186 protein-coding genes, 1 tRNA gene and 11 pseudogenes (1 of these 198 cut by a window edge) are annotated in these 230,686 nt (G+C 71.0%); 104 read left to right on the top strand and 94 right to left on the bottom strand.

The genetic code is table 11. From position 1 onward, the window contains the following. Positions 1-133, top strand: the end of a protein-coding gene (locus Q2K19_RS21300; protein ID WP_446839795.1) for an HAD-IIA family hydrolase. It extends 731 nt beyond the left edge of the window; the window shows 133 of its 864 coding nt (coding positions 732-864); its start codon lies beyond the left edge, outside the window; its stop codon occupies positions 131-133. 12 nt (positions 134-145) lie between these two features. Here the strand turns inward: Q2K19_RS21300 and Q2K19_RS21305 are convergent, their stop codons facing one another. Next, positions 146-940 carry a hypothetical protein gene (locus tag Q2K19_RS21305; RefSeq protein ID WP_302763165.1) on the bottom strand — a complete coding sequence of 265 codons (795 nt, stop codon included), beginning with the start codon at positions 938-940 and terminating at the stop codon, positions 146-148. A gap of 161 nt (positions 941-1,101) precedes the next feature. Between Q2K19_RS21305 and Q2K19_RS21310 the strand changes: the two genes are divergently transcribed. Beyond that, positions 1,102-1,914: a DUF3097 domain-containing protein gene (locus tag Q2K19_RS21310; protein WP_302763167.1), complete on the top strand. Its 813-nt coding sequence runs from the start codon at positions 1,102-1,104 to the stop codon at positions 1,912-1,914. A gap of 135 nt (positions 1,915-2,049) precedes the next feature. Here Q2K19_RS21310 and Q2K19_RS21315 read toward each other — a convergent pair whose 3' ends face one another. Beyond that, positions 2,050-3,363 carry a serine hydrolase domain-containing protein gene (locus tag Q2K19_RS21315; RefSeq protein WP_302763169.1) on the bottom strand — a complete coding sequence of 438 codons (1,314 nt, stop codon included), beginning with the start codon at positions 3,361-3,363 and terminating at the stop codon, positions 2,050-2,052. A gap of 92 nt (positions 3,364-3,455) precedes the next feature. Between Q2K19_RS21315 and Q2K19_RS21320 the strand changes: the two genes are divergently transcribed. From Q2K19_RS21320 to Q2K19_RS21335, 4 genes are all read left to right on the top strand, one after another. After that, positions 3,456-3,929, top strand: a complete 474-nt coding sequence (locus Q2K19_RS21320) for an NfeD family protein (protein WP_302763171.1) — start codon at positions 3,456-3,458, stop codon at positions 3,927-3,929. A 5-nt stretch (positions 3,930-3,934) separates the two neighbouring features. Then, positions 3,935-5,041 carry an SPFH domain-containing protein gene (locus tag Q2K19_RS21325; RefSeq protein WP_302763173.1) on the top strand — a complete coding sequence of 369 codons (1,107 nt, stop codon included), beginning with the start codon at positions 3,935-3,937 and terminating at the stop codon, positions 5,039-5,041. Positions 5,042-5,190: 149 nt separating this feature from the next. After that, entirely contained in the window at positions 5,191-6,030 is an 840-nt protein-coding gene (locus Q2K19_RS21330; RefSeq protein WP_302763174.1) for a hypothetical protein, read from the top strand. Positions 6,031-6,199: 169 nt separating this feature from the next. Continuing rightward, positions 6,200-8,404: a transglycosylase domain-containing protein gene (locus Q2K19_RS21335; protein ID WP_302763176.1), complete on the top strand. Its 2,205-nt coding sequence runs from the start codon at positions 6,200-6,202 to the stop codon at positions 8,402-8,404. 60 nt (positions 8,405-8,464) lie between these two features. Here Q2K19_RS21335 and Q2K19_RS21340 read toward each other — a convergent pair whose 3' ends face one another. Next, positions 8,465-8,887, bottom strand: coding sequence for a GNAT family N-acetyltransferase (locus Q2K19_RS21340; RefSeq protein ID WP_302763178.1), 423 nt, complete (start codon positions 8,885-8,887; stop codon positions 8,465-8,467). A gap of 9 nt (positions 8,888-8,896) precedes the next feature. Then, positions 8,897-9,499: a dTMP kinase gene (locus Q2K19_RS21345; RefSeq protein WP_302763179.1), complete on the bottom strand. Its 603-nt coding sequence runs from the start codon at positions 9,497-9,499 to the stop codon at positions 8,897-8,899. 135 nt (positions 9,500-9,634) lie between these two features. Here Q2K19_RS21345 and Q2K19_RS21350 point away from each other — a divergent pair, with 135 nt between their 5' ends. The 5 genes and pseudogenes from Q2K19_RS21350 to Q2K19_RS33540 all read left to right on the top strand — a co-directional run. Beyond that, positions 9,635-10,195: a dihydrofolate reductase family protein gene (locus Q2K19_RS21350; protein WP_302763180.1), complete on the top strand. Its 561-nt coding sequence runs from the start codon at positions 9,635-9,637 to the stop codon at positions 10,193-10,195. Next, positions 10,192-11,034 carry a TrmH family RNA methyltransferase gene (locus Q2K19_RS21355; RefSeq protein ID WP_302763181.1) on the top strand — a complete coding sequence of 281 codons (843 nt, stop codon included), beginning with the start codon at positions 10,192-10,194 and terminating at the stop codon, positions 11,032-11,034. The genes Q2K19_RS21350 and Q2K19_RS21355 overlap by 4 nt, the downstream gene beginning before the upstream one ends. A gap of 48 nt (positions 11,035-11,082) precedes the next feature. Beyond that, positions 11,083-12,534: an argininosuccinate synthase gene (argG, locus tag Q2K19_RS21360; protein ID WP_302763182.1), complete on the top strand. Its 1,452-nt coding sequence runs from the start codon at positions 11,083-11,085 to the stop codon at positions 12,532-12,534. A 226-nt stretch (positions 12,535-12,760) separates the two neighbouring features. Beyond that, a pseudogene (locus Q2K19_RS21365) lies at positions 12,761-14,071 on the top strand (PucR family transcriptional regulator ligand-binding domain-containing protein); the annotation flags it as partial. A gap of 147 nt (positions 14,072-14,218) precedes the next feature. Beyond that, a pseudogene (locus Q2K19_RS33540) lies at positions 14,219-14,722 on the top strand (PucR family transcriptional regulator); the annotation flags it as partial. A gap of 27 nt (positions 14,723-14,749) precedes the next feature. On the opposite strand, the gene Q2K19_RS21370 reads toward Q2K19_RS33540, so the two are convergent. Further along, the gene (locus Q2K19_RS21370) at positions 14,750-16,099 is read right to left on the bottom strand and encodes a hypothetical protein (RefSeq protein WP_302763183.1); all 1,350 of its coding nucleotides are present in this window, start codon (positions 16,097-16,099) and stop codon (positions 14,750-14,752) included. A gap of 90 nt (positions 16,100-16,189) precedes the next feature. Here Q2K19_RS21370 and murD point away from each other — a divergent pair, with 90 nt between their 5' ends. Then, on the top strand, positions 16,190-17,536 hold the full coding sequence (murD, locus tag Q2K19_RS21375; protein ID WP_302763184.1) for a UDP-N-acetylmuramoyl-L-alanine--D-glutamate ligase: 1,347 nt from the start codon (positions 16,190-16,192) through the stop codon (positions 17,534-17,536). Between the two features lie 21 nt (positions 17,537-17,557). Here murD and Q2K19_RS21380 read toward each other — a convergent pair whose 3' ends face one another. Next, positions 17,558-18,529 carry a hypothetical protein gene (locus tag Q2K19_RS21380; RefSeq protein WP_302763186.1) on the bottom strand — a complete coding sequence of 324 codons (972 nt, stop codon included), beginning with the start codon at positions 18,527-18,529 and terminating at the stop codon, positions 17,558-17,560. Positions 18,530-18,639: 110 nt separating this feature from the next. Next, on the bottom strand, positions 18,640-19,215 hold the full coding sequence (locus Q2K19_RS21385) for an ArsR/SmtB family transcription factor (RefSeq protein ID WP_302763187.1): 576 nt from the start codon (positions 19,213-19,215) through the stop codon (positions 18,640-18,642). A gap of 166 nt (positions 19,216-19,381) precedes the next feature. Between Q2K19_RS21385 and Q2K19_RS21390 the strand changes: the two genes are divergently transcribed. From Q2K19_RS21390 to Q2K19_RS21400, 3 genes are all read left to right on the top strand, one after another. Further along, entirely contained in the window at positions 19,382-20,416 is a 1,035-nt protein-coding gene (locus Q2K19_RS21390; RefSeq protein WP_302763189.1) for an aldo/keto reductase, read from the top strand. A 372-nt stretch (positions 20,417-20,788) separates the two neighbouring features. Further along, positions 20,789-22,096, top strand: coding sequence for an aspartate aminotransferase family protein (locus Q2K19_RS21395; protein ID WP_302763190.1), 1,308 nt, complete (start codon positions 20,789-20,791; stop codon positions 22,094-22,096). Continuing rightward, positions 22,093-23,583 carry a CoA-acylating methylmalonate-semialdehyde dehydrogenase gene (locus Q2K19_RS21400; protein WP_302763191.1) on the top strand — a complete coding sequence of 497 codons (1,491 nt, stop codon included), beginning with the start codon at positions 22,093-22,095 and terminating at the stop codon, positions 23,581-23,583. Before Q2K19_RS21395 ends, Q2K19_RS21400 begins: the two co-directional genes overlap by 4 nt. Here the strand turns inward: Q2K19_RS21400 and Q2K19_RS21405 are convergent. Then, positions 23,519-24,928 (bottom strand): acyltransferase family protein, encoded by a 1,410-nt coding sequence (locus Q2K19_RS21405; RefSeq protein WP_302763192.1) that lies wholly within the window; start codon positions 24,926-24,928, stop codon positions 23,519-23,521. The two genes, Q2K19_RS21400 and Q2K19_RS21405, sit on opposite strands and share 65 nt — an antisense overlap. A gap of 208 nt (positions 24,929-25,136) precedes the next feature. Here Q2K19_RS21405 and ngcE (Q2K19_RS21410) point away from each other — a divergent pair, with 208 nt between their 5' ends. From ngcE (Q2K19_RS21410) to Q2K19_RS21435, 6 genes are all read left to right on the top strand, one after another. Then, entirely contained in the window at positions 25,137-26,552 is a 1,416-nt protein-coding gene (ngcE, locus tag Q2K19_RS21410) for an N-acetylglucosamine/diacetylchitobiose ABC transporter substrate-binding protein (RefSeq protein WP_302763193.1), read from the top strand. A gap of 67 nt (positions 26,553-26,619) precedes the next feature. Beyond that, positions 26,620-27,528 (top strand): carbohydrate ABC transporter permease, encoded by a 909-nt coding sequence (locus tag Q2K19_RS21415; protein WP_302763194.1) that lies wholly within the window; start codon positions 26,620-26,622, stop codon positions 27,526-27,528. Next, on the top strand, positions 27,525-28,424 hold the full coding sequence (locus Q2K19_RS21420) for a carbohydrate ABC transporter permease (RefSeq protein WP_446839622.1): 900 nt from the start codon (positions 27,525-27,527) through the stop codon (positions 28,422-28,424). Before Q2K19_RS21415 ends, Q2K19_RS21420 begins: the two co-directional genes overlap by 4 nt. Before the next feature lie 67 nt (positions 28,425-28,491). Further along, positions 28,492-28,866: a glyoxalase superfamily protein gene (locus Q2K19_RS21425; protein ID WP_302763195.1), complete on the top strand. Its 375-nt coding sequence runs from the start codon at positions 28,492-28,494 to the stop codon at positions 28,864-28,866. Between the two features lies 1 nt (position 28,867). Beyond that, entirely contained in the window at positions 28,868-29,182 is a 315-nt protein-coding gene (locus Q2K19_RS21430) for an ArsR/SmtB family transcription factor (protein ID WP_302763197.1), read from the top strand. Next, entirely contained in the window at positions 29,175-29,606 is a 432-nt protein-coding gene (locus Q2K19_RS21435) for an SRPBCC family protein (RefSeq protein WP_302763199.1), read from the top strand. Before Q2K19_RS21430 ends, Q2K19_RS21435 begins: the two co-directional genes overlap by 8 nt. Positions 29,607-29,865: 259 nt before the next feature. Here the strand turns inward: Q2K19_RS21435 and Q2K19_RS21440 are convergent, their stop codons facing one another. Then, on the bottom strand, positions 29,866-30,855 hold the full coding sequence (locus Q2K19_RS21440) for an N-acetylglucosamine kinase (protein ID WP_302763200.1): 990 nt from the start codon (positions 30,853-30,855) through the stop codon (positions 29,866-29,868). A gap of 198 nt (positions 30,856-31,053) precedes the next feature. On the opposite strand from Q2K19_RS21440, the gene Q2K19_RS21445 reads away from it, so the two are divergent. The 9 genes from Q2K19_RS21445 to Q2K19_RS21485 all read left to right on the top strand — a co-directional run bounded on the left by Q2K19_RS21445 (position 31,054) and on the right by Q2K19_RS21485 (position 40,240). After that, on the top strand, positions 31,054-32,016 hold the full coding sequence (locus Q2K19_RS21445) for a MurR/RpiR family transcriptional regulator (RefSeq protein ID WP_302763201.1): 963 nt from the start codon (positions 31,054-31,056) through the stop codon (positions 32,014-32,016). After that, positions 32,013-32,762 (top strand): SIS domain-containing protein, encoded by a 750-nt coding sequence (locus Q2K19_RS21450; protein ID WP_302763203.1) that lies wholly within the window; start codon positions 32,013-32,015, stop codon positions 32,760-32,762. The genes Q2K19_RS21445 and Q2K19_RS21450 overlap by 4 nt, the downstream gene beginning before the upstream one ends. A gap of 25 nt (positions 32,763-32,787) precedes the next feature. After that, a complete protein-coding gene (ngcE, locus tag Q2K19_RS21455) occupies positions 32,788-34,200 on the top strand; it encodes an N-acetylglucosamine/diacetylchitobiose ABC transporter substrate-binding protein (RefSeq protein WP_302763204.1) in 1,413 nt (470 codons plus the stop codon). Between the two features lie 23 nt (positions 34,201-34,223). Next, complete coding sequence (locus tag Q2K19_RS21460) at positions 34,224-35,165, top strand: carbohydrate ABC transporter permease (protein WP_302763205.1); 942 nt, start codon at positions 34,224-34,226, stop codon at positions 35,163-35,165. A 163-nt stretch (positions 35,166-35,328) separates the two neighbouring features. Next, positions 35,329-36,132 carry a carbohydrate ABC transporter permease gene (locus Q2K19_RS21465; RefSeq protein WP_302772689.1) on the top strand — a complete coding sequence of 268 codons (804 nt, stop codon included), beginning with the start codon at positions 35,329-35,331 and terminating at the stop codon, positions 36,130-36,132. 64 nt (positions 36,133-36,196) lie between these two features. Further along, on the top strand, positions 36,197-37,870 hold the full coding sequence (locus tag Q2K19_RS21470; protein WP_446839621.1) for a bifunctional 3'-5' exonuclease/DNA polymerase: 1,674 nt from the start codon (positions 36,197-36,199) through the stop codon (positions 37,868-37,870). Between the two features lie 143 nt (positions 37,871-38,013). Further along, positions 38,014-38,607: a nucleotidyltransferase family protein gene (locus Q2K19_RS21475; RefSeq protein WP_302763208.1), complete on the top strand. Its 594-nt coding sequence runs from the start codon at positions 38,014-38,016 to the stop codon at positions 38,605-38,607. Between the two features lie 84 nt (positions 38,608-38,691). Further along, on the top strand, positions 38,692-39,024 hold the full coding sequence (locus Q2K19_RS21480) for a TfoX/Sxy family protein (protein ID WP_302763209.1): 333 nt from the start codon (positions 38,692-38,694) through the stop codon (positions 39,022-39,024). 148 nt (positions 39,025-39,172) lie between these two features. Then, complete coding sequence (locus tag Q2K19_RS21485) at positions 39,173-40,240, top strand: phosphotransferase (protein WP_302763210.1); 1,068 nt, start codon at positions 39,173-39,175, stop codon at positions 40,238-40,240. A 9-nt stretch (positions 40,241-40,249) separates the two neighbouring features. Here the strand turns inward: Q2K19_RS21485 and Q2K19_RS21490 are convergent, their stop codons facing one another. The 4 genes from Q2K19_RS21490 to Q2K19_RS21505 all read right to left on the bottom strand — a co-directional run bounded on the left by Q2K19_RS21490 (position 40,250) and on the right by Q2K19_RS21505 (position 45,474). Next, positions 40,250-41,152: an amidohydrolase family protein gene (locus Q2K19_RS21490; RefSeq protein WP_302763211.1), complete on the bottom strand. Its 903-nt coding sequence runs from the start codon at positions 41,150-41,152 to the stop codon at positions 40,250-40,252. Beyond that, on the bottom strand, positions 41,149-41,958 hold the full coding sequence (locus Q2K19_RS21495; protein WP_302763213.1) for a metal-dependent hydrolase: 810 nt from the start codon (positions 41,956-41,958) through the stop codon (positions 41,149-41,151). The genes Q2K19_RS21490 and Q2K19_RS21495 overlap by 4 nt, the downstream gene beginning before the upstream one ends. 117 nt (positions 41,959-42,075) lie before the next feature. After that, positions 42,076-43,401, bottom strand: a complete 1,326-nt coding sequence (locus tag Q2K19_RS21500) for a glycosyltransferase family 4 protein (protein WP_302763214.1) — start codon at positions 43,399-43,401, stop codon at positions 42,076-42,078. Between the two features lie 129 nt (positions 43,402-43,530). Continuing rightward, complete coding sequence (locus Q2K19_RS21505; protein WP_302763215.1) at positions 43,531-45,474, bottom strand: amylo-alpha-1,6-glucosidase; 1,944 nt, start codon at positions 45,472-45,474, stop codon at positions 43,531-43,533. Positions 45,475-45,516: 42 nt separating this feature from the next. Here Q2K19_RS21505 and Q2K19_RS21510 point away from each other — a divergent pair, with 42 nt between their 5' ends. The 6 genes from Q2K19_RS21510 to Q2K19_RS21535 all read left to right on the top strand — a co-directional run bounded on the left by Q2K19_RS21510 (position 45,517) and on the right by Q2K19_RS21535 (position 52,605). Further along, positions 45,517-48,219, top strand: a complete 2,703-nt coding sequence (locus Q2K19_RS21510) for an MGH1-like glycoside hydrolase domain-containing protein (protein WP_302763216.1) — start codon at positions 45,517-45,519, stop codon at positions 48,217-48,219. Between the two features lie 75 nt (positions 48,220-48,294). Continuing rightward, a complete protein-coding gene (locus Q2K19_RS21515) occupies positions 48,295-48,993 on the top strand; it encodes an HAD family hydrolase (protein WP_302763217.1) in 699 nt (232 codons plus the stop codon). A gap of 22 nt (positions 48,994-49,015) precedes the next feature. Continuing rightward, on the top strand, positions 49,016-49,807 hold the full coding sequence (locus tag Q2K19_RS21520) for a DUF4184 family protein (protein ID WP_302763218.1): 792 nt from the start codon (positions 49,016-49,018) through the stop codon (positions 49,805-49,807). Positions 49,808-50,199: 392 nt separating this feature from the next. After that, entirely contained in the window at positions 50,200-50,838 is a 639-nt protein-coding gene (locus Q2K19_RS21525; RefSeq protein WP_302763219.1) for a L,D-transpeptidase family protein, read from the top strand. A gap of 89 nt (positions 50,839-50,927) precedes the next feature. Beyond that, entirely contained in the window at positions 50,928-51,860 is a 933-nt protein-coding gene (locus Q2K19_RS21530; protein ID WP_302763220.1) for a rhomboid family intramembrane serine protease, read from the top strand. A gap of 52 nt (positions 51,861-51,912) precedes the next feature. Next, on the top strand, positions 51,913-52,605 hold the full coding sequence (locus tag Q2K19_RS21535; RefSeq protein ID WP_302763222.1) for an AMIN-like domain-containing (lipo)protein: 693 nt from the start codon (positions 51,913-51,915) through the stop codon (positions 52,603-52,605). Positions 52,606-52,691: 86 nt separating this feature from the next. On the opposite strand, the gene Q2K19_RS21540 is transcribed toward Q2K19_RS21535, so the two are convergent. The 3 genes from Q2K19_RS21540 to Q2K19_RS21550 all read right to left on the bottom strand — a co-directional run bounded on the left by Q2K19_RS21540 (position 52,692) and on the right by Q2K19_RS21550 (position 54,364). Beyond that, positions 52,692-52,967: a hypothetical protein gene (locus Q2K19_RS21540; RefSeq protein ID WP_302763223.1), complete on the bottom strand. Its 276-nt coding sequence runs from the start codon at positions 52,965-52,967 to the stop codon at positions 52,692-52,694. A gap of 47 nt (positions 52,968-53,014) precedes the next feature. After that, positions 53,015-53,446 (bottom strand): RusA family crossover junction endodeoxyribonuclease, encoded by a 432-nt coding sequence (locus Q2K19_RS21545; RefSeq protein WP_302763224.1) that lies wholly within the window; start codon positions 53,444-53,446, stop codon positions 53,015-53,017. Positions 53,447-53,662: 216 nt separating this feature from the next. Further along, positions 53,663-54,364, bottom strand: coding sequence for a VOC family protein (locus tag Q2K19_RS21550; protein WP_302763225.1), 702 nt, complete (start codon positions 54,362-54,364; stop codon positions 53,663-53,665). A gap of 238 nt (positions 54,365-54,602) precedes the next feature. Here Q2K19_RS21550 and Q2K19_RS21555 point away from each other — a divergent pair, with 238 nt between their 5' ends. The 5 genes from Q2K19_RS21555 (at position 54,603) to Q2K19_RS21575 (ending at position 60,352) form a co-directional block, all read left to right on the top strand. After that, entirely contained in the window at positions 54,603-55,892 is a 1,290-nt protein-coding gene (locus Q2K19_RS21555) for an ABC transporter substrate-binding protein (protein ID WP_302763226.1), read from the top strand. 67 nt (positions 55,893-55,959) lie between these two features. Next, positions 55,960-56,949 carry a carbohydrate ABC transporter permease gene (locus Q2K19_RS21560; RefSeq protein ID WP_302763228.1) on the top strand — a complete coding sequence of 330 codons (990 nt, stop codon included), beginning with the start codon at positions 55,960-55,962 and terminating at the stop codon, positions 56,947-56,949. 1 nt (position 56,950) lies between these two features. Further along, complete coding sequence (locus tag Q2K19_RS21565; RefSeq protein WP_302763230.1) at positions 56,951-57,787, top strand: carbohydrate ABC transporter permease; 837 nt, start codon at positions 56,951-56,953, stop codon at positions 57,785-57,787. A gap of 9 nt (positions 57,788-57,796) precedes the next feature. Continuing rightward, on the top strand, positions 57,797-59,005 hold the full coding sequence (locus Q2K19_RS21570) for an ABC transporter ATP-binding protein (protein ID WP_302763231.1): 1,209 nt from the start codon (positions 57,797-57,799) through the stop codon (positions 59,003-59,005). 150 nt (positions 59,006-59,155) lie between these two features. Further along, positions 59,156-60,352 (top strand): aromatic ring-hydroxylating oxygenase subunit alpha, encoded by a 1,197-nt coding sequence (locus Q2K19_RS21575; protein ID WP_302763232.1) that lies wholly within the window; start codon positions 59,156-59,158, stop codon positions 60,350-60,352. Here the strand turns inward: Q2K19_RS21575 and Q2K19_RS21580 are convergent. From Q2K19_RS21580 to Q2K19_RS21590, 3 genes are read right to left on the bottom strand one after another with little or no spacing between them, the layout of a single operon-like run. Next, complete coding sequence (locus Q2K19_RS21580; RefSeq protein WP_302763233.1) at positions 60,349-62,463, bottom strand: xanthine dehydrogenase family protein molybdopterin-binding subunit; 2,115 nt, start codon at positions 62,461-62,463, stop codon at positions 60,349-60,351. The two genes, Q2K19_RS21575 and Q2K19_RS21580, sit on opposite strands and share 4 nt — an antisense overlap. Next, positions 62,460-63,452, bottom strand: coding sequence for an FAD binding domain-containing protein (locus Q2K19_RS21585; RefSeq protein WP_302763234.1), 993 nt, complete (start codon positions 63,450-63,452; stop codon positions 62,460-62,462). The genes Q2K19_RS21580 and Q2K19_RS21585 overlap by 4 nt, the downstream gene beginning before the upstream one ends. After that, positions 63,449-63,991: a 2Fe-2S iron-sulfur cluster-binding protein gene (locus Q2K19_RS21590; RefSeq protein WP_446839620.1), complete on the bottom strand. Its 543-nt coding sequence runs from the start codon at positions 63,989-63,991 to the stop codon at positions 63,449-63,451. Before Q2K19_RS21590 ends, Q2K19_RS21585 begins: the two co-directional genes overlap by 4 nt. A gap of 71 nt (positions 63,992-64,062) precedes the next feature. Here Q2K19_RS21590 and Q2K19_RS21595 point away from each other — a divergent pair, with 71 nt between their 5' ends. Then, a complete protein-coding gene (locus Q2K19_RS21595; protein WP_302763235.1) occupies positions 64,063-64,725 on the top strand; it encodes a nucleotidyltransferase family protein in 663 nt (220 codons plus the stop codon). Between the two features lie 16 nt (positions 64,726-64,741). On the opposite strand, the gene Q2K19_RS21600 is transcribed toward Q2K19_RS21595, so the two are convergent. Together Q2K19_RS21600 and Q2K19_RS21605 are read right to left on the bottom strand one after the other, a co-directional pair. Next, on the bottom strand, positions 64,742-65,845 hold the full coding sequence (locus Q2K19_RS21600) for a winged helix DNA-binding domain-containing protein (RefSeq protein WP_302763237.1): 1,104 nt from the start codon (positions 65,843-65,845) through the stop codon (positions 64,742-64,744). Positions 65,846-65,950: 105 nt separating this feature from the next. Next, complete coding sequence (locus Q2K19_RS21605; RefSeq protein ID WP_302763239.1) at positions 65,951-66,469, bottom strand: hypothetical protein; 519 nt, start codon at positions 66,467-66,469, stop codon at positions 65,951-65,953. Between the two features lie 364 nt (positions 66,470-66,833). Between Q2K19_RS21605 and wrbA the strand changes: the two genes are divergently transcribed. Beyond that, the gene (wrbA, locus tag Q2K19_RS21610) at positions 66,834-67,451 is read left to right on the top strand and encodes an NAD(P)H:quinone oxidoreductase (RefSeq protein WP_302763241.1); all 618 of its coding nucleotides are present in this window, start codon (positions 66,834-66,836) and stop codon (positions 67,449-67,451) included. A gap of 67 nt (positions 67,452-67,518) precedes the next feature. Here the strand turns inward: wrbA and Q2K19_RS21615 are convergent, their stop codons facing one another. Next, entirely contained in the window at positions 67,519-69,516 is a 1,998-nt protein-coding gene (locus tag Q2K19_RS21615) for an anthranilate synthase family protein (protein ID WP_302763243.1), read from the bottom strand. Positions 69,517-69,775: 259 nt separating this feature from the next. On the opposite strand from Q2K19_RS21615, the gene Q2K19_RS21620 reads away from it, so the two are divergent. From Q2K19_RS21620 to Q2K19_RS21630, 3 genes are all read left to right on the top strand, one after another. Continuing rightward, a complete protein-coding gene (locus Q2K19_RS21620) occupies positions 69,776-71,179 on the top strand; it encodes an FGGY family carbohydrate kinase (RefSeq protein ID WP_302763245.1) in 1,404 nt (467 codons plus the stop codon). Between the two features lie 108 nt (positions 71,180-71,287). Next, positions 71,288-73,915 carry a sensor histidine kinase gene (locus Q2K19_RS21625; RefSeq protein ID WP_302763246.1) on the top strand — a complete coding sequence of 876 codons (2,628 nt, stop codon included), beginning with the start codon at positions 71,288-71,290 and terminating at the stop codon, positions 73,913-73,915. After that, on the top strand, positions 73,912-74,334 hold the full coding sequence (locus Q2K19_RS21630; RefSeq protein ID WP_446839619.1) for a roadblock/LC7 domain-containing protein: 423 nt from the start codon (positions 73,912-73,914) through the stop codon (positions 74,332-74,334). Before Q2K19_RS21625 ends, Q2K19_RS21630 begins: the two co-directional genes overlap by 4 nt. Positions 74,335-74,382: 48 nt before the next feature. Here the strand turns inward: Q2K19_RS21630 and Q2K19_RS21635 are convergent, their stop codons facing one another. Further along, entirely contained in the window at positions 74,383-75,882 is a 1,500-nt protein-coding gene (locus Q2K19_RS21635; protein ID WP_302763250.1) for a GH1 family beta-glucosidase, read from the bottom strand. 363 nt (positions 75,883-76,245) lie between these two features. After that, complete coding sequence (locus tag Q2K19_RS21640; protein ID WP_302763253.1) at positions 76,246-76,929, bottom strand: DUF3159 domain-containing protein; 684 nt, start codon at positions 76,927-76,929, stop codon at positions 76,246-76,248. An 87-nt stretch (positions 76,930-77,016) separates the two neighbouring features. On the opposite strand from Q2K19_RS21640, the gene Q2K19_RS21645 reads away from it, so the two are divergent. After that, positions 77,017-77,904 (top strand): phosphatase PAP2 family protein, encoded by an 888-nt coding sequence (locus Q2K19_RS21645; protein WP_302763254.1) that lies wholly within the window; start codon positions 77,017-77,019, stop codon positions 77,902-77,904. Here the strand turns inward: Q2K19_RS21645 and Q2K19_RS21650 are convergent, their stop codons facing one another. Next, positions 77,905-78,354, bottom strand: a complete 450-nt coding sequence (locus tag Q2K19_RS21650; protein WP_302763255.1) for a YbhB/YbcL family Raf kinase inhibitor-like protein — start codon at positions 78,352-78,354, stop codon at positions 77,905-77,907. Between the two features lie 108 nt (positions 78,355-78,462). Here Q2K19_RS21650 and Q2K19_RS21655 point away from each other — a divergent pair, with 108 nt between their 5' ends. Then, positions 78,463-79,134, top strand: coding sequence for a maleylpyruvate isomerase N-terminal domain-containing protein (locus tag Q2K19_RS21655; protein WP_302763256.1), 672 nt, complete (start codon positions 78,463-78,465; stop codon positions 79,132-79,134). A 15-nt stretch (positions 79,135-79,149) separates the two neighbouring features. Here the strand turns inward: Q2K19_RS21655 and Q2K19_RS21660 are convergent, their stop codons facing one another. Then, positions 79,150-79,986 (bottom strand): DUF1028 domain-containing protein, encoded by an 837-nt coding sequence (locus tag Q2K19_RS21660; protein WP_302763257.1) that lies wholly within the window; start codon positions 79,984-79,986, stop codon positions 79,150-79,152. 272 nt (positions 79,987-80,258) lie between these two features. Between Q2K19_RS21660 and Q2K19_RS21665 the strand changes: the two genes are divergently transcribed. Beyond that, the gene (locus Q2K19_RS21665; RefSeq protein WP_302772693.1) at positions 80,259-81,239 is read left to right on the top strand and encodes an LLM class F420-dependent oxidoreductase; all 981 of its coding nucleotides are present in this window, start codon (positions 80,259-80,261) and stop codon (positions 81,237-81,239) included. Position 81,240: 1 nt separating this feature from the next. Then, positions 81,241-82,041, top strand: coding sequence for an SDR family oxidoreductase (locus tag Q2K19_RS21670; protein ID WP_302763259.1), 801 nt, complete (start codon positions 81,241-81,243; stop codon positions 82,039-82,041). On the opposite strand, the gene Q2K19_RS21675 is transcribed toward Q2K19_RS21670, so the two are convergent. The 9 genes from Q2K19_RS21675 to Q2K19_RS21715 form a co-directional block, all read right to left on the bottom strand. Continuing rightward, positions 82,035-82,358 (bottom strand): hypothetical protein, encoded by a 324-nt coding sequence (locus tag Q2K19_RS21675; RefSeq protein WP_302763260.1) that lies wholly within the window; start codon positions 82,356-82,358, stop codon positions 82,035-82,037. The genes Q2K19_RS21670 and Q2K19_RS21675 overlap by 7 nt on opposite strands. Before the next feature lie 143 nt (positions 82,359-82,501). Beyond that, a complete protein-coding gene (locus tag Q2K19_RS21680) occupies positions 82,502-82,768 on the bottom strand; it encodes a hypothetical protein (protein WP_302763262.1) in 267 nt (88 codons plus the stop codon). 241 nt (positions 82,769-83,009) lie between these two features. Further along, positions 83,010-83,330 carry a hypothetical protein gene (locus Q2K19_RS21685; RefSeq protein ID WP_302763264.1) on the bottom strand — a complete coding sequence of 107 codons (321 nt, stop codon included), beginning with the start codon at positions 83,328-83,330 and terminating at the stop codon, positions 83,010-83,012. Positions 83,331-83,548: 218 nt separating this feature from the next. Further along, a complete protein-coding gene (locus tag Q2K19_RS21690; RefSeq protein WP_446839618.1) occupies positions 83,549-85,951 on the bottom strand; it encodes a transglutaminase family protein in 2,403 nt (800 codons plus the stop codon). Then, positions 85,927-87,081 carry a DUF58 domain-containing protein gene (locus Q2K19_RS21695; RefSeq protein ID WP_302763265.1) on the bottom strand — a complete coding sequence of 385 codons (1,155 nt, stop codon included), beginning with the start codon at positions 87,079-87,081 and terminating at the stop codon, positions 85,927-85,929. Before Q2K19_RS21695 ends, Q2K19_RS21690 begins: the two co-directional genes overlap by 25 nt. 17 nt (positions 87,082-87,098) lie before the next feature. Then, entirely contained in the window at positions 87,099-88,094 is a 996-nt protein-coding gene (locus Q2K19_RS21700) for an AAA family ATPase (RefSeq protein ID WP_302763266.1), read from the bottom strand. A gap of 30 nt (positions 88,095-88,124) precedes the next feature. Continuing rightward, positions 88,125-90,752, bottom strand: a complete 2,628-nt coding sequence (locus tag Q2K19_RS21705; protein ID WP_302763267.1) for a fibronectin type III domain-containing protein — start codon at positions 90,750-90,752, stop codon at positions 88,125-88,127. A gap of 20 nt (positions 90,753-90,772) precedes the next feature. Next, positions 90,773-92,191 carry a transposase gene (locus Q2K19_RS21710; protein WP_302763269.1) on the bottom strand — a complete coding sequence of 473 codons (1,419 nt, stop codon included), beginning with the start codon at positions 92,189-92,191 and terminating at the stop codon, positions 90,773-90,775. A 183-nt stretch (positions 92,192-92,374) separates the two neighbouring features. Continuing rightward, the gene (locus Q2K19_RS21715; protein WP_302763271.1) at positions 92,375-95,416 is read right to left on the bottom strand and encodes a tetratricopeptide repeat protein; all 3,042 of its coding nucleotides are present in this window, start codon (positions 95,414-95,416) and stop codon (positions 92,375-92,377) included. A 232-nt stretch (positions 95,417-95,648) separates the two neighbouring features. On the opposite strand from Q2K19_RS21715, the gene Q2K19_RS21720 reads away from it, so the two are divergent. Beyond that, positions 95,649-95,732 (top strand) — tRNA-Leu (locus Q2K19_RS21720). On the opposite strand, the gene Q2K19_RS21725 is transcribed toward Q2K19_RS21720, so the two are convergent. Genes Q2K19_RS21725 through Q2K19_RS21735 form a run of 3 tightly spaced genes read right to left on the bottom strand, consistent with a single transcriptional unit; the run spans position 95,714 to position 97,665 of the window. Beyond that, positions 95,714-96,940, bottom strand: coding sequence for a recombinase family protein (locus tag Q2K19_RS21725; RefSeq protein ID WP_302763272.1), 1,227 nt, complete (start codon positions 96,938-96,940; stop codon positions 95,714-95,716). The two genes, Q2K19_RS21720 and Q2K19_RS21725, sit on opposite strands and share 19 nt — an antisense overlap. A gap of 18 nt (positions 96,941-96,958) precedes the next feature. Continuing rightward, on the bottom strand, positions 96,959-97,396 hold the full coding sequence (locus Q2K19_RS21730) for a recombinase family protein (protein ID WP_302763273.1): 438 nt from the start codon (positions 97,394-97,396) through the stop codon (positions 96,959-96,961). Next, a complete protein-coding gene (locus Q2K19_RS21735) occupies positions 97,393-97,665 on the bottom strand; it encodes a hypothetical protein (protein ID WP_302763275.1) in 273 nt (90 codons plus the stop codon). Before Q2K19_RS21735 ends, Q2K19_RS21730 begins: the two co-directional genes overlap by 4 nt. 1,535 nt (positions 97,666-99,200) lie before the next feature. On the opposite strand from Q2K19_RS21735, the gene Q2K19_RS21740 reads away from it, so the two are divergent. The 13 genes from Q2K19_RS21740 (at position 99,201) to Q2K19_RS33365 (ending at position 117,729) form a co-directional block, all read left to right on the top strand. Next, the gene (locus tag Q2K19_RS21740) at positions 99,201-100,007 is read left to right on the top strand and encodes a hypothetical protein (RefSeq protein WP_302763276.1); all 807 of its coding nucleotides are present in this window, start codon (positions 99,201-99,203) and stop codon (positions 100,005-100,007) included. Positions 100,008-100,043: 36 nt separating this feature from the next. Then, on the top strand, positions 100,044-101,159 hold the full coding sequence (locus Q2K19_RS21745; protein WP_302763277.1) for a hypothetical protein: 1,116 nt from the start codon (positions 100,044-100,046) through the stop codon (positions 101,157-101,159). Next, positions 101,156-102,646 (top strand): hypothetical protein, encoded by a 1,491-nt coding sequence (locus Q2K19_RS21750; protein WP_302763278.1) that lies wholly within the window; start codon positions 101,156-101,158, stop codon positions 102,644-102,646. The genes Q2K19_RS21745 and Q2K19_RS21750 overlap by 4 nt, the downstream gene beginning before the upstream one ends. Further along, positions 102,643-103,959 (top strand): AAA family ATPase, encoded by a 1,317-nt coding sequence (locus tag Q2K19_RS21755; RefSeq protein WP_302763280.1) that lies wholly within the window; start codon positions 102,643-102,645, stop codon positions 103,957-103,959. Before Q2K19_RS21750 ends, Q2K19_RS21755 begins: the two co-directional genes overlap by 4 nt. A gap of 94 nt (positions 103,960-104,053) precedes the next feature. Then, the gene (locus tag Q2K19_RS21760; RefSeq protein WP_302763282.1) at positions 104,054-105,319 is read left to right on the top strand and encodes a metallophosphoesterase family protein; all 1,266 of its coding nucleotides are present in this window, start codon (positions 104,054-104,056) and stop codon (positions 105,317-105,319) included. Next, positions 105,316-108,318 (top strand): AAA family ATPase, encoded by a 3,003-nt coding sequence (locus tag Q2K19_RS21765; protein ID WP_302763284.1) that lies wholly within the window; start codon positions 105,316-105,318, stop codon positions 108,316-108,318. Before Q2K19_RS21760 ends, Q2K19_RS21765 begins: the two co-directional genes overlap by 4 nt. Positions 108,319-108,699: 381 nt before the next feature. After that, positions 108,700-109,923: a hypothetical protein gene (locus tag Q2K19_RS21770; RefSeq protein ID WP_302763286.1), complete on the top strand. Its 1,224-nt coding sequence runs from the start codon at positions 108,700-108,702 to the stop codon at positions 109,921-109,923. Continuing rightward, the gene (locus Q2K19_RS21775) at positions 109,920-110,468 is read left to right on the top strand and encodes a hypothetical protein (RefSeq protein WP_302763287.1); all 549 of its coding nucleotides are present in this window, start codon (positions 109,920-109,922) and stop codon (positions 110,466-110,468) included. The genes Q2K19_RS21770 and Q2K19_RS21775 overlap by 4 nt, the downstream gene beginning before the upstream one ends. Next, positions 110,465-111,130 carry a hypothetical protein gene (locus tag Q2K19_RS21780; protein ID WP_302763288.1) on the top strand — a complete coding sequence of 222 codons (666 nt, stop codon included), beginning with the start codon at positions 110,465-110,467 and terminating at the stop codon, positions 111,128-111,130. The genes Q2K19_RS21775 and Q2K19_RS21780 overlap by 4 nt, the downstream gene beginning before the upstream one ends. Further along, complete coding sequence (locus Q2K19_RS21785) at positions 111,127-114,210, top strand: coiled-coil domain-containing protein (RefSeq protein WP_302763290.1); 3,084 nt, start codon at positions 111,127-111,129, stop codon at positions 114,208-114,210. The genes Q2K19_RS21780 and Q2K19_RS21785 overlap by 4 nt, the downstream gene beginning before the upstream one ends. Then, positions 114,207-115,514, top strand: a complete 1,308-nt coding sequence (locus Q2K19_RS21790) for a DUF2399 domain-containing protein (protein WP_302763291.1) — start codon at positions 114,207-114,209, stop codon at positions 115,512-115,514. Before Q2K19_RS21785 ends, Q2K19_RS21790 begins: the two co-directional genes overlap by 4 nt. A 1,202-nt stretch (positions 115,515-116,716) precedes the next feature. Beyond that, on the top strand, positions 116,717-116,962 hold the full coding sequence (locus Q2K19_RS33360) for an endonuclease domain-containing protein (RefSeq protein ID WP_368046153.1): 246 nt from the start codon (positions 116,717-116,719) through the stop codon (positions 116,960-116,962). A 485-nt stretch (positions 116,963-117,447) separates the two neighbouring features. Further along, positions 117,448-117,729, top strand: coding sequence for an endonuclease domain-containing protein (locus tag Q2K19_RS33365; RefSeq protein ID WP_368046154.1), 282 nt, complete (start codon positions 117,448-117,450; stop codon positions 117,727-117,729). A gap of 363 nt (positions 117,730-118,092) precedes the next feature. On the opposite strand, the gene Q2K19_RS33370 is transcribed toward Q2K19_RS33365, so the two are convergent. Both Q2K19_RS33370 and Q2K19_RS21800 read right to left on the bottom strand, forming a co-directional pair. Continuing rightward, entirely contained in the window at positions 118,093-119,214 is a 1,122-nt protein-coding gene (locus Q2K19_RS33370) for an 8-oxoguanine DNA glycosylase OGG fold protein (RefSeq protein WP_368046110.1), read from the bottom strand. 160 nt (positions 119,215-119,374) lie between these two features. Continuing rightward, a complete protein-coding gene (locus Q2K19_RS21800) occupies positions 119,375-119,722 on the bottom strand; it encodes a hypothetical protein (protein WP_446839615.1) in 348 nt (115 codons plus the stop codon). Between the two features lie 75 nt (positions 119,723-119,797). Between Q2K19_RS21800 and Q2K19_RS21805 the strand changes: the two genes are divergently transcribed. Together Q2K19_RS21805 and Q2K19_RS33375 are read left to right on the top strand one after the other, a co-directional pair. Then, the gene (locus tag Q2K19_RS21805) at positions 119,798-122,089 is read left to right on the top strand and encodes a cutinase family protein (RefSeq protein ID WP_302763297.1); all 2,292 of its coding nucleotides are present in this window, start codon (positions 119,798-119,800) and stop codon (positions 122,087-122,089) included. A 357-nt stretch (positions 122,090-122,446) separates the two neighbouring features. Then, positions 122,447-122,563: pseudogene (locus Q2K19_RS33375) on the top strand (transposase); the annotation flags it as partial. A 4-nt stretch (positions 122,564-122,567) separates the two neighbouring features. On the opposite strand, the gene Q2K19_RS21810 reads toward Q2K19_RS33375, so the two are convergent. Further along, positions 122,568-123,394 (bottom strand): IS5 family transposase gene (locus Q2K19_RS21810; protein WP_302763300.1). Its coding sequence is split into 2 segments (ribosomal slippage): positions 122,568-123,040 and positions 123,040-123,394, totalling 828 coding nucleotides; the frame shifts between segments, so codons are not numbered across the junction. 167 nt (positions 123,395-123,561) lie between these two features. Here Q2K19_RS21810 and Q2K19_RS21815 point away from each other — a divergent pair. Then, positions 123,562-123,762: pseudogene (locus Q2K19_RS21815) on the top strand (hypothetical protein); the annotation flags it as partial. Positions 123,763-124,655: 893 nt separating this feature from the next. On the opposite strand, the gene Q2K19_RS21820 reads toward Q2K19_RS21815, so the two are convergent. Beyond that, entirely contained in the window at positions 124,656-125,435 is a 780-nt protein-coding gene (locus Q2K19_RS21820) for a TauD/TfdA family dioxygenase (protein ID WP_302763303.1), read from the bottom strand. A 162-nt stretch (positions 125,436-125,597) separates the two neighbouring features. Between Q2K19_RS21820 and Q2K19_RS21825 the strand changes: the two genes are divergently transcribed. Together Q2K19_RS21825 and Q2K19_RS21830 are read left to right on the top strand one after the other, a co-directional pair. Further along, the gene (locus Q2K19_RS21825) at positions 125,598-126,011 is read left to right on the top strand and encodes an NUDIX hydrolase (protein WP_302763305.1); all 414 of its coding nucleotides are present in this window, start codon (positions 125,598-125,600) and stop codon (positions 126,009-126,011) included. 133 nt (positions 126,012-126,144) lie between these two features. Next, complete coding sequence (locus tag Q2K19_RS21830; protein WP_302763309.1) at positions 126,145-127,284, top strand: helix-turn-helix domain-containing protein; 1,140 nt, start codon at positions 126,145-126,147, stop codon at positions 127,282-127,284. A gap of 102 nt (positions 127,285-127,386) precedes the next feature. Here the strand turns inward: Q2K19_RS21830 and Q2K19_RS33380 are convergent, their stop codons facing one another. The 3 genes from Q2K19_RS33380 to Q2K19_RS21845 form a co-directional block, all read right to left on the bottom strand. After that, positions 127,387-127,767, bottom strand: a complete 381-nt coding sequence (locus Q2K19_RS33380; RefSeq protein WP_368046155.1) for a low temperature requirement protein A — start codon at positions 127,765-127,767, stop codon at positions 127,387-127,389. 1,073 nt (positions 127,768-128,840) lie between these two features. Next, positions 128,841-129,737: an IS3 family transposase gene (locus Q2K19_RS21840; RefSeq protein WP_302763311.1), complete on the bottom strand. Its 897-nt coding sequence runs from the start codon at positions 129,735-129,737 to the stop codon at positions 128,841-128,843. Beyond that, a complete protein-coding gene (locus Q2K19_RS21845; RefSeq protein WP_446839594.1) occupies positions 129,734-130,036 on the bottom strand; it encodes a transposase in 303 nt (100 codons plus the stop codon). Before Q2K19_RS21845 ends, Q2K19_RS21840 begins: the two co-directional genes overlap by 4 nt. A 575-nt stretch (positions 130,037-130,611) precedes the next feature. Here Q2K19_RS21845 and Q2K19_RS33385 point away from each other — a divergent pair. Further along, a complete protein-coding gene (locus Q2K19_RS33385) occupies positions 130,612-130,782 on the top strand; it encodes an HNH endonuclease (RefSeq protein WP_368046156.1) in 171 nt (56 codons plus the stop codon). Between the two features lie 83 nt (positions 130,783-130,865). Here Q2K19_RS33385 and Q2K19_RS21850 read toward each other — a convergent pair whose 3' ends face one another. The 3 genes and pseudogenes from Q2K19_RS21850 to Q2K19_RS21860 all read right to left on the bottom strand — a co-directional run. After that, complete coding sequence (locus tag Q2K19_RS21850; protein WP_302763312.1) at positions 130,866-131,081, bottom strand: hypothetical protein; 216 nt, start codon at positions 131,079-131,081, stop codon at positions 130,866-130,868. Positions 131,082-131,211: 130 nt separating this feature from the next. Beyond that, complete coding sequence (gene ltrA / locus Q2K19_RS21855; RefSeq protein WP_302763313.1) at positions 131,212-132,660, bottom strand: group II intron reverse transcriptase/maturase; 1,449 nt, start codon at positions 132,658-132,660, stop codon at positions 131,212-131,214. Positions 132,661-133,382: 722 nt separating this feature from the next. Then, positions 133,383-133,577, bottom strand: a pseudogene (locus tag Q2K19_RS21860) (hypothetical protein); the annotation flags it as partial. A gap of 662 nt (positions 133,578-134,239) precedes the next feature. On the opposite strand from Q2K19_RS21860, the pseudogene Q2K19_RS21865 reads away from it, so the two are divergent. The 5 genes and pseudogenes from Q2K19_RS21865 to Q2K19_RS21885 form a co-directional block, all read left to right on the top strand. Then, positions 134,240-134,617, top strand: a pseudogene (locus Q2K19_RS21865) (transposase); the annotation flags it as partial. A 90-nt stretch (positions 134,618-134,707) separates the two neighbouring features. Beyond that, positions 134,708-135,358, top strand: coding sequence for a hypothetical protein (locus Q2K19_RS21870; protein ID WP_302763316.1), 651 nt, complete (start codon positions 134,708-134,710; stop codon positions 135,356-135,358). A gap of 1,042 nt (positions 135,359-136,400) precedes the next feature. Continuing rightward, positions 136,401-136,619, top strand: a complete 219-nt coding sequence (locus tag Q2K19_RS21875) for a hypothetical protein (RefSeq protein ID WP_302763318.1) — start codon at positions 136,401-136,403, stop codon at positions 136,617-136,619. 7 nt (positions 136,620-136,626) lie between these two features. Then, entirely contained in the window at positions 136,627-137,040 is a 414-nt protein-coding gene (locus tag Q2K19_RS21880) for a hypothetical protein (RefSeq protein WP_302763320.1), read from the top strand. 132 nt (positions 137,041-137,172) lie between these two features. Next, the gene (locus tag Q2K19_RS21885; protein ID WP_302763322.1) at positions 137,173-137,838 is read left to right on the top strand and encodes a hypothetical protein; all 666 of its coding nucleotides are present in this window, start codon (positions 137,173-137,175) and stop codon (positions 137,836-137,838) included. A gap of 1,628 nt (positions 137,839-139,466) precedes the next feature. Here Q2K19_RS21885 and Q2K19_RS21890 read toward each other — a convergent pair. The 3 genes from Q2K19_RS21890 to Q2K19_RS21900 form a co-directional block, all read right to left on the bottom strand. Continuing rightward, on the bottom strand, positions 139,467-139,778 hold the full coding sequence (locus tag Q2K19_RS21890) for a hypothetical protein (protein ID WP_302763323.1): 312 nt from the start codon (positions 139,776-139,778) through the stop codon (positions 139,467-139,469). A 132-nt stretch (positions 139,779-139,910) separates the two neighbouring features. Further along, positions 139,911-142,904: a tetratricopeptide repeat protein gene (locus Q2K19_RS21895; protein ID WP_302763325.1), complete on the bottom strand. Its 2,994-nt coding sequence runs from the start codon at positions 142,902-142,904 to the stop codon at positions 139,911-139,913. Positions 142,905-143,943: 1,039 nt separating this feature from the next. Then, positions 143,944-144,891, bottom strand: a complete 948-nt coding sequence (locus Q2K19_RS21900) for an endonuclease/exonuclease/phosphatase family protein (RefSeq protein WP_302763327.1) — start codon at positions 144,889-144,891, stop codon at positions 143,944-143,946. A gap of 261 nt (positions 144,892-145,152) precedes the next feature. Here Q2K19_RS21900 and Q2K19_RS21905 point away from each other — a divergent pair, with 261 nt between their 5' ends. The 5 genes from Q2K19_RS21905 to Q2K19_RS21925 all read left to right on the top strand — a co-directional run bounded on the left by Q2K19_RS21905 (position 145,153) and on the right by Q2K19_RS21925 (position 154,583). Beyond that, entirely contained in the window at positions 145,153-145,827 is a 675-nt protein-coding gene (locus Q2K19_RS21905; RefSeq protein ID WP_302763328.1) for an HNH endonuclease family protein, read from the top strand. 548 nt (positions 145,828-146,375) lie between these two features. Next, positions 146,376-148,223: an Hsp70 family protein gene (locus tag Q2K19_RS21910; protein ID WP_302763329.1), complete on the top strand. Its 1,848-nt coding sequence runs from the start codon at positions 146,376-146,378 to the stop codon at positions 148,221-148,223. A 157-nt stretch (positions 148,224-148,380) separates the two neighbouring features. Beyond that, a complete protein-coding gene (locus Q2K19_RS21915; protein WP_302763330.1) occupies positions 148,381-150,390 on the top strand; it encodes a BTAD domain-containing putative transcriptional regulator in 2,010 nt (669 codons plus the stop codon). A 273-nt stretch (positions 150,391-150,663) separates the two neighbouring features. Continuing rightward, positions 150,664-153,627, top strand: a complete 2,964-nt coding sequence (locus Q2K19_RS21920) for a BTAD domain-containing putative transcriptional regulator (RefSeq protein ID WP_302763331.1) — start codon at positions 150,664-150,666, stop codon at positions 153,625-153,627. After that, on the top strand, positions 153,624-154,583 hold the full coding sequence (locus Q2K19_RS21925; protein ID WP_446839613.1) for a DUF2637 domain-containing protein: 960 nt from the start codon (positions 153,624-153,626) through the stop codon (positions 154,581-154,583). Before Q2K19_RS21920 ends, Q2K19_RS21925 begins: the two co-directional genes overlap by 4 nt. Positions 154,584-154,752: 169 nt before the next feature. Here the strand turns inward: Q2K19_RS21925 and Q2K19_RS21930 are convergent, their stop codons facing one another. Further along, positions 154,753-155,214, bottom strand: a complete 462-nt coding sequence (locus tag Q2K19_RS21930) for a DUF4262 domain-containing protein (protein ID WP_302763332.1) — start codon at positions 155,212-155,214, stop codon at positions 154,753-154,755. A gap of 260 nt (positions 155,215-155,474) precedes the next feature. Continuing rightward, positions 155,475-155,999 (bottom strand): hypothetical protein, encoded by a 525-nt coding sequence (locus Q2K19_RS21935; protein ID WP_302763334.1) that lies wholly within the window; start codon positions 155,997-155,999, stop codon positions 155,475-155,477. Positions 156,000-156,457: 458 nt separating this feature from the next. Here Q2K19_RS21935 and Q2K19_RS21940 point away from each other — a divergent pair, with 458 nt between their 5' ends. The 4 genes from Q2K19_RS21940 to Q2K19_RS21955 are packed head-to-tail and all read left to right on the top strand — an operon-like array spanning position 156,458 to position 160,419. After that, complete coding sequence (locus Q2K19_RS21940; RefSeq protein WP_302763335.1) at positions 156,458-157,720, top strand: CHAT domain-containing protein; 1,263 nt, start codon at positions 156,458-156,460, stop codon at positions 157,718-157,720. 11 nt (positions 157,721-157,731) lie between these two features. Next, on the top strand, positions 157,732-158,052 hold the full coding sequence (locus Q2K19_RS21945; protein WP_302763337.1) for a hypothetical protein: 321 nt from the start codon (positions 157,732-157,734) through the stop codon (positions 158,050-158,052). Continuing rightward, on the top strand, positions 158,049-158,669 hold the full coding sequence (locus Q2K19_RS21950; RefSeq protein WP_302763338.1) for a hypothetical protein: 621 nt from the start codon (positions 158,049-158,051) through the stop codon (positions 158,667-158,669). Before Q2K19_RS21945 ends, Q2K19_RS21950 begins: the two co-directional genes overlap by 4 nt. Before the next feature lies 1 nt (position 158,670). Further along, complete coding sequence (locus tag Q2K19_RS21955) at positions 158,671-160,419, top strand: hypothetical protein (protein WP_302763339.1); 1,749 nt, start codon at positions 158,671-158,673, stop codon at positions 160,417-160,419. Between the two features lie 29 nt (positions 160,420-160,448). Here Q2K19_RS21955 and Q2K19_RS21960 read toward each other — a convergent pair. From Q2K19_RS21960 to Q2K19_RS21990, 7 genes and pseudogenes are all read right to left on the bottom strand, one after another. Continuing rightward, positions 160,449-161,220 (bottom strand): annotated as a pseudogene (locus Q2K19_RS21960) (IS5 family transposase). Between the two features lie 463 nt (positions 161,221-161,683). Beyond that, positions 161,684-162,461, bottom strand: a pseudogene (locus tag Q2K19_RS21965) (transposase family protein). Positions 162,462-163,072: 611 nt separating this feature from the next. Beyond that, positions 163,073-163,522 carry a Clp protease N-terminal domain-containing protein gene (locus Q2K19_RS21970; protein ID WP_446839612.1) on the bottom strand — a complete coding sequence of 150 codons (450 nt, stop codon included), beginning with the start codon at positions 163,520-163,522 and terminating at the stop codon, positions 163,073-163,075. Between the two features lie 174 nt (positions 163,523-163,696). Beyond that, positions 163,697-163,980: pseudogene (locus Q2K19_RS21975) on the bottom strand (helix-turn-helix domain-containing protein); the annotation flags it as partial. A 65-nt stretch (positions 163,981-164,045) separates the two neighbouring features. Then, complete coding sequence (locus Q2K19_RS21980; protein WP_368046111.1) at positions 164,046-165,194, bottom strand: caspase domain-containing protein; 1,149 nt, start codon at positions 165,192-165,194, stop codon at positions 164,046-164,048. Further along, on the bottom strand, positions 165,191-165,616 hold the full coding sequence (locus tag Q2K19_RS21985; RefSeq protein ID WP_302763341.1) for an effector-associated constant component EACC1: 426 nt from the start codon (positions 165,614-165,616) through the stop codon (positions 165,191-165,193). The genes Q2K19_RS21980 and Q2K19_RS21985 overlap by 4 nt, the downstream gene beginning before the upstream one ends. A gap of 113 nt (positions 165,617-165,729) precedes the next feature. Beyond that, positions 165,730-165,909: a hypothetical protein gene (locus tag Q2K19_RS21990; RefSeq protein WP_302763342.1), complete on the bottom strand. Its 180-nt coding sequence runs from the start codon at positions 165,907-165,909 to the stop codon at positions 165,730-165,732. A gap of 708 nt (positions 165,910-166,617) precedes the next feature. Here Q2K19_RS21990 and Q2K19_RS33545 point away from each other — a divergent pair. From Q2K19_RS33545 to Q2K19_RS22035, 9 genes and pseudogenes are all read left to right on the top strand, one after another. Next, positions 166,618-167,007, top strand: coding sequence for a DUF2637 domain-containing protein (locus Q2K19_RS33545; RefSeq protein ID WP_458329379.1), 390 nt, complete (start codon positions 166,618-166,620; stop codon positions 167,005-167,007). Positions 167,008-168,279: 1,272 nt separating this feature from the next. Next, positions 168,280-168,579, top strand: a complete 300-nt coding sequence (locus tag Q2K19_RS22000; RefSeq protein ID WP_302763344.1) for a hypothetical protein — start codon at positions 168,280-168,282, stop codon at positions 168,577-168,579. A gap of 925 nt (positions 168,580-169,504) precedes the next feature. Further along, positions 169,505-170,377 (top strand): hypothetical protein, encoded by an 873-nt coding sequence (locus tag Q2K19_RS22005; protein WP_302763346.1) that lies wholly within the window; start codon positions 169,505-169,507, stop codon positions 170,375-170,377. Positions 170,378-170,733: 356 nt separating this feature from the next. After that, positions 170,734-171,618, top strand: a complete 885-nt coding sequence (locus Q2K19_RS22010; RefSeq protein WP_302763347.1) for a hypothetical protein — start codon at positions 170,734-170,736, stop codon at positions 171,616-171,618. Then, positions 171,611-172,603, top strand: coding sequence for a DNA methyltransferase (locus tag Q2K19_RS22015; RefSeq protein WP_302763349.1), 993 nt, complete (start codon positions 171,611-171,613; stop codon positions 172,601-172,603). The genes Q2K19_RS22010 and Q2K19_RS22015 overlap by 8 nt, the downstream gene beginning before the upstream one ends. A 126-nt stretch (positions 172,604-172,729) precedes the next feature. After that, positions 172,730-173,089, top strand: a pseudogene (locus tag Q2K19_RS22020) (DNA cytosine methyltransferase); the annotation flags it as partial. 277 nt (positions 173,090-173,366) lie between these two features. Beyond that, on the top strand, positions 173,367-174,371 hold the full coding sequence (locus tag Q2K19_RS22025; RefSeq protein ID WP_302772914.1) for a hypothetical protein: 1,005 nt from the start codon (positions 173,367-173,369) through the stop codon (positions 174,369-174,371). 39 nt (positions 174,372-174,410) lie between these two features. Beyond that, positions 174,411-174,722: a hypothetical protein gene (locus Q2K19_RS22030; protein WP_302763351.1), complete on the top strand. Its 312-nt coding sequence runs from the start codon at positions 174,411-174,413 to the stop codon at positions 174,720-174,722. Further along, the gene (locus Q2K19_RS22035) at positions 174,719-175,243 is read left to right on the top strand and encodes a hypothetical protein (RefSeq protein WP_302763353.1); all 525 of its coding nucleotides are present in this window, start codon (positions 174,719-174,721) and stop codon (positions 175,241-175,243) included. The genes Q2K19_RS22030 and Q2K19_RS22035 overlap by 4 nt, the downstream gene beginning before the upstream one ends. Positions 175,244-175,489: 246 nt before the next feature. On the opposite strand, the gene Q2K19_RS22040 is transcribed toward Q2K19_RS22035, so the two are convergent. Continuing rightward, a complete protein-coding gene (locus Q2K19_RS22040; RefSeq protein ID WP_302763355.1) occupies positions 175,490-175,894 on the bottom strand; it encodes an integrase core domain-containing protein in 405 nt (134 codons plus the stop codon). Between the two features lie 27 nt (positions 175,895-175,921). Then, positions 175,922-176,194 carry a hypothetical protein gene (locus Q2K19_RS22045; RefSeq protein ID WP_302763357.1) on the bottom strand — a complete coding sequence of 91 codons (273 nt, stop codon included), beginning with the start codon at positions 176,192-176,194 and terminating at the stop codon, positions 175,922-175,924. A gap of 244 nt (positions 176,195-176,438) precedes the next feature. Here Q2K19_RS22045 and Q2K19_RS22050 point away from each other — a divergent pair, with 244 nt between their 5' ends. After that, entirely contained in the window at positions 176,439-177,974 is a 1,536-nt protein-coding gene (locus tag Q2K19_RS22050) for a lanthionine synthetase LanC family protein (RefSeq protein WP_302763358.1), read from the top strand. A gap of 110 nt (positions 177,975-178,084) precedes the next feature. Here the strand turns inward: Q2K19_RS22050 and Q2K19_RS22055 are convergent, their stop codons facing one another. The 11 genes from Q2K19_RS22055 to Q2K19_RS22105 all read right to left on the bottom strand — a co-directional run bounded on the left by Q2K19_RS22055 (position 178,085) and on the right by Q2K19_RS22105 (position 194,242). Continuing rightward, on the bottom strand, positions 178,085-180,817 hold the full coding sequence (locus tag Q2K19_RS22055) for a helix-turn-helix transcriptional regulator (protein ID WP_302763359.1): 2,733 nt from the start codon (positions 180,815-180,817) through the stop codon (positions 178,085-178,087). Between the two features lie 177 nt (positions 180,818-180,994). Further along, entirely contained in the window at positions 180,995-181,744 is a 750-nt protein-coding gene (locus Q2K19_RS22060; RefSeq protein WP_302772699.1) for an AfsR/SARP family transcriptional regulator, read from the bottom strand. A 76-nt stretch (positions 181,745-181,820) separates the two neighbouring features. Then, a complete protein-coding gene (locus tag Q2K19_RS22065; protein WP_302763361.1) occupies positions 181,821-182,534 on the bottom strand; it encodes an AfsR/SARP family transcriptional regulator in 714 nt (237 codons plus the stop codon). Between the two features lie 45 nt (positions 182,535-182,579). Continuing rightward, positions 182,580-182,768, bottom strand: a complete 189-nt coding sequence (locus tag Q2K19_RS22070) for a hypothetical protein (RefSeq protein ID WP_302763363.1) — start codon at positions 182,766-182,768, stop codon at positions 182,580-182,582. 14 nt (positions 182,769-182,782) lie between these two features. Continuing rightward, entirely contained in the window at positions 182,783-184,543 is a 1,761-nt protein-coding gene (locus tag Q2K19_RS22075) for a hypothetical protein (protein WP_302763365.1), read from the bottom strand. Between the two features lie 2 nt (positions 184,544-184,545). Beyond that, the gene (locus tag Q2K19_RS22080) at positions 184,546-185,847 is read right to left on the bottom strand and encodes a hypothetical protein (RefSeq protein ID WP_302763367.1); all 1,302 of its coding nucleotides are present in this window, start codon (positions 185,845-185,847) and stop codon (positions 184,546-184,548) included. Further along, positions 185,844-187,835 carry an ATP-binding protein gene (locus Q2K19_RS22085; RefSeq protein WP_302763369.1) on the bottom strand — a complete coding sequence of 664 codons (1,992 nt, stop codon included), beginning with the start codon at positions 187,833-187,835 and terminating at the stop codon, positions 185,844-185,846. The genes Q2K19_RS22080 and Q2K19_RS22085 overlap by 4 nt, the downstream gene beginning before the upstream one ends. After that, positions 187,828-189,528: a hypothetical protein gene (locus Q2K19_RS22090; RefSeq protein ID WP_302763370.1), complete on the bottom strand. Its 1,701-nt coding sequence runs from the start codon at positions 189,526-189,528 to the stop codon at positions 187,828-187,830. Before Q2K19_RS22090 ends, Q2K19_RS22085 begins: the two co-directional genes overlap by 8 nt. Beyond that, positions 189,525-191,657, bottom strand: coding sequence for a phage tail protein (locus Q2K19_RS22095; protein ID WP_302763371.1), 2,133 nt, complete (start codon positions 191,655-191,657; stop codon positions 189,525-189,527). The genes Q2K19_RS22090 and Q2K19_RS22095 overlap by 4 nt, the downstream gene beginning before the upstream one ends. After that, a complete protein-coding gene (locus tag Q2K19_RS22100) occupies positions 191,657-193,828 on the bottom strand; it encodes a putative baseplate assembly protein (protein WP_302763372.1) in 2,172 nt (723 codons plus the stop codon). Before Q2K19_RS22100 ends, Q2K19_RS22095 begins: the two co-directional genes overlap by 1 nt. A gap of 6 nt (positions 193,829-193,834) precedes the next feature. Beyond that, on the bottom strand, positions 193,835-194,242 hold the full coding sequence (locus Q2K19_RS22105; protein WP_302763373.1) for a GPW/gp25 family protein: 408 nt from the start codon (positions 194,240-194,242) through the stop codon (positions 193,835-193,837). Positions 194,243-194,518: 276 nt separating this feature from the next. On the opposite strand from Q2K19_RS22105, the gene Q2K19_RS22110 reads away from it, so the two are divergent. The 3 genes from Q2K19_RS22110 to Q2K19_RS22120 all read left to right on the top strand — a co-directional run bounded on the left by Q2K19_RS22110 (position 194,519) and on the right by Q2K19_RS22120 (position 199,479). After that, positions 194,519-197,716, top strand: a complete 3,198-nt coding sequence (locus Q2K19_RS22110; protein WP_302763374.1) for a hypothetical protein — start codon at positions 194,519-194,521, stop codon at positions 197,714-197,716. 1 nt (position 197,717) lies between these two features. Continuing rightward, on the top strand, positions 197,718-197,963 hold the full coding sequence (locus Q2K19_RS22115) for a hypothetical protein (RefSeq protein ID WP_302763377.1): 246 nt from the start codon (positions 197,718-197,720) through the stop codon (positions 197,961-197,963). A 115-nt stretch (positions 197,964-198,078) separates the two neighbouring features. Further along, the gene (locus Q2K19_RS22120) at positions 198,079-199,479 is read left to right on the top strand and encodes an ISNCY family transposase (RefSeq protein WP_302763379.1); all 1,401 of its coding nucleotides are present in this window, start codon (positions 198,079-198,081) and stop codon (positions 199,477-199,479) included. 88 nt (positions 199,480-199,567) lie between these two features. On the opposite strand, the gene Q2K19_RS22125 is transcribed toward Q2K19_RS22120, so the two are convergent. From Q2K19_RS22125 to Q2K19_RS22175, 11 genes are read right to left on the bottom strand one after another with little or no spacing between them, the layout of a single operon-like run. Further along, a complete protein-coding gene (locus Q2K19_RS22125) occupies positions 199,568-201,073 on the bottom strand; it encodes a hypothetical protein (RefSeq protein WP_302763380.1) in 1,506 nt (501 codons plus the stop codon). Beyond that, on the bottom strand, positions 201,070-201,735 hold the full coding sequence (locus Q2K19_RS22130; RefSeq protein ID WP_302763381.1) for a phage baseplate assembly protein V: 666 nt from the start codon (positions 201,733-201,735) through the stop codon (positions 201,070-201,072). The genes Q2K19_RS22125 and Q2K19_RS22130 overlap by 4 nt, the downstream gene beginning before the upstream one ends. Beyond that, positions 201,735-202,820 carry a phage late control D family protein gene (locus Q2K19_RS22135; protein WP_302763383.1) on the bottom strand — a complete coding sequence of 362 codons (1,086 nt, stop codon included), beginning with the start codon at positions 202,818-202,820 and terminating at the stop codon, positions 201,735-201,737. Before Q2K19_RS22135 ends, Q2K19_RS22130 begins: the two co-directional genes overlap by 1 nt. Further along, entirely contained in the window at positions 202,813-202,980 is a 168-nt protein-coding gene (locus Q2K19_RS22140; protein WP_302763385.1) for a hypothetical protein, read from the bottom strand. Before Q2K19_RS22140 ends, Q2K19_RS22135 begins: the two co-directional genes overlap by 8 nt. Next, positions 202,961-204,190: a CIS tube protein gene (locus Q2K19_RS22145; protein WP_302763386.1), complete on the bottom strand. Its 1,230-nt coding sequence runs from the start codon at positions 204,188-204,190 to the stop codon at positions 202,961-202,963. Before Q2K19_RS22145 ends, Q2K19_RS22140 begins: the two co-directional genes overlap by 20 nt. Continuing rightward, a complete protein-coding gene (locus tag Q2K19_RS22150) occupies positions 204,190-204,744 on the bottom strand; it encodes a phage tail protein (RefSeq protein ID WP_302763388.1) in 555 nt (184 codons plus the stop codon). The genes Q2K19_RS22145 and Q2K19_RS22150 overlap by 1 nt, the downstream gene beginning before the upstream one ends. After that, positions 204,741-206,654, bottom strand: coding sequence for a phage tail sheath C-terminal domain-containing protein (locus Q2K19_RS22155; RefSeq protein WP_302763389.1), 1,914 nt, complete (start codon positions 206,652-206,654; stop codon positions 204,741-204,743). Before Q2K19_RS22155 ends, Q2K19_RS22150 begins: the two co-directional genes overlap by 4 nt. Continuing rightward, the gene (locus Q2K19_RS22160; RefSeq protein WP_302763390.1) at positions 206,651-207,106 is read right to left on the bottom strand and encodes a phage tail protein; all 456 of its coding nucleotides are present in this window, start codon (positions 207,104-207,106) and stop codon (positions 206,651-206,653) included. Before Q2K19_RS22160 ends, Q2K19_RS22155 begins: the two co-directional genes overlap by 4 nt. Before the next feature lie 10 nt (positions 207,107-207,116). Beyond that, a complete protein-coding gene (locus Q2K19_RS22165; protein ID WP_302763392.1) occupies positions 207,117-208,940 on the bottom strand; it encodes a phage tail sheath family protein in 1,824 nt (607 codons plus the stop codon). Positions 208,941-208,962: 22 nt separating this feature from the next. Beyond that, the gene (locus Q2K19_RS22170; RefSeq protein WP_302763395.1) at positions 208,963-209,715 is read right to left on the bottom strand and encodes a hypothetical protein; all 753 of its coding nucleotides are present in this window, start codon (positions 209,713-209,715) and stop codon (positions 208,963-208,965) included. Then, on the bottom strand, positions 209,712-210,311 hold the full coding sequence (locus tag Q2K19_RS22175; protein ID WP_302763397.1) for a Pvc16 family protein: 600 nt from the start codon (positions 210,309-210,311) through the stop codon (positions 209,712-209,714). Before Q2K19_RS22175 ends, Q2K19_RS22170 begins: the two co-directional genes overlap by 4 nt. Before the next feature lie 107 nt (positions 210,312-210,418). Here Q2K19_RS22175 and Q2K19_RS22180 point away from each other — a divergent pair, with 107 nt between their 5' ends. Together Q2K19_RS22180 and Q2K19_RS22185 are read left to right on the top strand one after the other, a co-directional pair. Continuing rightward, positions 210,419-211,285 (top strand): hypothetical protein, encoded by an 867-nt coding sequence (locus tag Q2K19_RS22180; protein ID WP_302763399.1) that lies wholly within the window; start codon positions 210,419-210,421, stop codon positions 211,283-211,285. Positions 211,286-211,489: 204 nt separating this feature from the next. Then, on the top strand, positions 211,490-211,870 hold the full coding sequence (locus Q2K19_RS22185; protein WP_302763401.1) for a hypothetical protein: 381 nt from the start codon (positions 211,490-211,492) through the stop codon (positions 211,868-211,870). Here the strand turns inward: Q2K19_RS22185 and Q2K19_RS22190 are convergent. Beyond that, on the bottom strand, positions 211,848-213,125 hold the full coding sequence (locus Q2K19_RS22190) for an IS701 family transposase (protein ID WP_302772701.1): 1,278 nt from the start codon (positions 213,123-213,125) through the stop codon (positions 211,848-211,850). The two genes, Q2K19_RS22185 and Q2K19_RS22190, sit on opposite strands and share 23 nt — an antisense overlap. A 225-nt stretch (positions 213,126-213,350) precedes the next feature. On the opposite strand from Q2K19_RS22190, the gene Q2K19_RS22195 reads away from it, so the two are divergent. After that, positions 213,351-213,506, top strand: a complete 156-nt coding sequence (locus Q2K19_RS22195) for a hypothetical protein (RefSeq protein ID WP_302763403.1) — start codon at positions 213,351-213,353, stop codon at positions 213,504-213,506. A 464-nt stretch (positions 213,507-213,970) separates the two neighbouring features. Next, positions 213,971-214,321, top strand: a complete 351-nt coding sequence (locus tag Q2K19_RS22200; protein ID WP_302763405.1) for a hypothetical protein — start codon at positions 213,971-213,973, stop codon at positions 214,319-214,321. Here the strand turns inward: Q2K19_RS22200 and Q2K19_RS22205 are convergent. Then, positions 214,305-214,617: pseudogene (locus Q2K19_RS22205) on the bottom strand (transposase); the annotation flags it as partial. The gene Q2K19_RS22200 and the pseudogene Q2K19_RS22205 overlap by 17 nt on opposite strands. A 667-nt stretch (positions 214,618-215,284) precedes the next feature. Between Q2K19_RS22205 and Q2K19_RS22210 the strand changes: the two are divergent. Beyond that, entirely contained in the window at positions 215,285-215,842 is a 558-nt protein-coding gene (locus tag Q2K19_RS22210; RefSeq protein WP_302763407.1) for a hypothetical protein, read from the top strand. Between the two features lie 100 nt (positions 215,843-215,942). Next, positions 215,943-216,191, top strand: coding sequence for a hypothetical protein (locus Q2K19_RS22215; protein ID WP_302763410.1), 249 nt, complete (start codon positions 215,943-215,945; stop codon positions 216,189-216,191). Positions 216,192-216,428: 237 nt separating this feature from the next. On the opposite strand, the gene Q2K19_RS33550 is transcribed toward Q2K19_RS22215, so the two are convergent. Both Q2K19_RS33550 and Q2K19_RS22225 read right to left on the bottom strand, forming a co-directional pair. Beyond that, positions 216,429-216,626 (bottom strand): integrase core domain-containing protein, encoded by a 198-nt coding sequence (locus Q2K19_RS33550; protein ID WP_302772703.1) that lies wholly within the window; start codon positions 216,624-216,626, stop codon positions 216,429-216,431. Between the two features lie 13 nt (positions 216,627-216,639). Then, positions 216,640-216,819: a hypothetical protein gene (locus Q2K19_RS22225; protein WP_302772916.1), complete on the bottom strand. Its 180-nt coding sequence runs from the start codon at positions 216,817-216,819 to the stop codon at positions 216,640-216,642. Between the two features lie 68 nt (positions 216,820-216,887). On the opposite strand from Q2K19_RS22225, the gene Q2K19_RS22230 reads away from it, so the two are divergent. After that, positions 216,888-217,466: a hypothetical protein gene (locus Q2K19_RS22230; RefSeq protein WP_302763412.1), complete on the top strand. Its 579-nt coding sequence runs from the start codon at positions 216,888-216,890 to the stop codon at positions 217,464-217,466. Positions 217,467-218,155: 689 nt separating this feature from the next. On the opposite strand, the gene Q2K19_RS22235 is transcribed toward Q2K19_RS22230, so the two are convergent. The 6 genes from Q2K19_RS22235 to Q2K19_RS22260 all read right to left on the bottom strand — a co-directional run bounded on the left by Q2K19_RS22235 (position 218,156) and on the right by Q2K19_RS22260 (position 230,627). Continuing rightward, entirely contained in the window at positions 218,156-218,791 is a 636-nt protein-coding gene (locus tag Q2K19_RS22235) for a hypothetical protein (protein WP_302763414.1), read from the bottom strand. Positions 218,792-220,173: 1,382 nt separating this feature from the next. Continuing rightward, the gene (locus tag Q2K19_RS22240; RefSeq protein ID WP_302763417.1) at positions 220,174-222,489 is read right to left on the bottom strand and encodes an MBL fold metallo-hydrolase; all 2,316 of its coding nucleotides are present in this window, start codon (positions 222,487-222,489) and stop codon (positions 220,174-220,176) included. After that, entirely contained in the window at positions 222,486-229,064 is a 6,579-nt protein-coding gene (locus Q2K19_RS22245; RefSeq protein ID WP_302763419.1) for a hypothetical protein, read from the bottom strand. The genes Q2K19_RS22240 and Q2K19_RS22245 overlap by 4 nt, the downstream gene beginning before the upstream one ends. Before the next feature lie 350 nt (positions 229,065-229,414). Next, a complete protein-coding gene (locus Q2K19_RS22250) occupies positions 229,415-230,083 on the bottom strand; it encodes an IS3 family transposase (protein WP_302772705.1) in 669 nt (222 codons plus the stop codon). Continuing rightward, complete coding sequence (locus Q2K19_RS22255; RefSeq protein WP_302763422.1) at positions 230,050-230,313, bottom strand: hypothetical protein; 264 nt, start codon at positions 230,311-230,313, stop codon at positions 230,050-230,052. Before Q2K19_RS22255 ends, Q2K19_RS22250 begins: the two co-directional genes overlap by 34 nt. Further along, on the bottom strand, positions 230,310-230,627 hold the full coding sequence (locus Q2K19_RS22260) for a transposase (protein WP_302763424.1): 318 nt from the start codon (positions 230,625-230,627) through the stop codon (positions 230,310-230,312). The genes Q2K19_RS22255 and Q2K19_RS22260 overlap by 4 nt, the downstream gene beginning before the upstream one ends. Positions 230,628-230,686 lie beyond the last annotated feature (59 nt).

Genomic DNA, 230,686 nt, shown 5'->3' on the forward strand with positions numbered 1-230,686 from the left:
CTGCGGCCTGGAGGCGGGGCTGGAGACCATCCTGGTGCTCACCGGGATCAGCAGCCGGACCGAGGCCGAGCGCTACCCGTACCGGCCGTCCCGGATCGTCGACTCGGTGGCCGACCTGATCGACGACGTCTGAGCCCGGCGGCGCTCAGGGCCGCAACGGGGCGTTGCAGGCGGCCACCAGGGCCTGCCGGCAGGCGGTGGTCAACGGCCGCAGCGCCGCGTCCCGCTGCTGCGCCTCGTAGGTGTTCACCGCCCCGCCCGGGGCGCTCTCCCCGGCCAGGGCGAGCACCCGGTCCAGCACGGCCGCCCGGGCGAAGAGCCGGCGGGCCCGCGGATCGAAGCCGGGTGGCAGGTCGGTGGCGCCGTCGGGGCGGCGCAGCGCGGCCAGGGCGCCGGCCAGCTCGGGCCGCCACTGGGCGACGTCGAGCCGGGTGAGCGCGGCGGTCGTCTCGGCGAGCGCGGCCGCCAGCTCCGCCTCCGCCTCGGCCGCGCCGGGCACGGCCAGGGACGCCTTCGGCGCGTCGGCCGGCAGCGGGTAGACACGCCAGAGCACGGTCTCCCAGGTCATCCCCGAGCCCGAGGTGTGGGTGCGGACCTCCGGGACCAGGCCGAGCCCGCTGGCCACCACGGCCTCGCCGGCGAGCAGCGCCGCGCCGGCGAAGTCACCCGGGCCGGGCAGGCCGCGCGGGTCGCCGGGGGCGGGCAGCACCAGCCGGATCTCGTCCGGGGAGAGCTTGGCCAGGCTGGGCAGCGCCTCCCGCAGGGAGACGTCGGTCCAGGTGCCGGGGGCGTCCGCGACCAGGTGCTCCTCGTCGCCGGCGATCTCGTCGGCGACCTCGTCGAAGGGCACCAGGCCGGCGCGCCAGGCGCGTACCCAGGCAACGAACCGGCTCGACCGGCGCGGAGCCAGTGTGGCCGCGCCCGTGGCGGGGGAGGACATGCCGAAAGGGTACGTGCTCGCCGCCGCCCCTGTCTCGGCTGCCGCTCCGGCCGGGTGACCTGCCCCCAACTACCCCCTTCGCCCCTTTCTGTGCCGCCGGCGGGCTCGCCGGTCGGCGCGTCGGCGGGCGACGCGCCGGTCCGGTGATTAGCGTGATCGACATGGCGGGGCGATACGACGGGGACGTGCTGGCGGCGAACTGGCGGCGACGGAAGGTCACCCCCGAGGTGGACGCCGAACCCGACCTGGTGGTCGAGGACGCCGAATCGGGGTTCTGCGGCGCGGTCGTCGGCTTCGACTCCGGCGCGGTGGTGCTGGAGGACCGGCACGGCCGGCGACGCAACTTCCCGCTGCTGCCCGCCGCGTTCCTGCTCGACGGTCAGCCGGTCACCCTGCGCCGCCCGGCGCGCGCCCCGGTGCCGGCCGCCCGCCGGCGGACCGCCTCCGGCTCGATCGCGGTCGACAACGTCCGGGCGCAGGTGGCCAAGGCCAGCCGGATCTGGGTGGAGGGCGTGCACGACGCCGCGCTGGTCGAGCGGATCTGGGGCGACGACCTGCGGATCGAGGGCGTGGTGGTGGAACCCCTGGACGGCATCGACGCCCTCGCCGCCGAGGTGCGCGCGTTCGAACCCGGCCCGGGTCGCCGGCTGGGCGTGCTCGTCGACCACCTGGTGCCCGGCTCCAAGGAGAGCCGAATCGTGGCGCAGGTCAACTCGCCGCACGTGCTGGTCACCGGGCACCCGTACGTCGACGTGTGGCAGGCGGTGAAGCCTCGGGCGCTGGGCATTTCGGCGTGGCCGGTGGTGCCGCCGGGGCGGCCCTGGAAGGAGGGGGTCTGCGAGGCGCTCGGGGTGGCCGAGCCGGCGGAGATGTGGCGGCACATCCTGTCGCGGGTGGACAGTTTCGCTGACGTGGAGACGCCGTTGATCAACGCGATGGAGCGGTTGATCGACTTCGTCACCGAGCCTGGGTAGTGGTTGCGCTTGGCGGCTGCGCGGTCGGTTCCGGCAGTCGAGGGGAGGGGGACCTCGGGGGTGCTACGGAGTTGATGACGTGAACGGATCGAGGGGTGATTCGTTCACGTCATCAGGTTCGCAGCCTCTCTGGGGTCAGGGTTCCTGGTCGGGCGTGCGGGTGAAGACGAAGGTGGCGATGTCGAGGGCTACCGGGTGGCCGTCCGCGTCGCGGAGGACGGTGAGGAGTTCGCCGTCCTGGGGGCCGGAGCGGCCGCGCCAGCGGTCCGGGCCCTCCGGGGTGAACCGGAGCAGCGGCCGGCCCACCGGGCCGCCCACCAGGTCGCCGGCGGGGTCCACGCGGAACTCGTACTCGTTGCCCATCCACCACCAGCGGCCGGTCAGCTCGGCCAGGTCGGCGGGCGGCGACTGGGCCGGGCGCCACGGGACGGGCGCGGCCGGCTCGGCGTCCAGCACCAGGGTGAGCACCTCGCGGGCCAGGCCGACGACGTGGTGGCCGGCGCGCAACCCGTAGGAGTTGGCGAAGTCCACCACGGCGGTGCGGCTCGGCCGGTGCACCGCGAGACCGGCGACGTACCCGGGCATCGAACCGCCGTGGCCCAGGTAGACCCGCTCGCCGACCCGGTAGAGCTCCACGCCCAGGCCGTGCCCGCCGGTCCAGGAGTCCAGGTCGCTGATCACCACCGGCGCGCACATCTCGGTGAGGGTGGCCGGGGCGAGCACGTCCGGGGCCGGGTCGGCCAGGAACGCCGCCCAACGGCTCAGGTCCGCCACGGTCGACCAGAGCTGGCCGGCCGGCGCCATCGCCCCGGTGTCGGTACGCGGCTCCTCGCGCAGCGTCTCGTGCCAGGGGTGCACGACGTAGCCCCGGGCGTACGGCTCGGCCGGGTGGTAGGTGGTCCGGTGCATGCCGAGCGGTTCGAGGAGCCGCTCGCGGAGCAGCTCGGCCCAGGGTGTCCCGGTGACCCGCTCCAGCACCCCGCCGAGCAGCCCGTACGCCAGGTTGGAGTAGTGGTAGACCAGGTGCGGCGGGTGGGCGATCTTCTCCGGCGCCAGCCCGGCCAGCAGGGTGGCCAGGTCGGCGCCCTCGGTCCGCTCCCACCACTGCCCGTCCGGCTCGCGCTGCAGGCCGCTGGCGTGCCCGAGCAGCTGCCGCAGGGTGAGCGCGCCGACCGGGGTGCCGGGCAGGTGCTTGTCCAGCGGGTCGTCGAGGGACAGCCGGTCGGCGTCGCGCTGCTGCAGCACCAGCACGGCGGTCATGGTCTTGCTGATCGAGCCGATCCGGTACTGCAGGTCCGCGTCGGGGGTCGGGTGGTCGCCGGCGACCGAGAGGTGGGCCAGGTCGCCGTCCCGGACCACGCCGAGGGCGAGCGAGGGCGCGCGTCCCTCCGCCTGGGCCCGCCTGACCAGCGCGTCGATCCGTCGGGCGGTCTCGGGCAGCAGGGCCATGGTCGTCCTCCTCGGTGCTGGTCGGCGCGGTGCCGAGCTTAGGTGATCATTTCGGGTCGTTGCCGCGAGCGTCGGCGTGTCACGATCGAAGGGTGGACGCCGTGTTCTGGATCGTGCTGGGTGTGGTGCTGGCGGTCGCCGAGATCTTCACGACGACGCTGTTCTTGATCATGTTCGCGGCCGGGGCGTTCGCCGCCGCCGGAGCCGCCGCGCTCGGTGCCGACGTCGCGGTCCAGGCCCTGGTCTTCGCAGCGGTCTCCGCGCTCTGCGTGGCGGTGGTCCGGCCGGTCATCCGGCGGCACGCCCGCCCGGCGCTGGAGAGCGGCGAGCAGCCGTTCGGCGTGGAGGCGCTGGAGGGCGCCACGGCTCTCGTGCTGGAGCCGGTGGACGCCGAGCGGGGCCTGGTCAAGATCGATGGCGAGATGTGGAGCGCCCGGTCGTTCGACGCGACCCGGAGCTACGCCGCCGGTGAGCGGGTGCAGGTGATAAAGGTCCGGGGCGCCATCGCCCTGGTCTGGCAGGACGAGATTTCCAGCCCGGGCGGACTGCCCGAAGCGAAAAGGTGAGCGGTATGGAGATTGCAGCGATCCTGTTGATCGCCATCGCGGTGATCGTCGTGGTGACGCTGGTCAAGGCGGTGCGGATCGTCCCGCAGCAGCGGCAGGACGTGGTGGAACGGCTGGGCAAGTACAAGCGCACGTTGAGCCCGGGGCTCAACCTGCTGGTGCCGTACATCGACGCGGTGCGCACCAAGGTCGACATGCGGGAGCAGGTGGTCAGCTTCCCGCCGCAGCCGGTGATCACCTCGGACAACCTCGTCGTCTCGATCGACACGGTGCTCTACTTCAAGGTGGTCGACTCGGTCCGGGCCACCTACGAGATCTCCAACTTCCTCCAGGCCATCGAGCAGCTCACCGTCACCACGCTGCGCAACGTGATCGGCTCGCTGGACCTGGAGCGGGCCCTGACCAGCCGCGAGGAGATCAACCGGCACCTCTCCGGGGTGCTGGACGAGACCACCGGCCGGTGGGGCATCAAGGTCACCCGGGTCGAGATCAAGGCGATCGAGCCGCCGCCGAGCATCCGCGACTCGATGGAGAAGCAGATGCGCGCCGAGCGGGACCGCCGCGCCGCGATCCTCAACGCCGAGGGCCTCAAGCAGTCGCAGATCCTCACCGCCGAGGGTGAGAAGCAGGCCGCGGTGCTGCGCGCCGACGGTGACCGGCAGGCCCGGATCCTGCAGGCGGAGGGCCAGGCCAAGGCGATCCGTACCGTCTTCGACGCGATCCACCAGGCCAACCCGAGCCAGAAGGTGCTCGCCTACCAGTACCTCCAGGCGCTGCCGCAGATCGCGAACGGCTCGGCCAACAAGGTCTGGATCGTCCCGGCCGAGCTGACCAAGGCTCTGGAGGGGATGGGCGGCGCGCTGGGCGGGCTGGCCGGCATGGTCGGCGACGCGCCGTCGCCGGAGGCCAGCCGGGGCGCCGGCGAGGTGGAGCGGGAGGCCGCCGAGGCCGCGCAGGCCGCCGCCACCGCCGCGCAGGAGATCCACGACGAGGTACGCGTCGCCGAGGCGCAGGCCACCGGCGGCAACGGTCCGCAGGGGCTGCCGGCCCCCGAGCCGGTCTCCCCGGAGAGCCTGCTCAACGACCCCGCGGACCACCGCGAACGGGGCTGAGCCCGCCGCCGTCCGACCCGGACGGCAAATGCGAGAAAGCCTCATGCGGCGCCCCGGTGCCTGCCACGATCGGTCTCAGGACGGGTGGTGAGCAGGGACCGGGGCGCCGCGTGCGTCCCGCGCCGCTCGTGGGCGGAGCGAGGTGAGGCATGAAGGATCGGGCGAACCGGCTGTTCTCCAAGGAACTGTTCTCCAAGGAACTGTTCTCCGCGGAATCGGTCCCCGGGGCGCACGACCCCGCCGGGCCGCTCGGCACCCGGCGTACCGGGGGCGGGTTCGGGGTGTTGCCGTTCGTCTCCGAGCCGGGACCGGGCGCCCCGGCCACCGACGCCAGCTGGGCCTGGTCGGTACGCCGGTTCGCCCGCGCGGCGGTCTGGCTGCTGCCCGCGTACGCGATCCTCTACGGCCTGGTGGCGATGGCCAGCGACGGTGGGGTGGGCAACGATCCCTACCCGGCCGACGGGCAGCCGCTCTACCTGGTGAGCTGGGTGGCGGCGGTCTGGCTCGGGCTGCTCGCGCTGCTGGCGCTCACCGGCCTGCTCGCCGCCACCCGGTGCCGACGGGTGGCCCTCGTCGGGCTGCTGGCCAGCATCAGCGGGATGGTGCTGATGCTGCCGTTCGCCGGGCTGGCCGAGCAGACGCCGGTCTTCGGCCTCGCCGCGCGGAGCATCGTCCTGTTCGGGGCCTTCTGGTACAGCCTGGGGTGGCTGCTCACCGGCTGGTCGGTCGCCCGGTCCGGGATGTTCTCCTACGGGGACGGGATCATGCTCATGATCGCGGCTCCGCTGCTCGGCCTGGGCGGCGCGCTCATCGGCTCGCTGCAGACCTTCGGCGCGATCTTCGTGCTGATCTCCGGCATCGGCATCGGCTACCGCTCCGGCCGGCTGGTCCCCGCCGTCATCGCCCGCGACGCCATCGCCGCCAGCGTCGCGGCCGCCCCCGCCCCACCCACCACTCCCAGCAACCCCAACGGCCCCCTCCCCAGCTGACCCCACCCCGTCCTCTCGATCATGAAGTTGGCGGCACCCCAGGGAGATCCACATCGCCGTCAACCTCATGATCACGGCGCCTCCCGGAAGCTGAGAGGTCGCCGTGAGGTAACTGACAGTTGCCTGGCGGGGTGGCCGGTTGGCGGCATTCGCGGCAATCCTGGAGTCCATGCCGTCTTCCCGGTCGCCGCTGTCGCGGCTCCTCACCGTGCTCCTCGCCGGCGTCCTCGCCGGCCTGGCCCTCGCGGTCGCCGCGCTCCCCGGCAACCTGCTCGGCGGGTTCGCCGCCAAGGCGGCCCTGGGCGCGTACGCGGAACTGCCCGACGCGCTGCGCACCCCCGCGCAGCCCCAGCGCTCCTACCTCTACGCCAACGACGGCAAGACCCTGATCACCACGTTCTACGACGTCAACCGCACCGACGTGCCGCTCGCCGAGATCGCGCCGGTGATGCGGCAGGCGATCGTCGCGGCCGAGGACCGCCGCTTCTACCAGCACGGCGGCGCCGACCTGCGCGGCATCGCCCGCGCTCTGGTCGCCAACGTCAAGGGCGGCGGCACCGAGCAGGGCGGCTCCACGCTGACCATGCAGTACGTCCGCAACGTGCTCAAGACCGATCCCACCCGCACCGCCGAGGAGCGGCAGGCCGCCACCGAGCAGACCGTCGGGCGCAAGCTCCAGGAGATCCGGTACGCCGGCGCGCTGGAGAAGACCCTCAGCAAGGACGAGATCCTCAACCGCTACCTCAACATCGCCTACTTCGGCTCCGGCGCGTACGGCGTCGCCGCGGCCAGCCAGCGCTACTTCGGCAAGGCCCCGGGGGACCTGACCCTGGGCGAGGCGGCCCTGCTCGCCGGCCTGGTCCAGTCGCCCGACGAGTACAGCCCGATCGACGGGGACAAGGAGCAGGCCCTCGCCCGTCGGGCGTACGTGCTCGACTCGATGGCCTCCACCGGCGCGATCACCGCGCAGCAGGCCGCGGCGGCGAAGGCGGAGAAGCTGACCCTGCACCCGACCGCCCAGCCCAACGGCTGCACCGCGGTCGCCCAGGGGCACGACGACTGGGGCTTCTTCTGCGACTACCTGCGGCAGTGGTGGCTCGGCCAGCCGGCGTTCGGCAACACCGTCAAGGAGCGCGAGCAGGCGCTGCGCCGGGGCGGCTACACCGTGATCACCTCGCTGGACCCGAAGGTCCAGCAGACCGCCCAGCAGCAGGCCACCAAGGTCTACGGGTACGACAACAAGCGCGCCCTGCCGATCGCCGCGGTCGAGCCGGGCACCGGCCGGGTGCTCGCCATGGCCGTCAACCGGCACTACAGCCTGGCCGACAACCCGGCCGGGCAGGCCAACCACCCGAACACCGTCAACCCGCTGATCTCCGGTGGCGCCAGCGTCGACGGCTACCAGGCCGGCTCGACCTTCAAGCTGTTCACCATGCTCGCCGCGCTGGAGGCCGGCAAGCCGCTCGCCACCGGCTTCGACGCCCCGGCCAAGCTGCCCACCCGGTACGGCTCGGACGCCGAAGGCAACTGCGACGGCAAGTGGTGCCCGGCCAACGCCAACCCGGAGTGGATGGACGGCTACCGGATGATGTGGGACGGCTTCGGCCGCTCCGTGAACACCTACTTCGTCTGGCTGGCCGAGCAGGTCGGCGAGGACAAGGTGGTGGAGATGGCGCAGCGGCTCGGCATCACCTTCCGGGCCGGCTCCGACGCCGACTTCGCGAAGAACGACGCCGAGAACTGGGGCGCCTTCACCCTCGGCGTGGCCGCCACCACGCCACTCGACCTGGCCAACGCGTACGCCACCGTGGCCGCCGAGGGGACGTACTGCACCCCGCAGCCGGTGGTCTCGGTGACCGCGGCCAACGGCGAGAAGGTCGACGTCGGCCAGCCCTCCTGCAAGAAGGTGCTGGACACCGACGTGGCCCGGGCCGCCACCGACGCCGCCCGCTGCCCGGTCGGCCAGCAGTCCGCGTTCGGCCAGTGCAACGGCGGCACCGCCACCGGCGTCGACCGGATCGTCGGCCGGCCGGTCGCCGGCAAGACCGGTAGCTCCGAGCAGAACGCCACCGAGACCTTCGTCGGGTTCACCCCGCAGGTGGCCGTCGCCGGCATCGCCGCCAACCCCGACGACTCGACCGACCTGGTCGGCTCGGCGGTGCAGGCCAAGGTGATCGACGCGGTCGCCCGGGTGATCCGGACCGCGGTCGACGGCAAGCCGGTGAAGGACTTCACCGCGCCGAGCCGGGAACTGGCCGGCAACCCGCAGCGTCCCCAGCCGCGCCCCACGCCGACGCCGGAGCCCCGGCAGCAGCAGGACCGCGGCCTCCCGTCGGACCTCCTGCGCTGGCTCCAGGGCCGCGGCCGCGGCTGAGTAGTTAGGAAGGGGCCCCTGCTATAACGGAGGCGTTAACAAGGGGCCCCTCCTTACCGCTCAGCCGCGAAGCGGGCGGGGGCCGACGCGGAACATGCCGGTCATGTCGTCGGGCACCGCGTAGCCGAACCGGCGGTAGAGGCTGACCGAGCCGCCGGTCGCGAAGAGGCCGACGAAGGTACGCGACGACGCCCGGCCGGCGATCCACTCCTCCAGCCGGGCGAGGATCGCCGCGCCCACCCCGCGCCGCTGCCGCTCCGGAACCACCGCCAGGTCCTGCAGGTAGTAGTAGATCGCCCCGTCGCCGACCAGCCGGCCCAGCCCGATCACCCGGTCGCCCTCGACCGCCACCACGGCGTGCAGCGAGGCGGCCAGCGACGCCGGGATCGCCGCCGGGTCGTACGCGTCGGTCCAGCCGACCGCCGTGGTCACGGTGACAAACTCCTCGACCGTGGGCAGCCGGTCCTCCAGGCGGTACTCCACGATCGGAATCTAACGCCCGACCAGCGCCGACACCGCCCGGTCCAGCGCCGTCGCCACCTCGTCCGGCCCGCCGTCCCCGTCCAGCACCACGAACGACCCGTACTCCGGCAGCGCCCGGTAGGCCGCGTCCAGCGCCCGCAGGTGCGCCAGCTCCTCGGTGTCGATGCCGCGGTCCGCCACCCGCCGCTGCGCCACCTCGGGCGAGGTGGCCAGGAAGCAGACCACCGCCGGGCGCGGGAAGATCCGGTACGCCGCGCGGACCGTCCGCCGTCCCCGGTCGCCCCGGGCCGCCATGATCACTTCCTGGCACCAGGTCCACCGGTCCAGCACGGCCACCCGCCCGGTCAGCCGGGTCACCAGCACCGTGCGCGCCATCGCCACCGCGCGGACCGTCGCCTCCAGAACGGGATAGAGGGTCCGGCCGAACAGCGCCACCCCGTCCGCCCGGCCGAGCGCCCGGGCGAGCCGGTTCCACAGCGGCCGGCCACCGGCGTTCTCGAAGTACGTCGCCGGCACGCCGCCCTCGGACAGCCGGCGGGCCAGGGCCCGGGCCTGGGTGCTCTTGCCGGAGCCGTCGACACCAACCAGGGCGATCATCAGGGGACGGGTCACGCCGTCGGACGGTAGCCGGCCGGGGCAAGCGCGCCCGGCAAAAAAATCCGGCCCGGCTGTCGGATCGTGACCGGCGGCTCCGACCCACCGGTGAGCGCGCCCGCCGGGGCGCACCGGTACGCCGAGGAGCACACCATGGGAAAGATCATTTACTGGGTGCACCAGTCGATCGACGGCTTCATCGAGGGGCCGAACGGCGAGTTCGACTGGCCGGTGATGGGGGAGGAGCTGTCCGCGTACTCCATCGGGCTGACCGAGCGGGCCGGCGCGTTCGCCTACGGCCGCCGGGTCTGGGAGATGATGTCCTGGTACTGGCCGCGTGCCGAGTCGATGTCCGACCACCCGCACAACCTGGCGTTCGCGCCGATCTGGCGGCGTACCCCGAAGGTGGTCGTCTCCCGCACGCTGACCGGCGCGGACTGGGACGCCCGGGTGGTCGGCGGCGGCGACCTCGCCAAGGAGGTCGCCGAGGTCCGCGAGCAGATCGACGGCGACCTGCTGCTCACCGGCGGTACCGGCGCGGCGGCCGCGCTGAGCGCGCTCGGCCTGATCGACGAGTACCAGATGGTGGTGCACCCGGTGCTGCTCGGCGGCGGCAAGCGGGTGCTGCCGGACACCGACCGGCTCGACCTGCGGCTCGCGGAGAGCCGGGCCTTCGACGGGCGGTCGGTGCTGCTGCGCTACGTCCGGGCGTGACCGGGCAGAATCGTGCCGTGCCCGTCCACGAGATCACCGACCCCGACGACGACCGGATCGCCGACTACCGCGCGTTGACCGACGTCGAGCTGCGTACCCGCTGGGAGCCGCCGCACGGCCTGTTCATCGCCGAGGGGGAGCTGGTGCTGCGGCGGGCGCTGCGGGCCGGCTACCCGGCCCGGTCGTACCTGGTCGACGCGAAGCGGGTGGACCAGCTCACCGACCTGGACACCGGGGACGCGCCGGTCTACACGGCCACCCCGGAGGTGCTCCAGCGGGCCACCGGCTTCCACGTGCACCGGGGCGTGCTCGCCTCGTTCCACCGCAAGCCGCTGCCCAGCGCCGCCGAGGTGCTCGACACCGCCCGGCGGGTGGTGATCCTGGAGGACGTCAACAACCACACCAACCTCGGCGCGGTCTTCCGGGGAGCCGCCGCGCTCGGCATCGACGCGGTGCTGCTATCGCCGTCTTGCGCCGATCCGCTGTACCGGCGCAGCGTGCGGGTCAGCATGGGGGAGGTCTTCGCGGTGCCGTACGCCAAGCTCGAGCGCTGGCCCGCGGGTTTGGACCAGGTGCGGGAAGCGGGCTTCACCGTGCTCGCCATGACGCCGGCTCCGGACGCCGTACCGATCCAGCGGTTGATTCCGGCGCAGCGCGAGCGGGCGGCGTTGCTGCTGGGAGCCGAGGGTCCGGGCCTCACCGCGGCGGCCCAGTCCGCCAGCGACGTACGGGTGGTCATTCCGATGCGGCGTGGAGTGGACTCGTTGAACGTCGCCGCCGCTGCGGCGGTGGCGTTCTGGGAACTGGGTCGGGACGACCCGCCGTTCGGCACGGGGTAGCCGCCGCTTCGCTTGCATGACCATGCGATTCGATGCATAATCTTCCTCGTGTCCAAGGTCCTCACCTCCCTGCCCACCGGCGAACGTGTCGGCATCGCCTTCTCCGGCGGCCTCGACACCTCGGTCGCGGTCGCGTGGATGCGCGACAAGGGTGCCGTTCCCTGCGCCTACACCGCCGACATCGGCCAGTACGACGAGCCCGACATCGCCTCGGTGCCGGGTCGCGCGCTCAGCTACGGCGCGGAGGTCGCCCGCCTGGTCGACTGCCGCGCCGCCCTGGTTGAGGAGGGCCTGGCGGCGTTGACCTGCGGGGCCTTCCACATCCGCTCGGGCGGGCGGGCGTACTTCAACACCACCCCGCTGGGCCGGGCCGTGACCGGGACCCTGCTGGTTCGGGCGATGATCTCCGACGACGTCCAGATCTGGGGCGACGGCTCGACCTTCAAGGGCAACGACATCGAGCGGTTCTACCGGTACGGCCTGCTGGCCAACCCGCAGCTGCGCATCTACAAGCCGTGGCTCGACACCGACTTCGTCACCGAACTGGGTGGGCGTAAGGAGATGTCGGAGTGGCTGCTCGAACGCGGCCTGCCGTATCGGGACAGCACCGAAAAGGCATACTCCACCGACGCCAACATCTGGGGCGCCACGCACGAGGCGAAGACACTCGAGCACCTCGACACCGGCATCGAGACGGTCAACCCGATCATGGGAGTCCGGTTCTGGGACCTGTCGGTGGAGATCCCGACCGAGGATGTCACGATCGGCTTCGACCAGGGGCGCCCGGTGACGATCAATGGCAAGGAGTTCGGCAGCCCCGTCGACCTGGTGCTGGAGGCCAACGCCATCGGCGGCCGGCACGGCCTGGGCATGTCGGACCAGATCGAGAACCGGATCATCGAGGCCAAGAGCCGGGGCATCTACGAGGCGCCCGGCATGGCGCTGCTGCATGCCGCGTACGAACGGCTGGTCAACGCCATCCACAACGAGGACACCCTGGCGAACTACCACAACGAGGGCCGCCGCCTCGGTCGGCTGATGTACGAGGGGCGCTGGCTGGACCCGCAGGCGCTGATGCTGCGCGAGTCGTTGCAGCGCTGGGTCGGCACGGCGGTCACCGGCGAGGTGACCTTGCGGCTGCGCCGGGGCGAGGACTACTCGATCCTGGACACCACCGGCCCGGCGTTCAGCTACCATCCCGACAAGCTGTCGATGGAGCGTACCGAGGATTCGGCGTTCGGCCCGTCGGACCGGATCGGCCAGCTCACCATGCGCAACCTGGACATCGCCGACTCGCGGGCGAAGCTGGAGCAGTACGCCACCCTCGGCATGGTCGGCGGCGCGCCCCCCCAGCGGATGGTCGGCGCCGCGCAGGCAGCCTCGACCGGGCTGATCGGTGCGATGCCCCAGGGCGGCGCGGAGGCCATCGCCTCCCGGGGCGTCTCCTCCGCCGACGACGAGGCACTCGACCGGGCCGCGATGGAGTTCGGCGTCGACTGAGCTGGGAGCTGGGCCGGCGTCGACGGTCGTGCCCGAGTTGTCCAGCACGGTCGGGCCGGTGTACTGGGAGCGGTAGCCGACCTCGCCACTGTGCCGGCTGACCGTCGTCCCGTCCATGCCCACCCTTCCGATTCATCACGATCATCGGGACGCTACTCGACACGATCGAGACGTGGGGGCGGCCGGCTCCTAGGGACCGGCGGTGACGCAGGGTAGCGTGTCGCCCGTGTTCCCTACCGTCCGTGAGGTGCTCGCCCTGGTGCCGGTGCGCCACGGCGCGCCGCGGCTGGTCGCCGGGGACGCGGGCCTGGACCGGCCGGTGCGCTGGGTGCACGTGGCCGAGGTGCCCGACATCGCCACCCTGCTCGGCGGCGGCGAGCTGGTGCTGACCACCGGCATCGGGCTGCCGGCCGACGACGCCGGGCTGCGCGCGTTCATCGGCGACCTGGCCGACGTCGGGGTCTCCGGCCTGGTCGTCGAGCTGGGCCGCCGCTACGTGAGCGGGGTCCCCCGGGTGATGGCGGCCGCCGCCGAGCGGCGCGGACTGCCCCTGGTCGAGCTGCGCCGGGCCACCCCCTTCGTCCGGATCACCGAGGCGGTGCACGCGCTGATCGTGGACGCCCAGCTCACCGAGCTGCGGGCGGCCGAGGAGATCCACCAGCGGTTCACCGAACTCTCCGTGGAGGGCGCCGGCCCGGCCGAGGTGGTCCGGCAGGCCGCCGAGCTCTCCGGGTGCCCGGTGGTGCTGGAGAACCTGTCCCGGCAGGTGCTCGCGTACGACCCGGCGGGGGAGAGCGCCGAGCTGCTGCTGGACGGCTGGGAGCAGCACTCCCGGCGGATCCGGCCCGCCGGGCGGACCGCGTACGACACCGACAGCGGCTGGCTGGTCACCACCGTGGGCGCGCGCGGCCAGGACTGGGGGCGGCTGCTGCTGCGCTGGCCGGCCGGCGGCGAGCTGACCACCAGCCGCCCCGCGCCCGCGCTGGCCGACGAGGCCGGCCCGTCCGGCGCGGCCGGGCCCGGCGCGGCGGCCGACGGTCGACGGCTGACCGGCCCCGCCGACCGGGTCCCGGACCCGCGGCCGTCCGCCGCCGCACCGCCGACCCGGCTCACCATCCTCATCGAGCGCGCCGCGTCGACGCTGGCCCTGGGCCGGCTGATCCGGCGCGACGCGGAAGGGCTGGAACGGCAGATCCACCGCACGCTGCTCACCGCGCTGCTCGACCACTCCCGGCCGGTGGACGAGGTGGCGCTGCGGGCCAAGGCGCTCGGGGTGACCCTCGACCGGCGGCACCTGGTCGGCGTGGTGGTGCGCCACCGGGCCGACGACCCGGACGCCGGCGAACCCGGCCCGGCCCGGCTGCGCGACCTCGCCGAGGCGGTCGGCCAGGCGCTGCACGAGGCCCGGCTGACCGCCCTGACCAGCGCCGTCGACGACCACGCGGTGGGCGCGCTGCTGGCGCTCCCCGACCCGGCCGCCGAGGAGAAGGCGCTCGCCGCCTTCGCCGCCGCGCTGCGTCGGGTACGCCTCGACGCCGGCCCGGCCCGGGCGGCCGCCACCGCCGTCGCCCGCCCGACCGAACCGGCCTCCCGTCCCGGGGTCCCGGTGCCGCGCCCCGCTGACGGCGGGCGCCGCCCGACCGACGGCGGCTCCCGGGGCGGCGACGGTGTGCCCCGTCCCGGCGACGTCGCGGCCCGGTTCGGCGCGGGCGGCGGCGCACCGCGGGCGGGTGGGCCGGCGGGCGTGATCATCGCGGCCGGCAGCGGGGTGGGCAGCCTGCGCGAGGCCGGGCGCTCCCTGGTCGAGGCGCGGCAGATCGCCGAGGCGGCCCGCCGGGACCGCCGCGAGCTGCCGATCTTCCGGTTGCCGCACGTCGGGCTGGCCGGCCTGCTGCACCTGCTGCGGGACGAGCCGCGCCTGCAGACCTTCGTCGAGCGGGAACTGGGCGCGCTGCTCGCGTACGACGCGCAGCATCCCCGCGAGCAGTTGCTCGACACCCTGCGGGCGTACCTGGAGCAGGGCCGGAACAAGTCGGCGGCGGCCGCCGCGGCGCACCTGTCCCGGCCGGCGTTCTACGAGCGGCTGGCCCGGATCGGCCGCATCCTCGACGTCGACCTCGACTCGGTCGAGGCGTGCCTCTCCCTCCACGTCGCCCTGCTCGCCCTGGACGCCGTCCGCGCCCCCTGACCGACTGCGGAGGGTTGGCCGTGGCCGTCAGGTGAGGGCGGTGAGGGCCTTGGCGTAGGGGGCGGGGACGTAGTTCGGGCCTCCGGGGGTGAAGACGTCGGAGGTGGCCGCCGCCGTCCAGGCGGTGTCCGGGAGGGCGTCGACCAGGGCGCGGACCACCGGGGCGTCGCGCCACTGCTGCTGCTGGGCGAGCAGGCTCAGCGCCACCACCGACTCCTCCACCTCGCCGACGCACTCGAACGGCTTGTGCCCGTCGACGCCGAGCAGCTCCCGGTAGCCGGGGATCTGCGTGGTGTCGGCGAGCAGGTCGCCGCCGAAGATGCGGGTGATCCGCTCCCGGGACATGAACGGGGCCATGGCCAGGAAGACGAACCGGCACTTCGGGCAGTCCCGGCACCACCGCTCGCTCGCGTCGCGCAGCTTGAACGCGGCGTTGCAGCTGGTCACCACGGCGTCGTAGCGGTCGATCTCGGCGAAGAGCCGGGCGATGTGCAACTCGGAGAGCGACCGCAGCAGGGAGAAGTACGGCTCGGTGAGCCCCGCGTGTTCGGCCAGGGCGGCCCGCAGGAGCCCCTCCGCCTCGACGCCCTTGGACCACTGGTGGTTGATCTCGTGACCGTTCCAGACCAGGTTCGGGTCGGAGGCGGAGCGCTCGTTGGACATCACCACCGGGCCGAGGCCGTGCAGCACGGCGGTGGCGACCGCGATCAGCGAGTTGATCGCGGTGACCGGGATGTGGCCGTTGCGCGCGCCGGCCGCGTTGAGCTCGAACAGCACCGGGTCGATCCGCCGCCGGGCGGCCAGCGGCACCAGGTCGGACGCCTCGTTGACCGAGACGATGACGTGGTTGGGGTTGACCGAGAAGGGCACCGGGTCGAAGCCGGCCCGGCGCAGCGCCTCCAGGCTGACGATGGAGTCCTTGCCGCCGCCGACCGCGGAGAGCGGGCGCCGGTCCGAGTCGTCGTACACCCGGGGCGGGGTGACCTCGCCGGACGGCACCTCCGGGCGCAACTCCAGCACGTGCGGGAGCTGGTTGCGGTAGGCGTACTCGGCGAGGCCCCTGGTGTAGACGGCGGTGACGAACTCGACGGCGGCCGCGCCCAGTGGCGTCGGCAGCACCACCCGGTGCGGCGCGGCGGTCTTGTAGTAGCTGACCCCGGCGACGACGTGCAGCAGTTCGAGGACCCGGTTGAAGGTGGCGGCGGTCTCGTCCGAGACCGGCTCGGCCGGCAGCGGGAAGGTGATCACCTCGGTGAACCGCTGCTCGCCGTCGGGGCCGGTGAGGGCGTAGTCGAACAACGCCTCGCCGGTGGCGAAGTCGATCGAGTAGGACGGGAAGGTGAAGGCGTCCATCCGCCGGAGCTGCTCGTTGGGCACACGCCATACTAGGCCCTGGTTCGTCCGGCCGTGTCCGGCTGCGTCGGACCATGCCCGCCGACCGCCCGTCGCAACCCCCGAGGAGAGCCTGTGCGCCTGTCTGATCTGCGCGGACGTCACGTCGCCGTCTGGGGAGCCGGCCGCGAGGGCCGGGCCGCGGTGACCGCGATCGCCGCGCACGGCCCGGCCAGCCTGGTGGCGGTCGACGACAGCGCGAACTTCCTCACCCTGCCCTGGGAGGGCCCGCTCGCCGCGGCCGCGCCGCTGATCACCGGGGAGGAGGGCTTCGCCCGGCTGGCCGCCGCCGACGTGGTGGTCCGCTCGCCGGGCGTGCCGAACACCCACCCGTGGATGGTGGAGCTGCGCCGGCAGGCCGTCACGGTCACCCAGGGCAGCGCGCTCTGGATGGCCGACCACGCGGACCGGACCGTGGGCGTCACCGGCAGCAAGGGCAAGAGCACCACGTCCAGCCTGATCAGCCACCTGCTGACCGCGATGGACCGGCCGAACGTCTTCGGCGGCAACATCGGCGTACCGCTGCTCGACCTGCCCGAGGCCGGCCTGTACGTGCTGGAGCTCTCCAGCTACCAGTGCGCCGACCTGACCGACTCGCCCCGGGTGGCCGTGGTGACCGCGCTCTTCCCGGAGCACCTCGACGCGCACGGCGGGGAGCGGGAGTACTACCGGGACAAGCTCAACCTGATCGCGCACGGCCCGCACACCGTGGTGGTCAACGGCGCCGACCCGCGGCTCGCGCTGGAGCTGGGGGACCGGACGGCGGTGCGGGCCGGCCGGCCGGACACCACCCACGTGGCCTCCGGCCCGGACGGCGCTCCCTGGTTCCACCTGCGGGACACCCCGCTCTTCCCGCGTGCGGTGCTGCCGCTGGTGGGCCGGCACAACGAGGGCAACCTCTGCGTTGCCCTCGCGGTGCTCGACGCGCTCGGGGTCGACGTGGCGGGTCGCAAGGACAGCCTCGCCCTGGCGGTCGCCGAGTTCCAGGGGCTCGCCCACCGGCTGACCGAGATCCCCGACCCGTCCGGCCTCACCTTCGTCGACGACACGCTCGCCACCAGCCCGTACGCGGCCATGCACGCGATCGACGCGTACGAGGGGCGGCCGCTGACCGTGATCGTCGGCGGCACCGACCGGGGGCTGGACTACACCCCGCTGCGGGACCACCTGGCGGAGCGGGAGATCACCGTGATCGGCATTCCGGACAGCGGCCCCCGGATCGTCGAGGCGCTCGCCGGGCTGTCGGGGGTGCGGACGGAGGTCGCCGAGGACCTGGTGGCCGCGGTGGGGCTGTCCCGCAAGCTCACCCCGGCGGGCGGGGTGGTGCTGCTCTCCCCGGCCGCGCCGAGCTACGGCCGGTTCCGCAACTTCGAGCACCGCTCGGAGGTGTTCGCCCAGGCGGTCGCGGACACCGCCCGCTGAGTCGGTAACGCCTCGCCGCGCTCAGCGCAGCGCCGCGTGCAGGGCGCGCATCGAGCGGATGGCCGAGCGGATCTCCTGGAGGTACCGCCCCGGGGTGAGGGTCGGTTCCGGCACCCGGGCCAGCCCGGTCAGCGCCGGATCCACCCCGACCGTGTCGATCCCGCAGCCGTATGGCACCGCGAGGGTACGCAGGGCGTCGCAGTGCTGGAACGGCACGTAGATCGGCGCGGTCACCATCAGCACCCCGTCACCGGTGGCCAGCCGCACGTGTTCGGCCCAGAACCGTTGGGTGTCGGCGGTGTGCGCCCGGCGCCGGTCCGGCTCGCTGGACGGGGCGGCGAGCACCCGGACCGGGGGCGACCCGGCCGGGCGGTAGGTGCGCGAGGACCAGGCCCGGTGCGGGTGGTCGGCGTCGTCGCCGGTCTCCTCGCTCGGCGTCGTCACCCCGAACGCGGCGCGTACCCCCGCGTCGAGGGCGTCGACCTCGGTGGCGCAGCCGGACACGCCGGCGTCGGCGAGCATCCGCGACTCGGCCGCGGAGAGCATCCGGAAGCTGCCCAGCACCGCCACCTCGCCGGACACCCCGGCGACGGTCCGCACCAGGTGTGCGGCGTACGCGGTGCGCCGCAGGCAGGCGTGTGCCAGCCCACCGAGCACCAGCAGGTGGGCGTAGCCGGGCAGGGCCGGCGGGGCGGCCCGGACCAGGCCCAGCGCCGCCGCGGAGTCCAGCACCAGCCGGATCGTGGCCGGGTCGAAGTCCGGCTCCCGGGCCTCGGGGCGTTCCCGCCCCTCGCGGAAGTCCCAGTGCCGGGCCGAGAACTCGTCCAGCCCGGCCAGCACGGCCGGCACGTCCCCGGCCGGCCAGTCGCCGCCGAAGTGCCCCACCAGGGCCCGCAGCGGCGGCGAGTCCACCCAGGCGCCTACCCCCGCGGCCAGCTCCGGTCCGGTCATCCCCGCCGCGCCGGCCGGCAGCGCCACGTCCGTCGTCCGCACCCGGCGGATGTTACCGGCGGTCGGTCGGCCCCCACCGGCCGTTGTGGATCGTGGCTACCCGGAAGGGCGGGACGGGAATCCGCGGACTGGACCGGGTGCCGCCGCTGATCTCACGGATCCGTGGGGAATGCGTGCACGAAGGCGAGAACCGGGTGCCGTTCCAACCCGTCTTCGGGGAGTTGGCGACGCCGCCAGCCGAGGAGGAGATCGTCGATCTGTTGCCCGAGTTCGGCGAGTTCGTCCGGGGTCAGCCGGAGCCAGACGTGGCCTGCGTAGGCGACGTCGTCCCATGGTTGCTCTGCGGTCTCCAGGAACTCTCGCGCGTGCTCGTACTGTCGCTGGAGCAGGGCGCCCTCGGCGGACGTCGCGGCGGCCTGAGCGGTCGGCTGGTCGCGGAACTGGCCGATCGTCCAGCGCATTCCGCGCGTGACGAGCTTCCATCGGCGCTCTCGGCGGTCCGTGGCGGCGGCTGGCGCGGGAGCGACCAGCCCTGCCTCGACGAGCACTTTGAGGTGGTGCGAAACGCTGCCGGTGGCCAGATCCATCGCCCGCGCCAGCGCCGTGGTTGTCGACGGCCCGTGCACGGCCAGGGCGTCCATCAGCCGCGCCCGGTCCGGGTGGGCGAGAGCGGTCAGGGCGCGCACATCGTCGATTTGCCGGACATCCCCCGGTTCACCATCACGCATGGGTCGACTATACAACCAGATTTGCGCAAATCTGCTTGCGGACTTAAGGTCGCGGCGACAGAGTTGGCTGCCGGACCCGGCTGTATGGGAGCCCTGGCGGCGGCGACCTTCCCGCACCGCCACCCCGGCGCTCGCGGCCCCTCGAAAGGACCACTCCCGCATGACAATGAGCTACGCGCCGCTCGGGCGCACCGGAATGACCGTGTCCCGCTTCACGCTCGGGGCGATGATGTTCGGCTCCGCCGGCAACCCGGACCACGACGACTGCATCCGGATCATCCACACCGCCCTCGATCGGGGTGTCAACTTCATCGACACCGCCGACATGTACTCAACCGGCGAGTCCGAGTCGATCGTCGGCAAGGCCCTCCGTGGCCGCCGCGACCAAGTCATCCTCGCGACGAAGGGACACTTCGCCCTCGAGGAGGGCCTGAACAAGGGCGGCAACTCGCGACGCCATCTGCTCCACGCCGTCGACGCCAGCCTGACTCGGCTCGGCACCGACCACCTCGACCTCTATCAGGTGCACCGCCCCGATTGGGACACCGACCTCGAGGAGACCCTCGGCGTCCTCACCGACCTCGTCCAGGCGGGCAAGATCAGGACGTTCGGCTGCTCCACGTTCCCCGCGCACGAGATCGTCGAGTCCCACCGGGTCGCCGACGCCCGCGGCCTGATGCGGTTTCGCACCGAACAGCCGCCCTACAGTCTGCTGGCCCGCGGCATCGAACGCGACGTGCTCCCGGTCGCCGAGAAGTGGGGCATGGGCGTGCTCACCTGGAGCCCGCTCGGCTTCGGCTTTCTCACCGGCCGCTACCGCCGCGGCCTCGAGACCGGAGCCGAGGGGAGGGCCGCCCTTCGGCCCGCCTGGTTCGATCCCGCCGATCCGGTCGTCGCGCGCAAGCTCGACGTCGTCGAGCAGCTCGTGGAGGTGGCCGACCACCTCGGCGTTCCGCTGCCTGCGCTGGCGACGGCATTTCCGCTCGCGCACCGTGCCGTCACCTCGGTCATCATTGGACCCCGCACGCTCGAACAACTCGAATCCACGCTCGAACACGCCGACCTCGTCCTCGACGATGACGTGCTGGACCGGCTCGATGCGATCGTCCCGCCCGGCACCGACGTGTACGACCCGAACGGCGCCGCCAACCCGCCCTGGATCGCGGATGCGAGGCAGCGACGGCGAGTCGTACGACGCTAGTGCGGTGTCCACTAACGTTCACCGGGTTTCCGGTGCGGTGTTGTGGATCCTCGCCGTGTGGCGAGCGACTCCCCACCGGTCGGTGGGGCGGACCTCCGCGGGCCAACCGACGACGAGCCACAACCCGACCCAACACCACCCGTACGACAGAATCTCCGGCCACCAACCCGGCGAACGTTAGTGGACACCGCACTAGCTGGCCGGTCCGCCGACCGCCGCGCGCTACCTCCGCGGCGGCGGCGGACGGGCCCAGCGGCTGGGCGGTTGACGCCGTGTCAGGCCTGGCCGGTCGCTGCGCTACACAGTGACAGTTGTCCCTGTCACCGCCCGGTGAGAGCGTGCGAGGACCAACCGCCGCTGAAGGGTGCGACGATGACCTCCGACGACCTGCTGGCCCGGCACCGGGCCGTGCTCCCGTCCTGGATGCCGCTCTACTACGCCGAACCGATCGAGCTGGTCGCCGGCTCCGGCCGCCGGGTGACCGACGCCCAGGGCCGCAGCTACCTGGACTTCTTCGGCGGCGTGCTGACCAACATGATCGGCTACGACATCCCGGAGATCCGCGAGGCGGTCGAGCGGCAGCTCCGCACCGGCATCGTGCACAGCTCCACCCTCTACCTGATTCGGCAGCAGGTCGAGCTGGCCGAGAAGGTGGCCCGGGTCTCCGGCATCCCCGACGCCCGGGTCTTCTTCACCAACTCCGGCACCGAGGCCAACGAGGCGGCGCTGCTGGTCGCCACCAACCACCGCCGTTCGCACCAGATCCTCGCCGTGCGCAACAGCTACCACGGCCGGACGTACGCGGCGATGGGCGTGACCGGCAACCGCGGCTGGTCGGCCAGCGCGCTCAACCCCCTGCAGGTGGCCTGGCTGCACTCCGGTGAGCGGCTGCGCGGCCTGCTGGCCCGCCTCGACGAGGCCGACCGGGTCGATGCGGCGGTCGAGGACCTGCGCGAGGTGCTCGCGACCCAGACCTCCGGCGACGTGGCCTGCCTGATCGCCGAGCCGGTCCAGGGCGTCGGCGGCTTCGTGCACGGCCCGGACGGGCTCTTCGCGGCCTGGAAGAAGGTGCTGGACGAGCACGGCATCCTGCTGATCAGCGACGAGGTGCAGACCGGTTGGGGCCGCACCGGCGAGCACTTCTGGGGCTACCAGGCGCACGGCGTCACCCCGGACCTGCTCACCTTCGCCAAGGGCATCGGCAACGGGTTCGCCCTGGCCGGCGTGGTCGGCCGGGCGGAAGTGCTGGAGGCGGTGCCGGCGATCAGCTTCTCCACCTTCGGCGGCAACCCGGTCTCCACCGCTGCGGGCAACGCGGTCCTCGACTACCTGCTCGACCACGACCTGCAGGCCAACGCCGAGCGGGTCGGCGCGATCCTCGCCGACGGCCTGCGGGCGGCGACGGCCGACCTCGACCGCGTCGCCGAGGTCCGCGGCAAGGGCCTGATGCTCGGCGTCGAGTTCGTCCACCCGGGCACCACCGAACCGGACCCGGCTCTCACCACCCGGGTGTTCGAGGCGTGCCGGGCGGGCGGCCTGCTGGTCGGCAAGGGCGGCCTCTACGGCAACGTGATCCGGATGGGGCCGCCGCTGACGCTGACCGAGGAGGAGGCCCGGGAGGGCCTGGCCATCCTGGTCGACGCCATCCGTTCCGCCGTCGCCGCGGAGGTGGCGGCATGAACCAGATCGGGCACTTCGTCGACGGCAAGCGGGTCAGCGGGGACTCCGAGCGACGCGGCGACGTCTTCGACCCGGCCACCGGCCGGCGTACCGGGGAGGTGGCGCTGGCCTCCGCCGCGGACGTGGCGGGCGCGGTCGAGGCCGCCGAGCGGGCCGCGCGGACCTGGCGGGACGCCTCCCTGGCGAAGCGGACGGCGGTGCTGTTCGCCTTCCGCGAGCTGGTCCACGCCCGGCGCGACCGGCTCGCCGCGGTGATCACCGCCGAGCACGGCAAGGTCCTCGCGGACGCCGCCGGCGAGGTGCAGCGCGGCCTGGAGGTCATCGAGTACGCCTGCGGCATCCCCTCGGCGCTGCGCGGTGGCTTCAGCGAGAACGTCTCCACCGAGGTCGACTCGTACAGCCTGCGGCAGCCGCTGGGCGTGGTCGCGGTGATCTCGCCGTTCAACTTCCCGGTGATGGTCCCGCTCTGGTTCGTCCCGGTCGCCGTGGCCTGCGGCAACGCGGTGGTGCTCAAGCCGAGCGAGAAGGACCCGAGCGCGGCGCTGCTGCTCGCCGAGTGGTTCGCCGAGGCGGGCCTGCCGGACGGCGTGCTCAACGTGGTCAACGGCGACAAGGAGGCGGTCGACGCCCTGCTCGACCACCCGGGCGTGCAGGCGGTGTCGTTCGTCGGCTCCACCCCGGTCGCCCGGTACGTGCACCAGCGCGGCTCGCTGGCCGGCAAGCGGGTGCAGGCGCTCGGCGGGGCGAAGAACCACATGGTGGTGCTGCCCGACGCCGACCTGGACCTGGCGGCCGACGCGGCGGTCAACGCCGGCTTCGGCTCGGCGGGGGAGCGGTGCATGGCCATCTCCGCGCTGGTCGCGGTGGAACCGGTCGCGGACGCCCTGGTCGCGAAGATCGCCGAGCGGATGAGCCGGCTGCGCACCGGCGACGGCCGGCGCGGCTGCGACATGGGCCCGCTGGTCACCGCGGCGCACGCCGAGCGGGTCCGGTCCTACGTGGAGTCGGGGATCGCGGCCGGCGCGGTGCCGGTGGTGGACGGGCGGGCGGTCACCCCGGACGGGGACGCGGGCGGGTTCTGGCTCGGCCCGACCCTCTTCGACCACGTCACCCCGGAGATGTCGATCTACACCGATGAGATCTTCGGCCCGGTGCTCAGCGTCGTCCGGGTCGACTCGTACGACGAGGCGGTCGACCTGGTGAACGCCAACCCGTACGGCAACGGCACGGCGATCTTCACCAACGACGGCGGGGCCGCGCGGCGCTACCAGCACGAGGTGCAGGTGGGCATGGTCGGGATCAACGTGCCGATCCCGGTGCCGATGGCCTACTACTCCTTCGGCGGCTGGAAGGCCTCGCTCTTCGGCGACCTGCACGCCCACGGCGCCGACGGGGTCGCCTTCTTCACCCGGAGCAAGGTGGTCACGAGCCGCTGGCTGGATCCGCGCCACGGCGGGGTGAACCTCGGCTTCCCCACCCAGACCTGAGCCACCGCAGCACCCCCGCCCCGGCCAGGTACGCCACCAGCGCCGGGGCGGGCAGCCCCAGCGGCTCGGGCGCGGCCTTGCGGGTGAGGCTGTTCAGCAGCAGCCCGGCGACGATGCCCGCGTACCCGGCCGCCGCCAGCGCGGTCCGGACGCGGCCCCGGCCCGGGGCGCCCGCCGGCCCGCGCCGCGCGTCGGCCGGCGGGGCGGACCGGCGGCTGCGGGCCTCGATCGGGCCGAAGACGGCGACCAGGGCGGCGAGGACGACGGCGAGGGCGAGCAGCCAGGGGACCCGCCAGCCCCACCAGGCGGCCGAGCCGACCCGGGGGGTGGGCAGCGCGCCGAGCGCGTCCAGCAGGCCGACCAGCAGCACCGCCGCGGTCAGGTGCCAGAGGAAGATGGTGAGCACCACGGCGTTCACGGCGATCACCGCCTCCCAGGGGCGGCGCCGGCGCAGCCAGCGCTCGGCGGGCCCGCGCAGCAGCAGGATCAGCCCGAGCTGCGCGGTGGCCGCGGCCAGCAGGGCCAGGCTCGGCGGCGCGGCGTTGTCCAGCCGCTCACCGGGCACGTTGAGCAGCACCACCGGGTACGGCCCCACCACCGTCAGCAGCACCAGCGCGACCAGCCCGACGGCCAGCAGCGTGGCCCCGGCCCGCCGGGACAGCGGCAGCCGCCGTCGGCGCGGGTTCTCCGGGGACCGGGCGTCGTACCAGGCGAAGCCGAGCTGATGCACGGCCAGCCAGCCGAACAGGTAGTTGCCGGTGGCGAGCCCGGCCGGTCCGAGCAGCCGGCCCAGGTCGCCGAGCGCGACGAGACCGACCAGCACCGCCGGCACGGCCAGCCCGAACCGCCGGTGCAGCGCGTACATCGGGGGGGTCAGGGGCACCACGACCAGGTACGCCACCAGGAACCAGAGCGGGATCGTGGCGAACCAGACCACCGTGCGGACCTGCACCGGGTCGGCGTCGCGGAGGCTGGCGACCGCCGCACCGACCGCCAGCACCACCAGCAGCGCGGTGGTGGGGCGGACCAGCCGGGCGCTGCGGTCGATCAGCCACCCGGTGGCGTCGCCGCCGCGGAGCCGCCGGGCGGTCAGCGAGGCGGCGTTGGCGTAGCCGCCGACCAGGAAGAACACCGGCATTACCTGGGCCACCCAGGTCAGCGGCCAGGCCCAGGGGAGGTCGCCCAGGGCGGAGTGGCCGGTGGGGCGGCCCGCCCGGTCGTAACCGATGACGGTGACTCCCCAGTGGCCGAGCACGACCATGGTGATGGCGAGCGCCCGGAGCAGGTCGACGTAGCGTTCCCGCCCGGCCGGCGTGCGCTCCGCGAGCTGCCGCAGGCGACGCATGCGCCCAGGCTATGCCAGCTCGCGACGGCCGGTGGTGATAACGGTTCGGTTGTCGGGTCTTGTGGTCCGCGTCGCACTGTCGTAGAAATTCTTCATCAACTTCAAATGAAGTGAAGACGAGCAACAGCAGACACTTCCGAGCCTCGACGCCGCGGCCGCCGTTCCCCCATCTTCGGCGGGCCGTCCGTACCCGAACCGAGGAGAAGCGATGAACAGGCGTGACATCCTGCGGCGCACCGCCGCCGCCGGCCTGCTGGCCACCCCCGCCGCCGGGCTGCTGGCCGGCTGCGCCACGTCCGGCGGCGACGACAAGAGCGACGCCGGCACCTACAAGGGCACCAAGAGCGAGCAGAACCCGCTCGGCGTCAAGGAGGACGCCCCGCTCGAGGTGGTGATCTTCAACGGCGGCTTCGGCGAGGAGTACGCCAAGGCCCACGAGGCCATGTACAAGGAGAAGTACCCCAAGGCCGAGATCAGGCACTCGGCCACCCAGGAGATCAACAAGACCCTCCAGCCGCGCTTCGTCGACGGCACCCCGCCGGACGTGGTGAACAACTCCGGTGCCGGGCAGATCGACTTCAACGGTCTGGTCAGCCAGAACGCCATCGCCGACCTGGGCGACCTGCTCGATGCCCCGAGCCTCGACCAGCCCGGCAAGAAGGTGCGGGACACGCTGCTGCCCGGCGCCGTCGAGGTCGGCTCGTACGACGGCAAGTTCCTGGTCCTCAACTACACCTACACCGCGTACGGCATCTGGTACTCCACCAAGCTCCTCACCGAGCGGAACTGGCAGTACGCGAAGACCTGGGACGAGCACATCGCGCTCTGCAAGCAGATCAAGGCCGCCGGCATCGCCCCCTGGACGTACGCGGGCAAGCACCCCCGCTACATGAGCTGGCCGCTGATCGCCACCGCGATCAAGCTCGGCGGGCCTTCGGTGGCGATGGCGATCGACAACCTCGAGCCGAACGCCTGGAAGTCCGACGCCATGAAGGCGGCGGCCGACGCCTGGTACCAGATCGTCAAGGACAAGTACATCCTGGACGGCTCGGCGGGCCTGGACCACATCCAGTCGCAGACCGCCTGGTGCCAGGGCAAGGCCGCCTTCATCTCCTGCGGTTCGTGGCTGGAGAACGAGCAGGCCAAGGTCACCCCGGCCGGGTTCAACATGACCATCGCGCCGACGCCCAGCCTGGGCAGCGGCGACAAGCTGCCGTTCGAGGCGATCCGGGGCACCGCCGGCGAGCCGTACATGGTGCCGTCGAAGGCGAAGAACGTCGCCGGCGGTCTGGAGTACTTCCGGGTGATGCTCTCCAAGAAGGGCGCCCAGGACTTCACGAAGAAGGTCTCCAGCCTGACCGTGGTGGCCGGCACGACCGAGGGGGCCGAGCTGCCGTTCGGCCTGAGCACGGTGGTCAAGGCGCTGGAGGCGTCCGGCAGCAACGGCTTCAACTGGGTCTACAACAACTACTACCGCAAGCTCGAGAAGGAGTTGGTCGACGCCGCCTGCGGCGAGTTCTTCAGCGGCCGGAGCACCCCGGCCGAGTTCCTCGACGCGTGTCAGAAGGGTGCCGACTCGATCGCCCAGGACAGCTCGATCAAGAAGTACAAGCGGGCCGCGTAACGTCCGGTCGGTGGGGGCGGGCCGGTCCCGCCCCCACCGGTCCGCCGCTGGGGAGTAGGTCCTTCTCGTGAAACATGGCAAGTACCCGCTGATCATCATCTTCCTGGGGCCGCCGCTGCTGCTGTACGGCATCTTCGTGCTGTCGCCGTACCTGCAGGCGTTCCAGATCTCCACCACGGACTGGCTCGGCTTCTCCGCGGACGCGAATTTCGTCGGGCTGGACAACTTCCGCACCATGCTGCATGACGACCGCGTGTGGAATGCGATCAAGAACAACGCGATCATGCTCGCCGTGGTGCCGGTGGTGACGATCGGTCTCGGCCTCTTCTTCGCCACCATGCTCAACATGGGCGGGCGCAAGAAGCGGGCCGGTGTGATCGGGGTGCGCGGTAGCTCGGTCTACCAACTGGTCTACTTCTTCCCCCAGGTGCTCTCGGTGGTGATCATCGCCCTGCTCTGGAAGGAGGTCTACAACCCCACCAGTGGCCTGCTCAACGGCGCGTTGCGCGCCGGTGGCCTGGCGACGCCGACGTGGCTCGGGGATCCCCGGACCGCCTTCTGGTGCGTGCTGACGGTGATGGTCTGGAGCAACGTGGGCTTCTACGTGGTGCTCTTCGGGGCGGCCATGCAGGCGATCCCGCGCGACATCTACGAGGCGGTCATGCTCGACGGGGCGTCGCGGCTGGTGACCCTGCGCCGGATCACGATCCCGCTGCTCTGGGACACCGTCCAGGTGGCCTGGATCTACCTGGCCATCGCCGCGCTGGACGGGTTCATCCTGGTGCAGCAGATGACCGACGGCGGGCCCAATTTCTCCTCGGACGTCATCGGTCTGCGGATGTACAACACCGCCTTCGCCAGCGAGTCCAAGTTCGGGTACGCCTCTGCCATCGGCGTCGTGATGTTCTTCCTGACCCTGACGGTCGCGGTGCTGGCGCTGCGCGCCGCCCGGCGTGATCGGATCGAGTACTCGTGACCACACTGGACAAGCGCGCGACGACGGCCGAGCCGGCTCGCCCGGCTACCGACGGACCGCTCCGCCGTGAACTCGGCGTCGCCAACGTCTTCTCGCACGGCCTCCTGCTGTTCTGGGGCGCGCTGACCGCGCTGCCGCTGCTGTGGATGTTTCTCAGTTCGTTCAAGAGCGACAAGGAGATCCTCACCGACCCGTGGGGGCTGCCGGGCGCGCTGCGCTTCGAGAACTGGGCACGGGCCTGGACCGAGGCGCACATCGGCCAGTACTTCCTGAACAGCGGCGTGGTGGTGGCCGGCTCGCTCGCCCTCACCATGCTCCTCGGCGCCACGGCGGCGTACGTCTTCGCCCGGTACGAGTTCCGCGGCCGGCAGGTCGTCTACTACCTGTTCGTCGGCGGGATGATGTTCCCGGTCTTCCTCGCCCTGGTGCCGCTCTTCTTCGTGGTGCGCAACGCCGGCCTGCTCGGCACGCGGCCCGGGCTGATGCTGGTCTACGCCGCCTACTCGCTGCCCTTCACGGTCTTCTTCCTGACCGCCTTCTTCCGGACGCTGCCGACGTCGATCGCGGAGGCGGCACTCATCGACGGGTGTGGTCACTTCCGGCTCTTCTTCCGCGTGATGCTGCCGATGGCGCGACCGGGACTGATCAGTGTGGCGATCTTCAACTTCCTCAGCCACTGGAATCAATTCCTCCTGCCGCAGGTGCTGATGCAGGGCGAGCACTCGAAGCCGGTGCTGGCGCAGGGGCTCGCCGCGCTCGCGGTCAACCAGGGCTACCAGGGCGACTTCAGCGGCCTGTTCGCGGGCCTGACCATCGCGACCCTGCCGGTGCTGGCGGTGTACGTCGCCTTCCAGCGGCAGATCCAGGCCGGTCTCACCGCCGGCCAGCTCAAGTGAGGTGGTTGCCACGGCCGGCCCCAGCACAGCTTGACTGGTAGGAAAACTCCTACCTATTGTGGTGGCCATGACCGTGACCCACGTGCAACTCGTCTCCGTGCCCGTCAGCGACCAGGAGCGGGCCCGCGACTTCTACTGCGACGTCCTCGGCTTCGACCTGATCTGGGACAACCCGATGGGCCCCGGCGGCCGCTGGATCCAGGTCGCCCCGAAGGGCGCGGCCACCGCGCTGACCCTGGTCACCTGGTTCCCGACCATGCCGCCCGGCTCGCTCAAGGGTCTGGTGCTGGAGACCGACGACCTCGACGCCGACGTGGCCCGGCTGCGGGAGCGGGGCGTGGACTTCCCGGACGGCGGCATCCAGACCGCGCCGTGGGGCCGGTACATCACCCTCCACGACCCCGACGGCAACGGCATCGTCCTGCAGGCCACCCGGGTCTGACGTGGCGGACGTCTTCGCCGCGCTGGCCAACCCCACCCGGCGGGAGCTGCTCCGGCTGCTCCTCGAGCGCGGCGAGCAGCCGGTGCAGCAGCTCGCCGACCACTTCGACATGCGCCGGCCCAGCCTGTCGGAGCACCTCCGGGTGCTCAAGGACGCCGGGCTGGTGACCGAACAGCCGATCGGCCGGCAGCGGTTCTACGCGCTGCGGCCCGAGCCGCTGCGGGAGATCGCCGACTGGCTCGGCCCGTACGAGCGGTTCTGGCGGGCCCGCCTGGCCGACCTGCGCGAGGTGCTGGACGGTCTGCCCGATGACTGAGCGGACCACCATCGAGGTGGACCAGTTCCTGGCCCACCCGCCGGCCAAGGTGTGGCGCGCTCTGACCGATTCTGATCTGTTGGCCCGCTGGCTCATGCCGAACGACTTCCGGCCGGTCCCGGGGCACCGGTTCACCTTCCGCACCACCCCGCGCCCGGCTCAGGGCTTCGACGGGCTGGTCCACTGCGAGGTGCTGGAACTGGCCGAGCCACGCCGGCTGAGCTGGGCCTGGCGGGGCGGCCGGCTGGACACGGTGGTCACCTGGTCGCTGGTGCCGGAGGGGCGGGGCACCCGGCTCTTCCTGGCACACTCCGGCTTCGACCCGGACGACCCGGTGCAGCGGCGCACGTTCACCCTGCTCGACGGCGGTTGGCGCAGCCACGTCTGGCCCCGCCTCGAGCAGGTGCTCGCCGAACTGGGGTAGCGGCTCGGCCGGCCGGTCTCCCGCCGAGGCGGTGCCGGTTCGGGCTCGCTGTCGAGCTGAGTCGTTGGTGACGTCAGCGGCGGTTCCCGGCCCGTGCGCCACGCCCGCGGCCGGCCACGTCCCGGGGTCGGCGAGTCGTTGACGACATCAGCTCCACAGCGGCTGCGGGGACGTGTTCCGGGTGTGAGCCCCGGTTCCCGGCCCCGTGCGCGAGACCCGCAGCGACCACGCCTCGGTCGTCGGCGATGCCTCGCGTGTCTCAGCCCGCCGTCGGCACCAGCAGCGAGTGCAGGGCGGCCGGGTCGGTGACCTCGGGGAGGTCGCGGGCGGCGAGCCAGGCCGCGCCGGCGGCGCCGTCCCCGGCCGGGTGCAGCGGCGCGTCCGGCCACCGCCGGGCCAGTTCGGCGTGGACCGCCTCGGCGAGCGGCGTGTCCCCGGTGAGCAGCCCGCCGCCGAGCACCACCGGATCGGTCGCGCCGGCCGGCCGGATCCGGCTCACGCTCTCGGCGAGCAGCGCGGCCGCCTCCGCGACGAGCGCCCGGGCGGTCGGCTCGCCCTCCCGGGCCGCCGTCACCACCAGCGGCGCCAGCCGGGCCAGCTCCACGGGTGGGCACCGGGTCACCGTCTGCACCAGGGTGTCGGCGGTCGTCCGCGGCCGGGCCGCCACCTCGGGCGAGCCGGTCAGTTCGGCGAGCACCCGGCGGGCCAGTTCGCCGGGCTGCGCCGCCCGGTCCAGGTCGGACAGGAGCCGGCGGACCGCCTCCCGGCCGAGCCAGAACCCGGAGCCGGCGTCGCCGAGCAGCCAGCCGTGCCCGTCCGCGACGCGGTCCAGCCGCAGGTCGCGTACCTGGGCGGCGATCGCGCCGGTGCCGGCGATGAGCACGGTGCCGTCCGGCGCGGCGGTGCCCGAGGCGTACGCGACCAGGGCGTCGCCGTGCACCGCGTACGGGCAGCGCAGCCCGGCGTCCGACCAGGCCCGGTCGAAGGCGGCCCGGCCCTGCGGGTCGGCGAGCAGCCGGCCGGCCCCGGCGAGCCCGATGACGCCCGCCCGGACCCTCGCCGGGTCCACGTCGGCGAGCGCGGCGCGCAGCGCGGCCAGCAGTTCGCCGGCCGCCCGCTCGGCGCCGTGGCTGGTCGGGTTCCCGCCGCCGGCCCGGCCGGTGCCGAGGCGTACGCCGTCGAGGCGGACGGCGGCCGCGCGGGTGGACGTACCCCCGACGTCGAGGCCGACCACGACGGTGTCGGACATCCGCTGGGCCTCCCTGCACTCGCGCCTCGTGGCCCTTCATGCTGGTCGGCCCGGCTGCCCGAGGCAAGATCCGGTGGCCCGCCGTGGGCTGTGCGCCAGGTAACAGTTTGAAAACTTCGCCCACGGCCTTGACACGGAGGGGCCGTCAGTAAGAACTTTTACCACTAACAGTTAACACTCTTTTCCGAAAGGCGACCCATGGTTGATCACGAGGTGAACACCACCGCGGGGACCGCGGTGGTCGACGCCGAGGCGGTCGACCGGCCGGGCGCGGTGGCGATCTCCTCCGACGGGGTGCTGGCCAGGGTCCGGGCCGGCGCGGGGGAGCTGACGGGCGCGCTGCGCCGGGTCGCTGAGCACGTGCTCAGCGACCCGGAGGCGGCGGCGCGGGCCACCATCGTGGAGTTGGCCGAGCGCAGCGGCACCTCGCCGGCGACCATCACCCGGTTCTGCCGGGCGATGGGCTTCGAGGGCTACGCGGACCTGCGGCTCGGCATCGCGGCCGAGACCGGCCGGGCGCGCTCGGCCGGCTGGACCGTCGACATCGGGCGGGAGATCCAGCCCAGCGACCCGCTGTCCCGGGTGCTCGACCAGATCATGGCCGCCGACACCCGGGCCATGCACGACACCGCCGCGCTGCTCGACCTCGGCGAGGTGGAGAGGGCCGCGGTGGCCATCGCCGGGGCCAGCCGGGTGAACATCTTCGGTGCCAGCGGCAGCGCGCTGGTCGGCGAGGAGATGCAGTTCAGCCTGCACCGCATCGGGGTGGCCGCCTGGGCCTGGAGCGACGTGCACGAGGGGCTGGCCAGCGCCGCCCTGCTCGGCGCGGGCGACGTCGCGCTCGGCATCTCGCACACCGGCCAGACCCGGGAGACCATCGAGATGCTCGCCGAGGCGGGCAGCCGGGGCGCCACCACCATCGCGCTGACCGGCTTTCCCCGCTCGCCCCTGGCCGAGCTGGCCGACATCGTGCTGGTCACCGCCAGCCAGGCCACCACCTTCCGGCCGGACGCGCTCTCCGCCCGGCACCCTCAGCTCGTCGTGCTCGACCTGCTCTACATCGCGGTGGCGCAGCGCACCCACGACCGCGCCCACGCGGCCTTCCGGCGTACCGCCCAGGCCGTCGACGGGCACAAGGACGCGAAGGGGCCCACCTCATGATCAGCGCCCAGCGGTACGCGGATGCCGTCCGGCCGATGCTCGACCGGCTGGTCGACACCCAGGCCGACGCGGTCGACCGGGCGGCCGACCTGATCGCCGCCGCGCTGCGCGGCGGCGGCGTGCTCCAGGCCTTCGGCGCCGGCCACTCCGAGGCGTTCGCCGCCGAGCTGGTGGCCCGGGCCGGCGGCCTGGTCCCTAGCAACCGACTCTCCCTGCACGATCTCGTGCTGCACGGCGACGCGCCCCGCGACGTGCTCGCCGACCCCAAGCTGGAACGCGACCCCGCGGTCGCGCACCAGCTCTGGGCCCTCGCGACCCCGCAGCCGCGGGACGTGTTCGTGGTCGCCTCCCAGTCCGGCATCAACGGCTCGGTGGTCGAGCTGGCGACGCTGGTCAAGGAGCACGGTCACCCGCTGATCGTGGTCACCTCGGTCGAGCACACCGCTCGGGTCGCCCCGCGGCACCCGTCCGGGCACCGGCTCGCCGACCTCGCCGACGTCGTGCTGGACAACGGCGCGCCGTACGGCGATGCACTGCTGCCGCTCGAGGGCGGCGGCGCGGTCTGTGCGGTCTCGTCGGTCACCGCGGCGCTGCTGGCGCAGCTGCTGACCGCCGAGGTCGTACGACGGTTCCACCTGGCCGGGGAGGTACCCCCTATCTACCTCTCCGCCAACGTCCCCGGTGGGGACGAGCACAACCTCGCCCTCGAGTCGCGGTACGCCGGGCGCCTCCGGCGGACCGCCTGACCCGACACCACAAGGAGAGACAGAGATGTCGGTTACCCCCGAGAAGCCCGGCGACCTCAGCCGCCGGATCCTGCTGCAGCGGGCCGCCGCGGCCGGCCTGCTCGCCACCCCGGCCATGGGGCTGCTCAGCGCCTGCGCCGGCAGCGAGCCGAGCAAGTCCAACGACAGCGGAGCGGCGAAGAGCAAGGACAACCCGTTCGGCGTGAAGGACGGCAGCGCCGTCAAGGTGGTCATCTTCAACGGCGGCCTGGGCGACCAGTGGGCCAAGGAAGACAAGGTCGTCTTCAACGCCAAGCACGCGAACATCACGGTCAACATGTCTTCCACCCAGAAGATCAAGACCGAAGAGCAGCCGAAGATGGCGACGCAGCCGAGCGACCTGGTCATGAACTCGGGTGCGGACAGCATGGACCGCGCCACCCTGATCAACGAGGGCGCGATCGAGCCGCTCGACGACCTGCTCACCGCCCCCGCCTGGGACAGCGACGGCACGGTCGCCGACTCGCTGCTGCCCGGCACCGTCTCCGACGGCACCCAGAACGGCAAGTTCTACGTGGTGAACGTCGCCTACACGGTCTGGGGCAACTGGTACAACGCGGCCCTGTTCAAGAAGGAGGGCTGGCAGGCCCCGACCACCTGGGACGAGTTCTTCGCCCTCGCCCCGCAGATCAAGGCGAAGGGCATGGCGCCGTACGTCCACGACGCGGTCCACGGCTATTACCCCCGCTGGGCGCTCATGGCGAGCATCTGGAAGTCCGCCGGCAAGCAGGCGGTCATCGACATCGACAACCTGAAGGACGGCGCCTGGAAGGCCGACGGCATCCTCAAGGCGCTGCAGCCGTGGGAGAAGCTCGTCAAGGACAAGCTGCTCCTGCCCGGCAAGCTCGACCACACCCAGTCGCAGCAGGCCTGGCTCGACGGCAAGGCGGCCTTCATCCAGGTCGGCACCTGGCTGAAGAACGAGATGGCCGCCACCATCCCGCCGGGCTTCGAGCTGACCCTGTCGGACTACTGGAGCAACGCCGACGACAAGGCGGCGAAGGACGTTTTCGCCGCTTCCGGCGAGGGCTTCGTGGTGCCGAGCAAGGCCCCCAACAAGGAGGCCGCGAAGGAGTTCCTGCGGGCGATCCTGTCCAAGGCCGGCTCGGCCAAGTTCGCCGAGCTGACCAAGTCGCTGGCCTCCACCAAGGGCTCCGGCGACAACGTGCAGGACAGCGCGCTGGCGTCCGCGAACGCGCTCATGAAGAGCGGGTCCTCGGACCTGGTCTCGTTCAAGTTCCCGGACTTCTACGCGGATCTGGACAAGGAGAGCCAGAACCTGTCCGAGGAGCTGATGGCGGGCCGGCTCACCGCGCAGCAGTTTGTCGACAAGATGCAGGCGGCCGCCGACAAGGTCGCCAAGGACTCGTCGATCAAGAAGCAGACCCGCACCGCCTGATCCGAAACGAGAGAGTGAGTCCAATGCGGCACGGAGTCGCGCGTTTCGTCACGGGCTTCCTGGTCCTGCCCGTCGCGCTGTACCTGTTCTACGTGGTGTGGCCGTTCGCGCAGGCGGCGGGGTACTCGCTGACCGACTGGGGCGGGTACTCGGATTCCCAGCACTTCGTCGGGCTGGACAACTACGTTCGGCTGCTCTCCGACGAGCTGATCCGGAAGGCGTTCTGGCACAACGTGTTCTTCCTGGTCACCGTGCCGCTGGTCACCATCGCGCTGGCCCTGTTCCTCGCGTTCCTGCTCAACGTGGGCGGACGCGAGGACAGGGCCGGCATCCGCGGGGTGTTCGGCTCCGGCCTTTACAAGGTCATCTTCTTCTTTCCGCAGGTGCTGTCGCTGGTGGTCATCGCCGTCATGTGGCAGCAGATCTACCGGACCGACGAGCAGGGCCTGATCAACGGTCTGCTCATCAAGATCGGGCTGGTCGACCCGCAGAACCCGATCGCCTTCACCGCCGACCCGGAGCCCTTCCTCGGCATCCCCGCGGTGCTGTGGTGGCTCCTGCTCATCGCGGTGTGGAGCGGCGCCGGCTTCTACATGGTGCTCTTCTCGGCCGCCATGCAGTCGATCCCGAGGGACATCTACGAGGCGGCCATCCTCGACGGCGCGGGCCGGTTCCACACCTTCTTCCGGGTCACCCTGCCGCTGCTGCGGGAGACCATCTCGGTCGCCTGGGTCTATCTGGGGTTCATCGCGCTGGACATGTACGCCCTGGTCTTCGTCATGACGCCGAGCCAGGGCGGGCCGAACCACGCCAGCGAGATCTTCGCGTCGGTGCTCAACTTCACCGCGTTCCAGAAGGGCCAGTTCGGCTATGCCTGCGCGATGGGTGTCGCGCTGGCCATCTTCACGATCCTGCTCGCCGCGCTGCAGCTGAGGATCACCCGTCGTGAGCGTATCGAGTACTGAAGGAGGCGCGACGATGAGCACGGCGACGCACGGTCTCAGCTCGGCCGACCAGGCCACGTCGGCACGCCCGGCGCGCGTACGGCGGGCCGAGGCCCGCGGGGGCGGCGTGGGTGCCCGGATCTTCAACGGCTTCTCCCACCTGTTCCTGGTGATCTGGGCCCTCATGGTGATCTACCCGCTGGCGTGGGTCGTGATGTCGGCGCTCAAGAGCGACTCGGAGGTCATCCGCGAGCCGCTCTCGCTGATCCCGAGCCAGCTGCACTGGAACAACTTCGCCCGCGCCTGGACGGACGGCCACCTCGGGTCCTTCTTCCTCAACACAGTGCTGGTGATGGCCGGCAGCGTCACGCTGACCATGCTGCTCGGCTCGATGGCCGCCTACGCCCTGGCGCGCTACGAGTTCCGCGGCAACCGGCTGATCTACTACATGTTCCTCTCCGGGCTGACCCTGCCGATCTACCTCGCCGCGGTACCGCTGTTCAAGGGCGTCTACAACCTGGGCGTCACCTTCCCGCTCCTCGGCCCGAACAAGCACGTCATGCTGATCCTGGTCTACGTCGCCTGGTCGCTGTCGTTCACGGTCTTCTTCATGCACTCGTTCTTCCGGACGCTGCCCGACACGATCGCCGAGGCGGCCATGGTCGACGGGGCCTCGCACACCCGGACCTTCTTCAGTGTGATGCTGCCGATGGCCAAGCCGGGCCTGATCAGCATCGGCATCTTCAACGTGCTCGGCCAGTGGAACCAGTGGTACCTGCCGACCCTGCTCATGCAGTCGGTGAGCGGCGAGCCGAAGCACCAGGTGATCTCCCAGGGCCTCATCGAACTGTCGGTGAACCAGGGCTACAAGTCCGACTGGTCCGGTCTGTTCGCCGGCGTCACCATGGCGATGCTGCCCGTGCTGATCGTGTACATCGTCTTCCAGCGCCAGGTCCAGTCCGGCCTCACCGCCGGCGTCGGCAAGTAACGCCCCGTCGCCCAGGGCGCGGGGCGGTGGGGGAGTGTCGGAGGGGCGAGGCAGAATCGCGTCCGTGCTGGTGGCGGTGGTGTCGGACGAGCGGGGCGGGGGAGTGCTGCAACCCCTCGACCCCGCCGGTCGGCCCACCGGTCCCGCCGAGCCGGTGGCCGAGCTCGCCGCCGCGGTGGCCGCGCGGGAGGCCGCCGAGCGGCCCCGCTGGGTCTGGGCCACCGGCGCCGCGCTCTACCCGTCGTTGCTGCGCGCCGGCGTCCGGCTGGACCGCTGCCACGACGTGGAGCTCACCGAGGCGCTGCTGCTCGGGCACGCCGGCCGCTGGGGCGAGCCCCGCTCGCTCGCCGCGGCCTGGGCCCGGCTGACCGGCGCGCCGGTCCCGCCGGATCCGGCGCCCCGCCCGCCGGAGCCCCCCGGCCACGGCCAGGGCGCGCTCTTCGACGCGCCGGCCGGCCCGCCGGGTCCGGGCATCGAGGCGTTGACCCGGGTGTACGCGGACCAGCTCGCCCGGATCGCGGCGACCGAGCACCCCGGCCGGTTCCGGCTGCTGGTGGCCGCCGAGTCGGCGGGCGCCCTGGTCGCCGCCGAGATGGCGGCGGCCGGCCTGCCCTGGCGGCCCGACGTGCACGACGCCATCCTCGCCGAGCTGCTCGGCGAGGCGTCCCCGGTTGGCGGGCCGCCCCGCCGGCTGGCCGAGCTGGCCGCCCGGATCGCCGCGGCGTTCGGCGTACGCCAGCTGCACGCCGACTCCCCGGCGGAGCTGCTGAAGGCGTTCGCCCGGGCCGGCGTGGAGCTGCCCAACACCCGGGCCTGGGTGCTGCGCGGGGTGGAGCACCCGGCGGTGCCGCTGGTCCTGGAATACAAGGAGCTCTACCGGATCTGGACGGCGCACGGCTGGGCCTGGCGGGACGCCTGGGTCTCCGGCGGCCGCTTCCACCCGGAGTACGTGCCCGGCGGCGTGGTCTCCGGCCGGTGGGCGACCCGGGGCGGCGGGGCGCTGCAGATCCCGAAGGTGATCCGGCGGGCGGTGGTGGCCGACCCCGGCTGGGCGCTGGTGGTCGCCGACGCGGGGCAGCTCGAACCCCGCGTGCTCGCCGCGGTCTCGGGCGACGAGCGGTTGGCCGCCGCCGGGGGCGCGGGGGACCTCTACGCCGCGCTGGCCCGGGACGCCTTCGCCGGTGACCGGGCCCGGGCCAAGGTGGCCCTGCTCGGCGCCATGTACGGGCAGACCGGTGGGGCGGCGGTGCCCGCCCTGGCGGTGCTCAAGCGGAACTACCCGACTGCGTTCGGCTACGTCGAGGCGGCTGCCCGCACCGGTGAGGCGGGCGGGCTGGTCCGGTCGTGGCTGGGGCGCACCTGCCCCCCGGGGTCGGTGGACCTCGGCGACGGAGAGGAGCCGGTGGTGGACGCCGGGGCGGATCCGCAGAGCCCGCGCGCCCGGGCGGCCCGCTCGCGCGGCCGGTTCACCCGCAACTTCGTCATCCAGGCCACGGCCGCCGAGTGGGCCTCCACGCTGCTGGCCACGCTCCGGACCGCGCTGGCCGGCACCGGCGCCGAGCTGGTCTTCTTCCAGCACGACGAGGTGATCGTGCACTGCCCGGCGGAGCAGGCCGAGGTCGTCGCCGCGGCGGTGGCCGCCTCCGGGGCCCGGGCCACCGCGCTGCTGTTCGGGGACACCCCGGTCCGGTTCCCGCTCGACCTGTCCGTCGTGGACTGCTACGCCGACGCGGCATAGTCGCACAATTTTCCTTTTTGCCCCGCTACCCGCTCCCGGAACGGCTCGTTGGGCCCGGTGTGCGTACGACGGGACGGACCGGGCGCGGCTGCGCGCGGTCCGTCCCCCAGGTCGAGGGGGCACCGCTGAACCGGATCGCAGGAATGATCATCGCCGCTGGTGGGGGCCGTCGGATCGGCGGACCCGAGGCGTTGCTGCACCAGGGGGAGAAGTCCCTGGTGAGCCAGATGATCGACACGATGGGCGTGGCCGGCTGCGAGCAGATCGTGGTCGTCCTGGGCGCGGCGGCCGACCAGGTCCGCCAGACGGCCGACCTGACCGGCGCCACCGTGGTGGTCAACCGAGCATGGGGCACCGGGGTCGGCTCCTCGATCCGGGCGGGGCTCGCCGCGCTGACCGACGACGGGATCGAGGCGGTCGTGGTGGTGCCCGTGGACATGCCCGGGCTCACCGCCACGGCGGTCCGCCGGGTGGCCGCCCTGCCCTACCCGGACGTGCTGGTCTGCGCCACCTACGACGGGCTGCGCGGCTACCCGATGCTCTTCGGCCGCCGGCACTGGTCCGGCATCGCCACCCTGGCCAGCGCGGACGTCGGCGCCCGGCCGTACCTGCTGGCGCACAAGGACCAGATCGTCGACATCGCGTGCGACTCGGTGGCCGACGGCAGCCGGATCGACAGCCCGGAACTGATGGCGCTCTACGGCCTCAGCATCCCTGAGCAGCGGGTCGGCGCCTGAGCGGGATCCACCAGCATTGCGCCACGCGGCGGTTCGCGTGGCACGGTTCGTGTTCGGCGACACCCGGGGTGCCACGATGTCGGGATGGCGTATGACGAGGACCTCGCGAACCGGGTACGGGAGCTGCTCGCGCCGGAGCCCGGATTCGCCGAGAAGCGCATGTTCGGCGGCCTGGCGATGATGATGAACGGCAACATGGCGGTGGTCGTCCGCGGCGCAGGCGGACTGATGGTCCGCCTGAACCCGGCGGAGTTCGAGCAGGCGGAGGCCGAACCCGGCGCGCAGGCGACGGTGATGCGTGGGCGGCCGATGCGTGGCTGGATCACGGTGGATCCCTCGGCCTGCGCCCGGGACGCCGACCTGGCCCGGTGGGTCGCTCGCGGCGTCGGCTACGCCGGGACCCTGCCGGCAAAGTAGGGCGGCGGATCCGGACCGAACCGGCGGACCCGGCTCCCGGTCGGGCCAAGCGGGACCCAGTGGCAGTCTGAACCGATCCGGGTCGAGCGCACGTCGCGGCAGTCCCGCGGGACCGTTGCGTCCGGCCCTGCGGCGCTAGGCTCACCCGGTGACCCGCCCTCCGGCCGACCTCGTTCCCGCCGAGGTGCCGGCACGTCCGCTGACGCACAACCCGCTCAACGGGGTCACCGGCGGAATCTGGCGGACCCGCCGCGCTGGGCGGCGAGCGGTGCTCAAGCTGATCGCACCACCGGGAGCCGGCGTCGGCCCGGCCCACTGGGCGGCGAGTGCCGACCCCGGGCACTGGAACTACTGGCGGCGCGAGGTGGAGGCGTACCGCAGCGGACTGGCCATGACCTGCTACGCGGACGTCGGTCTCGTCGCCCCGGACCCGCTGGCGATCGACGACCGTCCGGACGGGACGGTCGCGCTCTGGCTGACCGAGGTGGTGGGCCGCCCAGGCACCGCCTGCACCGTCCGGGACCTCGCGGACCTGGCCCATCGGCTCGGCGCCGCCCAGGCCACCTGGCTCGCCGGCCCCGGCTCCGCACCGGCCACCCGCCGAGCCCTGGACGTGTCCCGGTACGACTGGCTGGCCCGGGACTGGTTGCGCGACTACACGCTGAGCCGGCCGGTGACCGACCGGGTGCCCTGGGACCATCCGGTCGCCGTCGCGGCCTGGCCGACGTCGCTGCGGGACGACCTCCGCCGGCTCTGGGAGCAGCGGCAGGCCGTGTTGGCGGCCACCGACCGGCTGCCCCGTACCCTCTGCCACCACGACGTCTGGCCGACGAACCTGGTGTTCACCGACGGCGGCCCGGTGCTGCTGGACTGGTCTTTCGTCGGCCCCGGGCCCATCGGTGAGGACGCGGCCAACCTGGTGCTGGACACCTTCTTCGACGGTCTGGTGGACGTGGCGCTGCTGGCCGACGTGGCGGACGCGGTGCTCGACGGCTACATCGACGGGCTGCGCGGCGCGGTCGACCCGGGGCTGGTGGCCCGGGCGGTACGGCGCACCGGGGCGGCTAAGTACTGCTGGCTCGCGCCCGTGATGCTCCATCGGGCGGGCGGTGCCACCGGCCAGACCTACGACCGACGCGACGAGGCCGCCATGTTCGCCGGCCGTCGCCCGGTCCTGGAACTCCTCGCCCGGTGGGCGGCCACCTCGGTCGACTGACCCGGTCGGTCAGGCCAGGTCGAACAGCGCGGCGGCGTTGCCCCAGCAGACCGCGCGCAGCCAGTCGTCTCCCAGGTCGAGCCGGGCCAGCCCGGCGAGCTGTTCGGCGTACGGATAGGGGATGTTCGGGAAGTCGCTGCCGAGCAGCACCTTGCCGGCCAGGCCCAGCTCGCGCAGCCGGGGCAGCTCCGCCGCGGGAAACGGCTCGAGCCGCTCGAAGAACGAGGTGAACGCCATCGTGGTGTCCAGCCCGACCCGCTCGTACTTCGCGGCCAGGTCGAGGAACGCGGCGTAGTCCGGCGCGCCCAGGTGCGCCACGACGGCGGTCAGGCCGGAGTGCCGGGCGAGCAGCGCCGCGAACGGTGCCGGACCGGTGTGAGCCGTCCCCACCGGGGCGTGCCCGGCGTGCACCACCACCGGCACGCCGGCGTCGGCCAGCAGCCCCCACACCGCGTCCAGCGCCGGGTCGGTCGGCAGGAAGCCCCCCACCTGCAGGTGCACCTTGAACACCCGCGCCCCGGCGGCCAGCGCCTCGTCGACGTAGCGGACGGCCGCCGGCTCCGGGAAGAAGGTGGCCGACGGGAGGCAGCCGGGGGTGGCCGCCGCGAAGTCCAGCGTCCACCGGTTGAGCGACTCGGCCATCCCGGGCCGGTGCGGGTACGCCAGCGCGGTGAACGCGCGCACGCCCAGCCGGCGCAGGTGCGCCACCCGCGCCTCGTCGTCCCACCGGTAGCGGATCGGCCACTCGGTGCCGACCAGCGGGCCGGCCGCGTCGAAGTACGCCCAGACCTTGCGCAGCAGCCGGGGCGGCAGGAAGTGGGTGTGCACGTCGGCGAGGCCCGGCAGCCCCAGCTCCCGCCAGAATCCGGGCACCGCGTCGTCCTCGGCCGGTGCCTGACGCAGGTCGCTCATACCTCGATGTTGAACCGTTGCAGCACCGACGGTGCGACCAGCCCCACCGCGGCGAGTACCGCGAGGACGGTCAGCGCGGCCCGCAGCACGATCGTCTCGGCCTTGCTGCCGGTCCGCAGCGCGATGCTGTTGGGCAGGCCGACCATGGTCCACATCCGGCGCTTGATCGGGATGGGCCAGAGGATCGGCACCCCGGCCCGGGTGATCATGTCGCCCAGGATGTGTACGAAGCAGCCCACGCCGACGGCCGTGCCGATCAGCGGATAGCCCCGGTCGCCGGGGAGGTTGGCGAAGGTGTACCAGGCGGCGGCGGCCGAGGCGAGGGTGACGATCACCCAGCCGGCCCGCTCGGCCCACTCGTCGAAGAGCCCCCGCAACGCCAGCCCGATCATGAAGAACAGGATGCCGACCACCGCCCACTTGCCGAAGTGGGCGCAGAGCGCGGTGGTGCCCCAGCCCACCAGGAGGGTGAACGGGATGGTGTGGGTCAGCGTCCGGTGCCCGTTGTTGCGGCGCGGATCCTTGCTCAGCTTGGTGGCGTAGTAGACCCCGAGCGAGATCTTCTCCATCACCTCGGCGATGAAGAGGCTGAACACGCCGAAGGTGCGGGCCACCGTGGCGCCGCCCTGGTTGCGGGTCACCTTGCCGGAGAGGTCGAGGTCGGGGAAGAGCGCCCCGCCCGCGCAGACCGCGGTGCCCACCGCCAGCGCCAGCGGCGTCTGGTGATAGTCGGCGAACTCGTTCAACGCCCAGGAGCCGGTCAGCCACACCGCCGCGCCGGACAGCGCATGGGACGGTCCCATCATCTCGACTCGCCCTCCCCAGAGATCTTGATCGACAAAACTACGTCACTGTAGTTAGCCGTCGCGTCCAGGGGCATCACCCGGATGGTCCACTGGGGAGGGGCGTGCGCGGCGCGGGGCTCAGCTCGCGGCCCCGGTGAGCAGATTTCCGTCCGGAACGGCAATGGCGGAACGGTCCCCGGCCAGCAGCGCGGCGGCCCGGCGGGCCTGGAAACCGCCGTGTTCACGGCGGGCGGTGGCGTAGCTGCCGGCGGTGCGGGCCGCGACGGTGGTCCAGCCGTACCGCCGGGCGACCATGGTGCGGGCGCGGCGGGCCACCCGGCGGGCGAAGACCTCGTCGCCGAGGAGCCGGTCGACCGCGTCGGCCAGCGCGTCGGGGTCGCTGTGCGGGAAGGTGACGCCGGTGACACCGGGCTCGACGATCTCGGCCAGCCCGCCGGTGCTCGCCACCGCGAGCGGGGCACCGGCCGCGGCGGCCTCCAGCGCGATCATGCCGAACGGCTCGTAGAGGCTGGGGACGACGGTGGCGTCGGTGGCGGCGAGCACCGCCGGGAGCTGGGTGGCGTCCAGGAAACCGGCGAACCGCAGCGTCTCCCCGAGGTGCAGCCGCCCCGCCTGGTCCACCAGCTCCTCCCGGTACGGGCCGTCCCCGGCGATCACCACGCGCAGCCCCGGGTGCCGGTCCCGCAGGTACGGCACGGCGTGCACCAGGTGCTGCACGCCCTTCTCGTAGACCAGCCGGCCCGCGTACCCGACCAGCGGGCCGTTGCCGGCGAAGCGGGACCGGGCGGCGGCGATCGCGCGGGGGCGGGCGTGCCAGGCCCGGTCGTCCACCCCGTTGGGCACCACGTCGATCCGCCCGGCCGGTACGTCGAACAGCCGCGCCACCTGGTCCCGCATGTAGCCCGAGCAGGCGATCACCCGGGCCGAGGCGTTGCTCAGCCAGTGCTCGACGCCGTGGATGGTGCGGTTCATCTCCTCGGGCAGCCAGCCCTGGTGCCGCCCCGCCTCGGTCGCGTGGATCGTGGTCACCAGGGGTAGCTCGAGGTGCTCGGCCAGGGTGACGGCGGTGTGCGCGACCAGCCAGTCGTGGGCGTGGATGACGTCGTAGCCGCCGGACCCGGCGGCCCGCAGGGCCACCCGGGTGAGAGCGTGGTTGAACGCCATGGTCCAGGCGAGCAGGGAGTCGGTGGCGAGCGGGAAGCGGACCGGGTCCTCGGCGGCCCGCAGGATCCGGACGCCGTCCGCGTACTCCTCCAGGGGCGCGCCCTCGGCGTGGCGGGTGACGACGGTGACCTCGTGGCCGGCGGCGGCCAGCGCGACGGAGAGGGCGTGCACGTGGCGGCCGAGTCCACCGACGAGCACGGGCGGGTACTCCCAGGAGAGCATCAGCACCCGCTGGTGCCGGGCGGGCTGGATGTCGATCACTCCGGCGTCAGCTGACATGCGGCCCCCTTTGAGTTGTCCGTCCCGCACCGCGCGACGCGCCGCGCCGGGCACGTCGAGGGGTCGCCGCCCATCCTGCCGACTGGTCGATAACCAGCGAAGACACGCTGGTTGCCGGTGTGTAACGGGTTACCGGCGGGCGCGCCGCACGCGCAGCAGCTCGGCCACCGACCACGCCTGGAAGGGGCAGCCGGTGGCGGCGTGCGGCGGGAGGCCGTCGGCCGTCTCGCTCACCGAGCCCAGGCCGAACTCCGTCAGGTGCCCCTCCAGGCCCACCAGCAGGTCGTCGGCCGGCAGCCCGGCCCGCCGGTACGCGTCGACGAACGGCCCGGTCAGCCACGGCCACACCGTGCCCTGGTGGTAGCCGGAGTCCCGCTCGGCCGGCCCGCCCCGGTGCCGGCCGACGAAGCCGGGCGAGTCGGGGGAGAGGCTGCGCGGCCCGAGCGGGGTGAACAGGCCCTCGGTGATGCGGCGCAGCGTCGCCTCGTCCGGCTCCAGCGGGGCGTACGGCAGGGACCAGGCGAGCAGCTGGTTGGGGCGGAGCAGGTCGTCGTCGTGGTGCGGCGCCCCGCCGAGCGGGTACGCCGGCGCCGGCGCGTCCACCACGTCGTGTAGCCAGCCCGCCGGCGCCGGGAACCGCTCCCGGAACGCGGCGGTCGCCCTCGTGTGCAGCCCCCACAGCGCGCTGGCGTCCCGGCCGACCAGCCCGGTCAGCTCGGCCAGCCCGGCCAGCCCGTTGACCCAGAGCGCGTTCACCTCCACCGGCTTGCCGGTACGCGGCGTCACCGGCACCCCGTACACCCGGGCGTCCATCCAGGTCAGCGCGACGTCGGGTGGGCCGCCCTGGGTGAGCAGCCCGTCGGCCGGGTCGACGCCGATGCCGTACCGGGTGCCGGCGAGGTGCGCCTCCACCACGGCGTGCAGCGCCGGCAGCAGCTCGGCACCGAGGTCGATGTCCCCGGTGGCCGTGACGTGCCGGCTGACCGCGTGCAGGAACCAGAGCGTGGCGTCGACCGTGTTGTACTCCACCCGCCCGGTGTCGGCGGTGTTCGCCAGCATCCCCCCGGACAGCGTCGCCGCGTACGCCCGCAGCAGCTCCCGCCCCTCGTCGGCCCGGTTGGTGCCGAGGAACAGCCCCTCGTACGAGATCATGGTGTCCCGCGACCAGGCGCCGAACCACGGGTAGCCGGCCACCACGTCCGGCCCGGTGTCGGTGTGCACCACGAACGCGTCGGCCGCCAGGGCGAGGGTCGCCTCCACCGCGTCGTCCGGCTTGGCGGCGGCCACCACCGACCGGTGCCGCCGCCGGGCCGCCTCGATCAGCGCGGTCGCCGGCGGCGGCTCCTCGGTCAGGTCGTCCGCCCAGGCCAGCACCGACAGCGTGGCGCCCGGCTCGTCCAGCGCGCCGGAGAAGCGGCCCGCGTACCAGAGATCCTCGTCGGGGTTGAGGCCGCGCGCCGCCTCCTCCCGGTGGTGCACGCCCTGCCACCACTGCCCCTCGGGCGTCCAGTCCGGCCCGGCCAGCCGGAACGCGCCCTCGACCACCGCCCCGCCGGCCACCGGGTCCAGCCGCGGGGTCGGCCCGTCCGCCCGCCGCTCGCCGTGCGCGTCCCGCCAGGTGCAGGCCGCCGCCAGGTCCAACCGGACCGGGCCGCCGGCGACCAGCCGGTGAACCACCGCCACGCAGGACCGGCCGTACGCCATGGCGATCTCCCGCTCGATCACCACGTCACCGATCCGCCACCGCCAGCGCGGCACCCCGTCGGTCAGGTCGAAGCGCTCCAGCAGCTCGAAGCCGCGCGGGTCGACCACCCCGGAGGACCACTCGTGCGCGCCGAGCCGGGCCCGCGCCCCGGAGGGGAGGGTCACCGCCGGGTCCAGGCTGACCAGTCCCATCCGGCGGGACGCCGGCCGGTCCCCGGCCACCACGAGCAGCCCGTGGTAGCGGCGGGTGCGCAGCCCGCTGACCGTGCCCATGGCGTAGCCGCCCCGGCCGTCGGTCACCAGCCACTCCCTGCTGGCGCCGGCGGACAGGTCCCCGCAGACCTGCGGTCCGAAACGAATGTCGATCAACTTTCCTCCACCCCCGGCGAGGTGCGCCGCCTCACGGCGACAATGGCCGCTGTGGTGGAGTACCCCGGCGGCGTCGAAGATGTGCAGGTGATCACCGAGCGCCCGATTTCCGCGACCCCCGACCCCGAGCGGCACCGGCTCGCCCAGGCCGACGCCGGGGAGCAGGACTGGCGCGCATGGGGTCCCTATCTGTCCGAGCGGGCGTGGGGGACGGTACGGGAGGACTACAGCGAACACGGCACGGCGTGGGACTACTTCCCCCACGATCACGCGCGGTCCCGAGCCTACCGGTGGAACGAGGACGGGATGGCCGGCGTCTGCGACGACCGGCAGACCTTCTGCTTCGCCCTGGCGCTCTGGAACGGGCGGGATCCGATCCTCAAGGAGCGGATGTTCGGCCTCGGCGGCGACGGCGGCAACCACGGGGAGGACGTCAAGGAGTACTGGTGGTACGAGGACTCCACCCCCACCCACTCCTGGATGCGCTGGCGCTACCACTACCCGCAGGCCGCCTTCCCGTACGACGAGCTGGTCGCGGTGAACGCGCTGCGTGGCCGGGACGACACCGAGTACGAGCTGGTCGACACCGGGATCTTCGACGACGACCGGTACTGGGCGGTGACCGTCGACTACGCCAAGGCGTCCCCGACCGACCTGTGCATCCTGGTCACCGTCGCCAACCGGGGGGACCGGGACGATACCCTGCACGTGCTGCCCACCCTCTGGTTCCGCAACACCTGGGCCTGGGGGCTGCCCGGCGGGGACCGGGTGCCGAGGCTGGTCGGCGAGGGGTCCCGGCTGGTCGGCGAGCACTGGGTGCTCGGCCAGGTCCTGCTGGAGGGCGACGGAGAGCCCAGCCCGCTGCTCTGCGACAACGACACCAACGCCGAGCGGCTCTGGGGGCTGCCCGGGCGCTCGCCGTACCCGAAGGACGGCATCAACGACCACGTGGTGGCCGGCGCGGACACGGTCAACCCGGACCGGGAGGGGACCAAGGGCGCGTTGCACTACGTGCTGGACGTGCCGGCCGGCGGGCAGCGGCAGATCCGGCTCCGGCTGACCCGCACCGCCCCGCCCCCGGCGAGCGGCCCGCCACCCCCGGCCGACCTGGGCGACGACTTCGACGCGGTGATCTGGGCCCGGCGCGCCGAGGCCAACCGCTTCTTCGCCGGAGTCATCCCCGCCGAGGCGACCGCCGACGAGACCCTCATCGCCCGCCAGGCGATCGCCGGGCTGATGTGGGGCAAGCAGTTCTACCACTTCGACGTCAAGCGGTGGCTGGAGGGCGACCCGGGCTCGACGCCGCCGCCCGCCGGTCGGCGGCACGGGCGCAACAGCGCCTGGTGGCACATGAACAGCTTCGACGTGATCTCCATGCCCGACCCCTGGGAGTACCCCTGGTACGCCGCCTGGGACCTGGCCTTCCACTGCGTCACCCTGGCCCGGGTCGACCCCGGCTTCGCCAAGGACCAGCTGCTGCTCCTGCTCCGCGAGTGGTACCTGCACCCCAACGGGCAGATCCCGGCGTACGAGTGGGCGTTCGGGGACGTCAACCCGCCGGTGCACGCCTGGGCGGCGCTGAAGGTCTTCGAGATCGACGGCTGCCGCGACCACGAGTTCCTCGCCCGGGTGATGCACAAGCTGCTGCTCAACTTCACCTGGTGGGTCAACCGCAAGGACACCGGCGGCAACAACGTCTTCGAGGGCGGCTTCCTCGGGCTGGACAACGTCGGCCCGTTCGACCGGTCGGCCGCCCTGCCGGTGGCCGGGGTGCTGGAGCAGTCCGACGGCACCGGCTGGATGGCCATGTACGCGCTGAACCTGCTCGACATGGCCATCGTGCTGGCCGAGCACGACCGGGCGTACGTGGACACCGCCACCAAGTTCTTCGAGCACTTCGCGTACATCGCCGCCGCCGCGTACGACCAGGGGCTCTGGGACGACGAGGACGCGTTCTTCTACGACGTGCTGCGGCTGGCCGACGGCAGCCAGGTGCCGCTGAAGGTCCGTTCGGTGGTGGGCCTGCTGCCGCTGGCGGCGGTCACCCGCCTCACCGGGCGTACCCTGCGCCACCTGCCCGAGCTGGGTGCCCGGCTGCGCTGGTTCCTCACCAACCGCCCCGAGTTCGCCGACGTGATCGGCGCCCGCCGGCTCGGCCCCGACGGGCGGCAGCAGCGGCTGCTGTCCATGGTGGGCCCGGAGCAGATGGTCCGGCTGCTCGCCCGGATGCTGGACACCGACGAGTTCCTCTCCGAGTACGGCCTGCGCACGCTCTCGCGCGCCCACCTGGACAAGCCGTTCACGGTGACCCTCGGCGGCCAGGAGTTCAGCGTGGGCTACGAGCCGGCCGAGTCGACCAGTGGCCTGTTCGGCGGCAACTCCAACTGGCGCGGCCCGATCTGGATGCCGACCAACTTCCTGCTGATCAGCGCGCTTCGCGACTACGCCGCCTTCTTCGGCGACGACCTCCAGGTGGAGTACCCGACCCGGTCCGGGGTGAAGCGGAGCCTGGACGAGATCGCCGACGACCTCTCCGCCCGGTTGATCGCCCTGTTCACCCGGGACGGCTGGGGTCGGCGGCCGATCTACGGCGCCTGCCAGCTGTTCCAGACCCACCCCGACTGGCGGGACCTGATCGCCTTCCCGGAGTACTTCCACGGCGACAACGGCGCCGGGCTGGGGGCGTGGCACCAGACCGGCTGGACGGCGCTGATCGCCGACCTCATCCTCACCCTGCGCCGCTGACCGGCGGGAAACCCGGCGGCCGCGGCGGGGCGGAGGCAGTACCGTGTCCCGGTCCACCAACGGGAGGAGTACGCGATGGCAGAGCTCCGGGAGGCGAAGGTGCTCGTCTTCGACGCCGACGACACGCTCTGGGAGAACAACGTCCTCTTCGAGCGGGTGATCGACGACTTCCTCGCCTGGCTGGACCATCCGACCCTGGACCGGGCGGAGATCCGGGCCGTGCTGGACGACATCGAGCGGGCCAACGCGGTCGCCCACGGCTACGGCAGCAAGGTCTTCCTGCGCAGCCTCGGCGAGTGCCTGGAGAAGCTGCGCGAGCGCCCGGCCACCGTGCGGGAACGTGCCGAGCTCGAGGAGCTGGCCGCGGCGCTGGTCGGCCACCAGGTGGAGCTGATGCCGGGCGTCGCGGAGACCCTCGACGATCTGGCCACCCGGCACGAGCTGCTGCTGCTCACCAAGGGCGACCAGGAGGAACAGCAGCGCAAGCTGGACGCCTGCGGGCTGCTGCACCACTTCCGCGCCGCGCACATCGTGCGGGAGAAGGACGTGGCGACCTACCGCTGGCTGGCCCGCGAGCACGCCTTCGACCCGGCCGCCGCCTGGATGGTCGGCAACTCCCCGCGCTCGGACATCCTGCCCGCCCGGGCCGCCGGCATGAACGCGGTGTTCATCCCGAACGAGAACACCTGGGTGCTGGAGCACGACGAGCTCGACCCGTCCGACGTCGGGGTGATCCGGCTGGCGGCCTTCCCGGACCTGGTCCAGCACTTCTGACCGCGGCGGTAGGGTCCGGTTTGTGCCGCTGACCTTCCCCTCGCACCTCGCCCCGGTGCTGCCGTTGAAGCTGTGGCGGCCGCACTGGTTCGACGGGGTCGCGCTGGCCACCGGCGCGGTCGCGCCCGACGTGGGCTACCTGTTCACCGGCACCCGCTTCGACCTCGGCCTGCGCACCCACACCCTCGGGGGCCTGCTCTGGTGGTGCCTGCCGGTGGCGCTCGCGTACGCCTGGATCGTTCGTCGGGTGATCGCCGGCATCGCGGTGCACCTGCCCGGCGAGCGCCTCTTCGGCTGGCGGGACCACGCTGCGCTGGGCGGCGTGCGGCACCCCTGGCAGGTCACCGTCTGCTCGGCGCTCATCGGCGCGTTCAGCCACGTGGCGTGGGACCGGGTCACCCACACCGAGCGCTGGCCGCGCCTGCTGGGCATCGCCGACTTCCACGCCGCGACCGGCCTGTACTGGTGGCAGTTCGCGGACGTGCTCGGCACCCTGGGCGGGGCCGCCGTGGTGGTCGCCCTGGCGGTGTGGGGCGCGCGCCGTCGGGAGATCTTTGACGGCGTACGACCGCCCGCGCCGCCGGCCCGCCCGGCCGTCTTCTGGGCGGTGGCGCTGTCGGTCACCGCGCTGGGGAGTCTGGTGCTGTCGGGCCTGCCCGCCGCCGTCGTGCCGGCGCCGGCCGGGGTGCGTCTGCTGCACCTGTCGGCGCTCGCGCTGATCGCCGGGGCGGCGGCGGCCGGCGGGCTGACCCCGGCCCGACGGGACGCCGGACGGACTGATCGCCTCGAGGACAAACAGCGTCAGTCCGGCTGACCCTGTTACGCCGACATGCCGCATTTCAACGTTGGTATCAATCACACTCTCGCGGCCGCGGAAAATCTTGTTCGGCCTGCGCGGGGATGCCTAACCTGAGCCCGCGTTCACGGCTCTTCGGGGTGAGTCGGGGACGCGCCGAAGTCCGGTAGTTGGGCACCGTGGAGCTGAGTGCATGCGGGCCGGCTCGCCGTGTTGAGCCCGGCGTGGGCGGCGTGCCACGCCCGCCGCGCTCGCGACGGCGAATTCCGCTACCACACCGGACGGCTGGGGGTCAGGACCGGGGAGTTGCGGACCCGGTCCTGACCCGTCCGGCACCCCCGCCACCACACCGGCAGGATCACCTCGGGCGGGGCGGTGCGAACCCCGGGTGACGTGCGAGGATCCTCCGCGTGAAGCCGACGAGGGCCGCCCAGCTGACCACCCTCCCGCCCGACGCGCGGCAGGTCGTCATCGTCAGCGGGGACGGCTACCGCACCACCCACGCCACCCTGGAGACCTACGCGCGGTCCGGCGACGGGTGGCACCCGGCCCTTCCGCCGCTGCCGGCCCGGATCGGCGGCGACGGGTTCAGCGACCAGCACGTCGAAGGCGTGCCCACCACCCCCACCGGCGTCTACGCCTTCGGCCCGACGATCTACGGCATCGCGGCCGACCCGGGCGTCCGTTACCCCTACCAGCGGGTCGCCGCCGACGACTGGTGGAACGCGAACCCCGACTCCCCGCACTACAACAGCTTCCAGCGGTCGGACACCCATCCCGGCGGACACAGCGAGGCGCTCTGGCGGGAGGAACCGGCGTACACGCACTTCGCGGTGATCACCTACAACATGCCGCCGACCGTCGCGGCCCCGGTGCCGAACGCCGGCAGCGGCATCTTCCTGCACGAGTTCAGCCGTGCCGGCGGCAACGCCACCGCCGGGTGCGTGGGCCTGTCCCACGCAGATCTGGTCGACGTGCTCACCTGGCTCGACCCCGCGGCGTCGCCGCACATCGTCCTTTCCCCGGCGGCGCACCTCGACCGCTACTGATCCGATCCCCGGGCGGCCGACCCGACCGTCCACCCCGGGGCCCTCCCCGCCCCGACCCGCCCCCGAAGAGATTCAGGACTGCGCCCGACATGGACACCATCCGCACCGGTCAGCCGCCCGCCGAGGAGGCGAGCAGCACCTGCTACCGGCATCCCCGGCGGGAGACGCTGCTGCGTTGCACCCGCTGCGACCGCAACATCTGCCCCGACTGCATGCGGGAGGCCCCGGTCGGGCACCGCTGCCCGGAGTGCGTCCGCGAGGACAACCGGAGCGTCCGCCAGGCGCGTACCGTCTTCGGCGGCCGGGTGGCCGGCCGGCCGCTGGTGACCTACCTGCTGATCGCGCTCGTCGTGCTGGTCTACCTGGTCGAGCTGGTCCATCCGGCGATCCTCGACCAGTTCGACAGCCTCGGTACCGGGCTGGTCGACGACGGCGGCCAGCGGTACGTCGACGACGGCGGCCCGCATCCGGGATACCAGCTGATCGGGATCGCCCACGGCGAGTGGTACCGCCTGCTCACCGCGGCCTTCCTGCACCTGCTGCCGACCGAGGGCGTCCTCGGCATCCTGCACATCGCCTTCAACCTCTACTGGCTCTGGCTGCTCGGCCGGGTCGTCGAGGAGCGGCTGGGCGGGGTGCGCTTCCTGGCGGTCTACCTGCTCGCCGCGCTCGGCGGGTCGGTCCTGGGCTTCCTCGTCGACCCGCACCAGGCCGCCGTGGGCGCCTCCGGCGCGGTGTACGGGCTGGCCGGCTGCTACTTCGTCCTCACCCGACGCCTGCACCACCATCCGATCGACGCCAACCGGCTGATCATCCCGTTCCTGATCTGGATGGTGCTCTCCGCGGGGTGGACGTCGTGGGAGGGGCACCTGGGCGGCCTGCTGGTCGGCGGGGCGGCGGCCGTCGGCATGGCGTACGCGCCGGCGAAGCGGCGGACCCTCGTGCAGGCGGCGGTGGCCGTCGCCCTGGCGGTGCTGCTCGTCGGGCTGGTGGTGCTGAAGTCGCTCGACCTCGCCGGCTGACCGGAGACATTCGGCTCTGGCGCGGGCGCACCCGGCGGGGTGACCCTGGGTCATGACACCTCGGCGCGTACCACTGCTCGCGAGCCTGGCCGTGCTGCTCGCGGCGGGCTGCACGGCGACCAACCACGACGGCGCGGCCCCGGCACCCACGACGGCGCCCGGCGCCACCACGTCCGCCGCCGCCACCCCGGCGGCCCCGCCCACCGCGCCGGCCACCACCGGCGCACCGCCGGCCGCCGGGGACGGGCGGGTGACGTACGGGTGGGCGGTGCCTGCCGTCCCGGCCCGCGTCGCGCACCGCGTGCTGGTGCCGGTCACCCCCGCACCGGGTGAGCCGCTGCCGGTGCTGGTGCAGATCCAGGTCGGGGACCACCCGGCGGAGGGGTTCAGCCGGATCAGCTTCGCGTTCCGCGGCCCCACTCCGTCCTACCAGGTCGGTTACGTCTCCCGGGTGGAGTCCGACGGCGGCGGCGAGCCGGTCGACCTGCCCGGCGACGCCTTCCTCGCGGTGCGCTTCGACCCGGCCCAGGGACACGACAGCAGCGGCCGGAGCACGGCGCAGGCGCCGCTCCGGGCCATCGGCTACCCGACCCTGCGCGGCTGGGCGCCCGCCGGGGACTTCGAGGGATACCTCAGCTTCGGCCTGGGGGTGCGCGGCGGCGGGGCGCGGCTGCCGGTGCGGCTGAGCGAGTCGACCCGCCCGGACGGCACCCACGTCGTCTCGGTCGACGTGCGGCGGAGCTGACGGGGGAGCGGGCAGCTGGCGCCGCCGGCGGCCGCGCGGACCGACCGCGCCGGCCCGACGGCCGACGCGGTCGAATGACGCGTGTCTCAGGCGACCTCGCCGCGGACGATCGCCACGGCCACCCGGCAGAACTCCTCCATGTCGGGGTTGAAGCCGGCGGCGATGTCCGGGTGCAGGCCGGCGCGGGTCTCGTCGAGCAGCCGACGGCAGACCTCCTCGACCGGCTCACCCGCGTAGCTGGCGCGGACCCGGTCGGTGGCCGCCTGCAGGGCCGAGGTCAGCTGATCCTCCAGCGGGCCGCGCAGCTTCTGCTGCACCGGATCGAGCCCGCTCGGATCGAGCGTGACATGTGGCTCTGACATCGGCGCTCCCTTCGTCGGCGTCCGCGGTACCCCACCGCGGCCGTCGGTCAAACCACGTGTGGTACTGCGGCCACCCGGACCTGGTACGAGAAGTCCTCGGCCGGCTCCTCGACGTACGACAGCCGGCGGATCTGCCGGTCGTCCTCGTAGAGGGCGACGTCGACCAGCACCCCGAGGTGGGCCAGGCCGATGTTCGCCACCCGCTTCTTGTCCTGGAGCACCGCGCAGACCCCGCCCAGCAGCGTGCTGGCGTCGGAGGTGCGGTGCCCGGGCGGGCAGCGCAGGGTCAGGTCCACCTCGATCGGCCCGGCGAGCGGGGTCCAGCCGGTGCGCTGGGCCGCCGTGCAGGCGGCCTGGAGCAGGGCACGGACCCTCGTCGCCTGCCGGTGCCCGGCGGCGAAGATGGACAGGGCCTCGGTCTTGACCGGGGGCAGGCCGCTCACCTCGAACGTCAGGGCGAGAGCGCGGGTTTCCTGCACGCGGCACCTCCTCGTTGGGCTGATCCTGCCCAACCGGTGGGACCGCAGAAGGACGTTCGCGCGAGAACCAACCGATCGGGCGGGCTGGGGTCGGCCGGAGGCGTATCGACGTCGACGGCGACGCGCTGGCTGCGGAGCTAGTCGAACGCTAGTGCACCGGGCGCACGCTGGGTAGTCTCCCCGTCCACGGACTGAGACGACGCGCGTCGCGGCAGCTCACCGGTCACGCGGCGGGAACGCGCAGAACTCGTTCCCCTCGGGGTCGGCCAGCACCCACCACGGGCTCGCCTCGGTCGGTTCGGTCAGCAGGGTGGCGCCGGCGGCGACCAACGCGGTGCCGTCCCGGCCGGCCAGGTCGACGTCCCAGTGCACCCGGTTCTTCACCCGCTTGCGCTCCGGCGTCGGATCGAAGACCCAGCGGTCCCACGGAAATCCGTCGGCGCCCACCACCGCGGCGGCGTCCTCCGCCGTGGTCTCCACCCGACCGCCGACCACCCCGGCCCACCAGGTTGCCTGGGCCAGCGGGTCGGCGCTCTCCACCACCAGCTCGAACACCCCGGGCCGGGCGCCCGGGCGGGGCCGGAAGGCGCAGAACTGGTTGCCCTCCGGATCGGCCAGCACCCACCAGCTGATCTCCGCGTCCGGCTCCCGGACCAGCCGCGCGCCGGCGGCCAGCAGCCCGGTCGGCTCCGGCTCGGCCAGCCGCAGGTCCAGGTGCACGCGGGTCTTCCCGGCCCGCGGCTCGGGCACCGTGTTGACCCAGATCGACTCGGCCCTGGAGGCGGCCGCGCGGGGGTCGACCCGGGTGTCGCCGCCCCCGGTGTCGACCAACTCCCCGTTGAGGATGCCGGCCCAGAACTCCCCGAGCCGGTGGGCGTCGGCAGCGTCCATGCAGAGGTCCTTGAAGCGGGCGATCATCCGTCCAGTCTGCCGCCGGCCCCCGACAACCGCCGCGGCGCGTGATCTGTCCCACAGCAGCAACCGGTCGGGCCGCTCCGGTCACCGTCAGGTTTCGCAACGTCACAGGTCGGGCACTGTCAGGCGCACGAAACGCCCGGGGTCCGAGCGGGCCGGCCGCAACGGCGCCCCGACCGTCTCGCCGTGCGCCGGGGCACGGCTCACTTCCCCGGCTCTCGCCAGAGAAAGGGGGAGGGCGATGAGGACAGACCCCGACGAGGCTGCACACCGGCGGCGGACAGGGAAGCGTACGGCGGCGGCAGCCGCCGTACTGGCGTTGGTGGCGCCGTTGGCGGCCTGCGGCTCCGGCGGTGACGGTGGAACGCCGACGATCAACCTGTACTACCCGCCGGAGCAGAACCTGCAGAAGGTGGTCGACGACTGCAACGCCCAGGCCCAGGGACGTTACAAGATCGTCTACCGGGTGCTGCCGCGACAGGCCGACGACCAGCGCGTGCAGCTGGTGCGCCGGCTGGCCGCGCAGGACAGCGGGATGGACGTGCTGGGCCTCGACGTCACCTGGACCCAGGAGTTCGCCAGCGCGAAATGGATCCGGGAGTGGACCGGCCAGGACAAGGCCGAGGCGGAGCAGGGCACCCTCGCCGGCCCGCTGGACACCGCCCGCTACGAGGGCAAGCTGTACGCCGCGCCGAAGAACACCAACGTCCAGTTGCTCTGGTACCGCACCGACCTGGTGCCGCAGCCGCCGAAGACCTGGGACGAGATGATCTCCGCGGCGCAGCAGCTCGAGCAGCAGGGCAAGCCCTACCAGGTGCTCACCATGGGCGCCCAGTACGAGGGGCTGGTCGTCCTCTACAACACCCTGGCCGAGAGCGCCGGCGGCAAGATCCTCAGCGACGACGGCAAGCACGCCGTGATGGACGAGGGCACGGTGCGGGCGCTCGACCAGCTGAGGAAGCTCGCCACGTCCGGCGTCACGTCGCCGTCGTTCACCAACGCCACCGAGGACCCGGTGCGGCTGGAGTTCCAGTCCGGTGGCGGCGCCTTCGAGGTCAACTGGCCCTTCGTCTACCCGGCGATGCAGGAGGCGGCACCGGACATGGCGAAGAAGGTGAAGTGGGCGCGGCTGCCGGGGATCGACGCGAACACCCCGAGCAAGGTGACCATCGGCGGCGTCAACATGGCGGTCAGCACCTACTCGAAGCACCCGACGGAGTCCTTCGAGGCGGCGAAGTGCATCCGCAACGCCGAGCACCAGAAGTTCTCCGCCGTCAACGACGGCGTGCCGCCGACCATCGAGAAGGTCTACGACGACCCGGAGATGGACAAGGCGTACCCGATGAAGGAGACCATCCTGGAGGAGCTCAAGGAGCCGGCGGTCCGGCCGCTGACCCCGGCCTACCAGAGCATCTCCACGGTGATGTCGGCGATCCTGTCGCCGCCGTCGGGCATCCGGCCCGAGCAGACCGCGAACGAGCTGCGCGATGCCATCGCCGACGCCCTCGAGTCGAAGGGGGTCCTCCCGTGACCGAGCGAACCATCCGGCGCAGCGCCAGCCAACCGCAGGGCGACGCCGAGCCCAGGGAGGTGACGGCATGAGCCTGAACGCCACTCCGGCCGGCACGGACGTCGCCGCCGAGCGCACCGCCGGCCGGCACGCCACCGTGCCGGCGCAGCGGGCTCGCCGCCGGGCGAAGCCGCCGCTGAGCGAGAACAAGCGGGCCGAGCGCCGCCTCGGCTGGCTGCTCTGCGCCCCGGCCGCGCTGGTCATGCTGCTGGTGACGGCCTACCCGATCCTCTACTCGGTCTGGCTGTCACTCCAACGCTTCGACCTGCGCTTCCCCGACGAGCGCCAGTTCGTCGGGCTGGACAACTACGTGACCGTGCTGACCAACCAGTTCTGGTGGACCGCGTTCGGGGTGACCGCGCTGATCACCGTGGTCACCGTCGCGGTCGAGCTGGTGCTCGGCATGGCGCTGGCACTGATCATGCACCGGACGCTGGTCGGCCGGGGCATCGTCCGCACCGCGGCGCTGATCCCGTACGGCATCGTCACGGTCGTCGCCGCCTTCTCCTGGCGGTACGCCTGGACGCCCGGCACCGGCTACCTGGCCAACCTCTTCGACGGCAGCGCCCCGCTCACCGAGCGGGCCAGCTCGCTGGCGATCATCATGCTGGCGGAGATCTGGAAGACCACCCCGTTCATGGCGCTGCTGCTGATGGCCGGGCTGGCGCTGGTGCCGGAGGACCTGCTCAAGGCCGCCTCCACCGACGGCGCGACCGCCTGGCAGCGGTTCACCAAGGTCATGCTGCCGGTGATGAAGCCGGCGATCCTGGTCGCCCTGCTGTTCCGCACCCTGGACGCGTTCCGGGTCTTCGACAACATCTTCGTGCTGACCGCTGGCGGCAACGAGACCTCGTCGGTGTCGATGCTCGCCTACAACAACCTGATCCGGGGTCTGAACCTCGGCATCGGCTCCACGATGTCGGTGCTGATCTTCCTCACCGTGGCGATCATCGCCTTCGTCTTCGTGAAGCTGTTCGGCACCGCTGCCCCCGGCAGCGACGACGGGGAGAGGCGCTGAGATGGCCACCGAAACCACCACGCGGGCGAAGCTGCGCTGGGGCCTGCTGGACGTCATCGTCGTCGTCTTCGCGCTGATCCCGGTGCTCTGGATCGCCTCGCTCTCCTTCAAGACCCCGGCCACCCTCACCGACGGCAGGTTCTGGCCCCGGGAGTGGACGCTGGACAACTACCGGACGATCTTCGACACCGACCAGTTCGTCCGGGCCCTGGTCAACTCGATCGGCATCGCCCTGATCGCCACCCTGATCGCGGTGGTGCTGGGCGCGATGGCCGCGTACGCGATCTCCCGGCTGGACTTCCCCGGCAAGAAGCTGCTGGTCGGGGTCTCCCTGCTGATCGCGATGTTCCCGCAGGTGTCGCTGGTGTCGCCGCTGTTCGAGATCGAGCGGCAGCTCGGCCTCTTCGACACCTGGCCGGGGCTGATCCTGCCGTACATCACCTTCGCCCTGCCGCTGGCGATCTACACGCTGTCGGCGTTCTTCAAGCAGATCCCGTGGGACCTGGAGAAGGCGGCGAAGATGGACGGCGCCACCCAGGGCCAGGCGTTCCGGCGGGTGATCGCCCCGCTGGCCGCGCCGGGGCTGTTCACCACGGCCATCCTGGTCTTCATCTTCTGCTGGAACGACTTCCTCTTCGCCATCTCGCTGACCTCGACCGAGCGGTCCCGCACGGTGCCGGTGGCGCTGTCGTTCTTCACCGGCGAGTCGCAGTTCGAGGATCCCACGGGGGCGATCTGCGCCGCCGCCGTGGTGATCACCATTCCGATCGTCCTCTTCGTGCTCTTCTTCCAGCGCCGCATCGTCTCCGGCCTGACCTCCGGCGCAGTAAAGGGATAGGTGGTAGTCATGGCTGACATCGTGCTCGACAAGGTGAGCAAGCGGTTCCCGGACGGGACCACGGCGGTGCGGGACGTCGACCTGGAGATCGCCGACGGCGAGTTCGTCATCCTGGTCGGCCCGTCGGGCTGCGGGAAGTCCACCACCCTCAACATGATCGCCGGCCTGGAGGACATCAGCTCCGGCGAGCTGCGCATCGCGGGCGAGCGGGTCAACGACCGGGCACCCCGGGACCGGGACATCGCCATGGTGTTCCAGTCGTACGCGCTCTACCCCAACATGACCGTGCGGGAGAACATGGCGTTCCCGCTCCGGCTCGCCAAGCTGGACAAGGAGGCGATCAACACCAAGGTCGACGAGGCCGCCAAGGTCCTGGAGCTGACCCCGCTGCTGGACCGCAAGCCGGCCAACCTCTCCGGTGGCCAGCGCCAGCGGGTGGCGATGGGCCGGGCGATCGTCCGTCAGCCCAAGGCGTTCCTGATGGACGAGCCGCTGTCCAACCTCGACGCCAAGCTGCGGGTGCAGATGCGCACCGTGGTGTCCCGGCTGCAGAAGCAGCTCGGCACCACCACCGTCTACGTCACCCACGACCAGACCGAGGCGATGACCCTCGGCGACCGTGTGGTGATCATGCGGGGCGGCGCCGTGCAGCAGGTCGGCCCGCCGCAGGAGCTCTACGACCACCCGCGCAACCTCTTCGTCGCCGGGTTCATCGGCTCGCCGTCGATGAACTTCCTGCACGCCGCCGTCGAGGACGGCAAGCTGCGCACCGCACTCGGCGACGTGCCGATCGGGGAGCGGGTCCGGCGCCAGCTGGAGGGCGGGGACGCGCCGCGCGAGCTGATCCTCGGGATCCGCCCCGAGCACTTCGAGGACGCGGCGCTGATCGACGACGAGACCCGCCGCCGGGGCCTGGAGTTCGAGGCGCCCGTGGAGATCGTCGAGTCGATGGGCTCCGACAAGTACGTCTACTTCACCGTCGAGGGCGAGCGGGCCAGCGCCGCCGAGCTGGAGGAGCTGGCCGCCGACGCGGGCGCGGCGGACTTCACCGGCACCGGTTCGAGCCTGGTCACCCGGCTGTCGGCGGAGTCGCCGGTCCGCGAGGGCGAGAACCGGCGGGTCTGGTTCAACCTGGAGAAGATCCACCTGTTCGACCCGTCCACCGGGCGGAACCTCACCCTGCACGACGGCCGGGCGGCCGGCGCGCTGGCCGACTGACGGTAGGACGACAGGGGCCGGTGGCAGTGTGCCGCCGGCCCCGACGTGCCTGTTCGCGCCGCCGGCCTTGACCACTCGTACCGTCGCGGTGGTTGGATCGGGGCTACCCGGCAGTGTGGAGCTGCTGATGCCGGGCGGCAGGAGGTGGCGATGTCTGTTCGCTCCGGCGGCCCAGCCGCACCGTTGGACGCCGACGATCTCGTCGTGGCGTCGTTGCCGTTCGGCAGCTCACGCACGTTGCCGGCAGCCGCGTACACCTCCCGGGCGGTGCTGGCCTGGGAACGCCGACACCTCTTCGGCGGGGGTTGGGTCTGCGTCGGCCGGAGCGTGGAGCTGCGCGGGGCCAACCAACGGGCGGTCACCGTGGGCGACATCGGGGTGCTGCTGACCTGTGACGGCGCGACAATGCGGGCGCTGGCGAACGTCTGCCGGCATCGCGGCCACGAGCTGCTCGTTGCGGGCGCGACGGCGGACCGGTCGGCGATCGTGTGCCCCTATCACGGATGGGCCTACCGGCTGGACGGCGCCCTGGCGGCGGCGGCCGGGATGGGCGGCGTCGCCGGCTTCGATCCCGCGGACCACGGCCTGATCGAGCTACCGGTAGCGCACTGGCAGGGCTGGGTGTTCGTCAACGCGGCGGGCGGGGCTCCGCCGTTCGCCGACTACCTCGGTGCCCTCGACGAGCTGGTCGATCCGTACCAGCCCGAGCGCCTGCGCCTCGGCGACCGTCACGTGTACGACGTCGCGGCGAACTGGAAAGTGATCGTGGAGAACTACCACGAGTGTTACCACTGCCCCCGCATCCACCCGGAGCTCTGCCGGGTCTCGCCGCCGACGTCCGGCGACAACTGGGACCTGCCGGGTGCCTGGATCGGCGGCTCGATGGACCTGCGCGACCACGCCGAAACCATGTCGCTGGACGGTCGGTCGCGTGGACTGTTCATCGAGGGAGCTCCCCGCCGCACGGTCCGGTACGTCGGCCTCTTTCCCAACCTGTTGATCTCGGCACACCCCGACTACGTCATGACGCACCGGATCGAACCGCTCGCGCCCGACCGGACCCGGGTCGAGTGCAGCTGGTACGTGCCGCCGCACGTGACCGACGTGGCATACGCGGTGGAATTCTGGGACATCACGAACCGCGAGGACTGGGCGGCGTGCGAATCCGTCCAGCGTGGGCTCTCCTCGCCCCACTATCACGCGGGACCCTTGGCCCCGAACGAGGACGCGGTCCATCAGTGGATGAGCTTCCTCGCCCGGGCGTACCAGGATCCGGTGGCCACGGTCACCGCCGCCTGCCGGCCGCGCCACGGCGATCAAGCTGCCGGCCAGGGTCGCCCGGCCTAGCGTCGCCGCACGGACAGGTGGTCCAGCAGCTTGTCCAGCCGGATGGGCAGGTCCCGGATCCGTACCCCGGTCGCGTGGTGCACCGCGTTGGCGACGGCCGCGGCGCTGCCCACGATGCCGATCTCGCCGAGCCCCTTCACCCCGGCCGGGTTCAGCTCCGGGTCCTCCTCCGGCAGCCAGTACGCCTCGATCTGCGGCACGTCGGCGCAACCGCTGACGTGGTAGGTGGCGAGGTCGTGGTTGACCCAGTCGCCGTACCGCTCGTCGAGCAGGCCCTCCTCGTGCAGCGCCATCGACAGGCCCATGGTCATGCCGCCGATGAGCTGGCTGCGGGCGGTGGTCGGGTTCACCACCCGGCCGGCGGCGAACACCCCGAGCATCCGGTCCATCCGCACCTCGCCGGTGTCCGCGTCCACCCGCACCTGCATGAAGTGGGCGCCGTACGCGTACCGGGGGAGGGAGCGCTGGGCGCGGATTTCGTCGGCGGTGTCCACCTCCACGGTCAGCCCGTCGGGCGGCACCGTCCCGCCCGCGGAGTGCCGAAGCTGCTCACGCAGGGCCTGGCAGGCCCGGATCACCGCCCAGCTCCACGAGGCGGTGCCCATCGAACCGCCGGCCACCCCGGCCGGCGGCAGGTCGCTGTCGCCCACCCGGATCGCCACCCGGTCGGCGGGCACCGCGAGCGCGTCGGCCGCCACCTGCCACAGCGCGGTCCGGGCGCCGGTGCCGATGTCGGTGGCGTTGATCCGTACCTCGAAGGTGCCGTCCGGTGCGGCGGTGGCCGCCGCGGCGGCGGGCCGGGATCGGGCCGGGTAGCTCGACCCGGCCACCCCGGTGCCGACCAGCCACCGTCCCTCCCGGCGGGTCGCCGGCGTCGGGTCCCGGTCGGCCCAACCGAACCGCCGGGCCCCCTCCCGCAGGCAGGCGACCAGGTTGCGGCTGCTGAACGGGTGCCCGGTGTCCGGGTCGACGGTCAGGTCGTTGCGCACCCGCAGCTCCACCGGGTCGATGCCGCACGCCGTCGCCAACTCGTCCATCGCGGACTCCAGCGCGTACGCGCCCGGGCACTCGCCCGGCGCGCGCATCCAGAACGGGGTCGGCACGTCCAGCCGGGCCAGCCGGTGGGTGGTGCGCCGGTGCTGCCCGGCGTACATGCTGCGGGTGTAGACGGCGGTCTGCTCGGCGAACTCGTGCACGGTCGAGGTCTGGCTGATCGCGTCGTGGCAGACCGCGGCGATCCGCCCGTCGGCGTCGGCGCCGAGCCGGACCCGTTGGATGGTCGGGGTGCGGTAGCCGATCGGGCCGAAGAGCTGCTGTCGGGTCAGGGCCAGCCGGACCGGCCGGCCCACGTGCCGGGCGGCGAGCGCGGCGAGCACCACCGGCGCCTTCGGTGCGCCCTTGCTGCCGAAGCCGCCACCGACGTGCTCGGCGACCACCCGGACCGCCTCGTCGGGCAGCCCGAACAGCTGCGCCAGGGTGGCCTTCACGGGCGTCGAACCCTGGGTGGAGTCGTGCACCAGGAGCCGCCCGTCAGCCCAGCGGGCGGTGGTAGCGTGCGGCTCCATCGGGTTGTTGTGGTAAGCCGGCGTGCGGTAGGTGGCGTCCACCCGGATCTCGGCGGCCGCGTACCCGGCGTCGAAGTCGCCGTCGGCGGTGTCCGTGGGATAGCTCGGGTTCACCTTGTCCGGCCGGTACAGCCCCGGGTGGTGCTCGGAGAGCACGGTGCTGTGCGGCTCGGTGTCGTAGTCGATCAGGACCAGCCGGGCCGCCTCGCGGGCCGCCTCGATGGTCTCCGCCACCACGAGCGCGACGAACTCCCCCCGGTAGTGCACGGCCGGTTCCTGCAACAGGAACAGGGTCGGGTCCACTCCGGACACGAGCCGGGGCGCGTTGCCGTGGTGCAGCACGTCCAGCACCCCGGGCACGGCCAGCGCCGGGCCCACGTCGATCCGGCTGATCCGCCCGCGCGCCGCCGTCGCCGGCACCACCCAGCCGTACGTCACGTCGTGCACCGGGTACTCGACCGCGTACCGGGCCGCCCCGGTGACCTTGTCCCGGCCCTCCAGCCGCGGATGTGCCCGGCCCACCGCGCCGGCGGGCGGCGCGCTCACCGGGGCACCGTCCCGGCCAGTGCGGTCAACGCGCGGACGGTGAGGTTGCGGATCAGCGGCACCTTGAACCCGTTGTGCGGCAACGGGCGGGCCGAGGCGAGTTCGGCGTCCGCGGCCCGGGCGGCCAGCTCGGCGGTGAACGGGCGGCCGCGCAGCGCCTCCTCCGCCCGGTACGCCCGCCACGGCCGGTGCGCGACCGCGCCGTACGCCAGCCGGACGTCGCGAACGGTGTCCCCGTCCAGGTCGAGCGCGGCGGCCACCGAGCCGACCGCGAACGCGAACGTGGCCCGGTCGCGCACCTTCAGGTAGGCGCAGCGTCTCGCGAACGGTAGCGGCGGAATCCGTACCGCGGTGATCAGCGCGCCGCGGGGGAGCGTGGTCTCCCGCTCGGGGTGCTCCCCGGGCGTCCGGTGCAGCTCGGTCAGGGGGATCTCCCGCGCCCCGCCCGGTTCGTGCACCTCCACCAAGGCGTCGAGGGCGGCCAGGGCGACCGCCAGGTCCGACGGGTGGGTGGCCACGCAGAACTCGGACCAGCCGAGGATGGCCAGGTCGCGGTTCTGCCCGTGCCGGGCCGCGCAACCGGTACCGGGCTCCCGCTTGTTGCACGCCTTCCCGGTGTCCTGGAAGTAGGCGCAGCGGGTGTGTTGCAGCAGGTTCCCCGCGGTGGTGGCCATGTTGCGCAGCTGTCCCGAGGCGCCGGCGAGCAGCGCCCGGGAGAGCAGCGGGTGGTCGCGTCGCACCACGGGATGCGCGGCGAGGTCGCTGTTGCGCACGGTGGCCCCGATCCGCAGCCCGCCGTCCGGCAGGGCCGCCACCGTGTCCAGCGGCAGGCCGGTCACGTCCACCAGCAGGTCCGGCCGCTGCACGCCGAGCTTCATCAGGTCCACCAGGTTGGTCCCGCCGGCGAGGTACGCCGCCTCCGGCTCCACGTCGAGCAGCGCGACGGCCTCCGCGACGTCGGCCGGCCGGTGGTAGCGGAACGGCCTCACCGTGCCGCCGCCGCGTCCCGGATCGCGGCCACGATGTTCGGGTACGCGGCGCAGCGGCACAGGTTGCCACCCATCCGTTCCCGCACCTCCGCGTCGGTCAGCTCCACCGGCGCGGTCAGGTCCTCGGTCACCGCGCTGGGCCAGTCCCGGGCCACCTCGTCGAGCATCCCGCGCGCGGAACAGAGCTGGCCGGGTGTGCAGTAGCCGCACTGGAAGGCGTCGCGCGCGACGAAGGCCGCCTGAAGCGGGGAGAGGTCCGCCGGGCCGGCGAGTCCCTCCACGGTGACCACCGTCCGGCCGTCCAGGGTGACGGCCAGGACCAGGCAGCTCTTCACCCGCCGGCCGTCGAGCAGCACCGTGCACGAGCCGCACTGCCCGTGGTCGCAGCCCTTCTTGCTGCCGGTCAGGGCGAGCCGCTCGCGCAGGGCGTCCAGCAGGGTGGTCCGGTTGTCCAGCGTCAGCTCGTGGCCGACGCCGTTGACGGTGAGCGTGACGGTGGACGACCGCCCGTCTTCTGCCGGTTTCCCGCTCTCCCGCACCGGGTCAGACTACCGTTGTTCGGGCGATTTACCGACAAAACCCATGAGCGTCGGAAGGCGGGATCAGCGGCATGCGCGAGGTACTGGCCGCGGTACCCGGCTGGAGCCGGCGGGATGTCCCGTTCGGACTGGCGACCGTGGTGGCGAGCACCGCCGGCCCGGTGCCCGCACCCGGCCACCCCAAGGCGCTGGTCGAGCTGGACGGCGAGCCGCTCGTCCGGCGTGCGGTACGCCTGCTCCGCGCGGGCGGCTGCACCCCGGTGCACGTCGTGGTCGGCGCGGACGCCGACCTGCTGCCCGAGCTACCCGGGGCGGTGCTGTTGGTGAACCGGCGGTGGCGGGAGGGGCTGGGCGGGTCGCTCCGCTGCGGCCTGGCGTCGCTGCCCGGGCACGTCGGCGCCGCCGTGGTGGTGCTCGTCGACCAGCCGGCGCTGGAGCCGGTGGCGGTGCGCCGGGTGTGCGCCGCCCACGCGGCCGGCGCACCGGTGGCGGTCGCCAGCTACGCCGGCCAGATCGGGCATCCCGTGCTGCTGAGCCGTGTCATCTGGCCGCTGCTCACGCCGTACGCGACGGGGGACCGTGGCGCCCGCGACTTCCTGCGGGCCCGGGCCGACCTGGTGACCCGGGTCCCGTGCGACGACGCCGGTTCTCCCGCCGACCTCGACACCCCGGCCGACCTGGCTCGGCACCGGACGGCCAGGCGGACGCGACGGGACGTCGAGGCGGGACGGTGACGCGGTGCTGCCCGCGTCACCACGAGAGGCGCAGCGGCAGGTCGAGGTAGCGCGCGTAGCCGGCCAGGGCCGCCTCCACCCGGGACCGGAGCGCGGCGTCGAACGGGGTGAGCTGCCGCACGGTCACCGTGACGGCGGACTTCCCGAGCGTCCGCTTCCAGGTGCCCGCCACCCGGCCGCCCTGGACCACGGTGGACTGGAACATGCCGTTGTTGCCCGGGACGACCGCGTTGGCGTGCGCCGGGTCGAGCATCAGCGTGCGGTCCCGGAAGCCGAGCAGGTATTCGTCGAAGCCGGGCAGGGTGTGCACGTCGTCGACCGGCTCGCGGGGCGCGTCGAGCAGCGCGGCGTCGACCACCGCCGCGACCCCGTCGACCTCGACGGTGGCCAGGGCGTCGCCGGCCGCCGCGAGACCGCGCCGGGCGTCGGTGACGGTCAGGCCGGTCCAGCGGGCCAGGTCCTGGGCGGTGACCGGGCCGTGGCTGCGCACGTAGCGCCGCGCCAGGATGCCGAGCGCCTCGTCCCGGTCGGGGCGGCGCGGGTCGGGCACCCACTCGTCCAGCAGGGCGAACGTCTGCTCCTTGCCGACGTGCGGCGCGATGCAGGTGACGCCACGCTGGCTCGCGTACCAGAGCAGGTGGTAGCCCCGCTGCCCGCCGGTGTCGAAGCCGGCGCCGTTGAGCGTGGCCAGGCACTCCGCGCGGGTGAGCCGGCGACCCCCGGCCAGCGCGGCGCCGAGCACGTCGGCGGCCCGGTCCGCGTCGGCCTCGGTGAGGCCGAGCTGCGCCCGGCGGGCCGCGACGCCGGCCAGGGCGCGGACCCCGCTCACCGCCAGCATCCAGTGGGCGTCGCGGGACGGCACCAGGTGCACCGTGCCGCGCATCGGCCAGGTCCGCAGCGCCTCCCGCCGCTCCAGCGCCGCCCGCACGTCGGCCTGGGTGCGCCCGGGCAGGCGTACGCCGAGCGACCATTCGCCGCTCGCCACGTCCTGGGCCTGCATGGCGCCGAACCACTCCACCACCTCGCCCACGCCGGCCGGGCGGGCCACCGGGTGTGGGCGCAGCAGCAGGCTGGTCATCCGCAGCGCCAGCGCCTCCGCGCCGGTGAGCCGTACGGGCACGGCCGCCTCCCGTCGATCTGGACGGCCAGCATAGGCGCCCCGACCGACGTTTCCGGCCCGACCGGGCGGGTGGGCCGGCCGCCCACCCGCCCGGGATGCGGGGGGTCAGCGGTCGCGGCGGGCGCCCTCCGGCACGTCCGCGTCGACGACCTCCCGGCGGACCTGCGCGTGTGCCGGCCGTTCCTCGACCACCTCGTCCCGGGCCAACCGGACCCGCTCGACCGGCACCCGCTCCTCGGCGCGGACCACCTCCGGTGGACCGTTCGCCCGCGGCGGCGGCTGCTCCGGCACCCGGACCGCGCCCTGCCCGGGCAACTGGTAGTGCCGGTAGAGCAGGGTGAGTTGGTCGACGCCGAGGGGCTGGTCCGTGCCGCGTGCCACGGCGGGGGCGCCACGCACGGTCGACCCGTCGTACGGCAGCCGCACCCGGCCCGCCTGCAGCCGGGCGCCGTGCAGTGGGGCCATCGACTCGTCGCGCGCCGCGACGCCGGTCTGCACGCCGACCCAGGTCGGCTCCCCGGCGGCGTCGGCCCAGACCTGCGCCACGCTGCCGATCGTGGCGCCCGAGCGGTCCTGGACGTCCTGCCCGTACAGCGCACGGACCTGCTGTTCGGTCAGCCGCATCGTTCGTCCTTCCTCTCGAGGTCCACGAGAGGATCCCCGGGCGGGCGGACGGCATGCCGGGGGAGCCGGGCGAATAGGAGGAGCAGCGCCGCGCACCCCTGATCGCGCTACGCCAGCCGGTCGCTGGCGGAGCGCGATCCCCCGTTCAGGTTCCCGGTGCGGGGCGGCTGCTCTGCCGGCACCGGTGCGAACAGGATCCCCGGTGCCGGGATTCCGGGAGGCGGTTCCCCTGGGAACTTGCGCAAATCTTGAGCAGCGGCAAGTTATCGATCCCCGTGATGGTCCGCCCTCGGCCGGCGCCGTTTGTCGCCGCAAGTAACGGGTAGACGCCGGAGCTGACTTGACACCGAGGAGGAAACGTCTGATGGATGGCCAGGTCAAGGCCGCGGTGATCTACTACAGCGCGACCGGCATCACCTACCAGATGGCGCAGTCGGCGGTCGAGGCCGCCGGGGAGGCCGGAGCCGAGGTACGCCTGCGCAAGGTTCGTGAGCTGGCGCCGGACGAGGCGATCCGCTCCAACTCGGGCTGGCAGGCGCACCGCCTGGAGACGCAGGACGTGATGGAGGCCCAGCCGGACGATCTGGCCTGGGCCGACGTGGTGATCTTCGGCTCGCCCACCCGATACGGCATGATCGCCGCGCAACTTAAGCAGTTCATCGACACCACCGGGCCGCTCTGGGCCAACGGTGCGCTGGCCAACAAGGTCTACAGCGGCTTCACCTCGACGGCCACCTCGCACGGCGGCCAGGAGGCGACCCTGCTGTCCTTGTACACCGTCTTCTACCACTGGGGCGGCATCGTGGTGACCCCCGGCTACACCGACCCCAGCCAGTTCGTCGCCGGCAACCCGTACGGCGGCTCGCACACCAGCAACAACGGGGAGATCCCGCCGGACCACGTGGCCCTCGCCGCCACCGCGCTGACGGCGAAGCGGGCGGTGCAGATGGGCGCGGCGCTGAAGCGGGGACTGGCCGGCTGACCGGTACGTGGCGACCGGTGGCCGGACGGGGGCTCTCGGCCCGCCCGGGCCACCGGTCGTCCCTGCCCTACCCCCGATTCTCCGGTCCATGCCCGGTCAACGCCGGGCGGACGAGCAGATGCCCGAGCAGGTCCGCGAGGACGGCCAGGCCGTCGCGGCTGAGCACCGACTCCGGGTGGAACTGCACGCCCGCGAAGCCGGACCCGCGCAGCGCGTGCACCGCCCCGTCCACCGGATCGCGGGACAGCTCCACCGGGCCGAACGGGGTGGCGAGCCGGTCCGCTCCGGCCCGGGCGGTGAAGCTGGCGTAGAAGCCGACCCGGCGGGGCGTGCCGAACAGCCGTACCTCCCTCTGCAATCCCTGGTAGGGCGCGTCCCGGCGGTGCAGCGGCAGCCCGAGCAGCCCGGCGAGCAGCTGGTGGCCGAGGCAGACCGCGAGGGTCGGCCGGCCGGCCGCCACCAGCTCGGCCAGCAGCCCCCGCATCGCCGCCATCTTCGGGTCGGCCAGCTCGGTCGGGTCGCCCGGGCCCGGACCGACCACCACCAGGTCGTACCCGTCCACCGGCCCGGGGCGGTGCCAGTCGCGGCGCCGCACGGCGAGCCCGAGCGCGCCGAGCTGGTGGGCGAGCATCCCGGTGAACGTGTCCTCACCGTCCACGATCAGCGCCCGGCGACCGGCCAGCCCCGGCAGCGCGGTCGCGCCCGGGTTCCGCTGGTCCAGCCAGAACCGGGCCAGCGGCGCGTTGCGGGCGGCGAGCGCGGCCCGCACCTCCGGGTCGTCGGCGAGCGACCCTTCCCGGTCGCGGCGCGGCGTCAGCCCGGCCGATCGGGAAGGGTGGTCCGGCCGGTCCGGCCCCGGGCGGGCCGAACCGGGCAGCTGGTGGTCGGCCACCGGGGCGTCCGGCGCGAGGCCGAACGCGGCGAGCACCCCGGCGGCCTTGGCGTGCGTCTCCGCCACCTCGCCCTCGGCGGTAGAGTGCCGGACCAGGGTCGCCCCGACCGGCACCCGCAGCTCGCCGGCGGGGGAAAGCTCGGCGGTCCGGATCAGGATCGGCGCGTCGAGGGTCTGCCGGCCCTCGGCGTCCCGGCCGAGCAGGGCGAGCACCCCGGCGTAGTAGCGGCGCCCGGACCGCTCGTGCCGGGCGATCACCCGGCACGCGTTCTCCATCGGGCTGCCGGTGACCGTCGGGGCGAACATGGTCTCCCGCAGCACCTCCCGCACGTCGAGCGAACCCCGCCCGGCGAGCAGGTACTCGGTGTGCGCCAGGTGCGCCATCTCCTTCAGGTACGGCCCGACCACCTGGCCGCCGTGCTCGGCGACGGTGGCCATCATCTTCAGCTCCTCGTCGAGCACCATGTACAGCTCCTCGACCTCCTTCGGGTCGTGGAGGAAGCGCAGCAGCGCGTCCCGGTCGGCCGCCGCGCCGGTGTGCCGGAAGGTGCCGCTGATCGGGTTCATCATGACCAGGCCGTCGTCGACGCTGACGTGCCGCTCCGGGCTGGCCCCGACCAGCAGCCGGGTCCCCGTGTGCACCACGAACGTCCAGTACGCCCCGCGCTCGCGCAGCAGCAGCCGGCGCAGCGCGGCCAGGGCCGCCACCAACGGCTCGCCCACCACGGTGGCCCGCAGGGTGCGGTGGATGACGAAGTTGGCACCCGCGCCGCGGCCGATCTCCTCGGCGAGCACCCGGCCGACGGTCTCCGCGTACTCGTCGTCGGAGATGTCGAAGGCCGCGTCGCGGGTCACCACCGGCGTCTCGGGCAGCGCGGCCAGCACCTCGGCGAGGGGGATCCGCCGGTGCTCCTCGACCGCCAGGCACTCCAGCGGCGTGCCGTCGTCGACGCAGGCGAACCCGCGCTCGGTCACCTGCCGGTACGGGACCAGCGCCAGGGTGCGTGGCCCGGGTGCCCCGTCGGGCAGCGGGATGTCGGCGAGCCGGTCGGCGGTGCGTACCGGGCCGGTGAAGAGGTCGAGGTGGTCGGCGCCCTCGCGGCGGACGAGCGCGAACGGGCCGGGGTCGGCGCCGGCGGCGACGGCGGCGAGCGGGTCGTGCGGGCGGGTCATCGGGTCTCCTCCGTGGGCCGTGGCCACCCTGCGGGGCGACCCGGTGTGCCGGGGAGTGAGACCGGCGGCCGCCTCGTCGGGCGGCCGCGTGGGAAAGCTACGCGCGGGGGTGGGCCGCCGGGTCGGCGGGCCACCAGCAGGTCAGGTGCGCGGGCATGGCGATCACTGTACGCGACCGCGTCACCGCGGGGAACCCGATCGCCGACCCGCTCGCGGATCTTGGCTTCGGCTTCGCCCCCGGCGGGTAGGTTGACCGGCGATGAACATTCTCGCGCTCGACCTGGGCACCTCCTCGGTACGGGGACTCGTGCTGGACGCGGACGCCACCCCGCGCCCCGGCGCGCTGGCCCGCCGGAAGGTGCACCTGGTCGCCGGCGAGGACGGCACCGGCACCCTGGACGGCCCCGCCTACCTCGCCTCCCTGGTCGAGTGCCTGGACGAGCTGGCCGCCGGCGGCCACCTGCGCGACGTCGAGCTGGTGGCGACGTCGGCGCAGTGGCACTCGGTGCTCCCGCTGGGGGTCGACGGCGCCCCGCTCGGGCCGGTGCTGACCTGGATGGACACCCGGCCGGAGCCGCTCCCCGGTGCCCGGGGTCCGGTGGACCCGGAGGCGTTCCACGACCGCACCGGCGCGTGGTGGCACCGCTGCTACTGGACGCTGCGGCTGCCCTGGCTGCGGGAGCGGGCCGGGGCGCCTGTCGGCTGTTTCGTCGGGCTGGTCGAGTACGTCCTCGGCGCGCTGCTCGAGGAGGCGCCGATGTCGGTGTCGATGGCGTCCGGCACCGGGCTGCTCGACCTGCGCCGGCTGGAGTGGGACGTCGAGGCGTGCGAGCTGGCCGACGTACGTCCCACGGACCTGCCGGCGCTGGCCCCGCAGCGGTGGCACGGCCGGCTGCGCGGCGAGCACGCCCGGCGCTGGCCGGCGCTGGCCGAGGCCCGCTGGGCCGCCCCGCTCGGCGACGGGGCCGCCTCCAACGTCGGTTCCGGCTGCGTCGCCCCGTCCCGGGCGGCGATCACGGTCGGCACGTCCGCCGCGGTGCGCCTCATCCAGCCGGCCCCCGCCGGCGCGGAGCTGCCGCCGCTGGCCGACCAGCTCTGGCGGTACCGGGTCGACCACGAGCACGTGGTGACCGGGGCGGCCTACTCCAGCGGGGGGAACCTGTACGCCTGGGCGAGGCGGGAGCTGCGCCTGCCCGAGGGCACCGAGCTGGAGGCCGCGCTGACCCGGGCGAAGCGGCGCCTGGGGGCCCGGGCCGATCCGCGGCTGGGCGGGGACCGGCCACCCGGGGTCGCCCCGGCCGGGTCCGGGGCGCTGTCCGGGCTGAGCTTCGGCAGCACCGCCGTGGACGTGCTCGCCGGCCTGATGACCGGCCTGTGCCGGATGATCGCCGACGACCTCGCGCTGCTGGAGTCGGGCGTCGGCGACCCGGTGGAGGTGGTGCTGGGTGGCGGCGCGATGGCGGCGTCCGCCTGGTGGCGCGGGGCGTTCACCGAGGCCCTCCACCCGCGTACCGTGCGCTACCAGCGAAATCCGGAGGTCGGGGCGACCGGCGCCGCGCTGGTGGCCACCGGCCGGATGGCCGAGGCGGCGCTGCTCGACGGCATCGGCCGGACGGACGAGCCCGCCGAGCCGAACACCGTGGGGCGGGCCCGGTCGGGCTGACCTTCCTGGTCGCGGTCAATCAACCCGTTGACACCGCCCGGTGGCCTGGTTGGATGGACCCCGCTCCCCGTCGTGCGGGAGCCGTGGGGAGGGACCGAGGAGGCAAGTGTGGGCGCAGGTCCCGACCCGGCACGTGGGCCGGCGGCGCAGCAGCGCCCGGTCCCGGCCGACGACCGGCCCGTGCCCCGCCGACGACGCTCGGCCTTCCGGTTGCGGGACTGGCGGATTCGCACGAAGCTCGCCACCGTGCTGGTCCTCCCGTCGCTCGCCTTCCTGGTGCTGGCGGGCGTGCAGACCGCCGGGCTGGTGGGGCGGACCACCGCGCTGAGCGAGTTCGCCCAGCAGGTCGGCATCGGCCGGCAGATCACCACCGCGGTGGACCAGCTCCAGCAGGAGCGGGACCGGGCCGCCGGAGAGCTGGCCGCGCTGCGCCAGGCCGAGGGCAGCGCCGACCGGGACGCGGCGGTCGCCGCCCTGGAGCCCCTGCAGGCCGCGTCCGACCGGGCGATGGCCGAGCTGCGGCAGGCCGCAGAGCCGCTCGCCGACGCCGACGCCGCCTGGCGGGTCTCCTATTCGCAGGCGCTGGAGGCGTACGACCAGGTGGTGTACATCCGCGCGGCGATCCCGCCGGCGGTGCTCAGCAGCGAGACCATCCTGGGCAACTACCACCGGGCCGTGGCCGCCCTGCTCAACCTGCTGGCCGAGCCGTCACCCGGTGACGACCAGCGGGCGCTCACCGACGCCGTGCTGCGGTACGTGCAGCTCTCCCGGGTCAAGGAGCTCACCTCCCGGGTCCGGGCCGAGCTGTACGCGGCCGCCCGCGCCGGCCGGTACGAGGTCGACGACCAGGCGACGCTGACCGACCTGCGGGCCCAGCAGCTCACCGCGCTGGGTGCGTTCCGGACCGCGGCCACCGCCGATCAGGTCCGCCGGTACGACCAGACGTCGCTGGATCCGGCGTTCGTGTCGGCCAGCAAGTTGGAGGAGAAGACCCTGCCCAGCGGCACCGCCGAGCCGGCGCTGCTGCCCGCGCCACAGTGGTGGGCGGCCAGCGAGCAGCGCCAGGAGCTGCTGCGCCAACTGGAGGGCGAGGTCCTCGACGACGCCGTACGCCGCGCCGACGCGGCCAGCACGCAGCAGTTGCGGGCCACCCTGCTGGTGGTGGGCGGCATCCTCGCGGTGCTGCTGGTGGCCGTGCTCGTCTCCCTGCTGGTCGGTCGCTCGATCGCCCGGTCGATGCGGCTGCTGCGCAGCCAGGCGCTGCGGATCGCGCAGGTGGAGCTGCCGCACACCCTGCACCGGCTGCGCGTGGTGGACCGCCCGGTCGGCGCGATCGAGGTGCCGCCGGCCGTGCTCGGCTCGCAGGACGAGATCGGCGAGCTGGCGGAGGCGTTCGTGGCGGTGCACCGCAGCGCCGTCGACGTCGCGGTCGAGCAGGCGATGATGCGGCGCAACGTCAACGCCATGTTCGTCAACCTGGCCCGGCGCAGCCAGGTGCTGGTCGAGCGGCAGCTCGAACTCCTCGACGAGCTGGAGCGCGAGGAGAGCGACCCGGAGCAGCTGGAGAACCTGTTCAAGCTCGACCACCTGGCCGCCCGGATGCGGCGCAACGACGAGAGCCTGTTGGTGCTCGCCGGCACGGAGTCCAGCCGGCGGTGGAACCGGCCGGTGGGCCTGGGCGCGGTGCTGCTGGCCGCGAGCGCCGAGATCGAGCAGTATCAGCGGGTGCGCCACGAGTACCACCCGGACCTGCACGTGGTCGGGCACGCCGTCGGCGACCTGGTGCACCTCTTCGCCGAGCTGCTGGAGAACGCCACCGCCTTCTCCCGTCCGGACACCGTCGTGCGGGTCCGCACCCGGGGGGAGGGCAGCGGGGCGTTGGTGGAGATCGCCGACGAGGGGCTGGGGATGAGCCCGGCCGCGCTGGCGGAGGCGAACGCGGTGCTGGCCGAGCCGCCGGCGGCGGACGTGGCGGCCTCCGAGCGGATGGGTCTGTTCGTGGTCAGCCACCTGGGTGCCCGGCACCGGATCGAGGTGCGGTTGCGGGCCGGTCAGGAGGGGCTGGTCGCGAGCGTCCGGCTCCCCGCCGAGCTGCTGGCGGCCGCGCCCGGGGCCGAGCTGGGCCAGCTCTCCGCGCCGCGGATGCTGACCACCCAGGTCGCCGCGGCATCCCGCCTCGCGTTCGGCGCCGGCCCGCTCCGCGCGGCGACCACCGAGCTGCCGGTGGCCGGGCGCCCGATGGCGGCTCCGGCGGCGCTGCCGGTGTCGCCGTTGACGGGGCTGCCGCTAGGCGGCGGTGCGCCGCCCGCGACGCAGCCGCCCACCGTGGGCCGTCCCGTGCCGTCCGGTACGCCCGGGGGGACGGCCGTGCCGGGGCCCCGCACGGTGCCGGGCCGGGCCGAGGACGTGCTGACGCCGTCGACCGGGTCGCCGGGCGGCGGCGGCTGGTTCTCCCGCCAGGGGCCGTCGTCGTCGGTGCTCGGGGTGACGCCGCCGCCCGTCGAGACGCCGGTCACCGGCGGGACCAACGAACGGGGCCTGCCGGTGCGCGTACCGATGGCCCAGCTCGCCGCCGTCACCGAGACCGCCCCGAGCCCGCACGCGCCACGACACGACCCGGATCCGGACGCGGTCGGCGGCGTGCTCTCCCGCTTCTACGGCGGGGTACGGCGGGCGGAGGCCGAGGAGACCGCAGTGCTGTTCATGCCGCGCGACGAAGGGGGACGACAACAGTGACGACGTTGAGCCAGGAGGCACGCGACCTGAGCTGGCTGGTAAACGCGTTCGCGGAGCGGGTACCGGGGGTGGCGCACGCCGTGGTCGTCTCGTCCGACGGCCTGCTGGTGGCGATCTCCGCGTACCTGCCCCGCGACCACGCGGACAAGCTCGCCGCGGTGACCTCCGGTCTGATGAGCATCACCGCCGGCGCGGCCCAGATGTTCGACGGGGACGTCGTCAAGCAGACCGTGGTCGAGATGGGACGGGGCTACTTCCTGGTCATGCAGATCCGGGACGGCTCGATCCTGGCCACGCTGGCCGCGGCGGACGCTGACATCGGAGTGGTCGGCTACGAGATGGCCCGGCTGGCGAAGCAGGCGGGCGAGATGCTCACCCCGGCGCTGCGCGCCGAACTCCAGCAGGCGTTGCCCCGCTGAGCGGGGCCGCCCGGCCGGCGGCGCTGCGCCCCGGCCGGGCCGCGCTCGTCAGAGCCCGTTGCGGCGGATCACCTCGCGGTACCAGTGGGCGCTGCGCTTGGGCACCCGGCGTTGCGTCGGATAGTCCACGTAGACCAGCCCCCACCGCTGCTCGTAGCCCTCGGCCCACTCGAAGTTGTCCAGCAGCGACCAGACGTGGTAGCTCTCCAGCGGCACGCCGTCCCGGATCGCGCGGTGGGCGGCGGCGAAGTGGTCGCGGAGGAAGTCGATCCGGGCGGCGTCGTCGACCGTGCCGTCGGCGGCGAGCGTGTCCGGGCAGGGCAGCCCGTTCTCGGTGATGGTGAGCGGGATCCGGCCGTAGTCGCGGGTGACCCGGGTGAGGATGTCGTACATCCCCTCGGGGTGGATCTGCTGCCAGTCCGCCTCGGAGGTCGGCCACTTCGTGGCGATCCCGCCCTGCCCGGTGACGTAGATGGGCGTGTAGTACTGCACCGCGAGCAGGTCGACGGGGCTGCCGATGACGGCCAGGTCGCCGTCGCGGATCCCGCGTGCGACGCGGCTGTCCGGGCCCAGGTCGGCCAGCACGTCCTGCGGGTAGGCGCCCTTGAGGATCGAGTCGAGGTAGAGCCGGTTCTCGTAGCCGTCGTAGAGCCGGGTGGCCGCGGCGGCCTCGGCGGTGTCGTCGGCGGGGTAGCAGGGGTGCAGGTTCAGCGCCGGGCCGATGCGGCCGGGCGCCCCGCTGGCGCGCAGCGCACGGACGGCGAGGCCGTGGGCGAGCTGGAGGTGGTGGGCGACCAGGTACGCGGCCTCCGGGTCCTGCCGGCCGGGCGCGTGGTGCCCCCATAGGTAGCCGTTCTGCACCACGGTCTTCGGCTCGTTGACGGTGAGCCAGACCGGCACCCGGTCGCCGAGGGCGCGGAACACGACGTCGGCGTAGTCGGCGAATCGGCCGGCGGTGTCCCGGTTCTCCCAGCCGCCGGCGTCCTGCAGCGCCTGGGGGAGGTCCCAGTGGAACAGGGTGGCCATCGGCGCGATGCCCCGCTCGTGCAGCCCGTCCAGCAGGCGGCGGTAGAAGTCGAGGCCGCGGTGGTTGGGCCGGCCGGAGCCGTCGGCCTGGATGCGCGGCCAGGAGATGGAGAAGCGGTAGCTGCGCAGGCCCAGGTCGCGCATCAGGTCGAGGTCGGCGGCCCACCGGTGGTAGTGGTCGGCGGCGACGTCGCCGGTGTCCCCGTTGCGGGTCCGGCCCGGGGTGTGGCTGAAGGTGTCCCAGATCGATTCGCCCCGGCCGTCCTCCTTGGCCGCGCCCTCGATCTGATACGCCGAGGTGGCGGCGCCCCAACCGAAGCCGGCCGGGAAGCGCAGCGCCCCCGGCGCGGACTCCGCGCCGTCGGGGACGGTGCCGGGCGGGTCGTCGCAGCCGGCGACTGCGGCGGTGGACGCGGCGGTCCCGGCCACGGCCGTGCCGGTGAGCCCGGTGCGGGCCGCGCCGGCGGCGGTGGCGGAGGCGGCGGCGCGGCGGAGCAGGCGCCGTCGGGTGAGTAGCGACATCGGGTTTCTCCTCGGAGTGACTGGCCGCCCGACGGCCGGGAGCGCTCCCAGCATAGGCTAGGCGTGGTCGGCCGCGTCCCGCGGGCGGATCGGTGCCGCCGGCCTGGGTCCGCCCGCAGCGGAGGCCGACCGGGCAGCGGGGAACCGGAGCGGCCGGTCGGCCGACGGCCTGGTTCCCACGGTCAGGCCGGGTGGGCCGGTCGGCTGGCCGACGCGGCGGACGGGCCAGCCCACCATTCGGTCGTTAGACGAACTTGCCGCGAAAAAGGCTGCGAAAAACCGGCGGTCGCGGGACCACGCGGCGGCCGGGAGCGGAGTAACGTACATCACCGGAGAGGCCGCTCCCCCCGTGGCGGCCTCTCTTTAACTTTCCGGCCCGCCGTCCCCATCGGACGGCGGCGCCGGGTGCCGCAGCCCCGGGTGACCGGGCGGCAGGGAGCGCCGGATCACTACCCAGCTCACCGCCAGCGCGGCCGCGACCAGCGGCCAGGTCAGCGCCACCCGGGCCACCACCAGCGCGATCACCTGGCCGCCGAGCCAGAGCGGCACGAAGACCGCCAGCCGCAGCAGATGGGTCGCCGCCCAGACCCAGCTGCCCCGGCCGTACGCCCGCAGCAGCGCCGGATCCCGCCGCCACCGGCCGCGCTGCCCGAGCGCGGCGCCGACCACCACCCCGAGCAGCGGCCAGCGCACCACGATGCTGACCACCCAGGCGAGCCCGCTGGCCGCGTTGGAGGCCAGCTGCACCAGGAAGAAGTCGCTGGCCCGCCCGGTGCGCAGGGCGATCAGCGCGGCCACGCAGACGGCCAGCAGCCCGATGAGCACCGAGCGCGGCCGGTCCCCGCGGCGCAGCCGCCAGCCGGCCACCGCCGCGCCGGTCGCCACCGCGGCGGCCACCCCGCCCCACAGCCCGGCGGCCAGCCAGCCGACGGCGAACGCTACCGGCGGCAGGGTCGCGTCGACCGCACCTCGCCGGCCACCGAGCAGGTCCGCCAGCGACTCCGTCCGCTCGTGCGGCGGTCGCTCCCGCTCCGGTGTGCTGGTCACCTGTCGCCCCCTCCAGCTGTGCGTGCTCAACCTATCCGGACGGGGCCGAGGGCTCGACGAGCGCCGGGCCCGACGGGCCGTTACGGTGTGCGGGTGCGCGAGACGGCAAGGGGTTGGACCGCGGTCTGGTTGGTCGTCATGGCCCTGGCGCAGGCGGTCGCGTTTCTCCTGGTGTGGCGCTTCGGCGTGCACACCCGGCTGGGCCAGTGGCTAGACACGGTCGCGCTGACCGGCAACCGGATCGGGCAGAGCCGCATCGACGGGCCGGTGGACCGCATCCTCAACGCCATGTCGGTGGTGTCCCTGCTGGTGGTCACCGCGATGATCGGCTTCATCGCGCTGATCCGGGGGCGTAAGGCGCTCGCGCTCACCGCGACCCTGCTGATCGCGGGTGCGAACGCGAGCACCCAACTGCTCAAGCACTACCTGGTCCGCCCCGACTTCGGCGTCGACCCGCAACGGGCGGCGGTCGGCAACAGCCTGCCGAGCGGGCACACCGCCGTGGCCGCGTCGGTGGCGGTCGCGCTGATCCTGGTGCTGCCCGCGAAGCTGCGGGTGCTCGGCGCCTTCCTCGGCGCCGGCTACGCGGCGGCCGCCGGGGTGGCCACCCTCTCCGCCGGCTGGCACCGGCCCAGCGACGCGGTCGCCGCCTATCTGGTGGTGGGCGGCTGGGCCGCCGTCGGCGGCCTGGTGCTCCTCTTCTTCCAGCGGGAACGGGCCGAGGTCTCCCCGGCCGACGCGCACCGGACGGCCGCCGCGCTGCTCGGCCTCGGCGGGGTGGTCGCCCTCGTCGCGTCCGGGCTCGCCCTCGCCTGGCTGGCCGCCCGCTCCGGGACGCCCGCGGACGAGCTCACCCGCCGTCCGCTCTTCGTGGGGTACGCGGGCAGCGCGGCCGGCATCGTCGGGACGATGGCCGTGGTGGCCGCGCTGGTCCTCGCGGTGGTGCACCGCCTGGTGCCCCGGTACCGGGGCTGATCAGCGGTAGAACGTGCCGACCATGGTGCCGCTGGCGAACTCCTTGTCGGTGAGCGCGCGGTGCACGTCCTCGGCCTGGGGCGAGTCCGGCAGGTCGATCGGGCGTTCCAGGGCGTAGAGGCGGAAGAAGTAGCGGTGCGGGTCCTCGTGCGGTGGCGGGTGCGGGCCGGCCCACCCGGTGGTGCCGAAGTCGTTGGGCCATTCCCGGCCCCCCAACGGCACGCCGCCCTCGACGACCCCTTCCGAACGGGGCGAGATTCCGGTTACCAGCCAGTGCAGGAAGGGAGCCTTCCCGGCGTCCGGGTCCTCGACCATCAGGACCAGCTCGGTGGCCTCGGGAACCTGGGACCACTCCAGCGGTGGCGAGACGTTTCCCCCCTCCCGGGAGAAGCGTCCGGGTAGCAGGTCGTGATCGTTGAAGGCGGTACTCCGCAGCATGATGCCGGCCATCGTTCGGCGCCTCCTCTCCTCGTCCCGCGGCGCGTACCCGGCCGCCGGGCGACGAAACGGCGGGTGGCAGGCTGGGCCGCCGAGGACGGACCGGACGGGGGAGGACGGATGGAGACGGTACGCAGGGCGTTCCAGGACGAGTGCGGGCGGCTGGAGGAGGTGCTGCGGGGTCTCGACGAGGCGGACCTGGACCGGCCCACACCCTGCCCGCCGTGGGCGGTGCGGGACCTGCTCGCGCACGTGCGCACCGGTGCGGGACGGCTGGTCGAGATGCTCGCCGCGCCGGCTCCCGAGCGGGCGGAGGTGGACGCCGCCGGCTACTTCGGGGCGGCCAAGTTCGCCCCGGAGGTCGACGACGCCCGGATCGACAGCGCCCGCCGGGAGGCGCGCGAACTGGCCGGCGTACCCGAGGTGGCGGAGGGCTTCGGGCGGGCCTGGCGGGCGGCCGACGCGGCGGTCGCCGCGCAGCCGCCGGAGCGGCTCGTCCGCACCCGGCACGGCGACCCGATGACGCTCACCGAGTTCCTGCGTACCCGCGTGGTGGAGGTCGGGGTGCACGGCCTGGACCTGGCCGACGCGCTGGACCGGCGGCCGTGGCTGACGCCCACCGCCGCGGAGGTGGTGGCGGAACTGCTGGCAGCGGGCCGGCCGGTGCCCGACGGGCTGGGCTGGGACGCCCTGACCCTGGTCCGCAAGGCCACCGGCCGAACCGAGCTCACCGCGCGGGAGCGGGCGCTGGTGGCCCGGTCCGGCTTCCGCTGGCTCGCCTTCGGCGGCTGACCGCCGCCGACGACGTCACGCGGCGGTGCGGCGCAGGTGGTCCAGGACGATCGGGTCGATCCGGCCGGGGACGATGCGCTCCTCCAGGTTCTCCACGCCCGCCCAGGAGGCGAGCGCGTCGTCCAGGCCGGCCGGCCCGACCGGGTGACCGGCGGTGGCCAGCCGCGCCGTCACCTCCTCGGCGAGCGGGCCGGTGAGGTCGCGCAGGGTGGCCGGGTCGGGCTTGCCGAAGAGCATGGTGTGCACGTCGAGCAGGCGGCCCAGCTCGGTGACCGGGTCGGGGTGGTCGTCCACCCGCAGGTCCACCAGCTCGTCGCCGGTGCCGGCGTAACCGCCGCGCCGCTGCACCACCAGCAGGCCGGCGCTCTGCCGGCCCCGCCGGTCGCCGCCGGCCCGGTCACCCGCGTGCAGCGCGGCCAGCAGCCGTTGCGGGAAGGGCAGTTCGCTGTCGCCCAGCCAGGCGTCCCGGATCGCCTCGACGACCTGCGGACCGGCCAGGATGTTGCCCTGCACCGCCCAGCCGTCGCCGGCCTCACCGCCGGCCCACGGGTGGCAGCGCGGCCCGGTCCAGGTGGCCCCGTCGCCGGTCGCGCCGACCACACCGAGCTGCCGATCGTCCCGACCCGGGTCGGCGGCGACCAGGCCGGCGACGGCGTCCGCGGCGGCCACCCCGCTGCGCAGCAGGGCCAGCCCCTGCCCGCGGTACGCCAGGTTGACGTGCGCCTGGGTGGCCACCGCGCCCACCTCGGCCTCGGCGGCCGGGACCAACGCGCCGGCGGCGAGGAACTTGCTGGCCACGGCGACGCCGTGCAGGCGGCCGTCGGCGGACCGGGCGACGATCGAGAAGGTCACTCGCGGATGGTAGCGCCGGGTCGGGCGCGAGGACGCCCCGCGACCCGTCGGGACGTCGCCGCCGCCGGGCGGCGTTCAGACCCGGTGGTGGCGGGGTGGGCGGCCCGGGTCACCGCCTCGGCGGTCGCCTCCCGCCGTCGGTCCAGCCCACCTGGCAGTCGTAACACTCATTCCGGGCGCGCCGGTGCCGATCGTGCGGATCGTCCCGGTCCGGGATCTTGCCCGGCGCGGCGGCGAGCGGGCACCATCGACCGGTGACGAATCGATGGGGCATGACGGTGCCGCTCAGCGGCATCCCGCTCGCCGACCACGCCCCGGTCTACGCGGCCCTCGACCGGGCCGGCTTCACCGACGTCTGGTCGTCGGAGGTCGCCGGCACCGACGCGTTCACCCCGCTCGCGCTCGCCGCGGCGTGGCAACCCGGGCTCCGCCTCGGCACGGCGATCGCCCCCGTCTTCACCCGGGGACCCGGGCTGCTCGCGATGAGCGCCGCCGCCCTGGCCGAGGCCGCCCCCGGGCGGTTCGCGCTCGGCATCGGCGCCTCCTCGCCGGTGCTCGTCCGTGACTGGAACGCCACCCGGTTCACTGAGCCGTTCCAGCGGACCCGCGACGTGCTGCGCTTCCTGCGCGCCGCGTTGCGCGGCGAGACCGTCGACGAGGTCTACGACACCTTCACCGTCCGCCGGTTCACCCTGGAACGTCCGCCGGCCGTGCCGCCGCCGGTGCTGCTGGCCGCGCTGCGCCCCGGCATGCTGCGGCTGGCCGCCGCCGAGGCCGACGGCGTGATCCTCAACTGGCTCTCCGCCGACGACGTGCCGACCGCCCTCGGCGAACTGGGCGAACGCCGGCCCGGCTTCGAGGTCGCCGCCCGGATCTTCGTCTGCCCCACCGAGGACGCCGCGTACGCCCGGGCGCTGGGGCGCCGGCTGGTCACCGGCTACCTCACCGTGCCGGCGTACGCGGCCTTCCACCGGTGGCTGGGCCGGGAGGAGACGCTCGGCCCGATGTGGGCGAAGTGGGCGGCCGGTGACCGGCGGGGCGCCTCGGCGGCCGTACCGGACGAGGTGGTCGACGCGCTGGTGCTGCACGGCTCACCCGAGGAGTGCGTCGCCCAGGTCCGCCGGTACGCCGAGCACGGAGTGGACGTACCCGTGCTGGCGGTGCTGCCCACCCCGGAGTTGGCCGCCGGCGGCGCGGCCGCGCTGTCCGCGTTGATACCCCGGTTGGCGCCCGGCGGCGAGGAGGGCAGCTGACATGAACCTCACCGATCGGGTGGTCGTGATCACCGGCGGGGCGGGAGGCATCGGCAGCGCCCTCGGCCGCCGGTTCGCCGCCGAGGGCGCCGCCGTGGTCGTCCTGGCCGACCTGGACCGCGACGCGGCCCGGGCGGTGGCCGAGGGGATCGGACCGGTCGTCCACGGCGTCGGCCTGGACGTCACCGACGAGGCGCAGGTCCACGCGCTGGTCGACGAGACCGAGCGGCGGTACGGGCGGATCGATCTGTTCTGCGCCAACGCCGGCGTGGCCACGGGCGGGGGAGTGGACGCCCCCGACGCCGACTGGGCGCGGGCCTGGCAGGTCAACGTGATGGCTCACGTGCACACCGCCCGGGCCACGCTGCCCGCGATGCTCCGGCGCGGCCAGGGCTACCTGCTCTTCACCTGCTCGGCGGCCGGCGTGCTGACCGCGGTCGGCGACGCCCCGTACACCGCGACCAAGCACGCGGCGGTCGGCTTCGCCGAGTGGCTCGCCATCACCTACCGGGACGCCGGCATCCGGGTCAGCGCGCTCTGCCCGCAGGGCGTGGACACCCCGATGCTCGCCGACGGCCTCGCCGCCGGCCACCTCGGCGCCCGGGTGATCGCCGCCTCCGGCGCGGTGCTCACCCCCGACCAGGTCGCCGACGCCACCATCGCCGGGCTGGCCGAGGAGCGGTTCCTCATCCTGCCCCACCCGGAGGTCGCCAGCTACGCCCGCCGCCGCGCCGAGGACCCGGACGGCTGGCAGGCCGGCCTGCGCAAGCTGGTCCGCAAGCTGCGGGCGGCGAATCAGTAGGAGGAGCCGCCGTCGCTACCGCCGCCGTCGTGCCCGCCCCCGTGGCCGGCGGCGTCGCCGTACACGCTGTTCTCCAGGATCGCCCCGGAGTAGCGGTCCACGGGTGCGGCGCCCCGCTCGAAGGTGTCCCGGTGCGGCCGCGGGCCCGACCGGCGCAGCTCGCGCGCGGCCCGGCGGGCCGCCGCCAGCTTCTCCTCCCGGCACGGCTCCCGTCGGGTGTGCAGCCTCTGCCGGCGGGCGACGACCAGGAGAACGCCGGTGAGGGCGGCGCAGGCCGCGGCGACCGCGGCGACGACCGCCCAGGCAGGTGCGGACATGCCCCGACGGTAGGACCGCCGGGCAAGCCGTCAGCGCTGCCCCGTCGGCGGTGTCCGTCAGCGGCGTGCAGACCGGGGAGTCCTCGCTTCCCGACGTGACCGGCCTCCGCACCCGGGCGGAGGCCGGCGTCGCGGTGCGTCGCTTACCCGAACCGCTTGGGGTTCGAGTTGCCCGGGTTGGCCAGGTTGTGGATCTCCCACCCGTATCCCGGGCTGTCGCTGTCGTGCGCCTGCTGGCGTACGTACTCGCCGCGACTGGTGCCGCCCGGGTAGCAGTCGGTCTGGTTGCAGGCCTTCACTTCCTGGCCCCAGTTGTCGGCCGGAGCGGCCAGGGCCGGGGCAGCGCCCGGCAGTCCCATTCCCATGGCGAACGTGGAGATGACGATTGCTCGCTTGACGGATCGCTTCAACGGTCCTCCTCGGATCCACCTGCGTGGACTGGTCGTCCAGCCGGAAACATTCTCGGATCCAAACATGTGACCGCCGGCAGACTGCCGAGACGCGCCGAGAGCCGACCGGGCGCCACGTGGCAGCCACACCAAGCCTCGACCGTGATCTTGCGGGGGTGTGCCGGCCGGTGCGCCGCCCCGGCTACTTCGCGTGGCTACGAGGCCCGCGAGGGGGTAACCGCGTTGGCGCACCGGCGGGTGCTCACTGATTCTGGGTCAACTGGAAGCAGGCGACGTCGTACTGCGCAACAGATTTGGGGTTCTTCGAGTTCTGCGGCTGCTCCCCCGCGTAGTGCAGCCCTGCGATGCCGCCGTCCAGCCGGAACGGGGAGCCGGGGCCGGGGGCGTTGGCGGACGCCGGCCTGATCGCGGCGTCTTCCTCGCCACACTCCTTCGACGGCTGGCCCGTTTGACCGGGGGAGTGGGGGTTGGCGGCGAAGGCCGCACCGCCGGTCGCGGCGAGCCCCAGCGCGAGTACGCCGCTGCTGGCACAGACCAGTGCCGCACGTGCAAGAGTCTTCATATCGTCCTCTCGTGTTGTTGTGGACAGTTCCGGAGCCGGCCCACGGGTCGACGCGCCACACGGACGCAGCCGGCGTCGCGGGATCCGGCCCTCGGTCGAGCCTCGAAGCTATGACCGTTTTGCCCGCTGCGCAGCCGATTGCGGAGTTTCTCCCCGCGATATGCCTACTCAACCGAACGGGATGCGCGTCCGGCTTATCGGGTGGCCGGGCCGCGCCATCAGCGACGCCAGCGCAGCGGGCCGGGGTGCACCGTCCACAGCAGTCGCCGCCACCCGGGTCGGGCGGCGCGCAGCGCCGCGACGTACCCGCCGGCCAGCGCCGCCGCCCGGTCCGCCTGGTCGGGGGTCGCCATGCCCGGGGCGAACGCCACCTCATTGAGCAGCCCGGCCAGCTCCTCGACGTCCCCGCCCGGCATCCCGGCGCCCGCCTCGCCGGAGCCGGACGCGGCGTCGCCGTCCGGCGCGCCGGACGGAACCACCGGACCGCCGTTACCGGCCAGCGCCGCGCCGGCCCGGGCCAAGGTACGGCGGGCCTGCTCGGCCACCTCGGCCGCGGCCAGGTCGTCGCCGACCGGGTGCCCGGACAGCCGCAGCGCGTCGGTCAGCTCCCGCCAGGCGCCGGCGATCCGCCGGCCGGGGTCACCCCGCTCCAGCCGGTCCCGGGTCAGCTTGCGGCGCAGCCCCGCCAGGGTCAGCAGCACCAGCCCGACCAGCAGCACCAGCCCGCCGGCGCCGCCGCCGACCAGCACCGGCGCACCCGGGCCCCGCCGGCCGCCCGCCGGGGCGGGCGCGGCCGCCGCCGGGGGCGTCGCGGTGGGCTCCAGCGTCGGCTCCGGCACCTCCGACGGGGGCGGGTCGTCCGGGGTCGGGCGGAAGTCCTCCTCCACCGAACGGGGTTCCTCATTCGGCCGGGGCATCGGGTCGAACGGCACCCAGCCGACGCCCTCGAAGAGCACCTCCGGCCAGGCGAACGCGTCCGCCGCCCGGACCGGCCCGTCGCCCTTCGGCGCGAAGCCCACCACCACCCGGGTCGGCAGGCCGGCCAACCGGCCCAGCACCGCGAACGCCGCCGCGAACTGCTCCGAAGTGCCCCGCTGCCCGCCGCCGTTGCGCGGTCCGAACAGGAAGAACGCCAGATTCGGGTACGCGTGCCCGCTCGGCGCGTCCGCGGTCACCCGGTAGTGGTCGGCCAGGAAGGCCTCGATCGCCGCGGCCCGCGCGTACGGGGCGCCGTTCTCCTCGGCGAGCTGAGTGGCCAGCCGGCGCAGCTGCTCCGGTGCCCCGTCGGGCACCCGCAGCACCCGGGCCACCGCCTCCCCGGCCGGCACGTTCGCCGTCGCGAGCAGGTTCGAGTCGGGGCGCTCCCGCACCGAGGTGACCGCGTACCGCAGCCCCGGAGCCAGCCCCTCCGGGCGAATCAGCGTCCCCGTCGCCGGGTCGTACGCCACCCGCGCGCCGGTCACCTCGCGCGGCGTCGGCACCGCCGGCAGCAGCCGCCCGGTCAGGTCGGCCACCGTGATCTCCTGCCGGACCGTCTCCGTGGTGGCCCCGGGCACCGGCTCCGCCGCGGGCAGGATCCGCCCCGCGTTCCGGTACGTCGCCCCGACCCGCCAGGTCACCCCGTCGTAGTCGCTGAGCACCGCCAGCCGGATCCGCTTGTCGCCCTGCTCCGGCGCGCCGGCCTCGGTCCGCACGTCGAGGAGCTTCTGGTCCGGGTTCAACGCCCAGCCGGAGATCCGGATCAGCGGGTTCTCGTCCAGCGACTCCACCCGCGGCGGCTCGACGTACCGGCGCGGGTCGACCGGGCGGTCCTCGACCTGGCCGGCGACCACCGGGGCGAGCAGGGCGGCCAGCGCCACCACCACCGCCACCCCGGCCGTGCTCGCGGCGAACAGCCGCAGCCGCACCGCCGCGCGTACCGCCGGAGCGAGACCGGCCACCGGGTCGCCGCCGGCCGGAACGTCCCGCCGGGACGGCACCGCCAGGCCGGCCGCGGCGACCGCCGCGAAGACCACCGTCGGCCCGATCGCCGGGCCCGCGTTCGGCCCGACCACGTAGACCACGCCCGCGTAGAGCAGCACCGGCGGCAGGTAGCCGAGCAGCACCCGGCCCGACCGCAGCGCCACCTCCGCGGCGGCCAGCCCGGCCAGCCAGGCGGCGACCACCGGCACCAGCACCGTGTCCGGCGCCGGCTCCACCGGGATCATCGCGGTGAGCAGCCGCGGGATCGCATTGCGGGCGGCGTCCGCCGCCACCTCGCCGAGGCTCCCCGGCAGCGCGGCATGGCTCGCCGCCAGCCGCAGCGACAGCACCGTCCACCCGGCCAGGGCGGCCACCGACAGGGGCGCCACCAGCCAGGACGGCAACCGGCGAGCGGCCACGCTCACCAGCACCGAGCCCACCGCCGCGCCGACCATCAGGCGGGTCAGCAGCGGATCGGCGTACACCCGGCCCAGCACCACGCCGGCCAGGGCGATCATGGTGATCAGCGCCAGCGGCACCGGCACCGCGCGCAGCACCCGGCCCGCCGCCCCGCCCGGGCCGCCGGCGTGCGGCCCGCCCGGCACGTCCACCGCCGGGCGCGGCGGCGTCACCGTCACCACCGGCGGATCCCGTCCCACTCGGCGGCGAACCCCGCGCCGTCGGCCGCGTCCACCACGACCAGACCCGCCGCCCCGACCGGCATCGGCTCGGCCGCCCCGAACACCCCCACCACCACCGACGGGTACGCCCCGCGCAGCGCGCCGACGTGCCCCAGCTCGCCCCGCGCGCCCGGCCCGGTGAGGAAGACCAGCGTGTCGCCCGACCGTTCCTGCCGCAGCCGACTCATCGCGGTAGGCAGCACGTCCGCCCCGCCGTCCGCCAGGTCCACCGCGGCGAGCCGGTCCATCGGCCCGCTCGCTCCGGCCGGGTCCCCCTCGGGTGGCGCCACCAGCAGCAGGCTCACCGGCAGATCCTCCCGGACCGCGGCGGCCACCACCGACGCGGCCGCCTCGCACGCCGATTCGAACGACTCGGCCAGCCCGTCCACCCGCTCCGGATGGGCACCGGCCCGGTTGTCCAGCACCACCACCATCCGGGGCAGGCTGGTGTCCACGTTCTCCCGCACCATCAGCTCGCCCACCCGGGCGCTGGTCCGCCAGTGCACCCGGCGCAACTCGTCGCCGACCACGTACTCGCGCAGCGAGTCGAACGTGATGGAGCCGTGCGGCACGCTGTCGGTCCGCCCGTCCAGGCTGCGCCCGGCCCCGGTCGGCACCGCCGTCAACGGGTGGATGCGGGGATGCACCCAGACCGGCACCCGGCCCCCGTACGAGCGGGCCAGCGTGACCAGCCCCAGCGGGTCGCGCCGGGTCACCCGCAGCGGCCCGACCGGCACCACGCCCCGGCGGTGCGTCGGCACCTCGTAGCGGACCTCCGTGTGCCGGCCGGGCCGCAGCCGCAGCAGCGGGACCGGCACCAGCCGGCCGCCGCAGCGGTCCTCGGCGACCAGGCTCGCCGCCCGCAGCCGCCCGCCGTTGCGTACGGTCAGCGTCATCGCGGCCGGCTCACCCCGGGCCACCCGGTCCGGGTCGGCCACCCGCTCCACCGTCAACCGGGGCCGCCAGGCGGCGGTGACCAGGGCGTACCCGACGGCCACGGCCGCCGCCACGCCGAGCACGGTCAGCTCCGGGTAGGCGAACCGGAAGCCCACGCCGAGCAGCGCGACGGCGGCGGCGAGCAGCCCGACACCCCGGGCGGTGATCCCCACGGTCCTGCCGTACCGGGTCAGCCCTGCACCGGGGCGGGCTGCCCCGACGGCAGCGGCACCGGCACCGAGGCGACGGCCTGGCGCAGCACCTCGGCGGCGGTCACCCCGCGCACCTGCGCGTCCGGGGTGAGCAGCAGCCGGTGCGCGAAGACCGGCTCGGCCAGGGTCTTCAGGTCCTCCGGCATGATCCAGCCCCGCCCGTCGATCAGCGCGTACGCGCACGCCGCCCGGGTCAGCGCGATGACGCCGCGAGGGCTCACGCCGACCCGCACCTGCGGGTGGTTGCGGGTGGCCGCGGCCAGCCGCACCGCGTACGCGTAGAGCGGCTCGGCGATGTGCACCCGCCCGGCCATCCGCACCATCTCCCCGACGGTGGCGGTGTCGGTGACCGCGCTGAGCGAGTCGGGGGAGCGGACCGTGGCCCCGCGCAGCACCTCGATCTCGACCGCCTCGTCCGGGTAGCCCACCGACAGCTTCACCAGGAACCGGTCGAGCTGGGCCTCGGGCAGCCGATAGGTGCCGTCCATCTCCACCGGGTTCTGGGTGGCCACCACGAGGAACGGCTGCGGCACCGGGTGACGTACGCCGTCCACGGTGACGGTCCGCTCCTCCATCACCTCCAGCAGCGCCGACTGGGTCTTCGGTGACGCCCGGTTGATCTCGTCGGCGATGACGATGTTGGCGAAGACCGGACCCGGGTGGAACTCGAAACCCCGGGTGGCCTGGTTGAAGATCGTCACCCCGGAGACGTCCGACGGGAGCAGGTCCGGGGTGAACTGGATGCGCCGCCACTGACCCTTGACCGTCGCGGCGATCGCCCGGGCCAGAGTGGTCTTGCCCACCCCCGGCACGTCCTCGAGGAGGACATGCCCCTGGGCGAACAGCGCGGTCAGCGCCAGCCGGACCACCTGCGGCTTGCCCAGCACGACCGCGTTGACGTTCTCGGCCAGCCGGGCGGCGAGGGCGGCGAAGCCCTGCACCTCCGGCTGGGTGAGCGGTTCCTGGGTGTTCACGTGCGCGGGTGCTCCTCGATCGGTGGCGGGTCAGCAGGTGGGCAGGAGGTTGATGTTGTCGCCGCCCTCCAGGTTCAGCCAGGCCCACGGGATGTAGTTGCGTCCCGAGTACTCGACCTGCACCCACCAGGTGCTCTGCTTCTGGTTGTTGTAGATCCAGGAGTCGACGTTGTCGCCCTGCCGCTTGCAGTACGCCCGCAGCCGGCTGCCGGGCTTCGCCCAGCCCACCTGCTTCGCGTTGAGCTGCTGCGGGACCGAGAAGATCTCGTTGCCGTTGCGGCCGGCCACGTCGGCGTCGCAGTAGGTGCGCTGATCGCCGCTGGGCCCGTTGTTGCAGGTGGCGATCCCGTACAGCGGGTCGGTGCCCTGGGCCCGGGTGGCGGTGCCGTTGCCGGCCGCGTTGGTGGCGGTCACCGTCACCGTGTACGACGTGCCCGGCGTCAACCCGGTCACCCGCAGGCTGGAGCAGCTGCCGCTGGCGGTCTTCCCGCCGGTGGCGGCCGAGCAGGTCGCCTTCCCGCCGCCGGCGTCCACGGTGAACGACACCGTCACCGAGGTGGTGTCCGCCGACGAGCCGGTCACCGTGACCCGCGGCGCCGCGACCGTGCGGGCGGTGGTGCTGGCCTCCGGGCCGGCACCGGCCTCGTTGACGGCCTTCACCTTCACCGTCACGTTCTGCCCGTCGCCCAGGCCGCCGACCGTGGTCCGGGTGTCGGTCACCTCGCTGGTCTTCCCGGCCACGTCCACCAGGTATCGGGTGACCGGGCGGCCGTTCTCCGCCGCCGGCGCCCACTGCACCGAGACGGTGCCCGGCTGGTCGGCCACCGTGGCCGCCTTCAGCTCGGTGGGCGCGCCCGGAGCGGCGAACGGCACCACCGTGTTGCTCACCGGGGAGGCCTTCGAGCCGGCGCCCTTGTCGTTCACCGAGACCACGGTGAGGGCGTACTGGGTGCCGTACTCCAGCTGACCGGCCGGGATCACCAGCTCGGTCTTCCTCGACTCGCCGGCCGGGGCGGTGGCGCCGGCCGAGGTGGCGGTGACCGCGTACTTCGCGATGGTGTTGCCCTGGCCGTTCGCCGCCGGCCACTTCACCAGCACCGTGCCGTCGGGCCGGGCCTCGGCGGTGACACCGGCCGGCGGGTCCGGCACGGCGGCCGTCGGGGTGACCGGGTTGCTCCTCCGGGACGGCCCGTCGCCCTTGGCGTTGACCGCGTGCACCTCGAACGCGTACGTCTCGCCGTTGGTCAGCCCGGTGATCTCCACGGCGCGCTGGTTGGCGCCCACCTCGTGGCGCTGGCCGGCGCCCTCGACCACGTACTTGGTGATCTCGGCGCCGTTGGCGGCCGCCGCCTGCCAGCTCACCCGCGCCGACGCGTTGCCCGCGGCGGCGGTGACGGCGCGCGGCGCGCCCGGCTTGCCCACCTTCGGCTTCTTCGGCGGAGGCGGCGGCGCGGGAGCCGGCGGCGGGTCCCCGCCGAGCACGTCGTTGGCGTACTTGTTGACCTCACGGACCTGGTTCCGGTCGTCCACCACCTGCGCGGTGGACGAGTTCGGCGGGTTGATGAAGAGGTGGTTCTCGCGGACCTCCAGCTCCATCGGGCCGGGCCGGCCGGAGCCCTTGATGGTGTCCACCAGTTGCCCGTTGGCGTCGAACGAGTAGACGGTGCCGGTGCTCTCGTCGGCGCAGTAGAACCGCCCGGCCCAGGCCACCGCCGGGCTCAGCCCGTCGCCCGCACCGGGGACGGTGAACTGCCGCACGTCGGCGCCGTCGCGCACCACATGCACCTTCCGCTCCCCGGGCACGGTCACCGGCACCTGCGGCCCGCTGGTGCGGGGCGGGAGACTGCCCGGCGCGGAGATGGCGAGGTCGGCCCGCTCGGTCCGGCCGGCCTGGACCGTCACCAGCGAGGCGGAGGTGCGGTCCAGCACCGCGACGCCGTCGTCCAGCGTGGACACCACCAGCTCGTGGCTCGGCTCGGCGACCTCGTACGTCTCGACCCGCTTCGGGCTCAGCCCGCCCGGCGGCGCCCCGCCCGGCGTCTCCGGCAGCTCCGCCGCGGTGACCGCCGACACCGTGCCCTCACTCGGCACGGCGACCCACAGCCGGCCCGTGCCGTCGAACGCCCCACCGGTGATGCCCGGCGGGAAGCGGACCGGCTCACCGACCGGGGTCAGCGCGCGGGGGTCGAGCTGCCGCACGATGCCCTGCACGGCGTCGACCACGAACGCCCCGTTCTCGTGCAGCGCCACGCTCACCCCGAACCCGGGGGCGGTCGGTGTCGTCGCGGTGATCTGCAGGGTGGCCAGGTCCAGCGAGCTGACCTGGCCGGTGTTCAGGTCGCGCAGGATCAGCAGCCGGTCGGTCTGGGCCACCTGCATCTGGTGCCGGCGCCCCCCGGGGACCTCCATCCGGGTGTCCACCCGGGCGGTGACCCCGTTGACCCGGGCCATCTCGCTGCGGGTCGTGCTCCACAACCAGGAGCTCGCGTCGTAGTTGGCCACCGCGTTGTCGGAGGCACCCAGCCCGAGCACGGTCAGCCCCATCGCGGCCAGCAGCGCGGCCACGGTGCCGACGGTGACCAGTCCGCCCCGCATCCGCCGGGAGCGGGGCGCGGGCGCTTCCGCCCCGGTGCTCGTGCCGTCATCGATGGTTGCCACAGCCGGCTGCCTGCTTCCTACTAGTGGCTCATTGCTGAGCGGTTCGGATAATTCGCTCTCCGCTCGGCCAAGGTGGTCGGGCTGGAGTCCTGGACCGGCAGTCTGGTCCGGTGGCGATCGGTCTTGTCCTGCAGGATCTGCTTCACCTTGTGGTGTGGGGTGTGCAGGGCGATGTCGAGGTCGCCGGATCGGTGCAGGATGTTGATCGCGGCGTTCACGTCGGCCTGCCACACCACCCCGCACCAGGTGCAGTGAAACCGGTCACCGCTACGGCGGCCGAACCGGCCGCAGCGGTGACAGGTTTGTGAGGTGTAGGCGGCGTTGACGGGAACGAGCGCAGAACCTCTACGCTCCGACACGTTTCTGAGCGCCTCCGCGATGACTCCCTTGGTCCACACGGCGAGACGCCGGTTGATGTTCTTACCGCCCGGCTTGCGGCCGGCGAACTTCTTGGTGAGGTTTTCGGCGACCACGGTGGCGGCCTTGTCGACGACCTCGTGCACGGCGGTGAAGATCTCCGTGCGCACTTGCGCGCGGTGCCGGGCGGCCTGCCGGTCCCGCTTCACGGTCCCGAGGTTGTTGGCCTTGATTCGGTGCGCTTTCGCGTGGTCACCGCGCATCGCGGCGTTGTTAGCGATCGAGCGCAGCTTCGCCCGACGCCGGTTGCGCTCCTTCAGCCGGTCCGACTCGCTGGACAGCAGTTGGCCGAGTCCGGTGCCGTGGTGGTCGCCGTCGGAGTCGGTCAGGGCCTCGGTGTAGCCCTTGTCCACGCCGATGCTCCGGTCCCCGGGCGGCCGCTGCGACGACCGCATATGCGAGGCGTCGATCTGGTAGTGCACCTCAACCCGACCGCCGCGCAGGATCAGCCGCAGCGTGCCCGTCGGAGCGACCGTCGTGGACAGCGGGATCTTGACCATCTTGCGGGGCTCGAGACCGGGAATGGCCAGCCACAACCGGCCCCGCCCGTCGACGATCGTGTTGTACTTGTCGGCGCGTACGACGATCTGATTGTGCGTGCGGTTGCGGCCACGCTTCCAATGCTTGCGCATCTGCCGAGCCAGGAACCGATCGGCAGCCCACCGGTCAGTCATCAACGCGGTGAACATCCGCTTACGCTCGGCCGGATCGTTGGTGCGTCCGGTGATCGCCCGCCGGACCTCGACCTTCGCCGCTGCCAGGTTCGCTCGGATGTCGGCCATGGCGTCGCGGACGGTCTCCTTCCACGCATTCGCCAACACCCCGAACTGCACATGCGTGCCGTCAGCCAGCCACCGATCCCGCACCTGCCGATCCCTTAACCCGGCCCCGACACCGTTGATCGAGTCGTAACGCTGCCACACCTCACGACGCACCCAACCCAACCGACGGGCCTGCTCCACCATGGCGGCGTACTTTCCCGGGTTCAGTCGGGCGGAGTAGGCGATGCGGGTGACCTTCATTGATCATCCCCCACGGTCAGAAAGGAAAGCAACCACAAGTCGCTGCTCCCCGTGTCGGTGTGGGAGGTGCCCATGCACGGTCGACCCTCCCCAGAGCCGGGAGCCATCATAGGGGCCGGCCGAGGAGCGTGTAACCCGTACCGTCCCGCCGTGGACACCGAGCGTGTCCTCGGTGGAGACCGGTCAGCGGGGCGGGTTACCAGCCTTCCGATCGGTGCAGACCTGCCCCGAGGTGGCGTAGCTGTCCGTCGCGTAGACCGCCAGCACCGTGAAGCAGTAGTCCAGCTTCGCGCTCAGCCCGTTGACCGTGTATCTGGTCGTGCCCGCATCCACCGTGGCCATCACGCCCAGCTGCTGGCCCGCGCGCCCGCCCGCCACCACGAACGGCACGCCGCCGTCGGTCGGGTCCGTCCAGGTGACCGTGATCGTGGTGGTGTCGTCCTGGAGCCGCAGGTCACCCGGGGGAGGGCCGCTCACCTTCGACTTCGCCGCGGTCGGCGCCGGCCCGGGAGTCGGCGCCGCGTCGCGGTTGAACAGCAGCGCACCCACCCCCACGGCGGCCGCCACCGCGACCACCGCGGCCCCGGCCACAACGGCCACCGTCGTCCGGCTCCGGCCGCGCGGCTCCGGCTCCGCCGCCACCGGGTACGCGGGCGGCTGGTGGAACGGCGCCGGCACCGCCGGCCACCCACCCTGTTCGGGGTACGCCTCCGGGCCCGGCGTCGGGTGCGTCGGCTCGGGGAACTCGAGCAGTTCGTCGTAGACGGGGAGCGCCCGCGGGCCACCTCCATCCGGCCCGGAGTCGGTGGCCTCGGCGGAACCAGGCTGCGGGACGGGTTGATCGTCCTCGTCCGTGGCCGGCTGCGGGCGCGGCTCGGCCGGCCGCTCCACCGGCTGCGACGGGGCCACGCTGCTCCACGGCGGGGCGGTCAAACCCCAGGGCGGCACCGGGGACGCGCTGACCGGCGCGGCGGCCGGCGGCCCACTCACCGGCGGCGGCGCGACCGGCGGGTACCCCGGCCCCGGCGGTGCGCTCACCGGGTACGTGTTCCCCGGCGGGTACCCGGGCCCGGGTGGTGCGCTCACCGGGTACGTGGCCCCTGGCGGGTACCCGGGCCCGGGTGGTGCGCTCACCGGGTACGTGTTCCCCGGCGGGCTGGGCGGGGTGCTGAACGGGGCGTCGGTCTGCGATGGTCCGCTGACCGGTGGTGCGCTGAAGGGTGCAGCGCTGACCGGCGGTGCGCTGAACGGTGGGGCGCTCACCGGCAGGCCGCTGGTCGGAGGTCCGCTGACGGGTGCGCCGCTGACCGGCGGCGGGCTCACGGGAGGTTGACCGACCGGCCCGGTGCTGAGCAGCCCTCCGCTCGCCGGCGCGGCGGTGGACGGTGGGCTGCTCGCCGGCCCGTCACCGAGCGCCTGCGGCTCGGCCGGTTGAACGCCGTGGGCGGGGCCGCTCGTCGGCGGAGCGCTGCCGGGCGGGGCACTGACCGGCGCGCCGGCGGGCGGGCCGTCGGCCGGGGCGGGTGCCCGCTCGCCGGTCGCCTTCGACGCGGTGCGCTCCCTCTCCTCGCGCAGCAACGGCCCGATCTGCTGCACCTGCACGGTCGGGCTGGCCCAGCCGGGAGCGGGTACGGCGTCACCGGACCCGGCCGTCTCGTCCTGCCCTCCGGAGGACAGGTGGTCGGCCCCGTCCGGGGCGGCCGTCGCCGGCCCTGCCAGCGGCGCCGAGGCGGGTGCCGGGGACGGTGGCCCGGCGGCCGGCCGGCTGACCGGAGCAGGCGGTGCGGGAATCGTCGGGGCCGGGGGAAGCGCGTCGGACAGCAGCGGGGCGGAGGTGGGTGCTGGCAACCGTGCCGGCGGAGGCGCCGGCGTGGCGGTCGGGGGCATGGCTGCGGGACCCGGCGCGCCGGAGGTCGGCGTCGCCGGTGTGGGCGGGGCCGGAATGACGGGTGCCGGCGGCAGCGGAGCCGACGGCGCGGCGACGGCCGGCGGTGCCGGGCTCGGCCAGGGCCCGGCCACCGGCGGCGGTGCGACGGGCGGAACGGGCCGTGCCCCGTGCTCTCCGGCGACCGGTGGCGGCGGCAGTGGCGCGGCCGGATGCGGCGCGGCGACCGGTGGCGGCGGCAGTGGCGCGGCCGGGTACTGCGCGGCGACCGGCGGTGGCGCGACCGGCGGCACCGGCCCTGGCGGGGGAGCCGGGACGGCGGGGAACGGCGGCACGGCGGTGACGTGCGGTGGCCTGGCGGCATGCGGGGGCGCGGAGACCGGGGCTGGCGCGGGGACGTGCGGCGGCAGCGCAGCAGCGTGCGGCGGCGCGGAAACCGGCGGCGGGGCGACCGGGACGGTCGAGGGCGGCGGCGCGGGGACCGGGCCCGGGCCGAACGCCGGCCCGGAGACCGGCGCGGACGAGGGGGGTGCCGGGATGACCGGGGGCGGCGGCAGCGGGGCGGAGGCGGGACCCGGACTGGCCGGGGCCGGCGCGGAAACGACCGGCGGTGGCGGCAGCGGCATGCCTGCGCCGTGGGCAGGTGGCGCCCAGGGTCGCGCCGGACCACTGACCGGGCCGGGCGGTGCCCACCCCGTACCGGGGGCGGTGCGCGGGGCGGCCGGAGGCATTGTGCCGGGCGGCGGCGAGACAGCGGGACCGGGCGGAGCGGCCGGGGGCATCGTGTGGGGCGGCGGCGGGACAGCGGCTGCGGGCGGGGCGGCCGGGGGCTGGTGCGGCACCGGCACAGGCGGCATCGAGACCGTGGGCCCGGTCAGCGCGGCGCCGCCCGACAGGGGCGCGGGAGCGGCGGCGGAGCCGCCGAGATACTGCCGGGCCGCGCGTACCGCGGGGTGTTCCGGACCGAGCACCGCGGGCCCGGCGGTGGCCACGCGGGCGTAGTTGCGGCGGGCCTCGTGCCGGTTGCCGAGTTCCTCCGCGACGCCGGCCAGGTCGAAGCTGAGCGCGAGCATCAGCGGATCGGCCTGGCCGCGACGACGCTCGCCGGCCGCGTACGCCTCCTCCAGCACCCGCCGGGCGGCGGCCGGGTCGTCGGCCTCCCGGTGCAGCCGGGCGAGCAGGTGGCCGGTGGCCAGCACGTCGGGGTGGTCCTCCCCGTACGCCGGCCGGGTCGCCGCGATCGCGTCGGCGAGCAGGCGGCGGGCGGTGGCCAGATCACCCGCCGAGCGCAGGGCGAGGGCCTGATGTTGAGCGGCGGTCAGGGGGGCGGGGTGGGACACGTGAGCAATGCTGCCCGGAATGGGTGCCCGGACGCTACCCGGCCCGGCCTATCCAGGATCGCCTTCCATGGGGTATCCCCGACCAGCCCTGCTGAGCTGCGGAAACGCGATGCGCGGATGGCGATGTGCATGATCCATCTGTGCCGTGTACAGTAATGCCCCGTGCGGCCCACCGGGGCGGCCGAACCGGTGAGAAGATCACCTCGGTCGGCAGGGTAGGCTGGACGAGCAAGTCCGGGTGGCGGAATGGCAGACGCGCTAGCTTGAGGTGCTAGTGCCCGTATAGGGCGTGGGGGTTCAAGTCCCCCCTCGGACACAAACCATTACCCCACGGTGCGCGCTTAGATCCACTGAAGCGCGCACCGTTTGCGTTTCCGGCTGGTAGGTGAGCCGAAGGCCGAGTTGGCGGTAGACCTCGGCCTTGTCCGCAGGGTCGGCATCGCGAAGGGCCGCGGCGATATCGCCGAGGGCTGTCACCAGGTCTCTGATTTCCGCTCGGCTCATCTGGCGTGGGCTGTTGCCCGCGTTGGCGTCAAGCTCTGCTTCGGCGCGGGCGCGTTCGGTCTGGGTTTGAGCGATCCACCCGGTGACTACTGCCGGGTCGGCGCCGGCGTCGAGGGCGGCTCGGTAGCGTTCCAGTTTCGCGTCGCATTCGTTGATGATTGTCTGGGCTGCCGTGGCCGGAGCGGGCGGAAGATTTAGGGGTTGGGCGTCGGCGAGCGCGGTGATTGTCTGTTCGATGCGGTGGGGTGTGAAGGCGGAGGCCAGCCAGGTGTCGAGGGGGTCGGTGAGGGCGTCCTCGCGTAGGTACACGTTGCGGGGATGTGGGACCTGATTGGCGAGGGCGTATTCCTGGGGGAAGCGGCAGCGGTAGTAGGCATCGCCGTGGTTGTACTGGCCCTGCATGCGTCGGTCGCAGGCGGCGCAGTAGATCATCCCGCGGAAGACGTACGGGTTGCGGGTGCGCTGCTTGACGTGCTGACCGCCGGTTCCCCGTCCGCGCCGTTGCAGGATTGCTTGGACCTGCTCGAACGTCGCATCGTCGATGAGCGGCTCGTGGATGATCTCCTTTGAGACCACCCACTTGTCTCGAGTGTTCCAGCGCATGACGCCGGTATGGCCCATTGCCACATCGTCGACGTCGAGCAGCACCTCGTCGGTGCGTTGCTTGTTCCACACCTGCCGCCCGGTGTAGCGGGGGTTGGTGAGGATGACCCGAACGGCGCTCTTGGACCAGGCGATTCCGCTGCGGTGCGGGTTGCGGGCGCGGTCATGCGCCGACGGGCAGGGTACGTGATTGGCGGTGAGTCCTTCGGCGATGGCGAAGAGTCCGATTCCGGCGAGGAACTCGGCGAAGATCCGCCGGACGATCGGCGCGGTCTCTTGATCCGGAGTCAAGCCCTTGAGGCGTTTGCCGTCGGCGGCCTTGGCGGGGTTGGGGTGGGGTCCGAGGTCGCGGAGGGTGTAGCCGTAAGGCGGGCGTCCGCCTAGGTAGCGGCCCTCGAGGAGGGTCTGGGCGGTCATGGCGGTGCGGACGCGGAGCTAGATCCGGTTGCGTTCGCCTTTGCTCATGCCGCCGAAGACGGACATGACGAGTTCGTGTGCCTCGTTGTCGGGGTCGATGGGGCCGCTGATCTCGGGCACCCAAAGTTCGACGCTGTAGTGGGCGAACAGGGGCACCGTCAGGCCGAACTGGTTGCCGTAGAACGCCCGGTGGGGTTCGCCAACGACGACGGCGGAGAACCCGCGCCGCGGGTTGCGCAGCGCGGCGAGGAGTTGGTTGGCCTGGGTTCGGCGTTGCCACGGCAGGGAGCGGCTCTGGCCGACGTCGAAGTATTCGGTGACGATGCTGCCGCCGTGGGGCTGGATCAGGGTAGTCGCCCGGGTGAGTTGCCAGCTCCGGGATGATTCGGGGTCCTGGTTGTCCTCGGTCGACACGCGGCCGTAGAAGGCGAAGAGTTTCGGTTGAGGGGTGGTCATCGGTTCTCCTCGTTCGAGTTGTCCGTGCGGCGGTCGTTGACGCGTCTGAGCAGCTTCAGCAGGGCGGCAGCTGCGCCGGGGTGCAGATCGGGTGGCTGGCCGGGAGCCACCACCTTGGTCAACCCGTTCGTTGCGCGGCCATCGGCGTTGTCGACCGTCCATGGACCGTCGTCTTCGCCGGCCTGGTCAAGTCGCTTGCCTGGTGCCGCGGCCGTTGCCGGATCGGGCTCCTTGCGTTGCTGATGTTGGTCATCGGGCGGCAGCGTCATGCGCCTCCGTCCGGCGGTTGGCCCGGCCGAGACACGCGTCGGTGAGCGTGCATCGTTCGCTCCTTGGCCTCCGCGACCCCGATGCGAAAGAGGGCGGACTGGAGGGCGATGCCAGCAGCGGCTTTGTGAGCGGGTGGGGTGGTGGCGCTGGAGCTCGACGCGTCGGCGACTCGCGCCGTGGCGGATGGGTGGGTTGTCATGGAGCGGTCCTCCGAGAGTTGGTCGTGTGCCGGTTGCTCCGGCGGGCATGAAGAAGCGGCCGGTGCCGTCGGGCACCGGCCGCTGGTTGAGCAGGGCGGGCGTTACATCGCTGCGGTTGTCATGTCCCTTGGCAGCCTCGGCCTGGGCGAGCGCTGCTTGATGGCGGGGCTTGCTGCTGCGCGTCTGGGTGAACTGGCAATGCTGTGGAGAGCACTTTCTTCACACCGAAGAGGTCACTGGTTCGATCCCAGTATCGCCCACCACCGATATATGCAGGTAGAAAGCCCGTCGCCGGAGCCACCGGTAACGGGCTTCTCCAATCTTGCCCCTTAAATTGGGAGCAGATTGGGAGCAGGGCGTTGATGATGCTGTATCGCGTTCCCGAACGGGCGCTGGGCAGGTGGTGTCTGGCGGGGGTGGTCGTACAACGATCTTCACTAGCGGCAAGATCGTAAAAAGACCCTCATAGCGCCCCTGCCTCAGTTGTGGACTCGTGGTGGATCGAGAAGATGTCGCCACGGGTAACGGGCGTCGCCCTCCGGGTTTGTCCGGGCTGGTAAGCGTTGCGGGGAATCTCGATGGCCGGCGTCGGCACAGCACCTGCCTGCCTCGACTTATGTGGCCACGTAGGAGGACCTTGCCCACTCCGCTACCAAATGGCCGCAGTGTGTCTCACCTGAAGGCACTGAAAGCGAGTGACGTACGACCAGCCTGACCGGCCCGCGGCTGGCGGACCTGGCCGAGGGGGTACGGCAGCCATTCCAGACCAAATCCCCGGCCGCCTGTTCTCCGCCGGTTCCACGGGCAGCGAAGCGGAGGGCGGCCAGGTGGAGCCTGAGCGCGCCGCCCGCCTCGGCGCCGGGCGGGGCTGGAGCGGCATGCGGTCGCGAGCAGAGGAAGGCGGCTGCGGCTGCGGCTGCGCGGCGGGTGCGGATCATCCGGGCACCGTACCGACAGGCCTGCATGGAGGGTGTCCCACAGATGACACCGAAACGGGCCCGTCTGGCGGGCCGTAGCCCTGCTCTGGTCAACCGGGGGCGGAGGTGAGTCCGTCACCACGATCCGCTCAGCCTTCGCCGCGTCTACCTCTACACCACCGCCGATGAACCGTTCGACGGTCATCGCCCCGACGTTGACGTGCCTAACGAGGGCTCAGGGGTGAGCGTTCGTGCGCACCGCATCGTGCTCCAGCCCTCGGCTTCCGCCAAGCCGCGAGGAGCCCTCACGACGGCAAGGAGTAAGGGGAGGCTAAGCCCTGCAGCCACCCGCTCATCGCAGGAACATGGAGAAATCTGGAACTTGCTGGAACATGCCGAAGCGTCTACAGTGGGCCCATGGCTGAATCTCTCGACGATCTCGAGGTGCGCATCGACGAGCTGCGCGCAGCCGTGCGTCGTGTCCTGATGGCCGGTGATCGGGCCGAGGCGCGGCGTCTGCGATCCGAACTTCGTCAGGCGGAGGCGCAGTGGGATGACGCGCTCCTGGCGATCGAACCGGAAAAGCTGGCTTCGCAACCGCGGACCGGGCCGCAGGACGCCGCGACCCTGCTGCCGATTCGTGACCAGGTCCACCAGGCTTTGACCTTTTTGAGCGTGCCGGCGGCGCCGAAGCTCATCGTCGCCCTGCACCAGGCGGTCTTCGCTCAAGCCTTGAACGGGCAGCAGCTGACGAGCCTCCGCCGAGACGAGGAAAGATCCTTCAAGACGGCGCCGTGGGCTCGGCCGTACTACCTGTGTGCCGCCCTGACCGCTGACCGACTCTCGCCCGCCCGCGGCCTCCTGGCCGTATCCACCTGGCCGCTTGCCACCCGCATCGTCGGGCCGCTGAGTCCCAGGGTTCACTTCCTGACCTCGGCGATCCGTGTCGCCGAGCACCTGAGCCATCCGGACTGGGCGACTCTGCCCGCCCGGCGCCTGTTGTGGCAGTTCGCTGCCAACATTCCCGGCGGCGCCACCTCTTTCGACACGATGAGGCCGGACGCCGTGCGGCGTGCGGCCCAGGCCGAGCTGGAAGTTCATCTTGACGCCGACCTGTCGCAGCGCGAGGCGGCAGCCAGGCGCGCAGTCGACCAGCTCGACGATCTTCACCAGCTGTTCGGCGCCGCTCTCAAGGTGGCGTCGCATGTTGCGAGCGACACCTGATCTTGAATCCGCACTTCCCACGCGAAGGAAGAGCACGTGAAAGAACTGACGGCGCGTCTTGACGCGCTGCGGGGGGACACTGAACCACAAAGCCTCGACGCCAGGGCTATCTCGGCGATCGTCGGTAACCCGGGCTGCGGCCGCCGGAATCTGCTGGATGCGGCTGGCATCGACAAGGACGCACTGGCCCGAGCCATCCGGCACCCCATGTACGCCAAGCCGTCGCGGATGGTGCTTGCCCGAGGCGCCCAGTTCGAAGCCCAGGTCAAGGCGAGCGGCGGTGCGCAGCTGCTGACGTTGCTGCGGGAGGACATCGGGCTATCCATTCCGGAAGCCGAACACGAAGACTTGAAGACCGTCGGAGGAAACGAGGGCAAGCTGGCCCGGTACCGCAACACGGTTCAGCGGCTGACGGCTGTGGCCCACTCGGCGCAGGACGGTGGAACGCTGTTCGACCACCCCTATCTGAAGATCACGGTCGCGGGTTACGACGTCTTCCTCGAGCCCGATCTGGTGGCTGTGAAGTCGGGCGGGAAGTTCTACATCGTCGAGGTCAAGTCGTTCTCGGTGATCGACGGCCAGGCGCCTGCGGCCGCGGTGGAAGGCGCAGAGTTGCAGGCCGCGGTCTACGTCTACGCCCTTCGGGAACTGCTTTGTTCCGACGGGTTCGGCGAGGACCTGGTGGCGGACGAGGCGATCTTCGTGTGCCCGCAGAACTTTATCAACAAGCCGTTCGCGGCCCGGGTCAACGTCCGGAACCAAGTCGCGGCGGTCCGGCGGATGCTCAAGCGGATGCACGACCTCGACACCATTCTGTCGAACCTGCCGGCAGGGTTAACGTTCGCTCTGCGTGGCCCGGCCGGTTCCCGCTCCGCCGAGGAGCTGAAGGCGGGCCTGCGTCTGGTGCCGGCACGCTACGCGCCGTCGTGCCTGGACACCTGTGAGATGGCGCGGTTCTGCCGCTCCGAGGAACAAAGTTCCACGGCGGTGCTCGGCCGGCAGGTCCGTGAGGAACTGGGGCTGGACACGATCGGTGAGGTCGTCGGTCTGGCTCGCGGTAACCGCCTTCCTGGCCCGGACCAGGTCGAACAAGCTGAGTTGCTGCGGCGGGCCCAACAGTATCGGGACGAGTTGCTCGGGAGCTTGACGTGAGCCTGCTGACGTCCCTGGCCCGCGCCCATGCCAGCGACCAGGCGGTGGCACAGCGCCTGACGACCGTCCGGCATCTCTATGTGAGCAATGAGCCGCTGGTGCTCGTGCCGTTGGCCATGGCGGGCGAGGCCCACGCCCCGCTCGCCGTCATGATTGGCACCAGCCCTGATACACCGGAGCTGTTGACGGTTGCGCAGCCCCGGAACCGTGACCAGCAGGTTGCCTTCGCCTATGAGCTGGCCAAGATCCTCGCCGCCTACATCACGCCGCGCACCAACCGGCGTCTTCCGGTGCGCGCCGGCGCGTCCGGCGTCCAGTACCGGTGCACAGACGCACCGCAGGTGTGGGTACCGAACCGCGCCGGCGTGGAGTTCATCCGGATCCTCGGGCGCTCCACCCGGTTGCGAAGGAGTACAGGCGAGTGGGCCGTGCCACGCAACATCCCGGTCATGGGCAAGTGGCTGACGTTCCTCGCCGACCGTGCCGAGTATGCCGGCTCCGCCATGCTGGTCGCGGCGACCGACGCGCTGACCCTGCATTGGGCAACCGGGCAGAGCACCGAGGAGGACCAGCATCTTCCCGCTGTACTCGGCTGGATCGCGCCGCCACCCGGGATGACCGGGCGGGATGCCGCGCGCGCCTGCGAGAATCCGTTGAAGGTACCGCCTGCCGGACCAGCCACGGACCCGTCGTTCGACAACGGCATCCTCGAGCCGCTGCTCGCCGCCTACCACCAAGCGGCAAGCCCGGCAGCGTCGCGCATCGCCGAGGACAAGATCCGCAAGGAGTTGCGAAAGCAGCTCGACGGCACCTGGCATCGGATGTGGCAGGCGATCACCCTGCTGCGTGACCCCTCCCTTCCGGCCGGTGCTCATGTCGGTGTTCGCTGGGAACGGGACCTTGATGCTTTCACGCAGACCGCCGACTGGATCGCGACCAGCCCTGGTGCGCAGCCCAAACGCGACTCGGCGGTGTACGCCGCCCAGCGCCTGTACTGGCTGGAACGGGCCCAGCAGCAGTACGACGCGGAACGCGCCTTCGACGACCCGATGGTGATGGCCGAGGCTCGGATGATCGGTGAGGCGTTCGTCGGTACCGTCATCGCCGCTATCCCGAACCGGCGCGTCGGCAGGAGCCTGCGGCCACTGATCACCGTGTCGACCACCGACGCGATCAGCCTCGCCGCCGGCGAGAGCGGTCTGCGCCGGCCCGAGTTGCTGGACCAGAAGACCACCGTCGTCTCTGTGACCCGTGACGGCGATACGGCGATGGTCGAGCTAGAACTTCGCGAGGGCATGGGCAGCGGGCGTGAACCACGGCCCGGCACCGTCCCCGCCGTAGGGGACCCCGTGTGCTACAGCCTCTTCAGAGACGACTACCGCCGGGCGCCGACGCTGCCGCGCAAGGAGGACACCCCGTGGACTCATGGCGGCCCGCCCAAGCCATACCTGCCGACGGAGCAGGATGCCCAGGAGCCGTGGTCATGACCGTCACCTATGTCCCGCCCACCGCAGTCCTCGACGTACTTCGGTTATTGACCGAGGGTCCGCAGCCTGGCGTGGTGCTCAACTCACCCCCCGGAGCCGGCAAGAGCACCGCCGTCACCTACATGGCTCACCACCTGGCCCGGCACGGCGACCAGGTGCGCGTCGTTGCACAAACCAACTCCCAAGTCGACGACCTTGTCGCCAAAGTCGCCGCTGTGGATCCTGGGATCACCGTCGGCCGATACACCGCCTACGGCTACCCGGTGCCGGCCACCCTCGCCGCCCCAAACATCCTGATTGCGAACCGGTTCCCCGATCTGCGTCAGGCAGCCATTGTGGTCGCCACCGCAGCGAAGTGGCTCGACCCCGTCATCACCGAGCGCGGACCGTGGGCGATCATCGACGAGGCGTACCAGATGCGCTCGGACACCCTGCTGCGACTCGCTCCCATGTTCGAACGGGCTGCGTTCGTCGGCGACCCCGGGCAACTCGACCCGTTCTCCGTCGTCAACGTTGACCGATGGACCGGCCTGGCCTGGAATCCCCTGCAGAGCGCGGTGGCAGCCATGCTCGCCAACAACCCGGACATCCCGGAACGGCAGCTACCGCACTCGTGGCGGCTTGCCCCTCACACCGCGACCCCGGTGTCGGACGCCTTCTATCCGTTCGCGCCCTTCGAGTCCGCGCCCGGCCAAGGCGCGCGGCAGATGTGGTTGTCGACCCGCAGCCTTGGCAACAGCCCTGCCGACCGTGCGATCGAGCACGCCGCGGCGAACGGCTGGGCCTTTTACCAACTGCCGCGGCGACACACAGTGCGCACCGACGGTGAAGCGGTCAGCGCCGTCATCGAGCTGGCTGTGCGTGTTCTGGAGCGAGGCACGATGCTGCGCGACGAACGGCACCCCGAGGGGGTTAGGGTCACGCCGGACCGGGTGGCGATCGGTGTGGCACATCGCGACCAGATGGCTGCCATCAAAACCGGGCTGGCCGGCACCCCCTACCCGAACATTCGCGTCGACACCGCGAACCGGCTGCAGGGAAGCGAGTACGACACGGTCATCGTGCTGCACCCGCTGTCCGGGCGCCGCGACGCCACCGCGTTCCACCTCGAATCCGGGCGGCTGTGCGTCCTGACCTCACGGCACCGGCATGCCTGCATCGTTGTCGCCCGCGACGGCATCCCCGACCTGCTGGACGCCCACCCGTCCGCCGACCCGGTGCCCTTCAACACCCAACCGCGCTTCCCCAACGGCTGGGAAGCCAACAACGCCCTGCTTGAACATCTCATTGCCCACCGCATCCGGGCACTCTGAGCCCACCGCCCGGCGCCGTTCGCCGGCCCCATGTCGGGCTCAGGTGACGCCGGCGCTCCCACCGATTGAAGCCACTAACGACGAGAGGTCGCACGTGAAAGTACTGCACACCTCCGACTGGCACCTCGGACGTACCACCTACGGCCACTCCCGGGCGAGCGACCACGAAGCGGTGCTCGCCGAGATCACCGAAATCGCTGCCGCCACCCGCCCCGACCTGATTCTCAACACGGGTGACTTGTTCGACATGCAGCGGCCACCGCTGCACTCGCTCAAACTGGCCACCAGCACGCTGCACAACCTCGCCGAGATCGCTCCAGTCGTGGTCGTCTGCGGCAACCACGACTCGGCTGCATACCTGCACTGGCTGCACGACCTGCTCAGCCGGTCCGCGCCGATCCACTTCGTCACCAGCCACGACAACGCCGTCGGTGAAGTCCTGCGGTTACCAGCCGGCGAGCAGGCGATTCACGTCGCCGCACTGCCGTTCATCAGCGCCAACCGCATCGTCAACGTCTTCGACGAACCCGGCCAGCGGCGCATCACCTACGCCGGACACATCGCCGACTTGCAGCAGCGCCTCATGCGCGAGCTCAGAGACGGGTTCGACGCGTCCCGCGACGTGAGCGTGTTTGCCGCACATCAGTACATCGCCGGCGCTATCCCGTCGCGGACCGAGAACCCCAGCCACACCTGCGACTTCTACGCCACCGATCCACAGCACCTGCCGGTGGTCACCTACGCGGCGTTCGGTCACATCCACAAACCGCAGCCACTGCCGACCACCAGCGTGACGGGCTGCTACGCAGGCTCACCCCTGCAGCTTGACTTCGGTGAGGTCGGCGAGGACAAGAGCGTCGTCGTCGCGACGCTGCAGCCCGGCCAAGGCGCCGTCCTTGAACGAATTCGGCTAAAGCGCGGCCGCCGGCTGCGCTACATCACCGGAACGCTCGACGAGATCCGCACCACAGCGGCCTCCGTGACCACCGACATCTGCCTGGTCACGGTCAACACCGAAAACCACATCGACAACCTGGCAGGCCAGATCCGCAGCCTGCTGCCTGAGGCCACCATCGCCGATCTACGGGAGAACGCCGCCGACCGCAGGCTCGAACTGCTCGCCCCCGTCGACGACGCCACTGACGTCGACACCACGACGTTGTTCAGCGAATACCTCGCCACCCGCGGTGTCCAAGGCGTCTCGGCGCAACAGGTTCTTCAGCTTTTCAGCACCCTGCTGCCACACGCCAGCGAACACGAACCACCCGAGCTGCCGGCAGAGCAGCTACTGGCGGCCGACCCCGAGATCGCCTTCCCGCTGCCGGCAACCAGCACGGCCACCATCGGAGGGGCGGCATGAGACCACAGACATTGACCTTCTGCGGCCTGGGCACCTACACCGCGAAGCAGACCATTGACTTCACCGATAAGCGCTTCATCGCGATAGTCGGCGACACCGGCGCCGGGAAATCGACGATTCTGGAAGCGATCTGCTACGCCCTCTACAACCGATGCACCTACGCTGCCACCGCATCCCCGTTGGTCGCCGACGGCGGTGACGGCACCCTCGCCGTCGAACTCACGTTCACCGTCGGCAGCCGCCGATGGCAGGTATCACGGTCCGTCAGCCGGCACACCGCCACGTCAGTGCACCGGCTGACCTGCCTCGACACCGGCGCCCTAACAACCGGGGCCAGGCAGGTCACCGCAGAGATCCGGCGGATTGTCGGGCTCGACTGCGACACCTTTCTACGTGCCGTGGTCCTGCCGCAAGGCCGCTTCCAGGAACTGCTGCGCATGAGCGACCGTGACCGAGGCAGAGTCCTCGACTCCGTCCTCGGTCTCGAGCAACTGAGCCAGGTCCGCGAGCACGCCCGAACCCTTCAGGCGCGCCTCAAGGACCGGCTCAACGAGTACCAGCTGCACCGCAGGAGGTTCCTCGACGACCCGGCCGCGGCGCTGGCCGCCGCGGCCGAACAGCACAGCGTGCAGCAGCAGGGCCTGGAACATCTCCAGAATGCTCGGGCCGCCATCGCTGATGCGCGTGCCGAACAGCGACGAGCCGCCGGGGCGGTCAGCACGCTGACCCAGCTGAAGGAATCCCTGGCGGCCGCAGTTCCTGCCGGCGCCGCCGACCAGCTACACGCCTTGGCGTCGCAGGCTCAAACGCTCAACGGCCAGCGCGCCTGCATCAACCAACTGACCCACCAATTGCAGATCGAGCAAGACCTCCTGCAAGGTCAGCTCACACAGGCCGAGCAGTACGGCGGGAATGTGGCCGGCACCGCCACGACGATCAACACTCTGAAATACCTCGCCGAACAGCTACCCCAGCAGCGGAAACGCCACCGGCAGCTTACGGAGAACGCCGAAGCCCTTGCCGTCGAGCAGCTCCGGCTACAAGGCGTGCAACAGAGCCTGGCCGATCTTGAGCCAGCCGTCGCGGCGGCCAACAAGACGCATGCAGACGCGGAAACGGCGTTCAAACGAGCCCAGGATCGGCAGCACAAGGCCGTCGAACGACTGAGGATCTGGTGCCGAGCCGCCGCAGACCTAGAGAAGGCACGCGCAGAACTCGCCACGACGGAAGAGGCTCTCGGCACCGCCATAGCCAAGGCAAGAGAAGCGGCGGGTATCGCAGAAGAGGCTGAGCACAACCGGAGCGAGTGCGAGCAAACGCACCGCGCGCTGCTGAAGGCGAACGCCGCAGCGCACGCCGCCGCGGATCTCGAACCCGGCGCGGCATGCCTCATCTGTACTCGTCCCCTGCCTGCCGACTTCACCGCACCGATCGCACCCGACCTCACCGCCGCCGACGACGCCCACAAGAAAGCCCGAGTCCGGGCGGAGAAGACGGGTCGGGCGGCCGCCGTAGCGGCCGCCCGGGTGGAAACCCTGGAACGAGACAACCTGCCTGCCGCCCAGCAGAGCGTGACCACAGCCGAGAGCCTGCTCAGTGAAGCGCTGCTCAGCCTCCAGGAAGTCGTTGGAGACGCCGACCTGTCGGGAACCGACGAGCAGATCCTCAAACTGGTCACCGATGACGCTTCGAAAGCGCAGCAAGACGTCGAGCGCGCCGGAAAGATTCGCGACGACACCCGCGATACCGCGACCGCCGCCAGAACCGAATTCGTCACCCTCTCAGAGGCCCACGTCAAGCGCATGTCTGCCCATCAGGAGCAGGAACGCGACAACGTCGCCTTGCGCCAATCGATCGACGAGGCGGCCAGCCGCCTACCCGCCCGCTTCACTCTCGCCACACCCCTGGACGTCGCGGAAGTCCAGCAACAGAAGGCAGCAGCCGAAGCCCATCAGCGACTCCTTCAGGAGCTGGCCGGCCGACGGACCGGCGCCGAACAAGCGCTCGCCGGCCTGCGCTCGCGGAGCGCGGCGCTGGAGACGACCTACGCCAAGAAGATCACCAAACCGGCGGCGACGCTGCGAGACAAGCTCTTGACCCTGGCGCAGCGGGTTAACGACGCCGCAGGGGCATTCGGACTCGAAGAACCGGCGGCCGCGCCCGCCGCGCACGTAGACCTGGACACGCAGGCGCACTGGGCTGCTGATCTTCTCGCTCAGGCAAAGGAACTCCTCGGCATCTGCGCCGCAAAAATCGACGAACAGCAGCGTGCCGAGAAGGCTGCGGGAGAGGCCATCGGCCTTGCCTGCCATACGGCTGGTGCCGCCGGCGAAGAAGACCTCGAGCAGCAATACCTCGCCGCCCACGGTACGGTCCAGAACCTGAAAAGGCAGATCGAGCGCGCCCGGGAGGAACTCCCCGTGGTGAACGCGTTGCAGGAGCGGATTGATGCTGCGGCTGGCACAGTCGATGTTCTTGCACAACTGTCGGTAGTGCTGGCCGAGGGCAAGTTCATCGCTGACGCTGTCAGCCGGCGCCTCCAAGCGCTGCTTCACCAGGCAAGCGAGATCCTGCTCTCGATCTCCGGTGGCCGCTACAGGTTCGCGGCCGACTTCCGGATCATCGATATGGACACCATGGCTGCCCGAGATGTTAAGACGCTCTCCGGCGGCGAAACGTTCCTCGCCAGCCTCGCCCTGGCGCTCGCCGTAGTCGAACTCGCCAGCCGGGCGACCGGCCACGTCGAAGCGCTATTCCTCGACGAGGGCTTCGGCACCCTTGACACCACCTTCCTGCGCGATGCCCTCAATACGCTGACCGACCACAGCACAACCGGCCGGCTGGTCACGGTGATCAGCCACATGCGTTCCATCACCGAGCACGCTGAACATGTACTAGTCGTGGAGAAGTCCCTGACAACTAGTCACGCGCACTGGGCCGACGCCTCGGAACGAGAGAGGATCATCAACGATGACCTTGGTCGTGGCCTGCTTGAATAGGCCGACAGGGCGCCAAGGTGGCCACGCAAAGGCTCCAGACCGAGATGATGCGCGAGTACCACGGTTGCGGGCGTCGCCTCTCGTGGCGACGCTGCAGTGTGATCTGGCTGAGCGGGGGAGGACTGTGTTGTCGATGCCAATGCACAATCCTCCGGTGACCCGGAGCGCAGTGGTAGTAACCCCCGCGCGCGGTCAGCTATGCCTGCCACGGTGGTCCCGGGCACATGCCGTCGATCAGCCGAGGCCTGAGGACCCAGCTCCAAGCGGCTCGCGGCCGGCGAGAACCGTAACCGCCGAGGCCACCGGCATCCCGGAGGCGCCGACGATCACTTCAGCCCGCCCCGGCACCCGATCCAAGGAGGGCAACGGAGGCACCAACTGGTGACCGAGATCGCGGAGCTGCCATTTGAGGAGCACGCTGCTGATTCCGCCGTGCTTGCGCTGTACCGGCAGGTGTTCGCCGTTCTGGCCCGCGACGCGAACCAGATGGTCGACGACCCGGCGCTCGTTCGCGTCGACGAGCTGATCCTGAACGCATTCGCGTCTGCGGGCCCGGCCGGCTTGACGGTGGAGCAGGTGATCGCTGCGTGCGGAGACACCTCGCCCGTCGCGGTCCGGCGCCGGTTCGAGGTGCTGCGCTCCTATCGTGCGGTTACCAAAGTCAACGAGCGACCGAACGAGATGTTCTACCGGGCGGCGTTCGCGCCGTACGTGATGCTGCTGTTCCTGCGCCGGCTGGCGCAGACCGGCGGCCTCGGCGAGCTGCACCAGATGCTGTCGATCGCCCGGCTCTCGATCGAGGACGCCGATACCACCCTCGAGCAGGCCCAAGCGCAGCTGCAGGACCTGGCGAACGTGTTCCGGCTGCTGGCGAACCCCATCATGCAGATGGCGAAATCCGGGACCGTCGAATCGTTGCGAGCCTCGGCGCAGCCGATGCTCGGCAACAGCGAACTCATCGACAAGGCGACCGTCTTCCACAACCTGGCGACGGAGAAGTGGCCGCGGCTGTTGCCAGAGTGCACGCAGCTGCGGATGGCGTTGGCCGCGTATCGGGACGCGGTGAACGCCGCGGCGCGGCGACTGATCGACCGGGCCGGCCGAACCCGGGCGTTGGGGCTATTGCCAGCGGAGAAGTGGCGCAGCTTCGCCCGCGACGCCACCGCCGACGAGCTTGCGGCCGCGCTGGACGGGTTGCTGTTCGACGCGCCGAATCCGCACTTCACCGTTGACGACCTGCTCGACGCGGTCGAAGAAGGGCTGCGGACCGACACGGGGCGGACACCGCCGCCTCGGCCGCGGATTGACGATGAACCAGGCCCTGAACAGGTCGGTGCCGATATGGAGGCGGAACTGCTTGCCACCCGGGCGGAGGAGCTGCTGGCCGGCCGCGACGAGGTCACCGTCGCCGAGCTGTTGGACACGGCCGGGGATTGGGCGGCCGGCCGTCGGGTGCTGTCGGACTTGACCGCGATCGGCTTGCGACCCGAGCTGCCTTACCTGCTGACCTGGGGGGACGGGCTGCGGATCAACGTGGTCGGAGACCTGACCTGGATCACCGACGGCTGGTTCAGACGCCGGACACCGGCGGAGGCGCCGGCGTGAACGAACACGACACCGCACTGTGGTGGGCGAAGATCCGCTCCGGCGGCCCGCAACAGGCACCCGCGGGCAGCCCATCCCCAGCAGGGATGCGGCGCCTGGTCGAGCCGGACGCCCAGTCAGTGTGGTTCCTGCCGAACCTGCCGCCAAGTGCTGCGCCGGAGGTCCTCGCCGAGTACCGACAGGAACCGGCGACGCTACAGGATTCGGCCGGCACGCTACGAGTGTTCGCCGCCTGCCTGCGCTGCTGCTGGCCGGACCCGGGCACCGACTTGTGGCCGGGCCAGCCGGCCGATCTTACTGACGTCGACCAGGTGCTACAGCAGCTGACCCCGGGCCGGGACCGGGCCAGCCGGCGCAAGCTGCTGTCCGCCAGCCTGCGCCGGCTGGAAGCGTCCCGGTGGGTGCTGCAGACGGCCGACCGGGTCCGGCTGGGGCCTCGCGTCACCGGGTGGGGGTCGCTGGAGCTGTCCACGCTCCGGGAACTGTGGCGGATGATCCCCGACCCCCAGCCGAAGTCTGATGCAGGCGGAGGGGAGGCGCCGTGAACCGCACCCAGAACCCGCTGTTCGACTCCGTCCTTGCGACCCTGACCGACCGGCAGCGCGAACACGTCGAAGCGGCGTACGCCCTGCTGGAGCACAGCCGCGAACCCGTCCACCGGCAGGAACTGCACGCGTTGCAGGACCCGACCAGCCGGGACCGGCTCGAGCGACTGCTGCGCCACACCGGCCGGGTCCTCGTCCAGGTCGACGGGCTGCGGTTCACCTCGGGATATGACGACACAGTTGGCATGCAGCTCACCGACGCCGGCTGGCAGCCACTGACCACCGTCGAGCGAGCCGTGCTCGCTCTCGTGCTCATCTATTCGGTCGCGATCGCCCGCAGCGAGGAACGCCTCGCTCCCGACACCTGGACGAGCCCGTACCCGACCACCGAGGCCGACATCCTGAAGGCCAGCAAACTCCCGGCGGTCGCCGCAAAAGCCGCAGCGAGCAAACTCGTCGCCGCCGGGCTGCTCACCCGGGTCCGCGACCGCGCCGACGCCGAAGGTGGATACGTGCCCGGCCCGCAACTGTTGCGCCTGACCCCGGCCGCTCGGGCCCGGCTGCAGGAACAGTTGATCCTCGCCGCCGCCCCGAACCATCCGCTCGCCGCCGCAATCCGTGAACGCCGCAACCGCACCGTCAGCAGGGAGAACATTCGTTGACCCCAGCAGGTAACCCCGTCGACGACGGCGCCACCGACATCGTCGGACCGCGGGTCCTCGCCGGCGTCCAAATGATCAATATCTCCCGGCTGTCGACCCACCCGGTCCCGATCACCTCCCGCGGCCTGATCACCATCGCCGGCCAAGGACCGTCGGACTCCAACGGCGCTGGAAAGTCGTCGTTCATCGCCGGCCTCAGCCTGCTGCACGCCGACGAGCAGTGGCGGCTGCAATCCGGCGCGCAGGCAGCCGCCGAACTGCTGTTCACCGCCGAACTCGCCGGGCAGGAAGTCGTCCACGCGAACGCCGACCACGGCTACATCGTCGGCGTGTTCGTCCCGCCCACCGCCCGGACGCTCGCCGAACTTGAGGCGGACGTGCTGACGGTGTGGCTGCGGATCAACCGGCAGGCGCCCCACGTCGAACTGCGGTGGAAGCCGCAGCTGCACGTCGCGTACGGTGCCAGCGAAAACGACCGGGCCAGCAGCGCCGACGGCTTGTGGGACGAGTTGCCACGCAGCAACGGTCGTACCGACATCCGGGCGAACAAACTCGCCCGCACCCTGTATGGGCAGACGGTGCGATGCGTGTCGTTCCTGTCCACGTCGGTGCGAGCCAGCCCTACAGCGAACCTGCTGGCCCAGCCACTGAACGAGCTGACCCCGGAGCGGATTTTCGATGCGGTTGGTGCGCTGACCGGCCTGACCCGCGAGATCGACGACGAACAGGCGGCCCGGCAGAATCAGTACCAAGCCGCGCTCGCCGCGAACACCGCGAAGGAAGAGTACGAGCGGTGGGACGAGCGGGTCACCGTCACCGAAGACATGATCCGGGCCCGCGAAGCAGCCCGTACGGTAAAGGCCGACGCGCTCGACAGTTGGCGGTCGCGGTGCGCCCGCTACCTCGTCGACGGTGTCGCCACCGACGCGGAGCTGCGGCATGACATCGCTCAGCTCGAAGCGAAAGGCAAAGAGCTCCAAGCAGCCATCGACGCTACCGACGTCAAAGTCGGTGAGCTTACCGACGACAAGGCGTTCGACGAGAGCTACCGGCAGCGGGTGAAGGCGTTCAACGACATCGACGCCGAGGTGAACAGTCTGCGGAAAGAGCAGACCGGTTACGTCGCCCAGATCGAGCTCCTCACCACACGTAGCCGCGCTTTACGCGAGAAGGCGGTCGCCGCGGACGGTCGGACCGTCGCCCAGGCCGAGCAAGAGCTCCGCGACGCCAACGCCGCGGTTGACCGCGCACAACGCCGCAAAGGCATCACCGAACAAGCCGTCAAAGACGCCCGTAAGGCGCTGGCCGCCGCAGAACGCGGCGAGGACGTCGCGGTCGCCCAGGTGCAGGCGCTGCGCGCGGCTGGCTTCACCGAGGCCGTCCCGCTTGTCGACGTGGTCAGTCTCACCGACGAGCAGCGCCCTGTCTGGGAAGCACGGCTGCTGCCGTATCGGCATGCGGTCGTCGTCACCGGTGCGACTGCCGCGCAGGCGGCGCTCACCGACGTCCCCGGCTCGCTGCTCGTCGAAGCTGACCCTGACGGATTCGCTGGTGGCCCAGACCTGCCAGCGGCGGCGAACGCGGCGGTGACCGTGGCCCGGTTCCTGACCGCTCTGCGGGACCGTGCCGGCACCGGTGGACTGATCGACACGGCCGCCGGGGTGCATGGGATTGCCGGGTACGCAGAAGCCATGACCGGCCGCGCCGGCCGGATTCAGGCTGCCCGTGACGCCCTCACCGCCGCGTCCGCTGACGACGGTGAAGCGGACGACAGCGTTCGGGACGCCCAGCGGGCCAAGAAGCGTGCTGACGGGCGGGTCGAGGGAGCCAAGGCGGCGCTCGAGGCCGACGAGATCGACTCCCAGGTCAGGAAGTTGCGGAAGAAGAACGCGAAGATCGATGAGGAGCTGGACGAACTGGCTGCCCCACATGCCCATGCCAAGAAGGCTTACCTGACGGCGCTTTCGGAGAAGAGCGGCCGCGACGAGCGGATCGGCGCCGCGAAAGCGGAGAAGGAACGGTTGAGCCGGGACCTGCAGCAGCACCAGGACCAGTGGCAGGCGAAAATCGACGCGTGGGCGGAGTTGGACCTGCCACGTCGGCAGGAAGCGTGGGCGGGCACCTCCGCGTCCGCGGAACAGCACCTGCTCGCCCTCACCGAAACGGAGCAGGAACGCAGTGTCGCCGAATGGGACGACCTGTGCGCAGCGCAGACTGACCGGCTGCAGCAGGCATGTTTCCCGCCGGGCACCCCCGAGGAGCAGCTGCCCGAGGAGCTGAAAGTCGTCGATCAGCAGCGCCGCGACCGCCGGCTCAGCGCCTATATCCGGCTCATCCCGCAGGTACTGCGGATCATCGGCCAGCACCTCGACGACCTTGAGAGCATCGACCGGCAGCAACTCGACGAGATTAGCGCCGAACGAGAACGACTCACCGGGACACTGCAGAGCGCCGAAGACCACCTGAAGGAGGCCCAACTCGCGGCGACCGCAGTGCGAGCCACCCTCGCGAAGGCCATCAAAGCCAAGCTGAAGCAGGTTTCTGACGAGTTCAACGCCCTCGACCAAGCGTACGGCGGGTACGGCGGCGCCCTCGACTTCCCCGAACCAGAACCACCAGCAGACCCGCAGAAGCCTTGGCAGTGGGCGATCACCCCACGGTGGCGACGCGGCGAAGGGAAACCACTGTCGTCGTACCAGCTGCGTGGCAACACCGCCCAGATGGACGACAAAGCCGTCAAACTCGTCTGCGCGGCCGCGCTTGCCGGCTCGCAGGACCGGCCGCTGCTGCTCGTCCTCGACGAACTCGGACGCAACCTCGGCTCTGCGCACCGCCGTGACGCGGTCGCCCTGTTCGAGAACATCGGCCGGGACCGGGCGATCAGCGTCGTCGGCGCCCTGCAGGACGACATGGAACGGTACGCCGTCGGCTCCTCCAGCCTGTACATCAAGCTACGGCGAACCTCGGACGCATACGCCTACAACCAGGCACCCGTCGTCGTCGGCAGCGAGTCCGAAACAGCCCGCGTCGAGCTGCTCACCATGTGGATGACCTCCTACCGCGGGAAGACCGAAGCGTGACGATCCCTGGCGGCTCCGCATCCGACAACGCCGTCCCGGACGCAGAACCGGATCGTGAAATCGTGCTGACCTGGGTCACCGACTATCCCGGACTGGTCGTGTACGCGCCGCTACCAGCCAGTGGCCGGTATCCACGCGACCGGAACGGCGACCCGTACTACCGCAGCGTGCGGCTGCGGGCCGAAAATCCGGGTCAGCCGCCGCGCCGGCCCGCCGGCCTGCTTTCCGACACCGACTGGGCGTGGATGACCCGCAGCGAACACGCCTGGCGGCAGGTCGCCGGCAAGTTCGGCGCCCAAGCCGAGACAGTCGTGTTCGCCCTCGCCCGGGCCGGGTGCGTCACCATCGGCTACGACCTGAAAGGCAGCCGGCCAACATCGAGCCCGAAACGGGTGTACCCCCACCCCGACCTCTCCGCCGCAGAGAAAAACCGCCGTGCAGTCCGCCGCGACCAGCGGTCCACCCTGCAGTCCCGCGCCGCCGAACTCGCTGCCGACCTGCGCGATGAATGGCCCGGCGTTGCCCAAGCCCTGCACACCACCGACCACCCGGACCGGCTTGGCTGGGCTGTCAACGCCGCAACCGATCTGACCGCCGGCGTCGTCCACAACTCCGTCCGCGCGTTCGTGCAAACACACGCGGGAAGCACCAAAGCCCGCGACGACGTTCAACGGCTGCTGACCGAGCTCGGATTCGAACCCGAAGCCCTCGCTGCACTCGGCCTGTCCCGCAGCCCATACATCGGCATCGGCGGCCCGGTCCGGCTGTGCGTCTCAGATACCGTCATCGACCTTTCCTCGCTGCCTGGCCCGCATGACATCCGGCTCAGCTCTCAGCACACGATCTCCATCGACGTATGCCGTGGGGCGGGGCCGCTTTTGATCATCGAAAACCGGCAGGCCGCCGAAACGCTATGCGACATCGACGCGGGCGTGCCGGTCATTTGGTGCCACGGCCAGCCACCAGAGCCGGTCCTCAACCTGATTGCCGAAGCAGCAGCGCAGGCGTCGTCAACACTGATCTGCACCGACGCCGACCTTGGCGGAGTGCGTATCGCCGCGAGAATCCACGACCGCCTTGCCGCAGAGTTAACAGTCCACGTCGTCGACGTCGGCGCTGCAGGGCACCGACCCGGCCGAGTGTTTTCTGCGCACAGCCGGGCCCATCTGCAACCGTTCGCGAACCGTAATGATCAGATCGGAGCCTTCGCCCTCAACTGCCTGGATCGTGGCTACGCCATCGAACAGGAGGCGACAGTCAAAGCAGCAATAACCGAAGCACTGGACAGAATTCGACGAGACTGATGGTGGCGAAGCCCGCCTACGCGCGGTCGGTCACAACGAACGAGGTTCTTGTGAGGCTCGTCCGCTGGCGTCTTCGCCCATGCATTGATCATCGCCTCGTCGTCGGTGACATCGAGGAGGCGGACAGCCTCCGACCTGGGAGTCGTTGGAGGAGCACAATCCAGCAGCCGGTCAAGGTCAGGGGCAGCTGTGCCGCCTCCAACACGAGTTGGCAAAAGGGCTCTGCAGATCGGCCCTCTCGACCACCGCAGCCGCCGGCGAGACCGAGTCCGACGCCCGTCTGGCCGGGGCCGGCTCCGCTACAGCGGCCGAACCCACCCCGTGCGGCCGGCGCAACGCCGCTAGCTGCCTGCCTTTGGGCGCCGACGTACGCGCAGCAGCCAGCTGGTCCGATTGCCCCTCAATAGCCACAGCCGCTACCGGCGAGCCGGTTCGGACAGCTCGACCGGCCGGAATCCTTGCCCTACACCCAGGCCCAGCCGACAGTCGTCGCCGAGGTTGACGTCAACACCGCCTACGAGCATCACCGATGGCGCCACCGCGTCCGCTCCCTGCGTGTCCAACAGGAGTGTCGGTCGATGACCTGCTCCTCGCCGACGGGGCGGCCATTTCGGCAACTCGCGAACGGGCCCGAGTACGGTGCACCGCTGGCCCGGCGACTGGCTGGAGGATGCGGCGCACCTACCACGAGGACTTGTCGTACGCCACTCCTACACTTCGGTCAAGATGCAGCGGTTCCTTGCGGCCCGGTGGGCAGCGTGTGGAGGGAGACCCAGATCGAGGAGCAAGAGCGTTCGCCCGTCGGCCGGTGTCCGAACTGTAACAATGGAGTGCGTCTCACATCGGAGGGACACCCACATCGATGCCGTCGGGCATCGTGCCGTCACCTGCCAATCGCTGCATGCACGTTCGGCGGCTGCGAGCGCCCAAGGGAGACTGCCACACTCTGCACCGGACACAACAACCAGAAAAACAAGGGTAGGCCTCTTGCGCCACTGCGGCCCAAGCGTCCTGACATGTCGCTGCGCGAGCGCGATGAGAGTGGTCGGAAGCACTGCGTAAGCTGTCAACTTTGGTTGGACGAGTCCTTGTTCTCGAAGAGGTCGGCCTCGTCTGATGGTCTTGATGTCGAGTGCCGACCTTGCCGTGCGCTTCGCACCTTAACAAGGAAGTACAGCATCTCGGTTGAGCAGTACAGGCAGATGCTTGCCGGCCAGGGTGGTGCGTGCGCCATCTGCGGAGAGATTCCGACCGGCGGGCTTGGCCTGGTCGTCGACCATCAACACTCGTGCTGCTCCGGCAAGAGCAATTCCTGCGGCAGTTGCATCCGTGGGCTGCTCTGCCTATCGTGCAACGCCGCCATCGGGATGTTCAACGAAGACGTGGAACTGCTCCGCCGGGCTGCCGCCTACATTGCGGGGACCCGAAGCTCTCGGAGGTTGGGGTGAGTGAGCTTGGTTGCGCGCTTGACACCTGCACCGCTCCGCAGCGGTCTCTCGGGCTGTGCCATAGGCACTACACTCGATGGTACGCGATCGGCGACCCGCTGTGGGACGGCGACGACTGCACTAACTGCGGCCGGCGGCGCGCACGAACAACCGAAGGCGAGCTGCGGCGCTGCCGTTTCTGCCCGGAGATTCAGCGGCCAAAATGCAGCTTCCCGGGCTGTGTGCGGCCGATCCGGTGGAATTCGCTTTGCAACGGGCACGCGCAGCAGCAACGCAAACGAGCGGGTACCGGACGCCCGATGGAACCACTCCGCCCCCAGCGGCGCTCAAAGACTGCGGTTGCGATTCGCGACGGGCTCGGCCGCAGGCAATGCAGTATGTGTAAGGAATGGAAGCCTGAATCAGACTTCGGACCATCGAAGCTGATGTCCGACAGGCTGGATCCGCGGTGTCGCGCATGCGTCAACCGCCGGAATGTCGAGCTGATGTACAACCTGGCACCCGGCGAGTACGACCGCCTGTTAGAAAACCAGGGCGATGCCTGCGCGATCTGCCGCAGGCCCTTTGACGATGGCCGACGGCCGGTGGTCGACCACGACCACTCTTGCTGCCCCCACAAGCCCAAGAATGCTTGCGGGCGATGCGTGCGAGCCGTGCTCTGCGGCACGTGCAACTCAGGCCTCGGGATGCTCCGTGAGGACGCTCGGATCATCCGCCGGGCGATCACGTATCTGTCTGCGTCAGCCGACAACGGTGTTGCACCATGATCGCTGGTACCGCAACAGTTGTGGCCCTGCACAACCCATAGTTCGCACTCGAAAGGTCCTGGCGCTACAGGCCGGTGAACCGGGCGACGACCAGGGGAGTCATCCGGGACGATGACCAACTCCCGGCAGCGGGTGGAGGCGCCTCGGCGGCGGCTTGGCCGCACGACGGCACCCGACTTTGTGCCCGAACGATCGCACGCGCCGGAGCGCGTGACAGCGGCAGAACCGCAACATAGGGCGGCGACAACCACGACTCTATGGTCATCCTTCGCGATGAACTGCTGCTGGCGCCAAGATTGGGGCCCGCCATGCTGGTCGCGCTATGTTCTCGGTTCGGCAGAGCGACGATGATGGCGTCAGGAGTCACGGTTGCCGGCGCGCGGCGGGGGCGGTAGCTATGCGCGCCTGGTAGATTGCCCAACCTTTTCTGAACATCGCCGCCTCGATAGCATCCGGGCGCACGGCCGCTTGGTTAGTGGACTCAGTTCTGGCATGGTTGTGGGCGAATTCGAGCCACCGCTGGTATTGATCTGGGCCCCAAGGGCCGCGTTCCGTAATGTCCCAGTGTTCGACTTCCTTCAAAGCTGTGGCAACGAACTGGTCGAGGATCAGCGCGCGACCAGGTTGTGCGTCGGGCCGGGCATCCGCGAAGTACAGCAGCTTGGTGTAGAACGAGGGCCCGAGGTAGGGAAGCTTCTGCTCGCCGCCCAGGGCCAGCATCTCGTACGCCTTCGCCGGTCCCTGATCACGAAGGACGGTCAAAGTCTTAACGAGCTTGGCCGTGATGGACTTAGTCGTGTTCTTGGTGAAGACCTGAGCTCGACGGCCGACGAGGAATGCTCGGTCGCCGGTGCCCCAGGCGTAGCTGCCGACCAGAAGTCGCCCGACGTCGTCTGGACCGCCATTCGCTGCGGTGAGGAGGTCGCCACGCGTGATGTGTCGGTACTGCCGACCCCTGTTGGCCTCGGGCAGGTCGGATAGCCATGCCGTCCACCCTTCGGCGGGGACGCGTTGCTGCCACCAGCGTGGCCGAAAGTCGAACCCGTGTGTGAGAACCTCGCCAGGGGTCCAGAACGCATCGACGCCAAGTCGGTCTCTGAGCCCGATCGTCGCCTCCTGCCCGGTGTGGGCAGACTGTACCGGCGGGCATCGACCCGGAAACGACCCATGCTGCGTAAGCCCGGCCCAGGATGCCGAACCAGAAGGACTCTTGTACCACGGTACTCGGACTTCTCCACTTGGGCCGTAAGGCGTTGGCCGCGAGTATGGGGCCAGTCGTCCGTCCGCTCGCCGGGGCCGCGCCGCGCTCGGCGTGCTCCTGAGGACGGCCACCCGACGGGGCCCGATACGCCGCAGGCGACAGCAGCATCCTCGCTCGTCAGCCCCTCGGCGACCCTCGCCCAGAATGCCCGCTCGACACCCGGCCGGATCGGCGGCCCGCCCGGCGACCTCATCGCCGGACGGCCCGTCAACGTCGTCATCCACCCCGCTGGCCTGCCGACCAACACCTCCGCGATCGAGGTTGACGAGGTGAAGCAGTAGGCGGCCCCGACATAGCCGTCCGCGGGCGGGCGGGGCGGCGGAGGTGCGGCCGGATCGGGCGAGGGCGAAGACCAGGAGGATCAGGCCGGCGGTGGCGACGACCTCAGCGAGCCACGGGTTCCCTCCGCTGCGGCCGTGCGGGACCAGGCCACGGCCGGGAGGTCGAACATGAGGTCAGCCAGGACCCCCTGGTGATCGCGCCGCCGATCTTTGCGGCGGTGTAGGCGGCGAGATCGCGGGCGGTGGGGCCGGTGCCGGCGCGGCGGCCGAGCCACCAGTCGACGGCGGAGACGATCCGGTTGAGGTGCGCCCTAAATACCGGCCCGAAAGTCAGGATCAGCGCCCCCAACGCGTGGGCGGTGGCGATCGCGTTCTCTAGGAGCTCGAGCCCGGCCAGTTCGAGATCAAGCAATTGGTCCGAGCCAATCGCCTGTTCGGGGAAGCCCCGCACCCGATTGGCCGATCTCAAACGACCTATTGCCTCAGCTAGTGTCTTTGCGGTGGCGCCGACCTTGCTGGAGGACGCATGAGAAGCCACCGAGTTGTCCGAGCCGCTCTCGCCGTCACCGTACTAGCAAGCGGCCTCTCCGTAGGGGTTGGCGCGATCCGACCGGCTGCGGCCGACACAAATTGTGGGCGCGCACTCTTCATCGGGGCACGGGGATCGGGGGAAAGCGGCTCCGACAATGACGGACTTGGAATACCGGTCACTGCGACGAGGGACAGTCTGCTCGCATACGCTCAGCGCACAACGCTCAGTGCCTCAGACATCCATTTCGAGTCTGTGCCAGCGACGCAGTATCCAGCGATCAGCATCCCTGGGGCCATTCTTGAGAACGGTGGGTTGCCGTCCGCTTTCTGGGCGGCATACGAGGGAAGTGTATCGGATGGCTCAAACTGGCTCACGCTGAGGCTCCTGAACCGGGCCCGATCCTGCCCAAATGAAAGATTTGTCCTCGTCGGCTACTCGCAAGGGGCGCAAGTCGTCACCGATGCGCTGATTACACTGCAATCGGTTCCCTCGATCACCAAGCGCATCGCAGGCGTCGTGCTGTTCGGTAGCCCGGTATTTAGCCCCAATGATCAAACCATCAACGTCGAGCTACCAAAGAAAATTGCATGGTCCTCGAGCCGGCAAGGAATTTATCGGGCCCTCAGATCCCAGGCGCCGTTGGGCTCGACAAGCCAATTGAATGTGGTAGGAAATGAGGTACACATCGGTTCGTGGTGTTTGACCAAGGATGCGATCTGCAACTATTCCGCTGGAGATTCGCGTGCGCTGGTCGACGGATCTAGCACACATTTCGAGTATCCGCAGTTCGCGAAGGATGCCGGGAAGACCCTTGCGGACGACATCAAGGCCGCCGTCTTTAAGAAGGTTCCCCCACCACCCAACGCGCCGCTTGAGTTGTCAGTAGACAGTGGCGTACTTCCACACGCGCAGCAAGGCCTGGCGTATGAGCAGCCTATTACGGTGGGGGGCGGCCGGCCTCCGTACACGCTTGATCCGGAGCCCCTGAGCGGAGGGCTCCCCCCGGGTATCACTGTTGGCGACGCGCTCGACCTTCGCGGTACGCCAACCCGACCAGGAACATTTCAATTCGAACTCGGCGTAACCGACGCGCTGGGCCAGCGTGCGACAGCGGCGTTCACCCTGATTGTGGACGCTACATCGCTTACCCCCACGGCACCCGAGTTGGTGAGTGTCAACGCCGCTGGAACAGCCGCAGGCTCTCGGTACTCTGGATGGTCCGTTGCGCTCAGCGCCGACGGCCGGTACGTTGCCTTTGCATCGATGGCAAAGGATCTCGTTGCGCGCGATCAGCAAGCGGTCGGGCTTAACGTCTTCGTTCGCGACCGCGCAATGGGCACGACACAGTTGGTAAGTCAGCGGACCGACGGCTCCCCAATGGAGGAGTTTGCAGGTGCACTGAACCCGAAGATCACGGCGGATGGGCGCTACATCGCATTCGACTCGGATTCGGCAGTCCTCGTCGATCAAGACAGCAACGAAAGTCAGGACGTCTTCCTGCGTGATATCCAAGCAGGGACAACAACCCGCGTTAGTGTTTCCGGGCTCGGCATCGAAATCGACGGAACCAACCAGGTCCAATCGATAAGTCCGAACGGTCGCTACGTGGTCTTCAACAGCGATTCCGCCACGTTGAGCGGGGGGGCTACGGGCTTACACCTTTACGTGCGGGACATCTACAGTGCGACGACGACGCGGATCGACGCCGTCAGCTCGGCGGTGGGGTTCGTAAACGATGCCGGCACCGTTGTTTACCGCGGCGGAAACGAGTTCGGGCCAGGAACCGAAGGGATATTCCGCTGGACCAAGGATGGCGGTCGGCAACGGCTCGCCGATCCCGGACTGATCAATGTGAGCGACGACGGCAAGTGGCTCATCATCTACCAGCGCGACCGGGCGCAGCTCATTCGTATCGACACAGACACTCTTGCTCAGCAGACCCTGAGCACGGCAGGCGGTCCCTGCTGCACATCTGTCGACGGCCTGAGCGTATCCAGGAACGGGACCGCGACGTTCTCAACGAACGCGCCCGCGCTTACGACGCTCGCTGGTATGTCCGGGCAGCAGGTATACCAGGCTCTCGCATGGTCGATGGACGGACGAGTCGCGCTCGTCAGCGCAGCCACTGACGGTAGTCCCGGCAACGATAGGACGTACGCGACGGCGATCAGCGCCGACGCAGGCACGGTAGGCATGTTCTCCAGCGCTACGAACCTGGTGACCTTGCCCGATCTGAACAATGACTGGGACGTGTTCGTGGCGCCGAATCCACTCTATAGGCCGTGACGAGCAGGAGGCTGGCGAACATCAGCAGACGAGCACCGATATGCACAACACCTCGCGACCAGTGCCCGAACTACGTAAAAGGTTAGTCCCACTGTCCGCCGTTGAGTCGGTGATAGTTGACTAGGCGGACCACCGGCCCGGCCTCGGCGAAGCCGATCACGGCGGCAGCCCCATCTACCAGACGTTTGCGCTGCTGGTCGTCAGCGACCCCAGAAATTAGCGGAGCTAGCTGACGCAAAGCAGCGACACGGCCGTCCACCGACGGCGGTTGATGCATGCAAAGTGCGTGTTTGAAAAAATCGAGTGTGGACAGTGTGGCGGCGTGATGACGGCCGTAGGGGCGGGCAGGGTGTCCGGGTGTCGTCGCCTCGTCGTGGTTACCCGTCAGACCTGACCGATGCCCAGTGGGCGTTGGTCGAAGGGTTGTTGCCGGAGCCGAGCACGGACGGGCGGCGGGAGAAGCGCCCTCTTAGAACTCCTAACTCTTTGAGCGTTGGAGTCGCCGCCAGCAGATGATGGCGCAGGCGAGGGTGAGGAAGGCTTCGTGGATGTCGTCGCGGATCTCCCAGCGGATGCGTAGCCGGCGGAACCAGTGCAGCAGGGCGATGGTCTGTTCGACTACCCACCGTCTGGTGCCGAGGCCGGAGCCGTGGCTGGTGCCGCGTCGGGCGATGACCGGGGTGATGCCCCTGTCGCGGAGCTGGCGGCGGTAGATGTCGTAGTCGTAACCCCGGTCGGCGTAGATCCGGCCGGGTCGCTGCCGGGGTCGACTGCGGATGCCCTTGATCCGGGGGACCTTGTCGACCAGGGGCAGCAGTTGGGTGACGTCGTGGCGGTTGCCGCCGGTCAGGGTCGCGGCGAGGGGGATGCCGCCCGCGTCGGTGATGACGTGGTGTTTCGAGCCTGGCTTGCGGCGGTCGACCGGGCTCGGACCGGTTTTGGGCCCCCTTTGAGCGCCCGGATGTGGGAGCCGTCGATCACCGCCCGGGACATGTCCAGTTGACCGGCGGCCCGCAGCTTGCCCAGCAGGACCTCGTGCAGTCGTTGCCACACGCCGGCGTCGTTCCAGTCCCGTAGCCGGCGCCAGCAGGTCATGCCTGACCCGAACCCGAGCTCCTGGGGCAGGAACTCCCACGGGATCCCGGTGTAGAGGACGAACAAGATCCCGCCCAACACGCTCCGGTCATCAAGCGGCTTGCGACCGGGATAGCGGCGCCGACGAGGCGGGCGGGCCGGTAGCAACGGCTCGATCTCAGCCCACAGATCGTCCGAGACGACCCACGGCGGCTGCTCACCTCGCCTCACGGCCGATCACTGTAGTTGATCGTCCATGAAGGATAGACCCGGGCGCCCGCCTGGATCATTCTGTTAGGAGTTCATAGGGAGATCGTCAACGCGATCTTGTACGTGGTCTGTTCGGGGTGTCCGTGGCGGTACCTACCGGCGGATCTGCCGCCGTGGAGCCCGCTGACCAGCGGGGCTTCGCCGTGCACCCGCGCAGGTGGGTCGTGGAGCGGACCCTGGCATGGCTCACCGCCTGCCGCCGGCTGGCCCGCGACTACGAATGCAACCCTGAAATCTCCGAAGGCATCGTCAGGTGGGCCGCCATCGCCGGCATCACCCGCGGCCGACCAGCCCGACGACAGGCAAAGCGCACCTTCATCTGGACCTGATCAAGTCCCTCTCAAACACGGTCCAGTGCGGGGCGCGGTCATCGCAGCCAGCCCAGGAACCGGCGATGGAGTAGACCGGCAGGAGCCCAGCCTATGTCCTGGCTCGCGGCAACCATGCAGGAGCCCATGTACAGGGCGAGGGAGATGGGAGCGCTCTCGAACTCGGCTCGCAGCTCGTGGCGTCGTGTGCGGCAGGGCCAAGGGGCACCGCACCCGGCGCAGGTCCAGATGGGCAGAACCGGTCCGTGCGTGGTCATGACGCCTCACCGGGCCAGTGCCCTCGTGTGGGCTGTACCCGGTGTCTCGACCCGCAGGGCGGTCCACCGCCGCACCCGCGGACTGACCTGACCTTCCTCCGTGACCACACCTGCCGGTGTCTACGTTCCATGGCCACGGTGTAAGAGGCGATCTGCTCGGCCGGCCCGATCTCTGATTGCCGCCGGCGGGTCTCCTGGAAGAAGGCCACGTCGCACTCCTCCTGCTGGTGATCTCATGCTTCCGGCTACTGACAGCGGTTTTGGGGCCGCGCCTGGCTGGCCGTTCGCGCGCGGATGTCGACCGGCCTGGGAATCGCCTGACGGCTATGGGCGCCGATGTCCCGGTTCGCGCATCGCGATCTGCCTGGCTGGCTGTGGGCCTCGCGGCCGGGTGCATTCCGGGCAGCTTAGGGATGCTCCGCAGCTGCGGCACCATTGGAGCGAGCGCTTGAACGTGAGCAGCCCGGCGAGGAATCCGAGCACAAGAGCCGCGCTGATGGCTGCGATCGAGGTCAGGTTCATGGCGGCGCCTTTCAGGACACTGGTGTCGGCATCGTTGATCGGGTCCAGTGCTGGGCGGGCGCTGGTGTGCATCCGAAGACCGTGGGCGAATTCGTGATGTGGTGTCGACGGGCTTCAGGCGGCTCGCAGGTCGCGGTGTGGAGCCTCTGCTGGCCAGAAACCGCTCGGCAAACGATCGGTGGTTAGCGGGTCACCGATGATGCGCAGCATCATGCGGTTGCCGGTGAACTTGGTTCTGCCGTGGAGCCAGCGGTCGTTGAGCAGGAAGTAGCCGTGGCCGGCAGGTAGGTCGACTGGAATGGTCAGCTGCTGGACGAGCCTGCGAAGCCGCTCGATAGACGGCAGGAGCATCGGCGAGAATCGCGCAAGCTCGTCGAGGCGAAGCCGGACGGTAATCCGGCCTTCGGTCGTCTGTTCGAAGACCGCACCGAGGTGGCCGGAGCCTCCGCCGAAATACGCCGATCGGGGCATGGACAACGCCGCGAGCATGGCGGGTTCGGTGCGGGCGATCTCGTCGTGGAGTTCCCGTCCGTCCACCAGATGACTGCGTCCACCGGTCTGCGCCGGTCGAAAACATGCCAGCATCAGGACACGCGGTGGCCGGCATACGGCCGATCCTTCGGTGTGGGGCCAGAGCTCGCGATCGGTGAAGCCGGCGAGGCTGGTTTTTCCGCCTCTGGACGCTGGCCGCCGGGCGATGACCGTGACCCCGTCGGAGTCGCTGTCGCGGTGCGCGCGGATGCTGATCAATGACCGGGCCGCACGGAGCAGATTGTTCCGTTCGATTCCGCTCTGGAAGATCGTGATGCCGTGCGTGGTGAGGCCATTCAGGATGCGAGCCGTGCTGTCCGGGTCGCGTAGGTCTGCGTGGGGCAGGTCGTTAAAGTCGAGCATTTGGTCACCTCCGGCGGATCGCGTTGCCGGCGTTCACCATGGCTGCACCTAACGGATGCATCAAGTGACGGATTGTCAACGCGGAGCCGCCCGGTGCCGAGCCAAGACCGTGCTACGTTCCGGGCGGTCCAGATCCTTGCACCAGTGGAGGGAAGCCGGCCGATGAGCTACCAGCCGCACCTGTTCCCTGTCTCGGTCAAGGGCGTCGTGGTCCGCGACGGCCGCGTGCTGTTGCTGCGCAACGAGCGCGACGAGTGGGAGCTGCCGGGCGGGAAGCTGGAACTCGGTGAGGAACCGGCGGAGTGCGTAACCCGGGAGATCCTCGAAGAGGTCGGCTGGGCGGTGACCTCTGGCCCGCTGCTGGACGCTTGGCAATACCACATCCGCGACGACGTCGATGTCCTGATCATCACGTACGGCTGCCACGTCGGTGCCGACGCTGACCCGGTCGTCAGCCAGGAGCACAAGGAAGTCGGCCTGTTCACGGAGGCCGAGGCCGCGGCGCTGCGCATGCCCGACGGGTACAAGAGGTCCATCGCGACCTGGTATGCCAAGCTCAGTACGCGGATCATGTAGGCGACCGATGATGCAGTGCGGCGGTTGCGGGGCGAAGGTCGGCCGCCGGAGCACGTCGCCGCTGTGCCCGGCTTGCCATGCCATCGCCGGTGCCGCCCTGCCAGTCCCTGTCCGGCGCCGTGGAGGCTCGGCCTTGTGGCTGTGGACCAGTGACACCGCACGGGCAGCGTTGGCCAGCGGCGATCTCGCGGTCATCATGCGCGCCTACCGGGTCGCGACTGGTGTAAGCCAGCGGCGTCTAGCGGAGTTGCTCGGCTACGACGCGACCTACATCTCGATGATCGAAACGGGGCGGCGGGAGATCAGCGATGTCGCGGCCCGGCTACGTATCGCCCGCCACCTCGGCCTGCCAGCGCACACGCTCGGGGTAAGCGACCCCGACGACGCCGATTTCACCGCGATGCTCCAGTTCGGCGAGTCGACCATCCGCCTCGCCGCGATCGCGCGACAGTTCGGGCACGGCGCCGACGCCGTCAACGAGCTCTGGCCGCTGGTCAGCCGCATAGAGAGCCGCGTCGCCGACGGGCATGTCGAGCGGGAGGTGATGCTCCTGCTTGCCCGTGCCCGCGCCGAGCTCGGCGTCTCACTGGGCTACGTCTTGCCCGAGGAACGACTCGTCAGCGCCGCCCGATGGACCGGCCGGGCGCTGTGGCTGGCCGAACACCTCGACGACCAGGACCTGCTCGCCTTCACCCTCCGAGTACACGGCAACGAGCTGCGCAAGGTCGAACGGCACACCGCAGCCGTTGCCCGACTTCAACGCTCAGTGGAACTTGCGCCTGATCTCGACCGAGGTGCGGGCCTGGTACAGCTCGCCCGGGCCACCGGCGAGCTCGGCGACCCCGCCCTGTTCGATCACGCCATCACCAGCGCCTGGCGACTGGTCGACGTCAAACCCGGCACAGGACTCACCAGCCTCTATGCCCTCCACGAAGTGCACCTGCGCGGGCTGGTCCATACACACCGGCCAGACCTGGCCGCCGACCTGCTCGATCGCCACCGCATGTCCACCGCCGCCGTACCACCCCAATGGCAGGCGATTCTCCAGGTCACCACCGGCGAAGTCCTCCTGGCCCGCGCCGACACATCCCAAGCCGAAACGGCGTTCCAGACTGCCATCACCATCGCCGAGGAGCACCGCCTACCACACCAGATCCAGCGCGCCTTTCGGACCTGCACGTCGCATCTCCCCGCTGTCGGAGAGCTCGCGCGCCAGGCGCTGGAAAGGCTCCGCATCCCCGAGCCCGAACCGGCCGGCAGCCAGGCCCCATAATCGAAGTTCCGGGCAACATGAGCGTTACGAGGCTCGGACCGGCTAGTCACGCCCTTGCCGCGCACCGGTTCGGATGGCGGGGACCGATCAGCAGCATGCCGATCAGCACGACGATGACGGCAGCAAGCTGGGCGCGGGCGGTCGCCGAAATGCCGAGGGGCACGGCGAGGGCAGGGCGCGGCCGGTGCCAGCGGGGCGGTCGGGATGGGTGACGGCAGCATGGATGCCGGTGGCGGCGACGACACCGAGCAGCAGGTAGTGCTGGAGGGCATAGGCCCGGGCGGCCAACCGAGCACGGGTGCGGGGATCCGCGGCGGCGAGGGTCGGGGCCGCGACGCGGGCGCCGCTGAAGTAGGTCCACCACAGGTCGGCGGGCAGGGCAAGGCCCATGACGATGGCCGTGGGGTGGCCGCTGATGTGATGGATCTCGACGTCGGCGCCGATTGCGACGACAGATTCGCCGAGCGCGACGATGACGAGCAGGCCGTGGCGTCAACCAGATGTTCGGCGGCGACCTGGTAGCTGCCAGCTACGCGGATCCAGGAGAACTGTGGAGTGACGTAGGGCAGCGCGGCCTGGACGAGGGCGGCGGCGAGCCAGAGTGCGTAGGTGGCGGGACCGGTGACGAACGCGGCGAGGCCGATGAGCAGCACCGCAGCCAAGTTGTAGGGCGCGAGACGGACCGTGGCGGCACGGGCTGCAGAGAGGCCGAACATCATCAAGTGGACCTACCACGATGACCGGGCGGGGGCCGTCGGGCCCATGGATCGGAGGCTGCTGGCACGGACGTTGGTGGAGGCCAAGGTAGGCAATGCAGGTGATCACCGCGAGGCGCCCGGAGTAGCCTTCCCGTTCACAGGACCCGAGCGTGATTCACCGGAACGACCACCGCTGAGGCTGAAAGCGCCGAACAGCCCGGCCGCCCCGACGCCGAGCGCTGCGCGAGGGCAGCTCGGCTTCGCGCCCGAATCAAGTCGTACCCACGGCCTACGGTGGCGGTGGATGAAACCATCGAGGCTGGGGACTGAGCGCGGTGTCTACGCTGCTGCACCGGGGCCGTGGCCCGATTCGGGCGTTGGGACCAAGCATGGAACAGAATGCTGTTGAGCACCGGTGCCTTGACTGCGGGACACCAGTGCAGCGGGAGGGTGATCGGGGCCCTTGGCCTGCGCGGTGCCCAACCGACCGCCAGAAGCGGAATCGGCAGCTGGCTCAGGCCGCCGAAAAGCTCCGCCCACGGCCCAGTCGAGCTCGGCCGATCGTGGAGCTCGAACTCCGGTGCGTCGACTGCGGCACTGCGGTGACGCTCCGCCGGAAGACCCGGTGGGAAGTCCGATGCGTAACGTGCGCCGAGGAACAGGCCGCAAGAAAGCGTCGCGAGCTGGCGCGTGGCAAGACCCAGGAGCATAGGTGCGTCGACTGCGGAGTTCAGCTCCGCCGCAAGGGCACCGCTGGGGCCTGGCCATTGCGGTGCCCGACTCATCGGGGCGAACACAATGCTCGCCGACGTAGGGTGGGCTTGACCCGTTTCGACGGACAGGGTCGATGTGGTGATCTCACGCTACTTTGTTGGCGGTTACCGGGCTTAGACCGGTGGCTTCGTAGGTGGCGGGGCTGAGGTAGCCGAGGCTGGAGTGCCGGCGGCGGGTGTTGTACCAGCCTTCCACGTACTCGAATATCGCCTGGCGGGCGGCTTCGCGGGTGGGCCAGGCCTGGCGGTGTAGCAGTTCGGTCTTGATGGTGGCGAAGAACGATTCGGCGACGGCGTTGTCCCAGCACTGCCCGCGCCGGCTCAGCGACAGTCGGATCCCGTGGCGCTTGGTGAGGCGGGCGTGCTGGGTGCTGGTGTATTGACAGCCGCGGTCGGCGTGGAAGATCAGCCCCGAGGTGGGTCGGCGGCGGCGGATGGCGTTGGTGAGGGCGGCGTCGACCAGGTCGGTGCGCAGGTGATCGGCCACCGCCCAGCCGACGACCCGCCGGGAGGCCAGGTCGATGACCGCGGCCAGATACAGCCAGCCCTCCCACGTGTTGATGTAGGTGATGTCCCCGCACCATCGGGTGTCGACCGCGGCCGCGTCGGTGTCGAAGTCCCGGCCGACCAGGTCAGGACGCGCTTCGGCGGCCGGATCCGGCATGGTGGTGGTGCGCCACCGTCGTGGACACTTGCCGGCGATCCCGGCCGTGCGCATCAACCGTGCGACGCGTTTGCGGCCGTGCCGCAGCCCAGCCGCGACGAGTTCGGCGTGCACCCGCGGCGCCCCGTAGGTGCCCTTCGACATCGCGTGCACCGCGGTGATCTTCTCGGTCAGGGCCTGGTCGACCCGTTCACGCTCGGACCGCTCGCCACGGACATGCTGGTAATAGGCGGACCGGGAGACCTGCATCAGCTCACACGCACGCTTGACGCTGCGTGAGCCGGCCTGCTCCGCCTCGATGAACGGGTACACGTTCACCGGGTCTCCTTCGCGAAGAAAGCCGTCGCCCGCTTCAAAATCTCGACGTCCTCGCGCAGCCGCCGGTTCTCCCGGCGCAGCTGCGCCAATTCGGCCCGCTCGTCACTGGTCAACCCGTCGCTACGGGCGCCCGCGTCGACCTCAGCCTGCCTGACCCACTCCCGTACCGCGGTCTCCGTCAGGTCGAAATCCTTCGAAACCTGCCCGATCGTCCGATCCCCACGCTGACACAACTCCACGATCTCGGCCTTGAACTCCGCCGTGAACGACCGACGAGGCCGCGACCGCTTCCTACCCATGCTCTCCATGATGCTGGACATCCTCCCGGAGCCCTCCAGCTCCTGATCTCAGATGTCCGTCAAAGCGGGTCAGGCCCAGGGACAAAGAAGCAGCGCGGCCGCGGCCGAGCCGGGTTCAGCCGCCCAAGGCTCCCAGCACCTGCCTGGACTGCCCATCACCGGTGTATTGGCGAGGTACCAGATGGCAACTGCGGTGCGATCCGTGCGCGGTTCTCCGAGCAAAGGCGGTACGCGACGCGCGCCGCACCCGGTTAATCGCCAACCGACGGCACAGTCTCCGGAAGCTGCCATGCCGCAGGTGCGGGAATCCGACAGAGCGAGGAAGCCGGAAGCTAAGGTTGCAGGTCTGCGCGGACTGCCGACAGCTGGAGCTCAATGCTCGGCAGCGGCAGCGTCGCGTGACGCATCGGGCCCTGATGGTCGCGGCAGAGGTCAGATGGCGCCGCGCGAATCCGGATGCGATTCGATCTAGAAACTCCCTTCGCCGCGCCCGAAAACGCGCCGTCAGGTACGAGGTCTTTCGGCATGAGGAGATCTTCGAGCGTGACGGTTGGCGGTGCCAGATCTGCCGACGGATGACCGACCGGACGGCGCCCAGGTTTCATCCGCGGTCGCCGACCCTCGACCATGTCATCCCGCTCTCTCAGGGCGGGCCACACACCCGCGCGAACACGCGCTGTGCGTGCTTCGAGTGCAACTCCAAGCGCGGCGACCGCGGGGGCAACGAGCAGCTGGCACTCATCTAGTTGTAAAGGTCAGCCACCGTTGTGAACACCGGCTGATTTGTGGTTTGCAGGTGTCAGGGTGGCAACACGCATCATAGTTGTCACTATGTGATCCGCCGCGCCTCGCCAGCGCCAGTACCGGGCGGGGGAGTGCCGCGGTCCTGCTCTCGCCACTGGCCGGCGGTGTCGGCGCGCAGCAGGCGATCAACCATCTCCAGCGCCGGTGGCTCCGAGTCGAACTCCCAGCGCAGCACCTTTCCGGACTCCGTGTCCCCGGCCCGGGCCATCACCGTCCAGCGCGTCTCGCGGACCAGCCACACGTCGCGCCGGGTCAGGCGCCCCCAGTGAGGTCGGGCCGAAGCGCGGTGCCGGGCTTTCGTCCGGTCCGTTTCTTCGGCCCGCCTCCCGAACCGGACGTGCAACTCTCGCTGCATCCGGCTCTCCACGGACTCACGTCGGCTGGGTCAGGCGACGTGTCGGGGGTGTCCAGGGGTTGGGGATCACGCTGCGGCGTCGGTACCGGGACACGGTGACCGAGGCCGGGTTGAACAGGGTGAGCTGTCCGTCGGTGATCGTCCATCCGCCGGCCATGAAGCGCCGTCGGAGTTGCTTCCACGTCAGGCCCTTGTGCCGTTTCCGGATCCAGATCGCTGTCCGGTGCCAGGTGAAGGCGCCGAGGTAGCTGAAGGTCCATTTCGACACGCCGTGCTTGAAGTAGTTGCTCCACCCTCGTAGTACGCCGTTGACGCGTTCCAGCAGGGCGGTCAGGTCGGCTTGTGCTGAGCTGTGGGTGAGCGTGCGGACCTTGTCCTTGATCGCGGTGACCGCTTTCTTGGACGGGTACGTGTATACGCACCGTCTACCCGTGCCCCGTTTCCGGTGCCGCTGGATGCGGAACCCGAGGAAGTCGAAGCCCTCGTCGATGTGGACCACCATGGTCTTCGCCGGTGACAGGCGCAGGCCCATCCCGGCGAGGACCACGGCCACCTCGTCGCGCAGCTGTTCGGCGTCACGCCGTTCGCCGTGCACGAGGATGACGAAGTCGTCTGCGTAGCGGACGAGCCGCCAGTTCGGCTGGCCGTGCCGGCGGCGTTTCGCGCGCAGGACTCTCGTCGACATCGCCGTCTGCCACGTGTGCTGGGCGAAGTCGTCCAGCACGGACAGGGCGATGTTGGCCAACAGCGGAGACAGGATGCCCCCTTGCGGCGTCCCGGTGTGTGTTTCCTCGCGGGAGCCGGTCTCGGTGAGGATTCCGGCCTTGAGGAAGGCTTTCACCAGGCTCAACACGCGCTTGTCCCCGACGCGTCGACGCATCCGCGCCATCAGCGCGGCGTGGTCGATCGAGTCGAAGCACGCCTCGATGTCCGCTTCCAAGATCCATTCATATGACTTGGATGTCAGAAGATGGATGTCGGCGATGGCGTCCTGAGCGCGCCGGCGGGGCCGGAAACCGAACGAGCACGGATGGAAGTCCGCCTCGAAGATCGGCTCCAGCACCAGCTTCAGCGACGCCTGCACGACCCGGTCCGCGACGGTCGGGATCCCCAACCGGCGCTTCTTGAGGCTGCCCGGCTTCGGGATCAGCCGCTCCCGCACCGGAAGCGGCCGAAACTCACCCGACCGCACCGCCTCCCGGATCATGCCCATGAAGGGTTCCGCACCGACCAGCGCCTGAAGGTGATGGGCGGTCAAGCCGTCCACACCAGCGCTGCGCGAGCCGGTGTTACTCCGCACCCGATCCCACGCCACCATCAGGAACGCGGGATCGGTGACAAGGTTGAACAGATCATCAAACCGGCGAGACCGATCCTCGCCTGCCCATCGATGCAGCTTGGTCTGAATCTCCAGTACCCGCCGCCACGCCTCATCGAGGCTCGGCCACGGCGCGCCGGTATTCACCAGCGACCTCCTGGCATGACAATCCCTCCCTGCGAACCCGCTGCCCGCCTTCGCCATGCAGACGGCTCTCCCGCCCTCGGACTACTACGCGGACTCCGCCCCATCGAGGTGCCCCGGCAGGACAACGTGCCCTCCCATCTCCGCCACGCTGGCCGCGTCGCGGCGGGTCCGCACCCAGACGGTTCCCACGTTCACCACCGATCGATCGACGGAGGAGGTGCCCAACTTTGCCCCTGCGGCCCGCTGCGGGTACGCCGTAGACCTTCCCCGCAACCACCACGACGAGGGGATCAACCCCGCCGTGGAGCCCACCCGGACGGCGCTAGCCCGGATGGTTCGTCCGCGATCCCGGCCCATATCCGCCAGATTTGAGCCGGTGGTGGAATTAAGAGGCGTTACACGTCGGTTCCTCACGTACACCTTTCCGTCTCGCTTGCCGAACCTGGGCCGTCTGGCAGTACCAACCCATCCCGGCGTTGTCGAGGCCGCTTCCCACCCTCCCGCGCGTTCCCGCGATCAGGCTGCCTCCAGCTTCACGCCCACTGCTACGACAGCAGACGGGTGAAGGTCTCCCACCTCCACTCGACCGATAGCGCCTCGTGGCGCACGACGCCGTTCCACCACCGCCGCACCACTTCCTGCACCCCGCGATCGTACATACGTTCGATCTGCCGGGTGGCCCGGATGGCGAGCGTGTCTCGCGCGCACCTAGCGAAGGGTCGTTCGCAGCGGTCCTCCGCGCCCCGGCCGTAGGGCTCGCAGCAGTCCGGGCGGTGCCGATACACCCGAAGATCACGCCCGCCCCGGCGGGCGAACTCCGGCGTGATCTCGTACAAGCAGGCCTGCCACACGACGGTCTCCCCGCCGCCGGAGACCACCTGGCCGTCACCCGGCCCCCCGCGCAGCAGCACCTCCATCCCTCCGACCGTAGGGGATCGGCGAGGGCCGGGCGCGAGCTCGACCGATCACCCCGCCGCCCTTCTGGCGGACCGAGAAACAGGGGGTCCCCGCAGCGTGAGCTTCACGCTGCGGGGACCGGGTGTCGGTGGCCTGCTGCCGGGGCTGCTCCACCTGCACGTGGCTGTGGCCAGCAGCCTCAGGGTGACCTCGCCGACCTGTTGAGGTTCGCCGCGCCGCCAGCAGTTCGCCAGCCCACGGCTTGGCGTTGTGGAGAACTTGGGCGGCTGTGCAAAACGCCCTGATCATGGCCGGATGTGCTAGCACCCCCGCGACCAGCGGTTGTCTCGGCGGCTTCCAGACGGGCGCCGCTTGGCTCCAACATCCCGGTGGGCCCGACGGCTGTGGCAGCTACTCGTAATGGGCCGGCGAGTCTGGCCGAGGTGCACCGTCACGGAGTGAGGGATCCTCCTTGCTGGAAGTTCCACCACCGACCCGCTTGTGGGGCGCGTCGGAGCATTCGTTGTGGCGGATCTCCACCCCTGCCGGCCTCCGGTTCTTCGATCACGACGTGAAGGGGGTGGGGGATGAGGGGCACTTGCGGCCGGAGTGGTGGGGCCCGGAGGTGATGCCGGCCCGTCCGCGGGGGCGGGTCGGGGATGAGCAGGTGCTGCGTCGGCCGGTCGCGCCGATGCTTGCGGCACCGGTGGACGTGGTGCTCGACGTCGCCGCCCAGCTGCTCACCACCGCCGGCGACAACCCCGACCGGCTGCACTCCGAAGCCGCCCTCGCCCACCTCTGCGGCGCAGCCCCCATCCCCGCCAGCTCCGGACGGGTGCGCCGCCACCGCCTCCACCGAGGAGGCGACCGCGGCGCCAACCACGCCCTGCACACCATCGCCCTCTGCCGCCTGCGCTACGACCAGAGAACCCGCGCCTACCTGCACCGCCGCACCACCGAAGGCCTCAGCAAGCAGGAAATCCTCCGCTGCCTCAAGCGCTACATCGTCCGCGACATCTACACCGCCCTACGAGCCGACTTCGCCGCACTCGCCCCTTGACCTCCATAGGAGCATCAGGATGGAACGCTCGGTTGTTGCTGTGGCCTTGATTGACAGCCGTTTCTACATTTTGCCCTGGAGGTTAACGCGATGGATGGGCACTTGTCGGGAGTTGGCCTGTGGGCGATCCTGCTTGGTCTAGCGCTGACGTCATCGGTTCTCGCTGCCGTAGTGGGCAAGCTGCTGGACCGAGGATCGTCCCAGCTGGACCGCTTGCGTGAGGGTTATGCCGAGGCAGCTAAAGCCCTCGCGGCCTGGGACAATTTCCCTTATCGGGTCGAGAGGCGAATTGACGATCATCCCGAAACTCGAAGGGCGCTATCTGAGTTGGGCTCCGATATCACTGAGAGATTGGCCTACTACTCTGGATGGGTCAGTGCGGACAGCCCAGCAATGGGGGAGTTTTACATGCGCCTGGTTCAGCGGCTGCGCGTAGAGGTCGCTCCCCATGCTCGCTTCGCGTGGAATCAGCCGCCCCGGTTGTCTGCTTCTGACATGAATATCAGGAAGGAGTTCACTGTATCTGTTACGCAAGGAACCTCGGGTTGGGCCTACGTGCAAGTGTTTTCTGCTGGCTTTCGCTACCGATTCGGGTGGCGTCGCTATCTACTCCCTACTCCACTGCTGCGGTACTTCCTTGCTAAGAAGGAGGTTCCGGGCGCCCGGCGGGCCGGCGCGGCCAGAGACGAAGACGGAGACGTCGCCGCGCCAGTTCAGAAAGCTGATGCCGGTGGAGCTTGACATCCATAGGAGCATACGCTTCTCGTGCTTCGGCCTTGGCGGTCGCATCAAGCGGATGTTTCGGTCATAACACCCTAAGCACGCATGAATGTCGGACGAGCTGCCGTCTCTCTTCGTGTACCTGGCTGGCGCAAGGCCCTCAGACGCGAAAGTGCGTCGACACAGGTCGCACCGTGGGTGCATATGAGGAGTGCGGCCCGTTTCGTTGCGCCGCTTTCTTGCCAAGACAATAAGGCGCGGTCACCAGCTGGACCAAGGCTCTTCCGGACACAGGGCTTGCATCGAGCGCCCAACCAGGTCTCCGAACCTGGAGCGATGCAAGCCGAACGCCAGACAGTAAAACCAGCTCTAGGTTCACCACTGGAGCCGGGACCGAGAGCGGCGGGAGCATCGACGTACTGCATAGTCTTGGTACATCGTCTATGGTCTTCCCATGTCCCGGCGGGAGTTAGTGCGACGAGTGCAGGAAAGCCTACCCAAAGGTAGCGATTCCGTAGCATATCCGGACCATCCTCTCTTGCTTGGGGGCCCCGACGTTCTGGCATCAACTAGTGGCACACTAACTGCGTACTTTGTCTCTACCCCGAGATCACCCCAAACGACCCCACAGGCGCTAGCAAATGTAATGTTGTCGCGCTTTGCCTTACCAAGAGGAACGACGTTCGTTCTGGTGCTGGAAGAGGCAGTAAGCGGGGTGCAGGAGAAGTCCTTTCTCTTCGATGGAGTGGTCATTATCCGACGTCGCCGTCGCACTGCCCTGCCATCGGGACCGATAGGCAGCCGATCAGGTGTCTGGGATGCAGTTGAAGAATTGAGGGGACCGCATCATGAACGCTACAGCGAAGCATGGGCTCTGACTCGCGAACGGGGACGTCATCCAAGTAGACCTACCCCCGGTAGGTCATCAGCCGAATACGGACTAGCACGCGGGATTTATCGCCCGAGAGGTCGCTACACGGACCTTGACAACGGACACATGTACGTCCGAAGCCCGCAACGCGAGAGCAGGGGTAGCCTCACTCAGCGGCTAAAGGAGGCGTCAATGACCGCGGCGCGGCTGGACTATTGCCTGGATGCAGGCGTCGAAGGGTTCAGCGAGGTGGAAGCCAACATGCGGACGCACGGACTTCACTTGGCGCTGCATTACAACCGTCTACCCGCACTTCCCGGCACGCGGGCGTTTGATGCGCTTAAGCCGATTCGCGCCGCAGCATTCGCTGGCTTTGCTACGGACCTGGAGGATCAGAGTGTCGTCATATAAGAAGCGGGTGACCACGCTGCGCGTATTGATTAGCGGGCACCCAGTCTTGAGTAGCTCGCCGAAACTGCCACATATTACGGGTGAGGTCGGGCGAATAGCCGCATCGGGCCGAATTCCAAAGCAGAACGGATGGCTGCTGGCTGTTGTTCATACCACCAGGGCGCTTGATACCACTCTGGGTGAAATCGTAAAAATCAAAGGATGGGCGAACAACAACAACCACAGCCTGGGTGGCTATTTGGGACTTCTTCACGTGAATTCGATTCTGTCACAACAAGAGAAAGATGACTACAACAAGGAAATTGTTTGGAAGCGCAATATGTACATGCACGAGGCTGGGGCCATGCCGAGCCAACTCGACGCAGACAAGATCCTCAGCGGTATGCACTCTTGTGCTTCGACGGTGCTGGCTCGTCTCTAGGTGTCTAACTGGCCGACGGTCGGTTCGTACGTAGACAGATGTCCTTGGACGACGGCGAACACAACCGCGAGCGCGCGGCAGGCAGTCGCGGCACTTCGACCTCTAATGGTTACCTCGACGGGAAGGCACCTGATGAACATCGGCGAGCCGGAGGAGGAGTGGGAGGGGTATAACTTCTCCGGGTTCGTTCCGATGATCTTGGCGGGCTACCGCATGTCAGCGGTATGGCGCGCGCTTAGAGGCTTGGAAAGGCTAACTGAAACCATCGCCGCCGACATCCAATCCGAAGCGGCCGATTACCTCACATGGTGTGAGGCCCACGAGCATGACGAGTACCCCAATGAGTTCGGACTTTCGATCGATCTAGCGGCAGCTGAGGTTTATGCCGACGAAATGCTTGCGGCTGCGTCCGAGCTTCCGCACCTGTTCTTTGGCGGCCTGGTCGTCTACCTGCTGAGCACGTTGGAAGCGACCCTGGCCGGCTGTCTTGAGGCAGCCCAGATCGTCACGCAGCGCCCAGTCGTGAAGAGAGTCCCGAATCCCAAGCTAGAAAACTACGTCAGAGCGCTAGAGGGTTGCGGCGTTCATGTCGGCTGGGATGACGAGGTCTGGGCGGCCCTCCGTCAATGGCGCGATCTCCGAAACAAGATCGTTCACACGTTCGATATGCCGCAAGGGGCACCAATTCTTTCTAGCTCAGCGGCGCAGGAGGTGTTCTGGCTAGTGGACTTAGCAATCAGAGACGTCGATCACGCAATGTCCGCGCTTGGGTCCTTCGCTAAACGCCCAAGCCCCTGACCTATACCTCCCTGGGGCCCTCACCGATCACGGGGTCGGCGCGCCGTCCTCATCTGGCCAGGCGACTCGCGCTGAGTCCTGCGTGGCAACGCCTGACCCCTGCGTGGCCCCAACGCCCCGCCAAGACAGCACTGCGAGCCAACCCAGCAGGGGACGGACCCCGAGGTGGCGACGGCTGGCCAAGGCGCTGCGCGTGTCCTCTTAATCCGGTGGTCGGTCGTACCAGGCGAGGCAGCCGATAGGCAGCGAGGGTTCAGCAGCGGGCGGCAGCCAACGACAGCAGGCGGCAGAGAAGCCCTGCTCGACGATGCAAGACGGCATCGGATGACACACGACGTTGCGCCGTACCCGCGTTCACACCGAAGCGTCCTCTGGCGCTCGGCGACCTGGCGCTGGCAGTACTAGAGCCCAATGGAAGCGGTGCTTTGCCGGCAGGCCACACCGCTATGAAATCGAGCTGCGCGCCGCCTCTAGTGCATCTGAAATTGCCTCGGTCACGCCGCCCTTCTGGGAGCCTATGTCAACGAAGGCTGCGACCGCACAACGCCTAGGAGCCTCAGGGCGGACGACGTTGATCACGCGAGCGAATCGACGGTCCGCGGTGGCGAAAATGTCGGCATCGGGAAGGTACGAGGAATACTGTTCATCCACAGGGTTGCCCGGGCCAATCTTGCTTGCGTGCTGCCCATATCGGACTGCCCATCGAAGCCAGCACCGCAACATCGCTGCGTCATCCATCTCGTACAACCACATCCGGCCGAAGTCGGCCCGATCGCTGCAGGCAACGTCAAGGTCGACGTAGGCTCCGACCCAGTCGGCGTAGGTCGTGTCCTCGCCCGTGAAAGGGGCTCGCCTCCTCACGGTGAACAAGGCTTGCCAAAATATCCCGAGGTTCTCCAAACGCCAGGGTTCGATAACGGTGCCGGGTTGCCACCCTTCAGCAATAGCGTCTGCCTCGCCGTCAGGGGGCGGAATCAAGCGCCTCAGTCGGATAGCCTTTGGCACCTCCTCCAAAGTCCGAAAGAAGCCGGCCGATCGCCACTCGGCTTGCTGTTGGCGCTGCTCACGCAGCAGCAGCTCGCTCTGGGCCGCTCGCCGCTGCCTGCCTGCGAGAAGTCCAGCGGCTTCATCTCGCGCTGCCCGCCAGACCCTTGTTTTCCAAAAACTCTCCAATTCTGCTATCGCTCGCTGGTCCGGCTCCTGCTTCAGCCAATGAGGCCTCAGCCGGGCAACCTCTGCTACAAATTCCCCACTCTCACGCTCGGCCTCTGTCGGCAAATGCCTCCAAGCCGATCGGCATATCAATCTGACAATTCGCCTCCGTGAGGCCGTATGAGGACTGTTCAGTACCTCGAGAAGCGTTGCCGGTGGGATGACTACCTGTATTTGTGAGCTCCGGACGAATCGGTGGAACTGATCCTGCTCGCGATAGTCGGCTAGACGGCTCCACACATTCGTGTCCAAGAGCAGCCGCGTCTGTTGGGAGCTTTCGTTAGATTCCTGAGGGGCATGACTGCACGGCGAAGAACCTTGCCCAGTGCGCTCCGGGTAGAAGCGGCGGCCTAGGTTTTCATTCGCCAGTGGTCGACGCGGCTTAGGACCTGCCCGGTCGGGTGCTGCGCTAGCACTCACTGCTTTGCCCAGTACCGGAAGATCTCCTGCACGGTGGTGTGCCAGGGAACATCGCCTTCTTCAAAGCCCTTGCCGGGTGCTCCAGACTCTGAGTTGACCACGAGAGCTGCCAGTGAGGGTTCGCCAGCCTCGATGCAGAGGTCCGATAGGTCGTCCAGCACGTGCCGCATGTGGTGGCTCAAGGCAACGTCAGAGATGCCTATGGCCAAGCCGAGCGCTTTGTACGTCACCAGGGAGCGGCGGCGGGCGGCCATGATGAGCCCACCGCGCGCTTGAAGGACCTGTTGGTCTCTTGACGTCAGCACCATGTGGACATACTCCTGCTCCTGCTCACAGGGGGAAAGGCCAGAGCCGGCGAGGGCGGCCGAGCAGCCCTCGATGAACTTCGCGTCTGCATGCCTACTTTGGCGGCCTGCAACTGCGGTCCGGGACTCATAGTCCTACTGCTGGGCGGTGAGCTGGTCGAGGGTTTCTGTGGCGGCGTCTCGCAGCCGAGCGAAGGCGTCCGGCTCGGCCGCGGCGAGTTCGGTGTAGATGCCTATCGCCTCGGTCGTCGTCTTGATCGCGGCGGGCATGTAGTCGGGGTCGGGAACTTGGACCGTGATCCATCCCACGTTCCATAGCGAGCTTGCCAGGCCGGACAGGTGGGCGTCGCGGTTGAGCCGGACCAGCTCTCGGTAGAGCTCGACGGCTTCCCCGGTGGCGATCAGGGCTTCGGCCAGCCGGCCCGCCTGCGCCAACGGGACGGTGTGGCTCCTTAGCGAGCTTGCCAGGCCGGACAGGTGGGCGTCGCGGTTGAGCCGGACCAGCTCTCGGTAGAGCTCGACGGCTTCCCCGGTGGCGATCAGGGCTTCGGCCAGCCGGCCCGCCTGCACCAACCGCGAGGCGTGGTATTGCACTGACGCTGCCAGGTCGGGCAGGTAGGCGTGGCGGTTGAGCCGGACCAGCTCTCGATAGAGGTCGACGGCTTCCCCGGTGGCGATCAGTGCCTCGGCCAACCGGCCCACTTCTGCCAAATCTGCGGCATGATTGTTCACCGATACGGCCAGGTCGGGCAGGTAGGCGTCGCGGTTGAGCCGGACCAGCTGCCGGCGTAGGCCGACCGCTTCGCTGCTGGCGATCAATGCCTCCGCCCGCCGATTCGCATCCCCCAACAGGACGCCGCGATTGCTCACCGACATTGCCAGGTCGGGCAGGTAGGCGTCAGGGTTGAGCCGGACCAGCTCTCGGTAGAGGTCGACGGCTTCGCCGCTGGTGATCAATGCTTCTGTCAACCGGCCCGCCTGCGCCAATCGTGAGGCGTAGTTGTTCACTGACATTGCCATATCGGGCAGGTGGGCGTCGGGGTCGAGCCGGACCAGCTCTCGGTAGAGGTCGACGGCTTCGCCGCTGGTGGTCAGGGCCTCGTCCCGGCGGCCCGCCTCGGGCAATAGGACGGCGTAGTTGTTCACTACCCCTGCCAGGTCGGGCAGGTGGGCGCCGGGGTCGAGCCGTGCCAGCTGTCGGTACAGGTCGACGGCTTCGCGGCTGACGGTCAGGGCCTCGTCCCGGCGGCCCGCCTCCGCCAACCGGACGGCGTGATTGCTCACCGACGCGGCGAGGTCCCGCAGGTATTCCTCGGGATTGTGCCGTGCCAGCTGTCGGTACAGGTCGAGGACTTCGCCGCTGACGGTCAGGGCCTCGTCCCGGCGGCCCGCCTCCGCCAACCGGACGGCGTGATTGCTCACCGACGCGGCGAGGTCCCGCAGGTATTCCTCGGGATTGTGCCGTGCCAGCTGTCGGTACAGGTCGACGGCTTCGCCGCTGACGGTCAGGGCCTCGTCCCGGCGGCCCGCCTCCGCCAACCGGACGGCGTGCACGGCGCGCCATTTCGCACGGTCGGCCGCTGTTTCCATCGCATCGTTGCTGATGATCACGGTAGTCAGCGCTAGCGCCAACCGGTGCAACTCCAAAGAAGGGTACGGCACCCGCTGCGCCAGGCTACGCAGCCACTGCAGTTCGTGCGGTGACTGCTCGGCCAAGAGCATCGCCATCCGTGGGGCGTAGCGGCCGGGGAACTGGAGAGCCACCTGCACCACTGCCTCGGCCATCGTCGCCACGTCCGCGGCTAGCGCCTCACCGATGAACCCGTCCACCTCGGCTTCCTCAACCGCAGCGTGGTCAACCGCAGCCCGGCCCAGCAGGGTCAACGCCTGCACCGCCTGCCCGACCCCAAGTCCGCGAAACAGCGCTTCGCGCTCGTTAGCGCTACATTTGCCCAGTACCCCCACCGCTAAATGCTCGGCGAGCAAATCCGGCTGCAGCGTGCCCAATCGCCCCTCGGCCGAGGGACTCTCGTCGGCCGGGTAGAGACCGCGCAGCCACCGCACCCACGGCGCTTCTCCGTCCACGGCCTGTCCGCCATCCGCCCTTTCAGCCGCCACGGTAGGTAAGGCACGCCGTACTAGGCCGGCAACGGCCGGCTCGTCGTCAGCTCCGAACAACGCCGCCACTCCAACGACCCGAACCAGCAGCGCATCAGCCTCCTCTTCGTCGGCCGGCAGGTTGATTCGGTGGCGTTTGGCGCTGCCCCGCCAGTACCGACGCTCATGCCCCAAAACCTCCGCAATCACATCTCCCCGTCCGTAGCCGTTGGCCGGGCCACCTAACACCGCTACCAGGGCCGCCGCATGCAACCGCAGCACCGGTGCATTCTCCGGGTACTTCCGATGCTCTAGATCTGCTGGAGCCGACCGTCTGAGCTTGCGCGCGAAAACCTCTGCCGCATGCGCCACCACCTCAACCGCCGGCCGTGTATCGATGCGCGCATCCAACGCCACCAGGTTGCGCCGATCACTGGTCAACGCATCCAACAGCGCCGCATGCTCATGAACCGAGGCAGACAATGACGTCCACCACGAAGCAGCGGTACGGGCTAGCAGCAGCACGCGAACCTGGTCACCGCGACGCCGCGACGCCGCCACCAGCAACTGCGCTAACCCCCTACCAGGGCGAGACTCGGCATAGTCCACGATCAGCAGCAGGCGGCTCGGCGCACCATCGGTAGTCGCTTTATCCGCCGCCTGCCCCTCGGTTCCCATCTGTACGGGAACACACTGCCAACCCCGGCGTTCTAGATCATCCATTAGCCGCAACGCCAGCCTGGTTTTGCCGTAGCCACCAGGGGCGAAGACCAGGCGGACGACCGACTCGCCGCGATCCTCGCACCACGCCGACAACTGTCGAAGTTCCGCCTCTCGGCCGCGGAACGGAACAACCTGCTGCGACGGATACAGCAGCCACACCAGTGACGACGGCGCCACGGTCGACACAGCGCCGAAGTCCACCCGCCGCACCAGCCTTGAAACCCGCTCGTACAGGAACGGCGAGAAGGCCCCTACCGTCGCGGCCAACCCACCAACCAGCACAGTGGATACCGGCTTGTTCTCCGCCACCGCCACCCATGCCGCAGACGCCGCTGGGGCACCGACTGCCAATCCCAGCAGAACGCGGAGCAACCACCTCGGCACGGGCGCACCGTACCGACCGTCAGCAGCGAACCACAACCAACGAAGGGGCTAGACCTAACCCTCACCGTGTCAAATCCGTCCATAAGAACGGCACGCGGGCAAGGGCAGGAGGCGCCCCTGCAACAGCCGCAACGGTCTTGACATCAACGGCGCTGAACGGACCGACGCGAGTCGCGGACGAGTAAACCGCTTTGATCAGTAGTTGCCGAGCACCTGCGCCAAGCCGGACAGTCCGGCCGCGGCGATGGATCAACGGGGCCGGCTTGATAGCCGCACGTGGGAACCACCCGGCGCGAACTGAGCGGGACGAGCCCGGACCGATCCAGGTGCCGAGCGCGCGGTGACCAGGCGCCCCGGATCTTGCCGGACGACTGCGCAGTGCCCTTGGGAATCTACGTCAGATGGTCAACGCCGGCCGGTCGTACAGCCATCCGTACAGCCACGGCCAGCCGCAGCCACCGACGTGCCCGGCAACCACGGACGGGCTGACCAGAGGTGCGAACGCCCGTTCAGTCATCCGCGATCTTCTTCTAATTCCCAGGCCGCTACGGGTCGTGGGCGCCACCGCTTGACAGCCGCCATTGAGACTCGTCCGGTAGGGCGCTCCACCTTGTCCCCGTCCGGCGAGGCTGGACGGTCTGACGACTGCCCGACGAGGAGATCCGCTAATGCTCGCCGCTGGTGTTACTGCCAGCGCCAGGGCGGCCCTTACGGGGGTGTCTCAATTGATGAGGTTGTGGCCTCGGGCACGATCTTCTATTTGTGGCGGATGTTGTTGGGGACATGGTCCAGACCTGGGCGCCGGAGGATTTGTGGGCGGTTGCGCAGCCGTTGATTCCGGTGGCTGCGAGACGGCCTCAGGGCGGTGGGAAGCGATGGTGCCGCTTCTCCTTACCGGGCGACGAAACACTTGGGGGAGGCGGACCCGATGACTGGCCGACCCTGTCCCGATCGCCCCTTTGCGCTACGGGGTGGTGAATCGAGCGATGACCGGGGCGTGATCCGGCACGATGGCTCCCTCCCGGCTGCGGGTGGAGGCGCCGATGGAGGTGATGTCGTCAACGAGCGAGTCGATGCTGACCAGCCGTAGTTGGAGGTCGCGGGTGGCGAGGATGTGGTCGATGAGTTCGCCCCGGCCTTGGTAGATGCGGGAGTAGGCGCGGGCGGGAGGCAGGCGTCGTCCGAGGTTGTACAGCCGGACCGCGTCGCCCGTGTCCGGTCGGTGCACGTCCCCGTCCGCGGGGCCCTCAAGCAGCACGGTCGTGACCGCGTCCGGTCCGTCGTTGAGGTCACCGCACAGGATCGTCGGCATGCCCGGCTGCCCGTCGACGGCGGCCGCGGCAAGGACGTCGTTGAGGTGCACGCGCAGCGCGACGGCCTCGGCGGTGCGGCGGAGCAGGGCGTAGCCGGCGCCGCGGGCGCGTTCGTCTTCGCTGCGGGGGTAGCGCCGCCCGCCGGGGTAGGTGAGCAGCTTGCTCTTGAGGTGGGCGGTCAGCAGCCGCAACCCGGGGCCGCCGGAGTCGACGTGCACCTGGACCGCCCCTCGACCGAGGTGGGTGAGGGTCCCGCCGTCGACGTCGGGGACCGCCGGCAGCCCCGCCTGCGGCAGCGCGACGATCTGCGCTTCCTCGGTGAGGGCGTGGCGGGCGAGGACCGCCACGCGGATGCCTCGGCTGTCCGGGTGGGAGGACACCAACGCCTGCCAGGGCTCGCCGAGGGCTGCGCGGAGGTCTTCGGCCGCTGTCGGGGAGCCGATCTCCTGGAGGGCGACCACGTCCGCGCCGGTGCCGGAGATGAGCCCGGCGAGATAGGCGAGCTTCGCGGCGTACGTTTCTGCCGCCGACGTGTCGCCAGCGTCGGGTCGGAACAGGTTCTCCACGTTCCACGTCATGACGATCAGGTCGTTGGCCACCGTCGCTCCCAGCGTGTGCTCCCAGCCTGAGAGTCGCACTGTAAGACGCCGCTGCAGCCGCGGGCGCCGCTGCGTCGCCATGTCGACACGCACCAACCCGCCAGCAGTAACAGACACGCCTGCCCGGCCACGGGGGCGGCGCCGGGAGGCTGGTCCGGGCCAGTATTCGCAGAAGCCTTTTCCCCTCTTCACAAAGGCGACCTTCGATGGACATGCTCGGCGGAGATGGTCGCTGTTCACCGCGCTGCCGAGGAGGCCTTCATGCCAGTCACCCGACAGTCCCCCCGAACCTCGCTGCGGCGGCGTGCCTTCACCGCCGTAGTTACCGTGGCCCTGGCCGGCGCGTACCTGCTTGCCGTCGACGCTGCGCCAGCGCTGGCGACGCCTCCCGGCATCCCGTCCAAGGCGACCGCCCAGTCGCAGCTCAACGCCCTCACCGTCAAGTCCGAGGGGTCGACGAGCGGGTACTCCCGGGACCTGTTCCCGCACTGGATCACTATCAGCGGCACCTGCGACACCCGCGAGACCGTGCTCAAGCGTGACGGCACCTCCGTCGTTACCGACAGCAGCTGCGCGACCGTGTCGGGCCGCTGGTACAGCCCGTACGACGGTGCGACCTGGTCCGCTGCCTCCGATGTCGACATCGACCACGTCGTGCCCCTCGCCGAGGCGTGGCGCTCGGGTGCCAGCGGGTGGACCACCAGCCGGCGGCAGAGCTTCGCCAACGACCTCAGCCACCCGCAGCTGATCGCCGTGACCGACAACGTCAACCAGGCTAAGGGCGACCAGGACCCGTCCACCTGGCAGCCGCCGCTGTCGTCCTACCGGTGCACCTACAGCAAGATGTGGATCACCGTGAAGTACAGCTGGGGGCTGACCCTGCAATCGTCGGAGAAGTCCGCCCTGCAGAGCATGCTGAACACCTGCAGCTCCTGACGACTGGATGGCCACGCGCGGCTACTCCGCCTGATCGCGCCCTCCTTCGGGCACCGGCTCCACCGAGCCGGTGCCCGACAACATTTCGGTCTGCGGCCCCGGCTGCGTTCAGGCGAAAACCACCATTGACCCATCCAGGACCCGTTGCACCGATCGTCGGACAAGCCCCTCGCCAGACAACTCTCCCTCGCCGGCGCGCTGAGGGATCCACACCCCCGGTTTTCGATCTCAGTCGTACAGGCGTGCCTATGGCGTTCATCAGGAACGACCGCAGGGATGTCCGGTAGTAGCCAGCGGACAGGCGCGACGAGACAGCCCCGCCGATGCCCGGCCAGGACTCCATCGGCTCAGTGAAGCCCTCTGGATCCGGCCAAGTCCGGGTGCCCAATCACACGCCATGGCCGATACTGCCAGCCCTTGCCTTGCCCGACGCGAGTCACTCAGCGGTCGTCCGTCCCGTTCACCCTGCTCATCAGGCTGCAAGGTGTCCGTGTCTGTGAGTAATTCGTGGGTGACGTGAATGTGATCGTCATGTTTGACTGAGGTCTATGCGAGGGGGGGAGGCGCGGCTGGCGATCGACTGCGGTATCGCCAGCACAGCCGCGGTGCTGGCGTGGCCGGACGGCACCTGGCTGCCGCTGATGTTCGACGGCGAACCAGCCCTGCCGAGTGCCGTGCTGGTCGGCGGGGACGGCGACGTGCTGACCGGCCACCAGGCATGGCAGGCCGCCGCCGCGGATCCGCAGCGGTTCATCCCCGCCCCACGGCGCTCCCCCGAGCAGCAGCTCGCCGTTGCCGGCGCGGATGTCGACACCCTGGACCTGGTCGCCGCGACGCTACGTCGGGTCGCCGCCGAGGCGCAGCGGGCCGTCGGGTCGGTGGTGGAGGACGTGCGGCTGGTGGTGCCGGCCGGATGGGGGCCGCGGCGGCGGACGTGGATGCGCCACGCCGCGCACCGGGCGGGCCTGCCCCAACCCCGCCTGATCGAAGCCCCCGTGGCCGTTGCCGGACACTTGCTGGCGACCGGGGTCCAGCTGCCGGTGGGGTCGTACATCGTGGTGTGCGACGTCGGCGCCGGCGCCGAGGTCAGCGTCCTGCGGCGCGGGCCGGCCGGGTTCGAGGTCCTCGCTACCCTCGCCGACGCCAGCGCGGGTGGGACAGCGATCGACGAAACCCTCACCGCCATGTTCGCCGGCACCAGCCCGGCGGGTGGCGACGGGCAGCGGTGGGCCCTACTGGCCAGCGTCGGCGCCGCGAAGCACGCCCTGGGCGACCGTGTCGCGGTGACGGTGCCGCTGCCCCAGGGCCAGGCCGCGGTGCTCAACACCGACCTCCTCGAGCAAGCCGCTCATCCTGTCCTGCAGCGCGTCGCTCAGCTGGCGATCGAGGCGATCGCCGCCGCCGAGATCGCGGTCAACGACCTTGCTGGTGTCTACTGCGTCGGCGGTGTCGCCCGGATGCACCTGCTGGAGAAGGTCCTCACCGAGACCGTCGGTGTCACCCCGACCGTGGTGGCGGACCCTGCTACGGCGGCCGTCCGGGGAGCCGCCGACGCAGGTGCCGCTGACGCCGCAGCGGCCGCAGGGCTGCCGGCGGAGGAGCCGGTGCCACCCCTGCGACGGGCCGCCGCGATTGTGGTACCCGGCTTCATGTCGCTCGGCCTGATCTCCCAGTTCCTGCTGACTCCCGAATGGAACGGAAGCTACCTCTACAAGTGGGCGCTGCTGAACTGGGGTGAACTGGCCGTGTCCGCCGTGTTCGCGGTGATCGCCAGCCTCGGCGCCGGTACCGTCCTCGCCTCCACGATCGCCGCCCGCACCAACCCGGCGGTGAGCCCTGGCTCCCAGACCGGCACGGGCATCCTGGCATCGGCGTCCCTCGGCGTCGCGGTCAGCGGCATGTACGCCGTCGTCGGCAGCCTCTACATCGGCGACCCCGCCGGCGGATTCCTGCGCTGGGCGCTGCTGCCGATCACCCCGATCGTCGCCGCGGCCGCGGTGATGGCCCTCGTCGCCGCCCGACAGTGGCGCATCCCCCAAGGCGGCTGGTCGCAGCTACTCGCGTTCCCGACCGGCTCCGTGGTCACCGCCGGGCTGGGGATGATGCTCATCCAGTACTCCCTGACCGCGGACCGCTGGCCGAACGTGGTCCTGTGGATCGACCTCGCCAGTCGCCTCGGCGGCCTGCTCCTCGGTGTCGGAACCGTCATGGCCGTCGTCTCCCAGCCCATCCTGCGGCTGATCCTCGGCGCACCCCTCGCCGTCATCACCGCCGCGCTGGTCGGGTGGCCCGCCTCCGGAATCCTCGGGGCCATCTACGCGATCGCCGTGGCCGCATGGTGGCTGCGCCAGCTGTGGACCCGCCTCCTTCGCCCCGCAGCGCCCCCAGTTCGATGAGCGGCGGGCCGAGGCGCGGACAACCACGCCGAGCAGAGGTCAGCTCCTGCAGGAGGTGGGTGAGGTGAGGTGGCCGCGAAGGGTCACATCCCTCGCCTTCGCTCTGCTTCTTCTGGGTATGCCGCCGTGGCTGCTGGCGAGGTTCGTCGGCCCCCCGTTGCACAGCTGGCCAACCCTGCAGCAGCTCCGCCTCTGGGCCGCGCAACCCCTCACCACCCAGACGCTGACCGCCGGGCTGACGGTCTTCGCATGGCTGCTCTGGCTGCTCGTGGCATACGCGGTCATCGTCACCGCCGCACCGCGTCTGCGTGCCGGCGCCCGCTGGCTGCGGCGCCTGCCGCTGCCGACACCCCTGCAAGCCACCGCCACCGGCATGGCCGGCGCCGCCGCCCTGACCGCCGCGGCCAACACCACCGCGACAGCCCCGCCCGTCCAGCCCATCGCTGTCTCCGCCGGCACACTCCACCACGACGCTGTCGACGCGCACCCGGCACCCGAGGTCCAAGCGGGGGAGGGCGTCACCATCCCGGGCGGCTGGCTGCCTCAGAAGACGGCCGACCAGGTGGCCGCCGCGGCCACACTTGTGTGGCTGAGGCGCCGACGCAGCTACCAGCCCGGCCTGCGGGAGTCTCCGGACCAGCACGACGGGGACCTGGCACCGCTGCCAGCGGCCGTCACCGCCGTCCAGGCAGCCGTCTGCGTCCCCGACCAGGACTCCAGCGAACGGTCGCCCGACGAGCAAACCCTGGCTACCGCGCCGCCGTCAACCGCCGCGTTACCTCCGACGGGCGTCGCCTTCGCCGGCGGCGGCGCGGCCGACGCCGCCAGGGGAGTGCTGGTCACCGCGCTGCTTGCGGCGTTGCGGGATCCGCCCGACGCCATCCGCGTGGTCATCACCCGGTCCGCCCTCACCACGCTGCTTCCGCCCGCCGCCACCGCAGTCTGCGCCGGCATACCCGCCCTCCGGGTCACCGAGACCGCGGCCCACGCCGTTGAGCTGATCGACTCCCTCGCGTCGCCCACACCTGACACGGCTGGCCCGTCGCCGCCGAGACACGAGGAGGCGTCGCGGCTGGTGCTGATCACCGAGCCGCCGCCGGGGCCTGCCGCCGACCGGTTGGCGGCCCTGCTCGGCGCCGGCCGAGCAACCGCGGTCGTCCTCGGCGCATGGCCGCTCGGCGCCACGTGGAGCGTCGACCAGCACGGCCGGACCGTGAATGCGCGGCTGCCGGGGCAGGCAGGGCCCCGGCTGTGCGTCCTGGACCGGGTCGCCGCGATGGACCTGCTCACCGTCATCGCCCCGCCCACACGAAGCCACCCACCGCACGCAGGCACCGCCCCCCGCACAGTCGTTCCCGAACAGCGACGGCAGCCGCCCGAGGTCCGGATTCCCCGCCAAGCCGGCGAGGACCGCACGCCCCAGCCCACCCCGCCCGTTGCCGCGCAGCCGCCGGTCGAGCTGCGGGTCCTCGGTCAGCCCACGCTGCTCATCGACGGCCGGGCCGTGACCATCCGCCGCAGCGCCGCCGTGCAGATCCTGACCTTCCTCGCCGTCCACCGCCACGGCGCCACCACCGCACAACTCGTGCAGGCAATCTGGCCCGGCCTGGCCGCCCACACCGTCACCAACCGCCTCTACACCACCCTCAGCGTGCTACGCGCCGCCATCCGCGCCGCCTCGGATCTCTCGATCATCGACCACACCGACGACCGCTATCGCCTGCGCAGTGAGCACCTTGAGGTCGACCTGTGGCGGCTGCACACCGCCGCCCACCACGCCGCCACCACCCTCACCGACCCCGCCCGCGCGTGGCAGGCCGTGATCGACGCCTACACCGGCGACCTCGCCGCCGGCCACACCTGGCCCTGGATCGACCCGCCCCGGGAAGGCGCCCGCCGGCTCGTCCTCGACGCCTACGCCGCCGCCGCGTCGACCCAACAAGATCCCCGCCGCGCCGTGGAGTTCCTGCAGGCCGGGATCCGCGTCGACCCCTACAACGAGAACCTCCACCAGCGGGCCATCGACATCCTCACCACGCTGGGAGACCACGCCGCGGCAGAACGGCTGCGCGACGCCCACCATCACCGGCTCAGCGACGCCGGGCTGCACCCCAGCGACACCCTCGGCCAGCCCCGCGAACACAGCAACGCCTCCGCCGGCGACTAGCGAACCCCGCCAGACGTCGAAGCGCGGTAGCGCGAGACACCCCGTTGCGGAAGCAACCGATCGCAGGGGCCGTAGCTCGTTGACCTGCGGTTGTAAGGGCGCGTGAGGTTTTGTAAGGCGCTGTAAGCCGTCGCCCCGCCCCGCCGCCATCGCCACGGCCATAGCGTCAGATCATTCCCAGCCCACCGCCATCCGCAGCCCTCGTTCGCGGCGCGCTCGCCGCCGCATCCGGCCTAGCGGCGGCAGGGGCAGCCAGCGACGCGAGGAGGTCAGGTGAGGTCCAGAGCAGCGAACGCCGCGGCCGCCGCCACGTCCATCATGTCCACCCTTGTCGTTGCCGCGATCCTCGTCGCAAGCGGGGCGTGGCATCCTCGGCTACCGTCGCCGGCGGCGCTCCGGCAGTGGATTCACCAACCGTCGACCACCGACTTCGTCATCCTCCTGGCCGAAGCAGGCGCCGTGATGCTGTGGCTGCTCCTGGCAACCACCGTCCTGACCCGCGCCTACACGACGCTGGCTCGCCGCCTGCGCTGGCTGCCCGCACTACACCTACCCGGCCCCGTCCAAGGCCTCACCGCCGCACTGCTCGGCGCCACCGCCGTCACCACCGCCACCGCGGGCACCCCCGCCCAACCCGCCCCCGCCACCGGAACCACGCACGACAGCGACGTGCAGACTCCGCAAGCTTCGACCACCGCCCCAGAAACCCGCCTGGTAAGCAGCAGTCAACAGCTGATTCTGATGCCGGCCGACCCTGCCTACACCCACACCGTCAGGCGAGGGGACACCCTCTCCAAGATCGCCGCTGAGCGGCTCGGCGACGCCGACCGCTGGACCGAAATCTTCGCCCTCAACCGCGGTACCCACTTCACCCACACCGGCGGAACCCTGCGCAACCCGAACGTCATCTACCCCGGCTGGACCCTCACCCTGCCCGACGACGCCACCCCACCGACCACACACCGACCCCGCCCCGAATCGCCACCGTCAGTCCCGGATGAGCCGGACCTCGCCACCCCGGCCCCCGCACCGACAACCGCCCGGCCGCCCTCGACACCGCGCCCGGCCCCACCCACGGCAACCACTCCCACAATCGAGCCGAGCCACGCGCCGACACCCACCACCGCCGGCACCTGCGCCAGCGCAGACAACACGACGATCACGCCTACCTCCAGACCGACCGCGGACCGTGGACCCCGCCCCAGCGGCCCCGACCGAGGCGTCTTGCTGCCCAGCGGCAGCTGGATAAGCCTGGGCCTCGCCCTAGCCATCACCACCGCCGCCGCCCTCGTCTGGGCGCACCGGCAGCGCCGCTACACCGCGGGCAAGCCCTCCACCACGCCGCGCTGGGAAACGCAGACTCTCGCCCCCTTGCCCCGGCTGATTGGGCAGATCCGCCGCGCGCTGCGCCGTACCGCCGCCACGGCGGGCGAAACGGGCCAACACAACGAGCCGGCGGACGCTGCAGTCGGCGATCCCGACGGCGCCAGCACCCTGAGCAAGACCAATTCGAGCAGTCAACAAGCGACGTCAGGCGATCCTTCGGCCACCGCCTCACACGAGGCCACCGCGCTGACCAGCAGCAGCCACGCCTTCGGGCCGGTCATGCCGGCGCCTGCGCCGCCGACGGTATGGCCGCCCGCCGGACTGGGCCTGACCGGACCCGGCGCAGACGCCGCCGCCCGAGGCTTCCTCACCGCCGCCCTCGCCACCGACACCGACGAACATCCCCACGCGCGCACCCACGTCGTGATACCGGCAGCGACTGCGGCGACCCTGCTCGGCGCCACCACAGGCACCCTGCCCCGCACACCCCGGCTGAGGATCACCCCCACCCTCGACGACGCGCTGGACCTCCTCGAAGCCCTGGCGCTGCACCGCACCCGACTGCTCGACCAGCACGAGACCGCCACCGTCGCCGACCTCCGCGCGGACCCCTACGAAGAGCCCCTCCCACCGGTCATGCTCCTCACCCACCCCCCAGACCGGCGCGAGCGCCCCCGCGTCGCCGCCCTGCTCACCCAAGGGCAACGCCTGGACATCCACGGCGTGCTCCTCGGCCCCTGGTCCGACGGCACCACCGTCACCGTCAACGAGGACGGCACCACCACACCCGCCCACAGCGACCACGCCTCCCACCGCGCCGACATCGGCCGGCTCACCGTCCTCGAACCCACCGAGACCCTCGATCTGCTCACCGTGCTGGCCGAGGCCCACACCGGCGAGGCCCCCTCCCCGGCCCCCGCCGAGCCCACGCCCACCGCACAGCGCACAGCCGCACAGCCCGACCCGCGAACACCGCTGACGCACCAACATCAGCTAGCAACGATGCCGGCCGACACACCCCTACACGGCGCTCACCACGAGATCCAGCCGCTCGACACGGGCCACCCTGACGCCCTCGACCAACCCATCGCCACCAGCACGCCAGCGACCAGCCCCACCCCACCAGCCCCCGAAACCGGCACCCTCACCACGGTCGCGGTCACCGTGCTCGGTGCTCCCGCCCACGCGGACCCCCAGCGCAGCCTGCGCGCCAAATCCCTCGAACTGCTCGTATACCTGGCCGCACGCGACGGCGCCGCCACCACCGAGGCAATCCTCGACGACCTGCTGCCCGACGCACCCGCGAGCAAAGCCACCCACCGGCTGCACACCTACGTCTCCGACCTGCGCAGCGTCCTGCGCCACCACGGCGGACCCGGCACCTACCTCACCCACCCCCGCCACCGCTACGAGCTCAACCCCGACCGCCTCGACGTGGACCTGTGGCGGATGCGCGCCGCCCTCCGCGCCGCCAACACCGCCACCGGCAAAGCCGAACGGGTCGCGGCGCTGCGCCGCGCCGTCGACACCTACCGCGCACCACTCGCCGACGGCTGCGACTACGAGTGGATCGAGCCCCACCGGGAAGCCGTGCGGCAACAAGCCCTCGACGCGGCCGTCGCCCTCACCGAGGAACTCGACGGCCAACCAGCCGAGCAGCTAGCCGTCGTCGACGCCGCCATCGGCCAGCACCCCTACGCCGAGCAGCTGTACCAGGTGGCCATGCGCGCCCGCGCGCACCTCGACGACATCGACGGCGTGCGGGCCCTACGCCGAACCGTGACACGGCAGCTCGCCGAAATCGACGCCGAGCCCAGCGACGACACCCTCACACTGGCCGACCAGCTCATCACCAAGCTGCGCTCCGCCAGCCGAGAAGGTCGGGCCGCAGCGCAGGGAGCACGATCGTGAGCCCGCTGAACAGCCCCACCACCCGTACCGCGGACAACTCAACGAGCGAGGCCGCGACTGATGTGGCTGTGGTGCACCTGAAGCGGCTGCGATGGGCAGTACGGGCAACCCTCACCCTCGGAGTCGCCGCATCGGTCGCCGCGAACGTGCTGCACGCCCGACCGAACCCAATCAGCCAGATCATCGCCGCGTGGCCGCCGCTGGCGCTGCTGCTCACCGTCGAGCTGATCTCCCGCGTCCCGCACCACCGCCGATCCCTCGGCATCATCCGCATCGCCGCCACCAGCGTTATCGCCGCCATCGCCACCTGGGTGTCGTACTCGCACCTCGTCGGGGTCGCCGCCCGCTACGGCGAGACCGGCGCAGGGGCCGCCTACCTGCTGCCCATCTCCGTTGACGGCCTGGTCATCGTCGCCAGCGTCAGCCTCGTCGAGCTCACCGCCCGGATCCGCGCGGGACAACCCGAACAGCACCCACAGCCTCCTGTGGCCGCCACACCCAGCCCTACGCCCACGACACGCATGCCGCACGCCGCATCAGCGGGCCGCCGAGACGAGGGCACTGCAGACGCGTCATCCGGCGCGAGGGCATCAGCCGATCCGGTCCCGTGCCCTGACCCGCCGCAGCGTCGCCCACAACATGACGCCGGCGACGGTGAGCGCCGGCCGAGGCGCCACCTGGTCGACGTGGCCAACGCGCGGGTGCAGCGGCCCTCCGCTGCCAGCGCCGTGAACGGCGAGCCGGCGGTGAACGGCGACGAGCTGGTGCCGTCGGAGACGGCCGCCGCCGTTGCCTACTGGCACCGGCGGGAGCCCCACCTGCATCCGGCCGAGATCGCGGCGCGTATCGGACGCTCGGAACGCACCGTGCGCCGGTACTGGCCGCCACGTCCGCAGACACCACCGGCAGCCAACGCAAACCACGCCGGTGATCTCACCGAAGGACCCCGCACCTAGCAACCGCGACCGCTTCCACGACCCACGGAACCCCGGGGAAGAGCCGCCCCAAAGACAAAAGGACCGCTCTTCTTCCTCGCGCCGGTCATTGACAGGCGGCTCCGGCGACGAAGGACCTCGCGGCGAGGGGCCGGACGCGACATCGCATCCGGCCCCACGGGGCCGAGGTCTACGGCCGCCCGATCAGCGGCTGCACGGCAGAGGGAAACGCGTAGGCGGTGTCCCAGGGGAAGCGGCCGTGCCGGTCAGCCCAGACAACCTGCTGCAGGCGGACGCGGCCGCGGCCGTAGCGGCCGATCGCGCCGCCCGGGTGCAGCTGCTCGGTCGGGTCGCCGTCGATGATGACCGCGTCGTATCCGGCGATGAGGTCGCCCATGCGCTGACCGTGACGGAAATGCTCGGCATTGTCGTAGACCCTGCTCGCGAGGTCGTTGAGCAGCGCTTGGGAGGTAGCCGGGTCCAGTCCGGCGATGATCAGCTCCGGGTAGTCGTGTGCGGTGAGCCCGACGGTGTAGGCGAAGGGCGCGGTGTCGTCGAGGTCGTCGTCGCTGAGGACGACGAGAGTTACCGCCCAGCCCACCCTGTCGATGATCTCGCCTTGGCGGTACAGGAAGTCGTCTATGCCGGTCACGAGGACCGCTCCTTCGGTTGGGATGCGGGCAGCGGGGGCCAGCCACGCGGCTCGTACCGCACCCGCCCCGGGCATTCGTTGGTGTTGTCGGCGTACGGGGTTCCGGCGCAGAGTCGGGTACACCAGACGTGCAGAGGTCGGGGCGCGAAGCATTCGGGACGCTGCGACGGCGGCCGGCGGGACGACCCACGTCCGCTACTCACGATAAGTAACCGGTGGACGTGAGCTGGCGCCCGGAGCGCGGCAGATCCGCGCACTGATTATCGGGGGCTCATGCCGTAGGACGGGGTCGCGTGGATGCCCGTGCCGTACTCGTATTGCAAGCCGGCGTCTGCGATGAACTGCGCGGCGTGCGGCAGCACGGGCTGAGAGCCGATCTTGCTGACGGCCATCCGGCGAATCACTCGATTTGGCTTGCCGGAGGCGCTTGTGACCCCCGCCCAGTTCCACGCGGCGGGATCACCGAGACGCGGCACGGCTATCGCCCACGCCGCGGCACGCTTTTCCGAGTTGTGGTTGGTATGGCTCCATCGCAACTCCTGCACCCCAACGGGGCCGCCGTAGTAGAGCTGAACCAGACCCCAGCCTTCGCAGCAGTACCGGAACGTCGGGCCTCCCGGCAAGCCCGGAAGCAGGTCGATCCGCCTAGCCATAGGCGCCGGCCCGGAACCGACGACGAACAACGCCAGGTGCCGTCCACGTGGAGCAGCAGCAACTTCAGCGGCAGCGGAGAATTCCCGCAGCTCGCAGTCCGGCTCCGAGTCGGACTCGAAGACACGGAACAAGCCCAGATCGAAGAGGGCATCGAGGATCGAAGATCAATCGTCGTCTGCGGCATACAAGTCTAAGTTCGGCACAACCTAACTATCCCGATCGGGGCAACACGATGGCCAACCAGCATCCGCTCATCGGCTACTTGTTTCATTGACCCGCGACCGTGGCCCGGCCAGGCTCGCACGACGAGCGAGCGCACAACCCACCGACTCCCCGGCACAGGCCGCCTCTCGCCGTCGGTAACAAGCAGTGTGCAGAGCCCGTTCGCCACGCCGACGCCGCCGCTTTTAGACCGGGTGCGGCCTACCTCGATGTACGCGCGCCAACGCGGTCGAGTGCAGCGCGCGCTGCCGCCCGCGTCGCTCGATTGGCTACTCTAGTGGTCCTAATCGTTCACCCGACCCGCGAGACGGTGCCGCAGCAGATGTCCGACACTAGGCACGATATGGCTCCCGCCACAGATCGACGGATGGCGCTGGCGCGCGAGTGGGATCGGCTCGTCGCGGAGGTGCGCGAGCTACCGGACCTCGCCGACTTTCTCAAACCTCTTGACCTCGAGACGCTGTTGCCCCCCGCAACGGAAGGACCCGTGGTCGTCGTCAACGTCAGCCAATGGCGCTGCGACGCGATAATCGTCCGCCACACCGGCGTGACACCACGCCCTTTGCCTGACCTGACCGCTCAGAGCGCGGCCGATTGGACCAATCGCTATCTGAACACACTCCGCGAAGCCGAGCAGGCCGCCGACAATCTAGACGCGGTGCGCGAGCAGCGGCAGGGCGACACTGGCATGGGGAGGCGGCAAGCCGTCCAGCGGGCCGAGCGGGCGATGTCGGCGGCGCTCCAGGCAACGGAGGCGATGCTCAACGATCTGCTTGCGTGGCTCTGGGACGTCGCGGCCGAACCGGTGCTCGATGAGCTGGGACTGCACGAGACACCGCTTCCCGGAGCGCAATGGCCGCGACTCTGGTGGTGCCCCACCGGTCCGATGACGCTGCTGCCGCTGCACGCGGCCGGATACCACATGTCCCGCGACCAACCCACTCGTACCGTGATTGATCGTGTGGTGTCGTCCTACACACCAACGCTACGCGCTTTGCGCGAGGCCCGCCGGCCGCTCGACCCCACCCCGCGTGGTCACCGCATGCTCGCGGTCGGCGTCGGCGACGCCGAAGGGCAGCGGTCGCTCAGTGGGGTAACGAGCGAACTGGGCACCCTCGCGGAGCTCGTTCCCGCCGACCGGCTCACCATGGTGGTCGGTCCGGACGCGACGCGTGACGCGATCCGCGAGCAGCTCGTCGGTCACCGGTGGGCGCACTTCAGCTGCCACGGCACCCAGGATCTGCGCGACCCGTCCCGAGGCGGGCTGATGCTGTCCGACGGGAGGCTGACCGTTACCGACATCGCTACCGGGCAGTACCACGCCGATTTCGTAGGGCTCTCCGCCTGCAAGACGGCCACCGGGGGCGTCGATCTGCTCGACGAGGCGATAAGCCTCTCTGCCGCGCTGCACTATACCGGCTTCCGGCACGTCATTGGCGCCCTGTGGTCGGTGTACGACAACGACCACACTATCCAGTTGTTCCGTACCCTCTACGAAGAGATAATTACCGACGGGTGCCTGTATCCGGACCGCAGCGCCCGTGCGCTCCACCGCGCGACCCGCGCACTTCGCGACACCGCCCGCGACCAACCAAGTGTCTGGACACCGTTCACCCACACCGGACCGTGAAGGGAAACCAGGTGTCGATTGTCGAGCAGATCGCCGTGCCATACCTCGAAATCAATCAGGAGCACTTCGCGGAGGTGGCCTTGGCCTTCCTACGGGAGAGCACCGCCGACGGCACGGTTGTGCTGAGCGGGCCGTGCCCGCGCTGCGGGCACGCCATGGAGTACCTGATAACCAAGCGCGTGGTCAAAGACTGGCGAGCGCGGAAGGCCGCAACTCCAACCGAGGCCCAACTGGTTGAAGAGATGTGCTGTACGTGCGAGCAGGAACATCCGGGACGCCCGCGCGAGTATCTCGGCTGTGGGGCATTCTGGGACCTGCCTCTGGGTTCATGACCGGGCCGGCAGCCGCGCCGGCCCCTCGGGCCGGCCGGCAGAACGCCCAGGCCCTCCAGCGGCTCTACCGCGAGGAGCTGCCGCGCGTACGAATGGCCGCCCTCGCCTGGCGCAACGGGCTCGCCGCCCTGCTCACCGGGCTGCTCGGGTTCAGCCTCGTCAAGGGGCGTGCGGACATCAGCGGGCTGGCTAGCACTTGGGCCGTCCTCGTCGGTGTGCTTCTGTTGGCCTCCCTGTTGGCCGGCGCGTACGCGGCGATGCGACTACTGCGGGCCGCGCACGGGCTGCCCGAGGTCGTAGAGCGCGCCGTGGTCCGCTCCCGCGTCGCCGCCGACCACGACGAGGCCATCCGCGCCCAGAGGGCGTTGCGCCACGGTATCTGGGCCTTTCTGGCATGCGCGGCGCTGCTAATCGCCGGAGTCGCTGTCACCTGGTACGGGCCGGCCAAGGAAGCCCAGCGGTTGCGGGTCATCGCGACCGGCGAGGTCATCTGCGGCACGGTCGTCGGCGTGGACTCCGGCACGCTTGTCCTCAAGACCGAGTACGGCGAGCGGGCCGTCGACCTCACCACCGTGACCGGTATTAGCGCAGTAGACTCCTGCCCCCGACGTGAGTGATATGTCTGAGGCGGACTTCCCCGATGCCCTACTGCGGGCATATGACCTGTATAAACAGTTCGAGGTCACCGACGACGTGGCCGATCTGGACACTGCGATCGGTGTCGCCCGTGACTGCGTCCGCGGGTCGACGCTGGCGGACCCCGCGTACGGAAATAGCCTTTCGGTACTGGCGATGGCCTTGCAAAGCAGGTACGAGAGATTCGGTCACCTCGCCGACCTAGAGGAATCGATAGCTGTTGGCCGGTCAGCGGTGCAGGCGGCGGGTAGTACCGAAGCCCTCGCCGAGGGACTCCACAACCTGGGCCTCGGGCTTCAGATGCGCTTCGAACGCCGCAACGATCGCCGGGACATCGACGAGGCCGTGAAGGCCTCGCGGGCGGCCGCCGAGGCAACGGCCTCGGACGACGACGCCTACCCGCTGTACCTGTCCATGCTGAGCAAGGCCCTGCAGACCCGGTTCGACCGGCTAGGCGACCCGGCGGACCTCGACGCCGCCATTACTGCGGCAGAGAGCGCGGCGCAGCGGTCTCCGGAAGACTCGCCGGACCGAATCGTAACTCTCTCTACCTTCGGCAGCATGCTGGCGACCCGGTTCCGGCACCGGGGCGACATCAAAGACCTCGATACGTCGGTCGAGGTCGGGCGTTCCGTGGTCGCCCTTGCGGCCGCGCTCCCAGGCAGGTCCGCCTCGACGGCCGGAATCTGGTCCAACCTGGGATTGCGCCTCCTCCTGCGGTACGAGTACACGGGGGAACTTGCCGACTTGAGTGAGGCTGTGGAAGCGGCACGGACGGCGGTGAGGGCTGTGCCCATGGACGATCCGAGCCACACTACGTTTCTCCGCAACCTCGCTCTCACGCTATTGATGAGGTTCGAGCAAACCAGGGATGCTGGCGACATCGACGGCGCCGTCGCGACCGCTCGCGCGGTGGTCGCCGGCCTGCCGCCCGATCACCCAGAGCATGGTGGAGCCATGGCTAGCCTCGCTGTGGCGCTGCTCACCCGGTTCACCAGCACGCACGCCACCGACGATGTGGTCGAGGCGGTGCACCGCCTTCGAGCCGCCACGGCCATCCCGCTCGCATCGCCTTCTGAACGCATTCACGCTATGGCCCTGCTGAGCGTCGCGCTGCACCGCCAGTACGCGCACAGCGGCCAGGCGGCACTACTCGACGAAGCGGTCGCCGTCGCCCGATCAGTCCTCGAGGCCGCACCGGCCGAGCACCCACTGGTCGGCATCACCCGGCACCATCTCGGCTTTACCCTCGCCGACACGTACCGGGCAACGGCGGACACCGAACTGCTCGACGATGCCATCGGAGAGTTCCGGCGGGCCTCACTTACGGCCAGTGCCACCCGCTATCGCGTCGACGCAGCGCGCGCCTGGGGCGAATGGTCCGCTCGGTTGCGGCGGTGGTCGGCGGCCGTGGAGGGGTACGCCGCTGCCGTGACACTCCTGCCGACCGCCGCGTGGCATGGGTCGGCCCGTACGAGCCGCGAACTGTTACTGACCGATTGGCATGGGTTGGCTGTGGACCTGGCAGCATGCGCGGTCGCGGCTCGTCGCCACGACTGTGCCGTTGCCCTACTGGACAGCGGACGAGGCGTGCTGTGGGCGCAGATGCTCGACATCCGCACCGACCTGGCCGCGGTACGAGCCCAGGCGCCGCACCTCGCGGACCGGCTCGAGATAGTCGGACGGGAGCTAAATCGCGCGGACCTGTGGGCTATCACGGGACCCTCCTGATTCGGCCTCGTCAGGTTTTCTTAGAGCTCCTAACTCTTTAAGCGTTGGAGTCGTCGCCAGCAGATGATGGCGCAGGCGAGGGTGAGGAAGGCTTCGCGGATGTCGTCGCGGACCTCCCAGCGGATGCGTAGGCGACGGATCCAGTGCAGCAGGGCGATGGTCTGCTCGATGATCCACCGCCGGATGCCGAGGCCGGATCCGTGATCGAGGCCGCGTCGGGCGATGACCGGGGTGATGCCCTTGGCTCGCAGGTCCCGGCGGTAGCAGCCGTAGTCGTAGCCGCAGTCGGCGTAGAGCCGCTTCGGTCGTTGTCGGGGTCGACCGCCGATGCCTCTGATGGGCGGGATCTTGTCGACCAGGGGCATCAGTTGGCTGACGTCGTGCCGGTTGCCGCCGGTCAGGCTGACGGCGAGGGGATGCCGCCTGCGTCGGTGATGATGTGGTGTTTTGAGCCCGAGCGGCGGCGGTCGACCGGGCTCGGACCGGTTTTGGGCCGGCCTTTAGCGCCCGGACGTGGGAGCCGTCGATCACCGCCCGGGACAGGTCCAGCTGGTCCGCGGCCCGCAGTTTGCCGAGCAGGACTTCGTGTAGTCGCTGCCACACGCCGGCGTCGTTCCAGTCCCGCAACCGGCGCCAACAGGTCATCCCCGACCCGAAGCCGAGGTCCTGGGGCAGGTACTCCCACGGGATCCCGGAGTAGAGCACGAACAAGATCCCATACAACACCTTGCGGTCATCGAGGGGCTTACGGCCCGGGAACCGGTGCCTGCGCGGTGGACGGGGCGGCAGCAGCGGCTCGATCTCCGCCTACAACTCGTCCGGGACGATCCGCGGCGGCTGCTCACCCCTCCTCACGGCCGAGCACTAATCGATCGTCCATCAAGGACAAGACCCCTAGATCATTCTGTTAGGAGTTCTTAGCCGAGGGTCTGTTTGAACATGCGGCCGGTCACGAGGACGGGATCGGGGGAGTAGGTTGGGAGCAGCAGGTTGCACTCAACGGTCTTCTATCGCGCTGAACGGCACTCAACGGTGCGCAACTGCACCCACCCTCGCTGTGGCTTCTCGTTTCCGCAGGTCATGAGGGCCCGTGCAGCGTGCTGCCTTACACGGAGTGCTCCGCGGTTTTGAGCCGCCGTCGACGGCACTCTATGTCGCCTGGTAGGGAGCCGCAGGTCAAGGCGGAAGGAATTTGCGGCTTCCCTTGCCTTCTAAGGGATGTCTCGAAACTGGGTGAAGGCGTTGCCCGGCACCGGTCCGGTGGTCAGCCGGTGAGCGAGATGTTGTGGAGTTTGGCGATGCCGGAAGCGGCGTCGGCCAATGTGTGGGCGGCGCGGCGGTAGGCGCGCAGGATCTTGAAGCACTTCATCCTGGCCAGGGCGAGTTCGACTCCTGCTCGAACGGTGCGGTGTTCGACGTTGAGGACCTCCTTCCAGGCAGGCAGGTCGCTGCCGTCGGCGGTCTTGCGGTAAGGCATGATCACCTCGGGGTTGCCGCGGTAGCCGCCGTCGGCCATTACCGGCCGCCCGTCCAGCATCTGGTCTATGCCCGAGGCGCGGTAGACGATGGTGTCGTTGCGGTTGCCGGGCTGTGGGTCGCCGACGGCGATGACCAGGTGGGTGCTGGCTTCGATAGCCACCTGCGGGTTCGTTGAGTACCGGTAGTTCTTGCTCCGGGCGGCCAGGCGGTGATCGCGGGTGGGGATCAGCGTCCCGTCGACGATCGCGATCTGCGCGACTGGCCGTTTACGGACCGGCGCCAGGGCCAGCAGCGGCGCGAGGGTGTCGATGACTCGATGCGCAGCCGAGTGCGACGCCGAACAACGGGCCGATCTGCCGCATAGTCAAGTTCGTGCGCCAGTAGATAGCTACCAGCAACAGCCGGTCGGCCAGGTCGAGCGCCCACTGCCGGCCAGGCTGCCCGTCCGCGATGCCGTAACCGCCGCGCTCGGCGACCAGCCGAATCAGCTTCCGGAACTGGGCCGGCTGCAGCCCGGTGAACGAAAAGATCCACTCCGGGCGGGCTGCCGTGATCACCTGCATCCAGGCATCCTGCCCGATCATCTCTAATAGACAGAGGCTTGGGTTGCGAGGCGTCCCTTAGGCTAGTGGTGGCGCCGTTAGGTATTGGTGTCGATGCGCGGACGCGGCTATCGATGAGTGGGGATGGCGTGATCCGAAGACGGGCATGGCAGGAGCTGCGACGGCAGCCCCGGTGGTTGCTTTGGGCGGTGCTGGTATCGACCAGTTGCACCTTCGCTGCGACGCTGATGAGAGGCCCGAACCAGGGGTTCGGCGGTCCGGTGTTGTACTTCGCCGTGCTGTGTGGGTCCGGTGCGCTGCTCGTCTCATCGATCGTCCTGTTGCTGTTGCGGGGAAGGGCCGGCACCGGTGACCGGTGACCGGCAACCGGTGAGTGAACACGGACGCCCAGAGCTGCGTTTCGACACCTCATCCGCGACGGGCCCGTCACCGGGTTACGAGACATCGCTTAAGCGGGTGCAGATTGGGTGCATCTTGGCGAAGTGGTCACCGCGTCCTAGGCTAGGCCGTGCTTCATAGGTGGGTTGGCCTTACTCACAACCTGCGGCTGCATTATCTCGCCTCTCCTCGGCCGGTCCATGACCAACATCGACGACATGGCCGGCTGAGCATCAGCCATCCGCAGTCATCCGCGCCAGCGTCCGAACCACCTCATCGCGAGCCACGTCCTGGGTGATTCCCGACCAGTAGAGCACCTTCGCGGCGACGCCATTACCCTCGCTGGTCAGGCCCAGCAGGAGGTGTTCGGTGCCGATGTAGTTGTGGTTGAGTTGCAGTGCGTTGTGGAAGGAGAGTTCCAGGCACCGAATCGCCAGCGGCGCGAGCCGGATATGGCCGATGGGTGCAGTGTGACCGAACCCGATGATTGCATCGGTGCGGCCACGGATCTCCTCCACCGACGAGACGAGGTTCCGCAGCACGGTTACGCCCACGCCCGCTCCTTCTCGGATCAGCCCGAGCAGGAGGTGCTCGGTGTCGATGTAGTCGTGCCGGTGCGACCGTGCCTCCTCCTGAGCGAGCAGCATCACCCGCCGCGCCCGGTCGGTGAACCGCTCGAACATCCGTCAGGCCTCCGCAGTCGATCTGGACACAGAATAGGTAGGGGCGTCACGGCTGACGAGCCGCAGCATGGCACGATAGGCGATCACGTGGCTCCTCACCTGCCGATGATCTTGTGGCGATAACTACCCACCGAAGGCCCACGCCCCAGTCGAGCACCGTCCGACTGGACGACGCAGCGGGCCGAGGGTGTCGATCACCCGGTGAGCGGCAAGAGTGCCACACCCCGAACAGCGGCCCGATCTGCCGCGTGGTCAAGTTGGTCCGCCAGTACGCGGCGACCAGCAGCACCCGGTACGGCCGGTCCGGGGCCCACTGCCGGCCCGGGCGGCCGTCCGCGATCGCGACCCCCGCTGCGCTCGGCAACAAGACGTACCAGTTTGCGGAACTGCGCGGGCGTTAGTCCGGTGAACGGGTAGATCCACTCGGCCCGGGCTGCGGAGACACCTGCACCCTCGATGATCGTCCTCAGCAGACGTCGTACTGCGCCCGCATTCCTTGCTCACCCCTAAAACTGCTCCCTTGCTAACGCTGGCGCCGAAGGTGCCGGTCCAAGAGGAGATGGTCACCCTTTTCCGACCCACTTAGGCCATCGTCCCAGTACCAATCCTCCAGATCATCATATGAAACATCTCCTAAATCCAGTTCCATTTCCGACCGAAGCTCATTAAAAGCCGTTAGGGCGCCGACCAACCACTCCGCGTCCTCGGGCGACGTTCCACAAAAGCAGTCAGCAAGAAGGCGGACGTCCTCTGGTGATCTTTTGACGACAAAATTGGCAAGGAGTTGGCCTGCCAGGGCGTCTTGCCCCCCTGCTCGAAGTACTTCTGCCGCAAGTTTAACAGCAGTTGGCGGCAAATTTGCCGCCAACTGCTCTACGTCCGCATTTGTCATGTCTTTTGTAGCGGTCATCGGCCTAGCCGGCTTACGCCATGCGACATTGCGCACGAGCGGAATGTTATCTCCCGCATTCCCGCTGCGGATCTCGGGACGATGGACCCCTCTGGACGCCTGTATTTCGTAGACTCGCCGCCAGATGTCACGCGCTGTTAATAGTCCCGGTGCGCCTGAGATCCCGTCGAGAATGACGGAGATTAACGCTCCAGTGAAAAGCGTATATTGCTCGTCGGGAGGCGCGAGTGCGGTACGGTTCGCCGAGGTCGAGGCGATAAGGCACGTCTGATCGACCTCCAACATGTCTGCAATGTTCGACGTGGACATTTCACCCTTAAGTGCTCGTCCGGCATAACAGCAGTCGAGGACTAGGACTCTGTGCCCGGCAGGACTTCTTCGGACGCGACGCCGAACAGAGTCATAGTTTGCCGCCGTGCCATCAACGCTTCCGGGATCACTCGTGGCAACCGATAGGTGAAACTCACCCGTCTCGGGTTCAACTAGGCCATGCCCCGCATAATAGACGAAAAGGGTGCCGGGGGGCTGGGCTGCAGATGCCGCCCTGTCCAGCTCTTCGAGGATTTCGTTTTGACTTTTTGGATTAGACAGAACAGTGCATCGCTCGGGCGGAAGGCCCCAAATCAAGGGATGGCGGAGTATTTCATTTATCGCGCCAACATTGTTTGCAACCGTTGGGAGGTTGCTTAGCCTGCTGTATTTATCAACGCCGATAATGAGAGCGTACGAAGAGTCGAGGTCAGGAAGATTTTCCACTATCACGCTCTGTCGTCTCCTCGGAATTGGGAAGGTGCTGGTTCCCCTACTTCCGTCAACGGCTTGCTCTGTTGCCCGTTTGCCTCCTCTATCAAGAGCTGGATCTGCGTCGCTGCATGCTCCAAAAGCGCGGCGGCCCGGACTGGATCACTCGAACTGACCTTGATGGCGAGGCCCTTGCCGTCGGCAATTTCGATCGTCGTTGACATCTTCGACCTCTGGAGCCAAGCCGACAAGGAGCCAACCAGCGCAGTGACGGCGCCTCCGCTGCCGAGAGCTACGGCTAGTGTGCCTAGCTCGGCCCCCATGTGGCCTTGTCCCACGGCTCCATCGTCCAAAGAGACTCCCCGTCGCAGCTGTGGCTCGTCGATCAGCCACTGCAGCAGAAGTTCCGCTTGGTCCACTGGAACCTGCAAGATCAGCTGCACGGGACCTCCGTCGGAGCACAGACCTGTCCAGAAAGTCTGCATGCCGCGCAACGTTCAGCACCACATCCAATGGGATGACTCCCGCGCATACCTACGGTGTCAGTTGCGATACATCAGGTGGAAGGTGTGGGAAGGTCTGTGCCAGCGTCGATGAACCACAGCGACGATGTACGCCCGCTGCAGCTCGGCCTGTCCCCGGTGCGCCGCTGCAGCTGGCTCTGCACCACAACCACGAACGCGGGGGCGAACGCGGTGATGGCGGAAGCGAGCAGCGCGGCGCGGGTGGAGCCCACGCCGCCATGATGCCGGACAGGAATGACCCTTGACCGCGGGTGCGACGGCCGGCTGGGGTTCAGCGGTGAACTGCTCACCGCGGCCAAGGACGCCGCTAGAACGGCCGTCCAGCAAGGCGTTCGACAGCTGCATGGGTAGCTCGCAGCCCAGAACTTGACCCTGTCCTCGCGCCACGCCACCGTCGGTCGACCCAGCGAGGGAATCTGCCCCGATACTCCCGAACCCGCTTCTGCCCCGCCCAACACCCATCGCTTCACCTTCCCGACAAGGTGTTGCGACGACCGATTGAATCCGCCCCCAGAGGGACTGGCCGGCGACGTCAACGGCAGTTGTCTGCCCGCCCGCCCCGGCCAGGTCGGGTCGGGGCGGGGTCCCCGCCTCGCTGATCAACAGCGGCCGGTCGGCGGCGGCGAGCGCGCCGGCCGCTGCTGGCACGACATCGTTCGGATCGCTCACCGCGCTCACGCCATGCCCGGCGCGGGGCATCGGCATCGGGGGAGCCACGCTGGGCCCTCGGCGTCGCCGCCTCCGTCGCCGCGAACGTCCTCCACGCCCGACCGAACCCAATCAGCCAGCTCATCGCCGCATGGCCACCCCTCGCACTGCTCCTCACCGTCGAACTGATCTCCCGCGTCCCTCACCACCGCCGTACCCTGGGAGTCATACGCATCGCCGCCACCGCCGCCACCGCCGTCATCGCCACCTGGCTGTCGTACTGGCATCTCGTCGGCGTCGCCGCCCGCCACGGCGAAACCGATGCCGGCGCCGCCTACCTGCTGCCCATATCCGTCGACGGCCTCGTCATCGTCGCCAGCGTCAGCCTCGTCGAACTCACCGCCAGGATCCGCGCCACCATCCCAGAACGAGGCATGCCGTCGGCTGCCACGGCGCCCACCGAATTCGCACGTCCATCCGACCCAGGTCCGGCGCCAGAAGCCATCGCCAACCTCACCGTCGAGCCGGCGCGGCCAATTGCCCCTCTTGTCCGCAGATCCCACCGACGTCACCCCCAGGCCGACAACACCGGCGTCACACCCAGCAGGGCCAACAGCCTCGACCGCGCACCCGCAGCCGTGAAGACAACACGCGGGAGGTGATGCGGACGAGCGACAAGCGACCGATGCCTCTTGGCGGCGGCAGCCCACGGAACAGCCGCCGGGTCCCTCAGATGACAGCCCGCCAGACAAGGCGCCCTCGAACACCGCAGCCGCCGTGGCCTACTGGCATCACCGCGACCCCGACCTTCGCCCAGCCCAGATCGCCGAGCGGATCCGCCGATCCGAACGCACCGTCCGCCGTCACTGGCCACCACCACCGCCGTCCGTCGGACTGATGACCATGGACGGCACCGCAAAGCGCGACCCAACGACGAAAAGGGCCGGTCTCTGTCTCGGGGCTCGGCGCGAGCGGCGCGTGGAACCGTCCGATCGCCAGGCAGACTCGTTGATCAACCCGGGCCGGGCCGGATCGCGGCCTTCTGTCTGGCTATGACGGACGAGATGGGCTCCACCGGGACGGCCAAACTGGCCCCCCGCAGGCGCTGACTGTCGCTGCTATCGGCTACCGAACGTAGTCTGCCCTGGTGCTTACCGAGCGGCGATTGGCGCCGACCCGCGCGTTGTCTGCGGCAGATCCGGATGCTCTCCCAGCACGACTCCAGCGGAGTGGTCTGGCGAGTCCAGACGAAGTGCCAAGCTTTGAAAGCAGTGGATGATCGACAGCCAAGAGCGTTTTCGGCGGTGGCTGCCATCGGCGGGGTGCCAGGCACGGTCGCTCCTACTGCCAGCGCAGGGGACTCCGGTGCGACCGCCGGGCCGTCCCCGACGCCACCCCCGACACCGACCGTGGGCACGGCTGCCGTGAGATCCCTACCTTGAAGGTCCTGACGATCTCCACCGGCATCGACATCCCACACGCCGCTCAAGCGCTGCAGATCCGCCGCCGCAGGCGGCGCCTGGACCAGCCGAAACGCCTTCACCACCGAGACTGTCTACGCCATAACCGACCTGAGCCTGCACCAAGCGAGACCGGCGCAACTGGCCGCATGGATCCGCGGCCACTGGTCGAGCGAGGACAAAATCCACTGGGTGCGGGACGTCACCTACGACGAAGATTGCTGCCAGATCCGCACCGGGACCGGGCCTGAGGTCATGGCCTCCAGACGCAACGCCGCCAATCGGTGCCCTGCCCACCGCCGGAATCGCCAACATCGTCGCCGCCAACCGGCATCACGCCCGCGACAGCACTCGCCCGCTGGCACTGCTCCGCATCACCTGACGACTTGGCCGGGGCCCTGCTTCCTGACTGAACTGTCAGAATGCGGACTTTCAGCGGCGGGCGGAGATTTTGTAAGCGCTTGGCATCCAACATTGCCTCATCCGCCGGCACGAATTCGAGGCGCTCGGCTGAGCGGCGGATGGGGGCGGCAGCGGTGGGCGAAGATCACGACCGATGGCACGCTGTGCAATTCGGTCCCGGCCCCGCGCAACATGGAAGCGGTCTTCCCCTCGACGAAGCACGAGCCCGACGGCACGGTCATCGTGATCAACCCGGCGGCCATGAAACCCGGTTCGATGCTGGTCATCGGATTGATCGAGCCGGGTGCCGGGGTCGTCGCCTTCGGTCTCGCCTGGGAGGACAAGCTGCTCTGCTCGAAGCCGCGACGGTGATGCGTCGCCTTCGTTCCGGGCCTGTCGTGAGCAGTCGGGCGGCCCTGCTGGGGTCGATGGTCATAGGGTGCGGCGCTCGGAGTAGAAGCCGGGCGCAGCTTGCCAACCGTGACGTGCTGGTCATGGCACGGGCCGTCGTTTTCCCCTCGCCCGAGACGCTCTGCCCGGCAGGGCCCGCAGTTGTGCGCGGGCGATCCGCGGTGCTGGGGACACGCGCCGATTGGGCTCCGCCTTGATGTGAAGGCGGATGTCGGCCAGGGGCGACCGACGTGCGACACCTGGTCGAGTCGTGGCGATGTCAGGCACGGCTGTCAGACACGAAGCACCACTGAAGGCCGCCCGAGTTAGCGATAGGCGCCGATGACACGGCGCGGACGACACCTCCTGTGACCATCGCGGCCGATGTCACCGATGCTTTGTCATCCTGCTGTCGCTGACATGACCTCAGGTGTCGGTGTCAGACCGGCTTTGTGACGTCGTGGTGGCAGGCACTGACGTCGACGCCCTGTCGCGCCAGACGCGGCACCGGTGACCTCGTCGCGGTCGCCCGATGTCACACGTGACGGGATGTGAGTAGTTGTGAGCGGCCGTGGGCGGCGGTGAGTGTCACCTCCGGCCGGTGGCAACCCCGTCGCGCTGCATCCGGTTGTCGACGGCGCTGCCCTCGGCGACCGTAGGCATCAGCGCCTTGGCCTGTGTCACAGCCCAGCTCAACGGCACCGACAAATCCAAACGCCAACGACATGGCTCGATGTCACGGGTTGCCTGCCTGTAGCGGTGTCACAAGTGCCGGCGCCGCGCCGCAGGGCCGGGGCCTGCGCCGTGAGGGGTTGTGTGACGGCCGTGGCCCAATCGAGGCCGCCGCACCGCCGTGACATCGCAGCCTTGCCGATCGACGGTCATCTTCGACAGGGGGAGTTGTGACATGAGCCTGCCCGCCGCCACCGACTGGCCAACCTCACCTCTCGCAGCCGCCGACGCCGCCTTCACCGCCCTGACCAACGAGCCAGCACCCTTGACGCTCGACCTAGACACCTGCGGCGTCCCCAACGCAGCCGGGTCGGGCGTCATGACACTGCCAGCGCTGCGCGACTGGCTCCTGCATCACCCGCAGGCATACGCGCTACGCGACGGCGTGTGGCGGGAGCTGATCCGCCGAGCCCGCCTGGACGGGCCGGCGTGGGTGATCGCCGCGGTCTGGATGGCCATGCCCGCCCTGCGCCGCTACGCCGGCCAGCTGTGCGCCGGCTACGACGGCGACCCCGACGACATCGACGCCGAGATCCTCACCGGATTCCTCACCGCCCTGCGCGACCGCGTCGACCTGACCCGCGACGCCCCGTACGCGGCGCTGTGCCGGGCAGCGTGGCGCGCCGGGCACCGGCTGCGCCAGCAGGCCGGCGAGTACACCTCGATCGCCGACGTCGACCACCTGCCCGGCCCCCGCACCCCCAAGGTGCCCTACGGACACCCCGACGTGCTCGTGCGCCGCGCCGTCGGCCTGGGCATCCTCGACCCGGAAGACGAACAGCCCTACATCGACGTGCGGCTCGGGCGGCGGGCGATCGAGCCGATCGCCGCCGGACTCGGCATCACCGTCGACGCCCTACGCATGCGTCTGGGCCGCATCGACACCCGCATCGCCGACGCACTGCACAGGGGTCTGCTCACCGGCATCGCCTCCCCGCTCGCCGCCGCCACCCTCGCGGCGCAAGCCGAACACCGAGCAGCCACTCGCGCCGGCCGGGCCACCACTGGCCGACCGCACCTCGTGTGCGAAGCCGGGGCGGCCGCCTGAGGCGTCCACTGGCACGGCCCTGCCTGACCGACCCGAACTCGAAACACCCGGCGGCGCCCTCGCCCTCTCAGGTGAGGGCGCCGCCGCGTGTCCCCACCGCACAGCAGCGCCACACCCCGCCCCGCCCAGCCGGGTTGAGCGGGCGCACGCCACTGGAGCCAAAAGACTGGGCGCTCAGGACCCCCTCACCAGCCCAGTACCGCTATACCGCCGCTGACCTGCGATGTGAGCGCAACGAACGCCTGACCGTGAGCGCTTGCGAGCCGCTGTGAGAACCGGGGGCGTTCGTCAGAGCACACAACCGCCGGTTTGGGGGTGTCAGCGCAATACCCGCGCGGCGCGGAGCCGACATCCAGATGAGCGAGCACACGCCGCAGCACCACCACGACCCCGCCCACCCCGTCGACCCGAATGTCGACCCGACCCTCATCGACCTGGTGGCCGGTGACCCGCCGGTCCCGGTCACCGTGTGGCGCACCGCCCGCACCGACGCCGACACCGGCCGCGCGATCGGCGCCCGGCTGGCCTACCGGCTCGTGGCCGCCTACAGCCGCCCCGGCGACGCGGTCATCGACCTCACCACCGACCACGCCCTCACCAGCGCCTGCGCCACGGGCGGGCGCCGGCACCACCCCGGCTGGTTCACCGACGCGTCCAGCCTGATCATCGGCCCGCCGACCCGCACCGACCCGGCCGCCCAGTCCGACAACAGCGACCTGCCGGACACGGGCGCCTGGTTCGGTGACGACCTCACCGACGCGAACCTGCCCCCGTCCAGCAACCCGGCTGTCCCTGTACCCGACGGCGCGTCCCCGCCGGAGGCGACCAGCCTGGTCGTGGCCTGCTGGCCCCTCGACACCGCCGACGCGACCAACCGCATCCGACTGGCGTGGCTGTTTACCGCGTGCGCGCGGCTGCTGCGCCCCGGCGGCTGCCTGATCCTCGTCGTCACCGCCCCCGCCAGCGCGGCCGCCCCGCAGGACTTCACCCCCGTCGTGCAGGCGGCCGCCGCCATCAGGCTCGGCTACCTGCAGCACATCGTCGCTATCACCGCCGACACGTGCGGCGACGCGTTCATCTACCACGTCACCGACGAGGAACTCCTCGCCCTCGCCACGCAGGCCGAGCAGCCGTGGACGGCGGCGCACCTGCAGGTGCACGCGGACCTGCTGGTGTTCACCCACCACCAGGCGCCCACCTCCCAGCGGAACCCACGCTCGGAAGGAGGTCGCCGTGGCTGAGCACCTGCCATTCCCCGCCGACCCGAACCAGCCCGCAAACCCGGCCGAGGACACCCACCACGGCCAGCACCGCCACTACGAGGGCCGCCACCGCGACACCGGCGGACGCCACCGCCCGCCGGGCGGACCAGAGGGCCTGTCGGTGTGGGCGACCGCCCAGCGGACCGGGCCGGTGCAGCGCCGCGGCCGCTACGTGGCCGAGTCCGTCAAACACCCCGCCCGGATGCTGCCCGCGATCGCCGCACACGCCATCGCCGCCTACACCCAGCCCGGCGACCTCGTCCTCGACCCGATGTGCGGAATCGGCACCACCCTCGTCGAAGCGATCCACGCGGGCCGCGACGCGATCGGGGTGGAGTACGAGCCGCGATGGTCGAACATCGCCGACGCCAACATCACCCACGCACAGCAACAGGGCGCCGGCGGCCGGGCCTCCGTAGTCCGCGGCGACGCCACCCGCCTGCGATCGCTGCTGCCCGCCGCCCTCGCCCGGCAGGTCGCCCTGGTCGTCACCTCACCGCCGTACGGGCCCACCGTTCACGGCCTCGTCCGACCCGGCGCCGACGGGGTGGCGAAGTTCGACAACGCCTACAACGACGGCACCGACCGCGGAAACCTCGCCTACCGGGACCTCACCGGTCTCACCGATGGGTTCGAGCAGATCCTGTCCGGGTGCGCGGTGCTGCTGCGCCCCGGCGGCACCGTGGTGGTCACCGCCCGTCCGTGGCGCAAGAGCGGCCAGCTCGTCGACCTGCCCAGCGCGGTCATCGCCGCTGGTGTCCGCGCGGGCCTCATTCCGACCGAGCGGTGCGTCGCGCTCCTCGCCGCGGTCCGCGACGGGAGGCTCGTCGCCCGGCCGTCGTTCTTCCAACTTCAAGCCGTGCGCAAGGCCCGCACCACCGGCACCCCGCTGCACCTGATCACCCACGAGGACGTGCTGATCTTCCGCCGGCCGGAACTACCCGCGGAGGTCGCCGATGATTGACGACCCACCGCTGGGCGCCAACGTCCGCACCGGTGCGCGGGAGGTGGCGTGAGTGACCACCTTCCCGGGCCGCGGATCGGATCGCTATGCACCGGATACGGCGGCCTCGACCTGGCCGTCGAGCTGGTGCTCGGCGGCCAGCTCACTTGGTACGCCGAAACCGACCGACACGCCCGCACCGTCTGCGCCCACCACTGGCCAGACGCGCCCAACCTCGGCGACATTCGCACCATCGACTGGACCCGCGTCCCACCCGTCGACGTCCTCACCGCAGGCTTCCCCTGCCAAGACATCTCCAACGCCGGCAAACGCGCCGGCATCACCGGACCCCACTCCAGCCTCTGGCACCACATCACCCCAGCCCGTCGCGTCCTTCGACCCCCACTCGTGTTCGTGGAAAACGTGGCCGCCCTACGCCGACGCGGACTCGACGTCGTCCAGGCCGACCTGGCCACGCTCCGGTACGACACGAGCTGGCTATGCCTACGCGCATCCGACATCGGCGCCGCCCGCCGACGCGACCGGATGTTCCTGCTCGCCACCGGTGGGGAGAGGCTACGGACACTTCCCACACCCTGCGCCCGTGACGGCAAGGGGCCGGGCCACAAGTACGGACTGCCCGACGTCATCGAGCCCCACGGCAACCGCCACGACCTTCTGCCGACCCCACGGGCGAGCGACACCGGCACGCCCGGCCGCCACGCCGGCAACGGATTCCGGCCGCCGCTGTCACAGGTGCTTCTGCCCACTCCGCGGGCCACCGATGGACAGAAAGGCTGCCCCGGACAACGGGGATCCCACGGAGACCTCACCCTGCCATCTGCCGCTGTGCGAGCTTCCGACACCACGGGCCTCCGACGCCCATGGCCCTGGCCGCCACGGCCACGGCGGCCCGGACCTGCGAACCACCCTCGCCGAGCTCACCACCGGCAACCTCGGAACGCTCGACGAGACCACATGGGGGATCTACGCCGCCGCTATCGCCCGCTGGGAACTGCTGACCGGGCGGCCCGTTCCGGCACCCACCCAACCCGGCCGCTACCGCAAGACGGTTCTTGCGCCCCCGTTCGTGGAGTGGCTCATGGGGCTACCCGCGCACTGGGTCACGGACCCCTCGTTCGGCCTTCCCCGCACCGCCGCGCTTCGCGTCCTCGGTAACGGTGTCGTCCCCGCCCAGGCAGCGACAGCGCTTCGCCTCCTGCTATGCCGCTACCGTGACCCCTGCCATACCGCCGGTGGCTCTTCGCGGGCAGGCCAGCTCGGCTGCCCGCGAAGAGCCACCTCTCGTTCTCTTGGCCTGCCCCTTGCCACTGCAACACACCGGAGAAGCTCTGATGCCGTCGACCCCGAGCCGATCTCGACATCGGCTACCCCCCGCCGCCTTGGACGGGTCGAGAAGGAGCGCGGCAACCAACGCGCCCCCGGTGAGCAGTCCCGCAAGGAGGGCGGCAAGGTCTTCGGAGGTGGCAGTCGAGCAACCGTCGCGATCACGGTGCTGGTCAAGAACCCGTCCAAGGCCGGCACGGCGACCATCCACTACACGGAGGTCGGTGACTACCTGACCCGTGAGGAAAAGCTGGCCAAGGTGGCGGCGGCAGGCGGTGTCGCTGGACCCGAGTCGGTCGTTCATATTGTGCGTGTAACGCGAGCATCCCTCGGTAGACACCTCTACTGCCGCCGGTTGGAAGGCCGGCCGGCAATGCCTCCACGGGTAGTGTCGATTGACCTGAATGCCCTGATTGACCCAGGGAGTCACGCACGCAGCTAATCGGTTGACGCCCCGTAACGGGCCGAGAACTCTGGGAACGTGGACGTCTTTCTTGCCATCGGGGCCGTCAAGGCCACGAAGGAGATGCTCGATCAGGAGCTTCTCAAGCAACAGGTGCAAAAGATCAACGACGTCGTTGAGGAGATCCAGAAGCAATTTGCCGACGACGTGATGCACGAGCTGCGAGTTGGCTTCGATCTTCTTGCGGATGCGATGTCGCTACCTGACGATGCCCAGCGTAATGACGAGCTGGCGGCTGCTCGTTACGTCTTCCGTCGACGCACCCGGCGCCCAGTTCCGGCCACGCTCGTGGGCAGCGAAGCGACCATGTCAGGGGAAGGAATGCCATGAAGCCCAGCGACTGGATTGCCCTGCTTGCAGCGGTGATTGCCCTGAGCTCACTGGCGGTGCACATGCTGCTTCGCCGCGCCGACAAGCGGGAGGCGAAGCACACGAGCATCATCACCGCTCTACAGGGCGACAAAGCGGCGGTAGGTTACGAGGCGTATCGGATCGGCCGCGATGGCTGGCCGCCGAACCCCCCGGAACGGGCGCAACGCCGCGAAGCGTTGTGCCTGGCTTTCATCTTCGAGAGATCGGACCGCACCAGCGCCATGGTCCACAGCGCCATGCGACGCTATCCGGACGCGCACCATGCGGAACTCGAGAAGACGCTGCATCACTTGTATGTCATCTTCGAGGAGGCGCAAGAACTCGATGTCGACTTCGACCTGCACCGTGGCTGGCAGCGGCTCGCCATGCTCGCGAGGATGCTGAAGGTGCCACACATCGCTGAGGCGGCCACGCAACGCCTCAGCGCGTGGCCTTCACAACGGAGGGCTCGGGAGGATCAGGCCAGCCGCAGCTCATGAATGGCTGTGCGGCGCCAAGGAATGAGCGGTCGGTCTGTCGGGGGCCGAACCTTTCGACCGGGGGCTTCGAGAACGGGTGGCGGTTCGCCGCGCGGGCAATGACTCAGCAGGTCAGCGCGATCGCCAGGCGGCCCTGCGGGAGCAGTTTTGGGATGCATCCAGCAGGGGGTAACGGAGGCACCCCGTGTTGGTAGTCGCTGCGCGTTGCCGCGACCCTGCCCTTGCCGAAAACGTCGTCCGCGCAGGTCACGCAGCCTGCTCGTACTCGTGGAGGATGCCGCCGAGGCGATCGGGTCTTCGTACGTGGAGGTGGGCTATCTTGTCCGGGTCGGCGACCTGCGCGGGCAACGGGGACAACGGGCGTCCGTTCGCGATGCCCTGGTGTGGGCGGTGTCGGTTGTAGAACTGTTCGAACTCGCGCAGGGCGTGGAGCAGGTGCCGCTGATTCCAGATCAGGGTCTGGTCCAACAGTTCACGGCGGCAGGTCTGTATCCACCGTTCCATGATCGAATTCATTCGCGGCATCCGGACGCCGCTGAGCACGACGTCGATGCCGGTGTCCGCGAGGATGGCGTCGAACAGGGCCGGGAACTTCCCATCGCGGTCTCGGATGATGAACCGCGCCCGGTGGCCGGTGTCCTCGAGGTCCATGACGAGGTTCTTCGCCGCTTGCGCCACTCAGGTGGCGGTCGGGTGTGCGGTGGCGCCCAGGATCCGGATCCGGCGGTGGGCGTGCTCGATCACCGCGAGCACGTACAACCGCGCTCCGGTCAGGGTGACCGTCTCGAAGAAGTCGCAGGCCAGCACGGCGTCGGCTTGCGAGCGCAGGAAGTTGGTCCAGGTGCTGTACGCGCGCTCGGGTGCCGGGTCGATCCCGGCCTCCTGCCCAGCGGCCAGAGCATCCTCTCGGGTGAGCTCGGTGATCTCAGGGCCGATGCTCAGCGCGCGCAAACCGCTTGTGGCGCATGGCGGCGCGGCGCCTTCGACGGCAAACCGCCACTGCGGCCAGCTGGTTCACCGCGAGTATGAGGCGGCCACCTGGAAGTACGCCAGGCAGTGGCCGAACCGGGTCTGGGCGATCGAGGGTGTGGGCGCCGCTGTCGAGGTCCGCCGGCCTGTCTCCACGCGCCAGCTCTGAAACCGCCCTGCGGCAGCGGCGGACGTTGGCTGGTACGCGTTCGGTAGCGTGCCGGGGGTGGCCGTCGCGGGGGTGTATCGGGAGTTGGGGGAGGTGGCCTGGTCGTGGGTGCTGGGCCAGGTCCGGGAGGACGACGGGCCGTGGCTGCCCGAGGTCGTTTCCGATGAAGAACCGCCGGTAGGGCCGGCGGACGATCGCGACTCGCTGTACGCGGGGATCGCGGGTCTGGCTCCGGTGCTGGCCGAAGTCGGCCAGTACCGCGCGTTGACCGATGCCGAGCGCAGTCTTGCGGCGGGGATCGTGGCCCGGCTGTCGGTCATGGCGCCGGTGCGCACTGAACCCTCGTTGTACGACGGGCTGGGCGGGGACGTGACGGCGCTGAAGCTGCTCGCTCCGGGACGGGAGCGGGTGGCGCTACGCCGGTTGGTCGAGCTGAGCACTCCGGCGGGGTGGGACACCACGGTGGGGGTCGAGTCGGGCGCAACCGGTCCGTTCACGGATCTGGTGTTGGGCACCGCGGGTGTGGTGCTGGCCGCCGCGTGGGCCGGCGGCGATCTCGCCGGCGAGCTCATGACGACCGGCGGGGAAGCTCTGCTGCGAGCGGCCGACCAGACCGAGGCCGGGCTGGACTGGCGCATGCGGCCGGGATACCCGGCGAGCTCGCCGAACTACTCGCACGGCACGGCGGGGGTGGCGACGGCGTTGGCGATCGCCGGGCACGCGTTGGATCGTGGCGACTTCCTCAGTGCGGCACGGCAGGGCGCACAGCATCTGCTCAGTGTGGGCTCGCTGGACGACCAGGGTTTCGTTGTTCCTCACACGCTGCCGTACTCGCAGCGGGAGGTGGAGCCGGTGACGTACACCTGGTGCCACGGTCCCAGCGGAACCTCGCAGCTGTTCGCCGCGCTGGCCTTCGCCGGTGTCGAGCAGGTCGGGGGGTACGAGGTGGGTGCGCTGCGCCGGCGTTGCCTGCACTCGGTCCTGACATCGGGGCTTCCTCGCCGGCTGCGCCCGGGGTTCTGGGACAACGACGGCCGCTGTTGCGGCACCGCCGGGGTCGGGGACGTCCTGCTCGACGCCGCGCAGGACAGTCCCGACCAGGCGCGACGTGAAATGCTCCTGGGGGCTGCCCAGACAATGGGCGATGCCCTCGTCGACCGGGCGATCCGCGATGAGGCCGGGGCGCGTTGGCGGTTTGTGGAGTACCGCCAGGACCCGATATCGCCGTCGTACGCCCTGATCGAGATGATCCGCGCCTGGACCGAGTCGCCGCTGCGGGACCGGGTCGGTCTCACCGTGCATGTGGTCGACGATGAGGTGCTTTACGACATCACCGCGCGCCGCGTCGACCTCGACCGGTTGATCTTCGCGGCGGCCGGCGGCCCGATCAGGTTCTGGCTCGAGTCCCGCGACCCGGACGGCGTGATCAGCCGCTTCCTCCTGCTGGAACCGCCCGGCCGCTCGGTCACCGACATGCTGAACGACGTCGGCGTCGGCGGGGAGGATTGGTCCGTGACGGTCGAGCCCGACCCCTGCCTGGAGTGGACGCCGTGGCGGCTCGGCGACATCCGCGGGCCGGCGGTCCGGCGATGACGTTGGAGCGATTCGGCGTTCTCGATGGCTCGACCATCCGCGTCGCCCCGCGCGAGTCGGCCCGGGCGACGACCATCGCGGCCCGGCGGGGTGAGCCCTGACCTCGCGGCTCAGCGCACCAGCCCGGCAGACACCAGCGCTCGCGTCAGGTCCGTCCGGGAACGCACCCCGAGTTTGCGGTACACCCTCGTCAGGTGCGCCTCGACGGTCTTGCGGGAGACGAAGAGCAGGCTCGCCGCCTCGGCGTTGTTGAGGCCGCCCGCGATCGCCCGCGCGACCTGCACCTCCTGCGGCGAGAGCAGATCCAGCGCCGCGGGCATCACGTTCGGTAGCATCCGCTGGCCGGTGGCGGCCAGCTCCGCGGCGGCCCGCCGCGCCCACGGGCCGGCGCCGAGCGACTCGAAGCAGGCGTGCGCGGCGGTCAGCGGCACCCGACCGGCGGCCGGGCGCCGGAACCGCCGCAGCGCCTCGCCCCGGCACATCTGGGTGCGAGCCAGCTCGAACGGGTGGTCCTGGCGGCGGTGTTCGCGTTCGGCCTCGGCGAAGCACTGCTCGGCGCGGGCCGCCGTGCCCGCCAGCAGCCCCCGGCAGCGGGCCAGGATCGCGCGCGGCCAGATCAGCCCGGTCCGCTCGGCGGCGAGCTGGAGCCAGGTCAGCGGCTCCCGCGCGCGCTCCGGCCGCCCGGCCCGGACGTGGGCCTCGATCAGGTCGGCCACGAACGGGATTACCCGCGGGTTCGTCATGCCGATCCGCAACGTGTGCTGGAACGCCTCCTCCAGCTGGGTTATGGCCTCCGCGTAGTCGGCCTGCGCGAGCGCCGCCGCCCCGATCGCGTGGCTGAAGTACATGTCGAGGGTGCCGATCCGGTACGGGCCGGTCTCCCGCCGCGCCGTCGAGATCCGCTCGGCGCAGCGTTCCCGATCGCCGCGCTGCGCGTCCAGCCGGGCGAGGCAGGCCAGCGCGAAGCCGACCGCGCTGGTGTGGCCCATCTCCTCGGCCCAGCGCAGCGCCTCCGCCGCGTCCGCCTGCGCCTCGGCCCAGCGGCCCACCCAGTACTCGGTCTCGCTGCGTACGGCCAGGGCGATCGGCAGGATCGCTGGGGCGGTGTGCTGCCGCGCCGCCCGGATCACCCGCCGCACCGTCGCAAAGCCCTCGGCGAACTGCTCGCCGAACGTGAGGCTCTGCGCGACCAGGGTGAGCAGCTGCTGCTCGGCGATCGGGTCGGCGGCCTCCAGGAACGCCGCGGACGAGCGCAGGCCGTCGAGGCCCTCCCGGATCCGGCCGTCCACGATGTAGGCGAGGCCGCGGAGCACCACACTGCGGTCCACGCTGATCCCGGCCGTCGCGGCCAGCGTCACCGCCTCCTCGCCGCGCCGCACGATCGCCTCGATCCGGCCGTCCATCGCGCCGGGCAGCGTGGCCTCGTTGAGCAGCGAACAGGCCCGGGCCGGATCGACCTCGCGCACCGCCTCGGCGGCGGCGACCATCCGGTCGTACGCCACGCCGGTGTGCCCGATCCAGGTGTGGATGCGCCCGCGGAGCAGTTCGAGGTCCGCGCGCAGCAGGGGGTCGGCCGCCGCCTGCAGCGCCTCCTCGCACCAGCCGGCCGCCCGCGCCGCGCCGCCGGCCAGGAACGAGTCGGTGGCCGCGTTGCGCAACAGCTCGGCGCGCTCGTCGGGGTGCGGCGTGAGTTGCGCCGCCCGGTACCAGGCGAGCGCCGCGCCATCGTACCCGCTGCGCCGCCGGGCCTCCTTCGCCGCCTCGATCAGTTCGGCGGTGACGGCCGCGTCCGGGCCGGCGGCCGCCGACGCCCGGTACCAGGCCCGGGTGGCGCCCGAGGTGACGTCGGCCAGGGCGTGGCAGGCGGCCCGCCGCTCGGCGAGCGGGGTGCGCCCCAACACCGCCGAGCGCAGCAGCGGATGCCGGAACTCGTAGTGCGCGCCGTCGGTCACCACGATCCGCGCGGCCTCGGCCGGAGCCAGGTCGGCGACGCCGAGCCCGCGGAACGCCAGCGCCGGCTCGAGCAGCTCGACAGCGGAGGAGCGGCTCACCCCGACCACGGCCAGGGCCGCACGCGTACGCTTGGGAAGTCGATCTATGTCCGGCAGCCAGGCCAGTTCCAGCTGTCGGCCGGTCGGCAGCGCCTCGCCGATCGGCCGATGCCCGGCCAGCTGGTCGGCGCGCAGCGACGACGCCCACTCCAGCAGCGCGAGCGGGTTGCCCGCGGTGCGCTCGACGAGCCCGTCGAGCACGCTCGGTACGGCCACGATGCCGCGGCTGCGCAGCAGCAGGTCGCAGTCGGCGCGGGTCAGCCCGGCGAGGCTGAGCGCCGGCAGGTCGCAGCGCCGGCGCAGCTCGGCGTCGTCGCGACCGGTCATGATCAGCGCGATCCGCTCTGGGCCGATGCGCCGGGCCACGAACAGCAGGGCCCGCTGCGAGGAGTGGTCGACCCAGTGCAGGTCGTCGACGAGCACGACCATCGGGGCGCGGTCCGCCGCGGCGGACAGCACGTTCAGGGCCGCGGCGCAGACCGCGTACGGGTTGGGCGCGTCCGCGTCGGACAGCGCGAGCGCCCCCTCGAGCGCGTCCCGCTGTATCAGGGGGAGATCGGCGAAGTGCGCGCGCAGCGGAATGAGCAGGTCGGCGAGCGTCGCGAAGGGCAGCACGGCCTCGGACTCGACGCCCCGTGCGCGGATCATCGGGGCGCGCCCCGAGCGGGCCACATGATCGAGCAACGTGGTCTTGCCGACGCCCGGGTCGCCCCAGACCATGAGGGCCACGCCGTGCCGGGGCGATGTGTGGAGAGCGGCGTCCAGGATCAGGCACTCCCGCGAGCGCCCCACGGGATGATCGGCATCTTGATCAGGGACAGCCGCGACCGGGCGGCTGTCGGTCTCTCCGGTCATGGCGGCTCCAGGAGTCGTCCACCCAAGGCCAATCAACCATTTTCCGGTACGCGTCCCCGGGCGTCCCGCCCTCTGTCGCGTACCGGACCCGGATCGTGGGGAGAACCCGCACCGTCACCGGCGGATCGGCACCGCGACCAGCTCGCGCAGGGCGTCCGACGGGGTGACGCCGAGCTCGGCCGAGACCAGCGCCTGGTAGGCCTGGTAGGTGCGGTACGCCTCCACCTGATTGCCCTCGGCGAGGTGGGCCAGGATGAGGGCCCGCTGGGCGCTCTCCCGCAGCGGCTCGGAGCACACCGCCGCGATCGCCGCCTCCACCGCCTGCGCGTGCCGGCCGGCCGCCGACAACCGACGGCTGACCTGCTCCAACGCGTGCAGCGTGCGGGCCCGCACCCGTTCCCGCTCGAAGATCACCCAGTCGTCGTACCACCCGGGCAGCAGGTCCAGGGCCGCGTCGGCGGCCTCCGGCACCCGCAGGTCCGCGGGCTCCGCCGTCCCCCGGATGATCCGCTCGGCCCACCGGTTGACCACGTCGAGATCCACCGCGACGTGTGACCCGATCGCGACGGCGGTCCCCGCGATGTCGAGCAGGCCGGCGTCGGAGCCGCGCAGCCGCCACATCGCCGAGCGCAGGTTGCCGGCCGCTCGCGCCTCGTCGCTGTCCGGCCAGAGCGCGGCCGCGACGGCGCGGCGCGGCACCGGCCGGCGGCGGAAGGCGAGGAAAACCAGGAAGCGCAGGCTGCTCTCGGGCAGGGTCAGGGGCTTACCGCCGACCAGCAGCCGGGGCCCGGCCAGCACCTGCAGCACGGCGCCGGGCGGGGCGCCGGGCCGCGCGGTGGGCGCTTCTGCCGTGCGGGCGAGCATGTCCACGGAAGCCTCCTCGGGTCGGACGAGTTCTCAGCATCGCCAGCCGCCCCCCGTTCCTGCTTCCGGGAGTTCCCTACAATGCCAGCGCCGCCCGGATCGTGGCGCCCGCGCGCGGCCCGAACCGGGTGCTCGCCGCCGACCGGAACGCCGAGTAGGCGGCCCGCGCCTCGGCCGTCCGCCCGGCGGACTGCAACGCCTCGGCGAGGACCCGGTGGGCGCTCTCGCGCAGCGGCTCGGCCGCGACCACTTGGCGGGCCACCGCCGCGGCCCGGGCGTAGTCGCGCCCGCGGATCAGCCGCGCCGCGGCCGCCTCCATCGCGTGCAGCACCCGCTGACGCAGCCGTTCCCGGTGCGGCGTCACCCATTCGTCGCGCCACCCGGGCAGCAGCCCCGAGCGGGCGTGCCTCCACCATTCGTCGTCGGCCGCCGGATGCGCAGGCCCGCCCGCCACCAGCCGCGCCGCCCACTCGGACAGCGCCTCGGTGTCGAGCTCGATGCCGGCCCGGATCCAGACCTGACGCTTGTCCGCGTCCAGGATGTCCAGCCCGGCGGCGTGCAGGCGCCACAGCGCCGAGCGCAGGTTGCCGACGGCGCGCACGTCGTCGCCGACCGGCCAGAGCACGCCGGCGGCCTGCCGCCGATCGACCCGGCCGCCGCTGAGGGCGGTGAACGCGACGAGTCGCTTGCCGCCCTCGGGCAGGATCCGGACCTGCCCGGCGGCGTCCAGATGTGGCTCGGCGAACAGGCACAGGCCGGTGGCGGCGGGCGAGATGACGGGACACAGCATGCCCGAAAGCTACAAGCGCTCTGTCACCCTGCCGTCACCCCAGCGTCACTCCGGCACGGCCATGTCGCGCAGGAAGCGCCGCACCTCCGCCAGGACGGCACGCTGCGTCTTCGCGGCCTGCCGGGACTCCTCGGGACGCAGCACGTCGAGCTTCACCGACACGAAGATCAGGCAGGGGGCGTCGAGCTGCCGTTCCACCGTGACGACACACACCCCGCGGTGCGGCGGGTCCATGGGCCGAGCTCCGCTCACGGCTTGGCCACGATGCCGAGTTTTTCCGGCCCGAAGAGCAGCACGATCGACTGCCGCGCGACGTTCCGGCCCTCGACCGGCTCGATCTTGCCGAGCCACGGCGCGAGCGCCAGCGGATCGACGAGCAGCGTCGCCCGCAGCACTCCGACCGGCAGCTCGGACTCGGCCCGGGCGAGCACGAAGATCCGCAGGTCCTTCGATTCCCGCAGCCGTTGGCGCAGTCTGCCGTAGTTCCCGCCGAGGCCGGCATCGTCCGGCAGCCGCCAGCCGCGTAACGGATAGCGCAAGCTGATCGTCCGCACCTGATCTTCCGGGGCCTTGGCGTACCGGTCCGGCAGGTCGCCGCTCTCCAGCGACTTGAGGTCCGCCTCGTACGTCTGCTGGTCCAGGAAGTTGACCTCGAACGCGGTGACCTCGTCGAGCCGCTCCTCCGGCGTCGGGCAGACGGTCCGGTCGGGACGCACGAACGCGACCCAGCCGGACGGGACCCGGCCCTGGTCGTCGACCGGGATCAGCACGCGCACCTCGGTCTTCGCGCCGCCCGAGGCGGTCAGCGGGATGCGATCGCGATGCTGGGCCTCCTCGATCGCCTGCGCGACATCGGACGGCCGGCACGTGCACGCCGTGATCGAGAGCGTGGCGGGCAGCATCTCCGCCAGCCACGTCGTCACGCCGGCGGGCGAGCCGTTCGGATAGGGCAGGAATCCGGCCGGGGGCAGATCGGCGAAGCCCAGATCGAAGAGCTTGCCCGCCGGGCCGGACACGGACTGCACCGCGGCGGTGAGGTCGTCGGCCAGCTGCGCCAGCAACTGGCGGGTCATCACCTTGGTCTGCGCCCGGCCGACCGCCTTCGCGGCCGCCTCGCGGATCAGGTCGGCATAGTCGAGCCGCACCTGGCGCTGTGCCGGCTGGGACGGCTGCGGGTACCGGTCCGCCAACTGGTCCTGGAACTGCAGGATCTGCGCGACGTACACGTCCCAGGGCCGCATCCCGAGGCGCCAACGCCAGGCCCGCTCGGGCGGCGCCGCGCCCCGGTCCCGCCGGGCGATCCAGGTGTCGACCTCGTCGCTCATCTTCGACCGGCCGGGGATGAGCACCCCGATCCGGACCACCGGCTGCGTGCCGGACGAGGGCGCGGGCACCGGCGGAAGCCACATCTCCTTGACGAGCGGCGCGTTGCCGGTGGCGAGCAGGTCGCGCTCTCCGTCGGTCTCCTCGGCCGCGAACTGGCGCCGGGCCAGCCAGTTGCGCCGCCGCTCGGGCTGCTGCCCGTCGAACTCCGGCAGGGCGGCGGCGCTGAGCTGGGCGCGCACCCCCTCGCCCTGGTAGAGCAGCCTCGACGTGCCGCCGGCACACGGCTCGTCGCACAGCGACCCGGAGACGTCGGCGTAGCCGTACTGCCACGTCCCGGCGTAGATCTCGATGAACCAGAAGCCGTTGTCGGCCAGCGTGGGCATGAACTCGTCGGTGAGCGGCAGCCGGATGTCCTCGCGGGACCGCAGCGGCCGCCCGGCCGGGTCGACGGCCAGGCCGGGGGAGATGTCGAGCCAGTTCTCCGGCTGTTTGCCGGGCTCCTGCGTCTTGCCGGGGGTGACCCGGAATCCCTCGATCACGCCCGGGCCGCCGGCCGTGCCGGACGCGAGCACGAGGTCGCGGGCGTAGTCCTGGATCCGGACCAGGTGCTCGGCCCGGAGGAACAGCCCGTCGAAGGCGTTCAACCGGCTGATCCCGCTGTCCGCCGTGGTGTCGGTGGTCATCGTCAGCTCCCGGCTCTCGCGTTGTGCGCGGCGTCGTGTCCCTGGTGGACGGAGCCGGGCGGGCCGCCCGGCAGGCCGGCGAACGGCACGAACGGGTCCTGGCCGAGCAGCGGCGCCGTCCCGGTGCCGCGCACCACCACCCGGACCAGCGAGTACGCCGGCCCGCCGGCCATCCGCAGCACCACGACCTGCTCGTCGCCGCCGCGGAACCCGATCTCGTCGATGTGCTCGCGGCGCCAGCCATGACCGCGGTACGACGCCGACGAGACGCTGATCGCCTGGTCCTCCCAGGAGTTGCGGGCGATGGGCCGGTCGAAGGTCAGCTCGGCGGTGACCGGGTCGATCCACTCGACGCCGAGCAGGCGCGGGCCGCCCGCGTCCTGCTCGTGGTGCCGGTCGCCGATCAGGCCCGGCGCCAGCCCGCTGAGCAGCTCCTGGATCACCGCGGTGGGCAGCAGCGCGGTCCGGACCCGTGGCTCGATGCGTACGTATGACTTGGTCTTGACCGGAACCGAAAGCTTGGCCAGCAGGATGCCGGCGCTGTCCCGCTCGTCCACCGGGAAATGCGGCACCGACTTGTCGTCGGCGTAGCCGGCCGGCCGGCGCTGCGTGGCGTCGAGGGCGGCCATCAGCCGGAACTGCCGCAGCAGCTCGGCCGGCCGGTCCTCGAACCGCGCGGAGTGCACCTGGTGGATCGCGTCGAGCACGTCCTTGTCGGTCTTCGGGTCGGCCTTCTTCAGACCGAGCAGGACCCGCAGGCGGTGGTAGCCGGCAGCAGCGGGCGGCGGCTCGGCGACGATCCGCAGGCGAGTAGTCTCCACCACCCGGGACGGGCTGTCGTGCTGCCGTGCGATGTCGCACGGGTCGGCCAGCGTCGGCACGTTGTGGTCCAGGCAGCTCTTGAACTCGGCCATCACGTACGCGTGGACCCACTCCTGATGCTCGTCCTTGGGCTTGTTCTTGTCCAGCCACTCCTTGGCCCAAGCGGCCAGATCGAGGCACTGGCTGGTCTCCAGGCGCAGCTCCCGGCCGCGCCGGTCGACGGCCAGGCCGGGCCGCACCCGCAGCCGCCCCTCGTCCCGGCCGACGTCGAAGCCCCAGATCACCCCGGCGCCGTGCAGCCAGGACGTGTGCACCATCTGCTTGCCGCGCGGATTGCCCATCAGGACGAGGAAGTCGTCCTCGCCGAGCAGCATCCCGTACGCGGCTCGCAACGCGGTGAACGGCTGCACGGGCAGGGCATCGTCCTCGGCGATCGTCGCCGAGCCGGTCGTCGGGTCGCCGCACGCGCCGAACTTCGTCATCGCTTCTCCGCCTCTCGCGCGGCCGCCAGCAGGCGGACCGCGGCGTCGTCGGGTACCCGGGTGTCCTCCGGCGGCTCGTCCGGGAACGGCCGGACCGCCTTGCCGTACTCCTGCCGCAACGCGGCGATCAGGTCGTCCTGGCCGATCGGCCGGCCCCGCGGCGCGGCTCGGAACGCGGCGGTGATCGCGGCGTTGCGGATCCACGCGCCCGGCACCTCGTAGCGGCGGGCCAGCGCGGCCAGGTCGACGTCCTCGGCCAGCCACTCGGGCGGCAGGTGCCGCCGCCAGATCCGGCCGCGGCTGCGCTCGTCGGGCAGGCCGATCTCCACCACGAAGTCCATCCGGCGCAGGAACGCGGCGTCGATGTTGCGGCGCAGGTTCGTGGCGAGCACGGCCAGGCCGTCGAAGTGGTCGAGCCGCTGCAGCAGCCAGGACGTGCTCTGGTTGGCGTACCGGTCGTGCGCGTCGCCCACCTCGGTGCGGCTGGCGAACAACGAGTCCGCCCCGTCGAGGAAGAGCACGGCCTGGGTCTGCTCGGCCACGTCGAAGACCGCCGCCAGGTTCTTCTCGGTGTCGCCCAGCCACTTCGACACCACCCGGGCCACGTCCACGACCAGCAGGTCGGTCTTGGCGGCGTCCGCGATCACCTCGGCCGCGAGCGACTTGCCGGTGCCGGGTGGGCCGGACAGCAGCAACCGCACGCCCCGGTCGGCGCGGGCGCGGTCGAGCAGCCCCCACTCGTCGAGGACCAGCGACTCGTACGCCAGCCGCCGCACCGCCTCGCGCAGCAGCCGGGTGCCGTTCCGGTCGAGCACCAGATCGGACCAGCGGGCGCGCGGGGTGATCAGCTCGATCCCGGCCGGCAGCGCCGTGCCGGCCCGGGCCCGGATCGCCGCCGACACCTCGGCCAGGCCGAGCTTGCGCTCCCGGTCCCGCACGCCGACGTCCCGGGCGACCAGCGCAGCCACCGCCGGATCGAGCGGATGCCTCGCGGCGAGCGGCGCCAGGTCCCCGTTGACCTCGGGCAGCACCGCCTGCCAGGCATCCCGGCGGGCCTGGATCGAGATCGGCCCGATCGGCACCGGCAGCATCGGCCGGCCCGCCGGCGGCTGCACGGTCCCCGGCATCGCGCACAGGAACATCGGACCGGGCGGCGTTCCGGCCAGATCCGGCTCCCGCGCCGGCCCGTCCGGGAACCCGGCGACCGCGACCGGCACCGCCCGCCGGACCAGCGCGTGCAGCGCCAGCAACGCCAGGCCGGTCCCGTCGGCCGGCGCCACCCGGGCGGCCACCGCCGTCCGGCTCACCCAGTCGGTGAGCGCCGAGCAGCGGCTCACCGCAATCGTCTCGTCCGCCGCGCCGACCAGAAGCAGGCAATCGCGGCGGGCGCTCAGCGCGTGCGCGGCCCGCTGCACCGAGGGCAGCTCCAGCCAGCCCTCGAGCCCGGCCGGCGTCGGCGGAACGGCGACCCGGGGCAGCGCGGCCGGCCAGGCGTCGACCCCGTGCAGCGCCTGCCACACCCGGTCGGCGAGGACCAGCGACTGGTCGAAGAACGCCCTGCGCCCGCTCGCCGCGATCAGGCCGCACCGGGCAGCGGGTCCCTCGTGCATCAGCCGCCGCAGGTCGCCGCGCGGCACGTCCGGGCCGAGCACCAGCGCGGCCAGCCCGAGCGTCGGCCGCGGCTCGTCGGCCGGGTGCAGCTTGGCCAGCGTCGACGCGAGCCCCTCGTGCTCCTCCGGCATCCCGGCGAGCAGCACCAGGTCGACCTCGTTCGCGCTCAGCCCCAGGCCGGCGATCAGCCGCGCGAGCGGGGTGTCCGCGATCGGCGGGCCGGTAGGCCCGGTCGCGTCCGCCCATTCGATCAGGAAGGCCGCCGCGGCCGCCGCCACGTCGTTGCCGCCACGCTCCGCGACCAGCTCGGCCAGCCGCCGGGCCAGCACGGCCACGCGGCGCTCCAGGTCGATGACGACGAGCCGTTGGTCAGTCATAGACATACCTCACGACCGCACCGAGCCACGGCACCCAGCCGGGATCGAGGTCGAGCCCGGCGCGCCGGACGACCGGATCCGCCGAGGCGAGCGGCAGATGGATCACGAACCAGCCGGCTTGCGCGTCGACGTGTCCCGGCCGGCGCAGGCGGGCCCGCACTTCCGGCAGTGAATCGTCGCCGTCGTGGCCGAGCCGATCGGCGGTCGCGCGAACCCATTCCCCGGCGATCCCGTCGAGCAGCGCGGCCTCGTCCTCCGTCGGCTCCGGGGCGCGCAGGACGGTCTCGGCCCGCTCGCCGTGCAGCCCAGCCAGCGCGAGCAGCGCGGCATCCTCGGGTCCGGACTCGCTGATCAAGCCACCGAGCCGGTGCACCACCCAGCCGATCGTCCGCTCCTCGAAGGCGTCGAACAGCCGCTCGGGAAGGCCGGCGGAGGCGGCGGTCGCCAGCAGGAACGGCAATCCGGCCCATGCCGTAAATGCAAATTCCAAGCCTTCTTGCGTACGCGTCGGAAGCTCGCCAATCGCACGGTCCGGGTCAGCCTCCGGCACGGCGGGCGCACGCTCGACGGCGGAGCCGTCCGCCCGGCCGGTCCGCGGGTCGGGCATCGCCTGGGCACGGCCGCCCGAGTCGCCCGTGGCCCGCTCGGGTTCAATCTGCCGGTCCGGGCGCGGCGTCAGCGGGCGTGGCCGGGTCTCCGCGCCCGGCGGCCATCGACCCGGCTCCGCGCTCGCGGCTTGATCGCCACGCGTCGCTACCTGCCCGATGGCCTCCGATTGCGGGCTGTCCGTCGATGGCGCCGCGGGCTCGTTCGCGTCCGCTGAATCCGCCGCGGTCGTTGCCATGCCGTCGTCGTCTCGCGGCCGGCCGGCCGTTCCCGCCATCGGTCCGCCGAGCGAGTCCGCCAGCCATCGCCGCGCCTCGGCGACGGCGCGCTCCGTGTGCGGCCGCCGCGGCGCAGCCGGGTCCGCTTCCACGACCACCAGCACCGCCCAGGCATCCAGCACCGCCGCGCTGGGCCGGATCGTAGCCCGGCACAACCGCAAGGCCAACGCGCCCCGGGCAAAGACCGACGCGCCGTGCCGACCCCGCCCGCCCGGCCCGCCGAGCCCGGCCGGGCTGCCTGGTCCGGCAGTGTCCACGGCCGATCGTGCCGTTCCGCCGGACGCGCGCCACACGGCCTCGGCGATCAGCGTCCACCCCCGGTCGCCGAGGCGCCGGTGCAACGCCGCCAGGCCGCCGGCCGCCACCACCCGGCTCAGCACCTCAACCGCCGCCTCCGGCCGGTGCAGCAGCACCGCCTCGGCGTCGCCGGGCAGTCCGAGCTGCCGCCACGCCCACCGCCGCTCGTCCCGGCCGGCCGCCAGCCCGAGCACCGCGTCCGCCGCCGCGTCGAGGTCGTTGCGGTAGTGCACGACGTCCCGGCTCGACCCGCTGGCCGCCACCCGCAGCACCGCCGCGCAGATCGACTCCGCCCACCGCGCGCCGAACGCCTCGTCCCCGTCGGCCGGGTCCAGGCCCACCCGCACGTCGAGACGGCGGACGCACCATTGCCCGGCCGGCGGCGTCGCGGCCGCCCAGGCCCGGGCCAGGTCGCGATCGGCGATCCGGCGCTGCGCGGCCGCCACCCGGGCGGCGACATTTTGCGCCGCGGTCGCGGTGAACGTGTCGATGCTTAGCGCCGGCGTGCTCATCCGACCCGCACCGCCCAGATCGCCGCCTCGTCGCCCACCCGCGACCCGACCGCCGGCAGCCCGACCACACCGTCGGCGCCGACCGCGACCTGCCCGACGATCGCCGGGTGCCAGGCCGCGTCCGGCCCGACGAATGTGGTCAGCCCGACGTGCATCCGCCGCCCGACCCGCATCCCGTCGCCCAGCTGGCAGATCACAGCCATGGTGTGCGCGGGCTTGTACCGCTCGACCAGGCCCGCCACCACCTCGCGCCGGTCCGGGTCGAGCCGCCCCGGCACCAGCACGGTGAACCGGTGCGCGGTCACGGTGTAGCCGTCGCCGCCCGCGCCCGGCTGCCCGCCGACCGTGAACCGCCCGAGCGCCGCCGTCGCCGAGCCTTCCGCCGCGAGGGCCGGCGCGGGCGGCCCGCCCGGGGATCCGCCGAGGACCGTCCCGCCCAGCCCGCGCATCCGCCAGTTCTCCACCACCTGCACCTCGCGGCCGAGGTAGATGCGGAGCAGCCGTGCCAGCACCGTGCCGGTGCCGCGCAGCCGGAACAGGCCGAACGCCTCGGCGATTAGCTGCCGGCGGGCGGCCTCGGGCCAGCGGCGGTCCAGGCTCAGCGCGAGCAGGCCGGCCAGCCACGGCAGCGCCTGCGCCGGCGCGGCGGCCGGGTGCAGCAGCAGGTCGCGGGCGTCGGCCCGGTCGTCCAGCTCGCTCAGCAGGCCCTCGGCCGGGGCGAGGAACCGCTGCAGGAACGCGGCGCCCGCCGGGTCGCGCGACCACGATCGGGGCAGCGCGTCAAGCAGTCGATGGCCGGGCCGCTCGACCCGGACCGCCCGCGCCCGCGGCGTGTTCAGCCCGGTACCGGTCAGCTCCAGCACGAGCCACAGGTAGCGGCCGGGCGGGGCGTCGACCGGCGCCTCGTACGTGGCGAAGGTGTCCGTGTCGTCGGCCGGTCTTCCCACCTCCTCCGGACCGGTCGGCCGCCGATAGAGCGGCCGGCTCGGCGAAGCGTCCCGCAGCCCGAGTTGCGACGGCAGCGGCGGCGTGGCGCCCGGGTCCAGCACCGGAATGCCGCCACGGACCGGCGCCCGGGCCGGGATCGGATCGGTGACCTCGTCGTCGTCGGTGGTGAGGAGGCGCAGCCGCAGGTCGGTGCCGCGGGGCAGGCACGCGTCCAGGAAGACTCGGCCCCACCGGGTACGCGGGATGCCGCCGTCCAGCCGGTAGGTGACGACCGAGCCGGACAGCGGGTAGCGCAGACTCGGCCCCGACGTCCAGGCGAACCCGTCGGCGGTGGTGAACGCGACCCGCCCGTTCGGGGCGATCGCGATCGCCCCGCCGTCGTATCCCGGCGCGCCGAGCGGCTCGATCTCCGCGCCGCCCGGCCGGAACCGGCGGAACACGCCGCCCGGCGCGCCGGCCACCACCAGCACGCCGTCGTGGTCGATCGCGAGGTCGGTGGCCCCGTCGACCCGGACCTCGACCGTGCCGGCCGGGTCGGCCACCACGGCCGCCGAGCCCGGCCCGGACCAGAGCAGGAGCACCCGGCCCAGGCCGGCCGTGACGTGCAGGCAGCGCAGGCCCTTCGCCCCGGCGGGCCGGTGCACGACCGGGCCGGGCAGCGGGCCGCGCCGGCCCTCGAAGCGCCACAGCCGCACCGGATCGGCGGTCAGCACGACCGCGCCCCGGCCCACGGCGGCGATGCCGATCGGGCGTACCCGCGGGTGCCGCCGGGAGCGCAGGAACCGCCGGGCGCGCAACCGCTGCGCGCGCAGGTCGACCACGTGCACCGCGCCGGCCCCGGACTCCGCGACGTACAGCCGGTTGCCGTCGTCCACCGCGAGCCCGCGCGGCCCGCTCAGGGCGCCCGGACAGGGCTCGCCGAAGACCGGCTCGGGCAGCTGCGCGAGGTCGTCCGGCAGCACCGCGACGCGTCCCTGGCCGGGCAGCGAGCGGTAGGCCCGGCACCACCGGTCGAAGGCCAGGCCCTGCGGGGTGTCACCGACCCGCTCGCCCGCCGTGGTCGCGGGCTCCTGCCAGGACAGCTCGATACCGCCGCCGTCGAGCAGCGCGGTGCTGGTGTGCGCGCAGCGGCTCCACTGGTCCGGGTGCGAAATGCGGCGGTAGCCGCGGTCGGCGGGCATCAGCACACCTCCGCGGGCAGCGGGATCAGCACCGGCGGCTCCGGGTCCGAGCCCGGCCCGGACGGCGGGTACCCGGCCCCCGGCGCCGGCGGCGCGCCCCGGACGACCGTGACGGCCCGCAGCTCAGGCACCTCCCATCGGCGCAGCTCGACCTCCTGGACCTCGACCGCGTTCGCGCCGTCGACTCGGGCCAGCCGCAGCCCCTGCTCGATCGACTCCACGCCGTCGACCTGCACCGCGACCGCCTCCAGCTCGGCGCGGCGGACGGTGCGGCCCAGCGTCCAGCCCTGACCGTCCGGGCCGTACGGCGGCACCGGCGACAGGTACTGCCGCAGGATCAGCTCCACCCACCGGCGAACGGCGTCGGCCTGGTAGCCCTCGCGGACCCGCACGCCGACGGACACCGCGATCGGGCGGTAGGCCGGCGGGATCACGTACACCTCGCAGGTCAGCACCCGGCGCGGCTCCAGATACGCGGCCACCCGGCGCAGCAGCGCCGTGTCCGGGGAGGGAGCATCCGGGTTGCGCAGATCGTCGGTGGGGAAGACGACGACGCTGACCACGCCCGCCGCGGGGTGGCCGGGTGTGTCCGGATGCAGCAGCGGGAGCGGCTCGGCCCGGCGTACGCCCGGCACCTGAGCCGTCAGCGCCCGGAAGTCCTCGGCGGTGACCGCCCGGTCGCGCCGCTGCACCTCGGCCGGGATCTGATCCAGCGCGTCGGCCAGCGACGCCGCGTCCGCGCCGCCCGCCGCGGGCAGGATGTTCGACGCCTTGACGCCGGCCGCGCCGGTCACCGCGGTGATCGCGCCCGCGGCGACGTTGCCGGCCACGCCGCCGCCGACCCGGTAGGAGAGGACCCGGATCCGCTGCCCCGGCTGCGGCACGCGGGTCTGCGTGCCGAACCGGATCAGTCCGGCCGTCAGGTCCACGGTGTACCAGGCGTTCTCCGGCCGGCCGGCGGCGAACGTGTCGACCTCGGTCCAGTCGTGCCAGCCGTCGACCTCTTCCACCTGCAGGCGGACGGTGCCGGGCAGCACCGGGCGGCGGCTCAGCGCGTACGTCTGCCCTGGGTCGCCGGTCCCGGTGCCGAGCAACTCGGCCCGGGCCGTCTGCCCGTTCTCGACGGCGACCACATTGATCCCGGCCCACCGCACCCGGCCGATGATGTCGTTCTCCCCGGCCGGCCGGCGCACCCGCAGCCAGGCCACCGCCCGCTGCAGGACCGCGGGATCGTCCAGCTGCGGCGGCCGGTCCCAGCCGCCGACCGGTTCGTCCTGCCCGGTCGGCGGCAGGTCGGCGGCGGGCAGGCCGAGCTGCACCACGCCGTCCTCGGTCAGCCCGCGGGTGCCGTCGACGGCGACGTCGAGCGGGACGAGCGAGGTGCCGCCCTGCCACAGCTCCCAGAGCACGGCCGGCGGCTCGGCGACCGTCGCCCGGGGCAGCGGATCGGCGTCCGGCTCGACCGCCGGGGGCGCCGCCGGGACGTTGTCGAGGACCACACCCACGTACAGGAAATGGCTGGGAAGTTGCTTGGCTACCGCGTCCCGTTGCTGGGCGGTGCGTGCGAGAACCGCGATCCACAGCGCCCGGTCGACGGTCGCCTCGACATCCAGCGGATGCGCCTCGGCGTCCAGCGGATCGGCCGGCACGGCGTGCACCTCGTAGAAGGCCTTGCCGAACCGCGCGACCCGGGCCCGCTCCGCCTGCGGCAGCCGGGCCTCGGCGTCGGCACGCCGGCTCTTCTCCGCGGCCGGCAGCTGGGCCGGGTCGTCCGGCGGCATTTTCCCGTACGCCTGAACCTCGAGCGGCCAGGCGTGCACCTCGTTGCTGGTCTCGAACACGATCGGCCCGGCCGTGACCTCCGCGCCGACGTTCAGGTGCACGCCCTCGACTCGCTCAGTCCGCAGGCTCACCAGGGCCCGGGCCGTCCGGGCGGGCCGCGGGCGCAGGCCGAGCAGCCGCAGGAAGGCGACCTTGGTGGCGTCCGGGATCTGGTTGAACCGGAACAGCAGCGACTCGCCCAGATACGCGAACAGCTCGAGCAGCACCACACCCGGGTCGGTCTCGTTGTGGTCGGTCCATTCCGGTGCGTACACCGGGATGCGTTTGAGCAGTTCCTGCTTGAGGTCCTCGTAGCTGCGATCGTCGAGGATCGGCCCGATCAGAGTCATCGGCGCCTACCTCAGGTAGAAGGGGTAGACGAGGTTGTCCGGCCGCAGGTCGAGCAGCCGCAGGTAGGAGATGTCCACCCAGACCAGGCTCGGATCGTCGTCCGGCGTGACCGTCACCGTCGTGACCCGGATCCGCGGCTCCCACTGGTTCAGCGCCTCGGAGATCTCCTGAGCCATGGCCGTCCGCGTGGCGACGGTGTTCGGAGCCATCAGATACTGCCGCAGCCCGCACCCGAAGGTCGGCAGCATGACCCGCTCACCCGGCTCGGTATCCAAAATCGCCTCGATCGACTGCCGGACCAGCTCCATCCCACTGAGCCACTGCAGCCGAGGCCGATCGGGCTGCGGCCCGACCGGAAACGCGAAGCCCGTACCCAGCCATCGGTCGACGGGACTGCCGGTTTGCGCTGCCATGCCCCGAGGATGCGATCGGCCTCGTCACCGCATCGTCGCTCCGCCTACGCAACGACGCCGTGACGTCCGGTGCGGCATTGTCCGCATATGCCGCCGGACCATCAGTACGCAGTGCGGTCGCCGAGAGCCGAGCCGGGCGTCAGGACTGGCACACTGGACGCCGGGAGCGGCGCGGAACGGCGATCGCATTCGGCCCTCTCCGAGGCGATGGCGCACGTTGTACCTTCAGGCACCGGGCCCCGGGGCGAGGTGGTCGGGCCGAGGGCGCTTACGGACGTGACCGAGGCCGCCCGGGAGCTCACCCTGTGGCTGGCGATGCCGAATCCGGATGCGCACCGCGAGGAGATCTTCCGCACCCTGCTCGAACAGCGGGATCGCACGGCGCAACTGCGCAGCGAGTTCTTCCGTATCGCCGGCCGGGTGCTGGACGTCGCGGTGTGGCGGTTGCCCGGGCACGATGCCACCCGGGCACTTCGCTACCTGCAGTACGGACGGCTCCGCACCGCCGACAAGGTCTATTTCGCGATCCAGGGGTTCGGCACGGACGAGGACACGCTCTACCGAGTGCTGGCCGCCGCCTCGGGCGAGGTCGCTCAAGCGTCCGCCGACTTCGCCGACTCATATGGGGAGACGTTCAGCGACGACGGGACGCTGCCCGACGGCCGCCGTAGTCGCTTGGCCGGCGCACTCGACGAGGAACTGAGCGGCGCCGACCTGGACAAGGCGAAGGCGTTGCTGTGTTACGGGGCGTTGCGCCCAGCGGACGAGATCCGAATTGCCACCAATCGGGTTGGCGCCGACGAGACCGCGCTCCTGAATGCACTGCGACGGGCGGACCGCACGACTATCCGATCCGATTACCAGGCCGCCTATCACGAGAATCTCGACAAGGTGCTGGACAGCGAGCTGTCCGGCCATGACTACAAGCGGGCCTTGCTGATTCTCGAGGGGAAGTTCACGACACTGGAGCGGATCCGCCTCGCTGCAGCCGGTGTGGGTACCGAGGAGGCCGAAATCTTCAATGCGCTGTCGGAAATGACTGCGCAGGAGCAAGCCGTCGTCGCCGAGGAGTTCAAACGGCCGGAATCGAGCCTCTACGCGCTGCTGCGTGACGAGTTGGACGATGACGACTTCCGGCGTGCCGAGGCCCTAGTCCTTCGCGCCGGCGGGGCGGTATCCGCGTTGAACCAGGCCGGCGCGATGAGCGGACCAGACGTCGTCAACGCCATCAAGATGTCCAGCGGCGCGACCTTGGCGACCTACCAGAAGGCCTGGTCGGATCAAACGTTCCGGATGGAGGTGATGCGTCGAAGCGGCACCCGCGGCTACTTCGCAGCGCAGACGATCCTGACCGGCAGCGTCGCGGAGCGCCTTCGCTGGGCCATAAAGGGCGCGGGAACCGACGAGGATTACCTGTTTCATGTGCTCGAATCCATCGGATCGGACGCCGACGCCAAGGAGGCGATCCGAAACGACAGTGAGCTCATGTCCGACATCGAGTCGGATCTCAGCACCCGTGACTTCGCGAAGGCGAAGCTCCTGCTGGCGCCCGCCGTTACCACCTTCGACGAGCGGATCGACCGCCTCGGCCAGAGCATCCGAGCGGAGCGAAGCTGGGTCGGGGCGCTCTCGAACACCTCAGATGCCCTCGACGACGAGTATCGGGAGTTACTCGCCGCCGCTGTGCGGAGCCGTGCGGACGGCGTGCTCACGGCCGGCGAACTGAAGGAACTCAAACGGGCGGAGCGCGCGACCAAGGACGCCCTGCAGGTGTACGTGGCCGCACGTGACGAGCTCGAGGACATGGCGGTCACGGTGTTGAGCACCGCCGCGACCATTGTCGTCACCGTCGTCAGCGGCGGCCTTGCCGGGCCGGCCGCGGCGGCCGCGTTGGCCTCTCAACTGGCGCGTGCGGCACTCGTCAACGCGTTGGTGAAGGTACTGGCGGCTAAGGCGGTGCGGGGCGACAGGTTCGACATCTTCGGTGCCGAAGGGGCTCTCGCGTTCAGCAGCGGCGCCGTCGAGGGGATCGCGAACGTGCTGGCACCAGGGGTCGCGAAAGGGCTCCTCGGTTCCGCCACCGTCGGCGCGGAACGCGCGGCAACGTCGGGCTTCAGCCGGATCGGAAGGGAGCTGCTGCAGGAGGCTGTCCAGGGCGGACTCTCCGCCGCTCCCGGCAGCGCCTTCAGTGTTGCCGCCGACGAGAACACCTGGCGGGGCGGCTTCCTCGATGGGCTGAGTCAGGTAGCCGTCTCTACCGGCATGGGCACCGTCACCGGAGCCGGGCAGTCGGTGGTCATGCATGCCGGAACTCTCGTCTTTCGGGGCGCCCAGGCGCGATGGGGCAGCATTGCCGCCGAGCCCGAGTCATCGTCGCCGGTACCGGCCGGGGCCGTCCCGGACCAGAATGGCTCTCCTCAGCATCTCCCGGACCTCGGGCAGGAGGTAAGCCCCGGCGGCGGGGGCCCGAAAGGGTTTGATCCAGGCGAACTCTCGCCCGATGAGTTCAAATTCACCGCGCTGGGTCCGCTCGAAAGTACTCCGGTTCACCCCGACGGAAGCCCGGCGAGAGTTCTTGAGATAGGCGCGGGACGGGTCGACACCGATCTCGGCCTGCCGCCGGAGAGTCTCGCCGCGCGGACCGCCCCCGATCCTGGCTTGATCGCGCTTACCCGCACGGATCTGCAGTCGCGCCCGGGCGTGCTAGAGCTCGACGCCACAAAGCCGATCCCGTCCGCACTTCGGAACCAGGACGCGGTGCTGGTGAACAACCCCTACGGCTACGCGGTCGATGTTGCCGTTCTCGGCGAGGCACTTCGTCCTGGTGGACGGCTGATCGTTCAAGGTCGAGCGGAAGTCGTGCCCGGAATGCGCGGTGTCAACAAGTACATGAACGAATTGCTGGAAGCTGTCGAAGCCGGAAAAATTCCGGCTGGGTACCGAGTGGTGTCGATCACGAAACTGCCCGAGGTGCCTTCCGGGCGTCCACTTCCGGCCGACCATCCAGTCCTCGACCTCTCGTCCGGGGTCCGCAAGCCCGCCCAAGTACTGGGCGGCCCCTTCCGTGCCACCGGGGGCGATCCGGTCAGCTGGCCGAATGCTCAGATCGTGATCGAGCGAGCCGCGCGCCAACCTGCCTTGGCGCACAATCCTTGGGGCGGCGAGGTTCCTTATTTCAGGGCATACCCGCAGGAGTTCCTGGACCAAGCGGCAAAGTACGGAATTGCTCGTGAGCTCCCCGACGGGCGATTCCGTTTCTATGGCGAGACGACGCCGGCACGCACGTCTGGGGAGATAGCTGGTCGTCGTCTTGTTCGGGAGTGGAATCCTAAGACCGGGTCCAGGCGTATTTGGCACGAAAGTCTGGATCATGACGGAAAGGTTAGAATCGTGCGTCCTGACGTTGACGCAACCGGCGGGAGCAAGGTTCATTACATGTTCGACGCGGACGGCAAATACACCGGGAGTTGGTGACGTGCAAGACATCCACCAGGAGGTCGCGCGTAGGTTGGCAGGCCTGGTCGAGGGGTCTGTGAGCCGCGAGGAAGTCGCGGATTGGGCTCTGGCGCGGATCAAAGACGAAGCCGCGGACTACCAATCGGATGCGATTCTTTGGGCTGCGCTTGACAGGTTGGCCGGCGCCGATCTTCAGCAGAGCCCGGGGGCTTACCTGCATGGTGACGAGGATTTCCGATCCTGGCTGAATGACTTCGAGGACTAGCTACTTCGACCTGAAAACTAGATCGATGGTTGTCGGCGTGTCCGGCCCTGCCGGACACGCCGCGCTGTCACACTGTATGTAACCGAAACTCGTTGGCGCGCAAGGGATTGTGGTCATGCTACGGACCCGGAACATGCAGCCGTCGTTGTGGGAATCGGTGCTGCCGGAGGTGTGCCTACGGCTGCCGGTGGAGCTGGAACGCGTCGATGCGTGGCTCGACGACGAGCGGTTCTTCGCCCCGTTCACCGCGCACTTCTCGCCCCGGCTGGGCCGGCCGAGCATGCCGCTGGAGACCTACCTGCGGTTGATGTTCCTCAAACACCGCTACCGGCTGGGCTATGAGTCGCTGTGCGCCGAGGTATCCGACTCGATCTCCTGGCGCCGGTTCGCCCGGATCGACATCGACGGCCGGCTGCCCCACCCGACCACCCTGATGAAGATCACCACCCGGTGCGGGGAGCAGGCGATCGCCGCGCTCAACGAGCAGCTGCTGGCCACCGCGGTCGAGGCCCGGCTGGTCAAGACGGGAAAAGTCCGGGCCGACACCACCGTGGTGCCGGCCAACGTTGACTACCCCACCGACACCGGGCTGCTGGCCCGGGCGGTATCCCGGATCACCCGCACCGTCGGGCGGATCAAGGCGGCCGGAGCCGCGCCCCGCACCCCGTTCCGCGACCGCACCCGCGCCGCCGGCCGGCGGGTCCGTACGATCGCGGCGCAGCTACGGCTACGCGGCGCGCAGACCCGAGACCAGGCGCAGGCCACCGTCGCCCGGATCACCGCCGAACTGGCCGACCTGGCCCGCAAGAGCGCCACCGACGCCGCGGCGGTATTGCGCAACGCCCGCCGGGCGCTGCGCACCGCGACCGGCCGGGAAGCGGGCCGGCTGCGCCGCGCCGTCGACGACCTGACCGTGCTCCTCGACCGCACCCACCAAGTGATCGCCCAAGCCCGGACCCGGCTGGCCGGCGGCACACCCGACGCGGCGACCCGGCTGGTCAGCCTGCACGACCCGGACGCCCGCCCGATCGCCAAGGGCCGGCTCGGCAAACCCATCAACTTCGGCTACAAGGCCCAGACCGTCGACAACGTCGACGGAATCGTGCTCGACCACGCTGTCGAACACGGCAACCCACCCGACGCGCCGCAACTCGCGCCCGCGATCGACCGGATCACCCGGCGCACCGGGCGAACGCCGGGGGCGGTGGCCGCCGACCGCGGCTACGGCGAAGCCGCCGTCCACGACGATCTTTACGATGCCGGCGTGAAAACCGTCGCGATTCCGCGTAAAGGCCGACCGGGCGCCGCCCGCCAAGCCTACGAACGCCAACCCGGCTTCCGCCGCCTGGTCAAATGGCGCACCGGCTGCGAGGGCCGGATCAGCCACCTCAAACACCGCTACCAATGGGACCGCACCCGCCTCGACGGGCTGACCGGCGCCCGAACCTGGTGCGGCTACGGCGTCCTGGCCCACAACCTCACCAAGGTCACCGCCCTCGCCGCCACGGCAGCCTGAACCACCACCCACCGGCAGTCTTCACCGCGCACCAGCACGCCCACCAGCACCAGACCCCAGGCCGCTCCGCCGGCTTCCGCCGGCCGCCTCACTTCTTCAGGTCGAAGTAGCTAGTCGGGGTGCCCACGACGGGGCATAGCGGATCCTCTACGTCCGGCAGCGGCTTCGGTTTCGGGGGCTGGGGACTCTTGGCCGCCTGGACGGCGGCGGCGAAGTCCTTCGCCAGCTGGTTGGCCTGGGGGCCAGTGGCCTTCAGCTCGGGATGGGCGTCGAGCATCGGTGTGATCAGGTCCTCCTCGCCGCTGCAGCCCAAGAGGGTGCTGAGGTCCTCGCGTTCCTGCGGAGTCAGGTCCCCCATCGACTTGTTGCCGTTCAGGGTGGCAAGGGCGGCCAGGACGCCGGCGTCCGGCGGGACGCAGAACTTCAGCAGCAGCATCCACCACAGCTGGAAGACGAAGATGACGATGGGCATGAAGATGCCGAGGACGAACGTCGCCACGATGGTGATCAGCTCGATGGCGTGGAAGCAGTTCTCCGGTGTGGTGCCGCCGGGCTCGCTCTTGTCGCCCGAGTCCGGCACCTTGCCCAGCTTGAACGGGGGCAGCTGGGAGCCCGCCGGGCGCTCGAACTCGACGCCGCCGACGGCGGCGCTGCCGGCCGCGTGTGCCTGCATTGCCTGCAGGTCCGGCAGGCGTACGCGGACGCGCCGGTTCGCCGTGCCCGCCGGGTCGAAGAAGTCGGCCAGCCGGAAGTCGACGCTCGGGGCGCTGACCGTGACGATCGGCGGGCATGGCTGCGGCCTGCCCTTCGAGGCGACGACCCGCAGGTGGTACGTCGTGCGCTCGTCCAGCTTGGGTCGTCCGGTCGCGTCCGTGTCGCCGCTGTAGGTCGGCACCACGCCGAACCACAGCGAGCGGCCCGGACCGGGCACGCAGTCGTTCGCCGGCCGGGGAATCCGCCACATCGGAAAGGTCTGCTCCGTCGACAGGTCCGCGGCGACCGGGCGCCATTCCCCGCGGCCGTCCGCGCCCACGTACCAGGCCTGCTCCTCCGCCTTGAACGGGAGGTCGGCCAGCCCGGCCGAGCGGAAGGCGGCGGCGACGTCCTCGGTCCGCTCGTCGTGGAAGTCGGCCTTGGCGATCGCTTTGGCGGCCGCCCTCAGCTCGGCCGGGTCGCCGGTGAAGGTGACCAGCGTGCGCCGCATGACGAACCGCACCGTCACGCCCGTGTCGCCCGGCCCAGGGCGTGGCAGGCCTGCCACGTCACAGAACAGTTCCGCCGTGACCGCGTAGAACCGCTGGTGGGACGGCTGGTAGAGCTTGCGGATGGGGGAGCGGACCATCTTGTACGGGCTGAGCACTCCGCGCAGCGTCACCGGGTCGCTCACCGGGCGCTGCACCGGGAACGACCACCGGTCGCCCCGGGTCCAGCGCAGCGACCGCTGCGGGTCGGCCACCAGCGTTGCCACGAAGTCCTCGCTGTCGTACTTCTGGAGGTACGGCGCGAGCGCCTCCGGCCCGAACCGGTCGGTCTTCGACCGGACCAGCGCGTACCACGGCGCGCGCAGCGCCATCCCGTGTGGCGGCCCGCTCACCAGATGTTCCCGGCGCCGGGGGTGTACGCGGGCGACATCACCATCTGCTCTGCTATGAGGGTGCCGACCTTCACCAGGCCGCTGAACGTGGCGATCGGCGCGTCCACTTTGACCATCGGGGCCGTCACGTCCACGGATACGTTGCCCTGGATCTCCACGGCGGTGGCGGTCAGCCGGACCGTGCAGCCGGCCGAGTGCTTCACGGTGACCGTCTGCCCGGAGTCGTCCAGGGTGACCTCGTGGCCGGAGGCCATGGTGATGCTGAGCTTGGCGGCGCCGGCCGAGTCGTCGAACTCGAGGCGGCTGTCGGTCCGGGAGCGGAACAGCCGGATGTTGTTGGCCGTCTCGGGGTCGTGCGGCAGCGATTCCCGGCCGTTCCAGGTCGCGCCGAGCACGTACGGCCGGCGCAGGTTCCCGGCCTCGAAGGCGACCATCACCTGGGTGCCCACCTCGGGCAGCACCAGCAGACCCTGCGAGTCGTCGGCGTACGGGGAGCAGAGCGTCGCCCACGCCCGCACGTCCCGGTCGCCGTCCGAGCCGAGCCACGGAAAGCGCACCTCGACCCGGCCCAGCTTGTCGTCGTCCACCAGGTCGGTGACGATCGCCGGGTAGATCCCGTAGTAGCCGGGCGTCGAGCCGTCCGCCGGAGCCGGAAGTCCCATCAGGCCACCTCGTTCAGGGTCGCGCGTTCGGCGTCGAAGCAGGTACGGAATCCTCGCCGCAGGTCGAAGGTGTGTCGCACCCGCGTGACGTAGTAGCCGGACCCGTCGAATGGCGCGCCGGACCGTTGCAGCGTGAGCCGGCTGCCGACCATCAGGTCCGGGGTGCCGTTGGTGGTCCCGTTGACGGTGACGAACTTCCGGCCACGGCGCAGCATCTCGGCGCGCGCCCACGCGGACGCCTCGGCGCTGGTCAGCGCCGCCTCCCGGACCCGTAGCGTGGTGCTGGCGCCGAGCGCCCGCTCGACCAGCCGGGCGCCGAGCCGGCCGCCGGTCACCTCGGCGTCCAGCGCGTCGGGGCCGGCCTTCTCGTTGATCACCTCGCGGCGGTCGGCGTCGTAGCCGGTCACCACCACGGCGCTGCGCTGGGCGGACAGGTCGGCGGTCAGCCGCGCCTCGATCAGATCGCCGCCGCGGACCAGCGTCACCTCGCTGCCGGTGCGCTGCGATCGCGTGCGGAAATGCAGGGTGCGCTCGGTGCACCAGATCTCGGCCTGGACCAGCCGGGCCCGTTCGCGCAGGAAGGCCAGGTCGCTCTGGTTGAACTGCTGCACCACGTCGTAGCGGGGGCCGTCGGCGTCGGTGTCCGCCTGCAGGCCGTGTTCGCGGGCGAGCTCGGCGGCCACCTCCGCGTCGGTCTTGTCGCGGTAGGTGCGCATCCGCCTGGTCATCCGCAGCCCCATTAGCGCGTCCTCGGCGAACACCGTGACGTACGGCGGGTCGGCGTCGCCGAGGGTGAGCTCGATGGCCGACACCTTGCCGTCGAAGACGAAGCGCTGTTCGTGCTGGGCGCCGATCGCGACCCGCAGGGACTTGCCGAGGTCGATCGTGCCGCCGTCGAGGTGCAGCAGGTCGCCGGGCGGGCCGAGCGCGCCGGCGCCGGTGGCGAGGAAGCAGGCCTGCAGCTTGCGCAGCCCCTCGACGCCCTCGCAGACGTCCAGCCGGAAGCAGTCGCGGGCCAATTCGCGCATGAGCTGCCCGTCCACGGTGAAGACCGGGGAGACGACGGTGAGCGGCGCCTCAGTCATCGAAGTCCTCCGCGGCGGTCCGGGCGGCGATCCAGTCGGCCCGCTTGCGGGCCGCCGCGATCTGCTCGTCGATCGGCGCCGGGCGCGGGTCGGGCGGCCGGTCCGCGTCCGGCGGGGGAGTCCGTACGTCGGTGTGCAGCTCACCGATGTGCACAGTCACCGCAGCACCCCCTTCCGCCGCCCAGCGTGGTCCGGGCGATGTCACCGGGGCGTTGCGTGTCGGCCTGGATGTCGGCGAGGGTCTGCGCGTTGCCGCGCCGGCGCAGCGGAATCCCGCTGCCGTAGGTGGCGGCCCGCGGGTCCACGGTGGCCGGCGGCGGGGCGTTCGCGGCCGGTGCCCTAGCATCCGCGGCCGGTGCCGGGGCGGGCCCGGCGAAGCCCATCCGGGCCTGTGCGACGGCGGCCTCGGCACGGGCTGCTGCGACGGTGCGCGCCGAGGCGGCAATCCCCCCGCCCGCGGCGAGGATCAGCCCGGCGGTGCGGGCATCGGGCGCGGGGCCGCCCGGCGCCGGCCCAGCGGCGCCGGACGAGCTCAGCCCGAGCGCGCTGGCGAGGACCTCGGGGGATCCCGGCGCGGCGTCCGCCGCGAACCCGGCGACGCTCTCCCCGGCCGGCGCGGTAAAGGCGGCCGGCGGCAGCTGCACCGGCGTCCCGGCCGGCAACGCCAGCGGGCTCTGCAGGCCGGTCATGGCGGCCCGCCACTGCGCCGGCGCCAGCCCGAGCCGGCCCATCAACTGCTGCACGCTCTCGCCCTGCTGGGCCGGCTCCACCTGCTGCGGCGTCGCGGCCGGCGCGTCGGTCCCCGCGGAGCCCGAGCCGCCCACCTCGCCCGGCAGCGTGGCGCCCTTGTCGTCGAGCGCGCCCGCCCCCGCGGCCACCGCCTCGTCCGCGAGGTTCAGCTCCCGGATCGCCACGGCCACCTTGGCGTGCAGCGGCGTGCCGTCCGGGGCAAACAGGTCCAGGTCCTCGGTGACCTCGTCGATGATCCCGTTGAAGATCAGCTTTCCCCAGGCGAACCGGACCGCGGGCGGCGGCCCGCTCGGGCGGTCCTTGGGCGGCTCGACGAATTGCCGGATCAGCGCCGTCCACTCGCGTACGTCGACCCGGGCGGTCGTCTGCCCTTGCTCGGCGGTGTCGAACTCGAGGGTGAAGCTCAGCGAGGACGCCTCCTGCGCTGGGTGCTCGCGCTTCTGGGTACCCGTGGTGAGGCCGTTGCGGTCCACGTTGTTGCGCCTGGTGATCTTCAGGCTGGCCGGGTTGAACTGAACCTCCCAGGCGACGCCGTCCGGTTTCACCTTGGCCGGGGCAGTCTTTGACGGCCGCTGGGTGTAGACGAGCCGTTGCAGGGTCGCATGCGCCAGCGCGGCCATTAGAAGTTCTCCAGTCGCAGGCCCTCGTGGGCGATGTGCAGCTCCTCGACGGCGATCGCCCCGGTCTTCGCGTCAAGCTGCGGCCCGGCCACTTTCAACGGCAGCCCGCGGTCGAAGGTCCAGGTGGCCAGCGTCCGCGAGCCGGACGGGTCGGCGACGGAGATAGTGCCGCTGTAGCGTGGCACCGGCCGGATCCCCTCGACCAGGGAGCGCAGCCAGTCCCACATCCAGGTGTTCACGTACCCGCCCGGGGTGCCGGCGACGAACATGCCGCGCTTTAGCACGATCGGCTGCAGCTTCACCCGGCCGGCGAAGCGGATCAGCCCGTCGTCGCGCCCGCCCTCGGCGTACTCCTTGAGGTCGGTCTCCAGGCCGAGCCCGCTGCACTCCTGGAACCCGCCTTCGCCGGTCTGGGTGTCCGGCTCGGGCGGCGGGGGCGGCGCGGCGGCCTTCTTGGCGGCCAGGTCGGGCGGCGGCCGCCAGATGCGCTCCGCGGCCCGGGGACTGCCAGCGAAGAAGATGTGGAACTTGAAGCTCTGCAACATCTCGTTCATTCGCCGGCCTCCAGGGTCAGCCCGCCCGCCGCGTCCTGCGAGACCCGCAGCACAATGAACTCGAGAGGCTCGGCCGGCGCCACGCCCATCTCGGCGATCAGCCGGCCCTGCGCCTGCGACCAGGCCGGATTCAGCGCGTCGTCGCAGCGCACGAAGAACGCCTCGGCCTCGGTGGCGCCGGTGAACGCGCCGCCGCGGAACAGCTGCCGCAGCAGTGCCACGGCGGCCTCCCGGACGGCCGCGCGCAGCCGGGCGGTGTTGGGCTCGAAGACCAGCGGCTGCAGCTGCCGGTCCAGGGTGATCCGCAGCATCGTCATCAACCGGCGGACGCTGAGCTGCCGGTAGGCCGGGTCGCGGGCCAGGGTACGGGCGCTGGTGAGCCGGAACCCGTCGCGCTCGGCGCGGAACACGTCGACGCCGAGCGGGTGCAGCAGGTCGTGGTCGGCGTCGCTGACCGGGTCGGCGAGCAGAACCGCGCCGGCCGCGAGCTCGTTGGCCGGCCCCCACGGCAGCCCGAGGCGAATCTCCCGGTCGGCGATGATGCCGGCCGCGAAGCCGCACGGCGGCACCAGCACGGTGGCCGGGACGTCGCCGGGGCCGACGACGCCGAGCCACGGGTGGTAGGCGGCGCAGTAGGACGAGTCGAAGGCGGACCGCCAGCGAACGATCCGCCGCACCGGCAGCCGATGCGGCGCGTCCAGCAGGGCGACGAAGCGGCGCTGGTGGGCGGCGTGCACGGCGACCCGCAGCTGGCGCGACTGGATTTCGGCCAGCTTGGTGCGGGCGTCCAGCTGGGTCGCGGTGGGCGGGGGCAGCGCCTGGATGGCGACGGGCGGCGGGGCGCAGGATCCGAACGTGGTGGCGGGCCGCGGCCGATCCACCATGGTCACTCCCGGCGGATCAGCGAAGGACCAGGCCAGATCCGGTACGGCGAGCAGTCCGATCTCCTGGTCTAGGGCCAGCCGGTCGACGCCGTACACCGCGCCGAGCTCGTCGAGGCCGTCGGCCCCGCCGATCGGCAGCAGCCGGGGGTCGACGTCGCCGAAGAAGCTTTCCCGGCTCACCCCCGGATAGCGGTCGCTGCCCGGCGTGGTGAGCGTGCCGAGGGCGGAGGTGAGGTAAACGTCCGGCGGCAGCACCGCGTCCGGCCAGCCGTCCGGCTCGACCAGCAGCGACTCGCAGGCGAGCACTTGGCCGGCGAAGCGGGGATGGCCCCGGCGTAGCCCAAGGTCGGTAAAGCGCTCCTCGCGGCGCATTGTCGGATCGGTGTCGACGACCAGGAACGCCGACGTGACGACATCCGCCTCCAGGGGACCGGCGGGTGGGGGTGGCCCGGCGACGGTCAGCGGCGCGACGGGGACCTCGAACCCCTGCGCAGGCGCGCTCCAGGCGAACACGCCGGCCGGCGGCAGCCCGGGGCCGCGCAGCCGCACCAGAGAGCACGGCGGCAGATCCACACCGGCCGGCAGCACGATCGCGCCGTTCGCGTACGCCGTCTCGAAGCGCTGGGCGACGGCGAAGTCCCAGCGCAGGGTGAGCAGGTTGCCCCACGTGCCCTCGTCCCGGGCCAGCACGTCAATCGGGCCGGGCATCCGCGCCATCCGGTGCCGTGCCCGGGCCACCCGCGGGTCCCGGGGCAGCGGCGACACCCGCAGCACCCGGGCTCGCACGCCGCCCTGCAGGAAGAAGGCGTGTACCGCGTACGGGAGCAGGCCCGGCCCCTCCATCCCGCCGAACCGCAACCGGTAGTCCGACCAGCTGTCCACTGCGGTCGGCACGTCGATCGGGCCGCGCGGGGCCACCCCGGCGAAGCCGGCCACGTCGAGGCGCTCCGGGCTCAGGCGCAAGGCGGCGCGCGGCGGCACGTGGTAGGCGCCGGGCGCACCCAGCGCGAGCCCGGGGCGAGTCATAGCGACCGGAAGTCGATGCTCTCGGCGACCAGGTGCAGCTCCTCCATGGCCACGTCGGTGCCGCCTTTCGCGGCCAGCGTCGGACCCACCCACTTGGTCGGCTGCGCCTGCTGCAGCACCCACTCGCATACCCGGTTGCGGGCCTCGTCCAGCAGGGTGACCGTCACTGTGCGGGGCTGGAAATTGCCGGCCCGCGTCTCCCGGATCCAGTCGAACAGACGCAGGTCGCCAATGATGCCGCGCTTGAGCGTCACGTCCTCGGTACTGTTCACGTTGGCGATCTTGCGGACGTGGTTCTCGGCGTCGTTGCCGTTGCGGTACTCGGCGTACTTGATGGTGTTGCCGGCCCCGTTGAAGTCGGAGAAGCCGCCGGCGATCTGGTCCTCGCCGCCGCCGTCACCGAGCTTGACGAGGAAGTTGAAAGCGCTGTACGGATTGTCGCGTACGGCCATGGTCTGCTCCTCAGCTGCTCTGGCTGTCGGCCGTCCACTGGCCGATCCGGAAGATCACGAATTCGGCGGGGTAGGTCGGCGCCACCCCAACCAGGCAGATCAGCCGCCCGTTGTCCAGGTCGTTCTGGGTCATCGTGGTGCGGTCGCAGCGCACGAAGAACGCCTCCTCGGGCCGGGTGCCCATGAGCGCGCCGGTCCGCCAGACGGTACGAAGGAAGTCCTCGACGGTCTGCCGGATCGACGCCCACAGCCGCTCGTTGTTCGGCTCGAAGACCGCCCATTGGGTCGACTTGTCGATCGAGTGCTCGAGGAAGATGAACAGCCGCCGGACGTTGACGTATTTCCACTCGGGGTCGGACGACATCGTCCGGGCGCCCCACACCCGGTTGGCCCGGCCCTCGAAGAAACGCAGCGCGTTGATGCCCTCCGGGTTCAGCACCGACTGCCGGTCGAAGGTCACGTTGGTGACGAACCGGTCGATGCCTAGCACCACCTCGTTCGCCGGCGCCTTGTGCACGCCCCGCTCGATGTCGCTGCGCGCGTAGATGCCGGCCACGTAGCCGGACGGGGGGACGTCGAGCATCGGGGTGGGGCCGCCCGGGTCGGGTTTGCGGGTCGGGTCGATGATCCGCACCCACGGGTAGTAGAGCGCGCCGTACTTGTTGTCGAACTTGGACCGGAACTCGCGAACCTCGCTGATCGAGCTGTCCCGCGGCGGATCCACGATGGCCATCCGGTAGCGCAGCCTCTCGCAATGCCCGAGCACCCCGTCGACGGCCGTCTTCTGGTCGCCGACCGGCAAATCCACGGTGTCGGGCATGGCCACGATCGCGATGTCGTCGATCTCGCCGAGGGCGGTCAGCCCGGTCGCCGGCTCGGCGATTTTGTCCGGGTCGGCCTCGCGCCCGATCAGATCGCCCGGGGTGACGGCGAGCCCGTCCCCGCCGCCGGTGAGGAAGAGCCCGGTGTCCGGGGTGAGCAGTGCGGCGACCAGCTGGCCGGGCGGCGGAGTGGCGGCGCCCGAGTCGAGCCACACCAACGCGAACTCGTCCGGCGGGTCCTGCCGCTGCAGCACGTTGAAGATCGAGCGCGGGTGCGCCGGGTCGAGCTCCAGTTCGCTGTACGCGTCGACGCGCTCGCCGGCTTGCACGGTGACGACCAGCGTCAGGTGCCAGGCCGAGGTGTTCGCCGGCGGGATCGTCACCCCGTTGGCCGCCCGGTAGCCGAGCCGTCCGTCCGGCGCCCGGGCGATGATCTGCACGTTGGCCGGCGCCGGCGCGGTGGTGTTCGCCGGCACGGCGGCGCCGGCCGCGGCCGTCTCCACCGCGGCGCCGGGCTGCAGGCCGACGAGCTGCCCGCCGACCAGCACGTTCCGGCTGCGCCGGAGGGCAACGGTGATCTTGATCTGGCGGCCGAAGCTGCCCGGCCAGCGGGCCCGCCACCGCGCGAGCGGGGTGCCGGTCGCGGGCGCCGCCAGCGACGCGAAGTTCGCCGCGTCGTCGATCTGCGGGTTGGGGCCGGCGGTCCGGGTGAACGAGAAGACCCGGGAGACGTACAGCCGGCGTCCGCCGTTGGCGAAGAACGCGCGGGCGGCGATCGCGACCCGGCAGGGCGCGCCGGCGACGGACAGGCCGCCGAACGCGCGCTCGTACTCGGTCAGGCTCGTCACCAGCGTCGGCGCCGGCGTCAGCGGGACGGCCCCGGACGGCACTGGCACCGGGCCGTACTCGGTCACCCCGGCCATGCCGAAGGTGCTGGTCGGCACGCCTTCGATGGACCGTGACCGGAAGCTGGTCTCCTCGACGTACACGGCTGGGGTCAAGTACTCGGGCATGCGCGGGCCTCCCTGGGGCGCGTCAACTGATGTCGAGGTCGGCGACGCCGGCCACCCGGCCGACGGTGCAGGACAGCAGGTGGTCGGTGGCTTGGGGCAGGTAACCGGGCGGCAGCACGTCGCCGCGGATCACCGGGTCGGGCGGCGCCTTGCCGACGGGCTCCAGGCCCGGCAGCGGGCCTTGCCCGGCCGGCTCGTGCACCCGGACGACGATGGGCACGGCTCCGGCGGCGCCGGGGTCCGGGCGGATCAGCACCAGCACCTCGCCACGGGAATCGCCGTGCGCCCAGCCGGCGGGCCGGCCCGCGCTGTCGAAGACCTCCAGGCGCGGCCAGGGGATCCTGGTCCGGCCGCGGCGCACGCCGAACCGGATGCCGGTCGCGAAGGCCGGCGCCGGATAGCCGGTGGCCGGCTTGAGCCACGGCCGGACCGCCCGGGCGCCGGCCGGGATGCGGGCGCCCGCGGGCGGCTCCAGGTCAGCGGCGCGGACCTCGTCGTAGCCGAAGATGGCCACCTCGAGCCGCCGCGACACCCAGCGACCGGCCGGATCGTCTAGCCGGATGAGCACCGTCGCGGGCAGCGGCCGGTCGTGCCGCAGCACCAGCCGGCCCCGGCCGTTGTCCGTCGCCGGCGCCGGTCGCCGGGTCTCCCGGGTCACCCGTACGCCGGCCGCGGGGCGGCCGGTCACCGCGTCGACCGCCTGAACGGCGAGCGCCAGCCGGTGCCGCACCGGGATGCGGCCCAGCGGCGTGACGAGCTCGTCCGGGCCAGTCATCGGCCGGCCATCGTCCGGAGGTCGGCGCCGACCGTGGCCACCCGGCCGTCGATCGGGCCGGGCAGCCCCTCGAGCACCACGACCTTGGCCTGATACAGGAGGTAGAGCCGGAAGTTCGCGGTGAGCGCCTGGAACGCCTCGCTCATCGACTCCAGTGCCATGTCCTCCGGCGTCACCTGGACGGTCTCGCCGTCGCGCCAGGCGCCGTCGCTGTCCAGCAGCGACCCGGACAGCACACTTGTCGTCTCCAGCAGGCTGCCGGCCAGGCCCAGCCACTGCAGCTCGCTCTCCACCGTCTCGTCGAAAGCGGTGATCAGCAGGTGCATGCACAGCGGCAGCCGGGGGATCCCGTCCGACTCGGCCACCGCCGACCAGGCCGGCCGGGTCTCCCGGTCGACGCTGAGCCGGTAGCAGAAGATGGCCAGCGCGGGGTAGCTGATGGCCGCGCCCGGCTTGGAGAGGTCGTCCAGGTCCTTGGTGCCGATGAGGATCGGCGCCGGACGGCGCTGGCCGGGCGGGATCACCACATCGATGCCGCGGCGCAGCAACGTCTGGACGCTGCTGCCCACGGCGGCGAGTGCCTTGTAACCGGCCATGCCCCCGATGCTGGGCCCCCGATCGTCACCGATCCGTCGCCGGGCGACGCCGCGGTGACAGCGGCACGGCGAGACTGCCCCCTGTCTCGAGCAGATGGGGGTGGAGCATGACCACCGAGCAGGACGCCGGCCGGATCGAGTACCGCTGCGAGAAGCGCGGCCGCGAGCGGCGCGCCGAGGTGGAGGCGGAGGCAGACGGCATCCTCACGCCCCGCGACATGGACGTGACCGAGGCCACCGACGGCTACCCGAAGACGCGAGAGGACGCGGAGAGGGTCGCCGGTGAGGCCCGTACCGTCAACGACGCGACGCTGGAGGACCTACGCTGCGACATCAACGAGGACAAGCAGCGCCGGGTTCGCCAAATCTGGCGCGACCTGCGCCGGGAGATCGAGCAGGCGTCCGAGCCGCCCGGCTGCAACCGGCCGCCCTGCGCCCCCGGCGCCGACATCGGCGAGGCGGAGACGGACGCCGCGCTGGCCGGGCGGATCGCGATCATGCGGTATGAGGCCGGGGCACTCGACGACTACTTCGGCCGCCTGAAGGCCGAGGCGACCGCGCTGACCGAGCGGGCCTCCACCGCCGCGTCCGATGCCGACGCGCTCACCGACGAGGTGAAGAATGCTGCGCACGGCGCGGACAAGATCCCTTTCCTGACCCGCGCCCTCGTGCTGGATTGGCGGCTGCGTCCGGCGCAGCTCTGGAAGGGCTTCACCGTCCAGGGGTTCCTCGACTGCCTCGGCGACACGATGGACTGCCTGCGCGACGAGTGGAGCGCCATCACCACGCTGTCCGGCGCGCTCGCCGAGCGTGAATGCAATGCCGAGTCCAAGCAGGAGAGAGCCGCGAAGTTGCGGAGCGGTGCCGCAGACGAGTTGATCAGGCGATGTGGGGCCGTATTGGCCGAGCCGACTGAGAGATCAGTCGAGGACGAGGATGACTTTCAGAACGGCCGTGACGACGAGCAGGATTGACCTCGTTGCCAGTTTCCACCGGCGACCCGCTTGTGCCGCGCGCCGGCAACTTGGCACGCCGGTCTGCCATACCGGGAAACGAGCAAACCGGGGGCAGCGCCAGCTCGACGTTTGTCAGGGTGCACGACGCGACCACGAAGAACTGTCGACTCCAGACCACGATGAACCGGACGGCTGGCGTCAGCTCTGGATTAGGGAACCTGCATGCCGAGCACAGATGAAGATTCGGATTCCTTGGCCAGTGCATGGGAGCAGGCCGACGATCCGCGTCGCGTTGCGCACGAGCTTGTAGGGCAGGCCCATGCGGTCTTGGTACTCGCCTATCGAGACGCGGCGATCGAGTTGTGGTGCGTACCCGAGCTGAGGGAATCGGCCGTGGCCGCAACACCCTACTTGTGGATCGCTATCGGCGAGATGCAAGCGGCGATAGCCGAAGGCGGCCTCGACGAAGGCCTTCTTGCCGGCGGCATAGGCGGGAAAGTGTCCCGGACGAAGCGTGGGGCACTTCGTCTGGCGCTCGAGCGGTTAGCGAGCGCGCTAGTACGGCAGCCGCCGTTCGGGATCATGGCTGGAGTTCCAGGTTGAGGCGGCGTGTGTAGTGGGATCGTCGGGCTCGGGCTTGATGCCTGCGCCGCCACTGTGACCAGTGCAAACGGTGGGCGAGGTCGATGATCGGTCGGATGATGCAGGCGTTGATCAGGCGGCGGACTTCGTTGACCGTCAGCTTGATCAGTGCGGTGTCGGCGGGGTCGTGGTGGGCGGCGTCGGCGGCGCAGATCGCCAGGACGGCGAGGGCGGCCAGGGCCAGAGTGGTGAACCGGTGCCAGGAGTCCCAGCGGCGGACCTGGTGCTGGTCCAGGCCGACCTGGCTCTTGGCGGCCTGGAAGGCCTCTTCGACGGTCCAGCGGATGCCCGCGACGCGGACGAGCTGAGCGAGGCTGGCCGGGCGTGGAGTCCAGCAGCGGTAGAAGGCCAGCTCCCAGGTGGTGGTGTTGGCTCGGATCAGGAGGCTGTGCCGGCCGCCGTCGTCGGGGTCGGCGTCGGTGCAGACGTCATCGAGCCAGGCCCAGTCGTAGAAGCGTGGGCCCTTGGATCCGGCGCCGGCTGATCGGCGCTGCCATGCCCGGTCGGGCAGGTCGGCGGCGACCCGGTCGGCGCGAACCCGGGCCTTGCCGCCGTCGAGCGGAACCAGATGGCTGCGGGACACCGCCAGCACGTAGCCGAGCCCGTGTTCGCGCAGGTGGGCACGGAAGGCCGCGCTGTTGCCGTAAGCCTCGTCCGCGGCGGCCCACCCCGCTGGGACGCCGGCGTCCAGAGCCGCGGTGATCATGTCAGCGGCCAGCTGCGACTTGGTGGCGAATCCGATCTCGTCGGGCACCCCGGCGGCCTGGCACCGCTGCCGGTCCTCGGTCCACGACGCCGGCAGATACACCCGCCGGTCGATCAAGGTGTGCCCGTCGGAGCCGGCGTAGCCCAGGAACACCCCCACCTGGCTGTTCTCAATCCGCCCGGCGGTGCCGCTGTACTGCCGCTGCACCCCGACCGAATGCATGCCCTTCTTCAGATCACCGGTCTCGTCGACCACCAGGACCGCGTCCGGGGCACCGAACCGGTCGGCGATCAGCTGCCGCAGGTCATCACGGACGACATCGGCGTCCCACACCGCCCGGTACAACAGCCGCTGCATCGCATCCGGCCGGGCGTGACCGGCCCGCTCCGCCAACTGCCAGCACGTCTTGACCTCAAGGTCAGACAGCAGGCCGGTCACCAACGCTGCCGCTGCCCGCCGCGGCTCCACCCGCCCGAACCGGCCCGCGAAGCACCCGAGCACCCCGGCCATGACCCGCTCCCACCCGGCAGGGTCTACGCTGTGGCCTGCGGCCACCGCCAGATCTGAAGTTATGTCCACAACATACAGACGATCACGCGGTGGCCGCCTCGCGTCCACCCCGCCCAACCAGCGATATCTCAAACGGCGGCTGCCGTACTAGGGCGCAGGCGTGCCGTCTCGGTCCGAAAGTGGCTCAAGAGCGCTGCGGGCTTGGCTCGGACGGCTGTAGGCAGCATGGTGAAGGAGCTGCCGGGTGGGGAGATCATCGGCGAAGCTCTTGACGGCGTGCTGTCTGGACTGGACACCGTGGAGGCCATTGCCGCCGACGACCAAGACAAGCATCGCCGTCCGCCGCGGAACGACGCCGGCTCATCGGCGACGAGGCCGTGATCAGCCGCGGGGCGACACGCTTCAGCGTCAACTTAAAGCGAGCGCCGGGCGCCCTCTCCCTCGAGACCCCGGATGCCGTCATCTTAGCGCAGTCCCTGCTGACGGAGTTCCGGGAGCACCATCCGGAGGTCTTCGAGGACGCCATAGCGTTCGTCGGGCAGCCGGCGGGATGGCCTCCCGAGGCGGTCGCCCCGTACAGCCGGCACCTCGGCCTGCTGTGCCTGCCGGGGCGGCTGATGCCGAAGTCGCAGTCGGCTTTCCTGCACGTACGCGACCGGGGTCGCGACGAGAAGGCAACTCGAACGGGTTCTGGTCGCCGACATCGACTCGTCCACGACGGACTTGACGATCGTCGAGGACCGCTGACCGAGGAACCTGCCAGTGGGCGCCACGCTCGGCTGCCGGCAGATCGGCGAGCAACTTGCCGGCCTGGTCCGGGCCGCGCTGCACCACGACGCGCGCTGATGGAGGCGCTGACCGCCGACGGCGGCCCGGATTTCCTGCTCCTGGCCTGCCGGTGGGCCAAGGAGGCGCAGTTCTCCGGCGTGTCGCGACGGATCATGGACCTGCGAGAGTCGTGCGAGGAATGCTTCCTGCCGATCGTTGCGACCGCGTGGACATGGCTGCTCGATCTCGAGATTCCGCAGATGGTGGCGGCGCCCGGCGGCTGGGGCGAAGACTTCCATGCCGTGCTCGCCGAGGTGGCGGACCTGCTCAGCGACCGGTGCCCGCACCTGGTGGTGCTCACCGGAGGCGGGTCGCGCATGCCCTTCGCCGGCCGGTTGTGCCGCGAGGTCTTTCCCACCCAGCGGTGATGAGTCGCTGCACGAGTTGGCGGAGCTGCCCGGCGGTGACGGTGGCGGCATCGTCGCCCGGCGCGAGCCGCTGAGCATCCAGCGGCGTAGTCCAGGAACTGCGACCGGGCTCCAACGCCGTGACGAACGAGTCCGGCCAGCCAGGGATCATCACGTGCTGGTCCTTGCCGCGGCCGTAGGTGTGACACTAGGGTCCGCTCCGCGGAGGTGTGCGCGTCCGGTCGCAGCCAGCGGGTGATGTCTACCGCCAGGACCAGCCGGCCGTCGGCTGCGCGAGGCAGCGGAAGCGCTGCCAACACCCGAGCGGTCTGCGGTTCCCGGTAGCAGCGTTGGTGCTGGTCGCTCACTGCACGGCGCTCGAAGCGCATCGGGCCTATCGCCGGTCTCAACGCCGGGCCGCCGAGCCTGCCTCACTCCTATTGACGCTCGAAGGGCAAGTATCAGTAGCAGTGACTTGACGGCAACCGGGCCGTGCACCGACAGCTGACAGCAGCCGGCATGGACCGATCAGTGAGCACCTCTGCGGCCTACCGCCCAGGCACCGGTACGGGTCCCAGGAGCTGAGGCTCCGAACCCATTGGCAGTGCGCCTGGTGCAGCGGTTCGACCAGCCGCCGTGTCTGTTCGTCGGCGACGGTCGGGAAGCTGGAAGGGGCTTGCGAATGATACTCCACAAAGGAGGCGACGCAGCAGCATAACCCTGACCCCCCCCCCGCCGAACGACTTGCCACGGCAGTCAAGCTACTTGATCTTCCGGCCTTCCGAACGGGGCCGCAAGCTCCGCGAGGAATCGCCGGCGGTTCACCTCGCCCGGAATCCGGCACTTCCGCATGGACGTGCCCAGCGTCATCATGATGAGAAATCAATCTTGAGGCTGTAGCCAGAGGCGTCGGCGGAGGGCTCGGTCGCGGCCCGATCGGTCGCCAGCCCAAGACAAGCCGGCCTGTAAGGAGTTTGACCGGACGTGTCCACCCAGATCTTGCGGGTCGTGGCCACTGCTGTGCTTGGCCTGCTCACCGCTGGCATCCTCGCGTTGGTGAATAGCTGGATCAGCGCTCGAGCCGGCATCGACGAGACGTTGCGTAATCAACGGCTCGAGTTCTACCCGCTGTTGTGGAGCGCCACCGCAGCCGTATCCGTATGGCCACGAACGGTCCTCACCCGCAGCACTCTCAACGAGTTGCATGAGACACTGCGCTCCTGGTACTACACCAAGGGTGGACTATTCCTGTCCGAATCCGCTCAGGCGAGGTACGGAGACGTTCAGGAACTGATCGCCGCCCTGCTGACTCACGACGGGGATCCTGACGATCCGCTCAGTGACGGCAGCTACACCGATCTCATGCGCACGGCGAGCGCCCTGCGCACCGCTCTCACCGAGGACCTCGATACCCGCAGGAGGAAATCGATCTGGGAGCGACGGCGACGGTCCCGAGGGCACGCCTCAGCCGCCCAGGCGGCGCGGGAGCGGATCACGCGCGCAAAGCAGCCCGCATGCTTCCTGCTCCGCAGTTCCAAGTAACCCACGCCCGACCATTTGGTTCCCCGGCTGGACCAAGGTAAGGGGACTCAAGTTGGATGACTGGATCCCCGTGAAGTGGTCCGCTTGTTGAGAGAACCCGATGCACCATGATGGCGCTGGGAGGGATCATAGCGATGGGTACCCGACGGCGGCCCAGCCGGAGCAGATCATCCGCAAGCTGCGGGAGGGCGAGAAGCTGATCGGGCAGGGCGGCGCCCTGCCCGAGGTGTGCAGCAGCTGGAGCAGGCTGAAGGACCTGGAGCGGGAGAACGCCCGGCTGAAGAAGATCGTCGCTGACCAGCTGTTGGACATCGACATGCTCAAGGAGCTGAACCGGGGAAAGTGGTAAGTCCGGAGCGCCGCCGGCGCCGCCGTGAGTCTGGTGCAGCAGCGCTTCGGAGTGTCCCAGCGAGGTGCGTGCCGGGTGGTCGGGCAGCACCGCTACGCGCAACGCAGGCCCACAGCGGGCAGGCGTAATGCTGACGAGGTGCTGCGTGCCAGGCTGCGGCAGATCTCTGCCGAGCATCCGCGGTGGGGGCGGCGCAAAGCCCACGCGATCGCCTGTGGGTTCGCAAACCAGATTTGGCTACGCTGCCTGCGAGTATTCGTTGATCAGTCCGCCCAGTATCGGGCGTCGTTGGAGGCGGGCGGCGTTGAGGTCGACGACCTGCGGCGGTGGGTTCGGTGGTCGCTGTCCGAGTGACCGGTGTGGCCGGTGGCCGTTGTAATGCTCCGTGTACTCGGTCAGGACGCTCGCCAGGTGCCGTTCGCCGCCGATGATAATCCGATCGGTGTACTCACCGCCGTACCGTGCCGACCCAGCGCTCCGCGAAGGCGTTCGCTCTCGGGGCCTGTGGCGGCGTGCGGAGCGCGTCGATACCGGCGGCGGTGAAGACCGTGTCGAAGGCCGTAGTGAACTTCGTGTCGCCATCGCGGAGCAGGAACCGGAGCCCGTCGGCCCGCTGAACAGCCGCCACGGCATTACGTGTCCACGGACGCGATCAACCCATGCAGTGCAATTGCCAGCCCCGGTAGCCTGCCGGTCATGATGGAATCCGGCTTCGCCCGCGCCATCGCGTTCACGCATGACGTTGCGCGCCGGCAGGCGCACCGAATCGTCGATATGCCCTATGGGTTCGCGGTGCTCCACGACAGGTTTTCCGCCTCGTACGACCACAACAAGGTGATTCTGACCGCGCCCGTGGAGCCGGCGGAGGCGCTTGCAGCGGTCGATCGAGTACTCGGCGGCGTCGGCCTGGGGCACCGGATGGTCGTTGCCGACGACGAGACCGGCGTTGCCTGCGCACCCACCTTCGTCGATGCTGGCTACCAGTATGCGACCAACTTGATCATGGGCCGCAGTGCCGCGCCGGACCGTCCTGCCGACCTTGCGATCCGGGTCGAGCAGGTCGACCTCGACGCGCTGCGCGAGTCGACGCGCCACGAGTGGTGCGAACAATTGCCGCACGCCAGCGACGAGGTTGTCGACCAGCTCGTCAACCGACGCGCCACCCGGCTAGACGGCGCTGACGAGGTGGCCTTCTTCCTGCAACCGCAACGCCACCACTCGGCGGCCCGGGTCCGACGGGACTTGCGCACACCTCACTACATCGACGTGAGATGAGACCGACGCTGGTCGGCGTGTTCGCGACGGTTGGCCCATGCCGTGCGGGGGCGAGCTATGCCAGCTCTAGGGTTGCAGCCACGACCATCGGCGGTGGGGTTTCGGGTCGTGTTCCCCCTCGGACACAAGATCGAACACGCAGCAGCAAGGCCGTGGACCATGTCAGCCGGCTCGAGCAGTCGGCGGCGGATGCACTGAACCCGGGCGACTTCGGCAGCGAATTGTGGGGGGTCGACGCTCCGTGCCCCCAGTGCAAGCAGAGGGGCCGGCTGTTCGGTCGTGTCGATGTGGATCCCGTCGCGGACTACGACGTCGAGCCACTGGGCAACGCCAATACAGTCCTACATTACTTTCGGCCGGTCGGTTGAACTAAACCCGCAAGCCTTTGCCTGCCACGTGTGTCGACTGACCCTTCACGGCCCAGAGGAACTTGCTGAAGCCAAACTCCCGGCTGCTCGGCACGAGATCAACCTGGAGGACCTGGGCGAGGATTTCGACCCCGAGCAATTCGCCAAGTGCGCACCGCCGGCATCACCAACATCGCCGCCGCCAACCGCCACCACGCCCGCGACAGCACCCCCCTCGCACTACTCGGCATCACCTAACGACTTTGCCGGGGCCCTGAGCGGCGGCCCACGGGCCCGCACCCCCGTTGGGCTATCGGGGGCCGGCCGCCATTGAGCAGATGATCACGCCGCCCGTCTGGCAAAGATCTTTCTCTGAGCCTCAAGGTAGCGGCGCAGGTCGACAACGCTATCGTTCTCGGAATCGGTCGCGTCTCCTAGAACTTCGTCCGGCGCTATGGAGTTCGCCTCGGCAAGTTTTCGCGTGTAATCGCCAACGAGATTGACCAGCGTTTTCCACTGCTCGACCGAAAGATCAACAGTGATAACGCCGTCGACGGAATAGGCTTGCACCGCATCCAGGTCGGAAATGAGCTGGTTGACGACGCCAACTTCTAGTCGTCCTTCGCGAGCTGCTTCCAGATAAGCGCGCAACGAGGCGTTGAAATTCTTGAGGCAGTCGGGGATCGCACGCTTGCGCTTCCTTGCGGCGACCAGCGCAGCGCCTCCAACGACTGCCACTCCCGCAGCGGTGACCCCGACGATGACCCACGGGTTTCGTAGCCTGCCTCTGAGAGTCGCTGCAGCCCGCTCTGCTTGGTTCTTTACCGGGCCGGCGACCTCATCCAGGTGCTTGAAGACTTGTCCCGTGGCGGCATCTCGAACCACGCTGCCGATGCGGAACAATTCTCTCGTGGCTATTCGAGCCTGGATCTCCGGCGGTATGTAAAGGTAGACCTGCTCGATCACCTGATCGACCACTGCTTGTCCTCCGCCGCAGACTCCTGGTTCCTGGCATCCAGGTCGGCTTGATTGTAGAGGTTCGTGAGGGCTCACGGAACGACGCACGCTCCCAGGGCCCCGGCGAAGTCGTCAGGTGATGCCGAGTAGGGCCAGCGGCGTCCGGGAAACCGGGGGAAGCTCACTTGGGGATGTAGGGGTGGTGCGAACGGCTCGTTCGTTTCGCTGAGGTGGCGGTGCGAGCCCGCCGGGTAAGCGTTTCCTGGACGCGGTCGAACTTGCCTGCTCGATCAGGGGGCAGCGCCGGCTGGACAGCCGGTACTTGACCAGCTCGGCCTCGTTGTCGGGCCACTGGGCGATCAGCCACCGCTCGGGCGGGGTGCCGTCGGTGTCGCGAGCGACGCGGTGCCCAGCCGGGAGCCAATGACCTGTCCGATCGCCGGACGCAGTCCGCACCGGCGGTCCATGTGGGACCGCCCGTGATGTGGATATTGTGCGCCGGTGGCCGACTCCCATGAACCACCGCGACCTCCGTCCTTGCTGGCGGCGCAGTGGTTTGGACGCCTTGTCGTTGCCGCGGCCGCGTTTGCCGCGCTGGTCTGGTCGGTCGCCGCCGGCGCCCATCTGCTCCATTCGCGCGGCGCGCTCTCCGTCGTCGCGAGGCAAGGCGCTGCTCCGTGGTTCCGGGGGCACGTACAAGCCAGACCCGATCACGGCCGCGAGCGACGGCTCGCCGCAGTCCTCGCTGACCGTTCACATCTCGATCAACGAGCAGAAGACCGATCAGCCAGAGATTTCGGCCTTCGCTCTCACCGTCGAGATCTCCGGTAGTCCCGACCAACCGGTCCTTGCGGCGATCCGCCGCGGCGACGGCTCCGATTGGGAACCGGCCGAAGGCGTCGGCGGCTGGGTGTCGTTCACCTCCGGCTCCTACGCGCCGCGGTTCCAGGCACCGACGGTGCGGATGGCGGGCTCCACCATGACGGCCGTGATCAGCGGCTGGATCGGTTCAGAACCGCCGGCTCGACCAGATTCGGATCGAAGCGCCGTCGTCGTGCCCAGCAGTAGGGCAACGAGCGGTCACGCTCACCCTGAGCCGTTTTCGCATCGTCGGCGTACACACGATCGGCGGGGGAGAGGATTGCACCGCCGGCTTCTGGCCGAGCCAGGGGGAAAGCTCGGTTCGGTACGACGGGACGCAACCCGCCGTCGTGTCGCTCGAACCGGCGGCTTCCCCGTCTTCTCTCGACCGACCGTCCCGATCGCTGTTGATGTCTGCGAATCCGACCGTTGCCGACGTCCGCTCAGCGACACCTCAGGCGGATCACCTCGGCGTGCATTTGGCCGCCGGCTTGGATCTTGATGGCGCGGGCGAGCGTTCCTTTCCATGCCGCCGGTCATCGTCATCCCTGCCACGGCCGGTCCGCCAGCGTTGCTGGCTGTCGGCGTAGCCGCATACGTTCGAGAAACCGCCGCTGCGCATCCAACTCGCCGTGGACCAGCATTAAGTCCGTCGGCCGCACCCGGCTGGTGATCTCCACAAGGTCGTCGGCGCTGGCGTGCGCCCCGAGCTGGTAGCTGCCAATCGGCGCGTTGACCGTGACCGGTTCGAGTCGGCCGTGCGGGCCGGGCAGGTCGAAGGTGCCGCCACCGGCCGCGGCCAGGTCTGCCAGCCGCCCACCCGGACTGTCCGGATCCTGGTAGCCGACCAGCATCAGTCGGTGGCGCGGGTCGGGAAGGATCGCGCGCGCCCACGCGACCGACGGGCCGCCGTGCAGCATCCCGGACGTGGCGATCACGACGCCGGGCCGCAACCGGGTGAGCTGGGTGCGTGTTTGTCCGCGCGGCACGGGCCGGACCCGTCCGCCAAACACGGTGATCGGTTCGTCGTCCGGGCCGGTGCGGCCTGTGTAGATCTCGGACACGTCGCGGGCGAGTCCGTCGACGAGGACGTCGACCTCCGGCAGGTGCCTGGCCAGTAGCAGCGCGACCTCCTGCGCCCGGCCGAGCGCGAACGCCGGTACCAGCACCGTGCCACCTGCCGACACCGTCTGGGTCACGTCGGCCAGGAAGTCGCGGACCACCAGTTCGCGGGGGATGAGTTTCGGCGTGCCCGCGTAGGTGGTCTCCAGGACCAGCAGGTCGGCACCGCGGGCGGAGTCGGGTAGCGCGATGCCGCCGACGCTGAGCTGTCCGGGTCCGCTGACGTCGCCGCTGATGACCGCCCGCTGGTCGCCGGCGCGTACGACGACGCCGACGGCGCCCACGATGTGCCCGGCGGGGAACAGCCGCAGGCTCAACTGTCCGATGCGCTGCTCCACATCGATGTCGACGACCCGCAGCTGAGTGAGTGCCCGGCGCACGTCCTCGCCGGTGTACGGCGGCAGTGGTGCCTGGCCGCCTTCGTTGCAGATGTCCTGGGCTCGGCGGCTGAGGACCTTCGCCGAGTCGGCCCACATTGTCGCCAGCAGTGCGGAGGTCGCGTCGGTGACCAGGACGGGTACGTGCGGTTGGCGCGCCAGGACGGCCGGTACCCATCCGGCGTGGTCGTTGTGCGCGTGGGTGATGACGATCGCGTCGAGCGGGCCGGCCAGGGCCTCCTCGATGCGTCGGGGTGCGAGGCTGGTCGCGTCGGCGCCTCCGGGCCGGCTTCCGGCGTCGATGAGCAGCCGGGTGCCGCCGGCGGTAACCAGCACGCAGGAGCCGCCCACCTCAGTGCCGCCGCCGAGGACGTCAATGCTTAGGCTTCGTTCTGGCAGGACGCGTGCGGGGGTGCCGGGGTCTGCCAGGCCGCCGAGCAGTGCGGGAAGCCAGTGGGTTGCCTGTTCGGCGAGGTCGCCGGTCAGGCCGGCGCCGGTGGTGGCGGCACTGAGCCCGGCGAGGAGCCGGCGGGCCTCGGCCAAGGTGGCGGCGCGACGTGGATCGGGCAGCGGCCCGGCCTCGGCGGGGTGGACGTCGCGGCGGTGTTCGCGATCGGTCCGGTCGATCTTCTCCGCGTGGCGCAGCGCGTTGGCGAGGGCGCGGGCCAGATGCCGGGGGTCCTGTCCGTCGGCGCGCAGGGCCGCTAGCCGCTGATCGGCCACCTGCAACCGACGGGTCAGGGCCGAGACGTTGGCGTGCAGGTCCTCGACCTGTGCCCGCAGGTCTGCGCACTCGGCTTCGAAGGTGTCGGCCCGGGCACGGGTCCGGTGGAGTTGGTCGCGTAACTGGTCGCGTCGGGTGCGGTCGCGGTCGGCGGCGCGTTGTTCGGGTGGGGTGTCGGCGCGGCGGCGGGCCTGGCGTCGGCTGCGCCGTGCCTCGTCGAGATGTTGGCGCAGGATGCCGGCGGCGGTTTTGGCGTCGGCCAGGTCGTTCCCGCAGAGCGCGGCGGCCAGGATGGTGTCGGCCGTCGGGGTCAGGGCCAGGCCGGAGTCGGGGTCGGGTTGGGCGAGGACGTTGGCGGTGAGGTCGTGCAGCGCGACCGGTGTGTCGGCGGTGAGGTCGCCGAGGGCGACGCGGGCGGCGGCCCGGAGCGGGCTGCCGGCCGGTTGCACGAGCCAGTCGAGTAGCTGCCCGACCGCACCCGGGTTGGTTTGCAGCGCGGTGGTGTCCACGGCGTAGTCGGGCATCAGTGCCTCAATCTTCCGACACGCGGCGGTGAGGACGGTGAGGACCCGGGGGCCGAGCGGCCCGTCGCGGTGGCGGGTGTGATCGGCGGTGGTCGCCGTCCGGGCGGTCATGCCCGCCTCTGGAGGGGCGTACCGGTTGCATCGCCGGTGGTGTTGCGGCGGTGCGCGGTGGCGAGTGCGCGGGCCAGGACCGGTTCGGCTCGCAGGCCGCCCTCGACGTCGCCGGTCAGGCAGCCCAGTGCCTGCAACGCGATGACCGCGTCGACCAGGTTTGTGAACCCGGCGGAGGCGACCGCATCTCGGTTGAGACCGTCGTCGATGTCCAGCAGTTCGGCGAGCGAATCGAGGTCCTCCGCCTCGCCGGCGGTCAGTCCCGCGACCGCGGTGAACACCTCGGCGAGGGCGCCGCTGTGCAGGTCGGTGGCCTGGGCGAGGTCGACTGCGCCGTGGCCGGCCAGGTACCCGCCGACCTCGTCGAGCAGGCGCTGCGCGGTTTCCACCGGACGGTCGCTGCTCTGCAGCGTCTCCACCCGAGCGATGACCGACGGCCATCCGCCCGTCGCGTCACGCAGCGCGGCGAGGGTCTCGTCGTCGTGGAACGGCAGCCCCGCCTCCTCCATCCACAGGCGCAGTCCAGGCAGGTCGACCCGGCCCAGCTCGATACGGTCCGGCCAGGACACCCACTGGGCCGCGTTCGCCGGTCCCGCGATCACGGCGAGGCACACCTGGCGGTCGCGGCTCGCCGCGGCCTTCATCTCCGTCCGTGCGACGTCGAGCAGCTCCGCCAGTGCATCGGGGGACAGCCGCAACGCGTTGGCGATCAGTAGGGTAGGCCGTCCGGCCACGACGTTTCCGAGGTCGCGGTGGATCCCGTCGGGGGTCACGGTCGGCATCCGCCGCACAGCGTCGATGCGTCCGCGGGCCTTCTCGGCCGCCTCCTCCAGCGCCGTGGCGGCCTTGTCGACGCCGAGCGCGACGCTGCCGGTGACCACCCACACCCGATTGTTCGGGGTGAGGAGCTGGCCGAGTTGACGCTGGGTGAACGGGGAGCGCTGAGTACCGCTGGACAGCCTACTGCGGTAGGACGACGCGTCGGTCGGCGACGGCACGCTCATGTCGTTGGTGCGGGTGTAAAGCACGTCCAGGACGTGTTCCTCGGTGCCCAGCAGCCGCAACACGGTTGGTGTGCGGATTCGGTAGCGGTCGTTGTCCTCGGCGAGCACCGACAGGTCGACGCACTCGGTGACCAGTCCGCGGAAGACGTCGGTGTGCATGTCTGCGAAGCCGGCCGGCCATGCCTGCCGGCAGGATTCCAGCAGTTCTGTCAGGCTGAGGCTGGCGTCGATTCCGTGGTCGTAGGCGGCTTCGGCAAGCACGTAGGCGATCACCATGTACCGGTGGTCCAGGCGGATCGTCAGCTGGTATTTGTCGCGGAACGCGTCACGCAGGTCGGCGTCGGCGAAGACCGTTTCGATGTCGTCGGCCGTGATCAGTGACGGTGGTCCGTCGGGGTCGACGGGTCGGGCGGTCAGGTGTGCCATGAGGGCCCGGCCGAACAGTTGCAGCAGCGCGGGCATGTTGTTGGCCAGCGCCAGGACCCGGGCTGGGCCGGCGGTCGGATCGTCAAACCGGAAACCCATCGCGGCCAACGGTTCGGTGAGCAGGTCGTGTGCATGCTGCGGGCGCAGCGGGCCGATCGAAAGCGGCCGGCCCAGATGCGACAGCGGCTGGTTGGGCAGCGACTCGAACCGGGCGGTGCGGTGCAGGCCGGCGAAGACGAACTTCACCCGCCGTCCACTGTTGAGCATGATTCGACGGCACCAGTCGACCTGGGTGAACCGGTTGCCGACGGCGTCGGCGTCGAGGAACACGTCGGCCTCGTCCAGCAGGATCAGCAGCGCGTGGCGGGGGTCGGCGCGCGTCCACTCAAGCACATGGCTGTAGACCGCGTCCGCGGTGCCGGTACCGGTGGGAATGCTCGGCGGGACGATGCCGCGGCGGGCCAGTAGCGGCCACAGCACCGCCCACAGGCGCCCGGCGTCGCGCTGCGTCTCCTCGCTGCCGACAGTGAAGATGGACTCCAGTACGGCGACTCGGCCCTCGCCCATCTTCTCGAACTCCGCGGCGGCGGCGCGCAGCAGCGCGGACTTGCCCAACTGCCGACCGCCGTATAGAACACTGGGCCCGGTGAGGTCGAGCACGGCCTGCATCTCCGTGGCGCGGCCGTAGAACATCTCTGGCGCGGTGTCGCCCGGAGTGTCACGGAACGGGCTGACCGCGGTCAACGGCAGGCTGATCGCGCCGAAGGTGGCCCGCCGTGGTTCGCTCTGGCAGGCCAGGTAGCCCAGGGCCGCAGCGTCAAGGAACAGCACCGGCGGGGTGGGTCGTCCGCGCGCGGCGTCGGCGATGGCGCGCCGCTGGGGGCCGGTCAGCGGCCGGCCGGTCCACACTGCCAGCACCGTGGTGTCGCCACCGTGCTGGGCGGTGGCCCATTCCAGCACGGTCGCGGGGCTGGGGGCGTTGGTGACGACGAGCACCTGCAGTGTGCCGCCGTCGGGACTCATCGCCGAGCCGAGCAGGGGAACGAGTGCCTCACCCAGCCCGCTGACGCCTGTGAGGGTGACCCAACGGCGGCCGGCGGCCCCACGCACCTCGGGGGCGACGGTGGCGTCGGAGAATTCGAGGCCGGCCTCGGCGAGGACCTGGCGCAGGGCGCCGCGGATCTCGACCGGCTTGTCGCGCCGCCGGGGGGCGAGCGCGGCGAAGCTGTTGAGCGCGCGAACCCCGGCGGCCCGGCGTTCCTGGCTGAGTGTGGTCAGGTCGGTGTGGGCGTACCCGGCCAGCTTCCGCACCGCCGGACTCGCCGCCGCGTGACCCGCCAGCGCGTCGCGCAGTTGATCGCCGAGGTCCGCGACGGCCGCGTACAGGTCGGGCACGGCGGGGAAGAACTGCCCCAGGTGGTCGGTCCGGTTGGCCGTCCTTGGCAGGGTTCCCTGCTCCAGGTACTCCTCGGCGCTGGCGATCTGCCCGACGCGGGCGAAGCCGATCAGCTCGTCGGCGATCTCCGCGACGGCGGGATCGTCCGCGGCCCGCCGGGTGATTCGGGCAACCGTATGGTCGACCTTCTTCTGCAGCTGCATCTTGAGGTCCCCGCCGATCGCGGTTGCCTCGTCACGGATGCGGCCGAAGTCCGTGCGGCCGGGGCGGTGGAGGTCCTGCGCGCGGCTGGACAGCGCACTGTAGGGGCCGTCGTCCAGCCCGCCGGTCATGCGTTGCGCGTCGATGGCGCGGATCAGCGCGTTGACCTCGCCGGCGACGGCGATAGCGGTCTCTCCCACGCCGGTGTTGCGCAGCCTTTCCAGCGCGATGGCGGTGCGCGGGTCGGTGGCCCGTACGCCGGTGATCAGCACGGCGGTGAGGTCGTGGTCGCCGCGCCCATCGCGGTAGGCGTAGACCGTCTGCGGGTCAGCCGGCGGTGCACCTGCCACTCGCAGCAACGCGGTCAGGCAGTCGGGGGTCAGCCCCTGGTCGGGCAGGAGGGTTCCCGGCCGCAGCGCGAGGTCGGTGGCGAGCAGTTCGTGATGCGCCACATACATGGGCGGCGCCTCCTCACCAGCGGCCGCCCGACCGTTGCTGATCGCGAACGTGTCGGCCAGCAGGCTTCTGGCAGCGGTGCGGGCCGCAAACAGTTCGTCGCGTCGGGCGTCGGGCACGTCGCCGTAGAGGACTGCGAGGTCGGTCAGTGCCTGCTCACGCACGCGGGCGAGTCGGCCGCGCATCTTGCGCAGCATCGGGGTCTGCCAGGCGTCGTTGCGCGCATCCATGGCGGCCTGCTCGGCCCGCTCGGCCGCCTCGGTCCAGCGGCTGGCCAGGTCGATGACGTCGTTGTAGCGGGTGGTGAGGTTGTCCCGCGCACCGGCGACGATCTTTTTCTCCCGCTGATGTCCTTTGCGTACGTCGGCGCGCGTTTCCTCGATGTGCCGCTCGGCGTTGCCGCGCAACTTGACGATGCGGTCGCGGACCGCGCCCAACTGGGCGGCGTCGTTTGCGGCCACCATGGTGAGCAGTTCACCGAGCGGACCGGTGGGGTTCATCCAAGACTGGTAGACGGCGTTGGCCGGCACGTACTTCAACGGCCGGTTGGCGGCGCCGCCGAGCAGATCGGCGGCCTGGCTCGCGACGGCCTCGGCCTGTGCCTCGTGGGCGGCCAGGGAGCCGACGGCGTCGGCGGTCTCGGGCAGCACGACGACCCCGGCGCGGCTGGCCTCGATCAGGGCGGCGCCCACCTCGGTGAGTGCATCGCTGCCGGTGACGACGGGGGCGAGGTCGGACAGCACGGTGGCGGGACCGGCGGACGGGGACAGCAGGCACAGGCGGGCGGCGGCGGCCCACGCGAGCAGCTGACCGCTCCGGTCATCGGCCAGGCTGTCGCGGGTGAGGGTGGTCGCGACGGCGCTGAAGGCGCTGGCCAGGGCGCCGGTGGGGTAGCGCAGGGCCGTCGCGTAGGCCACCCCGCGGCGGGCGGCGACGCTGGCCTCCGCGGCCCCGGCGGCCTCCAGCAGGTCGGCGGCGAGCCCGAACCGGCCGGCGGCCAGCAGCGCCGCCTGCGCTTCCCGGGCCTCGAGCACGGCGCCGCGTTCGTCCGCGCTACGTTTGTCCGCACCAGGCTCGTGAGTGTGCTCGTGCGTGGCGGCGGTGTTCTGCCGGTCGGTCGGCACGGTGGTGGCATGGGGCCCGACCTGGCGGCCGGGGTCGGTGACGGCGGCCGTACGGCGGTCGGTCACGGAGCCGCTCGGTGCGGCCTGGCCGGCTGGCGCCCCGGTGGCTGTGGCGGCGGGTCGCTGCGCAGGGCCAGCCTCGGGGACGCGCTCGGCGGGCGGCTGCTCCGGCCGCCGGCGCGCGAGTGCGGAGAGGCTGTCGCGGGCACCGGCGAGCAGCGACGCGAGGGCGGCCTCCTCGTCCGCGCCGGTCGCCATTGGCGGAGCGGCGGGCTCGCTGGCTGGTCCGGTCTCCGCACCGAGGTCCCGGGCGGCGGTCCGGGTCGGGATCAAGTGCCCGTCGTGCACGTCCGCCGGCCTGGTGTCCGGCGATTCGGTGGCGGTCACACTGGTGACCTGTGCCGTTGTGGCGGTGACCTCCTTGGCCGTGCCGGCCTTCGGCAAAGGCTGCGGCGCCGCACCGGCCACGTCGGGTGTGTCGGGTCTGTCCGACCCATCCAAGTCGGTGGTGTCACAGAGCGGAAGCTCCATCTGTGGTGATTCGGGCAGCGTCACGCTGCCCAGCAGGATGGGTACCAACAACGGCGCCACCGACGGCAGCCGGTCGCGCACCAACTGATCGGCGGCGACGAGAACTGCCTCGTCAACCGGGTACCCGACCCGGCGGTCACGCGCCCCCGTGATGAGCGTGTGCAACGCGCGCAACGCCTCGACATCGACGTCGTCACCGGCTCCAGCGCCGGCCGGGGGTGGATCGAGTGCACGGCGGGCCAGCTCTCGGGCCGCCTCGGCGGCCGCCTCGACGGCGGGCGGCGCCTGCAGCTCGGTGAGATCCATCAGTTCGGGCCTCGGCAGGGCGTGGTCGCGTAGGTCCTCCGCGGCAGCGGCCAGCTCGTCACGGACCGCGTCGACGTCCTGATCGAGCAGATCGCCACAGCGATCGGCCGCGAGCCGCACCAGCGGCCCGAACCCGGCGAGCGCCGCCAAGTGTTCGTCGTCGGGCAGCGTACCGAGCCGCAGCGCGTCGACGACGGCCTCGGCGTGCTCGACCATGTCGTCCCAGACCTCGGTGATGCGGGCGACCACGTCGGCGATCTCGCCAACGTCGGCGTCGTGCCCGGGGCTGAGCTGCAGAGCCAGCGCGCGCAGCCCGTCGTCGGCGTCGGTGCCGGAGTCGCTGGTCGGATCGCCTCCGGTGTCCGGCTCCAGGCCGAAGCCGTGGGCGACCTGGTGCCACTCCTGGGAGTCGTCCATGGCGACCTCCTCCTCGGGTCCCTCCGGGTCGCTCGCCCAATCCTGAGCCGCTCGCAGCAGGTCCGTCAGGTCGCGCGCGGGGACCGGCGGCAGCTGCGGGAAACGCCCGGCCAGCTGTTCGTGAGCCTGGGCGCAGTCCGGATCGTCGACGGCGAGCAGCACCAGCGCGACGGCGGAGGCGGCCGCGTTGTGCGCGATCGCGGAGGCCAGTGCGGCGGTGCGCAGCGGCGCTGCCATGCCCGTCACGGTGGCCAGGGTGCCGACGAGGTGCGGATGGGCGTCGAGGGCCTGCGCCGCCCGGTGCGGGTCATTGCCGATCAGGTCGGTCCACTGCGTCGCATTCAGCGGCAGATCCAGGAGCTTGAGCGCCGGCTGGGTCAACATGCTCAGCAGCTGCGAGTCGGCCGGGCTCCGGTCGTTGCGGATGCGTGCCAGCACCATGCCTGCCATGCCGCGGTTGATGCTGGAGGCCTGCTGCAGGCCGATCTCGCGCAGCATGAGCTGGCGGAACCCCGATGGGATGCGCTGCATGAGGTGGTACACGTTGTCGGCGGTGACCAGCTCGGCGGCCGCGGCGACGAGAGCGTCGAGGTCGACCAGGTTGCGGATCGCCGTACCGTCGGGCCAGCCGTCCGGGCACTGGATCGCGGGCGGGTGGATATGGTGGCGAGCGGAGCGGGGTGGGCGGGCGGGTATGTAGCGGCGACGGGTCATCGACAAACCTCTACGGACGGCAAGGCTGGATGGGGAGGGGACGGGCGGTGGGGGCCTTGGGCTGGCAGTAGCGACAGCCGGGGCGGCGACGGGTTTTATGAGGCTATCGAATCGGTGACCTCGGCGCATCGGCCGGCTGCGGGACCTGCTCGCCTCCATCTACCCCGGTCTGGAACGCGTCATCGATGCCACCAACGAGCCCGATCTGACACTGCTGACCCACTGCGTCACGCCGGCCGAGATCCGCAAAGCCGGCCGCCGGCGCATCGATCACCTGCGCAGCGTGGGCAGGCTGCACGACAACAGCATCCACACCTTCGGGGCTTGCCCCCTGATCTTGGACACGGGGGTTATGCGGCCGGGGCCAGCGTAGCCGGTGCCGGCTGGGTGGTCCTTTCGTAGGTGGTCGGTGATTGCTGTCCGAGCCGGGAGTGGCGTCGGACGGTGTTGTAGCGGTGCAGCCAGCGGAATGCGGCGAGTCGGGCTTGGCGTTCGTCGGTGAAGGCGCGGCGGCCTTGGAGGGTCTCGCGTTTGAAGGTGGCGTTGAACGATTCCGCGGCCGCGTTGTCGGCGGAGCTTCCGACCGCGCTCATCGACTGCCGGACTCCCGCCGTGGTGCAGGCCTCGGCGAAGGCCCGGGAGGTGTATTGGCAGCCGCGGTCGGAGTGGAAGATCAGCCCCGAGGCGGGTCGGCGGCGGCGGATGGCGTCGGTGAGGGCGGCGTTGACCAGGTCGGTGCGCAGATGATCGGCCACGGCCCAGCCGACGACCCGCCGGGAGGCCAGGTCGATGACCGTTGCCAGATACAGCCAACCCTCCCACGTGTTGATGTAGGTGATGTCCCCGCACCAGCGGGTGTCCGTGGCTGCCGCGTCCGTGCCGAAGTCACGGCCGACCAGGTCAGGACGCGCTGCGGCGGACGGGTCCGGCACGGTGGTGGTGCGCCACTGGCGCGGGCACCTCCCGGCGATCCCGGTAGTGCGCATCAACCGGGCGACGCGTTTACGGCCGTGCCGCAGCCCGGCCGCGGCGAGTTCGACGTGTACCCGCGGCGCCCCGAGGTGCCCTTCGACATCGCGTGCACCGCGGTGATCTTCTCGGTCAGCGCCTGGTCGACGCGATCCCGCTCGGACCGCTCACCGCGCAAGTGCTGGTAGTAGGCGGACCGGGAGACCTGCATCAGCTCACACGCACGCTTCACGCTGCGCCGGCAGGCCTGCTCCGCCTCGATGAACGGATACACGTTCACCGGGTCTCCCTCACGAAGAAAGCCCGCTTCAAAATCTCCACGTCCTCGCGCAGCCTGCGGTTCTCCCTGCGCAGCTGCGCCAGCTCCGCCCGCTCGTCGCTGGTCAGCCCGTCGCTGCGTGTTCCAATGTCGAGTTCGGCCTGCTTCACCCAATCCCGCACCGCGGTCTCAGTCAGGTCGAAGTCCTTCGCGACCTGCCCGATCGTGCGGTCCCCACGCTGGCACAACTCCACGATCTCGGCCTTGAACTGCGCCGTGAACGACCGGCGCGGCCGAGGCCGCTTCTTACCCATGCTCTCCATGATGCTGGACATCCTCCCGGGACCTCCCGGCCCCTGATCTCGGATGTCCGTCAAAGCGGGTCAGGCCCAGA

The sequence above is a fragment of the Micromonospora sp. NBRC 110009 genome, from assembly GCF_030518795.1.
Classification (GTDB): Bacteria; Actinomycetota; Actinomycetes; order Mycobacteriales; family Micromonosporaceae; genus Micromonospora.

Bases quoted from the DNA above. Each gene is read 5' to 3' on its own strand.
- Q2K19_RS21305 (WP_302763165.1), bottom strand. From the start codon at position 940: ATGTCCTCCCCCGCCACGGGCGCGGCCACACTGGCTCCGCGCCGGTCG.
- Q2K19_RS21310 (WP_302763167.1), top strand. From the start codon at position 1,102: ATGGCGGGGCGATACGACGGGGACGTGCTGGCGGCGAACTGGCGGCGA.
- Q2K19_RS21315 (WP_302763169.1), bottom strand. From the start codon at position 3,363: ATGGCCCTGCTGCCCGAGACCGCCCGACGGATCGACGCGCTGGTCAGG.
- Q2K19_RS21325 (WP_302763173.1), top strand. From the start codon at position 3,935: ATGGAGATTGCAGCGATCCTGTTGATCGCCATCGCGGTGATCGTCGTG.
- Q2K19_RS21330 (WP_302763174.1), top strand. From the start codon at position 5,191: ATGAAGGATCGGGCGAACCGGCTGTTCTCCAAGGAACTGTTCTCCAAG.
- Q2K19_RS21335 (WP_302763176.1), top strand. From the start codon at position 6,200: ATGCCGTCTTCCCGGTCGCCGCTGTCGCGGCTCCTCACCGTGCTCCTC.
- Q2K19_RS21350 (WP_302763180.1), top strand. From the start codon at position 9,635: ATGGGAAAGATCATTTACTGGGTGCACCAGTCGATCGACGGCTTCATC.
- Q2K19_RS21385 (WP_302763187.1), bottom strand. From the start codon at position 19,215: ATGCGTGATGGTGAACCGGGGGATGTCCGGCAAATCGACGATGTGCGC.
- Q2K19_RS21390 (WP_302763189.1), top strand. From the start codon at position 19,382: ATGAGCTACGCGCCGCTCGGGCGCACCGGAATGACCGTGTCCCGCTTC.
- Q2K19_RS21395 (WP_302763190.1), top strand. From the start codon at position 20,789: ATGACCTCCGACGACCTGCTGGCCCGGCACCGGGCCGTGCTCCCGTCC.
- Q2K19_RS21400 (WP_302763191.1), top strand. From the start codon at position 22,093: ATGAACCAGATCGGGCACTTCGTCGACGGCAAGCGGGTCAGCGGGGAC.
- Q2K19_RS21405 (WP_302763192.1), bottom strand. From the start codon at position 24,928: ATGCGTCGCCTGCGGCAGCTCGCGGAGCGCACGCCGGCCGGGCGGGAA.
- ngcE (WP_302763193.1), top strand. From the start codon at position 25,137: ATGAACAGGCGTGACATCCTGCGGCGCACCGCCGCCGCCGGCCTGCTG.
- Q2K19_RS21425 (WP_302763195.1), top strand. From the start codon at position 28,492: ATGACCGTGACCCACGTGCAACTCGTCTCCGTGCCCGTCAGCGACCAG.
- Q2K19_RS21435 (WP_302763199.1), top strand. From the start codon at position 29,175: ATGACTGAGCGGACCACCATCGAGGTGGACCAGTTCCTGGCCCACCCG.
- Q2K19_RS21440 (WP_302763200.1), bottom strand. From the start codon at position 30,855: ATGTCCGACACCGTCGTGGTCGGCCTCGACGTCGGGGGTACGTCCACC.
- Q2K19_RS21445 (WP_302763201.1), top strand. From the start codon at position 31,054: ATGGTTGATCACGAGGTGAACACCACCGCGGGGACCGCGGTGGTCGAC.
- Q2K19_RS21450 (WP_302763203.1), top strand. From the start codon at position 32,013: ATGATCAGCGCCCAGCGGTACGCGGATGCCGTCCGGCCGATGCTCGAC.
- ngcE (WP_302763204.1), top strand. From the start codon at position 32,788: ATGTCGGTTACCCCCGAGAAGCCCGGCGACCTCAGCCGCCGGATCCTG.
- Q2K19_RS21460 (WP_302763205.1), top strand. From the start codon at position 34,224: ATGCGGCACGGAGTCGCGCGTTTCGTCACGGGCTTCCTGGTCCTGCCC.
- Q2K19_RS21465 (WP_302772689.1), top strand. From the start codon at position 35,329: ATGGTGATCTACCCGCTGGCGTGGGTCGTGATGTCGGCGCTCAAGAGC.
- Q2K19_RS21475 (WP_302763208.1), top strand. From the start codon at position 38,014: ATGATCATCGCCGCTGGTGGGGGCCGTCGGATCGGCGGACCCGAGGCG.
- Q2K19_RS21480 (WP_302763209.1), top strand. From the start codon at position 38,692: ATGGCGTATGACGAGGACCTCGCGAACCGGGTACGGGAGCTGCTCGCG.
- Q2K19_RS21490 (WP_302763211.1), bottom strand. From the start codon at position 41,152: ATGAGCGACCTGCGTCAGGCACCGGCCGAGGACGACGCGGTGCCCGGA.
- Q2K19_RS21495 (WP_302763213.1), bottom strand. From the start codon at position 41,958: ATGATGGGACCGTCCCATGCGCTGTCCGGCGCGGCGGTGTGGCTGACC.
- Q2K19_RS21500 (WP_302763214.1), bottom strand. From the start codon at position 43,401: ATGTCAGCTGACGCCGGAGTGATCGACATCCAGCCCGCCCGGCACCAG.
- Q2K19_RS21510 (WP_302763216.1), top strand. From the start codon at position 45,517: ATGGCCGCTGTGGTGGAGTACCCCGGCGGCGTCGAAGATGTGCAGGTG.
- Q2K19_RS21515 (WP_302763217.1), top strand. From the start codon at position 48,295: ATGGCAGAGCTCCGGGAGGCGAAGGTGCTCGTCTTCGACGCCGACGAC.
- Q2K19_RS21530 (WP_302763220.1), top strand. From the start codon at position 50,928: ATGGACACCATCCGCACCGGTCAGCCGCCCGCCGAGGAGGCGAGCAGC.
- Q2K19_RS21535 (WP_302763222.1), top strand. From the start codon at position 51,913: ATGACACCTCGGCGCGTACCACTGCTCGCGAGCCTGGCCGTGCTGCTC.
- Q2K19_RS21540 (WP_302763223.1), bottom strand. From the start codon at position 52,967: ATGTCAGAGCCACATGTCACGCTCGATCCGAGCGGGCTCGATCCGGTG.
- Q2K19_RS21550 (WP_302763225.1), bottom strand. From the start codon at position 54,364: ATGATCGCCCGCTTCAAGGACCTCTGCATGGACGCTGCCGACGCCCAC.
- Q2K19_RS21555 (WP_302763226.1), top strand. From the start codon at position 54,603: ATGAGGACAGACCCCGACGAGGCTGCACACCGGCGGCGGACAGGGAAG.
- Q2K19_RS21560 (WP_302763228.1), top strand. From the start codon at position 55,960: ATGAGCCTGAACGCCACTCCGGCCGGCACGGACGTCGCCGCCGAGCGC.
- Q2K19_RS21565 (WP_302763230.1), top strand. From the start codon at position 56,951: ATGGCCACCGAAACCACCACGCGGGCGAAGCTGCGCTGGGGCCTGCTG.
- Q2K19_RS21570 (WP_302763231.1), top strand. From the start codon at position 57,797: ATGGCTGACATCGTGCTCGACAAGGTGAGCAAGCGGTTCCCGGACGGG.
- Q2K19_RS21575 (WP_302763232.1), top strand. From the start codon at position 59,156: ATGTCTGTTCGCTCCGGCGGCCCAGCCGCACCGTTGGACGCCGACGAT.
- Q2K19_RS21595 (WP_302763235.1), top strand. From the start codon at position 64,063: ATGCGCGAGGTACTGGCCGCGGTACCCGGCTGGAGCCGGCGGGATGTC.
- Q2K19_RS21605 (WP_302763239.1), bottom strand. From the start codon at position 66,469: ATGCGGCTGACCGAACAGCAGGTCCGTGCGCTGTACGGGCAGGACGTC.
- wrbA (WP_302763241.1), top strand. From the start codon at position 66,834: ATGGATGGCCAGGTCAAGGCCGCGGTGATCTACTACAGCGCGACCGGC.
- Q2K19_RS21615 (WP_302763243.1), bottom strand. From the start codon at position 69,516: ATGACCCGCCCGCACGACCCGCTCGCCGCCGTCGCCGCCGGCGCCGAC.
- Q2K19_RS21620 (WP_302763245.1), top strand. From the start codon at position 69,776: ATGAACATTCTCGCGCTCGACCTGGGCACCTCCTCGGTACGGGGACTC.
- Q2K19_RS21635 (WP_302763250.1), bottom strand. From the start codon at position 75,882: ATGTCGCTACTCACCCGACGGCGCCTGCTCCGCCGCGCCGCCGCCTCC.
- Q2K19_RS21650 (WP_302763255.1), bottom strand. From the start codon at position 78,354: ATGGCCGGCATCATGCTGCGGAGTACCGCCTTCAACGATCACGACCTG.
- Q2K19_RS21655 (WP_302763256.1), top strand. From the start codon at position 78,463: ATGGAGACGGTACGCAGGGCGTTCCAGGACGAGTGCGGGCGGCTGGAG.
- Q2K19_RS21665 (WP_302772693.1), top strand. From the start codon at position 80,259: ATGACGGTGCCGCTCAGCGGCATCCCGCTCGCCGACCACGCCCCGGTC.
- Q2K19_RS21670 (WP_302763259.1), top strand. From the start codon at position 81,241: ATGAACCTCACCGATCGGGTGGTCGTGATCACCGGCGGGGCGGGAGGC.
- Q2K19_RS21675 (WP_302763260.1), bottom strand. From the start codon at position 82,358: ATGTCCGCACCTGCCTGGGCGGTCGTCGCCGCGGTCGCCGCGGCCTGC.
- Q2K19_RS21685 (WP_302763264.1), bottom strand. From the start codon at position 83,330: ATGAAGACTCTTGCACGTGCGGCACTGGTCTGTGCCAGCAGCGGCGTA.
- Q2K19_RS21710 (WP_302763269.1), bottom strand. From the start codon at position 92,191: ATGAAGGTCACCCGCATCGCCTACTCCGCCCGACTGAACCCGGGAAAG.
- Q2K19_RS21725 (WP_302763272.1), bottom strand. From the start codon at position 96,940: ATGACCGCCCAGACCCTCCTCGAGGGCCGCTACCTAGGCGGACGCCCG.
- Q2K19_RS21730 (WP_302763273.1), bottom strand. From the start codon at position 97,396: ATGACCACCCCTCAACCGAAACTCTTCGCCTTCTACGGCCGCGTGTCG.
- Q2K19_RS21735 (WP_302763275.1), bottom strand. From the start codon at position 97,665: ATGACGCTGCCGCCCGATGACCAACATCAGCAACGCAAGGAGCCCGAT.
- Q2K19_RS21740 (WP_302763276.1), top strand. From the start codon at position 99,201: ATGGCTGAATCTCTCGACGATCTCGAGGTGCGCATCGACGAGCTGCGC.
- Q2K19_RS21755 (WP_302763280.1), top strand. From the start codon at position 102,643: ATGACCGTCACCTATGTCCCGCCCACCGCAGTCCTCGACGTACTTCGG.
- Q2K19_RS21765 (WP_302763284.1), top strand. From the start codon at position 105,316: ATGAGACCACAGACATTGACCTTCTGCGGCCTGGGCACCTACACCGCG.
- Q2K19_RS33360 (WP_368046153.1), top strand. From the start codon at position 116,717: ATGCTTGCCGGCCAGGGTGGTGCGTGCGCCATCTGCGGAGAGATTCCG.
- Q2K19_RS33365 (WP_368046154.1), top strand. From the start codon at position 117,448: ATGTACAACCTGGCACCCGGCGAGTACGACCGCCTGTTAGAAAACCAG.
- Q2K19_RS21805 (WP_302763297.1), top strand. From the start codon at position 119,798: ATGAGAAGCCACCGAGTTGTCCGAGCCGCTCTCGCCGTCACCGTACTA.
- Q2K19_RS21820 (WP_302763303.1), bottom strand. From the start codon at position 125,435: ATGCTCGACTTTAACGACCTGCCCCACGCAGACCTACGCGACCCGGAC.
- Q2K19_RS21825 (WP_302763305.1), top strand. From the start codon at position 125,598: ATGAGCTACCAGCCGCACCTGTTCCCTGTCTCGGTCAAGGGCGTCGTG.
- Q2K19_RS21845 (WP_446839594.1), bottom strand. From the start codon at position 130,036: ATGGGTAGGAAGCGGTCGCGGCCTCGTCGGTCGTTCACGGCGGAGTTC.
- Q2K19_RS33385 (WP_368046156.1), top strand. From the start codon at position 130,612: ATGACCGACCGGACGGCGCCCAGGTTTCATCCGCGGTCGCCGACCCTC.
- Q2K19_RS21870 (WP_302763316.1), top strand. From the start codon at position 134,708: ATGGATGGGCACTTGTCGGGAGTTGGCCTGTGGGCGATCCTGCTTGGT.
- Q2K19_RS21875 (WP_302763318.1), top strand. From the start codon at position 136,401: ATGACCGCGGCGCGGCTGGACTATTGCCTGGATGCAGGCGTCGAAGGG.
- Q2K19_RS21885 (WP_302763322.1), top strand. From the start codon at position 137,173: ATGAACATCGGCGAGCCGGAGGAGGAGTGGGAGGGGTATAACTTCTCC.
- Q2K19_RS21890 (WP_302763323.1), bottom strand. From the start codon at position 139,778: ATGGTGCTGACGTCAAGAGACCAACAGGTCCTTCAAGCGCGCGGTGGG.
- Q2K19_RS21905 (WP_302763328.1), top strand. From the start codon at position 145,153: ATGCCAGTCACCCGACAGTCCCCCCGAACCTCGCTGCGGCGGCGTGCC.
- Q2K19_RS21910 (WP_302763329.1), top strand. From the start codon at position 146,376: ATGCGAGGGGGGGAGGCGCGGCTGGCGATCGACTGCGGTATCGCCAGC.
- Q2K19_RS21940 (WP_302763335.1), top strand. From the start codon at position 156,458: ATGGCGCTGGCGCGCGAGTGGGATCGGCTCGTCGCGGAGGTGCGCGAG.
- Q2K19_RS21950 (WP_302763338.1), top strand. From the start codon at position 158,049: ATGACCGGGCCGGCAGCCGCGCCGGCCCCTCGGGCCGGCCGGCAGAAC.
- Q2K19_RS21955 (WP_302763339.1), top strand. From the start codon at position 158,671: ATGTCTGAGGCGGACTTCCCCGATGCCCTACTGCGGGCATATGACCTG.
- Q2K19_RS21970 (WP_446839612.1), bottom strand. From the start codon at position 163,522: ATGTTCGAGCGGTTCACCGACCGGGCGCGGCGGGTGATGCTGCTCGCT.
- Q2K19_RS22005 (WP_302763346.1), top strand. From the start codon at position 169,505: ATGAGCCTGCCCGCCGCCACCGACTGGCCAACCTCACCTCTCGCAGCC.
- Q2K19_RS22010 (WP_302763347.1), top strand. From the start codon at position 170,734: ATGAGCGAGCACACGCCGCAGCACCACCACGACCCCGCCCACCCCGTC.
- Q2K19_RS22025 (WP_302772914.1), top strand. From the start codon at position 173,367: ATGGACAGAAAGGCTGCCCCGGACAACGGGGATCCCACGGAGACCTCA.
- Q2K19_RS22035 (WP_302763353.1), top strand. From the start codon at position 174,719: ATGAAGCCCAGCGACTGGATTGCCCTGCTTGCAGCGGTGATTGCCCTG.
- Q2K19_RS22040 (WP_302763355.1), bottom strand. From the start codon at position 175,894: ATGGACCTCGAGGACACCGGCCACCGGGCGCGGTTCATCATCCGAGAC.
- Q2K19_RS22060 (WP_302772699.1), bottom strand. From the start codon at position 181,744: ATGCTCGCCCGCACGGCAGAAGCGCCCACCGCGCGGCCCGGCGCCCCG.
- Q2K19_RS22065 (WP_302763361.1), bottom strand. From the start codon at position 182,534: ATGCTGTGTCCCGTCATCTCGCCCGCCGCCACCGGCCTGTGCCTGTTC.
- Q2K19_RS22070 (WP_302763363.1), bottom strand. From the start codon at position 182,768: ATGGACCCGCCGCACCGCGGGGTGTGTGTCGTCACGGTGGAACGGCAG.
- Q2K19_RS22075 (WP_302763365.1), bottom strand. From the start codon at position 184,543: ATGACCACCGACACCACGGCGGACAGCGGGATCAGCCGGTTGAACGCC.
- Q2K19_RS22080 (WP_302763367.1), bottom strand. From the start codon at position 185,847: ATGACGAAGTTCGGCGCGTGCGGCGACCCGACGACCGGCTCGGCGACG.
- Q2K19_RS22085 (WP_302763369.1), bottom strand. From the start codon at position 187,835: ATGACTGACCAACGGCTCGTCGTCATCGACCTGGAGCGCCGCGTGGCC.
- Q2K19_RS22090 (WP_302763370.1), bottom strand. From the start codon at position 189,528: ATGAGCACGCCGGCGCTAAGCATCGACACGTTCACCGCGACCGCGGCG.
- Q2K19_RS22095 (WP_302763371.1), bottom strand. From the start codon at position 191,657: ATGCCCGCCGACCGCGGCTACCGCCGCATTTCGCACCCGGACCAGTGG.
- Q2K19_RS22100 (WP_302763372.1), bottom strand. From the start codon at position 193,828: ATGACTCTGATCGGGCCGATCCTCGACGATCGCAGCTACGAGGACCTC.
- Q2K19_RS22105 (WP_302763373.1), bottom strand. From the start codon at position 194,242: ATGGCAGCGCAAACCGGCAGTCCCGTCGACCGATGGCTGGGTACGGGC.
- Q2K19_RS22120 (WP_302763379.1), top strand. From the start codon at position 198,079: ATGCTACGGACCCGGAACATGCAGCCGTCGTTGTGGGAATCGGTGCTG.
- Q2K19_RS22130 (WP_302763381.1), bottom strand. From the start codon at position 201,735: ATGGGACTTCCGGCTCCGGCGGACGGCTCGACGCCCGGCTACTACGGG.
- Q2K19_RS22135 (WP_302763383.1), bottom strand. From the start codon at position 202,820: ATGACTGAGGCGCCGCTCACCGTCGTCTCCCCGGTCTTCACCGTGGAC.
- Q2K19_RS22145 (WP_302763386.1), bottom strand. From the start codon at position 204,190: ATGGCCGCGCTGGCGCATGCGACCCTGCAACGGCTCGTCTACACCCAG.
- Q2K19_RS22150 (WP_302763388.1), bottom strand. From the start codon at position 204,744: ATGAACGAGATGTTGCAGAGCTTCAAGTTCCACATCTTCTTCGCTGGC.
- Q2K19_RS22155 (WP_302763389.1), bottom strand. From the start codon at position 206,654: ATGACTCGCCCCGGGCTCGCGCTGGGTGCGCCCGGCGCCTACCACGTG.
- Q2K19_RS22160 (WP_302763390.1), bottom strand. From the start codon at position 207,106: ATGGCCGTACGCGACAATCCGTACAGCGCTTTCAACTTCCTCGTCAAG.
- Q2K19_RS22165 (WP_302763392.1), bottom strand. From the start codon at position 208,940: ATGCCCGAGTACTTGACCCCAGCCGTGTACGTCGAGGAGACCAGCTTC.
- Q2K19_RS22170 (WP_302763395.1), bottom strand. From the start codon at position 209,715: ATGACTGGCCCGGACGAGCTCGTCACGCCGCTGGGCCGCATCCCGGTG.
- Q2K19_RS22175 (WP_302763397.1), bottom strand. From the start codon at position 210,311: ATGGCCGGTTACAAGGCACTCGCCGCCGTGGGCAGCAGCGTCCAGACG.
- Q2K19_RS22180 (WP_302763399.1), top strand. From the start codon at position 210,419: ATGACCACCGAGCAGGACGCCGGCCGGATCGAGTACCGCTGCGAGAAG.
- Q2K19_RS22185 (WP_302763401.1), top strand. From the start codon at position 211,490: ATGCCGAGCACAGATGAAGATTCGGATTCCTTGGCCAGTGCATGGGAG.
- Q2K19_RS22190 (WP_302772701.1), bottom strand. From the start codon at position 213,125: ATGGCCGGGGTGCTCGGGTGCTTCGCGGGCCGGTTCGGGCGGGTGGAG.
- Q2K19_RS22195 (WP_302763403.1), top strand. From the start codon at position 213,351: ATGGTGAAGGAGCTGCCGGGTGGGGAGATCATCGGCGAAGCTCTTGAC.
- Q2K19_RS22200 (WP_302763405.1), top strand. From the start codon at position 213,971: ATGGAGGCGCTGACCGCCGACGGCGGCCCGGATTTCCTGCTCCTGGCC.
- Q2K19_RS22215 (WP_302763410.1), top strand. From the start codon at position 215,943: ATGCACCATGATGGCGCTGGGAGGGATCATAGCGATGGGTACCCGACG.
- Q2K19_RS22230 (WP_302763412.1), top strand. From the start codon at position 216,888: ATGATGGAATCCGGCTTCGCCCGCGCCATCGCGTTCACGCATGACGTT.
- Q2K19_RS22240 (WP_302763417.1), bottom strand. From the start codon at position 222,489: ATGACCGCCCGGACGGCGACCACCGCCGATCACACCCGCCACCGCGAC.
- Q2K19_RS22245 (WP_302763419.1), bottom strand. From the start codon at position 229,064: ATGACCCGTCGCCGCTACATACCCGCCCGCCCACCCCGCTCCGCTCGC.
- Q2K19_RS22260 (WP_302763424.1), bottom strand. From the start codon at position 230,627: ATGTCCAGCATCATGGAGAGCATGGGTAAGAAGCGGCCTCGGCCGCGC.